The 215572-nt window shown below is 64.7% G+C and carries 192 protein-coding genes, 1 tRNA gene, 1 other RNA gene and 7 pseudogenes (1 of these 201 running past the window's edge); 107 read left to right on the top strand and 94 right to left on the bottom strand.

What is annotated here, in order from left to right; all coding sequences use genetic code 11:
* On the bottom strand, window positions 1–676 hold a 676-nt coding region (locus tag AC3FKH_RS13720), incomplete at its 3' end, for an IS110 family RNA-guided transposase (RefSeq protein ID WP_488676266.1).
* A 588-nt stretch (window positions 677–1264) separates the two neighbouring features.
* Here AC3FKH_RS13720 and AC3FKH_RS13715 point away from each other — a divergent pair.
* From AC3FKH_RS13715 to AC3FKH_RS13705, 3 genes are all read left to right on the top strand, one after another.
* Window positions 1265–1729 (top strand): hemerythrin domain-containing protein, encoded by a 465-nt coding sequence (locus AC3FKH_RS13715; RefSeq protein WP_488676264.1) that lies wholly within the window; start codon window positions 1265–1267, stop codon window positions 1727–1729.
* A gap of 246 nt (window positions 1730–1975) precedes the next feature.
* On the top strand, window positions 1976–2497 hold the full coding sequence (locus tag AC3FKH_RS13710) for a hypothetical protein (protein ID WP_488676262.1): 522 nt from the start codon (window positions 1976–1978) through the stop codon (window positions 2495–2497).
* Between the two features lie 22 nt (window positions 2498–2519).
* Window positions 2520–2669, top strand: a complete 150-nt coding sequence (locus AC3FKH_RS13705; RefSeq protein ID WP_483710572.1) for a hypothetical protein — start codon at window positions 2520–2522, stop codon at window positions 2667–2669.
* A 154-nt stretch (window positions 2670–2823) separates the two neighbouring features.
* Here AC3FKH_RS13705 and AC3FKH_RS13700 read toward each other — a convergent pair whose 3' ends face one another.
* From AC3FKH_RS13700 to AC3FKH_RS13655, 10 genes are all read right to left on the bottom strand, one after another.
* Window positions 2824–3807 carry a chemotaxis protein CheB gene (locus tag AC3FKH_RS13700; protein WP_488676260.1) on the bottom strand — a complete coding sequence of 328 codons (984 nt, stop codon included), beginning with the start codon at window positions 3805–3807 and terminating at the stop codon, window positions 2824–2826.
* 99 nt (window positions 3808–3906) lie between these two features.
* The gene (locus tag AC3FKH_RS13695) at window positions 3907–4137 is read right to left on the bottom strand and encodes a hypothetical protein (RefSeq protein WP_488676258.1); all 231 of its coding nucleotides are present in this window, start codon (window positions 4135–4137) and stop codon (window positions 3907–3909) included.
* Window positions 4134–4685, bottom strand: coding sequence for a CinA family protein (locus AC3FKH_RS13690; RefSeq protein WP_488676257.1), 552 nt, complete (start codon window positions 4683–4685; stop codon window positions 4134–4136). The genes AC3FKH_RS13695 and AC3FKH_RS13690 overlap by 4 nt, the downstream gene beginning before the upstream one ends.
* 81 nt (window positions 4686–4766) lie before the next feature.
* Window positions 4767–4991 (bottom strand): DUF2188 domain-containing protein, encoded by a 225-nt coding sequence (locus AC3FKH_RS13685; RefSeq protein WP_488676255.1) that lies wholly within the window; start codon window positions 4989–4991, stop codon window positions 4767–4769.
* A 167-nt stretch (window positions 4992–5158) separates the two neighbouring features.
* Window positions 5159–6172: an FUSC family protein gene (locus tag AC3FKH_RS13680; RefSeq protein ID WP_488676253.1), complete on the bottom strand. Its 1014-nt coding sequence runs from the start codon at window positions 6170–6172 to the stop codon at window positions 5159–5161.
* A 148-nt stretch (window positions 6173–6320) separates the two neighbouring features.
* A complete protein-coding gene (locus AC3FKH_RS13675; protein WP_483710579.1) occupies window positions 6321–6602 on the bottom strand; it encodes a hypothetical protein in 282 nt (93 codons plus the stop codon).
* 156 nt (window positions 6603–6758) lie between these two features.
* Complete coding sequence (locus AC3FKH_RS13670; RefSeq protein WP_488676251.1) at window positions 6759–7466, bottom strand: DUF2076 domain-containing protein; 708 nt, start codon at window positions 7464–7466, stop codon at window positions 6759–6761.
* A gap of 91 nt (window positions 7467–7557) precedes the next feature.
* Entirely contained in the window at window positions 7558–8361 is an 804-nt protein-coding gene (locus AC3FKH_RS13665; RefSeq protein ID WP_488676249.1) for a sulfite exporter TauE/SafE family protein, read from the bottom strand.
* A gap of 6 nt (window positions 8362–8367) precedes the next feature.
* On the bottom strand, window positions 8368–9666 hold the full coding sequence (locus AC3FKH_RS13660; protein WP_488676247.1) for an NAD(P)/FAD-dependent oxidoreductase: 1299 nt from the start codon (window positions 9664–9666) through the stop codon (window positions 8368–8370).
* A 79-nt stretch (window positions 9667–9745) separates the two neighbouring features.
* Window positions 9746–10639, bottom strand: a complete 894-nt coding sequence (locus tag AC3FKH_RS13655) for an MBL fold metallo-hydrolase (protein ID WP_488676245.1) — start codon at window positions 10637–10639, stop codon at window positions 9746–9748.
* 273 nt (window positions 10640–10912) lie between these two features.
* Between AC3FKH_RS13655 and AC3FKH_RS13650 the strand changes: the two are divergent.
* From AC3FKH_RS13650 to fdxA, 4 genes and pseudogenes are all read left to right on the top strand, one after another.
* Window positions 10913–12026, top strand: a pseudogene (locus AC3FKH_RS13650) (sigma-54 interaction domain-containing protein); the annotation flags it as partial.
* Window positions 12027–12327: 301 nt separating this feature from the next.
* A complete protein-coding gene (locus AC3FKH_RS13645; protein WP_488676243.1) occupies window positions 12328–13365 on the top strand; it encodes a transporter in 1038 nt (345 codons plus the stop codon).
* 123 nt (window positions 13366–13488) lie between these two features.
* The gene (gene ppk2, locus AC3FKH_RS13640; RefSeq protein ID WP_488676241.1) at window positions 13489–14412 is read left to right on the top strand and encodes a polyphosphate kinase 2; all 924 of its coding nucleotides are present in this window, start codon (window positions 13489–13491) and stop codon (window positions 14410–14412) included.
* 112 nt (window positions 14413–14524) lie between these two features.
* Window positions 14525–14854, top strand: a complete 330-nt coding sequence (gene fdxA / locus AC3FKH_RS13635) for a ferredoxin FdxA (protein ID WP_488676239.1) — start codon at window positions 14525–14527, stop codon at window positions 14852–14854.
* A gap of 18 nt (window positions 14855–14872) precedes the next feature.
* Here the strand turns inward: fdxA and AC3FKH_RS13630 are convergent, their stop codons facing one another.
* The gene (locus tag AC3FKH_RS13630; RefSeq protein WP_488676237.1) at window positions 14873–15970 is read right to left on the bottom strand and encodes a substrate-binding domain-containing protein; all 1098 of its coding nucleotides are present in this window, start codon (window positions 15968–15970) and stop codon (window positions 14873–14875) included.
* Between the two features lie 147 nt (window positions 15971–16117).
* On the opposite strand from AC3FKH_RS13630, the gene AC3FKH_RS13625 reads away from it, so the two are divergent.
* Genes AC3FKH_RS13625 through AC3FKH_RS13605 form a run of 5 tightly spaced genes read left to right on the top strand, consistent with a single transcriptional unit; the run spans window position 16118 to window position 22219 of the window.
* Window positions 16118–16645 carry a formate dehydrogenase subunit gamma gene (locus AC3FKH_RS13625; protein ID WP_488676236.1) on the top strand — a complete coding sequence of 176 codons (528 nt, stop codon included), beginning with the start codon at window positions 16118–16120 and terminating at the stop codon, window positions 16643–16645.
* On the top strand, window positions 16642–18207 hold the full coding sequence (locus AC3FKH_RS13620) for a formate dehydrogenase beta subunit (protein ID WP_488676234.1): 1566 nt from the start codon (window positions 16642–16644) through the stop codon (window positions 18205–18207). The genes AC3FKH_RS13625 and AC3FKH_RS13620 overlap by 4 nt, the downstream gene beginning before the upstream one ends.
* Before the next feature lie 44 nt (window positions 18208–18251).
* Window positions 18252–21116 (top strand): formate dehydrogenase subunit alpha, encoded by a 2865-nt coding sequence (gene fdhF, locus AC3FKH_RS13615; RefSeq protein ID WP_488676232.1) that lies wholly within the window; start codon window positions 18252–18254, stop codon window positions 21114–21116.
* A 15-nt stretch (window positions 21117–21131) separates the two neighbouring features.
* A complete protein-coding gene (fdhD, locus tag AC3FKH_RS13610; RefSeq protein WP_488676230.1) occupies window positions 21132–21998 on the top strand; it encodes a formate dehydrogenase accessory sulfurtransferase FdhD in 867 nt (288 codons plus the stop codon).
* Window positions 21995–22219: a formate dehydrogenase subunit delta gene (locus tag AC3FKH_RS13605; protein ID WP_483730126.1), complete on the top strand. Its 225-nt coding sequence runs from the start codon at window positions 21995–21997 to the stop codon at window positions 22217–22219. The genes fdhD and AC3FKH_RS13605 overlap by 4 nt, the downstream gene beginning before the upstream one ends.
* 73 nt (window positions 22220–22292) lie before the next feature.
* On the opposite strand, the gene AC3FKH_RS13600 is transcribed toward AC3FKH_RS13605, so the two are convergent.
* On the bottom strand, window positions 22293–22988 hold the full coding sequence (locus tag AC3FKH_RS13600; RefSeq protein WP_488676228.1) for a transglycosylase domain-containing protein: 696 nt from the start codon (window positions 22986–22988) through the stop codon (window positions 22293–22295).
* A 195-nt stretch (window positions 22989–23183) separates the two neighbouring features.
* Between AC3FKH_RS13600 and AC3FKH_RS13595 the strand changes: the two genes are divergently transcribed.
* Complete coding sequence (locus tag AC3FKH_RS13595) at window positions 23184–23933, top strand: tyrosine-protein phosphatase (protein WP_488676226.1); 750 nt, start codon at window positions 23184–23186, stop codon at window positions 23931–23933.
* A gap of 305 nt (window positions 23934–24238) precedes the next feature.
* Here the strand turns inward: AC3FKH_RS13595 and AC3FKH_RS13590 are convergent.
* Window positions 24239–24343: pseudogene (locus AC3FKH_RS13590) on the bottom strand (phosphate acetyltransferase); the annotation flags it as partial.
* Window positions 24344–24641: 298 nt separating this feature from the next.
* Here AC3FKH_RS13590 and AC3FKH_RS13585 point away from each other — a divergent pair.
* The 5 genes from AC3FKH_RS13585 to AC3FKH_RS13565 all read left to right on the top strand — a co-directional run bounded on the left by AC3FKH_RS13585 (window position 24642) and on the right by AC3FKH_RS13565 (window position 29411).
* Complete coding sequence (locus AC3FKH_RS13585) at window positions 24642–27008, top strand: DUF3141 domain-containing protein (protein WP_488676224.1); 2367 nt, start codon at window positions 24642–24644, stop codon at window positions 27006–27008.
* A 38-nt stretch (window positions 27009–27046) separates the two neighbouring features.
* Window positions 27047–27325: an RNA recognition motif domain-containing protein gene (locus AC3FKH_RS13580; protein ID WP_488676222.1), complete on the top strand. Its 279-nt coding sequence runs from the start codon at window positions 27047–27049 to the stop codon at window positions 27323–27325.
* Between the two features lie 50 nt (window positions 27326–27375).
* A complete protein-coding gene (locus AC3FKH_RS13575; protein WP_488676220.1) occupies window positions 27376–28170 on the top strand; it encodes a TOBE domain-containing protein in 795 nt (264 codons plus the stop codon).
* Window positions 28171–28245: 75 nt separating this feature from the next.
* The gene (locus AC3FKH_RS13570; protein WP_488676218.1) at window positions 28246–28845 is read left to right on the top strand and encodes a LysE/ArgO family amino acid transporter; all 600 of its coding nucleotides are present in this window, start codon (window positions 28246–28248) and stop codon (window positions 28843–28845) included.
* Between the two features lie 26 nt (window positions 28846–28871).
* Complete coding sequence (locus tag AC3FKH_RS13565; protein ID WP_488676216.1) at window positions 28872–29411, top strand: class IV adenylate cyclase; 540 nt, start codon at window positions 28872–28874, stop codon at window positions 29409–29411.
* On the opposite strand, the gene AC3FKH_RS13560 is transcribed toward AC3FKH_RS13565, so the two are convergent.
* From AC3FKH_RS13560 to AC3FKH_RS13540, 5 genes are all read right to left on the bottom strand, one after another.
* Window positions 29381–30103 (bottom strand): ATP-binding cassette domain-containing protein, encoded by a 723-nt coding sequence (locus AC3FKH_RS13560; RefSeq protein ID WP_488676214.1) that lies wholly within the window; start codon window positions 30101–30103, stop codon window positions 29381–29383. The genes AC3FKH_RS13565 and AC3FKH_RS13560 overlap by 31 nt on opposite strands.
* A 7-nt stretch (window positions 30104–30110) precedes the next feature.
* A complete protein-coding gene (modB, locus tag AC3FKH_RS13555; protein ID WP_488676212.1) occupies window positions 30111–30827 on the bottom strand; it encodes a molybdate ABC transporter permease subunit in 717 nt (238 codons plus the stop codon).
* A gap of 18 nt (window positions 30828–30845) precedes the next feature.
* A complete protein-coding gene (gene modA, locus AC3FKH_RS13550) occupies window positions 30846–31646 on the bottom strand; it encodes a molybdate ABC transporter substrate-binding protein (protein ID WP_488676211.1) in 801 nt (266 codons plus the stop codon).
* Window positions 31647–31863: 217 nt separating this feature from the next.
* Entirely contained in the window at window positions 31864–32058 is a 195-nt protein-coding gene (locus AC3FKH_RS13545) for a DUF1059 domain-containing protein (RefSeq protein WP_483730114.1), read from the bottom strand.
* A gap of 63 nt (window positions 32059–32121) precedes the next feature.
* Window positions 32122–33063 (bottom strand): 2-hydroxyacid dehydrogenase, encoded by a 942-nt coding sequence (locus AC3FKH_RS13540; RefSeq protein WP_488676209.1) that lies wholly within the window; start codon window positions 33061–33063, stop codon window positions 32122–32124.
* 132 nt (window positions 33064–33195) lie between these two features.
* Between AC3FKH_RS13540 and AC3FKH_RS13535 the strand changes: the two genes are divergently transcribed.
* Both AC3FKH_RS13535 and AC3FKH_RS13530 read left to right on the top strand, forming a co-directional pair.
* On the top strand, window positions 33196–33747 hold the full coding sequence (locus AC3FKH_RS13535) for a nucleoside 2-deoxyribosyltransferase (RefSeq protein ID WP_488676208.1): 552 nt from the start codon (window positions 33196–33198) through the stop codon (window positions 33745–33747).
* Window positions 33690–33917 (top strand): annotated as a pseudogene (locus tag AC3FKH_RS13530) (PIN domain-containing protein); the annotation flags it as partial. The gene AC3FKH_RS13535 and the pseudogene AC3FKH_RS13530, both read left to right, overlap by 58 nt.
* A 66-nt stretch (window positions 33918–33983) precedes the next feature.
* On the opposite strand, the gene AC3FKH_RS13525 reads toward AC3FKH_RS13530, so the two are convergent.
* From AC3FKH_RS13525 to AC3FKH_RS13500, 6 genes are all read right to left on the bottom strand, one after another.
* Window positions 33984–34607 carry a PqiC family protein gene (locus tag AC3FKH_RS13525; protein ID WP_488676206.1) on the bottom strand — a complete coding sequence of 208 codons (624 nt, stop codon included), beginning with the start codon at window positions 34605–34607 and terminating at the stop codon, window positions 33984–33986.
* Window positions 34604–36235, bottom strand: coding sequence for a PqiB family protein (locus AC3FKH_RS13520; RefSeq protein WP_488676204.1), 1632 nt, complete (start codon window positions 36233–36235; stop codon window positions 34604–34606). Before AC3FKH_RS13520 ends, AC3FKH_RS13525 begins: the two co-directional genes overlap by 4 nt.
* Window positions 36228–36980: a paraquat-inducible protein A gene (locus AC3FKH_RS13515; protein ID WP_488676202.1), complete on the bottom strand. Its 753-nt coding sequence runs from the start codon at window positions 36978–36980 to the stop codon at window positions 36228–36230. The genes AC3FKH_RS13520 and AC3FKH_RS13515 overlap by 8 nt, the downstream gene beginning before the upstream one ends.
* Window positions 36977–37648 carry a paraquat-inducible protein A gene (locus AC3FKH_RS13510; RefSeq protein ID WP_488676200.1) on the bottom strand — a complete coding sequence of 224 codons (672 nt, stop codon included), beginning with the start codon at window positions 37646–37648 and terminating at the stop codon, window positions 36977–36979. Before AC3FKH_RS13510 ends, AC3FKH_RS13515 begins: the two co-directional genes overlap by 4 nt.
* Window positions 37649–37657: 9 nt before the next feature.
* Window positions 37658–38815 carry an AI-2E family transporter gene (locus AC3FKH_RS13505; RefSeq protein ID WP_488676198.1) on the bottom strand — a complete coding sequence of 386 codons (1158 nt, stop codon included), beginning with the start codon at window positions 38813–38815 and terminating at the stop codon, window positions 37658–37660.
* Between the two features lie 226 nt (window positions 38816–39041).
* Window positions 39042–40181, bottom strand: a complete 1140-nt coding sequence (locus AC3FKH_RS13500) for an HPP family protein (protein WP_488676196.1) — start codon at window positions 40179–40181, stop codon at window positions 39042–39044.
* A 136-nt stretch (window positions 40182–40317) separates the two neighbouring features.
* On the opposite strand from AC3FKH_RS13500, the gene AC3FKH_RS13495 reads away from it, so the two are divergent.
* The gene (locus tag AC3FKH_RS13495) at window positions 40318–42081 is read left to right on the top strand and encodes a chloride channel protein (protein WP_488676194.1); all 1764 of its coding nucleotides are present in this window, start codon (window positions 40318–40320) and stop codon (window positions 42079–42081) included.
* Window positions 42082–42091: 10 nt separating this feature from the next.
* Here the strand turns inward: AC3FKH_RS13495 and AC3FKH_RS13490 are convergent, their stop codons facing one another.
* Window positions 42092–42514, bottom strand: coding sequence for an Lrp/AsnC family transcriptional regulator (locus AC3FKH_RS13490; RefSeq protein WP_483730104.1), 423 nt, complete (start codon window positions 42512–42514; stop codon window positions 42092–42094).
* Between the two features lie 157 nt (window positions 42515–42671).
* On the opposite strand from AC3FKH_RS13490, the gene AC3FKH_RS13485 reads away from it, so the two are divergent.
* Window positions 42672–43562 carry a dimethylarginine dimethylaminohydrolase family protein gene (locus AC3FKH_RS13485; RefSeq protein ID WP_488676192.1) on the top strand — a complete coding sequence of 297 codons (891 nt, stop codon included), beginning with the start codon at window positions 42672–42674 and terminating at the stop codon, window positions 43560–43562.
* A gap of 31 nt (window positions 43563–43593) precedes the next feature.
* Window positions 43594–44682 carry an ornithine cyclodeaminase gene (gene ocd, locus AC3FKH_RS13480; protein WP_488676190.1) on the top strand — a complete coding sequence of 363 codons (1089 nt, stop codon included), beginning with the start codon at window positions 43594–43596 and terminating at the stop codon, window positions 44680–44682.
* 34 nt (window positions 44683–44716) lie between these two features.
* Here ocd and AC3FKH_RS13475 read toward each other — a convergent pair whose 3' ends face one another.
* Together AC3FKH_RS13475 and AC3FKH_RS13470 are read right to left on the bottom strand one after the other, a co-directional pair.
* Complete coding sequence (locus AC3FKH_RS13475; protein WP_488676189.1) at window positions 44717–45313, bottom strand: helix-turn-helix domain-containing protein; 597 nt, start codon at window positions 45311–45313, stop codon at window positions 44717–44719.
* A gap of 599 nt (window positions 45314–45912) precedes the next feature.
* Window positions 45913–46122, bottom strand: coding sequence for a hypothetical protein (locus AC3FKH_RS13470; RefSeq protein ID WP_488676187.1), 210 nt, complete (start codon window positions 46120–46122; stop codon window positions 45913–45915).
* Between the two features lie 658 nt (window positions 46123–46780).
* Here AC3FKH_RS13470 and AC3FKH_RS13465 point away from each other — a divergent pair.
* From AC3FKH_RS13465 to AC3FKH_RS13405, 13 genes are all read left to right on the top strand, one after another.
* Entirely contained in the window at window positions 46781–47914 is a 1134-nt protein-coding gene (locus AC3FKH_RS13465; RefSeq protein ID WP_488676186.1) for a polysaccharide biosynthesis/export family protein, read from the top strand.
* On the top strand, window positions 47911–48348 hold the full coding sequence (locus AC3FKH_RS13460) for a low molecular weight protein-tyrosine-phosphatase (RefSeq protein WP_488676184.1): 438 nt from the start codon (window positions 47911–47913) through the stop codon (window positions 48346–48348). Before AC3FKH_RS13465 ends, AC3FKH_RS13460 begins: the two co-directional genes overlap by 4 nt.
* A 20-nt stretch (window positions 48349–48368) precedes the next feature.
* Window positions 48369–50606: a polysaccharide biosynthesis tyrosine autokinase gene (locus AC3FKH_RS13455; RefSeq protein WP_488676182.1), complete on the top strand. Its 2238-nt coding sequence runs from the start codon at window positions 48369–48371 to the stop codon at window positions 50604–50606.
* A gap of 281 nt (window positions 50607–50887) precedes the next feature.
* Window positions 50888–52339 (top strand): mannose-1-phosphate guanylyltransferase/mannose-6-phosphate isomerase, encoded by a 1452-nt coding sequence (locus AC3FKH_RS13450; protein ID WP_488676180.1) that lies wholly within the window; start codon window positions 50888–50890, stop codon window positions 52337–52339.
* Complete coding sequence (locus tag AC3FKH_RS13445; RefSeq protein WP_488676289.1) at window positions 52332–53258, top strand: GDP-L-fucose synthase family protein; 927 nt, start codon at window positions 52332–52334, stop codon at window positions 53256–53258. The genes AC3FKH_RS13450 and AC3FKH_RS13445 overlap by 8 nt, the downstream gene beginning before the upstream one ends.
* A gap of 34 nt (window positions 53259–53292) precedes the next feature.
* Entirely contained in the window at window positions 53293–54417 is a 1125-nt protein-coding gene (gmd, locus tag AC3FKH_RS13440; RefSeq protein ID WP_488676288.1) for a GDP-mannose 4,6-dehydratase, read from the top strand.
* 85 nt (window positions 54418–54502) lie between these two features.
* Entirely contained in the window at window positions 54503–56191 is a 1689-nt protein-coding gene (locus tag AC3FKH_RS13435; protein WP_488676178.1) for a cytidylyltransferase domain-containing protein, read from the top strand.
* A 1-nt stretch (window position 56192) separates the two neighbouring features.
* The gene (locus AC3FKH_RS13430; protein WP_488676176.1) at window positions 56193–57245 is read left to right on the top strand and encodes an N-acetylneuraminate synthase family protein; all 1053 of its coding nucleotides are present in this window, start codon (window positions 56193–56195) and stop codon (window positions 57243–57245) included.
* A gap of 78 nt (window positions 57246–57323) precedes the next feature.
* Entirely contained in the window at window positions 57324–58328 is a 1005-nt protein-coding gene (locus AC3FKH_RS13425) for a hypothetical protein (protein ID WP_488676174.1), read from the top strand.
* Window positions 58329–58441: 113 nt separating this feature from the next.
* Window positions 58442–59542, top strand: a complete 1101-nt coding sequence (locus AC3FKH_RS13420; protein ID WP_488676173.1) for a hypothetical protein — start codon at window positions 58442–58444, stop codon at window positions 59540–59542.
* 9 nt (window positions 59543–59551) lie between these two features.
* The gene (locus AC3FKH_RS13415) at window positions 59552–60481 is read left to right on the top strand and encodes a glycosyltransferase (RefSeq protein ID WP_488676171.1); all 930 of its coding nucleotides are present in this window, start codon (window positions 59552–59554) and stop codon (window positions 60479–60481) included.
* A 100-nt stretch (window positions 60482–60581) separates the two neighbouring features.
* Window positions 60582–61829: an MATE family efflux transporter gene (locus AC3FKH_RS13410; protein ID WP_488676169.1), complete on the top strand. Its 1248-nt coding sequence runs from the start codon at window positions 60582–60584 to the stop codon at window positions 61827–61829.
* A 41-nt stretch (window positions 61830–61870) separates the two neighbouring features.
* Window positions 61871–63103, top strand: coding sequence for a hypothetical protein (locus AC3FKH_RS13405; protein ID WP_488676167.1), 1233 nt, complete (start codon window positions 61871–61873; stop codon window positions 63101–63103).
* A gap of 373 nt (window positions 63104–63476) precedes the next feature.
* On the opposite strand, the gene AC3FKH_RS13400 is transcribed toward AC3FKH_RS13405, so the two are convergent.
* Window positions 63477–64250, bottom strand: coding sequence for a WecB/TagA/CpsF family glycosyltransferase (locus AC3FKH_RS13400; RefSeq protein ID WP_488676165.1), 774 nt, complete (start codon window positions 64248–64250; stop codon window positions 63477–63479).
* Between the two features lie 319 nt (window positions 64251–64569).
* A complete protein-coding gene (locus AC3FKH_RS13395) occupies window positions 64570–65958 on the bottom strand; it encodes an undecaprenyl-phosphate glucose phosphotransferase (RefSeq protein WP_488676286.1) in 1389 nt (462 codons plus the stop codon).
* A 253-nt stretch (window positions 65959–66211) separates the two neighbouring features.
* Here AC3FKH_RS13395 and AC3FKH_RS13390 point away from each other — a divergent pair, with 253 nt between their 5' ends.
* The 4 genes and pseudogenes from AC3FKH_RS13390 to AC3FKH_RS13375 all read left to right on the top strand — a co-directional run bounded on the left by AC3FKH_RS13390 (window position 66212) and on the right by AC3FKH_RS13375 (window position 71164).
* Window positions 66212–66913: a GDP-mannose mannosyl hydrolase gene (locus AC3FKH_RS13390; RefSeq protein WP_488676164.1), complete on the top strand. Its 702-nt coding sequence runs from the start codon at window positions 66212–66214 to the stop codon at window positions 66911–66913.
* Between the two features lie 56 nt (window positions 66914–66969).
* A pseudogene (galU, locus tag AC3FKH_RS13385) lies at window positions 66970–67838 on the top strand (UTP--glucose-1-phosphate uridylyltransferase GalU).
* 318 nt (window positions 67839–68156) lie between these two features.
* Entirely contained in the window at window positions 68157–69860 is a 1704-nt protein-coding gene (locus AC3FKH_RS13380) for a hypothetical protein (protein ID WP_488676162.1), read from the top strand.
* 176 nt (window positions 69861–70036) lie between these two features.
* On the top strand, window positions 70037–71164 hold the full coding sequence (locus tag AC3FKH_RS13375) for a hypothetical protein (protein WP_488676160.1): 1128 nt from the start codon (window positions 70037–70039) through the stop codon (window positions 71162–71164).
* Between the two features lie 58 nt (window positions 71165–71222).
* Here the strand turns inward: AC3FKH_RS13375 and AC3FKH_RS13370 are convergent, their stop codons facing one another.
* The 8 genes and pseudogenes from AC3FKH_RS13370 to AC3FKH_RS13335 form a co-directional block, all read right to left on the bottom strand.
* The gene (locus AC3FKH_RS13370) at window positions 71223–71426 is read right to left on the bottom strand and encodes a DUF1484 family protein (protein ID WP_488676158.1); all 204 of its coding nucleotides are present in this window, start codon (window positions 71424–71426) and stop codon (window positions 71223–71225) included.
* A 322-nt stretch (window positions 71427–71748) separates the two neighbouring features.
* A complete protein-coding gene (locus AC3FKH_RS13365; RefSeq protein WP_488676156.1) occupies window positions 71749–72375 on the bottom strand; it encodes a phosphatase PAP2 family protein in 627 nt (208 codons plus the stop codon).
* Between the two features lie 9 nt (window positions 72376–72384).
* A complete protein-coding gene (locus AC3FKH_RS13360) occupies window positions 72385–73707 on the bottom strand; it encodes a sigma-54-dependent transcriptional regulator (RefSeq protein ID WP_488676154.1) in 1323 nt (440 codons plus the stop codon).
* Window positions 73697–75574, bottom strand: a complete 1878-nt coding sequence (locus tag AC3FKH_RS13355) for a sensor histidine kinase (protein WP_488676152.1) — start codon at window positions 75572–75574, stop codon at window positions 73697–73699. Before AC3FKH_RS13355 ends, AC3FKH_RS13360 begins: the two co-directional genes overlap by 11 nt.
* A 120-nt stretch (window positions 75575–75694) precedes the next feature.
* Window positions 75695–75863 (bottom strand): annotated as a pseudogene (locus tag AC3FKH_RS13350) (HipA N-terminal domain-containing protein); the annotation flags it as partial.
* Between the two features lie 4 nt (window positions 75864–75867).
* Window positions 75868–76350 (bottom strand): helix-turn-helix transcriptional regulator, encoded by a 483-nt coding sequence (locus tag AC3FKH_RS13345; protein WP_488676151.1) that lies wholly within the window; start codon window positions 76348–76350, stop codon window positions 75868–75870.
* 217 nt (window positions 76351–76567) lie between these two features.
* Window positions 76568–76882, bottom strand: a complete 315-nt coding sequence (locus AC3FKH_RS13340; RefSeq protein WP_488676150.1) for a DUF3303 domain-containing protein — start codon at window positions 76880–76882, stop codon at window positions 76568–76570.
* Window positions 76883–77052: 170 nt separating this feature from the next.
* The gene (locus AC3FKH_RS13335) at window positions 77053–77955 is read right to left on the bottom strand and encodes an IclR family transcriptional regulator (protein ID WP_488676148.1); all 903 of its coding nucleotides are present in this window, start codon (window positions 77953–77955) and stop codon (window positions 77053–77055) included.
* Between the two features lie 135 nt (window positions 77956–78090).
* Here AC3FKH_RS13335 and AC3FKH_RS13330 point away from each other — a divergent pair, with 135 nt between their 5' ends.
* The 4 genes from AC3FKH_RS13330 (at window position 78091) to AC3FKH_RS13315 (ending at window position 82344) form a co-directional block, all read left to right on the top strand.
* A complete protein-coding gene (locus tag AC3FKH_RS13330) occupies window positions 78091–78858 on the top strand; it encodes an enoyl-CoA hydratase/isomerase family protein (protein WP_488676146.1) in 768 nt (255 codons plus the stop codon).
* A gap of 11 nt (window positions 78859–78869) precedes the next feature.
* Complete coding sequence (locus tag AC3FKH_RS13325; protein WP_488676144.1) at window positions 78870–80078, top strand: CaiB/BaiF CoA transferase family protein; 1209 nt, start codon at window positions 78870–78872, stop codon at window positions 80076–80078.
* A gap of 31 nt (window positions 80079–80109) precedes the next feature.
* The gene (locus AC3FKH_RS13320; RefSeq protein WP_488676142.1) at window positions 80110–81276 is read left to right on the top strand and encodes an acyl-CoA dehydrogenase family protein; all 1167 of its coding nucleotides are present in this window, start codon (window positions 80110–80112) and stop codon (window positions 81274–81276) included.
* A gap of 75 nt (window positions 81277–81351) precedes the next feature.
* The gene (locus AC3FKH_RS13315) at window positions 81352–82344 is read left to right on the top strand and encodes a Bug family tripartite tricarboxylate transporter substrate binding protein (protein WP_488676140.1); all 993 of its coding nucleotides are present in this window, start codon (window positions 81352–81354) and stop codon (window positions 82342–82344) included.
* A gap of 71 nt (window positions 82345–82415) precedes the next feature.
* On the opposite strand, the gene AC3FKH_RS13310 is transcribed toward AC3FKH_RS13315, so the two are convergent.
* Both AC3FKH_RS13310 and AC3FKH_RS13305 read right to left on the bottom strand, forming a co-directional pair.
* The gene (locus AC3FKH_RS13310) at window positions 82416–83726 is read right to left on the bottom strand and encodes a dicarboxylate/amino acid:cation symporter (RefSeq protein WP_483710625.1); all 1311 of its coding nucleotides are present in this window, start codon (window positions 83724–83726) and stop codon (window positions 82416–82418) included.
* A gap of 460 nt (window positions 83727–84186) precedes the next feature.
* Window positions 84187–87570, bottom strand: coding sequence for a diguanylate cyclase (locus AC3FKH_RS13305; protein ID WP_488676138.1), 3384 nt, complete (start codon window positions 87568–87570; stop codon window positions 84187–84189).
* 285 nt (window positions 87571–87855) lie between these two features.
* Here AC3FKH_RS13305 and AC3FKH_RS13300 point away from each other — a divergent pair, with 285 nt between their 5' ends.
* Complete coding sequence (locus tag AC3FKH_RS13300; RefSeq protein WP_488676137.1) at window positions 87856–88740, top strand: c-type cytochrome; 885 nt, start codon at window positions 87856–87858, stop codon at window positions 88738–88740.
* A gap of 4 nt (window positions 88741–88744) precedes the next feature.
* Here AC3FKH_RS13300 and AC3FKH_RS13295 read toward each other — a convergent pair whose 3' ends face one another.
* Window positions 88745–89851, bottom strand: coding sequence for an acyltransferase family protein (locus AC3FKH_RS13295; RefSeq protein WP_488676135.1), 1107 nt, complete (start codon window positions 89849–89851; stop codon window positions 88745–88747).
* 222 nt (window positions 89852–90073) lie between these two features.
* Here AC3FKH_RS13295 and AC3FKH_RS13290 point away from each other — a divergent pair, with 222 nt between their 5' ends.
* From AC3FKH_RS13290 to AC3FKH_RS13275, 4 genes are all read left to right on the top strand, one after another.
* On the top strand, window positions 90074–90532 hold the full coding sequence (locus AC3FKH_RS13290; protein WP_488676133.1) for a (2Fe-2S)-binding protein: 459 nt from the start codon (window positions 90074–90076) through the stop codon (window positions 90530–90532).
* A gap of 14 nt (window positions 90533–90546) precedes the next feature.
* Complete coding sequence (locus AC3FKH_RS13285) at window positions 90547–92808, top strand: xanthine dehydrogenase family protein molybdopterin-binding subunit (protein WP_488676132.1); 2262 nt, start codon at window positions 90547–90549, stop codon at window positions 92806–92808.
* A 52-nt stretch (window positions 92809–92860) separates the two neighbouring features.
* Window positions 92861–93574, top strand: coding sequence for a DsbA family protein (locus AC3FKH_RS13280; protein WP_488676130.1), 714 nt, complete (start codon window positions 92861–92863; stop codon window positions 93572–93574).
* A gap of 104 nt (window positions 93575–93678) precedes the next feature.
* On the top strand, window positions 93679–93966 hold the full coding sequence (locus tag AC3FKH_RS13275; protein WP_276099674.1) for a helix-turn-helix domain-containing protein: 288 nt from the start codon (window positions 93679–93681) through the stop codon (window positions 93964–93966).
* Between the two features lie 54 nt (window positions 93967–94020).
* Here AC3FKH_RS13275 and AC3FKH_RS13270 read toward each other — a convergent pair whose 3' ends face one another.
* The 5 genes from AC3FKH_RS13270 to AC3FKH_RS13250 form a co-directional block, all read right to left on the bottom strand.
* Window positions 94021–95547 (bottom strand): MltF family protein, encoded by a 1527-nt coding sequence (locus AC3FKH_RS13270; protein ID WP_488676128.1) that lies wholly within the window; start codon window positions 95545–95547, stop codon window positions 94021–94023.
* Window positions 95548–95698: 151 nt separating this feature from the next.
* The gene (locus tag AC3FKH_RS13265) at window positions 95699–96061 is read right to left on the bottom strand and encodes a hypothetical protein (RefSeq protein WP_483730068.1); all 363 of its coding nucleotides are present in this window, start codon (window positions 96059–96061) and stop codon (window positions 95699–95701) included.
* A 337-nt stretch (window positions 96062–96398) separates the two neighbouring features.
* Window positions 96399–97343 (bottom strand): Bug family tripartite tricarboxylate transporter substrate binding protein, encoded by a 945-nt coding sequence (locus AC3FKH_RS13260; RefSeq protein ID WP_488676285.1) that lies wholly within the window; start codon window positions 97341–97343, stop codon window positions 96399–96401.
* Window positions 97344–97463: 120 nt separating this feature from the next.
* A complete protein-coding gene (locus tag AC3FKH_RS13255) occupies window positions 97464–98219 on the bottom strand; it encodes an SDR family oxidoreductase (protein WP_488676127.1) in 756 nt (251 codons plus the stop codon).
* A gap of 48 nt (window positions 98220–98267) precedes the next feature.
* The gene (locus tag AC3FKH_RS13250) at window positions 98268–99341 is read right to left on the bottom strand and encodes a TauD/TfdA family dioxygenase (RefSeq protein ID WP_488676125.1); all 1074 of its coding nucleotides are present in this window, start codon (window positions 99339–99341) and stop codon (window positions 98268–98270) included.
* 187 nt (window positions 99342–99528) lie between these two features.
* Between AC3FKH_RS13250 and AC3FKH_RS13245 the strand changes: the two genes are divergently transcribed.
* Window positions 99529–100455, top strand: a complete 927-nt coding sequence (locus tag AC3FKH_RS13245) for a LysR substrate-binding domain-containing protein (RefSeq protein ID WP_488676123.1) — start codon at window positions 99529–99531, stop codon at window positions 100453–100455.
* A 19-nt stretch (window positions 100456–100474) separates the two neighbouring features.
* Here the strand turns inward: AC3FKH_RS13245 and AC3FKH_RS13240 are convergent, their stop codons facing one another.
* Both AC3FKH_RS13240 and AC3FKH_RS13235 read right to left on the bottom strand, forming a co-directional pair.
* On the bottom strand, window positions 100475–101467 hold the full coding sequence (locus AC3FKH_RS13240; protein WP_488676121.1) for a Bug family tripartite tricarboxylate transporter substrate binding protein: 993 nt from the start codon (window positions 101465–101467) through the stop codon (window positions 100475–100477).
* A gap of 172 nt (window positions 101468–101639) precedes the next feature.
* Window positions 101640–102677 (bottom strand): AraC family transcriptional regulator, encoded by a 1038-nt coding sequence (locus AC3FKH_RS13235; protein WP_488676119.1) that lies wholly within the window; start codon window positions 102675–102677, stop codon window positions 101640–101642.
* A 133-nt stretch (window positions 102678–102810) separates the two neighbouring features.
* Between AC3FKH_RS13235 and AC3FKH_RS13230 the strand changes: the two genes are divergently transcribed.
* The 6 genes from AC3FKH_RS13230 (at window position 102811) to groL (ending at window position 109294) form a co-directional block, all read left to right on the top strand.
* A complete protein-coding gene (locus AC3FKH_RS13230; protein ID WP_488676117.1) occupies window positions 102811–103866 on the top strand; it encodes a beta-keto acid cleavage family enzyme in 1056 nt (351 codons plus the stop codon).
* A 140-nt stretch (window positions 103867–104006) separates the two neighbouring features.
* Window positions 104007–104753, top strand: a complete 747-nt coding sequence (locus AC3FKH_RS13225) for a carboxymuconolactone decarboxylase family protein (RefSeq protein ID WP_488676115.1) — start codon at window positions 104007–104009, stop codon at window positions 104751–104753.
* A gap of 69 nt (window positions 104754–104822) precedes the next feature.
* Entirely contained in the window at window positions 104823–106160 is a 1338-nt protein-coding gene (locus AC3FKH_RS13220) for an MFS transporter (protein WP_488676113.1), read from the top strand.
* Window positions 106161–106215: 55 nt separating this feature from the next.
* Window positions 106216–107034 (top strand): SDR family NAD(P)-dependent oxidoreductase, encoded by an 819-nt coding sequence (locus AC3FKH_RS13215; RefSeq protein WP_488676112.1) that lies wholly within the window; start codon window positions 106216–106218, stop codon window positions 107032–107034.
* Between the two features lie 279 nt (window positions 107035–107313).
* Complete coding sequence (groES, locus tag AC3FKH_RS13210; protein ID WP_008644494.1) at window positions 107314–107604, top strand: co-chaperone GroES; 291 nt, start codon at window positions 107314–107316, stop codon at window positions 107602–107604.
* Window positions 107605–107650: 46 nt separating this feature from the next.
* Window positions 107651–109294 carry a chaperonin GroEL gene (gene groL / locus AC3FKH_RS13205; RefSeq protein ID WP_018312523.1) on the top strand — a complete coding sequence of 548 codons (1644 nt, stop codon included), beginning with the start codon at window positions 107651–107653 and terminating at the stop codon, window positions 109292–109294.
* A 132-nt stretch (window positions 109295–109426) separates the two neighbouring features.
* On the opposite strand, the gene AC3FKH_RS13200 is transcribed toward groL, so the two are convergent.
* Complete coding sequence (locus tag AC3FKH_RS13200) at window positions 109427–111655, bottom strand: TonB-dependent receptor (protein WP_488676109.1); 2229 nt, start codon at window positions 111653–111655, stop codon at window positions 109427–109429.
* 143 nt (window positions 111656–111798) lie between these two features.
* Here AC3FKH_RS13200 and AC3FKH_RS13195 point away from each other — a divergent pair.
* The 4 genes and pseudogenes from AC3FKH_RS13195 to AC3FKH_RS13180 all read left to right on the top strand — a co-directional run.
* Window positions 111799–112122: pseudogene (locus tag AC3FKH_RS13195) on the top strand (TCP-1/cpn60 chaperonin family protein); the annotation flags it as partial.
* A 496-nt stretch (window positions 112123–112618) separates the two neighbouring features.
* On the top strand, window positions 112619–113866 hold the full coding sequence (locus AC3FKH_RS13190; RefSeq protein WP_488676107.1) for a TadE/TadG family type IV pilus assembly protein: 1248 nt from the start codon (window positions 112619–112621) through the stop codon (window positions 113864–113866).
* Between the two features lie 8 nt (window positions 113867–113874).
* Window positions 113875–114354 (top strand): TadE/TadG family type IV pilus assembly protein, encoded by a 480-nt coding sequence (locus tag AC3FKH_RS13185; RefSeq protein WP_488676106.1) that lies wholly within the window; start codon window positions 113875–113877, stop codon window positions 114352–114354.
* Window positions 114347–114793: a TadE/TadG family type IV pilus assembly protein gene (locus AC3FKH_RS13180; protein WP_488676104.1), complete on the top strand. Its 447-nt coding sequence runs from the start codon at window positions 114347–114349 to the stop codon at window positions 114791–114793. Before AC3FKH_RS13185 ends, AC3FKH_RS13180 begins: the two co-directional genes overlap by 8 nt.
* A gap of 202 nt (window positions 114794–114995) precedes the next feature.
* Here AC3FKH_RS13180 and AC3FKH_RS13175 read toward each other — a convergent pair whose 3' ends face one another.
* From AC3FKH_RS13175 to AC3FKH_RS13120, 12 genes are all read right to left on the bottom strand, one after another.
* On the bottom strand, window positions 114996–115781 hold the full coding sequence (locus AC3FKH_RS13175) for a metallophosphoesterase (protein ID WP_488676102.1): 786 nt from the start codon (window positions 115779–115781) through the stop codon (window positions 114996–114998).
* A 225-nt stretch (window positions 115782–116006) separates the two neighbouring features.
* The gene (locus AC3FKH_RS13170) at window positions 116007–116987 is read right to left on the bottom strand and encodes a type II secretion system F family protein (RefSeq protein WP_488676100.1); all 981 of its coding nucleotides are present in this window, start codon (window positions 116985–116987) and stop codon (window positions 116007–116009) included.
* Between the two features lie 89 nt (window positions 116988–117076).
* On the bottom strand, window positions 117077–118054 hold the full coding sequence (locus AC3FKH_RS13165; protein ID WP_488676098.1) for a type II secretion system F family protein: 978 nt from the start codon (window positions 118052–118054) through the stop codon (window positions 117077–117079).
* Between the two features lie 45 nt (window positions 118055–118099).
* The gene (locus AC3FKH_RS13160; RefSeq protein WP_488676096.1) at window positions 118100–119479 is read right to left on the bottom strand and encodes a TadA family conjugal transfer-associated ATPase; all 1380 of its coding nucleotides are present in this window, start codon (window positions 119477–119479) and stop codon (window positions 118100–118102) included.
* Window positions 119480–119529: 50 nt separating this feature from the next.
* A complete protein-coding gene (locus tag AC3FKH_RS13155; protein WP_488676094.1) occupies window positions 119530–120723 on the bottom strand; it encodes a CpaE/TadZ family protein in 1194 nt (397 codons plus the stop codon).
* A 63-nt stretch (window positions 120724–120786) separates the two neighbouring features.
* On the bottom strand, window positions 120787–121128 hold the full coding sequence (locus tag AC3FKH_RS13150; RefSeq protein WP_488676092.1) for a hypothetical protein: 342 nt from the start codon (window positions 121126–121128) through the stop codon (window positions 120787–120789).
* A gap of 32 nt (window positions 121129–121160) precedes the next feature.
* Window positions 121161–123053, bottom strand: a complete 1893-nt coding sequence (locus AC3FKH_RS13145; protein WP_488676090.1) for a type II and III secretion system protein family protein — start codon at window positions 123051–123053, stop codon at window positions 121161–121163.
* A 66-nt stretch (window positions 123054–123119) separates the two neighbouring features.
* Window positions 123120–123962 (bottom strand): Flp pilus assembly protein CpaB, encoded by an 843-nt coding sequence (cpaB, locus tag AC3FKH_RS13140; protein WP_488676088.1) that lies wholly within the window; start codon window positions 123960–123962, stop codon window positions 123120–123122.
* Window positions 123963–124002: 40 nt separating this feature from the next.
* Window positions 124003–125415, bottom strand: coding sequence for a DUF8689 domain-containing protein (locus AC3FKH_RS13135; protein WP_488676086.1), 1413 nt, complete (start codon window positions 125413–125415; stop codon window positions 124003–124005).
* A 68-nt stretch (window positions 125416–125483) separates the two neighbouring features.
* The gene (locus tag AC3FKH_RS13130) at window positions 125484–125990 is read right to left on the bottom strand and encodes an A24 family peptidase (protein ID WP_488676084.1); all 507 of its coding nucleotides are present in this window, start codon (window positions 125988–125990) and stop codon (window positions 125484–125486) included.
* 28 nt (window positions 125991–126018) lie between these two features.
* Entirely contained in the window at window positions 126019–126192 is a 174-nt protein-coding gene (locus AC3FKH_RS13125; protein ID WP_488676082.1) for a Flp family type IVb pilin, read from the bottom strand.
* Window positions 126193–126287: 95 nt separating this feature from the next.
* Entirely contained in the window at window positions 126288–126470 is a 183-nt protein-coding gene (locus tag AC3FKH_RS13120) for a Flp family type IVb pilin (RefSeq protein WP_488676081.1), read from the bottom strand.
* A gap of 960 nt (window positions 126471–127430) precedes the next feature.
* Here AC3FKH_RS13120 and AC3FKH_RS13115 point away from each other — a divergent pair.
* Window positions 127431–128681, top strand: a complete 1251-nt coding sequence (locus tag AC3FKH_RS13115; RefSeq protein ID WP_488676080.1) for a glycosyltransferase family 87 protein — start codon at window positions 127431–127433, stop codon at window positions 128679–128681.
* An 82-nt stretch (window positions 128682–128763) separates the two neighbouring features.
* Window positions 128764–129786: a glycosyltransferase family 2 protein gene (locus tag AC3FKH_RS13110; protein WP_488676078.1), complete on the top strand. Its 1023-nt coding sequence runs from the start codon at window positions 128764–128766 to the stop codon at window positions 129784–129786.
* A 24-nt stretch (window positions 129787–129810) separates the two neighbouring features.
* On the opposite strand, the gene AC3FKH_RS13105 is transcribed toward AC3FKH_RS13110, so the two are convergent.
* From AC3FKH_RS13105 to AC3FKH_RS13095, 3 genes are read right to left on the bottom strand one after another with little or no spacing between them, the layout of a single operon-like run.
* Window positions 129811–130200 (bottom strand): GtrA family protein, encoded by a 390-nt coding sequence (locus tag AC3FKH_RS13105; protein WP_488676076.1) that lies wholly within the window; start codon window positions 130198–130200, stop codon window positions 129811–129813.
* Window positions 130197–130931, bottom strand: a complete 735-nt coding sequence (locus tag AC3FKH_RS13100) for a class I SAM-dependent methyltransferase (protein ID WP_488676075.1) — start codon at window positions 130929–130931, stop codon at window positions 130197–130199. The genes AC3FKH_RS13105 and AC3FKH_RS13100 overlap by 4 nt, the downstream gene beginning before the upstream one ends.
* A gap of 28 nt (window positions 130932–130959) precedes the next feature.
* Window positions 130960–132336, bottom strand: coding sequence for a sigma-54 dependent transcriptional regulator (locus AC3FKH_RS13095; RefSeq protein WP_488676074.1), 1377 nt, complete (start codon window positions 132334–132336; stop codon window positions 130960–130962).
* Window positions 132337–133366: 1030 nt separating this feature from the next.
* On the opposite strand from AC3FKH_RS13095, the gene AC3FKH_RS13090 reads away from it, so the two are divergent.
* Both AC3FKH_RS13090 and AC3FKH_RS13085 read left to right on the top strand, forming a co-directional pair.
* The gene (locus AC3FKH_RS13090) at window positions 133367–133543 is read left to right on the top strand and encodes a hypothetical protein (RefSeq protein ID WP_488676072.1); all 177 of its coding nucleotides are present in this window, start codon (window positions 133367–133369) and stop codon (window positions 133541–133543) included.
* An 80-nt stretch (window positions 133544–133623) separates the two neighbouring features.
* A complete protein-coding gene (locus AC3FKH_RS13085; RefSeq protein WP_488676070.1) occupies window positions 133624–134898 on the top strand; it encodes an MFS transporter in 1275 nt (424 codons plus the stop codon).
* On the opposite strand, the gene AC3FKH_RS13080 is transcribed toward AC3FKH_RS13085, so the two are convergent.
* Entirely contained in the window at window positions 134892–135557 is a 666-nt protein-coding gene (locus AC3FKH_RS13080; protein WP_488676284.1) for a methyltransferase family protein, read from the bottom strand. The genes AC3FKH_RS13085 and AC3FKH_RS13080 overlap by 7 nt on opposite strands.
* A 376-nt stretch (window positions 135558–135933) precedes the next feature.
* Here AC3FKH_RS13080 and AC3FKH_RS13075 point away from each other — a divergent pair, with 376 nt between their 5' ends.
* Window positions 135934–136920 (top strand): phosphatase PAP2 family protein, encoded by a 987-nt coding sequence (locus tag AC3FKH_RS13075; RefSeq protein WP_488676069.1) that lies wholly within the window; start codon window positions 135934–135936, stop codon window positions 136918–136920.
* 12 nt (window positions 136921–136932) lie between these two features.
* Here AC3FKH_RS13075 and AC3FKH_RS13070 read toward each other — a convergent pair whose 3' ends face one another.
* The 4 genes from AC3FKH_RS13070 to hemL form a co-directional block, all read right to left on the bottom strand.
* Window positions 136933–137436: a TPM domain-containing protein gene (locus tag AC3FKH_RS13070; protein WP_488676067.1), complete on the bottom strand. Its 504-nt coding sequence runs from the start codon at window positions 137434–137436 to the stop codon at window positions 136933–136935.
* A 12-nt stretch (window positions 137437–137448) separates the two neighbouring features.
* Window positions 137449–138318, bottom strand: coding sequence for a TPM domain-containing protein (locus tag AC3FKH_RS13065; protein ID WP_488676066.1), 870 nt, complete (start codon window positions 138316–138318; stop codon window positions 137449–137451).
* Window positions 138319–138334: 16 nt separating this feature from the next.
* Window positions 138335–138961, bottom strand: coding sequence for a LemA family protein (locus AC3FKH_RS13060; RefSeq protein WP_483710677.1), 627 nt, complete (start codon window positions 138959–138961; stop codon window positions 138335–138337).
* A gap of 81 nt (window positions 138962–139042) precedes the next feature.
* Window positions 139043–140332 (bottom strand): glutamate-1-semialdehyde 2,1-aminomutase, encoded by a 1290-nt coding sequence (gene hemL, locus AC3FKH_RS13055; protein ID WP_488676064.1) that lies wholly within the window; start codon window positions 140330–140332, stop codon window positions 139043–139045.
* A gap of 235 nt (window positions 140333–140567) precedes the next feature.
* On the opposite strand from hemL, the gene AC3FKH_RS13050 reads away from it, so the two are divergent.
* The 6 genes from AC3FKH_RS13050 (at window position 140568) to AC3FKH_RS13025 (ending at window position 150825) form a co-directional block, all read left to right on the top strand.
* Window positions 140568–140738, top strand: a complete 171-nt coding sequence (locus AC3FKH_RS13050; protein ID WP_008644874.1) for a rubredoxin — start codon at window positions 140568–140570, stop codon at window positions 140736–140738.
* A 340-nt stretch (window positions 140739–141078) separates the two neighbouring features.
* Window positions 141079–141561 (top strand): response regulator, encoded by a 483-nt coding sequence (locus AC3FKH_RS13045; protein ID WP_488676062.1) that lies wholly within the window; start codon window positions 141079–141081, stop codon window positions 141559–141561.
* A gap of 22 nt (window positions 141562–141583) precedes the next feature.
* On the top strand, window positions 141584–141955 hold the full coding sequence (locus AC3FKH_RS13040; RefSeq protein ID WP_483710680.1) for a response regulator: 372 nt from the start codon (window positions 141584–141586) through the stop codon (window positions 141953–141955).
* Between the two features lie 35 nt (window positions 141956–141990).
* Window positions 141991–142539, top strand: coding sequence for a chemotaxis protein CheW (locus AC3FKH_RS13035; RefSeq protein ID WP_488676060.1), 549 nt, complete (start codon window positions 141991–141993; stop codon window positions 142537–142539).
* Between the two features lie 120 nt (window positions 142540–142659).
* On the top strand, window positions 142660–144852 hold the full coding sequence (locus AC3FKH_RS13030) for a methyl-accepting chemotaxis protein (RefSeq protein WP_488676058.1): 2193 nt from the start codon (window positions 142660–142662) through the stop codon (window positions 144850–144852).
* Window positions 144853–144921: 69 nt separating this feature from the next.
* Entirely contained in the window at window positions 144922–150825 is a 5904-nt protein-coding gene (locus AC3FKH_RS13025) for a hybrid sensor histidine kinase/response regulator (protein ID WP_488676056.1), read from the top strand.
* A gap of 127 nt (window positions 150826–150952) precedes the next feature.
* Here AC3FKH_RS13025 and AC3FKH_RS13020 read toward each other — a convergent pair whose 3' ends face one another.
* The 5 genes from AC3FKH_RS13020 to AC3FKH_RS13000 all read right to left on the bottom strand — a co-directional run bounded on the left by AC3FKH_RS13020 (window position 150953) and on the right by AC3FKH_RS13000 (window position 155742).
* A complete protein-coding gene (locus AC3FKH_RS13020) occupies window positions 150953–151468 on the bottom strand; it encodes a hypothetical protein (protein WP_488676054.1) in 516 nt (171 codons plus the stop codon).
* Window positions 151469–151870: 402 nt separating this feature from the next.
* Window positions 151871–153181, bottom strand: a complete 1311-nt coding sequence (locus AC3FKH_RS13015) for an MFS transporter (protein WP_488676053.1) — start codon at window positions 153179–153181, stop codon at window positions 151871–151873.
* Window positions 153182–153265: 84 nt separating this feature from the next.
* Entirely contained in the window at window positions 153266–154024 is a 759-nt protein-coding gene (locus tag AC3FKH_RS13010; RefSeq protein ID WP_483730033.1) for an SDR family oxidoreductase, read from the bottom strand.
* Window positions 154025–154070: 46 nt separating this feature from the next.
* Window positions 154071–154313 carry a hypothetical protein gene (locus AC3FKH_RS13005; protein WP_276099722.1) on the bottom strand — a complete coding sequence of 81 codons (243 nt, stop codon included), beginning with the start codon at window positions 154311–154313 and terminating at the stop codon, window positions 154071–154073.
* Window positions 154306–155742, bottom strand: a complete 1437-nt coding sequence (locus tag AC3FKH_RS13000; RefSeq protein WP_488676050.1) for an aldehyde dehydrogenase family protein — start codon at window positions 155740–155742, stop codon at window positions 154306–154308. The genes AC3FKH_RS13005 and AC3FKH_RS13000 overlap by 8 nt, the downstream gene beginning before the upstream one ends.
* Window positions 155743–155980: 238 nt before the next feature.
* On the opposite strand from AC3FKH_RS13000, the gene ppa reads away from it, so the two are divergent.
* Both ppa and AC3FKH_RS12990 read left to right on the top strand, forming a co-directional pair.
* A complete protein-coding gene (gene ppa / locus AC3FKH_RS12995) occupies window positions 155981–156508 on the top strand; it encodes an inorganic diphosphatase (protein WP_483710688.1) in 528 nt (175 codons plus the stop codon).
* Between the two features lie 170 nt (window positions 156509–156678).
* Entirely contained in the window at window positions 156679–157254 is a 576-nt protein-coding gene (locus AC3FKH_RS12990) for a cytochrome b (RefSeq protein WP_488676049.1), read from the top strand.
* Between the two features lie 4 nt (window positions 157255–157258).
* Here the strand turns inward: AC3FKH_RS12990 and AC3FKH_RS12985 are convergent, their stop codons facing one another.
* Window positions 157259–158506, bottom strand: a complete 1248-nt coding sequence (locus tag AC3FKH_RS12985; RefSeq protein ID WP_488676048.1) for a GNAT family N-acetyltransferase — start codon at window positions 158504–158506, stop codon at window positions 157259–157261.
* 196 nt (window positions 158507–158702) lie between these two features.
* On the opposite strand from AC3FKH_RS12985, the gene AC3FKH_RS12980 reads away from it, so the two are divergent.
* A complete protein-coding gene (locus AC3FKH_RS12980; protein ID WP_488676047.1) occupies window positions 158703–160751 on the top strand; it encodes an NAD(+) synthase in 2049 nt (682 codons plus the stop codon).
* Between the two features lie 12 nt (window positions 160752–160763).
* Here the strand turns inward: AC3FKH_RS12980 and AC3FKH_RS12975 are convergent, their stop codons facing one another.
* The 3 genes from AC3FKH_RS12975 to AC3FKH_RS12965 are packed head-to-tail and all read right to left on the bottom strand — an operon-like array spanning window position 160764 to window position 162385.
* Entirely contained in the window at window positions 160764–161021 is a 258-nt protein-coding gene (locus tag AC3FKH_RS12975; RefSeq protein ID WP_488676045.1) for a hypothetical protein, read from the bottom strand.
* A gap of 21 nt (window positions 161022–161042) precedes the next feature.
* Window positions 161043–161369 carry a DMT family transporter gene (locus tag AC3FKH_RS12970; protein ID WP_488676043.1) on the bottom strand — a complete coding sequence of 109 codons (327 nt, stop codon included), beginning with the start codon at window positions 161367–161369 and terminating at the stop codon, window positions 161043–161045.
* Between the two features lie 26 nt (window positions 161370–161395).
* Complete coding sequence (locus AC3FKH_RS12965) at window positions 161396–162385, bottom strand: SLAC1 anion channel family protein (RefSeq protein WP_488676042.1); 990 nt, start codon at window positions 162383–162385, stop codon at window positions 161396–161398.
* Between the two features lie 247 nt (window positions 162386–162632).
* Between AC3FKH_RS12965 and AC3FKH_RS12960 the strand changes: the two genes are divergently transcribed.
* The 3 genes from AC3FKH_RS12960 to glnK all read left to right on the top strand — a co-directional run bounded on the left by AC3FKH_RS12960 (window position 162633) and on the right by glnK (window position 164694).
* A complete protein-coding gene (locus tag AC3FKH_RS12960) occupies window positions 162633–163112 on the top strand; it encodes a hypothetical protein (RefSeq protein ID WP_488676040.1) in 480 nt (159 codons plus the stop codon).
* 5 nt (window positions 163113–163117) lie between these two features.
* Window positions 163118–164077, top strand: coding sequence for a GlxA family transcriptional regulator (locus AC3FKH_RS12955; protein ID WP_488676038.1), 960 nt, complete (start codon window positions 163118–163120; stop codon window positions 164075–164077).
* A gap of 278 nt (window positions 164078–164355) precedes the next feature.
* On the top strand, window positions 164356–164694 hold the full coding sequence (gene glnK / locus AC3FKH_RS12950) for a P-II family nitrogen regulator (RefSeq protein ID WP_039011353.1): 339 nt from the start codon (window positions 164356–164358) through the stop codon (window positions 164692–164694).
* A gap of 28 nt (window positions 164695–164722) precedes the next feature.
* Here glnK and AC3FKH_RS12945 read toward each other — a convergent pair whose 3' ends face one another.
* The 3 genes from AC3FKH_RS12945 to trxB form a co-directional block, all read right to left on the bottom strand.
* Window positions 164723–165364 carry a trimeric intracellular cation channel family protein gene (locus AC3FKH_RS12945; RefSeq protein ID WP_483710697.1) on the bottom strand — a complete coding sequence of 214 codons (642 nt, stop codon included), beginning with the start codon at window positions 165362–165364 and terminating at the stop codon, window positions 164723–164725.
* A complete protein-coding gene (locus AC3FKH_RS12940; RefSeq protein WP_488676035.1) occupies window positions 165364–166038 on the bottom strand; it encodes a Smr/MutS family protein in 675 nt (224 codons plus the stop codon). The genes AC3FKH_RS12945 and AC3FKH_RS12940 overlap by 1 nt, the downstream gene beginning before the upstream one ends.
* A 74-nt stretch (window positions 166039–166112) precedes the next feature.
* Window positions 166113–167078, bottom strand: coding sequence for a thioredoxin-disulfide reductase (gene trxB / locus AC3FKH_RS12935; protein ID WP_488676033.1), 966 nt, complete (start codon window positions 167076–167078; stop codon window positions 166113–166115).
* 166 nt (window positions 167079–167244) lie between these two features.
* Between trxB and AC3FKH_RS12930 the strand changes: the two genes are divergently transcribed.
* The 3 genes from AC3FKH_RS12930 (at window position 167245) to AC3FKH_RS12920 (ending at window position 170760) form a co-directional block, all read left to right on the top strand.
* Window positions 167245–169569, top strand: a complete 2325-nt coding sequence (locus tag AC3FKH_RS12930) for a DNA translocase FtsK (protein WP_488676032.1) — start codon at window positions 167245–167247, stop codon at window positions 169567–169569.
* Between the two features lie 145 nt (window positions 169570–169714).
* The gene (gene lolA / locus AC3FKH_RS12925) at window positions 169715–170353 is read left to right on the top strand and encodes an outer membrane lipoprotein chaperone LolA (RefSeq protein ID WP_488676030.1); all 639 of its coding nucleotides are present in this window, start codon (window positions 169715–169717) and stop codon (window positions 170351–170353) included.
* A gap of 8 nt (window positions 170354–170361) precedes the next feature.
* Window positions 170362–170760, top strand: coding sequence for a hypothetical protein (locus AC3FKH_RS12920; protein WP_488676028.1), 399 nt, complete (start codon window positions 170362–170364; stop codon window positions 170758–170760).
* Here the strand turns inward: AC3FKH_RS12920 and AC3FKH_RS12915 are convergent, their stop codons facing one another.
* Window positions 170761–170934, bottom strand: coding sequence for a hypothetical protein (locus AC3FKH_RS12915; protein ID WP_488676026.1), 174 nt, complete (start codon window positions 170932–170934; stop codon window positions 170761–170763).
* Window positions 170935–171156: 222 nt separating this feature from the next.
* Here AC3FKH_RS12915 and AC3FKH_RS12910 point away from each other — a divergent pair, with 222 nt between their 5' ends.
* Window positions 171157–171570: a hypothetical protein gene (locus AC3FKH_RS12910; protein WP_488676025.1), complete on the top strand. Its 414-nt coding sequence runs from the start codon at window positions 171157–171159 to the stop codon at window positions 171568–171570.
* 142 nt (window positions 171571–171712) lie between these two features.
* Window positions 171713–172756 (top strand): Fe(3+) ABC transporter substrate-binding protein, encoded by a 1044-nt coding sequence (locus AC3FKH_RS12905; protein WP_488676023.1) that lies wholly within the window; start codon window positions 171713–171715, stop codon window positions 172754–172756.
* 16 nt (window positions 172757–172772) lie between these two features.
* Here AC3FKH_RS12905 and AC3FKH_RS12900 read toward each other — a convergent pair whose 3' ends face one another.
* Window positions 172773–173447, bottom strand: a complete 675-nt coding sequence (locus AC3FKH_RS12900; protein WP_488676021.1) for a hypothetical protein — start codon at window positions 173445–173447, stop codon at window positions 172773–172775.
* A gap of 189 nt (window positions 173448–173636) precedes the next feature.
* Window positions 173637–175280: an ABC transporter permease gene (locus AC3FKH_RS12895; RefSeq protein WP_488676019.1), complete on the bottom strand. Its 1644-nt coding sequence runs from the start codon at window positions 175278–175280 to the stop codon at window positions 173637–173639.
* Between the two features lie 92 nt (window positions 175281–175372).
* On the opposite strand from AC3FKH_RS12895, the gene AC3FKH_RS12890 reads away from it, so the two are divergent.
* From AC3FKH_RS12890 to AC3FKH_RS12865, 6 genes and pseudogenes are all read left to right on the top strand, one after another.
* Entirely contained in the window at window positions 175373–176473 is a 1101-nt protein-coding gene (locus AC3FKH_RS12890) for an ABC transporter ATP-binding protein (protein ID WP_488676018.1), read from the top strand.
* A 105-nt stretch (window positions 176474–176578) separates the two neighbouring features.
* Window positions 176579–177919 carry a replication-associated recombination protein A gene (locus AC3FKH_RS12885; protein WP_488676016.1) on the top strand — a complete coding sequence of 447 codons (1341 nt, stop codon included), beginning with the start codon at window positions 176579–176581 and terminating at the stop codon, window positions 177917–177919.
* Between the two features lie 99 nt (window positions 177920–178018).
* Window positions 178019–179323 (top strand): serine--tRNA ligase, encoded by a 1305-nt coding sequence (serS, locus tag AC3FKH_RS12880; RefSeq protein ID WP_488676014.1) that lies wholly within the window; start codon window positions 178019–178021, stop codon window positions 179321–179323.
* 80 nt (window positions 179324–179403) lie between these two features.
* Window positions 179404–179493, top strand: a tRNA-Ser gene (locus AC3FKH_RS12875).
* A gap of 209 nt (window positions 179494–179702) precedes the next feature.
* Window positions 179703–180575 (top strand): DUF1653 domain-containing protein, encoded by an 873-nt coding sequence (locus tag AC3FKH_RS12870; protein ID WP_488676013.1) that lies wholly within the window; start codon window positions 179703–179705, stop codon window positions 180573–180575.
* Between the two features lie 27 nt (window positions 180576–180602).
* A pseudogene (locus AC3FKH_RS12865) lies at window positions 180603–181439 on the top strand (phosphatase PAP2 family protein); the annotation flags it as partial.
* Between the two features lie 163 nt (window positions 181440–181602).
* Here the strand turns inward: AC3FKH_RS12865 and paeA are convergent.
* A complete protein-coding gene (gene paeA / locus AC3FKH_RS12860; RefSeq protein ID WP_488676011.1) occupies window positions 181603–182940 on the bottom strand; it encodes a polyamine export protein PaeA in 1338 nt (445 codons plus the stop codon).
* A gap of 61 nt (window positions 182941–183001) precedes the next feature.
* A complete protein-coding gene (locus tag AC3FKH_RS12855; protein WP_488676009.1) occupies window positions 183002–183976 on the bottom strand; it encodes a LysR family transcriptional regulator in 975 nt (324 codons plus the stop codon).
* 142 nt (window positions 183977–184118) lie between these two features.
* On the opposite strand from AC3FKH_RS12855, the gene AC3FKH_RS12850 reads away from it, so the two are divergent.
* The 4 genes from AC3FKH_RS12850 to AC3FKH_RS12835 all read left to right on the top strand — a co-directional run bounded on the left by AC3FKH_RS12850 (window position 184119) and on the right by AC3FKH_RS12835 (window position 188179).
* The gene (locus AC3FKH_RS12850; RefSeq protein ID WP_488676282.1) at window positions 184119–185399 is read left to right on the top strand and encodes a D-amino acid dehydrogenase; all 1281 of its coding nucleotides are present in this window, start codon (window positions 184119–184121) and stop codon (window positions 185397–185399) included.
* 88 nt (window positions 185400–185487) lie between these two features.
* Window positions 185488–186414: a glutamate/aspartate ABC transporter substrate-binding protein gene (locus AC3FKH_RS12845; protein ID WP_488676007.1), complete on the top strand. Its 927-nt coding sequence runs from the start codon at window positions 185488–185490 to the stop codon at window positions 186412–186414.
* A gap of 174 nt (window positions 186415–186588) precedes the next feature.
* Entirely contained in the window at window positions 186589–187401 is an 813-nt protein-coding gene (locus AC3FKH_RS12840) for a transporter substrate-binding domain-containing protein (RefSeq protein ID WP_488676006.1), read from the top strand.
* 118 nt (window positions 187402–187519) lie between these two features.
* On the top strand, window positions 187520–188179 hold the full coding sequence (locus AC3FKH_RS12835; protein ID WP_488676004.1) for an amino acid ABC transporter permease: 660 nt from the start codon (window positions 187520–187522) through the stop codon (window positions 188177–188179).
* A 68-nt stretch (window positions 188180–188247) separates the two neighbouring features.
* On the opposite strand, the gene cphA (AC3FKH_RS12830) is transcribed toward AC3FKH_RS12835, so the two are convergent.
* Window positions 188248–190818 (bottom strand): cyanophycin synthetase, encoded by a 2571-nt coding sequence (gene cphA, locus AC3FKH_RS12830; protein WP_488676002.1) that lies wholly within the window; start codon window positions 190816–190818, stop codon window positions 188248–188250.
* A gap of 30 nt (window positions 190819–190848) precedes the next feature.
* Complete coding sequence (gene cphA / locus AC3FKH_RS12825) at window positions 190849–193485, bottom strand: cyanophycin synthetase (protein WP_488676000.1); 2637 nt, start codon at window positions 193483–193485, stop codon at window positions 190849–190851.
* 241 nt (window positions 193486–193726) lie between these two features.
* On the opposite strand from cphA (AC3FKH_RS12825), the gene AC3FKH_RS12820 reads away from it, so the two are divergent.
* Together AC3FKH_RS12820 and AC3FKH_RS12815 are read left to right on the top strand one after the other, a co-directional pair.
* Complete coding sequence (locus tag AC3FKH_RS12820) at window positions 193727–196021, top strand: cyanophycin metabolism-associated ABC transporter (RefSeq protein ID WP_488675999.1); 2295 nt, start codon at window positions 193727–193729, stop codon at window positions 196019–196021.
* The gene (locus tag AC3FKH_RS12815) at window positions 196014–196517 is read left to right on the top strand and encodes a cyanophycin metabolism-associated DUF1854 family protein (RefSeq protein WP_483730000.1); all 504 of its coding nucleotides are present in this window, start codon (window positions 196014–196016) and stop codon (window positions 196515–196517) included. The genes AC3FKH_RS12820 and AC3FKH_RS12815 overlap by 8 nt, the downstream gene beginning before the upstream one ends.
* 33 nt (window positions 196518–196550) lie before the next feature.
* On the opposite strand, the gene AC3FKH_RS12810 is transcribed toward AC3FKH_RS12815, so the two are convergent.
* The 5 genes from AC3FKH_RS12810 to ompA all read right to left on the bottom strand — a co-directional run bounded on the left by AC3FKH_RS12810 (window position 196551) and on the right by ompA (window position 199707).
* The gene (locus AC3FKH_RS12810) at window positions 196551–196952 is read right to left on the bottom strand and encodes a hypothetical protein (RefSeq protein WP_488675997.1); all 402 of its coding nucleotides are present in this window, start codon (window positions 196950–196952) and stop codon (window positions 196551–196553) included.
* A gap of 127 nt (window positions 196953–197079) precedes the next feature.
* Window positions 197080–197439, bottom strand: a transfer-messenger RNA (tmRNA) gene (ssrA, locus tag AC3FKH_RS12805).
* A gap of 78 nt (window positions 197440–197517) precedes the next feature.
* The gene (gene gph, locus AC3FKH_RS12800; protein WP_488676280.1) at window positions 197518–198180 is read right to left on the bottom strand and encodes a phosphoglycolate phosphatase; all 663 of its coding nucleotides are present in this window, start codon (window positions 198178–198180) and stop codon (window positions 197518–197520) included.
* Entirely contained in the window at window positions 198180–198929 is a 750-nt protein-coding gene (gene ubiG, locus AC3FKH_RS12795; protein ID WP_488675995.1) for a bifunctional 2-polyprenyl-6-hydroxyphenol methylase/3-demethylubiquinol 3-O-methyltransferase UbiG, read from the bottom strand. Before ubiG ends, gph begins: the two co-directional genes overlap by 1 nt.
* A gap of 121 nt (window positions 198930–199050) precedes the next feature.
* Complete coding sequence (gene ompA / locus AC3FKH_RS12790) at window positions 199051–199707, bottom strand: outer membrane protein OmpA (protein WP_211947270.1); 657 nt, start codon at window positions 199705–199707, stop codon at window positions 199051–199053.
* Window positions 199708–200144: 437 nt separating this feature from the next.
* Between ompA and gyrA the strand changes: the two genes are divergently transcribed.
* From gyrA to aroA, 7 genes are all read left to right on the top strand, one after another.
* Entirely contained in the window at window positions 200145–202814 is a 2670-nt protein-coding gene (gene gyrA / locus AC3FKH_RS12785; protein ID WP_488675992.1) for a DNA gyrase subunit A, read from the top strand.
* 82 nt (window positions 202815–202896) lie between these two features.
* The gene (locus tag AC3FKH_RS12780; RefSeq protein ID WP_483729994.1) at window positions 202897–203460 is read left to right on the top strand and encodes a DUF2059 domain-containing protein; all 564 of its coding nucleotides are present in this window, start codon (window positions 202897–202899) and stop codon (window positions 203458–203460) included.
* 116 nt (window positions 203461–203576) lie between these two features.
* Window positions 203577–204728: a 3-phosphoserine/phosphohydroxythreonine transaminase gene (serC, locus tag AC3FKH_RS12775; RefSeq protein ID WP_483710726.1), complete on the top strand. Its 1152-nt coding sequence runs from the start codon at window positions 203577–203579 to the stop codon at window positions 204726–204728.
* Between the two features lie 93 nt (window positions 204729–204821).
* Window positions 204822–205970 carry a prephenate dehydratase gene (gene pheA / locus AC3FKH_RS12770; protein ID WP_488675990.1) on the top strand — a complete coding sequence of 383 codons (1149 nt, stop codon included), beginning with the start codon at window positions 204822–204824 and terminating at the stop codon, window positions 205968–205970.
* 18 nt (window positions 205971–205988) lie between these two features.
* A complete protein-coding gene (gene hisC / locus AC3FKH_RS12765) occupies window positions 205989–207119 on the top strand; it encodes a histidinol-phosphate transaminase (RefSeq protein ID WP_488675988.1) in 1131 nt (376 codons plus the stop codon).
* Window positions 207120–207195: 76 nt separating this feature from the next.
* Window positions 207196–208092, top strand: a complete 897-nt coding sequence (locus tag AC3FKH_RS12760; RefSeq protein ID WP_488675986.1) for a prephenate dehydrogenase — start codon at window positions 207196–207198, stop codon at window positions 208090–208092.
* 38 nt (window positions 208093–208130) lie between these two features.
* Window positions 208131–209435, top strand: a complete 1305-nt coding sequence (aroA, locus tag AC3FKH_RS12755) for a 3-phosphoshikimate 1-carboxyvinyltransferase (RefSeq protein ID WP_488675985.1) — start codon at window positions 208131–208133, stop codon at window positions 209433–209435.
* On the opposite strand, the gene AC3FKH_RS12750 is transcribed toward aroA, so the two are convergent.
* On the bottom strand, window positions 209425–209637 hold the full coding sequence (locus AC3FKH_RS12750) for a DUF2061 domain-containing protein (protein WP_483729988.1): 213 nt from the start codon (window positions 209635–209637) through the stop codon (window positions 209425–209427). The genes aroA and AC3FKH_RS12750 overlap by 11 nt on opposite strands.
* A 130-nt stretch (window positions 209638–209767) precedes the next feature.
* Here AC3FKH_RS12750 and cmk point away from each other — a divergent pair, with 130 nt between their 5' ends.
* The 6 genes from cmk to AC3FKH_RS12720 form a co-directional block, all read left to right on the top strand.
* Window positions 209768–210433: a (d)CMP kinase gene (gene cmk, locus AC3FKH_RS12745; RefSeq protein ID WP_488675983.1), complete on the top strand. Its 666-nt coding sequence runs from the start codon at window positions 209768–209770 to the stop codon at window positions 210431–210433.
* Window positions 210434–210592: 159 nt separating this feature from the next.
* Window positions 210593–212287 (top strand): 30S ribosomal protein S1, encoded by a 1695-nt coding sequence (gene rpsA / locus AC3FKH_RS12740; RefSeq protein WP_483710733.1) that lies wholly within the window; start codon window positions 210593–210595, stop codon window positions 212285–212287.
* A 30-nt stretch (window positions 212288–212317) separates the two neighbouring features.
* Window positions 212318–212731 (top strand): integration host factor subunit beta, encoded by a 414-nt coding sequence (locus AC3FKH_RS12735; protein ID WP_488675981.1) that lies wholly within the window; start codon window positions 212318–212320, stop codon window positions 212729–212731.
* A 192-nt stretch (window positions 212732–212923) separates the two neighbouring features.
* A complete protein-coding gene (locus AC3FKH_RS12730; RefSeq protein ID WP_488675979.1) occupies window positions 212924–213244 on the top strand; it encodes a lipopolysaccharide assembly protein LapA domain-containing protein in 321 nt (106 codons plus the stop codon).
* 3 nt (window positions 213245–213247) lie between these two features.
* A complete protein-coding gene (lapB, locus tag AC3FKH_RS12725) occupies window positions 213248–214474 on the top strand; it encodes a lipopolysaccharide assembly protein LapB (protein WP_488675977.1) in 1227 nt (408 codons plus the stop codon).
* 36 nt (window positions 214475–214510) lie between these two features.
* A protein-coding gene (locus tag AC3FKH_RS12720; protein WP_488675976.1) for a UDP-glucose dehydrogenase family protein crosses the window boundary here: on the top strand, window positions 214511–215572 show its 5' portion. Its footprint extends 312 nt past the window's final position; the window shows 1062 of its 1374 coding nt (coding positions 1–1062); the start codon lies at window positions 214511–214513; the stop codon falls past the right edge of the window.

Raw genomic sequence — 215572 nt, 5'->3', positions numbered from 1 at the left:
CTGTCGCCGTGAGCATGCCGATGCCCGGGATGGCGAGAATAGTCTTGCAGGCCTGATTCTTCCATCCCCAGGCTTCGATGCGCTGATCCAGACGTCCAATCTCCTGATCGAGCCGTTCGATACTTTCCAATTGATCACGCACGACCTCAAATAGCATCGGCGGCACGTTTTGCTCGATGTGAGCCATTTGCTGCACCATCTCGTGCAGGCCGGTACGCAGACCGCGCGGGAAGTAGACACCGAATTCGAACAGCGTGCCACGCAACTGATTGACCAGCATGGTGCGCATCTTCACGCGTAGACGGCGCATGGCGTGCAGGCTGAGGATGCACTGCTGCGGCTCGGTCTTGGGGGGCACCACTGGCATGCCTGGCTGCTGCGCGGCAGTCCAGATAGCTTTGGCATCGGCCGCATCGGTCTTGTTGGTCTGCACGAAAGGACGTACATAGCCGGCGTGCAGCAGCATCGGTTCGTGACCCAAGGCCCGCAGCTGGCGCGCCCACCAGTGTGCGCTGCCGCACGCTTCGAGTGCGATACGCCCGGGCTGACGCTTGGCGAGAAACTCCAGCAGTTTGACGCGATTGAATCGCCGGTTGAAACACTTTCCGTCAGGCTCGACCCAATAGAGCTGAAAGACGGTCTTTGCAATGTCCAGGCCGTAGGTTGTAGTATTCATCTCGGGTCCCTCCATCCTCGCGTGGTTGGTCACACTCCCACTCTGGCACATCGATGCCGTTTCGTGATGGAGGGCCCACCTTCCGCCGGTCACGCTTCGTTCGATGTGCCACGGACTTTGCCCGTGTCGTTCGAGGGGGAGCGGGGCGCGTTCATTCCATCTCTTTTGTCCAAGCGACAAAAGAGTAAGCAGAAAAACGCGTTTACTTGCCCTAACGGGCGAATATTGATCGTAGCGTGCGGAGAATTTCGTACGGGTATGAACTTCAGAGAATGCCCGGCTGCCTGCCGCGTGGAGCGCGTCCGCATGCAGGCTCTCCAACAATGATTGAACCAGCCCCGAAACTGTCCGTGGCCCGACACTGCTAGCGCTATCGCATCATCGCCTGCGGCTGCTACGCGGCTCAGTAGTCGGTTGGTCGGGGGCATCAACGGCGCAGATGCTGGCGCTTCCGTTTCTTCCGTTCCCATCCCCCGGTCTTCACCGTGCGCGCAGCGCCCCGCATGGAACGCATTTTGCTGCTGGCGGGCGGGGCGTCCTGCGCTGCGGGCGCGCCAATGGCTCAATCTCCATTGCAGGGACGACATCATGGACAAATCGAAAATACCCACCGGGCAACGTGCCGCCCTCGGCCTGCTGGCCGACGATCATCGTGACGTGAAGAAGCTGTTCAAGCAGTTCCAGGACGCCAAGGAAGATGCCGACAAACAATCCATTGCGGCGGAGACCTGCCGCCAGCTTACGGTCCATGCGCAGATCGAGGAAGAGATCTTCTACCCCGCATTGCGCGGCGTGAACGACAAGATGGACGACATGCTCGATGAGGCAAAGGTCGAGCACGGCGTCGCCAAGGACCTGATCGCGGAGATCGAGTCCGGCGAGCCGGAAATGCTCGAGGCACGATATACGGTGCTGTCCGAGTATGTCGGCCACCATGTCGAGGAAGAGGAGAACGAACTGTTCCCCGCCGTCATCCAGGCCAAGGTCGATCTCGCCGATGTCGCGCAGCAGCTCGAGGCCCGCAAAACGGAGTTGCTGGGCGAGCATGCCTGACGCGGGACCAGGCGCCCGACACAGGCGCTGCCGCACGCAACTCCCGTACCCCTTTTCTTCAACGGCGGCGCAAGAACTACCGCCAGCTTGAAAGTGGCCCGGCTGATTCCGGCCGATGAAGTCGGCCAGGCCAAAATGGGGCCAATACGATATGCGGTCACGTCATGCATGCCCGGCATGGTACGAACGTTGCTCGCAGAAGATCAGAGCCGTGTGGATCACGGTGGATCTCCTGGAGTCCGCACCATGCCTGAAGACAGAACAAGGTTGACCGACTACCGCTATGGTGGCCACAGCGCGGTGAGCGACGATCACGGCCACGCCGCGGCCGGCGACGTCAAGCCTGCCAGTCACGACAACGAGCCCGTGCAGCCCTATGTACCGTCGGGCCTCAACGAGCCGGCGGGCGTCGAGCGCTACGGCATGTATGGTGTCGCGCCGGCCAATGCGCCGGGGCCGACACCGGCCGGGCGCAGCGGATTGCCCGAACCGTTGCCCGGGCAGTTCGACGGAGACGGCGTGCGTACGGCAGTGCCGGCCAGCGAAGCGCGGCTGCGCGAACGGCTGGAAATCGAGCTGGCCGGGATCGTCGATCCCGGCATCGTCCAGGCCGAATTCCACGACGGGGTCTGGACATTGCGCGGCACGGTGCGCGACCTCGCCACAAAGCTGCGCGTCGAAGCGGTGGCCATTGAATGCCTGCCGGATTGCGTGTTATGCAGCGAATTGCGCGTGGCCACAGAGCCCGCGGCCGGACGCGCGTCATGAAACGGCCATGCGGAGCGCTGCCATGAGGCCGCATTTCGAGAAGTCACACCGTCTGTACCGCAAGACAGATCCGCATGGGCGCAGCCGCTTCTATCTTTCACTGCTGGTCTTGCTGTGCGTCGTGGGGTTCGTCTACCTGCTGTTTGTCCTGTCGCCACGGCTCGCATGGTAGAGGCGGCGCGGCTGGCTTCCCTCCATCACGGCAGCGCCAGTCTTCAATGCCCGGTCCGGTCGAGCCGCTCGCGCAGCCTGCGCGCGTCGAACGGTGCGTTGAGATGCCGACGCGTATCGTCATGGCCGCAGCGGCACCGCGGCGCACCTCGCGCTCATGTGGACATCGCGGTGTGCAGGATCTTCAGCAGCCGTTCGCTTTGCTGGATGCGCGACTGCTCGAGCTGGTAGGCGTCATGGTTGCCGTCGGCCTTTGCCTGCGTCGCGCGGATTCGCGCCAGCGCCAGCGCCTCCTTCTGCGTGCGCAGCGCCGTCCACATCGCCTGCTCGGCGGCCTTGTCCTCCGCAGTGGTCAAAGCCAGGCCGCTGAAGGCATGGCCGGTATGACACCGGAAGCGCAGCGGATGCCCGTCGCGCAGCTGCCACATCGCTCCGCCACAGTCGGGACACGTGATCGTCGCGCGCGAAGCAATGCTGTCCAGCGCCTCATAGGCGCCGATTGCGCTTTCGGAGGTAGCGGCCTCGGTTCGCAGTGCTCGCATGTCTTTCTCCCGCATGGGCTTGCGTTCGCCCTCGATGCCGGCGCTCAGCATGGCCAGGATCGCTTCACCGAGCTCCCCGGGGCCCGCCGTGGCGTCGGCGCCGGCTGCCTCCATGGCCGATTGCGGCATGGACGCCGCCTCGGACTGGTGTGGGTTCTGGATCAACGTGCGCCCGCCGAATGCCCGAACAAAGGCCAGCCCGGCGGCACCGTCGTCGAGATCGCCACTGAGAATCACGCCGAGCACGCGCGCGCCAAGCGCCACGGCCGCGGAGCGAAACAGCGGATCGATCGCGGGGCGGCTGAAGTTCTCCTTGGCACCGCGGGAAAGCTGGATCGTATCCTCCGTGATCATCATGTGGTGGTCAGGCGGTGCCACATAGATATGCCCGTGGTGCCAGGGATCGCCATGGCTTGGATACGATGCGGGCAACTTGCCCCAGCGGCTCAGCAGCGATGGCAGTTCCGACTTGTGCTTGCCCACGTGCAGCACGACGAAAATGGCGGCGTCGATTTTCGCGGGCAGGGCCGTCACCACGTTCCGCAGTACGGCGAACGCACCGCGCGAACCCCCGATCGTGACGACATTTTTGTTCATCTCAGCTCCAGTCATACCACCCTCCACGCATTCGCCATGCCATGGTGGCTGTCGGGGAGCCCGTCAACGTGCGGCGGCCCGTGCGCCATCTCGCCCGCTTTACTGGCTGGTCGCGTCTTCGTCGCCTTCGCCACCGTTGGCCTGGTTGGCCGTCTTGCGGGAGTCGACCGGTTTGCCGGGGTCCGGCAAGGGCATCGAGCCCGAGGTCTCGTCATCGACCAGGCCGTTGCCTTCACCGGAGACCTTCACCTCGACGGTGTCCGGGGCTTGCGGGGATTGCGGGGTGTGGTCCGACGGATGCTTTTCAGGTGCTTGTCTGGTGGAAATCATGAGTGGTGCTCGATATCGGTAAGGATGGGCGCCGTTTCGGGCGGCGTGCCGGTAGAAGTTGCCAGCGCGTAGTAGTGCGGAATGCGCTGCAGTGCCCATAAGGCTGCCGCCTCGCGGATCTCGGTGCGGTTGCCGCGAAAGCGCCTGGTCTCGGTGAATGCAAGGGGCAGCGCAGCGCGCGCCGGCAGGCGGATCAGCCACGCAAAGCACTGCGTGCCCGGCGGCGTGCCGTCCGGCGCCCCATCATCGGCCACGCCGGTATTGGCCACGGCGACGTTGGCCCGGCTGATCTTCAATACGCCCTGTGCCATGGCAAGCGACACTTCCTCGCTGGTCAGCCCGTGCCGTTCGATGAGCGTGTCGGTTACGCCGAGGATCTGCGTCTTGGCATCAGGCGAGTAGGCCACGATGGCACATTGCAACGTGCCGCCGCAGCCGGGCACATCGGCGATGTGCGAAGCGATAAGGCCGGCCGTGCATGACTCGGCCGTGGCCAGTCGCAGTCCGCGCCGCTGCAGGAAGCGGGCGGTTTCCTCGATCGGGTCCATGGCTGGCTCCGCAGGGTTGTGCGCAACACTCGCAGCAAGCTCCACGCCAGAATCGCATCCCGACTGCGTGCGCCGGGGACATCAGCCCCGTATATGGAGCGGATCATGGCCGAACGAGCTGCGGCTGCGGATCTGGCCATCCCTGCCATGGATGAACAGCTCGCTGCGACGCTCCCGGGCCATCTCGGTGGCGACCTCGATCGCATCTTCCTGCGTCGCGAACAGCTTCCGGCTGGCCGGGCTGCTGGCTTCCTCGACGGCCCAGCCTTGCTGCGCCGGCACGACATGCACGTCCATGGACTTCATTCCGGTACCTCCGGTTGTCCCGTTCACCTTGATTAATTCACCGGACGAGGCAGCGGGGCAATCGGCGCGCGTCTGACAAGGGCGTAGGCGATTGGCGGACAAGCGCATGGGGCCACGGAGGTCCGATGTGCGTATCGATGCGATCGCGGTCGGGGCACCTGTGCGGGCTATCGCGTTCCGTAGGGAAAGCCGTGCTGCGCGCCCAGCCGGTCCAGGCGCGCGCGCATGCGGGCCAGGTCGGCGGCGAGCTGGCGCGCCATGAACGGGAGCGGGCCTGGCAGCGGGTCGGCCTGGGCGGCGGTTGCTGACGAGGCCGGCGATGGCGCCTGCCCGGTCTCGAGCGCCTCGGCCATCGACAGCAGCGCGGGCTCGATGCCCGGGTCTTCGCCCTCGCGCAGGCCGGTTTCCTGTTCGATCGCGGCCATGAGTTCCAGCGCGCTGATGCAGACGCGCGCGGCGTGCTGGATCTCTTCGAACTCCGCGGCCGGCACGCCGGTCTCCTTGGCTACGGACGGAATCAGTCCGCGCAACGGGATCAGCCGCGTGCCGAGGTCGAGCATGGCCGTGCGCTGTTCCGCGGCATCGGTGAAGCCGCTCTGCATCCTGCGGTGGACCGCCGCGCTCGCACGCAGCAGCGCCGCCAGCCGGATGCGCCAGGCATAGGAGGCATAGGCCGGCAGCGCGAACGAAAACACCAGCGCGATCGCCGTGCCGATGAACACATCGACGGTGCGCCACAGCGCGTCATAGACATTCTGGTTGCCATGTCCGGCCGTGATCACCACTGTGATCGCCGCGAGCAGCGCGATATAACCGCCCTTGCCGATCGCGTGGTACGCGCAGTAGCCGCAGATTACGGCCATCAGCGCATAGGTGAGCAGCGGCAAGCCGACATACGATTGCTGCACGATCAGCGCCAGGCCTGCCAGCGCGCCGATCAGCGTGCCCAGGCCGCGCTCGGCAGCGCGGCGGCGGATATTGCCGTGGTGCTGCAGCCCGCCGATCACCACCAGCACGGTAATGGTGGCCCACTCGCCGTGCGGGATGTCGATGCCGGTGGTCAGCGCGATCGAAACCAGCAGCGCGAGCGCGACGCGAATTGCATGGAACTGCCTGGCCTGGCGGAAACGGCGGTTCGTAGCGAACAGCACATCGGTGGTCTTGCGCAGGAGATCGAGCATGGTCGCGTGGCGGCAGGGGGCGAATGCCCAGTGTACGTCACGCCGCGTGGCCGCAAGCCGCGCGTTGGCGTTGCCCGCGAGAGCTGGCGCGATGGCGCTTCGCTACCGCGGCGAGTGCGGGCTGCCAGGTCCTTAGGTCCTTAGGCCCTTAGGCCGTTATCCACGCCTGGTTGCGCCACGACACGATTTCACTGGGCGGCGCGGCACCGCCGGGCGCAACGCCCTTGCGGTAGGCGAGCGTGAACAGCACCAGCGAGGTCCGGCGCGACGAGTACCGGTCGCGCAGCGGCATGCCGGACCTTGCCGGCCAGCAGTGCGGCGGCAGCCGTCCGGCGCTTGCGTAGGCCAGGCCGCAATATCCCCAGCCGGCCGCAGACAACTGCCACAGCCAGCGGAATCCTTCGGTGGGCGGGCGCAAGCGTGCGCGCATGCAATGTCCTCCCCTGGATGGCGGGCGCGAATGTGCGGTACGGGCAGGTCGCTTCGCGCGGGCGACGCGGCCTGCCTCGCATCCGTCCTGCCAACATAGCATCTGGCCCTAGCCCAGGGGAAGCTTCCTGCCAGTGCGCGTTGCGCCGTGTGCGCTTTACGCCAGCGACGAATCGTCGTCGAAGAAGCCGCCGTCGTCGAGTCCGCCGGACAGCCCGCCATCGTCCAGGAAGCCGTTTGCCGAGGCCGTATTGCCATTGCCCGACAAGGCCGCGTCGTCGTTGCCGTAGTAGTTGTTGACGATGGTCTCCGACGGTGCCTGGCCCGAGCCCGACTGGCCGAGGAAGCCGCTGCCGCTGTTGTGGTGGAACAGGTTCTCGATGCCCTGGAACAGGAACGCGCCGCCAGCCACACCGGCCGCGGTAGTGGCGATGCTGCCCAGCGCGCTGCCGAAGCCGCCGCCGAGGAAGCCCGGGCGCGATGCCTGGACCGGCGCGGCTTGCGGCATCGTTTGTGGCATCGCTTGTGGCATTGCTTGTGGCACAGGCTGTTGCATGACTTGCGGCGCGGGTGCCATCTGCACAGGCGTGTTGCCCCATGCGTTCTGCGCGCTGATAAAGCCACCATTGCCTGCGTTGGCCTGCGCGGCGGCGAGCTGCCCTTGCAGCGATGCAACCTGCGCCTGCGCCGAGGCGAGCGCGTGGTCGAGCAGCATGGCGCGCTGGACCAGCAGGTAGGCCGCGTCAGGCTGCCGCGCCACGGCTTCGGCAATGAGTTGCTGGGCCTGCGGGTCCCTGGCGTTGGCGCGGGCCTGCACAAGCTGGGTCAGAAAGGTTTCGAGTGCCTGCAGTTCCTGGGGGGCCATGAGTTTCTCCTGTCCGGGCGATCCGGTGCTTGGGTACGCGAGCAGTCTATGGGCTGAGACTTAAGCGAAACTTAAACGGGTCGTCCGATCATCAGGCAACGCCCGCGATAACGCGCCACAGCATCAGCACGGCTGCCGCCATGCTTACCAGTGCGAACAGGCGCTGCAGCCGTGCCGGCGCCGCCGCAGCCACGAAACGCCTGCCTGCCAGCATCGCCGCCACCGCGCCAAGCGCGAAGGGCAGGGCCATGCCCCAGTCCACGCGGCCGCGCGGGGTGGCCGCCGCGATGGCCCCCGCCGACACCAGCGCAATCACCGCCAGCGACGTGGCCAGGACGCTGCGCGCGGGCAGGTCGGTATAGCGGCGCAGCGCCGGCACGATGACAAAGCCGCCGCCCACGCCGAGCAGCCCGCTCAGCAAGCCGGACAGCGCCCCGATGGCGGCCAGCGCGCGTGCGCACGGACGCGTCCAGAGCAACCGGCCACGCTGCGGCTGCAGCATGCACGGCGGTGGTTCCGCAGGCGCTGCCACCGTGCCAGCCTTGCGCAAGGTGCGCCAGGCATTCAGCCCGAGCACCAGCGCGAACGCCGCCATCAGCGGCGCATTGGGCAGCCACCCGGCCAGCGCCACGCCGAGCGGCGCCACGGCCATGCCGAGCACGCCGATCAGCGCCGCGGCGCGATAGCGCACGATGCCGTCGCGCAAGCCGAGTCCCGCACCGACCGCAGCCGACATTCCCACGGCAATCAGTCCCATGGGCGCGGCCTGCGCGACGCCGAGATGCAGGCCGAACACCAGCATCGGCACGGCCAGGATGCCGCCGCCGGCGCCCGTGGCGGCCAGGATGGCGCCGATCACGCCGCCGAGCGCGGCGGTCAGGAGAGTGGCTTCCATCGCGGGCTATCCGACCACTGCCGGCCGCACCAGCCACTCGCGGCCCTTGAGCATGCCCTCCCAGTACAGCGACGGCAGCACGTTGGCCTTGAGCATCCACGCCGCGCGCGAAGGGCGCGTGCCATCGATGAACCAGCTCGGGAACGTCGGCTTGACCTTGCCGCCATAGACGAACTCGGCCAGCACGATCTTGCCGCGCTCGACCGTGAGCGGGCACGAGCCATAGCCGTCGTAGTGCGCCAGGCCCTGCGCGTGGCCCAGGCTGGCCAGCACGTTGTGCGCGACGATCGGCGCCTGCTTGCGCGCGGCGGCGGCGGTCTTGGCGTTGCTGGTGTTGGTCACGTCGCCGAGCGCCCAAATGTTGGCAAACGCAGGGTGGCGCAGCGTGGCCGGGTCGACGCTGACCCAGCCGGCGGCATCCGCGAGCGGGCTGGCCTTGATAAAGCCGGGCGCGCTTTGCGGCGGCACGACGTGAATCATGTCGAAGTCTTCTTCGACATTCTGCGTGGTGCCGTCGGCCAGCGTGCGCACGAAGCGCGCGCGCCGGCGCGCACCGTCGATGGCGGTCAGCCGGTGTTGCAGGCGCAGGTCGATGCCGTATGCCTGCACATACGACATCAGCGCCGGCACGTAATCCGCCACGCCGAACAGCGCGGCGCCGGCGTTGAGGAAGCTGACACGCGTGGCGCCCAGCGTGCCCTGGCGGCGCCAGGCGTCGCAGGCCAGGTACATGGCCTTCTGCGGCGCGCCGGCGCACTTGATCGGCATCGGCGGCTGCGTGAACAGCGCCTTGCCGCCGCGCAGCGCGCCGACGAGCTGCCACGTGTAGGGGGCCAGGTCGAAGCGGTAGTTCGACGTCACGCCGTTGCGGCCCAGCGCCTGCACGAGGCCCTCGATGCCGTCCCAGTCGAGTTGCAGGCCGGGGCATACGATCAGCTGCTCATAGCGGACGATGCGGCCGTCGTCGAGCCGCACTTCGTTGCGCTCGGGGTCGAACGCCGCCACCGCGGCGCGGATCCAGCGCGCCTGCGGCGGAATGCAGTCCGCCATTGGGCGCACGGTGGCGGCGGCCTTGAAGACGCCGCCGCCCACCATGGTCCAGCCGGGCTGGTAGTAGTGGTGCTGCGCGGGGTCGATCAGTGCGATATCCAGCCCGGGCTCGCGCGCGAGCAGGCTGGCGGCCACGGCGATGCCGGCGGCACCGGCGCCGATGATGACCACGCGGTGCGTGCTGTCGATGACCTTGGCGGCCGGGGCGTGGCTGGCATGCTCGGCAGAGCGGGGATCTTGGGGGCGAGGATCCATGTTTGGGGGCGTTCCTTGAGGGTAAGTGCTGCCCGCCGCCGGCAGGCGGCGGAAGAGAGGCGGCCGGGCCGCACGGGCTTCAGACCGCGTTGAGCGGGATCTTCAGGTAGCGCAAGCCGTTGTCTTCCGGCTCCGGCAGGTGGCCGGCGCGCATGTTGACCTGCACGGACGGCAGCATCAGTGCGGGCATGCCGAGCGTGGCATCGCGCTGCGTGCGCATGGCGACGAAATCGTCTTCGGTCACGCCGTCGTGGACGTGCAGGTTGGCGCGGCGCTGCTCGGCCACGGTAGTGCGGAAGCACAGTTCGCGGCCGCCGGGCTGGTAGTCATGGCACAGGTAGAGCTCGGTCTGCGGCGGCAGCGACAGGATGCGCCGGATCGAGCGGTACAGCGTGCGTGCGTCGCCGCCCGGAAAGTCGCAGCGGGCGGTGCCGTAGTCGGGCATGAACAGCGTGTCCCCCACAAAGGCGGCTGGCCGGCTGCCGTCGCTGACGAGATAGGTGAGGCAAGCCGGCGTATGGCCCGGCGTGGACAGCACCTTGACCTCCAGCCCGCCGATGCGCAGGCGGTCGCTGTCGGCCAGCAGGCGATTGAACTGGCTGCCGTCGCGCGCAAACGCGGTGCCGGCGTTGAACATCGTGCCGAACACGTCCTGCACGGTGGTGATGTGATTGCCGATGGCGGTCATGCCGCCCAGCTGTGCCTGCAGATACGGCGCGGCGGAGAGATGGTCGGCGTGGACATGGGTTTCGAGAATCCACGCGACCGTGGCGCCGAGCGCCTGTACGCGCGCGATCAATGGGTCGGCGCTGGCGGTGCTGGTGCGGCCGGCGCTGGCGTCATAGTCGAGCACGCTGTCGATGACGGCACACTGGCGCGATGCCTCGTCCAGTACGAGATAGCTGACGGTGCTGGTGCGAGGGTCGAAGAAGCCTTCTACGGCAAGGCGGGGGGCGGAGGGGGTAGCTGCCAATTTTGTCTGCCAGTTGATGTTATGGGCCGTAGAGGATCAATTTCCGTGCCTGCTGCACCGCTTGTGGCGCGGTCAGGGCGGGTTCTCCAGGGAAATCAAAGGGAAAGAGAGGTCGAAGCCGTTTTGGAATGCCGCTTCCAGCGTGTCCCTATGGCATACTCCTCTGCCATCTGGCAGTAACTGGCAGTCCATGGCAGTGGTCTGCCCACAATGATGGCGCCCCCCAAAACTATCCCTTCCGAGACCGGCAACGCGCCGGTCCAGGCCGACGCGATGCGTCCGCTGATCGCCTTCCTCGAACATGAGGCGCAGCCGATGATCGTGCTCGATCCCGACTACAACATCGTCGCGGCCAATGCCGCCTACCAGCGGCAGTTCGCGCGCAACGGGACCCAGACCGTCGACAGGAAGTGCTACCAGGTCTCGCACCAGTACGACGTGCCCTGCGACCGCGCCGGCGAGCACTGCCCGATGCAGAAGGCGCGCGAGACCCTGGGCAGCGACCGCGTCCTGCACGTTCACCACACGCCGCGCGGCCCCGAGCATGTCGATGTCGAGCTGCGGCCCATCGTGGGCGCCGACGGCAGCATCGTCGCCTTTGTCGAACGGCTCGATACCGTCAGGAGCGCGTCCGCGCGCGTCAGCGAGGGCGGGTTGGTCGGACGCTCGCCCGCGTTCAACGCGGTGCTCGAACAATTGCATCGCGTGGCGCCGTCCGCGCTGCCCGTGCTGCTGCAAGGAGAGTCCGGCACCGGCAAGGAGATGTTCGCGCGCGCCCTGCATGACGCCAGCGACCGCGCCTCCGGCCCCTTCGTGGTGGTGGATTGCTCGGGCTTGTCCGAGACGTTGTTCGAGAGCGAGCTGTTCGGCTATGAAAAGGGCGCGTTCACCGGCGCGCAGTCGCGCAAGCCCGGGCTGGTCGAAACCGCGCAGCACGGCACGCTGTTCCTCGACGAGATCGGCGACGTGCCGCTGGCCATGCAGGTCAAGCTGCTGCGCCTGATCGAGTCGCGCACGTTCCGCCGCGTGGGCGGACTGGAAACGCACGCTGCCGACTTCCGCCTGGTGGCGGCCACGCACAAGCCGCTGCAGGAAATGGTGGTGCAGGGCACATTCCGGCAGGACCTGCTGTATCGCATCAACGCGTTTCCCATCCACCTGCCTGCCTTGCGCGAGCGGTGGCAGGACATCCCGCTGCTGGCGCAGGCGCTGCTGCGGCGCGCACTGCCGGTGGACCGTACCCTGCGCATCGACGACGACGCCGCGGCACGGCTGAGCGCGCACGCGTGGCCGGGCAATATCCGCGAGCTGCGCAATGTGCTCGAGCGCGCCATGCTGTTCGCCGATGACGGCGTGATCCGCGCCCGCGATTTGCCGCCTGAACTATTGCAGGGGCGGGCCACGCCGGTACGCGCGGGTTCGCCGGGCGAGATCGCATGGCAAGGCCACGGCCGCACGCGCTGGCCCGACGATGCGGCGCTGCGCACGCTGGCGCTGGAATTCCCGGGCACGCGCAAGGCCCTGGCGGCACACCTCGGGTGCAGCGAACGCACGCTGTACCGGCGGCTGCGGGCGCTGGGACTGGCCTGAACCGCTGGGGAACATGCCGGGGAACTGCTGTGGAAGATCACGCGGCCATGGTAATGTCGGCGGATCTTCCTGCGCGTACTGCGGCAACGAGGGCATGCATGCAACCTGGCATCGTCGAACCCGGCTATGGCTCCGATCCGGTGGGCCTCGTCAACGGCTATCTCTTCACTCCCGGCCAGCCGGCGCGTGAGATCGGCTCGACCGACGCGCTCGAATGGCTCGCGCGTGCGCGTGCGGCGGAGCAGGGCAGCCCCGGCGGCGATGCCTTCCTGTGGCTGCATTTCAACCTGTCGCACAGCGCCTGTGAGCGGTGGATGAAGGCCCGCCTGGAACTGCCTGAGGACTTCTTCGAGTCACTGCGCCAGGGTTCGCACTCCACGCGCATCGAGCGCCAGGATCCGGCGCTGCTGGCGGTGGTCAATGACGTGATCTACAACTTCGGGGTCTCGTCGAACGATATTTCGACCCTGTGGGCGTGTGCCGATCGTTGCCTGCTGGTCACGGCGCGAGCGAAGCCGCTGCGTTCGATTGACAAGCTGCGCGCCGCGGTGCGCCGTGGCGAGGGCTTTCGTTCGTCGCTGGACTTGCTGGTGCACCTGCTGCGCGACCAGGCCGACGTGCTGGTGCAGATCGTGCGAGAGACCGGCATCGGCGTGGACCGTATCGAAGACCAGTTGCTCGCGCAGCGCCTGCACGCCAATCGCTCCGACCTGGGCGCCATGCGGCGCGGGCTGGTGCGCCTGCAGCGCCTGCTGGCACCGGAGCCGGGCGCGATGTTCCGGCTGCTCAACCGCCCGCCGGCATGGATACGCGACGACGACCTGCAGGAGTTGCGCGAGGCGACCGAAGAGTTCTCGCTGGTGCTCAACGACCTGGCGGCGCTGGTAGAGCGCATCAAGCTGCTGCAGGAAGAGATTGCCGCCAAGCTCAACGAGCAGACCAACCGCACGCTGTTCACGCTGACGCTGGTCACCGTGCTGGCGCTGCCGATCAACATCGTGGCGGGCTTTTTCGGCATGAACGTCGGCGGTATTCCGCTGGCGGAGCACCCGCACGGCTTCTGGATACTGGTGGCCCTGGTGGCGACGTTCACGGTACTGGCCGGCCGCTGGGCCTTCCGCAAAGAGGGGCCGTAGCGCGGTCCTTCACAGGATTGCCATACTGACGCAGTAGCATCGCCACCCGGAGGGCCTGTGCCAGGCCCGGGCTGAAACGGGAAGCGGGAAACGGGAAACGGGACCAGGCATGGGGAGCATGTGATGACCGACCACGAAGAAGCGCTGATCCGGCGCATCCACCGCGAGGTGGCGGACCAATACGACGAAGAGCTCGAACTCGAACTGGAGGATCGTGAATTCGTGATGGGCCCCGACGGCCAGGCCATGCTGGCCGAGGATGGACCCGATGAACGGGCGCATCGCCAGCGCTACTTTCACGAACTGTTCCGCCTGCAGGGCGAACTGGTCAAGCTGCAGAGCTGGGTAGTCAACAGCGGCCACAAGATAGTGGTCCTGTTCGAAGGCCGCGACGCGGCGGGCAAGGGCGGCGTGATCAAGCGCATTTCGCAGAGACTGAACCCGCGCGTGTGCCGTGTGGCCGCGCTGCCCGCGCCCAACGATCGCGAGCGCACGCAGTGGTATTTCCAGCGCTATGTGTCGCACCTGCCCGCGGCCGGCGAGATCGTGCTGTTCGACCGCAGCTGGTACAACCGCGCCGGCGTCGAACGCGTCATGGGCTTCTGCACCGACGACCAGTACGAAGAGTTCTTCCGCTCCGTGCCGGAATTCGAGCGCATGCTGGTGCGCTCGGGCATCCAGGTCATCAAGTACTGGTTCTCGATCTCCGACGACGAGCAGCACCTGCGCTTCCTGAGCCGCATCCACGATCCGCTCAAGCAGTGGAAGCTCAGCCCGATGGACCTGGAGTCGCGCCGCCGCTGGGAAGACTACACGCGCGCCAAGGAAATCATGCTGGAGCGCACGCATATCGCGGAAGCGCCCTGGTGGGTGGTGCAGGCGGTGGACAAGAAGCGCGCGCGGCTCAACTGCATCCATCACCTGCTGCAGCAGGTTCCTTATACGGACGTCGACCAGGAACCCGTGGTTTTGCCCAAGCGCGAGCGGCATGCCGACTACGTGCGCATGCCGGTGCCGCAGGACATGATCGTGCCGGAGACCTACTGATCCGGCCGCCGCGGTTCAGGCATTTTGAACGAGTCGGACAGCGCTTGCCGGCCCGCCGGCGGAGGTGGCGCGCTAGCATCAAAGGGTTTGCTGTCCGCTGTTTGCCCCCAAGATGACCTTTGTCGTGACGGATGCCTGCATCCAGTGCCGCCACACCGATTGCGTGGAAGTCTGCCCCATGTCGTGCTTCCACGAAGGGCCCAACTTCCTGGCCATCGATCCTGACCAGTGCATCGACTGCTCGATGTGCGTGCCGCTGTGCCCGGTCGGCGCGATCTATTCCGAGCATGACCTGCCCGAAGACCAGCGCCATTTCGTGGCCCTCAACGCCGAACTGGCGCGCCGCGCGGACTGGCCGCCGCTGCTGAAGGCAAAGGGGCCGCTGCCCGATCATGCGGACTGGGCCGGCCATCCTGACCGGCTGTCGCTGCTGGTCAGGTAAGCGGACCGGATTTCACGTTCAGCGCTTTTCCGCGCGATATTCCGGAAAGGCCTCGGCCAGCGTCAGCACCGTGCCGGTCAGGCTGCCGTCATAGCCCGGCAAGGCATCGACGCGCTGGCGGAAGCTCTCGCTCGTCAGCGCGCCCACGGCGTCAGCCAGCGCGGGGCTGGTCAGCTTCTTCTTTTCGATCGCGAAGAAATAGCGCTCCTTGAGCACCGGCACGAATTCCAGCCCGAAGCGCCGCGCCGCCGTCTCCACGCCAAAGCCCACGTCCGCCATGCCGCTGCCGATATACGCGGCGACCGCCGCGTGCGTGAATTCGCCGTTGTTGTAGCCCTCGATCCGTGCCGGGTCAATGCCGCGCGCCGTCAGGATCAGGTCCAGCAGCAGCCGCGTGCCGGAGCCGACCTGCCGGTTGACGAAGCGCACGTCGCTGCGCATCAGGTCCTCCAGCGTCTGCAGGCCAAGCGGATTGCCCACGCGCGTGAACAGCCCCTGGCTGCGCACGGCCAGATGGATCAGGCAATGCGTGTCGGGTTTGAGCCACGTCGTGAAGTGGCGGACCATGCCCTCCTCGAACTCGCCGACGGGCACATGGAAGCCGGCAATGTCGCAGGCGCCTTCCGCCAGGGCGGCCACGGCTTCCACGCTGCCGCAGTACTTCAAGTCATGCCGCACCTGCTGCTCGTCGAGGAAATCGCGCAGCGCCGCCACCGCGAAACCGTGGCTCGCATGCAGCCGCACGACCGGGTCGGTCCTTTCCATCAGCTTCTTCAGCTCGATCTCCAGCTCCGACGCCAGGCTGTCCAGCGTCGGCGACAGCCGCGCGCCAATGCGCTTGCTGGCCCAGACCAGCTGCTGCGCCAGCGGCGTCAGCGCACTGCCGCGACCACGGGTCTTGGCGATCAGCGGGCCGCCGAACAGGGATTCCGCATCGCGCAGGATGCCCCACGCATAGCGGTAGGACAGCGCCACCGCCTCGGCCGACTGGCTGATGCTGCCCGAGGTTTCGATGTGTCCCAGCAGCGCGACCAGGCGCGAAACGTCCAGCGGTTCGGCGGCCGGGCTGCCGTCGTCCCGGATCTGCAGGTGTGGCGAAATCGAGATGCGGATCATATGAAAAAAATAGCTTATTGAACCGAGCCCAACAACTACTTATAGTCGCTCCAACGGCCATAAAGCCGTGGTTATAGCCCGGTAAATAGGTCAAAAATAGCATATAACGGTCGCCCCGCCGAGGATGCGGCCCCCACAGGAGACGCCATGCCAGATACCGCCACCCCCGCCACGGCGCCGGCCGACGCGGCCCGCTCAGCGGCCATCGCCGCGATCGTGGCGGCGCGCCAGGACATGCCCGGCGCCCTGCTGCCGATCCTGCACGAGATCCAGGACACCCAGGGGTACATCCCCGACACGGCCGTCCCGGTCATCGCCAAGGCGCTGAACCTCTCGCGCGCCGAGGTCCACGGCGTGATCACGTTCTACCACCATTTCCGCCAGCAGCCCGCCGGCCGCCACGTGGTGCAGGTCTGCCGTGCCGAAGCCTGCCAGTCGGTCGGCGCCGATGCGCTGGTCGAACACGCGAAACGCGCGCTGGGCTGCGATTTCCATGAAACCACCGCCGACGGCGCGGTCACGCTGGAGCCGGTCTACTGCCTGGGCCAGTGCGCCTGCGGCCCGGCCGTCATGATGGGCGAGCAGCTGCACGGCTACGTCGATGCCAGGCGCTTCGACGTGCTGGTGCGCCAGCTGCGCGACGTTCAGCCCGCCAACGAGGAGGCCCAGGCATGAGCGCCGCCATCACCACCATTTTCGTCCCGCGCGACTCCACCGCGCTGGCCCTGGGCGCCGACGACGTGGCCCGCGCGATTGCACGCGAAGCTGAGGCGCGCGGCGAGTCCGTGCGCATCGTGCGCAACGGTTCGCGCGGGATGTTCTGGCTCGAGCCGCTGGTCGAGGTGCAGACCGCCGCGGGCCGCGTGGCCTACGGCCCGGTCAGCGCGGGCGATGTGCCGGGACTGTTCGATGCCGGTCTGCTGCAAGGCAGCGCGCATGCGCTGGCACACGGCCTGACCGATGAAATTCCGTTCCTCAAGCGCCAGGAGCGCCTGACCTTCGCGCGCGTCGGCATCACCGATCCGCTGTCGCTCGACGACTACCGTGCGCATGAGGGCTTCGCCGGCCTTGAACGCGCGCTGGCGATGGAGCCGGCCGCGATCGTTCAGGAAGTCACCGACTCCGGCCTGCGCGGCCGTGGCGGCGCGGCGTTCCCGACCGGCATCAAGTGGAAGACCGTGCTGGGCGCGAAGTCCGCCATCAAGTACATCGTCTGCAACGCGGACGAGGGCGACTCCGGCACGTTCTCCGACCGCATGGTGATGGAAGACGATCCGTTCATGCTGATCGAAGGCATGACCATTGCCGGCCTCGCCGTGGGTGCGGAGCAGGGCTATATCTACTGCCGTTCCGAATACCCGCATGCGATTGCCGTGCTGAACGCCGCCATCGCCATTGCAACCGCGGAAGGCTGGCTTGGCGACGATCTGCGCGGCAGCGGCAAGCGCTTCCAGCTCGAAGTGCGCAAGGGCGCCGGCGCCTATGTGTGCGGCGAGGAAACCGCGCTGCTCGAAAGCCTGGAAGGCAAGCGCGGCGTGGTGCGCGCCAAGCCGCCGCTGCCCGCGCTCGAAGGACTGTTCGGCAAGCCGACCGTCATTAACAACGTGATTTCGCTGGCCACCGTGCCCGTCATCATGGCGCGCGGCGCGCAGCACTACCGCGACTTCGGCATGGGCCGGTCGCGCGGCACGCTGCCGTTCCAGCTCGCCGGCAATATCCGCCAGGGCGGTCTCGTGGAAAAAGCGTTCGGCGTGACGCTGCGCGAACTGCTCCATGACTATGGCGGCGGCACGCGCAGCGGCCGCGCCGTGCGCGCGGTGCAGGTCGGCGGCCCGCTGGGCGCGTACCTGCCGGAATCGCGCTTCGACGTGCCGATGGACTACGAGGCCTATGCCGCGTTCGGCGGCGTGGTCGGCCACGGCGGCATCGTGGTGTTCGACGAGACCGTCGATATGGCGAAGCAGGCCCGCTACGCGATGGAATTCTGCGCGGTCGAATCGTGCGGCAAGTGCACGCCGTGCCGGATCGGCTCGACGCGCGGCGTCGAGGTCATGGACCGGATCATCGCAGGCAACGAACCGGTCAAGCACATCAAGCTGGTGCGCGACCTGTGCGACACCATGCTCAACGGCTCGCTCTGCGCCATGGGCGGCATGACGCCGTACCCGGTGCTTTCCGCGCTCAATGAATTCCCCGAGGACTTCGGCCTCGCCCCCAACGCTGCCCAGGCGGCATAGGTCGACGCAAGCCGACTTCACGAACAGAACAACGGGAGACAACCATGGATTGCCGCGATGTGATCGACTTCGGCACCCCCGCCAGCGAATCGACCGAGATGGTCACCCTCGAGGTCGACGGCGTCAGCGTCACCGTGCCGGCCGGCACGTCGGTGATGCGCGCCGCGATGGAGGCACAGGTCAGCGTGCCCAAGCTGTGCGCCACCGACAGCCTGAAGTCCTTTGGCTCGTGCCGGCTGTGCCTGGTGGAGATCGAAGGGCGCCGCGGCTATCCGGCCTCGTGCACCACGCCGGTGGAAGCCGGCATGAAGGTCAAGACGCAGAGCGACAAGCTGTCCGACCTGCGCCGTGGCGTGATGGAGCTGTATATCTCCGACCACCCGCTGGATTGCCTGACCTGCCCGACCAATGGCAACTGCGAGCTGCAGGACATGGCGGGCGAGGTGGGCCTGCGCGAGGTGCGCTACAACGACGGTGGCCCGATCGCCACGCACACCGAGATGAAGAAGGACGAGTCCAATCCTTACTTCACCTACGACCCGTCCAAGTGCATCGTCTGCAACCGCTGCGTGCGCGCCTGCGAGGAAACGCAGGGCACGTTCGCGCTGACGATCTCGGGACGCGGCTTCGATTCCCGCGTCTCGCCGGGCACCAGCCAGTCGTTCATGGAATCGGACTGCGTGTCGTGCGGCGCCTGCGTGCAGGCCTGCCCGACCGCGACGCTGACCGAAACTTCCGTCATCAAGCTGGGCCAGGCGCCGCGCAGCGTCGTCACCACGTGCGCCTACTGCGGCGTGGGCTGCTCGTTCAAGGCCGAGATGAAGGGCAACGAGGTCGTGCGCATGGTGCCGTACAAGGACGGCAAGGCCAACGAAGGCCACGCCTGCGTGAAGGGCCGCTTTGCCTGGGGCTACGCCACGCACCAGGACCGCATCCTCAAGCCGATGATCCGCGCGAAGATCACCGATCCATGGCGCGAAGTGTCGTGGGAAGAGGCCATCGGCTACGCCGCTTCCGAGTTCAAGCGCATCCAGGCCAAGCACGGCAAGGATTCGATCGGCGGCATCGTGTCGTCGCGCTGCACCAACGAGGAAGGCTACCTGGTCCAGAAGCTCGTGCGGGCCGCGTTCGGCAACAACAACGTCGATACCTGCGCCCGGGTCTGCCACTCGCCGACCGGCTATGGCCTGAAGCAGACGCTGGGCGAATCGGCCGGCACGCAGACCTTCAAGTCGGTCGAGAAGTCCGACGTGATCATGGTGATCGGCGCCAACCCGACCGATGGCCACCCGGTGTTCGCATCGCGCATGAAGAAGCGCCTGCGCGCCGGCGCCAAGCTGATCGTGGTCGATCCGCGCAAGATCGACCTGGTCGATTCGCCGCATATCCGTGCCGATTACCACCTGCAGCTGCGTCCGGGTACGAACGTCGCGCTGGTGACGTCGCTCGCGCACGTGATCGTGACCGAAGGCCTGCTGGCCGACGCCTATATCGCCGAGCGTTGCGAGGACCGCGCGTTCCAGCAATGGCGCGATTTCGTCTCGCTGCCCGAGAACTCGCCCGAAGCCATGGAGAGCGTGACCGGCGTCCCGGCCGACATGCTGCGCGGCGCCGCGCGTCTGTATGCAACGGGCGGCAATGCGGCCATCTTCTACGGCCTGGGCGTTACCGAACATGCGCAGGGTTCCACCACGGTGATGGGCATCGCCAACCTCGCCATGGCCACCGGCAACGTCGGCCGCGAAGGCGTGGGCGTGAATCCGCTGCGCGGCCAGAACAACGTGCAGGGCTCGTGCGACATGGGCTCGTTCCCGCATGAACTGCCGGGCTATCGCCACGTGTCGGACTCGACCGTGCGCGGCCTGTTCGAATCGGCGTGGAATGTCCAGATCAGCCCCGAGCCGGGCCTGCGCATCCCGAACATGTTCGAAGCCGCCCTCGGAGGCAGCTTCATGGGCATGTACTGCCAGGGCGAGGACATCGTGCAGTCCGACCCGAACACGCAGCACGTCGCGGCGGCGCTGTCGGCGATGGAATGCATCGTGGTGCAGGACATCTTCCTGAACGAGACCGCCAAGTACGCGCATGTGTTCCTGCCGGGCTCGTCGTTCCTGGAGAAGGACGGCACCTTCACCAACGCGGAGCGCCGCATCTCGCGCGTGCGCAAGGTGATGCCGCCCAAGGCCGGCTATGCCGACTGGGAAGCGACCATCCTGCTGGCCAACGCGCTCGGCTATCCGATGGACTACAAGAATCCGTCGGAAATCATGGACGAGATCGCGCGCCTGACACCGACGTTCTCCGGCGTCAGCTACAAGCGGCTGGACGAGCTGGGCAGCATCCAGTGGCCGTGCAACGAAGACGCGCCGGAAGGCACGCCGACCATGCACATCGACCAGTTCGTGCGCGGCAAGGGCAAGTTCATCATCACCAAGTACGTGCCGACCACGGAGAAGATCACGCGCGCGTTCCCGCTGATCCTGACCACGGGCCGCATCCTGTCGCAGTACAACGTGGGCGCGCAGACGCGGCGAACCGAGAACGTCCACTGGCATGACGAGGACCGGCTCGAGATTCATCCGCACGATGCCGAGGAACGCGGCGTCAAGGACGGCGACTGGGTCGGCGTGCAGAGCCGGGCAGGGGAGACCGTGCTGCGCGCGATCGTCAGCGAGCGCATGCAGCCGGGCGTGGTCTACACGACCTTCCACTTCCCGGAATCCGGTGCCAACGTGATCACCACCGACAACTCCGACTGGGCCACCAACTGCCCCGAGTACAAGGTGACCGCGGTGCAGGTGATGCCGGTGGCGCAGCCGTCCGCGTGGCAGAAGGAGTACCACGCGTTCAACGCGCAGCAATTGCAGCTGCTTGAAGCCGCCAGTGCCGATCCGGCCGCGGTAGGCTGACAGGAGGACCGCATCATGATGCGCTGCCTGAACGCGCCGGAACTCGAACCGGCGCAACAGACTGAGGGTGAGCCGGCCACGCACAGCACCTTTGCCGTGAGCCGCTGGCGCGACGGCGAACATGCGCTGAGCCCGGACGAGCTGGCCGAAGAGGTGCCCGTTGCGCTGGAATACAACGGCATCTCGCATGCGGTGATGCTGGCCACGCCGGCGGACCTGGAAGACTTTGCGCTCGGCTTCAGCCTGAGCGAGGGCATCGTCTCCAGTGCGCGCGACGTGTACGACATCGAGGTCGAAACGCGAGAGCATGGCATTGCGGTGCGGCTGGAGATTGCATCGGAAGCGTTCATGGGTTTGAAGGAGCGGCGCCGCTCGCTCGCGGGCCGCACGGGCTGCGGGCTGTGCGGGACCGAATCGCTGGAGCAGGTGATGCGCATGCCGGCGCCGGTGACGAGCGTGGCGAGCTTCCAAACCGAAGTGATCCAGGCCGCGTTCGTGCAGTTGCAATTAAGGCAGGCGCTGCAGCGCGAGACCGGCGCGACGCATGCGGCCGCGTGGCTGCGCGCCGACGGCCATGTCGCGATGGTGCGGGAGGACGTGGGCCGCCACAACGCGCTGGATAAACTGGCCGGCGCGCTTGCGCGCAGTGGCGAAGAGATCGCCACGGGTGCGGTGCTGGTGACCAGCCGCGCGAGCTATGAAATGGTGCTCAAGGCTGCGTCGCTTGGCGCTGGCGTACTGGCCGCCGTATCCGCGCCGACCGCGCTGGCCGTGCGGCTGGCCGAACAGGCCAACGTCACGCTGGCCGGCTTTGTCCGCGCCAGCGGCCACGTGGTCTACACCCATCCCCAACGCCTGCAACATGAAGCGAGCCTGGCATGAAGATCGATAACCTGATTACGATGGCCAACCAGATTGGCAGCTTTTTTGAAGCGATGCCCGATCGTGAAGAGGCGCTTGCGGATATCGCGGGACACATCAAGCGGTTCTGGGAGCCGCGGATGCGCAGGGCTTTGCTGGGGCATGTCGATGCGGATGCCGGCGCCGGCCTGCTTGAAATTGTGCAGGAGGCGATGGGGCGGCACCGCGCGATGGTGGAATAAGGCCTTCTGGCGGGCGTTGCGGCTTCGCCAGTCCGCGCCCGCCATGCACTACGACATCCCCTGATGCGATGCGCTATTTCAAGCGCATCGGCTCCAGCAGCGCGCCGTCATATTCACCGCGCGAAATCTTCCCCAGTTCCAGCATCCGATGCAGGATATACGCCTGCCGTTGCCGTGCGCGCCGCGGATTGACCACCGGATTGTTGGCAGACGGTGCTTTGGGCAGGCCAGCAAGCATCGCGCATTCCGCCAGCGTCAGCTTTCCGATCGGCTTGCCGAAGTAGGTCTGCGCCGCATCGGCAAATCCATACGCACCCTGCCCGAGGTAGATCTTGTTCATATACAGCTCAAGAATCTCGTCCTTGCTCATCGCATGCTCGATCCGGTACGACAGCAGCACCTCGTAGAGCTTGCGCGTATAGGTCTTCTGGCGTGACAGGAAGAAGTTGCGCGCCACCTGCATGGTGATGGTTGACGCGCCCTGTGACAGTTCATCAGAAAGATTGGCCACGCCGGCGCGGATCGCGCCCACGTAGTCGATGCCGTCATGCAGGTAGAAACGCTCGTCCTCGATGGCGACCACAGCGGCCGTCAGGTCGCGCGGAAATTCGCGCAGCGGAACGTAGTCGGGCGTGCTGCGGAACGCGGTCAGCGCATCGAGCGACGGTAGCTGCCGGTTGGCCATCAGCACGGCAACGGTGGCGAGCAGCGCGCCGCCGACGATGGCGAGCACCAGCAGTTTGACAAAGGCGGACCAGAGACTTTTCATGGCGCGTATTGTGCCAGCCCGGCGCCGAAAGCGGCATGGCCAGCGGTTCGGCGCAATGCGGGAAAGCGGCAGGTGACGCATGCGCCGGAGTGATCTGAAATAATTGAGCGTCGTTCGGCGGCGGCCTGACGAATCGTATCGCCCGGCGCGCGGCGTAAACAGGTCGCGCCACGGAAGACAGAATAAGGACAACAGATGATCAACCAATGGGAAAGCGGACTGCAACTTGAGACCGTCAGCAACGCGCGCGACCTGGGCGGCCTTGCCGGCGCTGGCGGGCGCCGTGTACGGCACGGCCGCTTGTACCGCAGCGGCAACCCGGCGCTTGCCTGCGGTGCCGATATCGAGCGGCTGCAGGGATTGGGACTCGACATGGTGGTGGACTTCCGCTCGCCGGGTGAGAAGTCGGCGGACGAAGCCTCGTTTGGCCAGCGCTTCAACTGGATCGCGATGCCGGTGCTTGAAGGCAGCATGGCGATGGATGTGCTGATGCCGCGCCTGCGTGAAAGCACGCCGGAAGACGTGGATGCATTCATGCTGGGTGTCTATCGTGATTTCCCGGTGCTGTACCGCGATGTCTTCCGCGAATTCATGCGCAACGCGCAGGCCGGCAAGACGCTGCTGTATCACTGCACCGCGGGCAAGGACCGCACGGGGTTTGCTTCGCTGCTGCTGCTTTCGGCGCTTGGCGTTGGGCAGGACGACATACTTGCCAACTACCTTGAATCCAACCAGCGCAATGCCGCGTTCAATACGCAGGCGCTGGAACGCATGACGCAGCTTGGCATCCGGCCGGAAGTCATGATGCCGCTGCTGGAGGTGCGGGCCAGTTACCTGGAAGCTTCTATGCAGGCGATTGAAGGGGCTTATGGGGATATGGGGAGGTATCTGTCAGAGGGGTTGGGGGTGGATGTTGACGGGCTTAAAAGGTATTACCTCGAGTGAACGGATGTCGTGCTTGGCAGGCGCGGCTGTTTCGCAGGCGTAGCCTGCGACTTACTTTCTTGTCCAAGCGACAAGAAAGTAAGCAAAGAAGCGCGTTTACTTGTCCTAGCGGACGAATATTGATCGTAGCGTGCGAAGAATTTCGTACGGGTATGGGCTTCAGAGAATGCCCGGCTGCCTGCCGCGTGGAGCGCGTCCGTCTGCAGGCTCTCCAACAATGATTGAACCAGCCCCGAAACTGTCCGTGGCCCGATACTGCCCGCGATATCGCATCATCGCCTTCGGCTGCGCTGCGCGCGGCTCAGTTAGTTAAGGGGCCCCGCGCTGCGGCGCGCATGCGCCAGCAATACCGCGATGGCGCAGCTGCCGATGCGCGCGCGCACGCTGTCGGCGCGGCTGGTCAGGATGATGGCAGACATAGCAGTTCCGTTTGGCTTGGCTTGGCTCGGTTCGGCGCAGCATGTTGCGCTGCGCAAGGCGCATTGGGCTCAGCATAGGCCACGATTCACGCGTCTCGATGATGTGGAAACTGCGCTTTGCAGCGGCCGCAGATGCCATGCGCTCGCCCACATGGCGCGGTTGCCATTGGCACAGCCCACTGGTACGCTTGTTTTTGCTGCAAAGCACAACGCGTCACTTCCGGATCGTTCCAAGGGGCGGCTTCGGTACACATGACGCACCTGCCCGATGCCAACAGGGGGAAGTGGAATGTCAGCTAGCGAATCCGGCGGCCTGTCCAACGAAAAGCCTGCTCAGCCTGAAACCACCGGCGCACTGGCGCAGTTCGGCGCCTTTGCCCCATTCGCCGCGTGGCCATGGGCCGCGCTCGAATACGGCGTGGATGCCTGGCAGCGCTCGGTCCTGCTCATCGACATCCTGCGCCAGCGCGGCAATGAATCTTGCGAACACGAACGCGAAGGCATGCCACCGGTGCTCGTGTTCGACCACGAGATGCTCGCCGACGCGCGCACGCTGCCCCAGCCGGTCAACTACGCGCTGCTGCGCATCATCCCGCCGGCCAGCATGCCGACCGACCCGACCAAGCGCCCCTTCGTCGTGATCGACCCGCGCGCCGGACACGGCCCCGGCATCGGCGGCTTCAAGGCCGACAGCGAAATCGGCATCGCGCTGCGCACCGGGCACCCGTGCTACTTCATCACGTTCTTCCGCGATCCGTGCCCGGGCCAGACCATCGAGGCCGTCGCGCGCGCCGAGGCAGGCTTCCTGCAGATCATCAACGAACGCCATCCCGATGCACCGGGCAAGCCTTTCATCATCGGCAATTGCCAGGCTGGCTGGGCGCTGATGATCCTCGCGGCCGTGGCGCCGGATGCGGTCGGCCCGCTGCTGGTGGCGGGGGCGCCGCTGGCGTACTGGTCCGGCGTGCGCGGCACCAACCCGATGCGCTACAGCGGCGGCCTGCTGGGCGGGTCGTGGCTGGCCTCGCTGACGGCGGACATGGGCAATGGCCGCTTCGACGGCGCGTGGCTCGTGCAGAACTTCGAGCAGCTCAATCCTTCCAACACGCTCTGGAGCAAGCTCTACAACGTCTACGCCAAGGCCGATACCGAAGGCCCGCGCTTTCTGGAATTCGAGCGCTGGTGGGGCGGCCACTTCCTGATGAACCGGGAAGAGATCGACTGGATCGTGCAGAACCTGTTCGTCGGCAACCGCCTGACCGCCGGGCAGGTGCGCAGCGCCGATGGCAAGACCGTGGTGGACCTGCGCAATATCCGCTCGCCGGTGATCGTGTTCGCGTCCTGGGGGGACAACATCACGCCCCCGCAACAGGCACTGAACTGGATTCCGGACTTGTACGCGACCGACGAAGAGCTGGTCGCCAATGACCAGGTCATCGTCTACTGCCTGCATCCGACCGTGGGCCACCTCGGCATCTTCGTGTCGGCGGGCGTGGCCAACCGCGAGCACAGCGAACTGTTCTGCGCGCTGGACCTGATCGACGTGCTGCCGCCGGGGCTGTACGAGGCGAAGATCGAGGACATCGCGCCCGGCACGCCGCACCGCAACCTGATCGAAGGACGCTACCTGGTGCGCTTCGAACGCCGCAAGATCGCCGACATCCTCGCGCTCGACGATGGCCGCGAGGACGAGCGCGCGTTCGAGGTGGTGCGCCGCATCTCCGAAGTCAACCAGCACCTCTACGACACCTTCGCGTCGCCGCTGGTGCGCGCGGCATCGAACGAGCTCACCGCGGAGGCCGCGCGCGCGCTCCATCCGTCGCGGCTGGAGCGCTCGGTGGCCACCGACGCCAATCCGTGGATGGCGTGGATCGGCGCGCTGGCGCCGATGGTGCGCGAGCACCGCCATCCGGTCGCGCAGGACAATCCGTTCCTGACGATGGAACGTGCGGTGTCGGCCCAGATCACTGCCGCGCTCGACCAGTACCGCGATGTGCGCGATGCCTGGTACGAGCAGGTATTCGAAGCGATGTACCAGTCGCCGATGATGGCGGCGCTGGTGGGCATGACGGCGCAGGCGCCCGTCAATCTCGAGTCGCCTGTGACGGTGCAACTGCGCAAGGAGCTGGCGCAGCTGCGCCTGCGCGATGCCGAGGCGGCCATCGGTCAGGGCGGCATGCGCGAAGCCTTCGTGCGCGTCCTGGCCTATGTGGCGGACGCCCATGCGGCGATCGAGGAACGCCCGTTCAACCTGCTGCGCGAGATAGCGCGCGAGCAGCCCGAAGGACGCGGCGGCCTGACGCTGGCCGAGTTCAAGTCGCTGGTGCGGCAGCAGACCGCTATCGTGCAGCTTGACCGCCAGCGCGCGCTGCAGGCGCTGCCGCGGATGGTGCCGGAACAGGAAGAGCGCCGCAGGCTGATGGTGGCCGCGCATCGCGTGCTGACCGTCAGCGCGCCGCTGGAGGGCGAGCGCCTGATGCACTACCGCGAGGTGGCCGACGTGCTCGGCACCGACCACGCGCATGGCGGGGCACAGCCTGCCGCGTTGCCGGTGGCTCCGGCGGCCAAGACCGGCAGCGAACGCGCGCGGGCGGCGCGTCCGCAGGCAAGCAAACCGGCAGGCGGCAAGCGCAGTGGCGGTGGCCACAGCGCGTAGCACGGCATGTCACCGAGCATCAAGGCGATGGCTGTGCCATGCAGATACTGATTCGCGGCCTGCGCCGCAACGTCACCCAAGCGATGCTGCGCGACCTGCTCGCGCAGCATGTGGCGGTCAACTCCGTGGAGATCATCCGCGAGGGCGATCCCGAGCGTCCGTGGGCCTGGGTCGATCTCGCGGTCGACCGGTTCACGGCGTGGAGCCTGCTGCGGCAGATGGACCGGCACGTCTTTGCCGGCGGGCGCATGCACTGGTACATCCCCGTGCATCAGGAACCCGGTGCGCCGGCTGACGCTGCAAAGCGATTACCATAGCCGCATTCCGACTCTGACGCGCCGCCTTTGCACGGTGGCGCAACCTCGCCATGCTTGAACTCCAGGGAGCCATCTGGTTCCGCTCCGGCTCACACGACTGGGGCGGCAAGGACCGCATCGCGCTGCTGGCTGCCATCGGCGAGCACGGCTCGATCACGGCTGCGGCCCGTGCCGTGGGCATCAGCTACAAGGCCGCCTGGGACGCCATCGACGCCATGAACAACAGCGCCGGCGAACCGCTTGTCGTGCGCGCCGCGGGCGGCAAGGGCGGCGGCGGCACGCGCCTGACTGAACGCGCCGAGCAGCTGATCCGCACTTACCGGGCGCTCGAGGAAGAACACCGGCGCTTCGTCGCCCACCTGGGCCGCCTGGGCGACAGCGCGGCCGAAGACCTTAACGTAATGAGGCGTTTCATGATCCGTACCAGTGCACGCAACAAGTTGTTTGGCAAGGTCGACAGCGTCCGTGGCGGCGCAGTCAACGACGAGGTGGTGCTGGCCTTGCCGGGCGGGCAGACCATCGTGTCGACCATCACGCATGAAAGCGTCGAGACGCTGGAGCTCAAGCCTGGCGTCGAGGCGTTTGCGCTGATCAAGGCATCGTCGGTGATCATCGGCCTGGCGGAGCCGGGTTTGCGCCTGTCCGCGCGCAACCAGCTTCCGGGCGTGGTGTCGCGTGTCGTCCCCGGCGCGGTCAATGCGGAGATCGTGCTGGACCTCGATGGCGGCGGCAGCGTGGCGGCCATCGTCACCAACGAGAGCATGCAGACGCTTGGCCTGGCCGAGGGAGTTCGCGCGCTCGCGATCTTCAAGGCCTCGGCCGTGATCCTGGGCGTGGTTGGATAGGCTGCAGCGCGTACGCTGCGTGCGGCGGGTCGTCCATAATGTCGGGCTTCGACGCAAGCTCCGACATCCCCGTACATGGACGCCACGCTGGCCGGTTTTTCCCTTAGCCTTTCGCTGATCCTTGCGATCGGTTCCCAGAATGCCTTCGTGCTGCGGCAGGGACTGCGCCGCGAGCATGTGTTCTGGGTCTGCCTGGTTTGCGCATTGTCCGATGCGCTGTTGATCCTGGCTGGCGTGTCGGGCTTTGCGGTCATGATTCGCCAGCTTCCGTGGCTTGCCGCGGCCATGCGCTATGGCGGCGCGGCGTTCCTGATCTGGTATGGCGCGCGCAGCTTCCTGGCCGCGCTGCGCTCGTCGGCGGTGCTTGATCCGAGCCATGCCGAGCCCCGGCCGCTGCTGGCGACGCTCGGCGTTTGCCTGGCGTTCACCTGGCTCAACCCGCACGTGTACCTCGACACGGTGATGCTGATCGGCTCGGTCTCCACGCAGTTCCACGGCCGTGAGAAGCAATTTGCTGCCGGCGCGATGACGGCGTCGTTCCTGTTCTTCTTCGCGCTCGGCTATGGCGCCGCGCTGCTGCGGCCGGTCTTCGCGCGGCCGCGCGCGTGGCAGGTGCTGGACGCGGTGATCGGCGTCACCATGTGGGTCATCGCAGCGAAGCTGCTGCTGGGCTGAACACGCACATCAAGACAGGGGTACCCATGGCAAGGAACGTTGAAATCAAGGCGCGTCTGGACAGCATCGACGCCATCGAACCGCGTGTTGCGGCGCTGGCAAGCAGCGGCCCGGAACGGATCGAGCAGGACGACACCTTCTTCCCGTGCCCCAACGGCCGGCTCAAGCTCAGGGCGTTCAGTGCCGATCGCGGCGAGCTGATCTTCTATGCGCGCCCAGACCAGCCCGGCCCCAAGGAAAGCTTCTACATCCTGTCGCCCACGGCATCGCCCGATACGCTGCGTGCCGCGCTGGCTGCCGCACACGGCGAAGCGGGGCGCGTGCGCAAGGTGCGCACGCTGTATCGGGTGGGCCGCACGCGTGTCCACCTGGACCGCGTGGAAGGTCTCGGCGAGTTCCTGGAGCTGGAGGTGGTGCTGGCCGACGACGAGAGCGTAGCCGCCGGCGTGGCGGAAGCGCACGGCTTGCTGGACCAGTTGGGAGTGGGAGCAGGCGCCCTGCTCGAGGGCGCCTATGTCGACCTGCTGCGCGCGGCTCAGACCACGCTGGCGCGCAGCGGGGCGTAGACGGGCGGATGCTGGCGCGCGGTGCCGCTGCCATGGATGCGGCCTTCGCGGATCTCCAGCACGTGTTCGCCGAGCGCTTCCACGTCGGCCGGGTCGTGCGAGATGACCACCATCGGCACGTCGAGGCTGGCCTGCAAGGCGCGCAGTTCCTGGCGCATGCGCTGGCGCAGCGCGGGGTCGAGTGCCGAGAACGGTTCGTCGAGCAGCACGATATCGGGCCTGGCCACCAGCGCGCGCGCCAGTGCCACGCGCTGTTTCTGCCCGCCGGAGATTTCGCCGGGATAGTTGCCGACGATCTCGCGCAGGCCGAAGGCCTCGACCCAGCGATCGGTCTCGGGATGCGTGGCGCCGCGGCGCGGATTGCGCCAGCTTTTCGACAGGCCGAACGCGATGTTCTGCCCCACGGTCAGGTGCGGGAACAGCGCATATTCCTGGAACAGGTAAGCGACGCGGCGCTCTTGCGGGCGCACGTTGATGCCGGCCTCGGCGTCGAACAGCGTGCGGCCATTCAGGACGATGCGGCCGGCATCCGGCATCAGCAGCCCGGCAATGGCGCGCAGCGTCAGGCTCTTGCCGGCGCCGGACGGGCCGAACAGCGCGATGCGGCGGCTGGCCGAATCGAAGGCGATGTCGAGCGCGAAATGCCGGTCGGCCGACACCATGCGCTTGCGGATGCTGACTTGCATGCCCATGGCAGCCTCACTGTGCCGAACGCGTGCGCCGCACGCGTCCGCGTTCGTAGATTTCGGCGGGATTGCGCGCCGCGGCCGGCACCAGCCGTCCCGCCACGACGAGGATCAGGATGCAGGTGACCGAGGTAACGAGCACCAGCAGGTTGGCGGTGTTGTCATCGCCGGCCTGTACCGCTTCGTAGATCGCGACCGAGAGCGTCTGCGTGCGGCCCGGCAGGTTGCCGGCGACCATCAGCGTGGCGCCGAACTCGCCCAGCGCACGCGCGAACGCCAGCAGCACGCCGGCAATGATGCCGCGCGCGGCCAGTGGCAGCGTCACGCGGAAGAAGATGGCCGCTTCCGGCACGCCAAGCACGCGCGCGGCGTTTTCGAGCTGGTGGTCGACGCCTTCAAACGCCGCGCGCGCCGATTTCAGCACCAGCGGAAAGGCGACGATGGTCGATGCCAGCACCGCGCCCTGCCACGTGAACACCAGTTCGATGCCGAGCCTGCCAAGCCATTCGCCAAACACGCCGCGCCGGCCCACCAGCACCAGCAGGTAGTAGCCGAGCACCGTCGGCGGCAGCACCAGCGGCAGCGTCAGTACCGCATCCACCACGTCGCGCGCCGGGGAGCGCCAGCGCGCCAGCGCATAGGCGGCGGCCACGCCGAGCACGGCGTTTAGCGCGGTGGCCCAGCCCGCGACCTTCAGCGACAGCAGCAGCGGCACCCAGACAGCATCCATGGCAGGCGTCGATCCCGATCAGGGTTTCTGGAAGCCGTAGCGCGCCAGGATCGCCTGGCCTTCGGCCGACAGCACGTAGCTCACGAAGGCGGTGGCCTGCGTGTTCTGCTTCGTCAGGCTGGTCACGGCGATGGGGTAGGTCACCGGCGTGCGGCTGGGCACGCGCACGGCTACCTTCACCTTGTCCGGCACGACCGCCGCGTCGGTGGCGAAGACAAAGCCCGCTTCGACCTCGCCGCGTGCCACATAGTCCAGGCTCTGGCGCACGTTCTGCGCGAGCACGCCCTTGGCGGAGACGGCGTCCCACAGGCCCGCGGCTTCCAGCGCGCCCTTGGTGTAGCGGCCGACCGGCACCGAGGCCGGGTTGCCGAAGGCGATGCGCTTCACTTCCGGTTTGTTCAGGTCCTGCAGCGCGTGGATCTGAAGCTTGCTGTCGTTCGGCACGATCAGCACGACCTGGTTGGCGGCGAAGTCGCGGCGCGTGGCGTGGGCCACGACTTTCTCGGCCTCGGCCTTGTTCATCGCTTCCTGGTCGGCGGAGGCAAACACGTCGGCCGGCGCGCCCTTGATGATCTGCTGCATCAGCACGTCGGACGCGCCAAAGTTGAGCACGACCTTGGTGTCAGGGTGCGCCTTCTCGAAAGATTCGGCCAGCGTCTTGAATGCATTGGTCAGGCTCGCCGCCGCCGATACCACCAGATCGGCGCCGAATGCCGGCGGCGCGGCCAGCGCCAGGGCGAACAGCGCGGCGCTGGCGAAATGAACGGCACGGCGGCGGAACGCCGTGCCCGGCGTGCGGACGGAGCGGGAAGTGTGCATCGGAAGATTCCTGGGAGCGCTGGGACGCGCGGATGGCTTCTGTGTACTGTCAGGCGCAATATACGTCTGTATATAGCGGAACGTCAATCTTGCCCCATGGTTGCTCGCATGGGTATTGATCTGGGCACAAGGGGAACATCATGGGCGGCGAATGCCGCACAGAAGGGACGAGGGGCGATGGGGAGAAGGCGCGCCGGGGCCGGCGCGCCAACAGGGTTCAGGCCGGTGGTGCGCCGTCCTTGAACATGGATTTCAGCTGCGTGCGCAACTCAGGAGTGTCCTGATGCTGGTGCACCGCCACGGCATGCTGGACCGCGGCTTCGAGCAGTTCATCTTCGCTGTCGGCGCTGAGTGCGACCGTGCAGCCGATGTCGCTCGGATACTCGCGGCAATCGACATACTTGCGTCCCATATTGCCTCCTGACGCCGGCCTGGTGGCCGGCGTTTTCCAGTATAGGGCGCGGGTTCGCAGGTTTTACAGGACGGGATTGAGCACCTTGCCGGTGGCCAGGAACGCTTCCAGGTTTTCCAGCGTGAGGGCGGTCATGGCGGCGCGCGTTTCCTGCGTGCCGCTGGCCATGTGCGGGGCGAGCACGACGTTGTCCAGCGCCGGCAGCGCCTGCGGGACATTGGGTTCGTCGCGGAACACATCGAGGCCCGCGCCGCCGAGCCTGCCGTCGGCCAGCGCCGCCACCATGGCGTCTTCATCGATCACGCTGCCGCGCGAGACATTGACGAGGATCCCCCTGGGTCCCAGCGCCTCGATGATCTCGCGCGAGACCAGGCCTTCGGTTTGCGGGCCGCCCACGCAGGCGACCACGAGGAAATCGGACCATGCGGCGAGCGCCTTCAGGTCCGGTTCGAAGCGCCACGGTGCGCCTTCGCGCTGGCGGCGGTTGTGGTAGGCGATCTCCATGTCGAAGCCGCCCGCGCGGCGCGCGACGATCTCGCCGATGCGGCCAAGGCCCAGGATGCCGAGCTTCTTGCCGGATACCCGCGTGGTCAGCGGAAAGCCGCCCTGCGGCCAGCGCTGCGCGCGAACGAAGCGGTCGCCATGGGCAATGCCGCGCGCCGCATCGATGAGCAGGCCGAAAGCCAGGTCGGCCACGCAGTCGTTGAGCACGTCAGGCGTGTTGCTGACCTGGATGCCACGGGCGCGGGCGGCGTCGAGCGCGATCGAGTCGTAGCCAACGCCAAAGCTGACGATGGCCTCAAGGCGCGGCAGCGCGTCGATCAGCGCGGCAGTGCAACCGTGCCGGGCAGAGGTCACCACGACACGGACCGCACCGCCATGCTCGCGCGCCCAGGCAAGCGGATCGGCCTGCTGCCAGAGCGCAGCGGCGCTGAAGCGCTCCTGCAGGGTGAGGTTGGTTTGCGGCGCGAGCGGGCCGACCTGGAGGATGTGGAATGCGGACATGGGAGAGGGGCAATCGCGGGAAAACGGAACTGGCAATGGTAGCGCAGGGCTGCCAGCCTTGCCGTCCGCGGGGGAACTTGCTGAGCTATGCTGGCAACCTTGCCATCAACGTTGCGCATACGCGCCCATGCGATGAAGACCCTCTATCTGGCCGGTTTCGATGTGTTCCGTGTGGATGCTGTCGAGTGGGGCCAACAGCTCAAGGCGCTCTGCGCGGAGTACGGGTTTGAAGGTCTGTATCCGCTCGACAAGGCGGCGCCTGTGGGGATGTCCGGGCCGGACACGGCGCGCTGGATCTATGACGCCAATATCGCGCTGATCCGGCACGCCGATATGGTGATGGCCAACCTGGGGGATTTTCGTGGCCCCGGGGAACCGGACTCCGGCACGGCCTTCGAGGTCGGTTTCGCCGTGGCGCTGAACAAGCCGGTGTGGGGCTACTACGGGGAGGATGGATCGCTGCGCGAACGCGTGACGGCCACGGTCGATGAACTCGGACTTGCGCGGGATGAGCGGGGGTATCTGGTCGAGGACTTCGGATTGCCGAAGAATCTGATGCTGGCCTGCCCGGCCAGGCTTGTGCGCGGCGGTCCGGCGCAATGCCTGCAGGCGATGGTGGAGGCTGAGCGTCGACGGGCGCAGCGGCGAGAGATTGGCGCGACCCTGTGGGACGCGGAAGACTGAATCCGGCAGGGGGGAGGTTTCTTGCCCTGCCCGCCTTTGCGGGGCGCATTTTGCCGGTCGATACCGCCGTGGCGCAACGAAGCGCTCGGCTGCATGTTCCTGACCCGAAGCCGCTCAGAGATTGCCTTATTGCCGCGACCGCCCTTGTGCACGGAATGCGATCTGCTTAACCCGTGGACGTGGGAACCATAGATCCGGTGCCAGTGGTATCCGGACCGGCCCCTTTTGTTTGCCTCTCACCGCCTCAACCCCATCACCCCGCGCGCAATATCCCCCGCCGCAGCCCCCAGGATCTCCCGATAAGCCGCCACCACGCCTTCGACCTCTCCGGGCGCAGCCAGGTCCGATTGCGTCCGCCCGCTCACCACCTTCCCATCCGACAACCGCCGCACGGTCCAGTTGATCGTCGCCCCGGCGCGCTGGCCGATATCGGCATCGAGCCGCACCACATCGGTGGTGATGCGGTAGACCGGCTCCACATCCGCCAGCCCTTGCTGGTAGGTATCCACCGCCCCCAAACTCGCCTGCAGCCGTTGCGACAGCGCATCGCGCATCTCCTCGGGCAGCGGCGATGACCACCGCGACAGGTCCAGCAGCTTGAGCCCGGCCTCATTGCCATTGCGACTGTCGCGCACCACGAGCTGCGGCCGGTTCAGGCGTTCGGGCACGCGCACCGGGGCGACTTCGATCCAGAGCGGTTCCGTGTTGGGCACCGCCGGCATCGCCGCGCTTGCCGCGGCGGCCGGCCCTTGCGCAAGCGTGTAGTAGCGCGGTTCCGGCGAGGCGCAGCCCGCCACCAACGTGGCGGCGAGCAGGGCGGCCAGGGTACATGCGCGCGTGGCATCGGTCAGATTGATCATTCTTTCTCCGTCTTGCCGCGCAGCAGCGCTTCAGGATGCCGTTCGAGATAGTCGGTCAGTATGCGCAGCGACGTCGCGGTGCGGGTCAGTTCCTGCACCATGCGGCGCGCATCCTGCTGCAGCGGCGCGTCGGAAGACAGCGTGCCGTTGGCGGTCGACAGCGTCTTGCGCGCGTCCTGCAGCGCGGCCAGCACCTGCGGCGCGACATCGCCGTTGAGTTGCTTCACCAGCGCGTCGGCGCTCGCCAGCGTGGCATTGAGCGCCACCACCGCTTGGCGCAGGTCCTGTCCGATCTGGTCGAACGGCACCTTGTCGATGCGGTTGACGATATCGCCGACCTGCGCCTGCAACTGGTCGAACGTACCCGGCGTGGTGGCGAATTCAGGAATCGGCGCGTTCAGGTCGACGTTGGCCGGCGGCGCCTTCGGGAAGAAATCCAGCGCCACGTAGAGCTGTCCGGTCAGCAGGTTGCCGGTGCGCAACTGCGCGCGCATGCCGCGCTTGAGCAGGCCCGCGATGATCTCGTGGCGGCGGGTCGGATCCTGCACATCGCGTTCGCGGAAGCCCATGCGCGACGGATACAGCTCCACCACCACCGGCATGCGGAACGCCTTCTTGTCGCGCTGGAACTCGATGCCGATGGAGCGCACCTGGCCCACGATGACACCGCGGAAGTCCACCGGTGCACCCGGCGAGAGGCCGCGCACAGACTGGTCAAAGTTGAGCACCGCCAGCGTAGGCGCCAGTTCCTCGGGCTCCTTCATGGCTTCGGTCTGGTCGCTTGCCAGCAGGAACTGCGTGTTCTCCGCGGCCCCATCCGTCGCGCTGGTGCCTTCGGGCGCCTGGAAGGCGACGCCGCCGAGCAGCACGGTCACCAGAGATTGCGTGGACAGCTTCAGGCCCGACGCATCCAGCTTGAGGTCGACCCCGCTGGCGTGCCAGAAGCGCGTATCGGCGTTCACCAGCTTGTCATAGGGCTTGTTGACGAACACGCGCAGGGTGATGTCGCGCCCGTTCGGATCGAGCTGGAAAGCCACCACCTGGCCCACCTGCACGCGCCGGTAATAGACCGGCGAGCCGATATCGAGCGAGCCCAGGTCCGAGGCGCGCAGCACGAACTGCTTGCCCGACGAGTCCGAGGTCACCACGGGCGGCGCTTCGAGTCCCTTGAATTCGCGCGTGGTCTCGGTGGACTTGCCCGCGTCCACGCCGATGTACGCACCGGACAACAGCGTTTCCAGGCCCGATACGCCGCTCGCGGCAAAGCGCGGCCGCACCACCCAGAAGCGCGTGTCGGCCACGGCGAAGTTTTCCGCATCCTTGGTCAGGTCGATCACGGCCAGCACGTGCGAGCGGTCGTGCGCGAGCCGCACGGACTTCACCAGCCCGATATCCACGTCCTTGTAGCGCACGGCCGTCTTGCCCGGCGTCAGGCCTTCGGCCGAGCGGAAGCTCACGGTGATCTCTGGTCCGCGCGAGGACAGCGTGTGGACCAGCAGCGAAATGCCGACCACGGCTGCGATGATCGGGATCAGCCAGACCAGCGAAGGCAGCCAGCGCGCCCGGCGGCGGCGTTCGGGTTGCGGCAGCCCCGGCGGCGCGGGCGGAAGGTTGTCAGTGTCAGGCATCTTGTTGTTCCAGCGAGTCCCACAGCAGGCGGGGGTCGAAGCTCAGTGACGCGAGCATGGTCAGCACCACGACCGAGGCAAAGGCCAGCGCGCCGCCGCCGGGGATGATGGTGGCCAGCGCCCCGGCCCGTACCAGCGAGGCCAGCAACGCCACCACGAATATGTCGAGCATGGACCATCGGCCGATGACTTCGACCAGTCCATACAGCTTGGTCCGCTGCCGCAGGCGCCAGGTCGAGCGCATATGCACCGAGACCAGCAGCAGCGTCAGGATCACCATCTTCAGCAGCGGCACGATGATGCTGGCGATCAGCACGATCCCCGCGAGCAGGTGGGAGCCCGACAGCCACAGGTAGATCACGCCGGACAGGATGGTGTCCTGCTGCGTGCCCAGGATGGACTGGGTCACCATCACCGGCAGCAGGTTGGCGGGAATATAAAGCATGTAGGCCGACAGCAGGAACGCCCAGGTGCGGGCCAGGCTGTCGGGCTTGCGGTGGTGCAACGTGGCGCCGCAGCGCGGGCAGGGCTGGCCTTCGAGCGCGCGCGGGCTGACCAGGTCGCAGGCGTGGCACGACACCAGGCCCAGTCGCGCGGCCGTGGGCACCTGCGGCAGCGGCGTGCGCTCGTCGTCGTCGGTGATCTCCTGCACCACGCTGCTGGCGAACCGGCGCGAGCGTTGCAGATGCTCGCGCGCGCCGGTCAGTCGCGGCAACTTGCGCCGCGGTGGCTGCGTATCGCTCATCGGCCGGCTCCGTCCGCGTCCTCGGCCGCTTGCGGCGATTCCAGGTAATGCCACAGGTCGCGCGGATCGAACGACAGCATGGCCGCCAGCACCACCACCAGCGCGCCGAACGACCACAGCGCGATGCCGGGCAGCACCTGCGCCATGCTCGACAGCTTCACCAGCGTGACCAGCACGCCGATCATGAACACTTCGATCATGCCCCACGGCCGGGTCTGCCGGATGCCGCGCACGATGCGGTCAAAGCCGGCGGGCATGCGGTGGCCCGACATGGGCACCAGCAGGTAGACCATCATCAGCATTTCCGAAAGCGGGAACAGGATGGTGGTGGCGAACACCAGCGCTGCCACCAGCGACATGTGGTCGGCATAGAGCGCCTGCACGGCGCCCAGCAGCGTGGTCTGCGTGCGCACGCCTTTGAGGTCCATCTCGACAATCGGAAAAGCGTTGGAGATCAGGAACAGGATCAGCGCGGTGATGACCAGCGGCAGCAGGTGCCGGTAGGTGCGCGCGCTTTCGCGGTACAGCTGGCCGCCGCAGCGCAGGCACAGCGCGCGTTCGCCCCGCGCCAGCGGAGCGCGCTGGTACACCGCGTCGCAGTACTCGCAGGCGACCAGTCCGTGCAGCGTGCCTGTGTCCGGCGGGGTGCCGGTGTCGCCGTGTGCCATGCGTCGCACTCAGCCGGGACGCTTGCCCGGCGCGACCGCCGGTGCGTCGGGGTTGTCGACCAGGGCTGGCGGCGGGCTGTCCGCCGGCGCTGCCGCAGCGGCTTCTGCGCGCCGCACGGCTTCGATCTGCGAACCGACGGTCCAGTCGCGCAGCAGCGCGTAGGCCACGGCGAGCAAGGTCGGGCCGATGAAGACGCCGAGGAAGCCGAATGCCAGCGCGCCGCCGAGCACGCCCATCATGATCCAGATGAGCGGCATGCCCGTGCCCTTGCTGATCAGCAGCGGCTTGACGACGTTGTCGGCCATGCTGACCACGCCCACGCCCCATACCACCAGGAAGATGGCCCAGCCCGTGTCGCCGGCGTGGTAGAGCCACAGCGCGGCCGGCAGCCAGATCAGCGGCGGCCCGACCGGGATCACCGACAGGAAGAACGTCACGAAGCCAAGGATGGCAGCCGCCGGCACTCCCGCGATCCACAGGCCGATGCCTTGCAGCACCGCCTGGATAAACGCCGTGCCGAGCACGCCGTAGACCACGCCCTTGACCGTGCTGCCGGCCAGTTCGAGCAGGTGGTCGGCACGTTCGCCGGCAATGCGGCGCATGCCGGCGCGCAGCCAGTCGACTGCGTATTCGCCGCCGGTGTAGAAGAAGAAAGCCAGGATGATCGACAGCGCCAGCTGGCCCAGCCCTGCGCCGATCGACAGGCCGGCACCAAGCAGCACATGGCCCACCGGCGCGATTAGCTTGCGCAGGTTGGCGACCATGTCAGAGTCGGCATGGATCACCGACTCCCAGGTCGTGTGCAGGTAGCCGCCCACATAAGGCAGGCTGCTGAGCCAGTCGGGAAGCTGCGGGATGCCCTGGTCCGTGTAGCGGTCCACCAGGCCGGTCAGTTCATCGATATGCGCGGAAAAGCTTGCGCCCGCATAGACAAACGGGCCAAGCACGATCACTGCGGCAAGCACCACGCAGATCAGCGCCGCCAGACTGCGCCGGTTGCCCAGCCAGCGCGACAGCACGGTATAGGGATACCACGAGCTGAAGGCCAGGATGGCGCCCCACAGCAGCGCCGTGGTGAACGGCGCCAGAACCAGCAACGAGCCGCCGATCAGCACCACCAGCGCGAACACCGCGGCGATCTTTTCAATCAGTTGGCCGGAATTCATGACTTCTCCCCAACTCCGCCGGAGTGACGGAAACGGCGTAAATATAGCTTACGTCAGCCCCGACGATGGCGAGTGGGTCATTTCGGGTGCCTGTGCAGACACTTGCTCGGATGTGGCCGGGGGACAACCCACAGTGCCACACCTGTATGACATACGCCAGCACCACGCCTATAACGCAAACGGGCGCCGCAGCGCCCGTTTGCCCGTTCAGACAGAACGCGCGGGATCAGGCCGTGGCGCTCATCACGCCGTCCTTGAGCAGCGCGGCAACCAGGTCCGACTGCGTCACCATGCCGACCACGTGGTGGTGATCGTCGATGACCGGTGCGTGGTGCAGGCCGCCATCGCTAAAGGCCTGCGCCAGCTCGACCATGGGCTGGTCGGCGCGCGCGGTGACCACGGCGCGGGTCATCAGGTCGCGCACCGTGCCGGCCAGGCGGCGGGCACCGGTGTCGCGCTGCGCCGCGAAGAAGTCGCTCTGGGTAATGATGCCCAGGAGCTTGCGATGATCGTCGACCACCGGAAGCGCCTTGATGCGGTGCCGCGACAGCAGGTGCGATGCCTCGGTAGCCGCTTGCTCGGGGCGCACCGTCACCACGTCGCGCGACATGATGTCCGAGATCAGCACGTTGCCGAAGCGGCGGCGGTAGGCGCGCAATTGCGCGGCCACCAGGATCGCTTCCAGGTCGTCTTCTTCAATGTCGAGGAATTCGCCGCGTGCCTGCAGGGCGTCGTGCAGGTCGGCGCGCGTAAAGCCCACGCGCTGTCCGGGCGGCACGTCGCTGGTCAGGTGCTGCACCGGCGGCTCGGGCGGGCGGTGCGGATAGCGCCGGCGCGACAGGTTGTTGAAGGCCAGCGCCATCAGCAACAGCAGCATGGAATTGAACAGCACCGGCACGACCACGAAGCCGAAGCCCAGCGCACTGACCGCGGGGCCGCCAAAGACGGCGGTGATCGCCACCGCGCCGCTGGGCGGGTGCACGCAGCGGAACTGGAACATGACGGCGATGGCGACGGCCACGGCGGTGGCCGCGGCCAGCCCCTGGTCGGGAATCCAGCGCGCGCAGGCCACGCCGACCAGCGCGGCAAACAGATTGCCGCCGATGATCGACCACGGCTGCGCAAGCGGACTCGAAGGCACTGCGAACAGCAGTACCGCAGAAGCGCCCATCGGCGCGACAAACCAGGGGTTGAAGCCACCCAGCGTCTGGTGGCTGATCCACTCGGTCAGGAACAGGCCGAGCAAGGCACCAAAGCAACTCTTGATGCGCTCGATGCGATTGGCCGATACCGGCAGGGGGACAAAAGTGCGGAGCCAGGCACGGGTGTTCTGTGCGAGCGCAGCGACGGCGGGGGCGGAAGGCATTCGGGACGGGGGCGCGTTGGAATGGTCGGCGTAATATATCACGGAGTGATATATTTGGCGGCCTTTGGCAAGATCCCTGTCTGGCGGATATCCGCGTTGATTCTTGCCGCATCGCACAAGAATCCAAGGAGCCCCCATGCATACCGAAAAGAGTGACTATGCCGTCAGCCAGCGCCTGTTGCTGCTGTGCGGCATCGCATTGCTGATCGGCGTGGTCAGTACGCTGGCCGCCGATGTCTTGCTGAAGCTGATCCGCTTCTTCACCAACCTGTTCTTCTACCAGACGCTGTCGCTGGCCGAACGTTCGCCCGCGCACCATACGCTGGGCGCGTGGGTCATCCTCGTGCCCGCGGTAGGCGGACTGATCGTCGGCCTGATGGCGCGCTACGGCAGCGACAAGATCCGCGGCCACGGCATTCCGGAAGCGATCGAGGCCGTGCTGTTCGGCAAGAGCAAGATGTCGCCGCGCGTGGCGGTGCTCAAGCCGCTGTCGTCGGGCATCGTGATCGGCAGCGGCGGCCCGTTCGGCGCGGAAGGGCCGATCATCATGACGGGCGGCTCGCTGGCGTCGCTGCTGGCACAATACCTGCACCTGACCGCCGGCGAGCGCAAGTCGCTGCTGGTGGCGGGCGCCTGTGCCGGCATGACCGCGATCTTCGGCACGCCGGTGGCGGCGTTGCTGCTGGCGATCGAACTGCTGTTGTTCGAACTGCGCCCGCGCAGCCTGCTGCCGGTGGCGCTGGCCTGCGCGGTGGCCGGCTTCATGCGGCCGCTCTTCTTCGAGGCCGGCCCGCTGTTCCCGCTGCAGACCGCCCCGGTGGGCGCGGTGGCGCTGGGTTCGTGCCTGGTGGCCGGGCTGTTGTGCGGGATCGTCGGCGCGGCGCTCACGCTGGCGCTGTACCGGACTGAAGACGCGTTCTCGCGCCTGCCGGTGCACTGGATGTGGTGGCCCGCGATCGGCGGCCTGCTGGTCGGCATCGGCGGCTACTTCGAACCGCGCGCGCTTGGCGTCGGCTACGACGTGATCGGCGACCTGCTCAACAACCACCTGGCGATCAGCGTGGCGGTGGGCTTGCTGGTGGTCAAGGCGCTGATCTGGATCGCGGCGCTCGGTTCGGGGACCTCTGGCGGCGTGCTCGCCCCGTTGCTGATGCTCGGCGCGGGCCTGGGCACGGTGCTGGCGCCGTGGCTGCCGGGCGGCTCGCCGCAGATGTGGGCGCTGGTCTGCATGGCCGGCGTGCTGGGCAGCGTGCTGGGCGCGCCGCTGACCGCCATCGTGTTCGCGTTCGGGCTGACGCACAACACCGAGGCGCTGCTGCCGCTGCTGCTGACCACCGCGGTCGCGTACGGCTTCTCGGTGCTGACCATGAAGCGCTCGATCATGACCGAGAAGATTGCGCGGCGCGGCCTGCATATCTATCGCGAGTACGGCGTTGATCCACTCGAGCGAGCCCATGTGGCCGAGCTGATGACGCGCGAGGTCATCGCTATCGAGGCAGACCTGCCGGTGGCCGACGCGACGACGCGCTATTTCGGCGAGCATGCGGCGCACCGCGCCTATCCGGTGGTGTCGGATGGCCGCGTGCTGGGCATGCTGGATCGCGCCACGGTGCGCGGCGCCTCCGCGGGATCGGCGCCGTCAGACCTGCGCTGCCGCGACCTGCTGGTCGCGCAGGCCCAGGTGCTGGTGCCGTCCCAGACCGCGCGCGCGGCGGCCGGCAGCATGGCCGCGTCGAGCGTGGCGCGGCTGCCCGTGGTGGAAAGCACCGACACCATGCGTCTGATCGGCATTGTTTCGCTGCGCGACCTGCTGCGGCCGAGCGGCCAGGTCTTCCATGAGGAATTCAGCCGCGAACGCCTGCGCGGCGCCGCGACGGCCAAGCTGAGCGCTACGCGTTAAACGGCGAGCGCTAAAGCTTGTAGGTCGACAGCAGGATGCTGGTCTCGGTGGCGCCGATGCCATCGATCAGCCGGATGCGGTCCAGCGTGCGGTCGAACGCTTCCAGCGTATCGGCGCGCAGTTCCGCGATGATGTCCCAGCGGCCATTGGTGGTGTGCAGCGCCTGCACATTCGGCTCGCCGCGCAAGGCCTGCAGCACGCTGCGGGCCTTGTTGCCTTCCACTGCCACCGTCATCCACGCGCGGATGCGGTGCGGCTCGGCGTCTGGCCGCAGCCGCACCGTATAGCCGACGATCAGGCCTTCCTTCTCCAGTTTGTCGATGCGGTTCTGCACGGTCGCGCGCGACACGCGCAGCGCCTGTGCCAGTGCCGTGACAGGCGTGCGCGCGTTGTCGCGCAGCAGGGACAGCAGTTGGTGATCGATGGCATCCATGGGGGCTTGGCGTTTCGCTGACGAGGATTGGCGTTTTGCGCATTCGATGCGGCATTTTGCGCAAGTTGCTGGCTATTAGTTAACACCGGCCGGCACCAGAATGCAATCGAACCACCACTGCCCAGCAGCCCGCCACCGACGACCCCAAGGAGCCGCCGTGATCACCACCCCTACCATCCTGCTTGTCGAACCCACGTTCTACGATGTGTCCTACAGCATCAACCCGTGGATGGATCCGCAAGCCTGGGCGCGCGATCCGCGCGGCATGCACCGCAATGCCAGCCGCGCCTTTGACGCGTTGCACGATGCGCTGCGCCTGTCCGGCTTCACGGTGGAACTGGCGCCGGGCTTCCCGGGCGTGCCGGACATGGTCTTCCCGGCCAACGCCGCGGTGGTGCTCGATGGACGCGCCGTGCTGGCGCGCTTCCGCTACCCGCAGCGGCGCGGCGAAGAGGCGCCGTTCGCCAGCATCTTCGACAGCCTGCGACAACGCGGCCTGATCGATGAAGTCATGCAACTGCCGGCTGGCTGCTACCAGGAGGGCGCGGGCGACTGCATCTGGGATGCGAGCCGCGGCCACTTCTGGGCCGGCTTCGGTCCGCGTTCCTCGCGCGAGGCGGCCGATGCCATGTCGGCCCGCTTCGGCCACGAAGTGGTGGCACTGGAACTGGCCACCCAGCACAGTTACCACCTCGACGTCTGCTTCTGCCCGCTGTCGGGCGGGGACGTGCTGTACTACCCGCCGGCTTTCACTGACGCGTCGCTGCGCGAGTTGCGCGCGCGCGTGCCGGCCAGCCTGCGCATCGAGGCGACCGAGGATGACCTGCGCCACTTCAGCGTGAACGCCGTCAACCTGCACGACCAGGTGGTGATGACCCGCACCACGCCGCACCTGCGCGCCGAACTCGGCGGACGCGGTTACTACCTGCGCGAAGTCGACCTGTCGCCGTTCATGCTGTCCGGCGGCGGCGCCTATTGCATGACCTTGCGGCTGGACCGCAGCAGCGGGGCGGTCAACACCACCCGCACGACCCGCGCGGCAGCGTGAACGGGCACTACGGAGAATCAGGGAGTCCACCATGAAAGACACCGCCATGACCCGCTTCCTGGACGCCACGGACGTCGCCAGAATGGTTGGCGCCATCGGCGTGCCGGCGGCCCTTGCGCAACTGGCCGAGCACGTGCGCCAGGATTTCCTGCGCTGGGAACAGTTCGAGAAATCGGCTCGGCTGGCCAGCCATTCGCCGCTCGGCGTGATCGAGCTGATGCCCGTGAGCGACGGCGTGCAGTATGCGTTCAAGTATGTGAACGGCCATCCGCGCAACGCGCGCTTCGCCATGCCGACCGTGATGGCCTGCGGCATGCTGGCCGAAGTCGAGACCGGCTTCCCGCTGATGCTGGCCGACCTGACCCTGGCCACGGCGCTGCGCACTGCCGCCACCGCGGCGCTGGCCGCGCGTGCGATGGCACGACCCGACAGCACGGTGATGGCCCTGATCGGCAACGGCGCGCAGGCCGAGTTCCAGGCGCTGGCTTTCCACGCCATGCTGAACGTGCGCGAAGTCCGTGCCTATGACATCGACCGCGACGCCACCGCGCGGCTGGCACGCAATCTCGCGGGCGTTCCAAGCCTGACCATCGTTCCCGTGGACAGCGTGCAGGCCGCGCTGGCCGGCGCGGACATCGTCACCACGGTCACCGCCGACAAGACGCGCGCGACGATCCTGACGCCCGACATGGTGCGCCCGGGCATGCACCTGAACGCCATCGGCGGCGACTGCCCGGGCAAGACGGAACTGCACGCGGACATCCTGCGCCGCGCGCGCATCGTGGTGGAGTACGAACCGCAGACGCGGCTCGAAGGCGAGATCCAGCAACTCGCGCCCGATGCGCCGGTCACCGAACTCTGGCAGGTGCTGTCAGGGCGCGCACCGGGGCGCGCAGTCGGACCCGATGCCGCGGACGAAGTGACGATCTTCGATTCGGTCGGGTTTGCGCTGGAAGATTATTCGGCCCTGCGCTGGCTGTATGCCACCGCGCGTGCGCGCCATGCAGGCAGGCACATCGAGCTGGTGGCCATGCCGAAGGACCCGCGCAACCTGTTTGGCTGGATGATGGAAGCGCAGGCGCCGCTCCCGGCGACATCGCGAGAGACGGTGCCGGCCTGACCGGCCTGCGCCGCGGGCAACCATGGCGGAGGCTTCAGCCCCCGCGGCCCATCATCAATTGCGCGCGCAGAAAGCCCTTGACCTCTTCGAGCGAGGGCGTCTTCAGGAACACCATGATGCCCCAGTGCTGCAGCGCATCGGCCACGCCGTCATAGGCCTGACGATTGGTGATGACCGCAAACACCACGTGCAGGCTGGAGAAGAAGTTCTGCAGCTTCTCGATGGTGGCGGACTCGGTGTCGTTCAGTTCCTCGACGTAGTACAGCACCACGCGCGGGTGCGCGCTGACGGAGGTAATGACGGTGTCGAGGACGTCCTCTACCACCGCGGCGCGTAGCGGCAGACCCCACTTGCCGAGCTGGCCGTGGATGCGCTGCGCTTCCTGGTGATTCGGGTGGAACACCACCAGATCGAGTTCATGCTCGGCCGGCGGCGAACTGCCGACCCGTGTAGCCAGCAGGTTGTGGACGGTTTCCTTATGGATGCGGCGATGGCCGCCGTTGGTTTTCCATGCCCCCAGTTCGCCGCGTTCCACCATCTTTTGAACGGTGCCTAGCGAGACATTGAGAAGCTTCGCCGCGGTGCGCGTACTGTAATAGGCCTTTTCAGCCACAGCAGTATTCTTTGGCATGTGCATCACCCGTGATGAATGAGAGAAAAAGGACTGCACTCGTGTGGTGCTCTTACACCAGCTTTTCCAGAACTTCCGGAAGGCTGGCCCTTGCCGCCTCATGGCGGCTCCCCCGACTGGACTGCGTTACCGCAGCTTTGGCTCCAGCTTCAACAACCTGGCATCCGCACCAATGGACTGGCGTGTAGCGCCAGCGCGCGTGATTAAGGTCTAAGAGCCCTTACGTAAATCCCCCAAACGGGGGATGTCACGACAGGCATGATATGCCCTCTTGCGAAAAATGCCACAGTCTGACACGTATTATTACGATCTGGTTCCGGCACTTCTATGACTTAGCGCACATTTGGGGGTTTTGGACGACAAGCGCCCCGCCCCGGATGTTCGTAAAACATCGCGGGGGAGCCCTCGCCCGCGAAGGACGGGGACTCAGGCTGCAGGGGAGCGGGGTTGCGAAGAAGAGGAGAGATCGCCCGGCCAGCCTAGTTCTCCGGCGCCAACACGGCGCAGGCTAAGCGGGAGGTTCAGTACAGGGCCGGGTAAAGCAGAAAAAAGGCACCTCTGGCACGGGTAACCATGGCACCGAAACTTTGCGGGAATTGTCAGGAGTAGCTCTTTACCAGCTTGGACTTGAGCGGCCAGCGCTTGGCGGCCAGGATCCAGATGCACAGCAGTGGCCCCAGGATGGGCACCAGCGAAAGGTAGGCATACGCCGGCGGGAAGTGGGCTTGCCGAAATACCCGCTGGAACGGCACGAACCACGCGAGTTCGAACACCATCAGGGCTAGCAGAAGGGCGGGGGCGCTGTTCATGGGAAAAGAGGCTGCTTCGGGTCGCTGTTCACGGATTATGAGAACGCATTTTGTGCACTGCACTCCCTCCTTGAGTGGGGTAAGCCTAAAGAATCCGGCGTAACGGCCGTCCGCGCGCCTCCTGAGCGGATTGTGCGACGCAGCAATTCCTTGACTGGTAGCCATTTTTGGCACTTTGCGTGTCATTTCTGACATTTATTACGCTATCCCGGCGCCCCGTTCGGGCGCCGTCGCGCCTTTGCAACTCACCCATTCGGGTGTTGCCAGTCCGCAGGTCTCCTGCGAAAACAACGCGCTGCGCGGATGGCAGGGCGTGGTGACAATGTTGTGTTTCCCAGACATGAATTCGACCTGTTGCAATGCGGGAAAACCCATGGTCACCCCAAGGTCGAAATGCTAAAATGGCCAAATTCGAAAAAATTGCGTGAAAAGCTAAACGCAATGCACGTCCAGGGCGGCCGCCACGCGGCGGATAGGCGACAAAGCCTGATCCATGTTGCTGGGTAGGGGATTAGGTGGGTAAGCCGGCGGTACGGCTTTGCACCAAGCGCGCCGGGAAGACATGCAAAGCGTTGTACAGATGCCGCTGCCACAGCGACCGGCAAGCGCATTGCTTCAAACGTCTTCGGCGTAATGTCAACTTTTGAAGACGTATTGAATGCTGTCAAGACTTCTGAGTTTCCGTCGAGGGCTGGTCGCTATCGCAGTGGTTCCCGTGCTGGCATCCTGCGCGCTGGCGCCGGGCATGCGCTTTGATCCTCAGCGCCCGCTGAATCCGGAGGACCCGAATTCGGTACCGAAAGTCACGCTGATTACGCCTGAGGTGGTAAGGGCGCAGAAGGCCGCGGCCCGTCCGACCAATGATGGCGTCGAAGAACTGTTTGGCACGCCGCAGCCGTATGTGATTGGCGCGGGCGACATCTTGTCCATCGTGGTGTGGGACCACCCGGAGCTAGTCTTCCCGACGCAGACCTATTCGATTGGTGCTGCGTATGACATTCCGAACTACAGCGGCGCCGCCAACGTACCGGGCTATGTGGTCAGCCCGGCCGGCACCATCCAGTTCCCCTATGCGGGCGTGGTCAAGGTCGTTGGCAAGACGCCCGATCAGGTGCGCGGTGAACTGAGCGTCGCGCTCAAGAACATCGTCACCATGCCCCAGCTCACGGTCCGGGTGCTTGCCTATCGCAGCAAGCGGATCTACCTGGACGGTGAAGTCAAAGTTCCGGGCCCGCAGAACATCGATGACGTCCCCATGACCCTGGTGGAGGCACTGAATCGTGCCGGCGGTGTGAATGTGACGACGGGCGACAACAGCCGCGTCCGCATCAGCCGCGGTGGCAAGAATTACTACGTCAATATCCCCGCTTTGCTGCAGCAAGGCGTTGACCCCGCCAATGTCCTGCTTCGCTCCGGCGACATCGTTCGCGTGGAACAGCGTGAGGACAGCAAGGTGTTTGTCGCGGGTGAAGTGGTACGGCCCTCTACCGTATTGCCGCGCAACGGGCGGCTGACGCTGAACGAGGCCATTGGTGAAGTGGGCGGGCTGAACCCGATCTCGGCGGATGCAAAGGAAGTCTACGTTATCCGCAAGAGCACCGACGGCGAAGCGGAAGTATTCCATCTGGATGGCAAGTCGCCTGTGTCGTTGGCCTTGGCGGAAGCGTTTGAGTTGAAGCCTAAGGACGTCGTGTATGTCGACGCCGCTGGGGTGGTGCGCTGGAGCCGCGTGATCAACCAGTTGATCCCGAGCGCCAATTTCTTCAATTCGACTGCGAATACGTTGAAATGATTAAGCGCGTGCTTGTTGTTTGTATTGGGAATATTTGTCGCAGTCCGATGGCGGAAGGGTTGCTGCGCGAGGCATTGCCCGAATTGAACGTCTTTTCTGCCGGGCTTGGCGCACTGGTGGGCAAGCCTGCTGATGCGACGGCCATCGAGCTTGCCACCGAGACTGGCGTTGATATCTCGCAGCATCGCGCCCAGCAGCTCACCAGCGTGCTGGCCGGTCAGGCAGACCTGATTCTTGTGATGGATAGCGAACAGAAGGCGGAGATTCAGCGCCGTTATCCAGCTGCGTCCGGTAAGGTCTTCCGCCTCGGTGAAGTCGGCAAGTTCGATATTGACGACCCTTATCGCAAGCCGCGGGCTGCGTTCGAACATTCCTTTCAACTCATCCAACAGGGCGTGAGTGCGTGGGTGCCCCGCATTCGGGCACTCGCTTAACCGCATCGGCAGTTTGACTTATGAGCCAGAATCTCCCTTACGTTCCAGTTGCTGGACAGCAGACGCCGGATGACGAGATTGATCTCGTGCGCTATCTGGATGTGCTGCTGGCAAATCGGTGGTTGATCGCGAGCATTGCAGCTGTAGTGCTGGTGCTTGGTATTGCCTACGCTTTGCTCGCACCTCCGGTCTACGAGGCCGACATCCTTGTTCAGGTGGAAGACAACCCTAACAGTGCCAACAGCCTGTTAGGCGACGTTTCTTCCCTCTTTGACGTCAAGACTCAAGCTACGGCCGAGATCGAGCTACTGCGTTCGCGTATGGTCGTAGGCAAGGCGGTGGACAACCTGCGCCTATTTATTGACGCGCAGCCAAAGTACTTTCCATTTATCGGGTCCTGGATTGCTAGGCGGTCCAAGGGGCTTTCCGAGCCGGGACTGGTCGGCATCGGTGGCTACGCTTGGGCAGCAGAGTCCATCAAGGTCAGCCTGTTCGATGTTCCGGAAGAACTGGAGGACGAGAAATTCATTCTGACTGCATTGGGCGATGGTCGCTTCCGGTTAGAGCAGAGCAGCCTGGATAAACCCATCGAGGGCAAGGTGGGTGAATCCTTGCAGGTCAGCCAGAGCATTGGCGCCATCAGTTTGCTTGTGGCAGAACTGAAGGCAAAGCCAGGCATTGCATTTACGGTGATTCGAGGGTCCCGTCTGAAGACTCTGGAAGAATTGCAAGATAAGCTGAAGATCGCAGAAAAGGGTAAGCAGAGCGGAATTATTGGAGCCTCGCTGGAAGGTAAGAACCCTGCGCTTACCGCCGCCATCCTGAACGAGATTGGCGAGGAATATGTTGCCCAAAACATCAGACGTAAGGCTGCTGAGGCCGAAAAGTCGCTCGTTTTTCTTGGTGACATGCTTCCCCAATTGAAGCGTGAACTTGAACAAGCTGAAGTCAAATACAACGCTATGCGCAATAAGCGCGGCACCTTCGATCTAAGCGAAGAGGGCAAGGCTTTCCTGCAGCAAAGTGTGGCGGCCGAATCCGGGATTCAAGATTTAAAGCAGAAGCGCGCAGAACTGGTCACACGGTTTGCGCCGGGGCATCCGGCCCTTCAGGCAATTGATCAGCAGATAGCGGCATTGACGGCAAAGGCAGGTGGTATTGAGAGCCGAGTCAAGACGCTGCCAAATCTTGAGCAGGACACGCTGCGCTTGATGCGCGATGTTCAGGTTAATAATGATCTCTATGTTGGCTTGCTGAACAATATGCAGCAACTCAAGCTGGTAAAAGCCGGCAAAGTGGGGAATGTGCGGCTCGTTGACAATTCGCCAGTTCCCGAGGTGCCGGTTAAGCCTAAAGCGTTGTTGATAGTTCCATTGGCCGCGATCATTGGGTTGGTACTGGGCGTAGCCGCCGCATTCATTCGCGAAGCCCTTTATGGAGGCATTACGGACGCCCAGGATATCGAGCAGCATACCGGGCTCAACGTGTATGCCACCGTTCCACTATCCCATGCCCAAAACTCACTGGCAAGTGAACTCCGCACCCGCAAGCGGGGACAATATCTGCTTGCAGAACGGTATCCCAACGAGCCATCCATCGAGAGCCTGCGCAGCCTGCGGACCGCACTTCAATTTGCCATGCTGGATGCGGATAACAACCGCGTCTTGTTGACCGGCCCTACGCCAGGGGTCGGCAAATCCTTCATCTCCGCCAACCTGGCAGCGGTAATGGCCTCAGGCGGCAAGCGCGTACTGCTCGTCGATGCCGACATGCGCAAGGGCTATCTCAATCAGTATTTCGGCAAGGACCGTAACCCGGGCTTATCGGATGTGCTCGCCGGAAACACCACTCTGGACGATGTAATCCATCGCGACGTTGCCACTAATCTGGACCTGATCAGCACCGGCACGATTCCTCCGAATCCTTCCGAACTGCTCCTGAATGAACGCATGGTGCAACTGCTGGATCGCTTCAGTGAGCGCTATGACCTTGTGCTGATCGATACACCGCCTGTTCTGGCTGTGGCGGACACAGCGGTTCTTGCAGCCCGCTGCGGCACTGTATTCCTGGTGACCCGATTTGAGACCACCACCATTGGCGAGGTGACCGAGAGTGCAAAACAGTTGAGTCATGCAAAGGCAGACGTGAAGGGCGTGATTTTCAATGGCCTGAACCCCAATGCCTTCCGCTATGGCTATGGCTCCAAATATGGGCGCTATCGCTATGCCTATTACGGCTATGCGGCCAATCCGGAGTAAACGAAGTAATCGCGCCAAGGCCGATTAAATACGGCGCGGATGGGCAGCGGCAGACTGCCTCGCGTCGCGGTGAGCGGAAAAAAGCTACCCCGCCACCATAGCCTCAATAGTGAGGCCACGATAAAAAAGACGCTTACTTGTGCTGGTAAGCGCTGCAGCGCTAATGCAGTGAGCCGGCACGATTTCAAAGACGGGACGCGCCGCCATGTTGGGCGGCGCGAGCGAGGGGCTGCCTGTCGCCTTGGGGCTCCGTATCTTTGGTTGTTTGTAGGAGTGCAAGGATGGACGCCTCGACCGTCATCGTCCCCGTTGTGCTGTGCGGGGGCTCGGGAACTCGCTTATGGCCGCATTCGCGCGAAGGATATCCCAAGCAGTTTCTTCGCCTCTTGGGGGAGCGCTCGCTATTACAAGACACGCTTCTCCGTGCGAGCGCCATCCCCGGCGCCGTCAGCCCGATGCTTGTCTCCAACCACATGCACCGCTTCATGGTAGCGGAGCAGGCGCGCGAGGTTGGCGTACATGATGCCGCGTTGATCCTCGAACCGCATGCCCGCAACACTGCGCCGGCCGCTGCTGCTGCGGCGCTGCACGCCATGGCCGGAGGTAATGATCCCTTGCTGCTGCTGGTGCCGGCAGACCACGCGATACGAGACACGCAGGCCTTTGTGCGAGCCATCTCCGCCGGTATTCGGGCCGCTCAAGACGGCGCTATTGTCACGTTTGGCATTGTTCCGACGGAGCCGGCCACCGGCTACGGCTATATCAAGGCGGGTGCGCCTGAACATGGCACCGCCTTTGGGGTTGAGCGCTTCGTCGAGAAACCGTCGCGGAAAATTGCTGAACAATACCTTTGTGAAGGCGGCTACTTCTGGAACAGCGGCATGTTCCTGTTCCGCGCCTCGTCCTATTTAGCCGAGCTGGAGACCTACGCTCCGGAAATCTCCAAGGCAGTACGAGTAGCCGTTTCGCAAGGCAATCAGGACCTCGATTTTTTCCGGCTACACGCAGAAAGCTTTGCATGCTGCCCGAGCGACTCCATCGACTATGCGGTAATGGAACACACTCAGCGCGCCTGCCTGGTGCCGATGGCCGCACAGTGGAGCGACGTGGGATCGTGGGATTCCGTGTGGCAAGCCAGCGACAAGACCGAAGATGGCAACGTTGCCGTGGGCGACGTGCTTATGCACGAGACGAAAAACAGTCTGATCCACGCGTCGCATCGCCTGGTGGCGGTCGCCGGCCTGGAGGGCGTGATGGTGCTGGAGACCTCTGATGCCGTTCTTGTGCTCGACCGAAACAAGGCGCAGGACGTGAAGGCGCTGGTCGAGCGTGTGCGAAAAGAGGAAAGAACCGAAGCCACCGAGCATCGCAATGTGTACCGGCCATGGGGTGCCTACGACTCCGTGGACAGCGGCGATCGATATCAGGTCAAGCGCATTACCGTCAAGGCGGGCGCCAAGCTATCCCTGCAGTTGCATCACCATCGAGCAGAGCACTGGATCGTAGTCAAGGGAACGGCCCGCGTGACGTGCGGTGCGCAGACCTTTCTGCTTACTGAAAACCAGTCTACGTACATCCCGCTTGGTACAGTCCATCGCCTTGAAAACGCCGGAAAAATCCCGCTCGAACTAATCGAAGTGCAGAGCGGCGCGTACCTTGGTGAAGACGACATTGTGCGATTTGAAGACACGTATGGCCGACAACAAGCAACTGACTTACTCAAATATGAATAAGAGCGCCAAAATATTCGTTACCGGTCACCGCGGCATGGTAGGCAGCGCTATCGTGCGCTGGCTGCAAGCGGCTGGTTACTCGCAAATTCTGACGCGTACACATGCTGAACTGGACCTTCTTGACCAGCAGGCGGTGCATGCCTTTTTGGCGGCCGAGAAGCCAGACTACATCTTCCTAGCTGCCGCTAAGGTGGGAGGTATTCAGGCAAATAATGAGTATCGTGCTGAATTTCTCTATCAAAACCTGCTGATTGAGGCCAATCTGATCCACGGTGCCCATCTAGCGGGCGTGCAGCGACTTATGTTCCTCGGCTCCAGTTGCATCTATCCGCGGAACTGTGCTCAACCGATCAAGGAAGAGCATCTGTTGACTGGGCCGCTTGAACAGACCAACGAGCCCTATGCCATTGCCAAGATCGCCGGCATCAAGTTGTGCGAGAGCTACAACCGGCAGTATGGCCGCCAGTACGTCAGTGTCATGCCGACCAATCTCTATGGACCAAATGATAACTACGACCTTGCAAATAGCCATGTGCTGCCCGCGCTGATCCGCAAGGCACATGAAGCAAGCCTTCGTGGCGATAGTGAATACGTGGTATGGGGAAGTGGGACCCCACGCCGAGAGTTCCTATACGTGGATGATCTAGCGGAAGCATGCGTGTACCTGATGGAGCGGGGCTACGACGGCCCACTGGTTAACATCGGTACTGGTCAGGACGTAACCATCAGCGAACTCGCTCAAACTGTTATGGATGTGGTGGGTTTCCAAGGCCGCATCGTTTACGACGTAAATAAGCCCGATGGCACTCCGCGCAAACTACTAGACGTAAGCCGAATAGCGTCCCTGGGTTGGTCCGCACGCACATCGTTACGCGATGGGATACGGCTGGCTTATGACGCAGCGTCATTCCGTCAATAACCCGCGGCTTAAAATTCCCGGAAATAAAACTCTTATGGCTTCCAATAAGGTTGCACTAATAACCGGTATCACCGGTCAGGATGGGTCCTATCTTGCCGAATTCTTGCTGGAAAAGGGATATATCGTTCATGGTATCAAACGCCGGGCCAGTTCGTTCAATACCTCCAGAGTGGATCACATTTATCAGGATCCCCACGTTAGTCATCGAAATTTCGTGCTGCACTACGGTGACCTGAGCGACAGTACCAACCTGATCCGTATAGTGCAGCAAACACAGCCGGATGAGGTGTATAACCTCGGCGCGCAGAGCCATGTGGCCGTCAGCTTTGAGTCGCCGGAATATACGGCGGATGTGGATGCGCTGGGAACGCTGCGCCTGCTTGAAGCGATTCGGATCCTGGGACTCGAAAAGAAGACGCGCTTCTATCAGGCATCCACATCAGAGCTATACGGCTTGGTGCAGGAGACTCCTCAAAAAGAGACAACCCCCTTTTATCCGCGTAGCCCATACGCTGCGGCGAAGCTTTACGCTTATTGGATCACCGTCAATTACCGGGAATCCTACGGCATGTATGCCTGTAATGGGATCTTGTTCAATCACGAAAGTCCTCGTCGCGGTGAAACGTTCGTGACACGCAAGGTTACTCGTGGTCTAGCAAATATAGCCCAAGGTCTCGATAGTTGTCTTTACATGGGTAACTTGGATGCGCTTCGCGATTGGGGGCATGCGCAGGACTACGTACGCATGCAATGGTTGATGTTGCAGCAGGAGCAACCTGAAGACTTCGTGATTGCAACGGGAAAGCAAGTGAGCGTCCGTGAGTTTATTCGGCAAAGCGCCAAGCATTTGGGCATTACCCTTCGCTTTGAAGGTAGCGGAGTCCAGGAAATCGCGCTGGTGGAGAGCATTGACGGTGACAAAGCACCGGCACTTACAGTGGGCGACGTGATCGTCAAGGTCGATACTCGATATTTTCGGCCCGCCGAGGTTGAAACCCTGCTCGGAGACCCCGCGAAGGCGAAAGCGAAATTAGGTTGGGAGCCGGAGATCACTCTTGATGAAATGATTGCGGAGATGATGAGATATGACTTGGATAACGCAAGACGACATGCGCTATTGAAGCAACATGGCTTCGATGTCACGATGAACGTGGAGTAACGAAATCATGCGTGGAACTATGTTTCCGGGGCACATCGCGTCAAGTTGCAAATAGATTGATCCAATAATCTACCGAGTCGAAATTATGCTTACGTCATCAAAAGATGAATCGCGGAAAAAAATCGAATCAATCGCGATCATCCCCGCGCGCGGGGGGTCCAAAGGTGTTCCACGAAAGAACCTTCGTCCCTTAAATGGAAAGCCTCTAATCTATTACACAATATCCAAATGTTTGGATTCAGGGTGCTTCAGTTCCGTTGTGGTATCAACGGATGATGATGAAATCGCACTGATGGCAGATAGATTTGGGGCCACCGTGATTCATCGACCCAGTGATCTTGCGGGGGACTTGATCACGCTAGATCCAGTTATTCGTCATGCCGTTGAAGCCATCGAAGCAAACACCGGGCACACATTCGATGTGGTCGTTACAGTCCAGCCAACAGCACCTCTTCTAAGTAAGGAAGACCTTCGAAGGACGTTGTCGGCGTTCGAGCAGAATGCATTGATTGATAGCGTTATTTCGGTCGTTGACGATCGTCATCTATGCTGGACCGTTGAAGATCAAGAACCTCGTCCAGTCTATGAACGGCGCGTTAACAGGCAGCAACTTCCTGCAAATTTCCGCGAGACTGGCGCCGTCATAGCTTGTCGCAGGCGAATGCTTGATTCTGGAAGTCGTATTGGCGCTAAAGTAAACTTGCTCGAAGTTCCCCGCGAGCGAAGCATTGATATTGACGGCGATCTTGACTTCTTTATTTGCGAGTCCATTCTTCGGAGAAGGCGCGTCGTATTTAGTGTTGTCGGCCGGCCTGTGCTGGGCCTGGGTCATGCATACCGAGCATTAATGATCGCCGGTGAACTCGTCGGCCACGACATCGTCTTCGTGTGTGAGGAACAGGATCAATTGGCAGCGGAGATTATTCGCGAACGAAATTATACGGTGGTAGTAGCTGGTAATGGCGATTTGCTTAACACCATACTAGCGTTAAGGCCCGACGTCGTAATAAATGATATTCTCGATACGAGCGCACAATTCATCAATGAACTGAAGAGTGCTGGCGCAAAAGTTGTAAATTTTGAGGATATTGGCGACGGCGCGGCTGAGGCGGATTTGGTTGTCAACGCGCTATATCCCCATCAAAAGCATGTCAAAAATCATTTGATCGGCGCGAGATATTTTTGCCTTCGAGACGAATTTATTCATCTCCCGAGCAAGCCATTCTCCCAAAGACCGAAGCGACTCTTGATTACGTTCGGGGGGGTTGACGAGAACAATCTGTCCAGTCGGGCTTTGGCAGCAACTGCTGACAGCATTCGTCGTCATAACCTCGGTGTGGACATTATCGTAGGCCCCGGATTTGAACATGAGGAAAAATTACGTGAATTACTTCGTCGGCTCGCTATAACTGACCTGCGCTATATCGCAAAAACCAGTCGTATCTCTTCTTATATGAGTGGCGCGGATATCGCTATCACTTCCGGCGGCAGAACGGTACTCGAACTGGCATCGGTTGGCGTGCCAACCATAGTCATCTGTCAAAATGAACGAGAGACAACGCATACGTTTGCCTCAAAGGAAAATGGGGTAAGAAATCTTGGGTTGCATGCAGACCTTAGCGATGCGGACTTGGTAGAGGTGTTTGAAGAAGTATGCAGTGACGCAGATGTGAGATTTGACATGATTTCGAAGATGAAGAATGTCGATCTCATTCGAGGAAAGCACCTTGTAATATCGGAAATTCGTGACCTCATTAATCAATCCGGTAAATAATATGAAGATCCAGGAATTTAAAGTTGGGAATTATCTTTCCCCATATATAATTGCCGAAATCGGCGTGAATCACGAGGGTTCAATGGACATGGCAAAGCGTCTAATCGACGACGCAGCCGAGGCCGGAGCTCACGCCGCTAAATTTCAAACATATAAAGCAGAAAAGTTGGCCTCGAGATACAGTCCTGCCTACTGGGACACCAGCAAAGAGCCGACCAGCAGTCAGTATGCATTGTTTAAGAAATATGACTCATTCGGTCGTAGCGAGTACGAAGCGCTAGCGGAACACTGCGGGCGTCGTGGAATTCATTTTCTCTCGACTCCATTTGACATCGAATCCGTCGATGTTCTTAATGACCTGGTTCCGGCTTTCAAAATCGCGTCAGCGGATATAACTAATATTCCGCTCTTGAGGCAGGTTGCTCGCACAGGAAAGCCGGTTATCTTGTCCACCGGCGCGTCGACATTGCCAGAAATCGAGTTGGCCGTAAGAGAATTGGCAAATTGTCGCGCGAAAAGCATTGCATTGTTACACTGCGTCTTAAATTATCCTACGCCAGTATCCGATGCTCAACTTTGGCGTATCGGCTCCCTTAAGCGGGCCTTTCCTGATTTGGAAATTGGCTATTCTGATCACGTTCCGCCCGATGCGGGGATGCCTGCGCTCGACATGGCAGTGATTCAAGGGGCAACAATAATCGAGAAACACCTCACGCACGACAAGAGTTTGCCTGGTAATGATCATTATCATGCAATGGATAAACAGGATCTTTTGGACTTCGGTCTGCGCTTGCAGACCAGCGCTGCACTTTACGGGCGCCCAGGTACTGGCTTGGAGTCACAAGCAGCCGCACGCCAGCATGCGCGGCGCAGTATCGTTGCGTCCCGGAATCTTGTAGCCGGCGAGCGTCTGACGGAGCAGGACGTAACAGTGAAGCGCCCCGCGCATGGGATTAGTCCAGTTTACTGGGATGAAGTAGTTGGCGCAGTACTCTTGGAAGACGTTGAAGAGGATCGAGCTCTTCATTGGAGAAACATCGCTCGCAATCCATAACATCGCGCGCCCCATCTCGGCCGAGGTGGGGCGCCGCCGCAGAAGAGCAGAGCTTATCAATTTGAATAGCAGATGCTTATGAACGTTTTCATAGCCCTCACGCCATATCATCTCATGCTCACCCTAACTTACGTGGACAGAGCTGAAGATGACCTTGTAGTCCTCATTGATCAAACGGGACGTCTGGCGCCATATAAAGATATTTTGCCAAAGCTATTCGTGCGAGCCGCTTATGTCGATGCGACATATCGTGGCATCCTCGACAAGTTTCTGACGCTGAATACACTAAGTTCTCGTTTTTATAGTAATTCACTTGCAAGTATTGGTGCACAACTTCGCAAGGCGCCTATTAATGAGTTGTTTGTCTTCAATGATAATGCTGTGGAAGTTCAATTTCTACTGGGTTTTCACGGCAGATCGGTAACATATATCGAGGACGGTTCTGCTCCTTATAACGAGCATTGGATCCATGCAGGCATCTTTAAGCGTACTGCATATCCGATTTTGATGGGGGGGTACTATGATTGCAATGGCGTGCTTGGTACCAGTAAGTACATTAATCGTGGATTATATTTATTCCCCTCATTAGTGCGGCCGGAAAATCGCGAACTCCCATGTGGGAAATTCGAACTTTCCGCTGACTATGAATCTAGGCTAGATAATCTTGTCTCTCTGTTTCCGGGTGTTAAAAAATTGCAGGAAATACTTGTCGGCCGTCCGACAGTCTTATTGTTGTTGCCATCCAATTTAACTTCTGTCCAGAAAAAGAACTTGACGACTCTCCTCGCGAACGAGCATGCGAAGGGGCATGTGATTTTGATCAAGAGACATCCGTTGCAAACTAGCGAGTTAAAATTCGATACTTCGTGTGAGATTGTCGAGGCGCCCAGCTACGTTCCTGCAGAGCTTCTCCCCGTGGCGGTGAAAGACCTTATGGCTGTCTACGGTTCGGAGTCGACATCATTATTGGCTTGCAAGTACCTATTCAATGAAGTTCCCGTCTACAGGTTAGCCGACGAGTCTCAAGGACGGGTAAGCCGATTTAGTGAAGTGTTGGAAGCCATCGGCGTGAGCCAGGTGTAATTAAGAATATGCCTCTGCTTATATTAGTGGCTTCTCTCGTCGCAGCTTTCTTGGGTATTTCGGCGGTTTGCAGGAAGGGATTTTTTTTCTATAGGCCAGCAACATCATTCTTTATGATTGCCGTTGTTGGATTTATTGCGCTCAATTTGACGGCGACTATCCTGTTCTTTCCAGAGCAGGATAATATTACGCCTCACGCGGTCTATGGTGTTTTCGTCATATGCTCATCAATCTATTGTGGGTATTTGTCGATTATTAGTCGACGCAAAGTGGCTGTTTACAGGACGATTGGTGGAAAACGCGTAGCCTTCCTTTTATTTGTCGGCTCAGTACCGTTTCTTTTCATCGCGGCAAGGTTTCTGATTCTCGGTCTTTCTTCCCACGACAGCATGGGCTCTGTTTCGTGGCGTGCGGCGATTTCGGGAAGTGCTCGCGGATATGAGTATCTACTTTATGATTCCGGCGCTATTCTTCTCATCGTTTTAATTGCGTTGACAGCGCAATTCGGGAAGATTCGGATGTTGGTTGCAATAGTGTTTCTTGCGGCGCTACTAGTTTATGGTGGCAGATTTTTGGCTGCATCTGCACTCATGATCGCATTCACCATCAGACTGGCAAGGCGCGGTACAAGAATCAGAATTCGGCGTGCTGTAGTTTGGGTGGTGCTTGTTTTGTTTGCATTAAATCTCTTTGCGTATCTACGCTACTCGCTTTCGGAGGATATTGAATTTTCTCCAGAGATTATGGCTGCGACAGTGTTTCGACAGCTCGCTGGTAATGTTTATGATTTTTCTATTTCGTACCAATCTGTGGATCCCGCAACGGCCGAGTCCCTGGTGAAAAAGAAAATGATGGTTGCAATGTTCCCATTTGCTTTTAAACGTGAAGAAAACGCAACGACGTTTGGTGCATATCTTGCTGAAATGGCCGACAGACCATTTGAGGTTGGTCATCGAGTAAGTGCGGTGGGAGAGGCTTATTATCTTGGTGGGTGGCTCGGACTGGTTCTTTTAACACTTTTTCTCATCGCAGTCTTTTCTTTCGCCGATCTAGCTTTAAAACGCGGGGGTGAGTCCTTTATACTTGGCTGTTCTTTGGTATTTGGAATATTTTTTTCATTTTTTATTGATATAGCCTTCTTTTTTACAACAATCTACTTGATTGGATATGTAGCTGCAATAAATAGATTGGGGTCGCTTTTTACGAGACGTTGAGGTGCATTGATGGCGCGGGTTTCGGTGGTGTTGCCGGTCTTTAATGGTATTGAGCTATTGCCACTTGCGATTGAAAGTGTGCTCAAGCAAAGCTTTCAAGATTTCGAGTTCATCATTTTAGATGACGGCTCAAGTCAGGACATCGGTTCGATTGTGGCAGCGTACGATGATCCGAGAATTCGGTTTGTTTCAAGAGAGAATAGAGGGCTCGGGGCTACTCTTAATGAGCTTATTGAGCTTGCGCGATGCGACTATATAGCGAGGATGGACGCGGACGATATTTGTGAGCTAAATCGTTTGGAGTCGCAAATTAGTTATCTCGAAAGCAATCCTGAGATTGTTTTGGTTGGTGGGCAAATACGGTTTATTGTAGGTGATCGATATTGTTCGGCCGGGCGAATGGCGATGAGTCACCATGAAATCGTTGACGAATTAATGCGGTCCCGATTTCCCCTCTGTCACCCAGCAGTCGTTTTCCGGAAATCTGCGGCTCGCAGTGTCGGTGGATATCGGGTAAATGGCGCCGGCGAAGATCTCGATTTTTTTCTCAGAATGGCCGAGGTTGGTGTGCTGGCCAATATTGCAGACCTGGTGCTAAGTTATAGGATACAGGCTCAATCCCTTAGTATGAGGCGTGCTAAGGATTTGAATAGAGGCTATGCATTCGCAGTAGAGAACGCTCGCCGCCGAAGCAGTGATCTACCAGAGTATACCTTCGAAGAGTTCGCAAAGAACATTTGGCCGCATCGCGGCAGCGCTAAGAAGGTTAAGGATGCAGTGCATAATGTTTCTGAGCGGCTTTACAGAAAAGGTTTATTGGCTAAAGGGCGACCGAGTCTTTTAGGCTACATATTCTATATGTCGTTGACGGCGCTCATGCGTCCCCGTGCGGCAATGCTTAGAATCCGACAGAGTGGTTTTATGATTTTTCGGAGTTGATTGTGCGCTTTGATTCAATCGAGTTATCCCGGAGAATTCTTGTCCCTTTCATTACTGAATGGCATAGCTAGACATGATTAGGCGACTAGTTAGCATCGGCTTGCGCGCTGCCACGATGCTTAGTAAGTTTCTCTTAATTATGTTTTTGGCAAAAATGCTCACCCCCGGCGAACTAGGTCTATTCGGATTATTTTCGGCGTTGACGACTTATGGTCTATTCTTGGTAGGGTTCGATTTCTATGCATATTCATCAAGGGAACTCATTGGCTTAACCAGAAATTTGTGGGGCTCAAGGATAAAGGCTCAAGGAGTCCTTTACGTAGTAATGTATTTGAGCACTATTCCTATATTTTTGTGTGTTTTTGTATTCGAAACGCTTCCTTGGTCGTTCCTTCCTTGGTTTTTTGCGCTACTGATATTGGAGCACCTGGCGCAGGAGATTTGTCGTTTGTTGGTGATTCTGCCGTCCGCTCTAGTTGCTGGATTGGTGTTGTTCTTACGCGCGGGCGCGTGGCCGCTGATCGTAGTTCCACTGATGTGGGCCGTTCCAACGCTCCGAACATTGGACACCGTATTTTTGGGCTGGATGCTAAGTGCATGTACAGCCGTTGGCATCGGCACATTGGCCATTTGGAAGAGTGGCCTAGGTGGATGGGAACGGCAAGTAGACTGGCGGTGGATTCGTAAGGGAATAATTGTCGCAATTCCACTACTAATTGCGACGCTCTCGCTACGAGCGCTTTTTTCAGTTGATAGATATTTTGTTAGTGCGTTGGCGGGTTCCGATGTTCTTGGCGCATACGTCCTTTTTGTAGGTATTGCTGGAGTAACTCAGTCATTTCTAGATGCATCAGTCGTGGTGTTCTCGTATCCACCGATAATTGAAGCATATAAAGAAAGAAATTTACCGTTGTTTAAAAGAAGGCTGAATATCTTCGCTCGACAGACGTTCATTATCTCGAGTTTGATATCGGTAATGGCATTCGTGTTGACGGAGCCGCTGGTGAGGTACTTAGGTAAGAGCGCCTACCTTGGAAATATGGCTATTTTTTATTGGTTATTGCTTGCGATGTGGATGTACTGTTTGAGTCTAATTCCACATTATGCAATTTACGCACGAAGTGCTGATCGATATATAATAAGTAGCCATCTCACGGGGGGCTTGATTTTTGCGATTTTGGTCGGGTTAATATCAAAATGGACCCTGACGCTTGCAGTGCCGATGGCACTAACTTTCACTTTCTTCTACTTACTCATTTTTAAGGGAATAGCACACCTTAAGCTCGAGACGGACGAGAAGAAGAACGGGGCATTTATAGTGTTAGATCATCAGCCTGCTGAGGGATGAGTAGCGTTTTGCGAAAATATATGCGGAATGGTAATAGGGGGATGCTGGTGGAGTTTCCGTTGATTGTACTTATAACGGTGCTGTTCCTCTTTCCGGCTAGGACTGGCTTCGCGGTAGAAGAAGAACCCATCGAGCATTTGAATTCTGTGGCAGAACTTCTTGGCCGTGTTGGTGAAAAGAGCGGGGAAAAAGTGTTTGTGGAATCGTTCTATTCAGGGATGGCCGGGCCTTCAGGTGTAGATGATTCTGGTGGTGGGCTGTTTGTATGGGATGGCAGGATACCGCGTCGCAAGCATAACGGGATAACGGTGGTATCTCCATATGTTTCATGGAATGGGAAACCGGGTACGTTAGCTGGCTTCTTGGCCGGAGCTAAAGATTCAGGTCTCACGGGTGATGGAAGTTGGCGAAGAGTTGATGAAAAGCTCAACCCCAAAATGGCGGGAGCTCGGGGAGACGGTGTTACAGATGATTTTTGGGCGTTCAGTGCGTGGGCCAAGGCGGTCAGTGATGAGGGTAAGGCCTTTGCGAAGATTGTCCCGGGAAATTATCTTGTAAGTGACAGTATCACATTGGATTTGGAGTATTTGGATCTCTATTTGGCTTCTGGGGCACGCGTGTTTTCGGACAGGCGATCGTCAAAGGGCCAGCTTCTCGGAGTGATAGGGTTCGCCGGGTCCGGTACGGCAGCAACTCCTCAGCGCGAATATGTAAAAATCCACGGGCAAGGCAGAGTTGATGCCTGGGGCCAAGGTAGCAATGAGAATGGTGTCGGCATTTCGCGGTATAAGGTTGCGATTATCGACGGTATCACAGCAACAGGTGGTAATAAGGGGATAACAGCCCAGTATGGGATGGGGCAAGTGCTGATCTCTAATATTCGAGTGCCCGAAGCAGGATTTCGGGGCATCACTGTCGAGGATCAAGGGGCGGAAACGGAGGTAAGGATAGAGAACGCTGTAATCGGAAAAACTGGCGATGCCGGAATACTGGCGGCTGGCTCTCGTGTTGTCTTGCGGAACATTGTTATAGAGGAAGCCCATAGGTCGAGTGGCTCTACATCACTTGGCGCCATTCATGTCAATAGTACTAAAGACTTACGGTTTGCGGATGTGGAGAACATCAAAATCGAGCATACACATAGCGGAAAAGGCGTTGTGATTTCGAGAGCCAGTAAGGCGAATGTGTCGAACATACTGGTACGAGGGCTGGTGAGTCAGGCCGTTGATGTAAGCAGCTCAAAAGTTGTCGACTTTGGGCCGAAGGATCCTTGACTTATGTGAGGGAAATGGATCGGAGCAAATTTTGGCGTTGCCTTGCTGATTGAAGGCCCATTGCCGAAGATCTCAGCATTGTTGCGAACGATGGGGGATTATTCGTACTGCATAGCTGATTACAAGAGTGTTGCGATGCTGATTTTCGGCGCGCGTATTCGTCAGAAGTCCGTTATTTTACGAAAAGCACCTACTGATTTTTGTTGGAAGCGGGGTGCTAAAGAGAGGGATTGCTTGAGGAGACACGGTTAAAGTGGAATCGTTATATGCGGCACTGCCGACGTGCCCAGCGCCAGCCGAGCCGTACAGAACTGAATTCGTGGCCGCTCCCGGTTCTTGGCCGGGAGTATTTTAACTTGTGTGGGTGTGACGTTTATATGCTGGGCGGTGTATTAGCCTGGCGGCGTAGCAGTTGGGCGAGTGCCAGGAAGATGAAGACGGCATTTGTAAAAGCATAGCGCTTCCAAAGCCTGGTGGGCTCGCTACAAAGCCTGTGAAGCCACTCTAATCCCTTCTGCTGCATCCAAATTGGTGCTCGACGCAGAGTCCCAGCGTGGTAGTCGAACGCTGCGCCAACTCCGATCATCACGGCGTTTATGGATCCGCGGTGTTCGGCCATCCAGCGTTCCTGCTTAGGGCATCCGAGACTCACCCAGACGGTTCCGGCACCACTGTTGTTGATTTTCTCAATCACCGCGCGGTCCTCGTCCTTCGTTAGCTTTCGGAAAGGCGGACTGTGGAGGCCTGCAATGCGTAGCCTCGGAAATTCTTCCGTTAACCGTTGCTCAAGGAGCCGCAGGGTTTCGGTGCTTCCGCCATAGAGAAAGATGCTCTCTCCAGTTTGTTCGGCGTGTGCGCAGTAACGGAGCATGAGATCAGGGCCATTGATCCGCTCCTGATTTGATACGCCGAGGCGGCGGAGCATCCACGCGATAGGAGCCCCATCAGGGGTTGCCATGTCTGCATCTCCGATGACTTTGGAGAACTCAAGATCAGACCTCGCTGTGATTACTGAGTGGACGTTACAAATGCAGACATAGCGAGATTCACCTTTTGTTGCCCAAAGGTGTATTGACTTGATCGCTTCCTCCCAAGTCACGGCGTTAATGAAGGAACCTAGTACACGACGTCCAGGCAGCGGTCTCATTGATAAACTCCTGCGGTCGCGTGACGCACGATTCTTTCGGGGACGCGGGCGTAAAATTTCATGAACTCTGTTGGCACTTTTCTCATTTCTTTTTGGCGCTGCGTCTTTCAGTGCGTGCGGAAGGCGCGCATCGTCTTCCAAGCAGTTCAAGGAAGGCGAGAGATAGAAATGACGCGCCGGTGTGTTTGCTATTTCCGCGTATGGAAGTGTTGATCAGCGAGGGTAGGACGGTGGCAACTGGAATCCGATGGCGGCAGCGAGCGTTAGGCTGACCAGCGACTGGGGCAAAGCTGTAGCTTCGTAGTCCAGACGCGACATCTCAGTAGGCATTCCGCCCCGTCCACCCTTTGAATGCCGTCCAAAAGATGATCCTCACATCCATCCAGAACGACCAATTCCGAATGTAGAAGAGATCGTGCTCCACCCGCTTCGCCATCTTATCGAGCGTATCGGTCTCTCCCCGATACCCATTGATCTGCGCCCATCCCGTAATCCCAGGCTTGACGCGATGGCGCAGCATATAAAGATCGAGCTGTTCCTTGTACATATCGTTGTGCGCCATCGCATGTGGCCGCGGCCCCACAACGCTCATCTCACCACGCAGCACATTAATGAACTGCGGAAGCTCATCAAGGCTGGTACGCCGGAGAAACGCCCCGATGGGCGTCACGCGGCTGTCGCCCTTTTTGGCTTGCGTGACGGTTTCATGCTCCGTATGCACCTTCATGCTGCGGAACTTGTAGACGTGGATAACGCGGCCGTCCAGACCAAGGCGCTCCTGCTTGAAGAATGCAGGACCAGGCGAGCCTCTCTTGATCAGCAGGGCAATGATCACCAGGAGCGGGGAAAGCAAGGTCAGCACCACGGCAGCGAATGCGCGATCGAATGCTCCCTTGACCAGGCCGCGCACGCCCAGCGAAGGCGGCCTGTTCAGCTCCACTGCCGGCATGCCCATAAAATCCTGCATCTGGTGATTCAACAACTCAAAGTCCATCAAGCTGGGCATCCACTTGATGTCAATAAAGTCATTGCGCAGCGCAAAGGCGATGTGCTGCATCTGGCGCGTGGCGCTGATCGGCAGCGCGATCCAGATTTCATCAACCTGGTGCTTGCGGGCGAAGCCGGCGATGTGGTCACTGTCTTCAATCCGTGGGATGCCTTCCGGCGTGGCGTCTTCGACGCCAGCGTAAATGCCGGCTACGCGGAAGCCGCTCCAGCGGCTGGCCGTGGCGCGGCGGTACATCTCCTGACCGGTGGTGCCAAAACCCACGATCAGCACATGCTTGGAGTTCCGGCCAATGCCGCGTGCCAGCGCCAGCAGGCTGTAGGTGACAAGCCTCAGGGCCAGCAAGGCGACCGCTGTTCCCACATACCAGTACGCCACCCAAAGACGCGAAAGCGATCCCGTCTGATGCATCAAGAAGCTCATCAGGATGCCGATAAGCCAGACAAGCGACCATGCGGCCAGCACCCGCGCCCCGAGCGAAAGAAAACTGCGCCCGCGCCAGGAGGTGTACAGGTCGAACGCCGGCAGCACGATCAGCGCTACCACGCAGCTGAAGTACAGGATGAACTGATGGATGGGGGCGGCTACCGCGAAATCAGGGGGGAAACGCAGCTCGGTGGCAAGGTAGCCGGCCAGCCAGATGGTGCCCACGTCTGCCAGGCGCACTGCAATGGCCAGCGAATCGTGGTGCTTCACAAACATGTTGCGATAGATTCCCATGCTTACCCCGGGTAGCGTTGTCCCTCCGGCCTACGCGAAGCGAAAGGCCGGATATCCCCGTCGAAACCAAAACCCAAAGGGCAGGACGCGCTAGACCCCAGTCGGCATGTGCCAAAACTGAGCAGCGTGATATTTTTGATACTTATATTAGTGGCGGCACATTAGCATACATATAGCGAGTCCAGCAAACCAAAAAGTGGCTGCCCGGCAAGACTTTTTCAGGAGAGTTGCGGCATTGCAGCATGTCACCCGTTCGGGGGCTGCGAAGCCTGCGCGCATGTGGCAAAAGCTCGACACAGGGCGGATTTACCAGCCCCAGTTCCGTCCAGCGGTCGCCCGGCTCCAGTTGATCGAGAAGGTTTTTGCCATGACGCAGCAAACGAGTTTCGGCCTATCGGCCGATATAGCGGCACCGTCGCCCGCAGCGGATACGGTTCCTGCCTTGCCGACTGACGCTTTTCGCCAGGCCGTGGCGAGCGTGCCCCTTGTCTCCATCGATTTCCTGGTACGCGATACCGGTGGGCGTTACCTGATTGGCCAGCGCCGCAATGCGCCCGCCCAGGGATGGTGGTTTGTCCCGGGCGGCCGGATTCGCAAGAACGAGCGCATTGCGCAAGCGCTGGCGCGCCTGCTGCGCGAGGAGCTGGGTTCGGCGGACGTGGGTGCGCCGCAGTTCGTGGGGACGTACGAACATTTCTATGACACCAATTTTGCGTGCGAGCCGGGCAGTTCCACGCATTACGTGGTGATGGCCTATGTGCTGGAGCTGGACGGGCCAGCCCCTGAATTGCCGGTCGCCCAGCACGGCGCCTATCGCTGGCTGACGCCGGCCGAGTTGCGTGCCGATGCGGACGTCCACGCCTACACGCGGGCCTACTTTTCTTGGGATCGGGGACGGCGCGACGCTCGTTATCCCCGCTCAGAGGGGATTGCATGATGTTGCGATGCAACATCTAATCCCTCAACAGTCGGCAACTATCAGGATTAACAAACGTGGAACCCCGTATCACCAAAGCCGTGTTTCCGGTAGCCGGACTCGGCACCCGCTTCTTGCCCGTCACGAAGGCCAGCCCCAAGGAAATGCTTCCCGTGGTGGACAAGCCGCTGATTCAGTACGCAGTGGAAGAGGCCATTGCCGCCGGCATTACGGAAATGATCTTCGTCACCGGCCGCTCCAAGCGCGCCATCGAAGACCATTTCGACAAGGCTTATGAACTGGAGGCGGAACTCGAGGCCAAGAACAAGCAGTCGTTGCTGAGCTTGGTTCGTTCGATCAAGCCTTCGCATGTGGAATGCTTCTATGTGCGCCAGCCGGAGGCGCTCGGCCTGGGCCATGCCGTGCTCTGCGCGGAGAAGCTGGTCGGCAACGCGCCGTTTGCCGTGATGCTGGCCGATGACTTGCTCGATGGCGCGCAGCCGGTCATGAAGCAGATGGTGGACGTCTACAACCACTACAACTGTTCCGTGCTTGGCGTGGAGGAGATCGCGCCTGAGCAGAGCCGTTCCTATGGCGTGGTCGACGGCCGCGAATGGGACACGAACGTGATCAAGATGTCGGGCATCGTCGAGAAGCCGGCGCCCGAGCATGCGCCTTCAAACCTTGGTGTGGTGGGGCGCTATATCCTGACCCCGCGCATCTTCGAGCATATCCGCAACCTGAAGCCGGGCGCGGGTGGCGAGTTTCATTGACGGACGCCATCCAGGCGCTGCTGGGCCATGAGCAGGTGTTGGCTTACCGCTATCAGGGCGTGCGTTATGACTGTGGCAGCAAGCTTGGCTATCTGAAGGCCACCGTGGAGTTTGCGTGCCGCCACCCGGAAGTCAGGGAAGCGTTCGGAGAATATCTGCGGTCGCGCGGTTGAAACCGAAGATCGGGGAGGGGGCGCAGAACCAGCGCCGGTGGCATTCCATACCGTTATTGCCTGCCCTTCCACGCGTCGCTGTTGTCATAGACGTATTGAAAAGCGCACCAATATTACGCTTTGCGGGTTTTGCGACATCGCGACGCGAAAATGTCGTGTTTGCCAGATTTGGCACTTTATGCGGTAGACTTTCGCCGAAAATTGTCTCTGGCGCGGCCAGCGCCTGGAGACGGCATTAGAAGATCAAAACGTAGCCGCTGGCGCCGGACAACGGTGTCGGCAGTAATGCACTTATTGACGATGGGTTGGAGAAAAACAATGCAAGCAAGTCTCTCGAAGCGTTTTACCCTGGTGGCGGCAGCCTCCGCAGCCATGCTGCTGGCGGCCTGCGGCGGTGGCGGCGGTGACAGCACCCCCAGCACCCCTTCGGCCACCATCAGCGGCAAGGCCATCGACTTCTATCTTTCCGGCGCTACGGTCAGCTTCCTGGACTGCAAGGACTCGGCCGGCAAGGCGCTGACGGTCATCACCGGCGCGAACGGCGACTTCACGTTCCCGGCCAACTGCACCAAGAGCGCGTTGTCAGTCGTTGGCGGTACCGATATCGGTACCGGCCTGCCGTTCAACGGCGTGATGCAGGCACCGGCGGTGGACTACCGTGCCGGCATTACCCCGATGATCAGCCCGCTGACCACGCTGGTGGCACAACTGGGCGCAGACCAGGCAGCCGCGCTGGCCGCCAAGCTCGGCCTGAGCGGCAAGGACCTGCTGAATGCGGATCCGATGACCGATGCCGACGTGCTGAAGGCAGCCGTCGTGGTGCAGCAGCTGGTCGAGCAGATCAGCAAGACGCTGCAAGGCGTGGCAACGGGCGCCGGTGGCAGCCTGAGCGCCGATGCCGCCGCCGCCGCAGCCGCAAAGGCCGTGGCAAGCGTGGTCAGCAACGCCAGCGGTACGGCCGACCTGACGAGCGCCAACACCGTTTCCGATGCCATCAAGGCTTCCGTGAAGAATGCGCAGTCCAGCCTGCCGTCCACCCTGCAGGGCAGCATCGACACCGTTGCCGCCAACGTGGCCGCGCTGGCCGCACCGCTGGTGAGCAAGCAAGTCGGCGACGTGAGCACGGCGCTCGGCAAGATCAAGCTGGGCAGCGATGCATCGTCCACCGTGACGGCGCTCAAGAACAGCGGTGCCCTGAATGCACTGAAGGACAGCAGCCAGTCGACGCTGTCCACCACGCTGGCTTCGTCCACATCCGCCTCCGTGCTGACCGACGGCACCAATACCTCCAAGCTGGCCAATCTGGGTAACGCCGTGGCAACGGGTTCGGCGGACCAGGTGCAAACCGCGGCCAATGCCGTTACGGGCCTGGACAGCAGCAAGGTGAGCACCATCGTCAGCAAGGTCACGCTGACGGACTACCTGCAAGCCAGCAACGTCCTGATCAATAACCTGCCGGCCACGCTGGGCGACACGATGACGACCACGGGTGGCCTGTCGGACATCAAGGTGACGATCAAGGAAATCGGCGCGCCGTTCGGCACGGGCGCTGCGGACGTCCGCCTGGGCATGCACTACAGCTACAAGGGCAGCACGGTCGACGTGATCTTCGAGAAGGTGTCGCTAGTCTTCAGCGGCGGCAACCTGGTGTCGGCGACGTTCCCGGCCAATGCCAGCTACTCCTTCTCGGTGACCGGCGCCGCGCCGGCTTCGGCCACGCTGACCAACGCATCGGCGGACAGCCTGTCCAGCGGCAGCGGCCAGTTCACGCTGCCGTATGCGGCCATCCTGAACAAGGTGAAGAACAGCGGCGCGCTGAACAGTTCGCAGCTCGCCGCGCTGACGCCGAGCGCGCCTGGCACGGTGGACGTTGCCTTTACCGTGGCTGGTGTGGATGGCTCGGCCGTCAAGCTTGGCATCGGCACCGGTACCGCAGCAACGTACGCCGGCAAGGTCGCCGTGCAAACTACCGCCAGCCAGGTCAGCGGCTATGGCCTGAAGTCGACCATCACGATGAACTAAGCAGTCGATTCGCTTCTGGCAGACGCTCCCGCCGTGCGGGGGCGTCACCGGGCGTTCGCGCACGGCCGCTTTGCGGTCCGTGTCGCGGCCGCCCGGTTTTGTTGTTTACGTGGCCGCGCAAATTCGGTCTGCGGCTCATTCGACTTGCGGGACGCTAGCGTCCTCCGGAGTTCACGATGTTCGAGTTTTGTTCGCGCCGAGCCATGTCCACAGCGGCGGCAGTGTTTGGCCTGACAGCCGCCGGCACGGCGCTGGCTGCATCGGAAGATGTTTTCCTGCGTGCGGAGCCGACCACCGGCGAGTTCACCGGCTTTCGCGCAGAGGGCAGTTTTGACGCGGTGAACAAGGCGCTGGATGTCTTCAACCTGCGCAACCAGGGCGGCAGCGGCCCGACGCCCGACAACGCCGGCGACTATCGCGGCGGCCGGGTCATGCTTGGCTACAAGTTCTCACCCTACTTCTCGGGCGCCGCCACGTACCTGCGCCGCAATATTGACTACGGCCAGGACACCAACAGCATCGACACCTGGCAGCTCGCGTTGCACTACGATCCGCTGGCCGAGCCGGGCGCCAAGGACCGCGTGATCTTCCGCTTTTCCCTGTGGGGTGACCGTGCCGGCTCGGTCAGCAAGACATCGCCGACGCAGGTGCGCGGCACCACCTTCAGCCAGATCCGGGTCAACGATCCCAACGATTTCCAGGCGCAGGCCGATATGATCTTCTCGGGCCAGCTCAGCGAGCGCAGTACGCTGACGGGCTTTCTCGGGGGCGGCTTCAGCAATGTATCGGTGGGCGACCTGACCGCGCAGGTGAAGCGAGGCAACTGCAATTTCAATGTCAAGATCGGCTCGGACAACATCGCCAACGGCGCCCTCGCCGCGCCTTGTACGGTCGGCGGGTCAACGCTGACTGATGCGTCATTCTCCGCCAACGCTTCGCAGTTCGGGCTCGACGTCAGCAAGGACCTGAACTACACGGCCGCCTTCCTGACCACTGGCGTGTCCTGGCGCTGGAAGTACGAACGCTTTTCTACCCAGCTCGGCTATAACTTCCAGTACCTGTTCCGCAGCAATATCGACGACCGCTTGTCCAGCTTTGGCGTGTCGCCGATCAAGTCCAACCATACGCTGGGGCTTGAACTTGCCTACAGTGTGTCGAAGAGCGTTGAGTTCTACCTTCGCGGACAGGCGTTCAAGTACAACTTCGTCGGCACCATTCCGTTCCTGTACAACGCCGCCACGGCTGGACGGATGGACCGGTACTACGGCTACGGGTCGATCGGCGTGCGGTTCTCGGGGTTCTGAGGGCAGGGCGCCTCTCTGTCCTCTCCCTGACGGGGAGAGGACAGCTACACGCGCCGCTTTACCAAACGTCGCAAACTTCCTCCTGCTGCATCGAGTTATCGAGCCGGGCCTTCAGCAGCGCCAGCAGGCAGCACGCCGCATGACAGTCCTCGGAGCGGTCGCTGGCGATTTCCAGCAAGGCGAGTACGCCATGCAGGCCGGCGCTGATGGATTCGAGCAGGGTGGGATCGTTGGCTTCAACCTTGGTGTGGGATACGGGCATCGCAGACTCCTGAGTCGGTTCGGATGGTCCGCCGGGGAAGCATGAGAGGGTGGCGGGCCTGACAGCGGGGAGGGATACCGGCGACTAACACGCTTTTCCGGTCGGCTTTGCAGCCGGCCCCGCGCGGCCCGCCGTTGATAAACGGGTGGCGTGCACGTGCGATGCATTCGGCCGCACGATGCAGCCGATGTGTTGAAGTCATTTCAGGTATCCCGACCCGTTCGCCGATGTCTTCGGCGAAGCATGCAGTTTCCCCGGATGCCCAAGCTTCGTCGATGAGACGGATCTGATTCCGCATCACGCGCTAACAGCACGCACGTTGTTACAGTTGCCGATTCAAAAATCCGCGGTGATACGGTTGCTCGCGCCCCGACAGGAAAGTGGCCATGCTCACGACCAGGCGGTGCGCGGCATGACTGGCACCGGTGGGCATCGGCAGCGTATGCAGCGCGGTGAAGATGGCCAATGTGGCGGCCAGCGGGACGATGCTCCGCGGCAACGCCTTGCCGTCCGGAGAACTCAGAAAGGTCAGGCTCACGACCAGTCCTAACACCAGTCCGGCCACCACCTCTGACGGCGAGTGCGCATCCAGGACCAGGCGCGAACAGCCTATCAAGAGCGCCAGGCCGACTCCGCAAGCCGCGCCGAATCTGGCCATCCAGGGGCGCGATGGCGGCGCGCACAAGTAAAGCAGCACGGGAAGGATCGTGGCCGACATCGCGCTATGGCCCGACACGCCGATGAAGTCCAGCGGGGCGATGCCCACACCCCATCCGAAGAACGCAAGTTTGGAAACCAGCGTGATGCCCGCTGCGACCGCCACGCCCGCGAGCCAGCGCAGCGCGCTGCTGGTTTGGCCACGGTGGCATAGCCACAGCGCAGTCAGCAGCGCGGCAGGCAGCAGGTAAGTGCTTTCACCGAATTGCGAGACGAGAGGCCAGAAAGACATCAGGTCGCTCTACAGCCCGTACTTCTTGGTCTTGTCGAACAGCGTGGTCTTGGCGACGCCGAGCGCCTCGCTGGCACGGCTGAGGTTGCCGTCGTGCCGGCGCAGCGCATCGGCGATCAGCGCGCGCTCGAATTGCTCCACGGCCTGGGCCAGTGGCAGCGCCTCCGGAGCGGTGGTGCCGTGGCCCGGATCGCAGCCAAGCCCCAGCACGTGGCGCTCGGCCAGGTTGCGCAGTTCGCGCACGTTGCCGGGCCACGGGTAGGCCACCAGCGCGGCCAGTTCGCCCGGCGTGGCCGGCACGGCGTCGCGCCCGAAGCGCAGCGCGGCCTGCGCCACGAAATGCTCGAACAGCAGCGGCACGTCTTCGCGCCGTTCGCGCAGCGCGGGCAGCTCCAGCGTGATCACGTTGAGGCGGTAGTACAGGTCGGAGCGAAACTGGCCTGCGTCGGCCAGCGCGCGCAGGTCGGCCTTGGTGGCCGCGACCACGCGCGTGTCCACGGCCACCGGCTCGTTGGAGCCCAGGCGCTCGACCACGCGTTCCTGCAGCACGCGCAGCAGCTTGATCTGCAGCGGCATCGGCATGCTCTCGATCTCGTCGAGGAACAGCGTGCCGCCTTCGGCGTGCTCGACCTTGCCGATGCGGCGCCGCGCCGCGCCTGTAAACGAGCCGGCCTCGTGGCCGAAGATCTCGCTTTCGAACAGCTGCTCGGGCAGGCCGCCGCAGTTGATGGCGACAAAGTGGCGCGCATGGCGCCGGCTGGCTTCGTGCAGGCAGCGCGCCACCAGTTCCTTGCCGGTGCCGGTCTCACCGTGGATCAGCACATTGGCGGCGGTGTCGGCCAGGTTGGCGATCAGGCCGCGCAGCCGCTCGATGGCGGGCGAGCGGCCGATCAGCCGGGCCTCGAGCTTGTCGCGGCCGGCCAGGCGCTCGCGCAGCTGCGCCACTTCGAGCGTCAGGCGGCGCTGCTCCAGCGCGCGGCGCGTGGCGTCGACCAGTGCCTCGGGCGAGAACGGCTTTTCCAGGAAGTCATAGGCGCCTTGCTTCATGGCCTGCACGGCGAGCGCCACGTCGCCATGCCCGGTGATCATGATCACGGGCAGCGACGCGTCGCGCGCGCGCAGTTGCGCCAGCAGGGCCATGCCGTCGATGCCCGGCAGGCGGATGTCGCTGACCACGATGCCGGGCCAGCCTGCCGCGGTTTCGCGCAGCGCCGCCTCGGCGCTCGCCACGCCGCGCGTGGCGATGCCTTCGAGCCGGAGTGCCTGCTCGCAGCCCAGGCGCACGTCGGCATCGTCCTCGACGATCAGTACGGTCAGTTCATCAGCCGGCATGGGACGCTTCCTGGCGGACCAGCGGCAGGACCAGCGTGAAGCACGCGCCGCCGTCCGGATGATTGGAGGCGGACAGGCTGCCGCCGTTTTCGTTGAGGATGCCGGCCGACAACGTCAGGCCCAGGCCCAGGCCTTCGCCGGCGGGCTTGGTCGTGAAGAACGGCTCGAACAGGCGCGAGAAGGCTTCTTCCGACAGCCCCGGGCCGTTGTCGCGCACGGTCAGGTGCGCCATGCCGCCGGTGACGTGGGCATGCAGGGAGATCATGGGTTGCTCGCGCCCCGTCACGGCGTCCAGCGCATTGCCGACCAGGTTCACCAGCACCTGCTCGAGCCGGTTCGGGTCGCACGCGACCAGCAGCCCGGGTTCCACCTCGCGGTGCAGGCTCGGATGCACGGCCGCGATGCGGGTGTCGAGCAGGAACAGCGCGTTGTCCACGGCCTGGGCCAGTTCTGCCTGGCGCGTGCCGTTGGATTTGCGCGCGAACGACTTGAGCGCGCCCGTAATGCGGCCCATGCGCTCCACCAGGCCGATGATCGTGCGCAGGTTGGCGCGGGCCGTGTCGTAGTCGCCGCGTTCCAGGAACTTGCCGGTATTGCCGGAAATGGTGCGCAGCGCCGCGAGCGGCTGGTTGAGTTCATGCGCGATGCCGGTCGACATCTGTCCGACCGCGGCCAGCTTGCCGGCCTGCAGCAGGCCGTCCTGGGCCTGGCGCAGCACGGCCTCGGTGCGGATGCGCTCGGCCACCTCGGCCTGCAGGCGCTGGTTGGCCGACGACAGGTCGGCGGTGCGTTCGGCCACCTTGCGTTCCAGCTCGCTGTTGGCGGCTTCGAGCGCGGCGCGCGCGGCCAGCCGCTCGCCGATGATGCGCCGGCGCACGTTCCACGCCGCGCCCAGCAGCAGGATAAAGGCCGTCAGCACGCCGGCCAGCGCGGCGCTGTTCAGTGCCGCCAGCCGTGCCTGCGAAGTATTGGACAGCAGCGTGAGTTGCCAGTCGGTGCCCGGCAGCGCGGCCTCTTGAGCCAGCATCGGCGGGCCCTGGCGCAACCGCACCAGGCGGTCGCTGCCATTGCCGAGCACGCGCACGTCCGACAGCGGCAGCTGCGGCAGCGGCGCGCGGTTGTATTGCAGGCTCCGCGCGAAGCGCGCGCGCGCGTCCGCCGACAGCGGGCGCAGGGCCGCGAGTTTCCAGGACGGGTCGGACGCCAGGATCACCACGCCGTTCTCGTCCGCCAGCAGCATCTGGCTGTCGGCGCCCTGCCAGCGGTTTTCCAGCGGCTCCAGGCCGATCTTGACCACGGCCACGCCGTCGGGGTTGTCGCGGTCGCCCAGCGGTGCGGACAGGTAATAGCCGGACTCGCCGCGCGTGGTGCCGACGCCGTAGAAGCGGCCGAGCTGGCCTTCCATGGCGGCGCGGAAGTATGGGCGGAAGCTCAGGTCCTCGCCCAGGTAGCTGTCGGGCCGCTGCCAGTTGCTCGTCGCCAGCACCTTGCCGCGCGCATCGAGCACGTAGATCACGCGGGTGCCGGCACGCGTGTTGAGGGCGGACAAGTAGTCACTGGCCCGCGCCGACGCGGCGATGTCGTTGGGCTGGCGCAGCAGCGTGCCGATGCGTTCATCCAGCGTCAGCAGGCCGGGCACATAGTCGTAGTGCGCCAGTTCGCTTTCCAGCGCCTGCGCATACAGGCGCAGCTGCACCTGGCCGCGCTCGGCCTGACGGGCCAGGGCGGTGTCGTAGCTGAAGCGGTAGGCCAGCCATCCGGCCAGGCCCACCAGCACGGCCAGCGCCAGCAGCGCCAGCAGCGGCGCGGCGCCACGCAGGGCGGCGGGGCGGGGGGCAGGGTGGTGGAGGTCTGGCGAACCGGTCATGAAGTGCTGGGTAAGGCTGGTCTTGGTGCGGGGGCCCGGGGGCTTCGGCGGGGCCTATTTTTACCACACCGGGAGAGGTGGCCGAGGCGGTGCAGACACCGAGCGAAGTGTTTTGCTTCAGCTGCCTGGCAAGAACGGAAGCGAGAGAGAAAGTGGACGTCCCTGTGGGTCTTCGATCCACTCATCCCAGTAAGAGAACCGTTCGTCGCCACGGGTGACTTCCCAATAACCAACGGGTAACCCCGTTCATCACCAGGTCAAGTCGAGTTGCTTGCGAGCGCCGTACCATGGATTTACCAGTTCTCTCTCTTCTTGATCACTCCAACCTTGGGGGCGATGGGAGCCTTACCCGCCTTCGTTGTCCGGCCGAGGTGCATGAGTGTTTTTTTGCCTTCAGTTGGCGTAGACGAGCGCGGTTTGACTTCGAGCTCTGTTGCGCTTGTATCCAAGGCGAGCGAGGCCGAACGCCGCTCAGGTGTGCCGATTTTCCTGGCGCGAACCTTCTGAGGCGTACCGGTCGGCGCAATCGTAGTCGCGACACTTGCTTTCCCCTGAACGGAACCGACTTGAGTCAAGGTCAGCCCGACGTTCAGTACACGCAGAACTTTGAATAGACGCTCCACACTGATGGAGGCTGGGTTTGCCTCCAGTTGTGCGTAAGTCTGCTGTGTCACCCCCAAATGACCCGCCATGGCAGCCTGAGTCAGGCCTGACGTTTTCCGGAAGCCCTGGAGGATGGGGCGCAATTGGTCAAGTGTCTTGATGGCGTAGTCCATCGCAGGACTCCAAGGTAACGTCGAATTACAGTCTATTGCCTGTAATTACAAAAAACAGAGTATAAGCTGTACTGGGGTGGAAACGTGTTGGCCCTTCCAGTTTCCAAACGGCCACGCAAATCGGCGAACCCAAAAAAGCCCGGCTGCCTGATCGGCAGCCGGGCTCCGGCGCGTGTCCTGCGGACCCTCGCCTCGTGTGCGAGGGGGTTCTTGCGTTTCACTTTTCTTTCAATCCGTCGCGCCACGCAATCGCCTCGAGTTCGACCCTGATTGCATCCTCCACGGCCACCACAGGGTGCGCCCGAAATTCAAATGCGGGGAATGTCGAGCAAGCCTTGTGAACGGTCAATGGATCGTCGCAGTCCACAAGCATATGCCCACCCCACTCACCCACACGCACGACAAATAACTCGATCTTGAGATTGTCCGGGGCTTTCCACTGACTGAACACTTCGAGAATGCGCTTTTGGGCATTCTCATACTCCGCAACGGAACCCTTTGGGCGCTCGAACCAGCTGATCATGTATTTCATTGCCATCCTCCTCAGGGTCATGAAGTCATCAGAACGGCAGCCGTCAGGAAGCGGCAGCCAATGAGCCGCTTACTTCCGTTTGGGTCGCACTTCAGCTTAGTGCATGCACGGCTTCGCGATGCGCGTTGTGGCGGGGCAGGGGCGTTGTTATTCCGGTCGGTGGCAACCAGTCATTGCGAAATTGCATCGTCGACGATGCCGCACGCTGCCCGAATCTTGCCAATCAGGTCGAGCAGCAGCGGCGCGTATCGGGCCACGTCCCGCCTCTTCTCGCTGGGCTTGTGCGGGAAGCTGATATTGAGGCCGTACCACTGATGGTCCGGGCCGCGAAACGCGGCGCCGACTGCGGTCAGGTGCCCCGGCTGGTAGTTGGCTGTGCAGTAGCCCAGCCTCTGTGCCTGGCCGATGCCGCGCGATAGCGCCTTGCTCACGGCCGGCCAGTCCTCACCTGCTTTCCGTTCAATCCGCGCCAGGAATTCGGCGCGTACCGCCGGCGTTTCACAGGCAAGCCAGGCCATGCCGATCGAGGCCTGTTCCATCGGGATCCTTGTGCCGCGCGCCACGCGCCGCGTACGCGACACGCTGTCGCTACTGCAGCGCACGGAGGCCAGGTAGACCATCGCGGTCTGGTCCGGCACGGCAAGGCCGACATTGACCATTTCCGTTTCGGCAATCGCGCGCATCAGCGGCAAGGCGATCTCCGGCACTTCGACGGCATGGTAGAAGGCGTCCGCCAGGCTGACCACCACGGCTGCCAGACGGTAAGCGCGTTCGGTGGTGTCATAGCGCAGGAACCCGCTGTCCACCAGCGAGCGCGTGAGCCGGCTCACCGTCGGCCGGGGCAGGCCGGTGCGCGCGGCAAGTTCCGCATTGGTCAGGCTCGAAGACCCGATGCGAAACGCGCGCAGCAGCGTCAGGCCGCGCTCCAGCGACTGGCTGCCTTCGGTCTGCCGCGTGAAGCAGCCCGTGCTGTGCGTCAGTTCGCGGCTCGACGGCTCGGTCGCGTGGGCAGACGTGCGCGAACTCGTGCGCGAACTCGTGCGCGGCGGTGAGGCGGATCGGGAAGTGGGCATGGCAGGGAAGCGCGGCGCCGCGACATACACCTTCCGCGGCACCCGCAGCAATTTCAGAATCCGAAATTGCAGTGTAGCGCAGCCGTGCAGGTCGGCGAATACTGGTTGCGTTCTTCACCCCTGGAATGCTTCGCCATGACCTCCGCTTCTCCTGTCATCACGCTGAGCCGCGACGCGCACGTCGCGCAGATCGAGATATCCCGGCCCCCTCACAACTTCGTCGACGTCGACGTCATGCGGCAGCTCGCCGAGGTATTGCTTCAGCTCGATGAAGACGACGGCTGCCGCGCCGTGGTGCTGGCCTCCGGCGTCGGCACCTTCTGCGCCGGGGCCGATTTCAGTGGCGCAGGCAGTGTCTCGCGCGATCCATCGGCGTTCTATGCGCAGGCGATGAAGCTTTATCGCAACCGCAAGCCGATCGTCGCGGCGGTGGAGGGGCCGGCAATCGGCGCGGGACTGGGCCTGGCGCTGGTTGCCGATTTCCGTGTGACCTGCCCCGAAGCGCGTTTCAGCGCCAACTTCAACCGGCTCGGTTTTCATCCCGGCTTTGGCATGAGCGTGACGCTGCCGCGGCTGGTGGGCGAGCAACAGGCAGCACGCTTGTTCTACACGGGCCGGCGCATCGACGGCGAGGAAGCCGTACGGATCGGCCTGGCCGACGAACTGGTCCCGAAGGAAGCCGTGCGCGCTCATGCCGTGGCACTGGCGCATGAGATTGCAGCTTCTGCGCCGCTGGCCGTGGAAAGCACGCGCGAAACGCTGCGGCTGGGCCTGGCGGACCGCATTGTCGAGGCCAACCAGCGCGAGTTGTCCGTTCAGCGTGTGCAGTTTGCCACCGCCGATTTTCGAGAAGGGGTTGCCGCCATGACGGAACGCCGCACGCCCGTGTTTCAGCGTAGCTGAGGAGAGAGACGATGCAATCAAGGCAATCCGCTTGCGACGGCCCGCTCGACGGCATCCGCGTGCTGGACCTGACATCGGTCGTACTCGGACCGCTCGCCACGCAATCGCTGGCCGACCTGGGCGCCGACGTCATCAAAATAGAAGGGCCCGAAGGGGACCTGATGCGTGCAAACGGCGTCTCGCGCCATCCCGGCATGAGCTCGATCTATCTGGCGCTGAACCGCAACAAGCGTTCGGTGGTGCTGGACCTGAAGACCGAAGCGGGGGCGGCGGCCCTGCGGCAATTGATCGCCGGCGCTGACGTCTTCATCCACAACATGCGCGTGGCCGCCATCGAGCGCCTGGGCTTCGGCTATGACGCCGTGGCCGCCATGAATCCGCGCATCGTCTACTGTGTGGCGACCGGGTTCGGCCAGGACGGCCCGCACCGCGACAAGCCTGCCTTCGACGACATCATCCAGGCCGCGTGCGGTCTCGTATCGCTGGGCGCCCCCGCCGGCAGCCGGCCGGAGTACGTGCCGAGCCTTATCGCCGACAAGACCACAGGCCTGGCGCTGGCCAACGCGGTACTGGCCGCGCTGCTGCACCGTGAGCGCCATGGCGAGGGGCAGGCCGTTGAAGTGCCGATGCTGGAGACCATGGCGAGCTTCGTGATGGCCGAGCATCTTGCCGGGCTGACCTTCGATCCCGCCACGGGAGGGGCCGGCTATGCACGGCTGCTGGGGGGCGGCAGACGGCCGGCGCGGACCGCCGATGGCTGGATCTGTGCACTGCCTTATACGGATCGACATTGGAAGGCGTTCTTCCGCGCCGTGGACCGCGAAGACCTGGCCGCGAAGTACAACATTGCCAGCCGTGCCGAGCGCAATACCCACATCCGCGCGCTGTACCAGCATTTCGGCGAGATCACGCCGGATCGCACCACGGCGCAGTGGATGGCGCTGTTCGACGCGCTCGATATCCCCGCCACGCCGATCTATACGCCCGACGAACTGCCATCGCATCCACATCTGGAAGCGGTCGGGTTGTTCCAGCCCACCGTGCATCCCACTGAAGGGCCCTTGCGCGAAATGCGTCCGACGGCCCGGTTTTCGGCCACGCCGCTGGCCCTGCGCCGCCACGCGCCGTTGCTGGGCGAGCACACCGCGGAAGTGCTGCGCGAGGCCGGCCTGGCGCCTTGCGATATCGACGCGATCGCCGGTACCCCGGCCCCGGCCTGACGCCACGAGATTTTTATTCAGGAGACCACGCATGCACTTCGAACTCGATGAAGAACACCGGATGCTCAAGGACCTGGTGGCGCGCTTCGTCCGCGAACAGCTGATTCCGCTCGAGCCGGCCGCGCTGGCGCGCGAGGCCGAGGGCGGGCAATTCATGCTGACCCCGCAGGAGCAGGACCGGCTCGACGGGATGTCGCGCGAACTGGGCCTGTGGGGGCTGGACGCCCCCGCCGAGATGGGCGGCGCCGACTTGCCCGTGGTGGCAATGGTCGGCGTCAACGAAGAGCTGGGCAAGACCGTCACGCCATACGACCTGCCGCCCGATTCGCCAAACCTGCGCATGCTGTTGAAGACCGCCGATGCGGCGCAACGCGCGCGCTATCTGGAGCCGTACGCACGGGGCGAGACGATTTCCGCGATTGCCATTTCCGAGCCTGGCGCCGGCGGCGATCCCGCCATGATGACCACGCGCGCCGAGCGCGACGGGGATGACTGGGTGCTCAACGGACGCAAGATCTGGATCAGCCGCGCCGCGCGCGCCGACTGGACCATCGTGATGGCCGTCACCGACAAGACGCGCGGCGCGCGCGGCGGGATCTCCGCCTTTCTCGTTGATCGCGGCACGCCCGGCTTCAAGGTCGAGCGGCGCATCGCGATGATTGGCGGCGCCAGCACCTATGAGTTGGTGCTGGAAGACTGCCGCATTCCCCATTCCCAACTGTTGGGCGTGGAAGGGCAGGGCTTCGCGCCGATGCAGGCGCGGCTGTCCAGCCGCCGCGTGCAGATGGCGGCCTGGTGCATCGGCCGGGCGCAGCGCGCGCTCGACATGCTGTGCGAGTACGCGCCGCAACGCCGTACCTTTGGCGCAGCGCTGGCGGACCGGCAAGCCATCCAGTGGTGGGTCGCCGACGCCGCCACGCGCATCCACGCGTGCCGCCTGATGACCTATGAGGCCGCGGCCCGCATCGACAACGGCGACGAGGCCCGCACCCAGGTCTCGATGATCAAGGTGTTCGCCACGGAAATGGCATGGGACGTCATTGACCACGCGATGCAGGCATTCGGCGCCATGGGCATGACGAAGGAAATGCCACTGCAGCAGATGGCCAACGAAACCCGGCTGATGCGCATCTACGAAGGCCCGTCCGAAGTGCACCGCTGGGTGATCGCCCGCGATCTGCTGGGGCTCAAGCGCTAGCGTGCGCTGGCCCCGGCATTCACTGAAGTACCGATACCGGCGCGAGATGCCGCCGGACGCATGACAGGAGACAACATGACCACCACTTTCAGTGCTTCGCGGCGACGTTTCAGCTTGATGGCAGGCGTGGCGTGCGCGGCCGGCCTGGCCGGCCTGCCGCCCGCTTGGGCGCAGGCCTTTCCCAACCGGCCGATCCGTTTCATCGTGCCGTTTCCGTCCGGCAGTGGCACGGACATGACCGCGCGCGTCTTTGCCAAGAAGATCGGCGACCTGACAGGGCAGGGCGTGGTGGTCGAGAACAAGCCCGGCGGCAACGGCTTCATCGGCGTGCAGACGCTGCTTGGCGCGCCGGCCGATGGCTACACGGTATTCATCGGCAGCAATTCCACGCTCTCCACCAATGCCGCCACGTTCCGCAAGCTGCCCTACGACCCGCTGACCGACTTCAGGCCGATCACGCTGCTGTCCCGCGGGCCCTGCCTGATCGTCGTGCCGGCGAACTCGCCGTACCGGACCCTCGCGGAGCTGGTGGAGGACGCGCGCAAGCGCCCCGGGGCGCTCAATTACGGCACCGGCTCGGTCTCGTACACCTTGTATAGCGAGTGGCTGAACGAGCTGAGCCGCATGAAGACAACCGGCGTGCCCTACAAGGGCGCGGGCGATGCCATCAACGGCGTGCTGGCCGCCAATGTCGATTTCGCGGTGGTGGACGCCAGCGGCGCCATCGAGCTGGTGAAGTCGGGCAAACTGCGCGCACTGGCCTACACGGCCCCCCAGCGCTCGCCGTTGTTGCCCAACGTGCCGAGCGCAAGGGACGCGGGCGTGCCGGACTTCCTGGCCTACAACTGGGTGGCGGCGGCCGTGTCCGCCAGGACGCCCGAGCCGGTCGCACAACGGCTTGGCGAGCTGTTTACCCAGGCTGCGGCGTCCGCCGAGGTCAAGGACTACTACCAGCGCCAGTCCACATCGCTGATTGTTTCCACGCCTGCGGAACTGCACAACTATCAGAAGGAAGAAATCGCCAGGTGGAAGCGGCTGGCTGCGATGGCAAAGATCGAGTCGCAGTAGAGCGCAGAAAAAAGCCCGGCTGCCTGATCGGCAGCCGGGCTCCGGCGCGTGCCCTGTGGGAACAGGGCGGCTTACTTGCCCGCCATCACCTGGCCGGGTGCCAGGGCAGGGGCGCTGTCCGCGACGGGTTCATCCTCGTCGGACGGCACGGGCGCGCCGATGGCGCCTTCGCTTTTGGCGACGACAGCCGTGGCAATGGCATTGCCAAGCACATTGGTCACAGTGCGACCCATGTCCAGTACGTGGTCGATGCCGAGCACCAGCAAAATGCCCGCTTCCGGCAACCCGAACATCGGCAGCACGGCAGCAACCACCACCAGCGAGGCGCGCGGCACGCCGGCGATGCCCTTGCTGGTGACCAGCAGCACCAGCAGCATGGTGATCTGCTGGGTCAGCGACAGCTGGATGCCATACACCTGCGCCACGAACAGCGCGGCGAACGAGGTGTACATGATCGAGCCGTCCAGGTTGAACGAGTAGCCCAGCGGCAGCACGAAGTTGGTGATGCGCTCCTTGACGCCGAAATGGGTCAGCTGGTCGATCACCTTCGGGTAGGCCGATTCGCTGCTGGCCGTGGCGAAGCCGATCATCAGCGGCGTACGCATGCCCTTGAGCAGGCGGAACACGTCGCGGCCCAGGAAGAAGTAGCCACCGCCGATCAGCGCCACCCACAGCAGCGCCAGCGCCAGGTACATGCTGCCCAGCAGCTTGGCGTAGACCGCCAGCACGCCCAGGCCCTGCGCGGTGATGACGGCCGAGATGGCACCGAACACGCCCACCGGCGCGAACGCCATGACGTAGTTGGTCACCTTCAGCATGACATGGCCCAGGCCCTCGATGCCTTGCAGCACCGGCTTGCCCACTCCGTCCTTGACCGTGCCCAGCGCAAAGCCGAAGAACAGCGAGAACACCACGATCTGCAGGATCTCGTTGGTGGCCATGGCTTCGACGAAGCTCTTCGGGAACATGTGCGCGACGAAGTCACGCAGGTTCAGCGAGCCGGTCTTGAGCGTCGAGGCGGCATCGGCGGCCGGCAGCGGCAGGTTCATGCCGTGGCCCGGGGTCAGCAGGTTGGCCATCAGCAGGCCGAGCAGGAGCGAGGTGATGGACGCGCCGATAAACCACGCCATCGCCTTCATGCCGATGCGGCCGACGGCGCGGCCGTCGCCCATGCTGGCGATGCCGGCCACGAGCGTGGCGAACACCAGCGGGCCGATGATCATCTTGATCATCCGCAGGAACACGTCGGTGAGGATGGACAGGTGGTCCGCAATCGATTTGGCGGTGGCGGCGTCCGGCGACAGATTGTGCGCGGCGGTGCCGACCAGCACGCCAAGCAGCATCGCAATGAAGATCAGGGTGGGCAGTCGGTTCAGTTTCATCGTGGGTCAGGCCGTGCGCCCGGTGCCTCGCCCGCGGACGGGGAAGGAGCCGGACGGCTGTATTGCGGGATCGGCGAGGCCGGAACGCTGTGCCGCCGGCAAGGGCGGTGCGTCGCGCCGGCGCAGGCCGGGGACGTCAGCGGGGCAACAGGCGCCGCAATCGCGCCAGGGCGGCGCGGACTGGTTGATGGTCGGGTTCCGTCATATGTCTCCTCCTTGGTGTTGGCATTTGTCGGCGCGTCGCTGGGACGGCCTGGCTGCCTGTTGGCCCTGTCGGTGGCGCCATACATCGCACGAGGCGTGCCAGGGCCGCATGCCCTCGAAGGCACGCCAAGCCACTGAAAACAAAGGAGAAAAAATGTGATGCCGGCGCCGGTGTTCGGCTATCCGGATACTGGTGGCGGCAGTCGTTCGGATTCCCGAATGACTGCGTTGGCTTTCGACGCGCTGAAAGCCCGTGTTATGGGCCTTGGGTCACTTTCCGCGCGATAACGTTCTCGCAGTCAGCCAGATAGGCATCGAGCGGCACCGGCCGCCCGATGGCATAGCCCTGCGCGTAGTCCACGCCGATCGCGCGCAGCACGTTCAGCGTGCGCTCGTCTTCCACCCATTCGGCCACGGTCCGCACGCCGAGCCGGTGGCCGATATCGTTGATCGAGCTGACGATCTCGCGGTCGACCATATTGTCGGCCAGGTTGCGGATAAAGCTGCCGTCGATCTTGAGGTAATCCACCGGGAACTGCTTGAGGTACGAGAACGACGACAGCCCCGACCCGAAATCATCGAGCGCTACCGTGCAGCCCGCGCGCCGCATTTCCGTCACCACACGGTTGGCGGCGGCCATGTTGTTGATCAGCGCGGTTTCCGTGATCTCCATCCGGATCCGGCTGGCAGGCAGGGCCGACTGCTCCAGCTCGGTATGCAGGAACGGCAGCAGGAAAGGCTCGTCCAGCGAATTGGCCGACAGGTTGACCGACACCGACAGGCCCGGCACCGCGCACAGCCGCGCGCCGTATTCACGCAGCACGTTGCGGATGACCCAGCGGTCGACGTGTCCCATCAGGTCATAGCGCTCGGCGGCCGGGATAAAGGCGCCGGGCATGATCATCTCGCCATCCTCGTCGACCATGCGGACCAGGATCTCGATATGGCGTTCGGCGCGGCCGTCGCCGGGCTGTTGCTGCAGCGCGCGGATTTCCTGCGCGAACAGCCGGAAGCGGTTGCCCTCCAGCGCCGAGTGGATGCCCGCGGCCACCTCCAGTTCGCGATGGTGGCGCCGCGCATCGCTTTCGTCGCGGCGATAGACCGACAGGCGGCTGCGCCCGGCCGCCTTGGCGGCGTAGCAGGCCACGTCGGCGCGGCTCATCAGCTCGCCCACCGGCGGCACGTCCTGGTCGATGGCGGCAATGCCGATGCTGGCGCCCACGTCGTACACGCGGCCGTCCCACGGGAAGCGCCGGCTGCGGATGGCGTCGATCACGCCCTGAGCGATGGCCTCGGCCTGGTCGACCGTGCAGTCCTTGAGCAGCAGCCCGAACTCGTCGCCGCCAAGCCGCGCCAGCAGGTCGTCGGCGCGCACATGGTTGCGGATCAGGTAGCCCAGTTCGCGCAGCAGGATGTCGCCGGCGCCGTGGCCGGCCGTGTCATTGACGATCTTGAAGCGGTCCAGGTCGATAAAGCACAGCGCGCCATGATGGCCCAGCGTGCGCGCGGCGTCGCAGGCCTCGCGCAGCCGCTTTTCGAACCAGGTGCGGTTGGGCAGTCCGGTGAGCGCGTCGTGCATGGCCGAATGCGCCAGCTCGCGCTGCATCGCGCGCGCCGTGGTGATGTCCTGGAACACCAGGACCGCGCCGAGCACCTTGCCCGAGGCGGTGAGCACCGGGGCGGCGGAGTCCTGCACGTCGTGGCGCTCGCCGGTCAGGCTCTGCAGCACCGCGCCTTCCTGCAGGTAGGCGGGCGTAAGCGTCTGCAGGCAGGCTTCGACCGGGCTGGGAATGGGCAGCCCGGTGATTTCATCGACGATGCGGAACACGCGCTCCAGCGGCAGGCCGCTGGCGCTGGCCATGGTCCAGCCCGTGAGCTGTTCGGCGATCGGGTTCATGAAGGTCACGCGGACCGCGGCATCGGTGCAGATCACCGCGTCGCCGATCGACTGCAGCGTGATGTGCAGGCGCTCCTTCTCCTCGAACAGCGCCTCGGTCAGGCGGCGCTGCTCGGTGATGTCCCAGTTGGTGCCCACCAGCGCCAGCGCGGTGCCGTCGTCGCGGCGCGTGACATTGGCCATGGCGCGCACGTGGCGCACGTCGCCATCGGGCCGCACCACGCGGTATTCGGTGTCGAACGGCTTTTCGCCGCGGATGGCCTTGCGCATCTCGCCGTTCACGCGCGCCACGTCCTCGGGGTGGAGCATGGCAATCCATTGCGCGATCACCGGCGCGCCGCGCGCGGGCTCGGTGCCGTGCAGCGCGTGCATGCGCGCATCCCAGGTGATGCCGGAACTGGTGAAATCCCATTCCCAGATGCCCACGCCGCCGGCTTCCACCGCGAGCTGGGTGCGGCGCGAGAGCTGTTCGAACTGCGCCTGCGCAAGCTTGCGCGTGTGGATATCTTCGATCTGCGCGATGAAATGCAGCGGGCTGCCGCTTTGCTGGTCGCGCACCAGCGATACCGCCAGCAGGGCCCAGCGATAAACGCCGTCCTGGTGCAGGAAGCGTTTTTCCATGCGGTACGACTCGATCTCTCCGGCCAGCAGCCGTTGCACCTGGCGCAGGTCGGCATCGAGGTCGTCGGGATGCGTGATGTCCTGGAAGCGTTGCTGGTGCAGCGCCGCGGGGCTGTAGCCGAGCAGGTCCGTCAGCGCGCGGTTGACGGTCTGCCAGCGGCCGTCCAGCCCGGTCAGCGCCATGCCGATGGCCGAGTGTTCCATGGCCAGGCGGAAGCGCTGGTCGCTGCTGTGCAGGCTGGCGCGGCCGTGGCGGTTCTGCTCGGCCAGGTAGGCGATGCAGACCGGGAACACCATGATCAGCGCCGCCGACAGGGGCACCGACTGCTGCACCTGCGCCGCCACCGCGGCCAGTTCCATGGCCAGGGTGGCCAGCAGCGTCAGCAGCGCTGTGCCGAACGGGTTGGCGAACATGGCCGCGAGCACCAGCGGCAGCGACATGGCGACGAACGGATCATGGCCCTGCCACAGCGCGAGGGCGCCAATGGTCAGGCACAGCGCGAGCAGGCCAGCCAGCGGCAGCAGCATCTGGCGCGCGAACGTCGCGCGCTCCCGCGCCGCGTTGAAGGTCAGCGCCAGCGGCAGCACCACCACCATGCCCAGCGCGCCCGCCTGCCACCAGGTCCACCAGATGCTGGCCAAGCGCGTGCCGGCCGCCCAGCTCAGCGCTGCAGCGCCGGCCGTGGCGCCCAGCGCCGGGCCCAGCACGCAGGCCACGCCAAGCGTGAGCGCGAAATTGCCGAGCGGGCCCAGGCGCTGCGCGCCGGCATGCGCGGAGACAAAACGCAGCAGCCGTGCGGACCAGGCGACTTCGAACAGGTTCGCGCCGGCCAGCAGCACGGCGGTGTCGGCACCGTCCAGGAACAGGAAGTTGGCGGCCAGGTTGGCGCCGGCCATGCTCGCAAGGAGCCACGGCGCCTCGGCGCGCGGGCGCAGCCGCAGCAGGCCCAGGCAGAAGGCATTGGGCAGCCACAGCGTGGCCACGCTGCCAGGCAGGCGCGCCAGCCAGATGCCCAGCGCGGCAAGGGCGAAATAGCCCATGCAGCAGATCAGCATGGGCAGCCAGCGGCGCAGCGGGGCGCCAATGGAAGGAGCGGCCGTATCGACCGTGTCGGACGTCATGGACGGTTCAGGCAGGCAGGAACTTGGGTTCAACGTCGCCAGGGCGGACCGTGCCCCAGCGTAGCGCCACTTTATCGGTTCGGGTACGCCGGCAGGCCGGAGACAGCAGGCAGGTCCCGTGCCTGTTGCCACTGGTGCTGGCGGCATTTTTTTGGTATGGCGCTGCGGGGCGCGCGCGGCCCCCGGGCCAGTGTGTCTTTCCCCACAGACACGGCGATGCCGCCCCCGGCAATCTGAAACGCCGGCGTCGCATGGGCGGCGCGATCTCCGCACGGAGGAAGCAGCATGGCGCGTTATCTGCGTGTGGCGGCCTGGTCGCTGGCCGGTGCGGTCGTGACCGCTGCCACGGTGGTCTATGGCGCCATGCTGATCGGCGACCAGAAGGCCGGGCGCACGATCGATGTCAAGGTCGCGCCGGTTGCCTATCGCGACGACGCCGCCAGCATTGCGCTGGGCAAGTACCTGTTCGAATCGCGCGGCTGCATGGCATGCCACGGCGCGGCCGCGGGCGGGCGCCAGGTGTTCGATGACCCGGCCGGCCTGCAGGTGCGCGCCCCCGACCTGACGCGCGGCAATGCCGAGATCGCCCACTACCAGCCGATCGACTGGGTCCGCAGCATCCGCCACGGCATCGGGCCATCGGGCCGGCCGCTGCTGGTCATGCCGAGCGAAGACTACAACCGGCTCAGCGACGATGACCTGGCCGCGCTGGTGGCGTACCTGCGCAGCCTGCCCCCAGGCCTGGGCGCGCCCGCCGACATTCGCATGCCGTGGTTCGTGCGTGCCATGTATGGCGCGGGCCTGATCCGTGACGCGGCTTCCAAGATCGATCACAAGCTGCCGCCGTCGCCGGCCATCGCGCCATCGGTGACGGCGCAGTACGGCGGCTACGTGGCCAATGCCTGCCAGGGATGCCACCGCGCGGACCTGCGCGGCGGCAAGATCCCGGGGGCGCCGCCCGACTGGCCGCCCGCGGCGGACCTGCGGCCCGTTCCCGGCGGCGCCATGGCGCGCTACGACCGCGCCGCCCCTTTCATCGCCATGATGCGCAGCGGCAAGCGGCCCGACGGATCGGCCATCAGCAGCGTGATGCCGTTCGATTCCTTCGGCCGCATGAATGACACCGACCTGACCGCGCTCTACCTGTACCTGGCCAGCCTGCGCAACTGAGCCGTCAGCCTGGCCGTCGCGCCAGGCGCCGGCCGGCCGCGATGCCGGGCAGTTCGACCCAGCGGTGCAGCAGCATGGCCAGCAACAGGGCCAGCGCGGCATCGATGGCGAATCGCGTCAGTTGCAGGACATACTGGTCCGGCGCCAGTTCGGGCATCAGCCGCTTGACGCCTTCGATCACGGTCGGGTGGACCAGGTAGAGGGCGTACGACAACTCGCCCAGCCATACCAGCGTGCGCGGCACGCGCAACAGGCCGGTGTGCTCGGCCGCGACCGCGCCCGCCAGCAACGCGGCGGCGGGCAGGCCGCGCCCCGCCAGGCTGAAATCGGGACCGACCAGCGGCAGCGATGCCAGGAACCAGCCGGTGCCGAGGGTCAGCATCGCCCACGCCGCGCCGCGCGTCAGCACGTGGCGCCAGCGCGCATAGGCCCACGCCAGCAGGCAGCCGAGCAGGAACTCCAGCACCAGCGGATTGCTCGCCATCGCCATCCACGGCGAAGCGAACGGATAGCCCTGCGCGGGGTCCACGACCGGCGCGCCAAAGCGCCACCACGGCAGCAGCAGCGTGAACACGGCGAACAGGGCCAGCACCACCCATAGCGCGCGCCGGCCGGCGAGCCACAGCCCGAGCGCAAAGGCGCCGTAGAACGCTATCTCGTAGTTGAGCGACCAGCCCACGTATAACGCGGGATAACCGTAGTACGGCGCGTGGTCCGTGCTGGTCGGCACGAAGGCGAGCGACGCCGCGAACACCGCTGGCGTCACCGGGTTCAGCAGCAACGCGTGGATCGCCGACATGGTCCAGTACGGCGGTGCCAGCCGGCAGCAGCGCCGGATCACGAAGCTCAGCGGCGTTTCGGGCCGCGGCCTTGCCAGCACCGCAACCCACGCGATGATGAAGCCGCTGATGACAAAAAACACATCCACGCCGACATGGCCGCGCTTGATCACGTTGGCGGTAATCCACGCGAGCACGGGCGTCTGCGCCGTGCCCAGTGTCAGGCCGGAGTGGTACAGCACGACATACGCGGCCGCCAGCCCGCGCAGGGCCTGGATGCTGTCGAGTGTCGCGATGGCGCGTTCGCGGGATTCTGGAATAGTCGGTGTCACTGTTGCTGCGGTGGCCGTGGATGAGCGCTGATCTTCAGACTGACCGCGCCGGCTTGCACAAAGTTCGTGCACAAGGTTCGCGCATCACGCCGGCGCTGCACACCCTGCCGGCAAGGTGATTGGAATTGCACTATGCTCATTTGTCCGCGGCGGCCGGTCAATGGCCGTAGCCGCGGCGTGTGAACAGGAATGACGGGCAACGTACCCAAGGAGTGTCCCCGCATGACCACCCTCAATATCAACGGCAAGGTGCAGGAAGTCGACGTGGATCCGTCCACGCCGCTGCTGTGGGCCTTGCGTGACAACCTCGACCTGACCGGGACCAAGTTCGGCTGCGGCATGGCCGCATGCGGCGCCTGCACGGTCCATATCAATGGCACGGCCACGCGCAGCTGCGTGACGCCGATTTCGGCGGCGGCCGGTGCGCGCATCACCACCATCGAGGGCGTGAACGCCGACAAGGTCGGACGCGCGGTGCTCGACGCGTGGATCAAGCATGACGTGGCCCAGTGCGGCTATTGCCAGAACGGGCAGGTGATGAGCGCGGTGGGGCTGCTGCGCACCAAGCCCCGGCCCACCGATGCCGACATCGACCAGGCCATGGCCGGCAACCTGTGCCGCTGCGGCACTTACCAGCGCATCCGGGCCGCGATCAAGGACGCGGCCCGCGCGCTGGCCTGAGCGGAGCGACTGACATGCGTATTCGTGGACTCGAAGCCCTGGCCGGTGCAAAGGCGCAGGGTGGCAAACTCGACAGCATCGGCGATGCCGGCGTGGCGACGCTGGACCGCCGCAGTTTCCTCAAGCTGACCGGCCTCGCCGGCGGCGGCCTGGCGCTGGGCATGGTGCCCGTGGCGCAGGCGCAGGAAGAAGGCGCACCGAAGGCCCCGCCTTCGGCGCCGCAGGCGTTCCTGGTGATCGCGCCGGACAACACGGTGACGATCGCGGTGAACCGGCTGGAATTCGGCCAGGGCGTGCATACCGCGCTGCCCATGGCGCTGGCCGAGGAACTGGACGTGGACTGGCGCAACGTGCGCGCCGCGCTGGCGCCCGCCGGCGATCCGTACAAGGACCCCGGCTTCGGCATGCAGATGACCGGCGGCTCCACCGCCGTCAATCATTCATTCCAGCAGTACCGCGAACTCGGTGCGCGCGCCCGCGCCATGCTGGTCGCCGCGGCGGCGCAGCAATGGCAGGTCGATCCCGCCAGCTGCAAGGTCGATCAGGGCGTGGTGAGCTCGGGCAGCCGGCGTGCCACGTTTGGCGAACTGGCGCCGGCGGCCATGAAGCTGCCGGTGCCGCAGCAGGTGCGCCTGAAGGATCCGTCGCAGTTCCGGCTGGTGGGCAAGCCCACGCCGCGGCTCGATGCGCGCGGCAAGCTGGAAGGCCAGCCCGCGTTCGGCATCGATACCAAGGTGAAGGACATGATGGTGGCCGTGGTGGCGCGGCCGCCGCGCTTTGGCGGCAAGGTCAAGTCGTTCAATGCCGACAAGGCCCGCGCGATCAAGGGCGTGGCCGACGTGATGCTGGTGCCCGTCGATCGCGGCGGCACCGGCGTGGCCGTGGTGGCGGATGGTTACTGGCCCGCCAAGCAGGCGCGCGATGCGCTGCAGATCGAGTGGGAGGACACCGGCTCCAAGGTGTCGTCGCAGGCGCTGTTCGACGAGTACGCGAAGCTCGCCACGCAGCCTGGCACCGTGGCGCGCGCGGGGGAGGGCGATATCGCCGCCGCCGTGAATGGCGCGCCGCGCAAGATCGATGCCGAATACCGGTTCCCGTATCTCGCCCATGCGCCGATGGAGCCGCTGAACTGCACGCTGCAGCCCGAGGTCGTCGGCAGCAAGGTGCGGTCCGTCAAGGTGTGGGTCGGGTCGCAGTTCCAGACCGTCGACCAGGCTGCCGTGGCGCGCGTGTTCGAACTGGGTCCGGACAAGGTCGCGCTCAACACCATGATGGCGGGCGGCGGCTTTGGCCGCCGCGCCGTGCCCACGTCGGACTACCTGGTGGAAGCCGCCAATGTGGTGCGTGCCTGGGTGGCCAACGGCCACACCGAACCGGTCAAGGTGATCTGGAGCCGCGAGGACGATATCCGCGGCGGCTACTACCGCCCGCTCCATGTGCACCGCGCGCGCATCGGCCTGGATGCGCAGGGCAAGGTGGTGGGCTGGCAGCACACCATCGTCGGCCAGTCGATCCTGAAGGGCACGCCGTTCGAGCCGTTCATGGTGAAGAACGGCGTGGACGCGACCATGACCGAAGGCCTGCTGGAGAACGACTACAACCTGCCGTTGCAGCTCGCGGTGCATCACCCGCAGGTCGACGTGCCGGTGCTGTGGTGGCGCTCGGTCGGCAATACGCACACCGCCTACGTCAAGGAAACGCTGGTCGACGAAATGGCCGCGGCGGCGAAGCAGGATCCGGTGGCCTACCGGCTGGCGCGGCTCGACGAGAGCAAGCACGCGCGCCATCGCGCCGCGCTGCGGCTGGCGGTGGAGAAGTCCGGCTACGGCAAGCGCAAGCTGCCCAAGGGGCATGCCTGGGGCGTGGCGGTGCATGAGTCGTTCAACTCGGTGGTGGCCCATGTGGCCGAGGTCTCGCTGGTCAAGGGCCAGCCGCGCGTGCACCGCGTGACCGCCGGCGTGCATGCCAACCGCGTGGTCAACCCGCTGTCGGCCGAGGCGCAGATCCAGGGCGCCTGCCTGTTCGGGCTGGCGATGACGCGGCCCGGGTTTGCCATCGAGATGGAGAACGGCGTGGTGAAGAACAGCAACTTCCCCGACTACCCGCCGCCGCGCATCACCGACGCGCCCGTGGTCGACGTGTTCTTCGTGCCGTCGCAGGATCCGCCCACGGGTCTGGGCGAACCGGGTGTGCCGCCGATTGCCCCGGCGGTCGCCAACGCGCTGTTCGTGCTGACGGGCAAGCGGCAGCGCCAGTTGCCGTTCGTGCTGGCCTGAGCGGCCACGCCGCGCCGGAGGCGCACGCCGCCTCCGGCGCTATCATGGCCGCATGACGACGACCGCCACCCTCCATTACCTCTACGATCCCCTGTGCGGCTGGTGCTATGCCGCCGCGCCGCTGGTGCAGGCCGCCCAGGCCGTGCCCGGCCTGGCGCTGGCGCTGCATGCCGGCGGCATGATGGCCGGGGCGCAACGCCAGCCAGTGACGCCGGCGTTGCGCAACTATGTGATGCCGCATGACCGGCGCATCCACGCGCTCACGGGCCAGCCGTTCGGCGACGCCTATTTCAACGGCCTGCTGTGCGACCCGCAGGCCATGTTCGATTCCGAGCCGCCCATTACCGCTATCCTGGCTGCCGAGGCGCTCTCGGCCGGCGCGCCGCAGAGCCTGGCGCCCGCCATGCTCAAGCGCATCCAGCACGCGCACTATGTGGAAGGGCGGCAGATCGCCCGGCCCGAGGTGCTGGCCACGCTGGCAGCGGAAGTCGGCATGGCGCCGCAGGCATTCGACGCAGCCTATGGCGCGGCGGCGGGCGCACTGGTTGCTCGCCATATCGACGCGAGCCGGCGCATGCTGGGCGCGCTTGGCGGCCGGGGTTTCCCGACCTTTGCGCTCCAGACCGGCGATGCCTTCCGCGTGCTCGACTTCGGTCCCTACCTCGGCAAGCCAGCCGCATGGCAGGCAGCGATCGCGCAGCAGGCCAGCCTCAACGATGGCGGCGGCGCATCACCCGTCTGCGGGCCGGACGGCTGCGTGTTGTAATCCACGCAGCCCGGGCGCGGTCCTATTGCCTTTGCCGCCCGGTCCGCGTAGAACGTGAAAAAAAGCGAGGGCGGCGGCGCCCTCCGGACGATCGAGGTGTGTCGATGGAGACCCAGGAAAGCGCGCTGACCATGGCGCTGATGACCGAACCCGCGCGCGTGAAGATCTGCCGGGCGCTGCTGCAGGCCGGCGAAGAAGGGCTGCCCGCGGCCGACCTCGCGCAACTGGCCGGGCTGCCCATCAAGCGCGCCGGCCACCTGTTCGAGGAAATGCTGCAGGCCAACGTGGTCACGCTGGCCATCCGCGAGCGCCGCGTCTGCTACGTGCTCAAGGCGCGGCTGGCAGTGACGGAAGCGCTGGGCTATATCGACGCCAGCGGGCTGGCCGACTGAACGCGTTGCAGCGGTGCGGCCGGGCACGGCGCCGTCCGCGATCCGCGGCAAGGCCTATCTGCTGACTTCCTTCAGCGCGCGGTCCCGCGTGGCCTGCATGTCCTGCATCAGCCGGTAGGCGGCATAGTACTTGAAGATGTTCCGCACATAGGTCGTGGTTTCGATGCCGATCTTCTCGGCCACGACGATCTCCACATTGTTGAACCACTTGTCCGGGTCCAGGCCGCGCGCCGCAGCCTCCTTGCGCATCTTCGCGATATTGCCGGGGCCGGCGTTGTAGCTGGCGAAGGCAAAGAGCGGACGGTTCGCTTCGGAGAAATGCGCATCGGGGAAATACCGGGTCATCAGCTTGTCCAGGTACTTCGTGCCCGCGTGGATGTTGGACTCGGTCTGCTTGATATCCCCCACGTTGAGTTCCTTGCCGGTGGCGGGCATGACCTGCATGACGCCGATGGCGCCCACATGGCTGCGGGCCTTCTGGTTCAGCTGCGATTCCTGGAACCCCTGCGCGGCCAGCATCAGCGGGTCGAAGCTGTAGTCCTTGCCGTACTTGTCGAAGAAGGCAATGGTCTGCTCGAAGCGCTTGTAATCCGCGTCATTGGTGTTGTTGCGGATCTGCTTGATGCTTTTCATCAGCTGCTTGAGCCGGTATTCCGCGACCCCGTGCTTCTTCAGGTGGTTGGCATAGAAATCATCGATCGCCGCACGCAGCTGCGGGCTGTTCTTGCGGAAGGCCCAGCCGATATAGCCCTCGGCGCGGAGCACGAGGTCAGGGCGCACTTTGATGTTGGGCAGGATCTGCGCCCACATTGCGGCTTTCCAGTCGTCCACCACGATGATCTGCAGCAGCCCGGCATTGACCATCTCCATGGCATCTTCGTCTTCGAGCGCGTCGGGCAGCAGCACCAGTTTCACGGGGGCCTTGCCGGTCTGGCGCAGGCTGTCGTTCAGGGCCGTCAGGCTTTCGTAGTAGCTGCTGGTGCGCCGCACATGCACGGTCTTGCCGGACAGGTCCACCAGGCTCGACAGCGCGGGTGCCTTGGGTCCGGTAACGACCAGTTCGCGCACCGCCTTGCGGTCGCGCGGCGCGATGAAGTCGACCAGCCTGAGCCGGGATTCGGTCTCGGTCAGGTTGCCGGCGGCAATGTCGCCCAGGCCGGCGGCCAGGTCGGGCAGCAGCCGGTCGCGCGTGGTCGGGATGATGATGACCGTCAGTGGGCGCTTGCCGAGCCGGCTGGCGTAGGTCTTGTTCAGGTAGCGCTCGAAGTCCCGCACCAGTCCGGCCGTCAGGCCGGATTCGTGGCCCTTGTCGCTGAAGTACAGCGTGCGGCTATAGGGCACCAGCACGCGGATGGCGTGGCGCTCGACCATGGCATCGAAATCGCCTTTCCAGGGTTTGTTGGCCAGGCTGAGTCCGCGTACGGCGGCGGCGTCGGGTTTTGTGGCGGGCGCCGCAATCGGCGCGGAGGCCGGTGCGGACTTTTGCTGCGCGGCGGCAAGCGGGCCGAAGCAGCACGCTGCACCCACCAGGCCTTGCAGGAAGAGGCCGGCCAGCTTGGAGGGCAAGCGGAGAGCGGGCATGTCGAGCGCAGCCGCTGCGCGAATGCCGGCGGCGCGTGCTACTGGAGTCTAGTGCGGAAACGGCCCGGTGCAAGCCGGCCGTGAGGCGGCCGGCGACGGCAGCGCCGGCAGTGGCTTGCCAATCCACTGCCGGCGCTTCGGATGCGCTTCGCTATTGCTTCGGCGCGGTGAGTTCCTGACGCGCGGCGGCATCCGCGGCCTGGTTCTCGGCCTTGCGTTCCTGCTTGGCGGCGTTGACGTCCTGCTTGTACTCGCCCTTGGCAGTCTTCTTGGTGGCCTTGTATTCATCGGCGGCCTTCTTGCGCGCCTCGCGGCGCTCCACCAGCGGGTCCTTCGGTGGTTCGATCTGCGTCATGCCAGGCGGCACGCCTTGCGCACCGGCGGGCGCCGGCTGGGTTGCGGGAGTCTGGGTGGCGGGAGTCTGGGCAAAGGCGGCGGCACAACTCAGACCGGCCAGGACCGCGACGAGCGCGCCGGCCACATGGGTCGGACGGACGGGCTTTTGTTGATCCATTGGGAACCTCATCAGGGTTGTTGTCGGATGCGACCGGCATGCTGAGCCACGGGCGCGGTTGCGGCACCTGTGTCCAGCAGCGTTCGAGCGCAGGGACCAATTTATCGGTCCGCCGGGAATGGGGATGTCGGGGTTGCGCCGAATGGGTTGGGGGACGATGTCTGACAGGGATGTGCTTCGCAAGTCCCGCTGTCCGGTGGATATAGCAGGCGCGTCACTTTCTGGTGCCAGCATAAGACGAACGGGATCTCCGCAAAGCGCTGTAGCAGCGCCACGGTCATGGCGCTGAGTCGCGATTGCCGAGGCTGGTGACGCTGTTCGAGCGGTTCAAGCGTGCTCAGTCTTCCGCCCTGATATGCGCCGCGGCCACGATTTTCTTCCACGCCAGGACGTCATTGCGAATCGTCCGTTGAAATTCCGCGGGAGAGTTTCGGCCTACCCACGTCACGCCTTGCTCGGAGAGTGAGGATCGGGAGGACGGGTCCGCCATGATCCGGCCGATCTCGCGGTTGAGCCTGTCCACGATCGCGCCGGGCGTGCCGCCAGGGACGAAGAATCCGTACCAGCCGTCCAGGTCGAAGTCGAAGCCCTGTTCCTTCAGTGTTCGTATTTCCGAAAGCAGTGGCGCGCGCCGTGTACCGGTCATCGCGATGGGGATCAGTTTCCGGGCCTGGATCAGGGCAACAGGCGACCTGGCGTCCACGAACGCCAGCCGGACCACGCCACCCTGCAGGTCGGTGAGCAATTGCCCCATGGTCTTGTAGGGCACGTGCCGCATGCGGAGATGCTTTGCAGCCGCGATGGTCTCCATGGCGAGATGCCCGGTCGATCCGACGCCCCAGGTGCCATAGGCGATGTCGGGATGCCTTTCAACGTATTCGACGAAGCCGTTGAAATCGCGGACCGGGACGCCAGCGGCCGCGACCAGTAGCACGCCGCCCGCGCTGACCTGGATCACCGGGGCGAGATCGTTGAGCGTGTCATAGGGCAGCTTTTCCCGAAGTGCCGCGTTGACGGCGACCGCCGAGGCATTGCTGAACAGGATGGTGTACCCGTCCGGCGCCGCCTTCGCAGTCATGTCGTTGCCGATCAGGCCGTTCGCGCCGGGCCGGTTTTCGACGATCACGGGTTGCCCGAGGGACCTGGAAAGCGGCTCGGCAAACAGCCGGGCCATCAGGTCGGTGCCGGAGCCGGCGCCTCCCGGCACGATCATGCGCATCGGCCGGGCGGGCCATGAAGCGTCGCGCGCGTGGGCCGGCGCCTGAAGCAATGTGGTGAGCATCGCCGACAAGGTGCCTTGCAGCCAGTGTCTCCTGTTCATCAATGGAGTCTCCCGGAATTACTGCGGTGTCATGGGGCGCAAGCAGAGAGGAACGGGCCGCAGGCCCGTCCCCCAGTGACGTCAGGCGCGTTTCGGCTGCAGGCCAAGGAAGGCCCGGTTCCAGGTCGGGCCGATCACCAGTTCGTTGACGGTGGCGCGCGCCGGCAGCGCAATCACGAAGTCAACGGCGTCGGCAATGTCCTCTGGCTGCAGCATGCGCGCAAGCTCTTGCTCCGACGGTGGCGTCGGGCGGTTGACGAGGATTGGCGTGGCGGTCTCGCCTGGGTAGATGGCACACGCCCGGATGCCGTTTGCACACTCTTCCATCGCGACGGACATCGTCATTGCAGCCATCGCGTGCTTGCTCGCGCCGTAGGCGGCGCCGGTCAGCGACGAGGCGAAACGTCCGGCCCACGATGAAATATTGACGATGGTGCCTTCGCCCTTGTCGCGCATGCCCGGCAGCACCGCGTGCATGCAGTAGAAGGCGCCGTTGAGGTTGATGTCGATGACCCGGTCCCAGTCAGCCGGGGCAAGCCTGGACATGCTCCGGTTGGCGACATTGATGCCGGCCGCGTTCACGAGAATGTCCACCGCACCGACGCGCTCCTGTATTTGCCTGCCAGCCGCTTGCACCGCATCGCGGTCGGCGACGTCGAGCGGCAGTGCGATCATGCGCTCGCGGCCGCAATCGGCTACGAGCGTATCGAGCGGCGATTGCGTGCGAGCCGAGACGACGATCGTCGCACCCGCCCGCCATAGGGATAGCGCGCAAGCACGGCCGATGCCGCTCGAGCCGCCGGTGATCCAGACTGTCTTTCCGTGCAGGGATTTCATGAACGTGTGACTCCTTCAGGCAAATGCATATTCGATGGCGATGCGGTGTCAATGCGTGGTCACGCCCATGATCTGGTTGACGTCATAGATGGGCGGACGCGGGTGCTTCGCCCATGTCTCGGTAAGCAGGTAGCGCAGGCGAAAGCTCTCCGGCACATCGGCCAGCCCTGGCGTGAACAGCCACAGGCGAAGCAGGTGGCGTTTGCGTTCGAGTTCGGGATGATCCTCGTAGCTGGTGCGCGAGTGCAGGATCACGTAGTTGTTCAGGAACTGCATGTCGCCTGGCATGAGTTCCATGTCGATGCGAAAGCGCGCGTCCTGGGTGTACGCATCGAACCGGTCCAGCGCGGCGATATCCTCGTCCGTCAGGCGCGGCGCGTCCGGAAAGCGTTGCGCCGTATTGATGAAGCTGCGGATGTACCGGTTGAACAGCCTGCCGCCGTGCCGCGAAAAGACCTGTGTCATCGTGAACGGCGCTTCGCCGGGCGCCTCTTCGTGCCGGCGGTCGAAGGCGAAGGCGCGGTACAGGCGGGCAAGCAGCGAAGGATGTTCGGCCAGCAAGGCGTTATGGATCGCCATCGAACTCGCGATGCTGCTCAGTCCGCCCTGCCTGGCCGTGCGCAGGCACAGCAGGCCGACCACGTCGGCGCCGTCGGTATGAAACGGCAGGCGGTGGCGGGACTGGTAGCCGCGTGCGGTCATGTCGTCCTTCGGGTTCTTGCCGAGATCCCACACGTGCCCGAGCACGTCGCCAAAGGCGTTCTGCGCCACGGCGCGCCCCAGGTGCATGCCGATGCCCCAGTAGATAGCGCCGGCGTCCATCTTGCTGTAGCGCTCCACTGGCAGGCCGCGCAGCAGCACCACGCCGAGGCCGCGCTCCAGGCGGTGGCGCACGTCCTCCAGCTTTGCCGCCAGCGAGCCCAGCGCAAACGTGGCCTTGCTGATGGCAGGGACTGTGAGGCCAAGGGCCTTCGTATGGGCGAGGGCGGCTTCGAGCTGCGCGATGTCGTCGTCAGTCAGCCGCATGACCCATTCCCGTTCCCGGGCGGCCAGTTCGGCGGCGTTCCATGCCGCCGGGGTGTCGGCGATTTGCGGGGCGGCGATGTCCTGCATGGCTTGCATCGTTGTCTCCTTGCTGTTGTGGTCCGCGCCACGATGTGGCTGGTGCAGCCATTCTGCGAAGAGACGACGCGCATGAATAATGAAAAATGGTGAGTCTGACCAAACCAGACGGTAATATCGGCAGCAGGACCGTGGCGGCACGCCACGGAAACACAAGCAAACGCTGCAGGGCGAAGGGGTTTTGTTCATGGATGCCATCGGCTTCCTGCGCACAGGGTTGAAGCTGCGCCATCTCCGTCTGGTCATCGCGCTGGAAGAACTCCGGCAGGTCGCGCGCGTCGCCAATGCGCTGAATATCACGCAGCCAGCGGTGTCGAAGGCGCTGGCGGAGGTGGAGGAGGGGCTTGGGTATCCGCTGTTCGTGCGCCAGCCGCGCGGCATCGAGCCCACGCCGCACGGGCTGTGCTTCGTGCGCTATGCGCAGTCGATCCTCGATGAACTCGATCGCGCCGGCGACGAATTGCTGGCGCTGGGGCAGGGGTCGAGCGCGTCGATTGCGGTGGGCGCGATGCCGGGTACGACGCTATCCTTGGCCCCGCACATCGTCGCGCTGGCGAAGGCGCGCATGCCGACGCTGAGCATCGCCGTCTACGAGGCGCCGATGGACGTGCTGACAGGCCAGCTGCGCACCGGCAGGCTGGATATCGTGCTCGGCGCGCTGGCAGACCGCGCGTCCGCGGACGATATCGATCAGCGTCATCTCTACGACGAAGTGATGCGCGTCATCGTCAGCCGCCGCCATCCGCACGCCGCGCGCCGCAACGTGCAATGGAGCGATCTGCTCGCATTCCCGTGGGTGCTGCCACCGCGCACGGCGCGCCTGCGGCAGAGCCTGGAAGCGGCGTTCCGGCGCATGAAGGTGGCAGTTCCGGCGAGCCATGTCGAATCCGTGTCCGCCGGCCTGGTGCTGGGTTTGCTGGAAGAACTGCAGGCGGTGGCGGTGGTGACCGGCCGTCTTGCGCGCACCTATGAGGAGCGCGAGCTGGCGCGCGTCCTGCCGCTCGATATTCCCGGCGTGCTGCTGCCGGTCTCGACGTTCACGCTGGCCAGCAAGGCGCCGTCGCCCGCCATCGACGTGTTCCGGCATTGCGCGGAACTGGCCGTGGCAGGCTGAGGCGCGATCCGGAGGCGGTCTAGTCGGGCTTGATGTCGTTGACCTTCACGACATTGGTCCAGGTCACGTAGTCGTTGCGCACCGTCCGTGCGAATTCATCCGGCGTGGTCAGCGGCGGGTCCGGCATCATGTTCAGCTGCTGGAAACGGGCCGACAGCGCAGGAGAGCGCAGGGCCTTGTTGATCTCCTTGTTCAGCGTCACGACGATGTCGTTCGGCGTGCCTTTCGGCACGAAGAGTCCATACCAGCCTTCGTTGGTCATCGGGTATCCCTGCTCGGCCATGGTCGGCACATCGGGGAAAGCCGGCGCACGGCGCTTGCCGGTGACGCCCAGCGCGCGCAGCTTGCCGCTCTTGACCAGTGGTACGGGCGTCGTGATATCGGCAAAGGCAACCTTGATCACGCCGCCCTGCATGTCGGTCAGGATGGGCGAGACGCCCTTGTAGGGCACGTGCGTCAGCTCGACACCAGCCAGGGTGTGGAGCTGCGCCATCGCCAGATGCCCGCCCGACCCGATGCCCCAGGTGCCGTATACGTACTTGCCGGGGTTCGATTTGATGACGCTGACAAACTCTTTCACGTTCTTCGCGGGGAAATCCGGCGTCACCACCAGCAGAACGCCGCCGGCGCCGATCTGTGCGACCGCGACCAGGTCGTTCACGACGTTGTAGGGCAACCCCGGCCGCATGGCCTGGTTCATCACGGTGGCCGAGGCGCTCGCCAGCAGCACGGTATAGCCGTCTGGCTGGGCGCGCACGACGGAGTCGAGCGCCACCTGGCCGTTCGCGCCAGGCTTGTTGTCCACGACCACGGGCTGCTTCAGCGACTGCGAAATCTGTTCCGCGAATACGCGGGCCAGCACGTCGGGGCCGCTGCCGCCGGGGCTCGGCACGACCATGCGGATGGGCCGCGAGGGCCAGGGATCCCGGGCCAGGGCAGAGCCGGCCGCGAGCGCGGCGGCGGCCAGCGCCACGAGCTTGCATGCGGCGCGGCAGGCTTTTGAAACTGTCATGAAGTCTCCTGTAGGCACATGCCGCTTCCACGGATACGCGGCTATGTTGGGGCGTGTAGGTGGGAAAATTCTGCCCGCCGCGCCTGCCCCGAGACTAATGAAATTTCGTTTCGGAAGCATAAGCGAATGCTCATGCCAGCCGGATCTGCCATATGCCGCCCGATGCCGGGTATCAGCCGCGACGCACCGTCAGTCTGGGGCGCCGTCGCTGCTGTCCGCTTCGCATCGTGCCGGGCGCCGCACCGTGCCATCGCATGAACGCCTTGCTGAATCCCGCCTGCGACTTGAACCCCAGCACGCGGGCGATATCCCCGAGCGGCATGTCCGTGCTGCTCAGCAGCCGCTGCGCCAGCGCGTCGCGTTCTTCATCCAGCAGCATGGCGAAGGAGGTGCCGTAGTCCTGCAGGTGCCGGTGCAGCGTGAAGCGATGGACGGCGAACAGCGAGGCCAGCCGCGGCGCCGTGCATTCGCCCAGCAGCATCAGGTCGCGGATCGCCTGCCGGACTTGCCCGAGGAAATCCGGCTGCACATGGGACTCCAGCTCGCCGAGATAACGGACCACGGAAGACTCCAGTCCCTTGTCCGCCACGCCGCAGTGCGCGTCGAGTGTGTCCGCGGGAAAGAGGAACTCGTCCCGGGGCTGGCCGAAGCGGACATGCGTGCCGAAGTGTGCCGTGTATGGTCCCAGGCGCGGCGGCGGCGGGCGCGACAGGTGCACGGCTGCAGGTGCCCACGACTTGCCCAGCAGCATGCGGAACATGTGCACATTGGCCGCCAGGTAAGCGCTGACCAGGTCGTCGCGCCCGGCATATGCACCGGCGATCTCGACCGAGAACGAGGCAAAGCCATCGGCCGTGGTGAGCGAGGTGTCGACGCCGCGGTACCAGATGCGGCCGTAACGCAGAATGCCGTCCGCCGCATCACGCAGCGTGCGCGACGACAACAGCAGCAGGCGCAACGGCCCGGCGTTTTCCATATTGGCGCGAGCGCCGACGAGGATGCCGAGATGCGGACACGCGGCCGCTTCGGCCGCATCGGCAAGGATCCGGGCGCACACCGACAGCGCCACCGGCGCCATGGGCTCGGCCAGCGCAACCGGCGTCACGCCATGGCGCGCCAGGATCGGCCATGCCGGTGTGCCGAGCGCCTCCAGCGCTTCGACCACGCGCGCAAGCGTACCGATGGGAACCGACTGGGTCTCGTGCTTCATACGTTCAGGGTTTTCACCGAGTGTGACAACCGTGATTGAGAGTGTGACAGCAGGATAAACGAATGGGAGAGGCGACGTCCAGAATACAGTCACCGGCCCCATGGCAGTGGGCCTGCTCATTCCGGAGACAACGATGCATTTTCTCGACGACAGCCTGCTCCCCGAAAACCAGGAAAAGCTGGTGATCCAGGTGGCGCCCTATGGTCCGCAGTTCCTTCCCTCTGACTCGGACGATATTCCGGTCAGCATGGACGACCAGATCCAGAAGGCCGTCGACTGCTACAACGCCGGTGCAACGGTACTGCACGTGCACGTGCGTGAATCGGACGGCAAGGGCTCGAAGCGCATGTCCATGTTCAACGACATGCTGGCTCGCCTGCGGGAGGCCGTGCCCGACATGGTGCTGCAAGTTGGCGGCTCGATCTCGTTCGCGCCGGAAGACGAAGGGAAGGCGGCGCAATGGCTGGACTACGACACCCGCCACATGCTGGCCGACCTGGACCCCAAGCCGGACCAGGTGACGATCGCCATCAACACCAGCCAGATGAACATCTGCGAGATGCTGACGGAAGATGACGTCAAGGGCACGATCCTCGAGCGGCCGGAGTACTTCAAGGCCTACAGCGAGATGGTGTCGGATGCCAAGCCTTCGTTCTTCATCGAGCATCTGGAGCGCCTGACCAAAGCCGGCATCCAGCCGCATTTCATGCTCGGCCACGTGGCGCAACTGGAAACCGTGGAGCGGCTGATCCGCAAGGGCCTGTACCGCGGCCCGCTGATCCTGAACTACGTGGCCATCGGCGGCGGCGCCGCCGGCCTGCACCCGGCCGACATGATCGAGTTCGCGCGCCGCACGCCGGACGGCGCCGTGCTGACCATCGAAAGCGCGATGCGTGCCGTGCTGCCGATGAACGCCATGGCAATCGCCCTCGGCCTGCATGTGCGCGTCGGCATCGAGGACAACCTGTGGGGCAGGAAGGGCGAGCGCATGACCTCGGTGCAGCAGGTCGAGCAGATGGTGCGCCTCGCGCGCGAACTGGGCCGCGACGTCGCCAACGGCAAGGATGCCCGCCGCGTCTACAAGATCGACGAGTGGTACGACAGCGCCGACGAGACCATTCGCCAGCTCGGCATGGCGCCCAACCGCAAACCGGGCCAGCGTGGCTTCACGGTGCCGGGCACGGTGTAAGGCCGGCAGGCCAGTGCGCGAGTTCGTGGAGGAATACGCGTCGCTGGTCACGTATCTCGCCGGCGACCACTATCTTGTCGGCCAGGTGATCAGTCCTAACGGCGGCGCGGTCATCTGAGTCACATAACGTACCTGAAATCATGCAACAGAATCTTTTTGCCCACTACAAGGCGCTGCGCGACACGGGCGTGCTCGGCTGCGAACTGGACCCCCTCACTGCGTGGGACCCCAGGTGGATCGCGAGTTGGGTCGCGCTGGCCCGCGAAGCCGATGCCGAAGGCGTGCTCGATCCGAAGCTGGTCGCGCTGATCCGCCTGAATATCGATGTCACGGCCACGCACCTGTACAAGCCGGGCGTCGCGCGCCATGTGCGCGAAGCGGTCAGGCTCGGCGCCACGCGCGCGGAGATCCTCGAAGTCTTCAAGCTGGCGAGCGTCGTCGGCATTCACGCCTGCGCCGTCGGCGTACCGGCGCTGGCCGAGGAACTGGCGCGCGCGGGCATTCCCGACGAGCCCGTGCAGGCGGGGCCGACCCCGGTGTGCGACGCCGTGCGCGCGAACGGCATGTTCAACCCGCTGTGGGAAACGCTGTACCGCTGGGATCCGCAGTACCTCGAGAAATTCCTCGCAATGGGTTTCGGCCTCTGGAAGGACAACATCCTGCCGCCGCTGTGGATCGAGTTCCTCTGCATTGCCGGCGATGCCGCCATCACGCACCTGTACGGGCACGGCACGCAGCGGCATATCGAGGCCGCGCTCAGGCTCGGCGCCACGCGCGAGCAGATCCTGGCCGTGCTGAAGATCGTCAGCCTGCAAGGCATCGAATCCTGCGAGCTGGCCCTGCCGATGCTCGAAGAAGCCTGCCAGGCATCCGACAGCGCGCGCTGAGCAGCCGCGGCTCGCGGCGCGAGCCAGTGCCTGAATTACCAGCCATAGATGGAGATTGCTGTGGAATCCATGGCCAAATTGTCGTCGTCTGCAACCCTGAACGGGGACGCCGACGCCACGGGCGCGATGTATCGCAAGATCATGTGGCGGCTGCTCCCGTTCCTGTTCCTTGCCTACGTCCTGAACACCATCGACCGCATCAACATCTCGTTTGCCAAGCTGCATATGGCGAGCGATCTCGGTCTCGGCGATGCGGCTTACGGCATGGGTGCCGCAGCGTTCTTTGCCGGCTACATCCTGTTCGAGGTGCCGAGCAACCTGTACATGCAGAAGATCGGTGCGCGGCTGACGATCACCCGCATCATGCTGCTGTGGGGGCTGGCGACCGTGGCCACCAGCCAGGTCGGCTCGCCGCAGGCACTCTACGTCGCGCGGTTCCTGCTGGGCGTCGCGGAGGCCGGGTTCTTTCCCGGGGTCATCCTCTACCTGACCTACTGGTTTCCGGCGAGCCGCCGGGGCAGGATCACGTCGCTCTTCCTGATGTCGGGCACCCTGTCCGGCATGATCAGCGGTCCGCTGGCCGGCGCGATCATGACCCATCTCGACGGTTGGTTGGGGCTGCGGGACTGGCAGGTGCTGTTCGTGGTGGAAGGAATCCCCGCCATGCTGCTTGGCCTGGTCGCGTACCGCTGGCTGCCTGATGGTCCCGGCCAGGTGCGCTGGCTCAGCGCGCAGGAGAAGGCGTGGCTGAAGACGGACCTCGCCGCTTCGCAGGAAGCGCGGCACGGCGGTCTGAAGGCGCTGCTGAAGGATCCGCGCGTCTACGTGATCGGCCTGGCGTTCCTGTCCATCTATGCCTGCACGAACACCATTGCCTACTGGATGCCAACGCTGATCCAGGAATTCGGCGAAACGCAGGTCACTCGCATCGGCTGGATCTCTAGCTTGCCCTATGTCCTGGGTCTTGGCGCGATGTTCTTCCTCGCACGCAGTTCGGATCGGCGCCTGGAGCGGCGCTGGCACGTTGCCGGTGCGATGTTCGTGGCGGCTGCCGGCTTTGTGGCAATGGGATTGACCCGTGGCGCGATGGTCCCATCGGTGCTGTGCATGACCATCGGCGCGGCGGCCTGCCTCGCCGCGCTGCCGGTGTTCTGGACCATTCCTCCGGCTTACCTGGACGCCGTCCAGGCGCCCGCGGGCATCGCCTTCATCAGCAGCCTGGGCGGCGTTGCGGCACTGCTCAGCCCGGTCCTCGTCGGCACGATCAAGACGCGCACTGGCAACCTGTACCTGGCGTTCGACCTGCTGGCCGTGCTGCTGCTGATCGGTGCCGCCGCGCTGCTGCTGGCCGTATCCGCGGGCGCACTGCGCCGTCACGAGACTGCCGGGCCGTGCCACGAGGCCTGATCCCATCGAAACCCGACGGGACTTTCCCGTCATCACGCGGATGTTTGAAATGCGAATGAAAGACAAGGTCGCGCTCGTGACGGGCGTCGGCCCCGGACTCGGCAAGGCGATTGCCGTTACTTTGGCGCGCGAGGGTGCCCGGGTGGTGCTCTGCGACGTCAGCGAAGCCGCCCTGGCGGATGCCGGCGACGCAGTCAGGGCCGTGGGCGGTGACTGCCTGCCGATCCGCTGCGACGTATCGTCCAGCGAGCAGGTGGCCGGCATGTTCGCGGCCGCCGCGGAGCGCTTCGGCACAGTGCACGTGCTCGTCAACAATGCGGCACTGGTGCCGAACCGGCCGGTGGATACGGAACGCCGCAACAAGTTCTACGCATACATGCAGACGCCCGTGCCGCGCGACACGCTGCAGTTCACCAGCGAGATCACCGACGCGGAATGGATGCGCTACTGGGGCGTCAACGTGCATGGCGTGTTCTTCTGCACGCGCGAGGCACTCAGGCTGATGCAGCCGCAGCGCTACGGACGCATCGTCAACATCGCCTCGGTCGCCGGCACTTCGGCGAAGAGTGCGCACAGCCCGCACTACAGCGCCACCAAGGGCGCCGTCATCGCGTTCAGCCGTTCGGTGGCCATGGAAGTCGCGGGGGCCAACATCTTCGTCAATGTGATGGCGCCCGGCGGCGTGGCAACGCCTGACTTCAATGCCTACCTGACGCACATCGGCGAGAACGGCCGCAACCGCCTGTGGCAAGGCTGTCCGTCCGGACGCTTCGGCACGCCCGGGGAATACGCCGCCACGGTGCTGCACCTGGCCAGCGACGAGCATTACCTGGTGGGGCAGGTCGTCAGCCCGAACGGTGGTTCGGTGATCTGACGCGGCGCCAGGGCCGCTGGTGGACTTGCGCATCGTCGACGAGGACTTGCGCGACGTGCACAGGAAGGCAGCAGGCGCCCGGCACCAGCGTCGCGCCGGGACCAAGGGAAAACCCGCATCAACTCCCTGTCTTGAAATGGCCATACCCCGTCCCTATAATTAGCACTCGCTGGGGGTGAGTGCTAACAGCCTCCTGCGGTACCCGAAATTCCGCGGCCGTCGAACCTGATCGCGGCTCGCTTGTGAATCAAAACTCACTTTTGTATCTAGGAGTCCCGTATGAATCTGCGTCCTTTGCACGACCGTGTGATCGTGAAGCGTCTGGACAACGAAACCAAGACCGCGTCCGGTATCGTGATTCCCGACAACGCCGCCGAGAAGCCGGATCAAGGCGAAGTGCTGGCCATCGGCCCGGGCAAGAAGGATGACAAGGGCAACAACATTGCCCTGGACGTCAAGGTGGGTGACCGTGTGCTGTTCGGCAAGTATGCCGGCCAGGGCGTGAAGGTCGATGGCCAGGAACTGCTGGTCATGCGCGAAGAAGACATCATGGCCGTGGTGAACAAGTAATTACTTGTTGACGACTAGCACCGTACCGAATTAGGAGAATCAGAACATGGCAGCAAAAGACGTAGTATTTGGCGACGCCGCCCGTGCCAAGATGGTCGAAGGCGTGAACATCCTCGCCAACGCAGTGAAGGTTACGCTGGGTCCGAAGGGCCGCAACGTGGTGCTGGAGCGCAGCTTCGGCGGCCCGACCGTGACCAAGGACGGCGTGTCCGTGGCCAAGGAAATCGAGCTGAAGGACAAGCTGCAGAACATGGGCGCCCAGATGGTCAAGGAAGTGGCTTCCAAGACCAGCGACAACGCCGGTGACGGTACCACCACCGCTACCGTTCTGGCCCAGTCGATCGTGCGCGAAGGCATGAAGTTCGTCGCCGCCGGCATGAACCCGATGGACCTGAAGCGCGGCATCGACAAGGCTGTCGCCGCCGCCGTGGAAGAGCTGAAGAAGGTCAGCAAGCCGACCACCACCAGCAAGGAAATCGCCCAGGTTGGCGCGATCTCGGCCAACAGCGACACCTCGATCGGTGAGCGCATTGCCGAAGCCATGGACAAGGTCGGCAAGGAAGGCGTGATCACCGTCGAAGACGGCAAGTCGCTGGCCGACGAGCTGGAAGTCGTGGAAGGCATGCAGTTCGACCGCGGCTACCTGTCGCCGTACTTCATCAACAACCCGGAAAAGCAGGTTGTCCAGCTGGACAGCCCGTTCGTGCTGCTGTTCGACAAGAAGGTTTCGAACATCCGCGACCTGCTGCCGGTGCTGGAGCAAGTGGCCAAGGCTGGCCGCCCGCTGCTGATCATCGCTGAAGACGTCGAAGGCGAAGCCCTGGCGACCCTGGTGGTGAACAACATCCGTGGCATCCTGAAGACCGCCGCCGTCAAGGCTCCGGGCTTCGGCGACCGCCGCAAGGCCATGCTGGAAGACATCGCCATCCTGACCGGCGGCACCGTCATCGCCGAAGAAATCGGCCTGACGCTGGAAAAGGCGACCCTGAACGACCTGGGCCAAGCCAAGCGCATCGAGATCGGCAAGGAAAACACCATCATCATCGACGGTGCCGGCGACGCTGGTGCGATCGAAGGCCGCGTGAAGCAGATCCGCGCCCAGATCGAAGAAGCGACCTCGGACTACGACCGTGAGAAGCTGCAAGAGCGCGTGGCCAAGCTGGCCGGCGGTGTTGCCGTGATCAAGGTTGGCGCTGCCACCGAAGTCGAAATGAAGGAAAAGAAGGCCCGCGTCGAAGACGCCCTGCACGCTACCCGCGCAGCAGTGGAAGAAGGCATCGTCCCCGGCGGCGGTGTGGCCCTGCTGCGCGCCCGCGCTGCGATCTCGGCCCTGACCGGTGAAAACCCGGACCAGAACGCCGGTATCAAGATCGTGCTGCGCGCCATGGAAGAGCCGCTGCGCCAGATCGTGCTGAACGCTGGTGAAGAAGCTTCGGTCGTCGTTGCCAAGGTCATCGAAGGCAAGGGCAACTACGGCTACAACGCGGCTTCGGGCGAGTACGGCGACCTGGTGGAAATGGGCGTGCTGGATCCGACCAAGGTCACCCGCACCGCACTGCAGAACGCCGCTTCGGTGGCTTCGCTGATGCTGACCACGGACTGCGCAGTGGCCGAATCGCCGAAGGAAGAATCGGCTCCGGCAATGCCGGGCGGCATGGGCGGCATGGGCGGCATGGAAGGCATGATGTAATTTGTGCCGACTGACTGCCTTAACGGGCAGGCTGTCTGAGAAAACCCCCGCGAGTGAAAGCTTGCGGGGGTTTTCGTTTTTTGCGGATCGCTCTTGCAGTCGTGGCAGAAACGGGTTGCGGACCGCGCACGGTCAGAAGTCGACCGTTGCCGAGAGCAGCACCGTGCGCGGTGCCGCCTGCGAGAATCCGCCCCACGATGTCACGCCCGCCCAGTAGTCCCGATCGAACACATTGAGGATATTGGCGCGGAACGTGGTTGCCTTGCCGCCGATCCTGGTCGCATAGCGCGCACCCACGTCGAAGCGGGTCCACGCCGGCAGGCTTGCGGTGTTGGCCTGGTTCACGTACTGGCTGCTCGTATAGATCACCGCGCCGGTCAGCGTGAGGCCAGCCACCCACGGCAGATCCCACTCGGCGCCGAGGTTGGCCTGCACGTCGGGCACGCCGATGGCCGTCTTGCCGACCGCGGCGGCGGAGGCGGACCTGGTGATCTCGCCATCGATCCATGCAATGCCGCCCAGCAAACGCACGCGCGGCGTCACTTCGCCGAAGACATTGAACTCCAGGCCGCGGTTGCGCTGTTCGCCGTTGATCGAGAACACATTGCCGTCCAGTTGTCCGGCGGGCTTGGCAATCTGGAACGCGGCGAGCGTGGTGGTGAAGCGCCCGAAGTCGAACTTGGTGCCGATCTCGTATTGCCCGGCCTTGTAGGGCGCAAACGTTTCGCCGGCATTGCTTGCGGTGGGGGGCGCGATATCGCCCTTGCTCAGGCCCTGGATGTAGTTGGCGTAGACCGAGAACCCGCGCGAAGGCTGCACCACGAGGCCGACCATCGGCGTGGTCGCACTCTCGTCATAGGACGCCGCCACGGCGCCGGTAGTCTGGTTGAAGTTGCGCGACTTGACGCGCTGCTGGCGCGCGCCCAGCGTCAGCAGGACGCGCTCGTCGAGGAACGACAGCGTATCGGAGAGCGCCAGTCCGCTCAGGTCGTTGTCCGACAGCCGGGGCACCTGGGCTGGCGCCGGCAGATTCTGCGCGGGTCGCGTGACGGGATTGTAGATGTTGGAAGAGACCGGCGTGCCGCTGGTGAAGGCGCGATCGAGGCTGTCGGAGTAGGCGCTGGCCTGGAAGGTGACTGCGTGGCGCACCGGGCCGGTCTCGAAGCGTGCCCGCAGGCCCGCGTCGAAGGTCGAGCGATCGACCTTGAACTTGTAGTACGTGGGGGTGCTGAGCGTATCGCCCTGCGTATTGACGATGGCGGGCGTGGTGCCGAACACGCGGTCGACCCGGCTCCACGCGCCGCCCGCGCTGGCGAACGCGGTCAGGTCGTCGGTGATTTCGTATTCGGTATGGAACAGAACCGACTCTTCGCGGTTCTTGGAGTACTCCCAGGGCTGCGTGACATTGCGCCGCCCGTCAGGTGCCGGCGGCACGGGAACACCGCTGGCGACCATGAAGGGACGCCCCGGGGCGTCGATCCGCTCTTCCTGCGCAATCACGTCGAGCGAGGCACGCAGGCGCTTGCCCCGGTAGTCGAGCGCGACCGCGCCGACCGGCGCCTTGCGCGACTGGTTGTCGGCGGTGGTGTCGCCCTGGTAGTAGCTGCCGTTCACGCGGATGCCGAACTCCTTGTCCTCGCCGAAGCGCCGCGCGACATCGAGATGCCCGCCGAGTTGCGAGTCCGATGCATAGCTCGCGGTGAACGAGGTCAGGTCCTCGTTGGCGCGCTTGGGCACGATATTGATGACACCGCCCACGCCGCTGTTGGGCGACATGCCGTACAGCAGCGCGGCCGGTCCCTTCAGGACCTCGATGCGCTCCGCGTAGTCGGTGAACACGCGATAGGTCGGCGCGACCCCGTACAGCCCGTTGAAGGCGATCTCGCCGGCATTGCCTTCGCCGATCGGAAAGCCGCGGATGTAGAAGGTGTCGATATTGGCCCCGGAAAGCCCGGTCGCGCGCACGGACGGGTCCTTGCTCAGCGCATCCGCCACCGTGGCGGATTGCTGGTTCCGGATCATCTCCGACGTATAGCTCGTGACGTTGAACGGCGCCTTCATGACGCTGGTGTCCCCGAGCATGCCGAGCCGGCCGCCCCGTGCGACTTGTCCGCCGGCATAGGGAGGAGGCGGCTCGTCCTTGTCGCTGCTGGCGCTGACGGTGACCTGGGGCAGGGTGTGCGCCTCGGGCGCGACAGGGCTGTCGGCGGCGGATGCGCTCTGTGCCCACGCGGTATGGAAATGGACCGTGGCCAACAGCCCGATCAGCGCCTGCGACGGCGCGAACGGCCTGGTGGCGATGACTGGACAGACTGGTGCAGTACTGCGAACGCTTTTGAAACGGCGACCCTTAGCCGGCATGTCAGACCTTTCATAGTTGGTGGCTGGATGTCGGGGGCGCTGTTTGCGGCGTCTTCCTTGTGCGCAGCATTGAATTTTTTGAAATCCTATTGAAAATGAGAAGCGTTATCAAGTAGATTATGGGAACACTTTGGTGTCGCGGGCGAACCGTGCTGCGCGCCATGGAAGAGCCCCTGCGCCAGATCGTGCTGAACGCTGGTGAAGAAGCTTCGGTCGTCGTTGCCAAGGTCATCGAAGGCAAGGGCAACTACGGCTACAACGCTGCTTCGGGCGAGTACGGCGACCTGGTGGAAATGGGCGTGCTGGACCCGACCAAGGTCACCCGCACCACACTGCAGAACGCCGCTTCGGTGGCTTCGCTGATGCTGACCACTGACTGCGCCGTTGCTGAGCCGCCGAAGGGTGGAAGGCATGATGTAAATCACGCCGACCGACTGCCGGCCCGGGAGAGGCGGCAAGCTGTCTGAAAAGACCTCCGCAAGCGAAGGCTTGCGGGGGTTTTTGCTTGTGCCGGCGCATGGCTGGCGACCGTGCCTGTCGCCAAAGGTATGAATCAAACCTGCAACACGCGGCGTGGTTCGGGCGGGAGCTGCGGGGGCGCCAATACGCCGCAGCCCTACCGCGAGTGCATCCGCTGGCACTATTGAGGCGGTCGCCCCGGCCTGGTCTGGTTGCGGGACAGCTTCGGGACCGCAATGCCTCCTGCTTTCCGGTTCCCGCGTTTCATTTCTTGATCGCTTACTGGCTGACAGCCTGTCGGCCCGTTCCGCCATTGGATCGATACCAATTGCCATACGCCTCGCCAAGAATGCATGTACGTCGGTAGGGCTTGGGAAGATTTAACGGGTTGTCTGCACGCATGCGCATGCGCATTCGCGCCGCTGACGGATGGCAATGCTCGTTCGGACCCGTTCCCGCAATCCGCCCCATCGTGCTCACATGAATATCCAAGGGCGAAGCCATATGTCCAGGTACGACAACAAGAAGGAAAGAGGGGTCATTCTTCCGATTGTGGGCCTGACCCTTGCCGTGCTGCTGGGCATGGCGGGGCTGGTGATCGACTTGGGCGGGCTTTTTGTGGCCAAGACGGAACTGCAGTCGGCCATGGATAGTTGCGCATTGGCCGCGGCGCAGGAACTCGATGGCCTTCCGGATGCGCTGACACGTGCCACCAGCGCGGGCTTGGTCGCTGGCAATGCGAACAAGGTGCGCTATCAAAAATCTGCGGTGTCGCTTGCATCCGCCGATATCACGTTCAGCGACAGGCTCAGCCCGTTCACGGCAACGACCTCCGCCGCCACTGCGGGCTATGCGAAGTGCGGTCGCACGACCAGCGGCATTGTGGCTTATCTGATCGGTTTGGTTGGCGGTGCATCGAGCAATGCCGTCGCTGCCGTTGCCGTGGCCACGCGTGCCCACGCGCAGAGTGCTTGTGCAGTTCCACTCGGCTTGATCATGAAGAATGGCTCGAGCAGCCCCGACTACGGCTATTCCACTGGGGATTGGGTCCTCATGCGTCATGACAACAGCACGGCCTCGCCAGGCGAGATGGGTTGGTACAACTTAAATGGTAGTAATAAGGCGACTGACACACGCGACGAATTGCTCAACGGCTACTGCGGTTCCAAGGTCAAGGACCAACTGGGTACGCCTGGAAACCAGGCAACGGTCGACGATATCTGGAACAGCCGACTCGGAATCTACAAAAAGATCACGACGGAAATAGCCTCCATGCCGCCCGACTATACGGGTTATGCATATACATCGACAAACTGGCCAGCGCAGGCAAACGCTTATGACGGCCCGAATCCGACTTGCAAATCCACCACCTGCCCCACCGCCGAAAATTACAAGACAAAGCGAAGCGCAAATGCGAACTATGCAGACAAGGGAACGACCCTTGCGCAAGGAGATGCCATAACCAACGAAAACATAGGTCCAGGTGGATATAAGGATGTGGCGTCGTCCGGCTCACAGGGGGATCTAGCGAAATATGGCTCGGACCGTCGCCTTGTCATCGTGCCCGTCATCACGTCGACCGGCCTGGTCAAGGATTTTGCCTGCATGCTGATCCTGCACCCAGTGGCGAAGAATACGAAGATTGCCTATCTCGAGTACCGGGGCAATGCAGGAAACGCGAAGAGTCCCTGCCTTGCCAATGGCCTGGCTGGTGGCACCACGGGGCCGCTGGTTCCGGTTCTTGTTCAGTAGAGGGAACAATGAAAACGAGGCAAAAGGGTGTTGCTCTGATCGAACTCGCCATTACGCTGCCATTGCTGCTGGCGATCACCTTCGCCGTGACGGAATTCGGCCGAGCCATCTACACCTACAACACGCTGGCGAAGGCTACGCGCGACGCGGCACGGTATCTGACCACGCAATCCGCGGGCAATACCAATGCATGGGCGACCGCGCAGAATCTTGTCATATATGGGGTTCCGTCAGCGGGGACCACGACCCTTGTTCCGGGACTGTCGACGAGCATGGTCGCGATCTGCGATGCCTCCGTATGCGCAGCAAACAAGAGTGTAGGGAGCGCTCCGTTGATCAACACGGTGACAGTGACGGTGACGGGATACAAGTTCAGTCCGATACTGGACCTATTGGCGTTTACGCGCTTCTATACCGGAGGCAATACGGGCATTGCATCGTTAACCTTTGGAGACATCTCTGTCACCATGAGGCAATCCTATGAATAAATATCAGAGCGGTGCGACGGCGGTCGAGTTTGGCCTCGTGGCGATCATATTCTTCAGTGTCCTGCTCGGGATCCTGGAGTTCGGGCGCGTCCTCTATACATGGAATGCCGTTGCTGAGGCTACCCGCTGGGGCGCCAGGCAAGCAGTTGTCTGCGATCGGAGTTCTGCGTCGGTGCTAAGCAAAATGCAGACGATTGTGCCCAGTCTTGATTCATCGACTGTCGCCATCGACTGGTACGATGCAAACGGCATTAGTGCAAGCTGTGACGCCGCTACCTGCACCGGCGTCGCAATCAGAGTGAAAGGATTGACGATATCCCCAGTATCTCCGGCTGCCTGGATCGGATTTTCGAGCCTGGCGGTGCCAGGATTCGTAACTTACCTTCCGCGGGAGATCATGGGGCAAGATCCTGACAGTAGCTCCGTCTGCACGTCGTAGGACATCGGCGTGCGAAGATGCTCTTGCTTGAACCCTGTTCCGACATATGCGGATTGCGCTCAGCTCCATTGTTGGTGGATGACGCGATCCTTGATGAAGTTGAGCCATTACCAGAGCGTCTATGGCAGGCGCAACATGATTTGGACGACATCAAATCCCCGCAGGACCGACGGGAGCGTTGATGTTCACGCTCCATGAACACTCAAAGCTCCACCACGTAGCACCAATCAAATCTCGTATTCTCCAACTCTCCCGTACGCCGGCTGACATAGCCACGCGGATTGCAAACCACGCGCGAGTCGTCAAGGTAATAATCAAAGCTGGTATGCGTATGGCCGTGGATCCACAGATCGGCCTGCGCCACCAGATCAGGCCGTCGCGACAGGAAGCCGGCGGATACCAGGTCGTGCGAATAGCGCGGATCCAGGCTGCCGAGGTCGGGGCCGTGGTGGGTTACCACCACGGTCTTGCCATCGAATGGCTGGGCCAGCTGCCCCGCGAGCCACGCGGAGGCGGCGTCGTGCCGCGCCAGCGCGTCTGCCGGCAGGAAGTGCCGCAGGTGCCCGTCGCGGCCGTCGAGCTCGATCAGGCGGTGGTCAAGCATCACGGACGAACACGCCTGCATCGACTGCTCGCGCCGGTCGGTGCCGAACAGGTTGTAGTCGGTCCACCAGGTCGTGCCCAGAATGCGTACCCGTTCGCCATCCGTGCCGAATTCCATTACCGCTCCATTGAGCACATGCACGCGGGGATAGGCGGCAGCAGCGTCTGCCATCAACCGGTCGACGGTATCGAAATTTCCTTCGTAGTACTCATGGTTGCCCGGCACGTAGATCACCGGCTGGTCGAACGTGTTCGCTGCCCAGTCGATGCCGTTGCGGCCATTGGCGATATCACCGGCCAGAATCACGATATCGGCCGCGCAGGCCGGCACCGTCTGCGGCATAGAGTGCTCGATATGCAGGTCGCTTAGGATACGTAGTTTCATGGGGACTCCGGCGAATTCGTTCGGACCGCGCCGTGGCAGGGCGACAGTGCTTGAATTCTTAAGAAGGCCGGCGATCCGGTCAAGTCCCCGGCTTCGGGGCGACGCTGCGCAGCGGCTCGCGCAACAGGCGAAAAAGCCCGGAGCCAGGTCCGGGCAAAGACCGTCTTGCCGGCGTTGCACCGGGAGACAGCCGGGGGAACCGTTTCCGGTTGCCCGGAAGGCCTCTCAGCCTTGTCCGGCCATGGTCGGCAGCAAAACGCGATAGATCTGGATAAATGCCGGCCCCATCACGACCAGCAGCAAGGAAGGGAAGATCGTGAAGATCAGCGGGAACAGCAGCTTCAGCGCAATCTTGGCGGCCATTTCCTCCGCTCGCAGGCGGCGCTTGGTGCGCAGCATTTCCGACAGCACGCGCAGCGAATCTCCCAGGCTGGTGCCGAAGCGATCGGCCTGGATCAGCATGGATGCAAACTTGTCGACGTCTTCCACACCCGTGCGCAGCGAGAGGTTGGACAGTGCCTTCTCCTTGGAGAAGCCCGAGCGCAGTTCGAGCAGCATCAGTTGCAGTTCATCGGCCAGGACCGGGCAGCGCAGGGCCAGTTCGTCTGCCACGCGCATCAGTGCCGCATCCAGGCCGAGGCCGGCTTCCACGCATACGGTCAGCAGATCGATCACATCGGGAAACTCTTCGAAGACCGTGCGCTGGCGTTCGGCGACCTTGCGCGCCAGGACGAAATTCGGCAGATAGTAGCCGACGGCGGCAAGCACCGTCAGCAAGGCCAGCATGGTCTGCTGTTGTTGCAGCGCCGGTTCACCGGTGGCAGCAATCAGGCCGATGGTTGGCAGCGCGACAGCCAGTACCGTCTTGGCGGTAAAGTACAGCGGGGCCGCGCTTGCGCGACGCCAGCCGGCGTTCATGAACCGCACACGCAGCTGCGACCCTTCCCATCCCTCCTTTGGCAGCGACAGGCGCGAGACGGGCTGTGCCCACTGCGCGGCCTTGTCGATCCACGTTTGCTGCCCTCCGGGGTCGCCGGCCAGCTGGCCGGCCTGGGCCGCCTGGCCCGCGAGCTGTTCGGCGCGGCCGCGCATGCGGTTGGGCGCGAAGGCATAGAGTACGCCGAATACCGTGCCGAATGCTGCCACGAAGATCAGCCCAAGCACGACAAGCTGATCGGACTGAAACCCCTGAATGATGCCTAGCATGATGGACTCCCGTCTGGCTGACTGCCCGTGCCTGTGTGTCGAAGCACTATGCGGTTCGAGTTATGCCTGCCCCTACGCTGGTCGGTACGTCAGACCCGGATGCGAATGATCTTGCGCATCCACAGTACGCCGAGCGTCATCGACACCAGCGCACTCCCGACCAGCTGCAGGCCGATCGGGTCTTCCCACAGCACCTTCATGAAGCCCGGGTTGACGATCATGATCATTCCAGCGGTCGCGAAGGGCAACAGGCCGAGCACCCAGGCAGACATGCGTCCTTCCGCGGACAGCACCCGGATCTTGGCGAACAGTTTCAGGCGCTCGCGCACCATGTTGCCAATGGTGTCGAGGATCTCCGCCAGGTTGCCGCCGCTTTCGCGCTGGATCAACACCGCGATGACGAAGTAACGCAGGTCGCCGACCGGTACCCGTATGGCCAGGTTGGTCATAGCTTCATCGAGCGCCACGCCGTAGTTGATTTCTTCGAACGTCGTGTGGAATTCAGGGCCGATCGGCGCCTTCATTTCCTGGCCGACCATGCCAAGCGCGCCGCTGAACGCATGACCGGCGCGCAAGGCACGGGCGATCATGTCGACGGCATCGGGCAACTGGGCTTCCAGTAGCTGGATCCGCTTGGCGCGCTGACGCGACACATGAAGGATCGGCAGGATTGCAGCGAGCGAGGCGGCGACCAGCATTAGCTGCATGGGCACCGGCGCCACCGGGATCAGCGCGACGGTGCATAGGGCCACGGTCGCGCAGTAGCCCAGCAACTGGGCCACCGACCACGAGCTACCGGACTGCTCCAGCCAGCGGTCGAGCGCCCCGACACGCGGCATGCTCATCAGCCATTTCTGCATGCGCGGCGAGTCGGCGAGCAGCCGCTTCTTCAGGATCGACAGCTGTTCGGCACCGACCTGGCCCCCGGCGGACAGCGCCCGCAATCGGGCCTCGATGCGCTTGGCCGCCGCACCATGCGTGCTGTTCCACCAGATGAAGACGCCCTCGACGCAGAGCACCACGGCCACAAACAACAGAATGCCGAAGGCATAGAAGATCATGCTCATGACTGTCTCCGCATGGCGTTATCGCTGTGAGATTCCGTGACTGCCTCAGACTTCATGGCGCTTGGCCGGATCGTAGGTTTCGTCGGGCAGGCCCACGCCGAATACGCGCAGGCGTTCGGCAAACTTGGGGTACACCCCCGTGGCGCGGAAATGGCCGCGCACGGTGCCGTCCTTGTCGACGCCAGTGCGCTGGAACGTGAAGATCTCCTGCATGTTGATGATGTCGCCTTCCATGCCGGTGATCTCCGAGATGCTGATGATCTTGCGCCGGCCATCGGTCAGGCGCGCGGCCTGGACGATCACCGTGATCGCCGACGCGATCTGCTGGCGCATGGCCTTGGCCGGCATGGTCAGGCCCGCCATGCTGACCATGTTCTCCAGGCGAGTCAGGGCATCGCGCGGCGTGTTGGCGTGGATGGTGGTCAGCGAGCCTTCATGGCCCGTGTTCATGGCGTTGAGCATGTCCAGTGCCTCGCCGCCGCGCACTTCGCCCAGGATGATCCGGTCCGGGCGCATCCGCAGTGCGTTGCGCACCAGCGCACGCTGCGTGATCTCGCCCTTGCCCTCGATATTGGGCGGGCGCGTTTCCAGCCGCAGAACATGGGGCTGGCGCAGTTGCAGTTCGGCCGCATCCTCGATGGTGATCACGCGCTCGTCTTCGGGGATGAATCCCGAGAGGATGTTCAGCAGCGTGGTCTTGCCGCTGCCGGTGCCGCCCGATACGAGCACGTTAACTTTCGCCTTGGACAGTGCCTGCAGCATCTGCGCCATCGGCGGCGTCAGGCTGCGCAGTTCCACCAGGTCCGAAACCTGGAGCGGATTGACGGAAAAGCGACGGATCGAAAGCAGGGGGCCATCGATGGCCGAAGGCGGAATGATGGCGTTGACGCGCGAACCGTCTGGCAGGCGCGCATCGACCATCGGGCTGGTCTCGTCGATACGGCGGCCCACGCGCGAGACGATCTTTTCGATGACTTTCATCAGGTGCGCATCGTCATAGAACACCACTGTGGTCAGTTCCAGCTTGCCGCGCCGCTCGACATAAGTCTGACGTCCGGTATTGACCAGGATGTCCGAGACTGTCGGGTCCTTCAGCAGTGGCTCCAGCGGGCCGAAGCCGAACATCTCGTCGTAGATCTCGACCGTCAGCTGGCGCCGTTCGTTGTCGTTGAGCAGAACCCTTTGTTCGTCGATGATCAGGTTCACCAGCGTGGCGATCTCATGCTTGACCTGGTCTTGCGGAAAGCGCGCCAGGCGCTCCAGCTCCACTCGGTCCAACACGGTTTCATGCACTTCGCGCTTGAGTGCGTGGTAGCCCGGTGACGCGGCGCCGCCGGCAGGCGTTGCCATCGTGAACTGGATCGAGGCATGGCCGTTGGTCGTGTTTGCCGGGCTGGTCCCGGCAAGCTGTTCGCGGATTGACATGATGGGTTCCTTCATCTTGAATGGGGTTCAGCGCTGCCAGGCGGCCGTCGTCAGGTGCTCTTGGTGCGCAACATCAGGCGTCGCAGCGGCGATACGGCCGGGCCTTTGCTAAGACGGTTGCTCTCGGACGGTGTGGCCAGTTGTGCAGCCATGGCCTGCAGCGCCCGCGTGATGGTGCTGCGCCGGCTCAGCTTGCCAACCGGTTCGCCGTGGCTGACGGCTTCGTCCACCGCCGACGGGTCGTCGGGCAGGGTGAGCGTCACCTTCATGCCGAGGATTTCTTCCATGGTCGCGCGCGGCACTTCGTTCTTGCGGCCCATGCGATTCAGTACAACCTGGACCTTACCCGCCGGGTAGTGCAGGGCGTGCAGGATGTCGAGCAGGCGGCGGCTTGGTCGCCCGCACGCGACAGAGGGCTCCGTCACCACGTAGATGCGCTCGCTGTGGTCCAGCATGCTGATCGACAAGGGATCGATGCTCTGGCCCATGTCGAACAGGATGAAGTCATAGTTCGGCTGCGCGACGGACAAGATCCACTCGAGCTTGTCCTTCTGGATCTTCGTGGCCGAGACCGGGTCCGTTGCTCCTGCCAGCAGGTCAAAGCCACTGTCTACGTGGACCACGCAGTTATCAAGGAAAGCAGCATCCAGGCGGTCGACCTGGTCGCACACGTCGGGCAGCGTCGACGGCGGGGTCTTGTCGCTGACGATGTGGGTCAGGTCGCCGAAGTGCCGGTTCAGGTCTACCACCAGCACGCGCTTGCCATGTTGCCTGGCAAGCATGTCGCCGAGATTGGTGGTGACGAAGCTGGTGCCCACGCCGCCCTTGCAGGCAATCAGCGAAATGACCTGGGCGGCTTCCTGCGCGCGCGGCACGTGGGTGGCTTCGATCCGCCTCAGGGCCTCGGCCAGCTGTGCCTTGTCCAGCGGCCACGACAGCACATCGCGGATGCCGGCGCGCATCGCCTTGATCAACACGTCGGGGCTGGGCGACTGCGTGACCAGGATGCAGGGCAGGTCGGTGTGTTGCTGGCGCAGGGCCTCGATCGACAGCATCTGCGCCGGCCCCAGGTCCGGCACCTCCACGACCAGCATGTCCGCCATGCGCAGCCGACCAGCATGGAGCGGGAAGCGGGCCAGGCCTTCCTGAAGCGACATGGCTCGGAAGTTCCCGACGGCGGCACAGAGTCGGCTGATCTCAGCCAGCCGTTCGGCGTCCTCGGATGCAATCAGGATCTTCAGCATGATGTCCTCGTGTGTCTCTGTTCTGGTTGCCTGGGTCCGGAGTGAAGATGTGCTGCGGCGGGCTCAGCGGCTACCGCCGCCACCCATGCCGACGCCGCCGTAGCCGCCCGCGCCGAAGTCGATGCCGAAGCCCCCGGTCGTGGCGCCGGTCGTCTGCATGCGGATCAGCGAGCGGTCAAAGTTCCGCATCGCCGCCACCGCCGTCTTGCCGTCGGTGCCAGTGACAGTCGGCAGGCCGGCCGGCGCGTCGGGGTTGATGATCTGCATCTGGTTGACCGTGGCGAGTGCCACGCCCCGCTGGCCATCCCACACCGGGGTGGTTGTCATGCAGGCCGACAGTCCGAGGCAGGACAGGGCGCCCGCCACCAGGGCGGTGCTGCGCGGAAGCTTCGAGATCTTGCTCATGGTTGCTCTCCTGTTTGCTGTGGCGCGGCGGCTCAGTTGCTGCCCGACGCGGTGCCGTTGGCCGTGCCGGCCGTCCGCGCCAGCGCCAGGCGCGCGGCGGTGGCTTCGATGCGCGCGATGCGCGCGGCCGAGTCCTCCGGCGGCGGCAGCGCCGCCACGCTGCGCGCTGGTGCAGCGGGCGCCCTGGGTGCGGCGGCCACCGGCTGCGGGGCCGTTGGGGCCGGTGCGGGCGGCGTCGCCGGGGACGGCGCTGCCGCCGTGGAAGGCTGTTCCAGCGGCCGGCCATTCGGCGTGGCCGAGATCGACGTGGCCGGATTGGCTTCGCTGCGCGGCGCCGACGGCGCGGTGGCGGGCGCTGCTGCCGGAGCCGGAGCGGCCGGTTGCGACGGGGCCGGGGCGGGCGGCGCATTGCGGTGGCCTTCCATATTGCCCATGAAGTACAGCGAGAACGGGTCAGGCGTGGCGAAGCTGTCTGTCGGCAGCGGGTAGTTGTTGGTCGCCATCGGCTTGACCAGGCGCGGCGTGATGATGAACACCAGTTCGGTCAGATCCTGCTGGTACTGCGTGCTGCGGAACAGCGTGCCCAGCACCGGCACTTCGCCGGCACCCGGCAGCGCCTTGAGCGAGCCGCGCGCGCTGTCCTGCAGCAGGCCGCCAATGGCGAAGCTTTCGCCATCACGCATCTGCACCGTGGTGGAGGCGCGGCGGGTGGTGATGAGCGGCAAGACAGTCTGGCCCGCCAGGCTGCTGCCACTGACCGTGGCGCCGGTCGGCGACAGCTCGGATACTTCCGGTGCCACCTTCAGGTGGATGCGGCCGTTGGCGAGCACCGTGGGCGTGAACTTCAGGCCCACGCCGAACTCTTCTTCCTGCAGCGTGACGGTGCCGGCGCCGTTCAGCACGTTGGCCTGCGCCACCGGGATGTAGATCTTCCCGCCGGCGAGGAAGCTGGCTTCCTGGCCGCTGATGGTGACGAGGTTTGGCTCGGCAAGGATCTTCACCAGGCTGTCGTTCTTCTGCGCGTCAATGGCAAACTGGAACGGCTTGTTGTTGGCCTTGCTGCCGAAGATCGCCCCCGAGGCGCCGGTCAGCAGCGACGTCACCAGGCCGCCGGTCCAGGAGCCGAAGCCGCCTTGCAGGTTCACCGAGGAGCCAAGCTGGTTCAGCAGCGTCTTCGAGACCTCCGCCACCTTCACTTCGAGCATCACCTGTTGTGGCGTATCGACGGACAGCATGTTCAGCACACCGCCTTTCTTGGTGGCGTCGCCACCGCCGGCTTGCGCCGCATTGGCATAGGCCTGCGCAATCTCCATGGCTTGCTGGGCCGACTGCGAATTGGTGACGCTGCCCGTCAACACCAGGTTGTCGGCGGCCGTCATGACCTTGATGCCGGGTTCGCCGGGCAGGAGCTGGCCGAGCGATGTCTGCAGCCCGCCGGCATCGGCGTTGACTATCACATTGATGATGCTGCAACTGCCGCTGCGGCCCTGCACGATCATGTTGGTGGTTCCCACCGCGCGCCCCAGCACATAGAGCGTCTGTGCCGAGACCATCGTGGCCTGCACCACGTTCGGGTTGCCGAGCGTTCGGTTCTTTACCGGTTCCTGCAGCGTGATCAGCTGCGACTTGCCGACCGGCACTATCACGCTCGACTCAGCCCGGACCGAACCGGTGCAATTGGGTCCGCGCGCATCCGCGGCAGGCACCGGCGCCCCAGCCCCGGCGGGTGCCGTGCCCGCTGGCGCCATGCTGATGGTCATCTGCATCGGCGCCTGGGGCGCCTTGGCCGCCGCGGGCACGGTGGCCTTGCCCACGTTGCCGGCTTCGATGGCGGCTTGTGCCGCGGCGGCCAGCGGTGTGCAGAGGATGGCAGCCAGCACCAGGATGCGGGTGCCGCTGGCGGCTTCGGATCGTTTCTGGTTCATTTTGAATCTCCCCCCGGAGAAGGCTGTGTTGCAGCTCGAAATTCGTGGATACCGTGCGCTACGAGATCAGAAGCACTCGATGCCGCCCTGGATGCCTGCCAATACGCCGACACAGTTGCCCGAGTGCGGCTGCGCGGCCACCGTACGGGTCTTGACCACGGTGCGCGTCTGCGTCTGCGTGACCACCTTGACCTGGGGCGCTTCCGGCGCCTTGCCCAGCAGCGTGCCCTTGGTCGCGCCGCCGGTATTGATGTCGGCCACGTCCATCTGGTTGCGCAGCACCAGCGACAGGGTTCCCACGCTGCGCGCCACGTCCAGCTTCTCGGCCTGGTCGGGCGTGACTTCCAGCGTCACTGCGTTGACCACCTTCGGCTGGGTGTCGTCGCGGCTGACCTGCTGGGCCACGGCCAGCACCAGGATCTTCTCGAGCACGATCTTCGAGATGCTGTTGTTCTGCGTGGTCTTGGCTTCCTCATTGGTATTGACGATCACGTCGACGTAGTTGCCCGGCAGCGCGAAGCCGGCCACGCCCACCACGTCGTTGACGCGCACCGTGATGGCCCGCTTGCCGTCGTTGATGACAGCGGACAATCCGCCCTTGGTGCCTACGGGTGCGAGCTTCGCGTCGAGAACCGGCTCGCCCCGCTGCAGGCTGGTCCGGACCACGCGGCCTTCGAGCAGCTTCAGGTCCTCGAACGCGCCGGGCGGCACGCTGGCGGTGGGCCAGTTGACCAAGCGCAGCTGGCTGCCGTTCAGCGGCTGCCCGAGGTTCAGGTCGTTGGCGGCCACCACCACTTGTTTGACGGAACTGGACGACTGCTCCATCAGCCATCGCGACGCCGATACCACAGCCGCCACGCCGGCGAGCAGGGCAATCAGTAGCATCAGGATTGCGCGTGTGTTTTTCATGATGACTCTCCCCTGGAAGTTCCGTGTTGATTGGTACGGTTCAGCTTGCCGCGCGCTGGTCGATGGACCAGTGATGACGATGAGTACCGGCCGATGGCATGCCTTCGGCCGAGGTCCGCAATCCGTAATAGGCTTGCCATGCGGCGAGCAGTCCCTCCTGCGTGACCTGCGGAGCATGGCCGTGATAGCGCACGCCCGACGCAACCAGGCGCAGCAGGTCGCGCGGCAGGCAGGCCATCAGCGGCGTATCGCTTTCGTAATGCAGGCTGTCGACCAGGAATTCGAAAGCGGTGTCGGCGCTGGTCAGTCCGAGATCCGCGGCGGTGCGCTGGTACACCTCGCGGTAGTCGTCGATCGCCAGTGGCCCTACATAGAGCTTGCTGCCCAGGCGGCGCAGGAAGGCATCGTCACCGAGCGCCGAGGGCTCGAGGTTGGTCGAGAACACCGGCCAGACGTCGAAGGGCACGGAAAAGCGTACGCCGGTCTGCAGCGTGAACATGTCGACCGAGCGGTCCAGCGGCACGATCCACCGATTGAGCAGGTCATCGACGCCCACCAGCTGCCGGCCCAGGTCATCGATGATGTAGATGCCGTTGTTGGCTTTCATGTGCGGCGGCGCCTGATAAAAGCCGGCGGTGCGGTCGTAGCGCAGGTCCAGCATGGCCAGCGTAAGCTCGCCGCCGGTAAGCACCACCGGGCGGTGGCACAGGACCCAGCGGCGGTCCAGCGAACGGTGTGCCATCGACGCCTCGTTGTCACTGAAGGGCACATGCACCAGCGGGTCGAACACCTGGATGATCTCGCCGGCCACGGTGATTGCATGCGGCACCGGCACGGCGCCCGGCAGCAGCATGCCCAGGCGCTGCGCCAGATAGGTCTTGCCGCTGCCAGGTGGGCCGTAGATCATCAGCGCGCGGCAGGTGTTCAGGGCCATGCCGATCGCATCCAGCAGGTGGACCGGGATCACGAGGTCATGGAAGGCTGCGGTGACATCGGCCTTGGTAACGGAGCCGTGGCTGACCGAGTGGTGCTTGACGGCTTCGATGTAGGCATCGAGGCTGACGGGTGCCGGACCGTTGTAGCTGCAGCGCGCGGTAGCCTCGGCGGCGCGCGTGTAGCCGGCATCGGTGAGGCGGAAGCGCACGTCGAGGTCGCTGGCGCCGCGGTGCGCGATTTCCAGCAGGCGCTCGCGTACCGCGATCGTGGCGATTTCGTTGACGACAACAGCGGGCAGCTTCAGCGTGTCGGTCAGCACCGCGAGGGTAACGGTGCGGTGCAGGTAGGCGGCCTTCATCAGCTGGCCTAGCAATTGCGCCGTCTCAAGCCCGGTATCGGCAACGCTACGCGGCAGCACATGCCAAGGCGGCAGCGTGCCATGGTCGACGCCAGTCCTGCCGACTGCAACGGATTCCAGGTGCCGCTGAGCATGCCCGGTGTCATGTTGCTCGTTCATTGCCGTCCCCCCGAAACTCGATGTCGTTATCGTCCACGCGTACCCATGGCGCAGCTACTGTGCAGGCATCAGGCACTCATGAATAGCGTGATGACCGTGCCGGCGGCGATGGCAACGCCATAGGGCAGGGAGCCGACCGAGGCTGCATGGTGGCCCGTCCTGCCAAGGCCGATCACGTTGTGAAACAGCTGGCCGCCTTGCCCGGAGCGCAAGGCGACAGCCAGGCCCCACAGCCCGCCCAGTACGAATGTCGCCAGCGCAATGCGCAAGGCCATGCCCGAGCCTAGCCAGCCGCCGACGGCAGCCATCAGCTTGACGTCGCCGGCGGCCATGCCCCGCAGCATGTAGAACGGCAGGAGGAGGAGCAGGCCAGTCAGCCAGCCCAGGGCCCATACCCCGATCCCTGCACCGAATCCATGGAGGTGGATGTTGGCCGCGCAGGCAAGCAACCATGCGCCGAACGTCAGCCAGTTGGGAATGCGGCGCCGCTGGATATCCGAGGCCGCCGCCGTCAGCACGATGGCAATCAGGCAGGGGCCAACAAACGGTGCTTGAGTTGTCAGTTCGATGGGCATGATCGGTCGTCCGGTTCTGTTCCGGTGCTCACGGCATCGCTGCAGCGACTCTGTCGAACAGGTCGCGGACCGTCTGTCCAAGTGCTGTGACCGAGGCGATGATCACCAGTGCAATGAGCATGGCAATCAAGGCGTACTCGATCGCCGTCACGCCTTCGTCGGCACGAGCAAAAGCCAGCACGCCTTCAAACTTTCTGAACATGACGGTTCTCCAGTGGAGGACATGTTTTCGTAAGGGTGACTTGCGCGAACGGCATCCCGTCGCCCGGACGCCATTCGCGCTCCCCTTCACCCGGCTTACGTTGCCGGAGTCAGCGCGCTCTGGATCTTGTCGAAGACCGTGCTCAGCTTGGTACCGACAAGCGTGGCACCGGCAATGATCAGGAGCGCGATCAGTGCGGCGATGAGGCCGTACTCGATTGCGGTAACGCCATCTTCTTCAGTGAAGAAACGCTTGGTGTTGTCGATGAGTTTTTGCATGACAATCTCCTTCAGTTGAGGGCACTGCTATTGCGGATGAACTACTGGCAAGACGACGGGCTTCGGGCGGTCCGCAGGTGGCGCAGTCATGAAACGGCCACTGTCCGCCCCGGATCCTCTGCGGCATTTGCCGGGCTGAGCCTGGTGCGCCAGGAGGACGGTTGGATGCCCTTCGTAGCGTGAGGTCCCTCGGCTTGCTCAGGTCGAAGCCCCCCGAAGCTGCAGAGCCCATGCGTGCCCGCGATGCGATGGTTTCGCGGGAACGAATGCGCCGGGCATGTCTTTGATCTGCTTCCATCATTTGCGAGTACCTCGGTTCCCCGTTTCTGATTGGCTTTCTCTCCCCGTCACCGGGCAGCGCGCCTCTCTTACTGCATCCCCGCTGGATGGTGCCGCTCCATGCCGGGTACGCAGTCCAACGCAAAAGCTGGGCCACCCCGTTGGAAGGCTTGATCCATAAGGGATTTCGATGGCTTTGGCGTGGCGGCGCCGGGGTGAGGGCTGCCGCAGCCATGCCAGCGTTTCCGCGGGGAATCGTGCTTATTTCCCTGGCCGCGAAGTGGGTGTAGGCCACTGAGATGGGATCGAGGCCGTCCGCGCCGAAAAAGGATGAGTCCGCCCACTACTTTTGGATGGCATCAGCGTCGCCGCGTCAGGTTCCACGGGCTTAAAGTCGTAGAGCCAGGTGGCCGGCGCATCGACTACCAGCGTTTCATTCTGGAAACGGGCGCTCTTGCTGGCCAGGCGTGCTGGCTGAAAATCGTGCGGGCGTCGACAGGAAAGCCCGCAAACGCTGGCAACGGCTCTGCGTTCACGATTGAAACATTCGCAGAGCGCTGACATGAAGGGGTTCGCCAGATTCTTCTGCGTCGCTTGTTTATTTGCGACTGCCTGACAAGAATAGATCGACGTGATAGGCGGCCGCTTTGCCTTGCGCGCCATTTCGAGGAGAGGGGAGCAATGAGCAACATGGAGCATGGCTCGATGGCAGCGCTGTATCCGTCGACGTCCAGGCATTGGCTGGATCGGGGCCGCGTGCGCTTCTACAGCCTGTCCATGCTGCTGGTCTATCTGGTGTTCATGGTCTTGTGGGCCTGGGAAAGCAAGGGCTTCACATCGGACCGGGTCGTGCGCCCTGGCGGAGACTATTCCGTGTTCTGGAGTGCGTCGTACCTGGCGCTGAAGGACGGCGCGGCGAAGGTGTATGACTATGCGGCGCTTGAGCCGGTGATCAAGGCTTTCGGAGCGGTCAAGGGCGATGGAAATTTCTATCTGCCTTGGCTATATCCACCGACATTCCTGTTGCTGGTCCTGCCTCTGTCGTTGTTGCCATTCGCCTTGAGCTACCTGCTTTTCATTTTCGGCACGGCCGCCATCTATGTCACAGCGCTGCTGAAGATCCTGGATCTGCGCGCTGCACCGCGCCACTTGTTGTGGCTGCCCGTGCTCGCATTTCCCGGTCTGCTGGAGGCAGCAATGATTGGCCAGAACGCCATGCTGACCGCGGGAATTGCGGCATGGTCCCTAATCCAGCTAACGCGTCGGCCGGCGTTGGCCGGGGTCCTCATCGGCTTGTTATGCGTAAAGCCGCAGCTTGCAATCGTATTCCCGGTCGTGCTGATCTCTGCCCGTGCATGGACGGCATTCTTCGCCGCTGCGGCGACAGCGTTGGCAATGGTTGCACTGAGCTCTGCCCTGTTTGGTTGGGAAACCTTCTCCGGGTTTGTCGCAAACAGCAGTTCTGTCATGGCGCATGTGCTGGAGCAAGGGAGCAGTGCGTGGTACGCAAGTCCGACAGTATTTGCCATGCTGCGCACGTTTGGTGCTCCGGTCCCAAGCGCGTACTGCGCGCAGTTTCTCTCGGCCGCCTTTGGCATCCTTACCCTGGTCAAGGTCTGGCGAAGTCAGGTGCCGATGGAGTTGCGTTTCGCTGCGTTGGCTGTGGCCACCCTTCTGGTCAGCCCATACCTGTGGTTTTATGAGTTGACCTGGCTGGGTATCGCCATCGCCGGTTTGACGGTCGACGGCGTGCGCCGTGGCTGGATGAAAGGGGAGCGGGAGCTGCTGTCGGCTGCCTGGCTTCTGCCGTTTTTTCTGGGGATAAATCGATTGGTAGAAATTCCCCAAGTCGGGCCGGTCGTGACGTTGCTGCTCATGGCAGCAATCCTTCGCAGGGCCCGGCAAGTTATTCCGGAACCAGGCGCCAGATAAATACGGAAGGCAAATACCAGGCGCGCAGGAGTGCGTTCATTGGCGGCGTTTCAGTGAGTCACGCCGCATCGGGGAGAGGATCATGACGGGCCCATACGATGTCAGAATGCTTTCACTGGTTGTGCCTTGCTACAACGAGTCGGCAAGCATCGCGAGCTTCTTCGATTGCGTCGTGCCGATCCTGGAATCCATTGACCGCATCCGCTTCGAAATTGTGTTGGTAAATGACGGAAGCACAGACGATACGCTCGTCCAGATGCTTGCGTGCGCGCACCGCGACGAGCGCGTGCGCGTAGTGGACCTGACGCGCAATTTCGGCAAGGAAGCCGCACTGACTGCCGGGCTCGATGAAGCCCTGGGCGATGCCGTGATTCCCATGGACGTGGACCTGCAGGATCCGCCCTCACTGATTCCCGAACTGGTCGCGCGCTGGCGCGAAGGTGCCGAAGTCGTGCTGGCGCAGCGGAGCAGCCGCGCGTGCGATTCCTGGCTAAAGCGCGTGACGGCGGCCAGCTATTACAGCATCCATAACCGCTTGTCCGACCTTCAGCTGCCCGTGAATGTCGGCGATTTCCGCCTGATGGACCGGGTGGTGATCAATGCACTCAAGCAGTTGCCGGAACGGCATCGTTTCATGAAAGGCCTGTTTGCCTGGGTGGGTTATAAGACGGCAATCGTCCGCTACGAGCGTGAGCCGCGCAGCGCTGGCCGCTCGAAGTTCTCCGGCTGGCGCTTGTGGAATCTTGCACTTGAGGGCATCACCAGCTTCAGTACGCTCCCGTTGCGCAGCTGGACCTATATCGGGCTGCTGATCGCCGCGATCGCCTTTGTCTATGGCACCTTCATCGTGGCGCGGACGCTGATATTCGGCGTCGATGTGCCCGGCTATGCCTCGCTGCTTTCGGTCGTGCTGTTCCTGGGTGGCATCCAGCTGATCGGGCTTGGCGTGGTGGGCGAGTATATCGGCCGGATCTACGATGAAGCCAAGGGGCGGCCGATCTACCTGATCCGCCGCCGCTACCAGGAGCTTGGCCAGGATCGGCAACTGGTGTCCGGGCGGCGGGTAATCCGGCTTGAGCGCGGGCACGCCGGGAACGGCCGCTGATGCCGTGGCCGATGCCGGGCCGGCCTATTTCCGATAAGTCCAGCTGCGGTGCGCCACGTAGGTGAACACGGGCACCATCACCACCACACAGGCAAGTCCGGCCCAATAGCTGGCGCCCAGGGACTGTGCGCTCCACGAAATGCCCATCGTCAGGCCCAGGCCGAGCAGCGATACGCCGGCAAAGCGGCCAAGGGTCCTGTGGTGCAGCCGAGACGAAAAGCTCCACAGCGTGTTGAGCAGATAGGAGCAGGCGGTCGCGCACAGGAAGGCCACGCCGTTTGCCGTAACCGGTGACGTCCCTATTGCGCTGATGAGCGTCGCGGCGACGGCGACATGGACGCCGGTCGAGCTTGCACCGGATACCAGGAACCGCGCGACCTGGCGGAACTCGCCCGTGCTGACGGCCGTGCTCACGATGCGCGGACGATTGCCATCAGCGAAATGCCGAAGGGCAGGGGCCGGCTGGAAAGCCAGTGACGTTCCGCGCTGAATAGTGTGTGCAGCGCGTTGTTGACTGATTCGGCCGGCACGCCGGCACCGCTTGCCTTCGTGCTGCCGCGCAACCGGTCGCCGAGGCGGGCGGTGACTGCCAGCGGCGACAGCAAGGTGTTGAAGTAGGTGATCCGCTCCATGCGCAAGCCGCAACAGCTGACCAGTGACTGCAATGATCCCTTGCTGTAACGCCGCTGGTGATGGAGGAACACGTCGTGGCGGCTCCAGAGCCACTGGTATGCCGGCACGGTGACCAGCACGGCTCCGCCTGGCTTCAGCATTCGCGCCGCGCAGTCGAGTGCGCCGTCATCATCGGCAATATGTTCCAGGCAATCCAGCAGGCAAACCAGGTCGAAGCTGCCTTCCGGAAACGGCATGTCGTCCGGGCACCTGCCGCAGCGGATGTCGTAGCGATTGCCGGTCTTTTCACGCGCCAGCTGCAAGGCGATGCCATCCATTTCCACGGCGCTTACCGTGCCGAACTGCGAAAGCATGGCAAGGTTGCCGCCGGTCCCCGAGCCGATTTCCAGGATCGACGCATCGGGCGGCAGGGCCAAGCCCGCCAGGACGGTCGCGAGAATGTCGCGCCGCCCGCGGAACCACCAGTGGCCGGCTTCGGTCTCGGCCATTTCAAGATAGGCGTCAGGGGACATGGAGGGGCTCCTCGGAGGTTGTCAAGGATCAGCCCTGCACACAGACCAGCCCCAGATCGCCCTTCTTCACCTGTAGCTTGTAGTCCCGCATCAACCTGAACAGCGTCACGCGCGAGATCCCGAGTTCCGCGGCCACATCGATCAGGCGTTCATGGTTGCGCTGCAGCGCCTCGACGATCGCGCCTTGCTCGGCGGCCTCGCGGATTGCCGCTAGCGTCTGCGGCCGTTCCTCTGCCGGTGCCGCCAGTTCCAGGTCTTCCGGCTGGATCACCCCGTCCTCACACATGGCCGCCGCGTGGCGGATGCGGTTGATCAGCTCGCGGACGTTGCCAGGCCACTCATGCTGCTGGATTGCGCGCAGTGCCGTCGGCGAGAAGCCCCTGATGTGATTCGGCGACTGCTTGCGCACGCCGGCGAGCATATGTTCGGCAAGCAGCATGAGGTCGCTGCCGCGCTCGCGCAACGGTGGCTGGCGCACGCGCAGCACGCACAGGCGGTGGTACAGGTCGCCGCGGAACCGTTCGGCCGCGATCGCCGCTTCCAGGTCGACGTGGGTGGCCGAGATGATGCGCACATCGACTTCGATGGATTCGGTGCCGCCCAGGCGCTCGATCTTGCCGGTTTCCAGGAAGCGCAGCAGGCTGGTCTGGCTTTCCAGCGGCATGTCGCCGATTTCGTCCAGGAACAACGTGCCGCCCTGCGCCATCTCGATGCGGCCGAGCTTGCGCTTGGCCGCGCCCGTGAACGCGCCGCGCTCGTAGCCGAACAGTTCCGACATGAGCAGCGTCGGCGGGATGGCGGCGCAGTTGACGGCGACAAAGGGCTTTTGCGCGCGATCGCTGGCGCGGTGGATCGCTTGCGCGGCGAGTTCCTTGCCGGTGCCCGATTCGCCCGAGATCAGCACCGGCGTGTCCCAGAGCGACACCTTCTCGATGCCGCGGAACAGTGCCTGCATGGCCTGGCAATTGCCGATCATGCCGTCCGGCCGCGCGCTGCTTGCACCCGCGCGCTGCGCGGCGGGGCGCATCTGCGCGATGCCTTGCGCGTGGCCGAGCGAATGCGCCAGATGCGCCAGCTCGAACGGGGCGGTGTAGTAGTCGACAAAGTAAAGGCCAAGCAGGCGGCGCGCCGCATCGCTCAGCGCGTCGCGGCTTGCGACGATGCCAATCCAGCTCAGCAGCGGATGCGATAGCCAGGGCTCGAAGGACTCCAGCTCGGTGTCGCTGAACCCGCTGTGGAGATCGAGCAGCGCGGCACAGGCCTGTGGATTGTGCGAAAGCGCGTCGAGATCATGCAGGCTCGACGCAAAGCTGATCTTCCAGCCGCGTTGCGACAGAGCCCGGCACAGTGTGGCGTCGTGATGCTGCGACAAGTAGAGCAGCGGACGATTGGCGTAAGCGCTCATACGATTTCCCCGGATCTTTTTTATTGACGAAACCGCTGCCAGCAGTTGCCGGACACCGGATTCGGTGGCCCTCAGGCCCGCTCCGGCCGCGCGTCGATGCCGCGTCGGCCAGGCGTCTTTCCCGAATTCTGTTTTTTTGCCAGGCCCGCTAGGCGGGCCTGGCTACACCCCTTGTGATGCCGGCGCACCGGCATCCCGCTCTGTTCGCGGTCCCCATCGCCGCCATGGTCATCCATGACTGGCTTTGACTGTCCAGGTCGCACGGGCCGCCCCCGCTGGCGCGACCCGTGGTTTCCTGAAAGACCTCTCCTGTACTTCCCGGCTCAGACCGCAACGGTATGCGTCGGTGCGAGCCGTTCCCTTCCGCGCGGCCCCGCGCTTACAGCACCAGCCCGAATCCCGCCCTGGGAAGCGGGGTCGTTCTGAAACTGATCTCCGTCGAACGTTTGCCAGCGTGTTGGCGCTTCGGTTTCAGACTTCCCCAATTCCGGGCTTCATGTTCGCGAGGACATATTCGCGACGAATGTGCCAGAGCCGGTTAAACGCATGAAAACAAAGGAAAAATTGTGGTTTTCCGAAATTCGTCGGGGCGTGGGAAAGTCAAAACGTTCCATTTCTGTTACTGCCCGGGTCGTCGAGCGCGGTTGGGCGCGACACAGTCATGGTGCAAACGACACGCATACTCATCTACTTGTGGATGAAGGGGCATTTCCTGTCGGTCGGTCCCTCCGGACGGGGGGAAGCGCTGTTGGAAGCGCCAGAGGGCCACGACACTGAGTCGGCACGCGAAGAGACCTCCGAATGGTTGCGCGTGTGTAACAAGGAACCGAAGCGATTACACGGAAGCGCACTTCACTGACCGGGTTATCCCTAAGTGCAATCGGCGTTGTGGCTTCTTTTGATCTTGTCGCCGTACGCGTGGCGGCGCGATGACACGCCTTTGCACGAGTCGGCGGATGAAGCCATCGATTGCCATCCACCACATCTCATCTCTATGGATGGGATGGGTAGAAATTGCACGGTAGCTGGCATGACCGCGCCAATCGGTTGCATCCGTGAAACTCTGACCGCCGGAAGAGTGTCGGCGCCCGGGCTCGACACGGTAATGGTGCCTTTTGACGCGAACGCTGATCCGCTGTGGTTCGCTGCATCAAACGAAATTGATTTGTATTGCCAACATTGGGCATCAAAACAATTTCAGGAGTGATACGTCGCGGCTTTGGCAGGCGTAGCGGAGTCCGCCGCCAACGCTCCAGGCGCACCTGTTGCACAATCCAGCCCATGACGATGACCGCTCCTCCAAATCTCTCTTCTGCATCCCCGCACGCAAAGCCTGCTTCCGATCCCCGCTGGCGCGTGCTGGCGGTGTTTTCGCTGGGCTTCCTGGTGTCCTATGTGTTCCGTGGCGTCAACCTTGGGTTTGCGCCGCACCTGACACGCGAACTGGGCCTGAGTGCCGGCGACCTGGGCCTGCTGACGAGTTTCTATTTCCTTGGCTTCGCCTGTGCGCAACTGCCGGCGGGCATCCTGCTGGACCGTTATGGCCCGCGCCGCACCGAGGCCGCGATGTTGCTGGTGGCGGTGGCCGGCTCGCTGGTCTTCGCGCTGGCGCCGGGCATGGCGTGCCTCGCTGCCGGCCGGATGCTGATCGGCGTCGGCGTGTCGGTTTGCCTGGGCGCGGCAATCCAGGCGCTGTCGATGTGGTTTCCCTTGTCGCGCATGCCGCTGCTCAATGGCGTGGTGATGGCCATCGGCGGCCTCGGTGCCGTGCTGGTAGGGACGCCGCTGGCGTGGCTGCTTTCGGTTGCGGACTGGCGCATGGTCAGTGCCGGGCTGGCGGGCGTGACGCTCGCGATGGCGGTGCTGCTGTGGTTCGGCGTGCCGGACAAGCCGCGCGCCGGCAAGGAAAGCCTGCGCGAGCAGTTGCGTGGCACGCGCCAGATCCTGGCCAGCGAGCGTTTCTGGCGCGTGGTGCCGCTGACGTTGCTGAACCAGGGCGTATTCCTGGCGGTACAGACCTTGTGGGTGGGTGCTTTCCTGCGGGACGTCGGGGGCTTCGGGCCGGCCACCAGCGCACGGCTGGTGTCGGTGATCGGCATTGCCATGATGGTGGGCTGCGTCGGCTCGGGGTGGGCCGCGCGGCACCTCGAACGGGCGGGCATCAGCCTGTATGCCTTTGCCGTGGCGGGCATGACGGCGTTTATCGTCGTCCAGGTGCTGCTGCTGGCTCAGGTGCCACTGCCACCGGCGCTGCTGTGGGCGGCCTACGGGGTGTTCGGCTCGAGCGGTATCCTGACCTATGCCGTGCTGGCGCGCAGCTTTCCCGATGCGCTGATCGGCCGCGCCACCACGGCACTCACGTTGACGGTGTTCCTGGCGACCTTTGCCTGCCAGGTGGGCGTGGGCTTCGTGCTGGATCTGTGGCCGGCTGCCGGCGGCGGGCACTATCCCGCGCAGGCGCATCGGGTGGCGTGGAGCGGATTGGTGGTCCTGCAGGGGCTTGCGGCGGTGTGGTACGCCATGGGGGCGCGCCGCCCCAATGTTCCGCAGAATGTTCAGTAGATCCCAGGCAGGACGCGAAACCGTACCTTTTCGCGATACTCGCAGTATTTGGGATCGTCGGACAGCAGCGTTTCCTCCCGATTGATCCGCATGACCTGCAGCGTGTACAGCCCGGCATAGACCAGCAGGTTCTGCAGCCCGAAGTTGGTGAGCAGGAAGCCGATGTCGGCGATGAAGTAACTCAGGTAGATCGGATGGCGCATGAAGCGGTAGGCGCCGTTCGATACGATTCCCCGATTCGCTGGCAGTATGCCGAACGAGAAACGCAGCGAAAGCTTGGCATAGATTTGCCAGGCAATCCCCCCGACCTGCAGGCCGGCGCCGATTATCTCCGGGGCAAGATGCGCGCCGGGCGCCAGTTCGATCGCAAGGAAATAGAATGTGCCGCCCAGCGAGCAGAGCACCGAGACCGGATTCCAGTCACGCTTTTTCGGAACCCGGGCAAACAGCGTCAGGCCGAGGGTCAGGCAATTCGCCAGCACGAGCAATAACAGAGTGATTCGCGATGGGTTGGCGAGCCATTGCCGGATTGCTCCGTATGCGAAGCCAGCAAGCAGTATTGCCATCGCGGTTCGCAGCGCCAGCTCCAACGTCAGTTCGCGCAGGTCCGCTTTCGGCGCGCCGCTCGCTGGTACCTTCTGCGCTACGCTTTCTGACATGGTTTCCCCCGTTCCAGCGGACGTCTGGCGCGCCGCTATGTATCGCTGCAATGTCGTCGTGGACTCAGCTTAGTCGGCGCAGGCCGGGCGCCATATCGGGTAAAGGTATGTTTCGCGTTTGAACAGCTGTCGCTGTGTGCCGGGCACGGCCGGCTGACAATGGATTCAGGAAATGGCAAGTGTCTGACCATCTGTTGGCTGGCGTACGAAATGCGGGTCGATCCGACTTGCATTAATTGATCAGGCCGTTATTGTCATCAGCAAAGAATGTCTGGAGGTTGCATGCTATCCAGACCAGATAAACCCTGCTGTCAAAGGCACTCTGTTAAGGCAAGGCCAATACTGCAGAGGCAAAGCATTGCAATCGGGGAGCGGGATGACATCACATGTCCGGGTCTGGGACAGGAGCGATACGATCCGCTGGCTGGCAGCGCTGGTCGTCGCCGGGATTGACGCGCTGTGGATCATTGGGAGCGGCCGGTCCATCGATGCCGGGAGCTTGTCAGGGCGGATAGCGTTGCTTCTGGTGTTCGGATGCATTGCCGGGGGCATGGTCGTGCTTACATCTGACACAGTCCGCCACCGCATGCCTGTTCTCCATGGACTTGCGGGTCGCATGCAGTTCCGCAGACTTGCTCTGGCCGCGTTCGCGCTGTTGTGGGTCTTCGCCTTCGTCTGCGCCACCAGTGTTCTTTCCTACCTGGTCGTGGCCCTGTCGCCGCCACTGATCGACCACCAGCTGACGGCATTGGATACCGCGCTGGGGTTCGACTGGCCAGCGGTCCATGGCTGGGTCCGCGCAAGGCCGGCATTGAGTGCAACCCTGGACTGGTTCTACAAGATGGGCCGAATGCAGCTGCTCCTGATTCCGATCGTGCTTTCCCTGCAGGATCGTGATTGGCATCTGCGCGAGTACCTGACCATGTTCGCGGCGTCGCTCGGTCTGCTGTTTCTGGTATCGGGCCCCTTTCCCGCCCAGGGTGCATTCAACTACTTTGCTGCGGCAGGCTATCCAATCTCAGCGGAGGAGTTGCGCGATTACTCGCACTTCGCGGCGCTGCGAAGCGGAGAAATGAGAGTATTCAACCTCGAAACGATGCAGGGCCTTGTTTCCATGCCATCGTTTCACACGGCCATGGGGCTGATGTTCATTCAGGCAATGCGGTGGTCACGCGCGGGTCTGCTGGTCGTCGTCCCGTTCAATGCGGTCATGATCATGGCCACGCCTACCCAGGGCGGACACTATTTCTCGGACGTGATCGCGGGGGCGATACTGTGGGCCGTTTCGGCCGCTCTCGTACGATATTTTTCCCGCCGCGGGACGACTGAAGTCCGGGGGCCGGTGGCGCCGCAGCCTGCGTAGGCAGGGGGCCATCTACAGCACAATGGGGTGGTCGTCCAGCTCATTCGGGTTCCGTCCATCTCCTGCCGGGAAATGCGTGGCCAGCAGATCATGGATCTGGTCCACCGCCTTCAGCACTGGCCTGACCGAAAGATCGCGGGCCAGTCCCACCGCAAGCTCATCGCAAACCGCGCGCCAGATTGTCGCGCCCACGCGCCCGTCGATGCCCCGATCCGCCAGCAATTCCACCGCATGATCCGCCAGGTTGATGTAGAGCAGCACGCCGGTGTGCTCTTCCGTATTCCACACCTCCAGCGCTCCGAACAGGGCACGCGCCCGAGCCCGCGCCGTGGTGCCGCCCCAGGCATGGCCCAGCGGCAGGCTGGACTCGATGACAACGCGGATCTCTCCGCGGTGGCGCGCTTCGCCGGCGTGGACGGCGTCTTGCAGTTGCTGCTGCGCCGGTGCCGGGAAATGACGGCGGGCGGTGCCGGTGGTGGTGCCGAGGTGGCGCAGCGCGCGTCGCAGCGATGCCATGGTCCGCTCTCCTTACCAGTTGCCGGAGGCACCGCCGCCGTCGAAACCGCCGCCGCCTCCGCCGCCGAAGCCGCCCCCGCCGCCCGAGCCGCCACCGAAATCACCGCCGCCGCCGAAGCCGCCGCGACGCCCCCAGTCGCTGCCCATGCCGTAGCCGCCCAGTCCGCCGAGGCCCCCCGCGATCACGTCGCGGCCGCGCGGGGAGGTGACGATCTGCGGACCGCGCCGCCGCGTCGCGGCCGTCAGGAAGAAGAACACGATGATGGCCAGCGGAAACAGCACCGGCAGCCAGTCCGACCAGAATGACGATTCCTGCTTGCGCGGCTGCGGGCCGACCAGGCCTTCCTTGTCGATGGTGGCCTGGATCGCGGAAATGCCGGCCGACAGCCCGCCATAGAAGTCGTTCTGGCGGAAGTGTGGGGCCATGATGTCCTGCAGGATGCGCTTGGACATGGCGTCCGTGAGCGAGCCCTGCACGCCGCGTCCGACTTCAAGCCGCATCTTGCGCAAGCCCGGCGGGTTGTCCTTGGCAATCAGGACGATCACGCCGTCGTCGATGCCCTTGCGCCCGGCGCGCCAGGCGTCGGCCACGCGGATGCTGTAGGCGTCGATGGTCTCGGGCTCGGTCGTCGGCAGCATCAGCACGAAGATCTGGCTGCCGCGCTGCTGCTCGTACTCGGCCAGCACGTTTTCCAGCGCAGTGCGCTGGGTGGCGGACAGGGTATTGGTCAGGTCGGTGACGCGCTGCGTCAGCGGCGGTACCGGCACGAAACCGTCATTGGCCGCCAGGGCCGGCATGGCCAGCGCGGCGGCCAGCCAAAGCAGGGCGGCCAGCCAGCGGCGCCCGGAACGGAAGGCGGGCAAGTCCATCAGCGTGCCCATGATGATTGCCTTGCGGTCAGAACTTCACAGCGGGCGGTGTGGAGATGGCCTTCTCGTTTTCCACCGCGAACGAAGGCTTGACCTCGTACTTGAACACCATGGCCGTGAGATTGGTGGGGAAACTGCGCGCGAGCACGTTGTAGTCGCGCACGGCGACAATGTAGCGCTGGCGCGCCACGGTGATGCGGTTCTCTGTGCCTTCAAGCTGCGATTGCAGGTCGCGGAACGAGGCATCGGCCTTCAGCTGCGGATAGTTCTCGGACACCGCCAGCAGGCGCGACAGGGCACCGGACAGCTCGCCCTGGGCCTGCTGGAAGCGCTTGAACGCCTCAGGATCGTTCAGGGTCTCGGGCGATACCTGGATGCTGGTGGCGGCGGCGCGTGCCTTGGTCACAGCCTCGAGCGTTTCGCGCTCGTGCGTGGCGTAGCCCTTGACCGTGTTGACCAGGTTGGGGATCAGGTCGGCGCGCCGCTGGTACTGGTTGACGACCTCGCCCCAGGCCGCCTTGACCGCCTCGTCCTTGGTCTGGAAGTCGTTATAGCCGCAGGCCGACAGCAGGCTGGCCAGGCAGGCCAGCAACAGCCAGCGGAACCAGCCGGCAGCCCGGTTCGAGGAGGAAGGCAGGGGCAGTGAGGCGCGCATCGAGGGCTCCCGGTTTGAGACGAATCTCAAGTGTAGCGCACGGCGCGTTACCGCCGGCGGCGACCCCGGGAGCGCTCTGCCTCAGGCCGCGAAGGCCTTGCGCGCGGCGTCCAGCGTGGCCTGGAGGATGGCATCGTCGTGGCAGGCCGAGACAAAGCCAGCCTCGAAGGCCGACGGCGCCAGGTACACGCCGTTGTCGAGCATGGCGTGGAAGAAGCGGTTGAAGCGCGCGGTATCGCTTTTTGTGACTTCGGCAAAGCTGCCCGGCACGCCTTCGCGGAAGTAGAGTCCGAACATGCCGCCGATCGCATCGGCGGCAAACGGCACGCCGGCGGCGCGGGCGGCTTCGCTCAGGCCATCGGCAAGCTTGCGGGTTTGTGCGGCAAGCTGGTCATAGAAGCCGGGCGCCTGGATCAGCCGCAGCGTGGTCAGGCCGGCGGCCACCGCCAGCGGGTTGCCGGACAGCGTGCCGGCCTGGTACACGCCGCCCAGCGGTGCCAGCCTGGCCATGATGTCGCGCCGGCCGCCAAAGGCCGCCGCGGGCATGCCGCCGCCGATGACCTTGCCCAGGCAGGTCAGGTCCGGGGTCATGCCGTAGTGCGCCTGGGCGCCGCCCAGCGCCACGCGGAAGCCGGTCATGACCTCGTCGAAGATCAGCACGGCGCCGTCGCGCGTGCACAGTTCGCGCATGGCCTTCAGGAAGGCGTCGCTGGCGCGCACCAGGTTCATGTTGCCGGCGACCGGCTCGACGATCACGGCGGCGATCTCGCCCGCGTGCTTGGCGAACGCCTGCTCCAGCTGCTCGACGTTGTTGTACTCGAGCACCATGGTGTGGCGCGTCACGTCGGCGGGCACGCCTGCCGAGGAGGGCGCGTTCTGCGTGGTGTCGGCAAAGGTCAGCAGGCCCGAGCCGGCCTTGACCAGCAGGCTGTCGGCATGGCCGTGGTAGCAGCCTTCGAACTTGATGATCAGGTCGCGGCCGGTGAAGCCGCGCGCGAGGCGCAGCGCGCTCATGGTTGCCTCGGTGCCGGACGAAACCAGCCGCACCTGTTCGATGGACGGCACCAGCTTGCAGATTTCCTCCGCCATCTCGATCTCGCCTTCGGTGGGCGCGCCAAAGGAGAAGCTGTGCGCGGCGGTCTCCTGCACGGCGCGCACCACGTCCGGGTGGGCGTGGCCCACGATCATCGGGCCCCAGGAGCCAATGTAGTCAATGTAGCGCTGGCCCTCGGCATCCCACATATAGGCCCCTTCGGCACGCGTGATGAAGCGCGGCGTGCCGCCCACCGAGCGGAAGGCGCGCACGGGCGAATTGACGCCGCCGGGAATGGTTTGCTGGGCACGGTCGAAGAGCTGCTGGTTACGGGACATGGTCTGCCTGGGTCTAAAACTCGGGAAACGCGTTCAAGCGGACGCGAACTGGCGTCAAAGGATGGGCAAAGCGGTGCAATGCGCGGGGAATAGCGCGGCTTTTATCCCGTATTTGTACGCTAACGTGCGCGAACACGGCGGATTTGGCACGATTCTGGCTAACGCGGCTGGCGCCGTCGGCGCCGATTCGGTACCATCTGCGCTGAATTTTAATGGAGAGCGGCCAGAGCCTGTTATGGAATACAAGACTTGGATGTGCCTGATCTGCGGCTGGATCTACGATGAGGCTGCCGGCGCGCCGGAAGACGGTATTGCCCCGGGCACCAAATGGGAAGACGTGCCCATCAACTGGACCTGCCCGGAGTGCGGGGCCCGCAAGGAAGATTTCGAGATGGTGGCCATCTGAGGCCACGGCTCGCTGGCGTCGGGGGCGCGGCATCGCCGCGTCGCGCCGACGCGACAATTCGCCGGACTGTGCCGGTCGCTCCGGATTGACGGCCCTCCGGCGTCTTGTCACACTCTGTCGCAAAATGATCCTTCGTCCATCCCGCCATTCGGGGGTGGCACAGGACGGAAAGGCAGGTGCGGGTTCCACGTGCCGCCACAGGCCGGTCTTCTGACCGGCCTTTTGCAGGGAAGATTATTCGGGGTTCCGTCGGGGCGGCTGGCCAGGCCAGGCTGTCCCGCGCGGGTGTTCTCAAGAGATTGCCGGTGCTCCCCAGGGAGACGCTGGTCGCGGGAACAACATGCGGGTCGCACAACCACTAGAAAACCATTGGGTCAATGCCGGCGCCAGCGCGCAGCCGGAACCGGAGCCGGCGTCCGCGCCGGCATCGTCGCGCAGAGTGCTGGTGATCGATGATTCCAGCACCATCCGCCGTACGGCGGAGATCTTCCTTTCGCAGGCGGGCTATCAGGTCGTGCTTGCCGAGGACGGTTTCGAAGCGCTTGCCAAGGTCGGCGACATGCGTCCCGATCTCATCTTCTGCGACATCCTGATGCCGCGTCTCGACGGCTACCAGACCTGCTCGCTGATCAAGAAAAGTCCGCGTTTCCACGCCATTCCCGTGGTCATGCTGTCCTCGCGCGACGGCGTGTTCGACCGCTCGCGCGGGCGCCTGGTCGGCGCGCGCGATCACCTTGCCAAGCCCTTTACGCGTGACACGCTGTTGCAAGCCGTCCAGGCATGCATGCCTGCCCAGGCGGCCGGCAACGCGCTGCCGGCATGACCCGGATTCAAGGAACTGACTCATGACAACCATCAACAAGATCCTCATCGTCGATGACTCGCCCACCGAAGCCCTGTTCATGTCCGACCTGCTCGGCAAGCAGGGCTTCAAGGTCTCGGTCGCCGGCAACAGCGAACAGGCTTTCACGCGCCTGGAGGCCGAGGCCTTCGACCTGATCCTCATGGACGTGGTGATGCCCGGCCAGAACGGCTACCAGGCCACGCGCGCCATCAAGCGCGACGACCGCTTCAAGGATATCCCCGTGATCATGTGCACCAGCAAGGGCCTGGACACCGATCGCATCTGGGGCATGCGACAGGGGGCTTCCGACTACATCGTCAAGCCGGTCGACAGCAAGGAATTGCTCACCAAGATCGCGGCGCTGTCCCACTGACGGCACCCGTCTTCGCCAGTAAGCTGGAGACGCACATGAACGCGCCACGCCAAGACCTGCGCACCCGCCAGACCCGCCTGCAGGATTACCAGGCCATGCTGGCCAGGCGCCTGCGCGAAGCCCGCAACGTGCCCGCGGCGGACAGCTACCTGGCGCTGCAGGTGGGCCAGCGCGGCTGGCTGCTGCCGCTCGCGCAGACCGGCGAGGTGCTCGACCTGCGCCAGCCGAGCCGCGTGCCGCTGACGCAGCCGTGGTATGCCGGCCTGGTCAATGCGCGCGGCAACCTGCTGGGCGTGGTGGATTTCGGCCTGTTCTGCGGCGAGGGACCGACCCCGCTGCAGCCGGGCAGCAAGATCGTGGTGCTGTCGCGCCAGGTCGAGCGGGCCTGCGGCATCCTGGCCACGCGCGTAGTCGGCCTGCGCCACGCGGCGGACCTGCGTGCGCCGGCGCAGGACGCGGCGGCCGACGCCGCATGGGAAGGCCGGCGTCTGGATGATGGCGACGGCCGTGCCTGGCAGGTGCTGGACGTGCGCGCGCTGCTCGATGCGCCGGCGTTCCTCCAGGCAGGCCGGGTCGCTGCATAGCCCCGTGCGGAATTCCGGCGCCGTGGGTCGCGGTGTCGGGGGCAGCAGAATTAAGAATAAATAACGCGGCGGCGCGGGTCGAGGCCGCCCCAGACAACGATTCAACGGACAGAGGGTGCTATGGGGTTCAAGAAAATCAGCCTGGGAAGCCGGAAGCCGGCCGCCGACGCGGCTGCGGGCCTGGTGGAGGACCGCGCCGGCGTGGCATCGGCGGGCATGCGTGCCGGCGGGCTGGGCCGTTCCCCCGTCGATGCCGTGTCGTCATGGCTGGAACGCATGCCGTTCTCGTCGCAGCAGCGTGGTCTCACCATCGGCGTGGTGGTGTCGCTGGTGGCGCTGCTCGGCTCGGTGTACATGGACAACCGCATCGCCAACAACGCCGCCGCGCAGATCGAGATCTCCGGCGACATGCTGATGCACTCGCAGCGCCTGGGCAAGGCCGCGCCGGTGGCGCTGCTGGGCAACGTGCAGGCCTTCACGCAGCTGCGCCAGTCCAAGGAAGCGCTGGCCGAAGACTTGCAGGCCCTGCTCGCCGGCAGCGTCGAGAAGCAGGTGCGCGCCACCACGGGTGCGGCGCAGGCCCTGCTGGAAACCGCGATCAGTTCGTGGAAGCGCAGCGAGAAGAGTGCCGCCGACGTGCTCGCGCAGCAGCCGGTGCTGACCACGATCGGCCAGACCCTGCAGGTCTTCAACGCCTCGAACCCCGAACTGCTCGAGGCCGCGGAACAGGTTGCCGCGCTCAAGCTGCAGTCCGGCTCCAACGCGCGCGAGGTCGCCGCCTCGGCGCAGCTGGTGATGCTGACGCAGCGCCTGGGCAAGAACCTGAACGAATTCCTGTCGGGCGAAGGCGTGAACCCCGAGACGGCGTTCCTGCTCGGCAAGGACACCAACACCTTCCGCGAGACGCTCGACGGCCTGCTCAACGGCAGCGAGGCGCTGCGGCTCAACGCTGCGACCGATGCCGAGACGCGCGGCTACCTGCAGCAGCTTTCGCAACGCTTCGACGCGGTGCAGAAGACCACCCAGACGATCCTGCAGAACCTGCCCGGCCTGATTGCCGCCAAGCGCGCGCAGCAGCAGATCTTCAACGACAACGAAGCCCTGCGCGGTGAACTGTCCGCGCTGCAGAAGTCCTACGCCGAGGCGGCGCGCTTCCGTCCCGTGACGCTGGGCGCCACCGTGGTTTCGGCGCTGATGACGCTGTTGTGCCTGGCCGGCCTGGCTGCGCTGTACCTGCGCGATTCGCGCCTGCGCGCCGTGGACGCCGAGGCGCGCGAGCGTGAAGCCGAAACGCGCCGCCTTGAGGAAAAGCGCAACAACGACACCACGCAGAAGGCCATTCTGCAGCTGATGAACGAACTGCAGGACATCGCCGACGGCGACCTCACGCGCCAGGCCACCGTGACCGAGGACATCACCGGCGCCATCGCCGACTCGGTGAACTACACGGTGGAAGAACTGCGCGAACTGGTGGGCCGTGTGCAGCAGACGGCCGGGGAAGTGACGCTGGCCTCGGGCCAGGTGCAAGCGACCTCCAACCAGCTTGCCACGACGACGGAAGAGCAGTCGCGCCAGATCCGCCAGACCGGGGAATCGGTGGTGGACATGGCCGACCGCATCACGCAGGTGTCGCGCGGCGCGGCCGAGTCGGCCAATGTGGCGCGCGCCTCGCTGACCGCCGCGGAGCAGGGGCAGCACGCCGTGCAGAACGCCATCGCGGGCATGAACGACATCCGCGAGCAGATCCAGGAAACGTCCAAGCGCATCAAGCGCCTGGGCGAGTCGTCGCAGGAGATCGGTGAAATCGTCGAGCTGATCTCGGACATTACCGAGCAGACCAACGTGCTGGCACTCAACGCCGCCATCCAGGCGGCGTCCGCCGGCGAAGCCGGCCGCGGCTTCACGGTGGTGGCCGAAGAAGTGCAGCGCCTGGCCGAACGCTCCGGCGAGGCCACCAAGCAGATCGGCGCGCTGATCCGCACCATCCAGACCGATACTCAGGACGCGGTGCACGCCATGGAGCGCAGCACGCAGGGCGTGGTGGAAGGGGCGCGCCTGTCGGACAATGCCGGCGCCGCACTGCAGGAAATTGGCCGCGTGTCGCGCCAGCTGGCCGAGCTGATCGAGCAGATTTCCCGCTCCACCTCGCACGAGGCGGACCTGGCCGGCGGCGTCGCCCGTCACATCGAACGCATTCTGCAGGCGACCGAGCACACCACCGCCGGTACCCGCCAGACCGCGAATTCGGTGCGCGAGCTGACGCAGCTGACCGAAGAGCTCCGCAATTCCGTATCGCGGTTCAAGATTGCCTGACCTTGATGACGCCCGCTGTCGCGTCTGGACTGCCCCGCCTCGCGCGCAAAGGCCGCAATGGAAGCCGTGATGTCCTTGAATTCTCCTTTACCGCGTGACCCCGCCGAGCCGCTGCCGCAGATGTTGCCAGCGGACCTGACCCACGCGCCGCTGGCGGATGCGCCGGAGCCGGCCATGCCGGCCTCGCGTGACCTGTCCGTGCTGGCGTGGGTGGCACCGAGCCTGCGCGCCGCGCTGGACGATGCCGCGACCGAGCTGTCCCACTACGTCGATGAAGTCCAGCAGGCGCCCGAGGCGCTGGGCGCGCGCGATACCACGTCGCTGCGCCTGGCCGGGCAACAACTGCACCAGGCCGCGGGCGCCGTGCATATCGTGGGCCTGCGCGGGGTCGACCCGTACTGCCAGGCGTTGCGGCGCCTGATCGAGGGCCTTGACGGCGGCGGCGTGGCCGCCAATGCCGGCACGCTCGCCGTGTTCCGGACCGGCGTGCAGGCGCTTGCCGAATACGTCGACGACCTGATGGCGGGCGATGAGCAGGACCCGCTGCGGCTGTTCCGTCCGTATGCCGAGATCCTGTCGCTGCTCGGCGACGAGCGCGTGCATCCGGCCGACCTGTGGCTCGATGAGCTGCAGATCCTGCCCGGCATCCTGCTGCCCACGCGCAACGCAACGACCGTCACGCGCGCGCGCCAGCGCTATGAAGCCGCGCTGCTCAAGGCGCTGCGGCTGCCGCTGCAGTGCGCCGAGTCCGAGCGGCTGCGCGATGCGTACCTGCCGTTGCAGGAAGCGCTGGACGACGTCCGCGCCGGCGAGCAGGAGGCGCGCCGCGCCACCGACCACCCGGACCGTGGCATCTGGCATGTGCTGGCGCTGGTGTTCCGCGCCATGGCCCACGGCTTGCTGCCGTCCGACCTGCTGTCGAAGCGTTTTGCCGGCCGTGCCCACCTGTTGCTGCGGCAATACCAGCAGGGGCAGGTACGCGTGCCGCAGGCCTTGCTCAACGATGCCATCTTCTTGCTCGTCTGGACCTTGTCCGAGCTGGGGGAACCCCCTCTGCACGGCGTGGACGAGATCGCCCTGACGACGGTGCGCGCCGATATCGCGCGCACCGTGCAGGCGTTCCGCCTCGACCGCGCGCACGCCAAGCCCGGCGCCGACCACCGTCTGCGCTACTACGGCTGGCTCGATCCGATCGATACCCGCAACCTGCAGCAGGCCGCTGCGGGGTTGGAGCGTGCCGCCGAAGGCGATCCCGCGGGCTGGGAGATCGCGCTCGCGGCGCTGGCCGAGGCCGCGCAGCCGCTCGCGCAGCCGGCCCTGCAGCTGTGCCTGTCGCAGGCCGCGCTCCGGCCCGGCGCGGCGCCCGACCGCCACGAGGCGCTCGGCGCCACCGGCATCGCCGTGTTCCTGTCGCGGGCGCTGGCGTTGCCCTGGCGCGTGCACGGCATGAGCCCGAACCCCACGGCAGCGGTCTTCGCCGCGCGCTGCGAGGAACTCGCGCAATGCCTGGCCGACCCGGCCGCCGTGGCGCCGGCGTGGCTGGCGCGCATGGCCGACGAAGCCCGCGCCCAGGCGGCGCGCGTGCAGGCCGTGGCGCAGTTGCGCGCGCAGCTGGACGGCGGCGAATCGTGGCTCGATACCTATGACCGCAACGCGTCCCGGCCCGATGCCGGGACCAGCCTGGCGGAGGCCGTGCAGGCCTTCGAGGCGTTGCGCGCCACGCTGGATGCGTTGCAGGACACCGATGGCCTGCCGCACGGGCTGAACGACGACGCGCAACAGGCCGGTGAGGCCGTGCAGGAGGCGGTGCGGCAAGCCGGCAGGCTCGGCGCCGGCGTCGACGAGACCTTGCGCGGCGAGACCCTGTCCGCCATCGCCGAGACGCTGGGCACCGTGCATGCGTTTATCGATGCGCTGGAGCTGGGCCGCAGCCGTCACGAAGCCAAGGACGAGGAACTCGACGAAGCGCTGGCGCTGGGCCAGACGGGCGCGGTCGGCAACGATCCGCTGTCGGTGGCTCGTGCCGCGGCCAGCGAAGCCATCCGCACCGGCGCCACCGCCGACATGCCACCGGTCCAGCGACTGCGCACCGCGCTGCAGGCGCTGGCCGACCAGGCTGCCATCGACGACAATGCCACGCTGCGCCGCCAGGCCTCCGAAGCGAGCACGCAGCTCAATGCGTGGCTGGCCGGCAGCGACACATCGGGCGAACGGCTGGTGGCGGCACTGGCCGAGCCGATGCCGGTCGCCCCGCAGGGGGCCGGACCGTCGTTGGCGCCCGACGATGGCACCGCGCTCGACGCCGAACTGTTCGGGATCTTCCTGCACGAGGCCGACGAAGTCCTCGGCGGCATTGCAGGCGACCTGGGTTCGGGCCTGGACGCGCTCGGCGATGCCGATACGCTGAGCCGCATCCGGCGCGCTTTCCATACGCTCAAGGGCTCGAGCCGCATGGTCGGCCTGCATCGCTACGGCGAAGCGGCCTGGGCCGTGGAGCAGGTGATGAACCTGTGGATCGCCGAGGCACGCGAGCCCGTGCCGGCCCTGCTCAACCTGCTGCGCCGCGCGCACGCGGAGTTGTCCGCGTGGGTGGCGCTGCTGCATCGCGATGCCGGCGCGGCCCATGACATCGCGCCGCTCGTCGCCGCGGCCGAGGCGGTGCGCGATCCGCAGCCGGAAGCGCCCGCAGTTTCCGGCACGGCGGAGCCGGAACAGGTCTTCATCGACGACGCGCCGGTACCGGACACCGTGGTCGCGGAGGCATCCGAAGCAGCGCCCGAGGCCGGGAGCGAGACGCCCGCCGCCGCTCCCGACGACGACAACGTCATCCCGTTCCGCCTGTCTGGCGCGCTGTCCGACGAGGACGACAACTTCAAGGTCATCGGCCCGATCCGCATCGGCCTGCCGCTCTACAACGTCTACCTGCAGGAGGCCGACGATCTCCTGCGCCAGTTCGCCACCGACATTTCCGAGTGGCGCCATGAGAACCACCCGTGCCCAAGCGAGCTGGCGCTGCGCGTCGCGCACACGCTGCAGGGCAGCGCCTCGACGGTGGGGCTGGAACCCGTGCGCGAGATTGCCGAGGCGCTCGAGCAATTGCTGCTGCAGCTCGGCGCGCACCCGGTCGCCATTCACCCCGGTGACTTCCGTCTGCTGGAGCAGGCGGTCGAACGGTTGCGCGGCATGCTCCATCAGTTCGCCGCGGGGATCTGGCCCGAGGCGGATGCCAGCCTGCACCGCAGCCTGACCGAGTTTGGCGAGCGCGCACTGCTGCGCCCACGGGTCCAGGTGCCGGCACCGCAGGCGCCTGCCGAGCCGGATGGCTCCGTGGCCAGCCTGTTCGGTCAATTGCCCGCGCACGCGCCGGAGCCGGAAGCGAACGCAGAACCCCCGGCAGCGGAAAAGCCGGCCCAGCCGGCATCCCCGGCATCCCCGGCATCGCAGGCACCAGCGGCGGTGACGCATGACGCGCTGGTGATTCCGTTGCCGACGCCCGCCCGTCCGCTGCCGGTGGCGGTCGTGCAGGCCGATGCCACCGAACTGGACGCGACCCTCGTCGAGATCTTCCTGGAGGAAGCGCACGGCAGCCTGCCTGAACTCGGCCGGCTGGTGCGCACGTGGGAAGCGGCGCCCGAAGACGCCAGGCAAGGTGGCCTGGTGCTGCGCGCGCTGCATACGCTCAAGGGCAGTGCGCGCATGGCCGGCGCCATGGCGCTGGGGCAGGCCGCGCACGAGATGGAAACGCTGCTCGACGCCAGCCTGCGCGCGCAGCGCGTCGGTCCGCAGCTGTTCAGTCGCCTGTATGCGTGGTACGACCGGATCCTGATGCATGTCGAGGCCCTGCAGGCCGGCCGCCTGCTCGTGCCGGACGATCCTGACGTCATCAACGGGCTGGCCGCGCCGGAACCGCCCGCTACGCCGGTGATGGCCAGCGTCGCCGCCCCCAAGACGGATAGTGCGGAAAGCGCGGAAAGCGCGGGCGCGGCGTTGCCGGTGCCGCTCGGCACGGCCACGGCTGGCGAGCCGGCGCAGGTGCCGGACGCGTCCGAGCGCCAGCGGGCATTGGTGCGCGTGCAGGCCCGCGCGCTCGATACGCTGATCAACGAGTCCGGCGAAGTCGGCGCCACGCGGGCGCGGCTGGAAAGCGAACTCGATTCCATGCGCGCCTACCTGGGCGAACTGAACGACAACGTGGCGCGCCTGCGCGGCCAGTTGCGCGAGATCGAGATCCAGGCGGAGTCGCAGATGGCCTCGCGCATTGCCGACGCCCAGCACAAGCAGGACTTCGATCCGCTCGAATTCGACCGCTTCACGCGCTTCCAGGAACTGACGCGGATGATGGCCGAATCGGTCAACGACGTGGCCACCGTGGAGCAGAACCTGCACCGCGGCTTCGACCGCACCGCCGGCGACCTGGCCGCGCAGGCGCGGCTCACGCGCGGCCTGCAGCGCGGGCTGATGCAGGCGCGCATGGTGCAGTTCGACGCGCTGGCCGAGCGCCTATATCGCGTCGCACGCCAGTCCGCCGCGGAGACCGGCAAGGAAGTCAGGCTGCTGATCCAGGGCGGTACGGTGGAGGTCGACCGGTCCGTGCTGGACCGCATGGCCGGCCCGATCGAGCACCTGATCCGCAATGCCGTGGCGCATGGCATCGAAACAGCGGAAGTCCGGCGCGCCGCGGGCAAGTCGGCGGCCGGCTCGCTGACGCTGGAAGTGCAGCAGGAAGGCAACGAGGTCGTGCTGCATTTCGTCGACGATGGCGCGGGCCTGGACCTCGCGCGGATTCGCGCACGCGCCGTGGAGCGCGAGCTGCTGGCGCCTGACGATGAAGCCAGCGACGCGCGGCTGACGGAGATGATCTTTACGCCCGGGTTCTCGACGGCCGATTCGGTCTCGGAGCTTGCCGGGCGCGGCGTGGGCATGGACGTCGTGCGTGCGGAAACCGTGGCACTGGGCGGACGCATCACGCTGTCGACCGCGGCCGGCCGCGGCACCACGTTCACGGTGCACCTGCCGCTGACCACGGCGATCACGCAAGTGCTGGTGGTGGGGCTGGGCGGGCGCATGTATGCGCTGCCGAGCGGCATGATCGACCAGGTCCAGCAGCTGCGCACGCAGGCCCTGCTCGATGCCTATAACCAGCGCCAGATCACCGTGGCCGGCAACGCCGTGCCGTTCCATTACTTTGGCGCCTTGCTCGAGGAAAGCGCGGCGACGCCGTCAGGCCGCAAGTATTCGCCGGTGGTGGTCGTGCGCAGCGGCACCGAGCGCGTGGCGGTCCATGTGGATGAAGTGGTGGGCAACCGCGAAGTGGTGGTCAAGCATATCGGTCCGCACCTGGCGCGCCTGGAAGGCATTGCCGGCGCCACCACCATGGGCGACGGCGAAATCGTGCTGATCTACAACCCGGTGGTGCTGGCCCAGCGCTTCGAGCGCGTGCGCGGCGAAGCAGCGCCGGCGGCCATCCAGTTGTCCGCTGCGCAGTCGCTGGGCGCGGTGGCCGAACTGGGGGGCGATGGCGCCGCGACACCGGTTCCTGGGCTGGTGATGCAGCCTACCGTGATGGTGGTGGACGATTCGCTGACCGTACGCAAGGCGGCGCATCGCCTGCTGTCGCGCGCCGGCTACGAGGTACTGCTGGCCCGCGATGGCGTCGATGCGCTCAAGCAGCTCCAGGACGTGATGCCGGATGCCATGCTGGTGGACATCGAGATGCCGCACATGGACGGCTTCGACCTGACCCGCAACGTGCGCGCCGACAGCCGCACCACCCACATGCCGCTGGTGATGATCACCTCGCGCACGGCCGAGAAGCACCGGCGCTATGCGCAGGAAATCGGCGTGGACGTGTATCTCGGCAAGCCCTACAACGAGGACGAGTTGCTGGGCACGCTGCAGCGGCTGATCGGCGCACGTGCCGCCAATATGGCAGGTTCGGTCGCGCAGATGCTTGGGGATCAGCCGGAAGCCTGAAGCGGCTTGCGGGGCGCCGGCATGACAGAGTGGGCCGCCCCGAGGCGGCCCGCTTGCTTTGCGGACTTCGCTAAGCGAGTTCGATCAAGCGAGCCGCGCGCATCGATGCGCGCGGCTACGCAGTCAGTCACCAGCGCATCTGCGCATTGTGCGTGCCCGTGCTGACGACTTGCGTCTTGGTCCGGCCCTCATACGTCGCCCGCACGTTGTAGCTGCCCGCCGGTGCGCGCAGCAGGCACTTCGGGCCGTCCGCCACGAAGTTCGCGACTTCACGACCGTTGCGCGTCAAGGTCACGGTGACGTCCGACAGGTATTCGCCGCGGGGGCCCTGCGTGAAGAGCAGCCCCATGTTGTAGTTGCCGGATTTCGCGTCCAGCGCGCGCTGTTCATCCGTGGCCACACCACCGCAGATGTAGGTCACGGAGCCGGCCTTGCGCGGCACCATCGCATCGCGCGGCGGTGGCGGCGCAGGCGTAGCCAATGGCGGGGAGGGGGCAGGCGGGGAGGGCGCTGCCAGCGGCGGCGACGGTGCTGCCGGAGCCGTGTTGATCGGCGCGGGAGTCTGCGCAGGTGCCGCTGCCGGCGGTGTTGCCGTCGTGGGCGGCATCGGCGGCGTGCCCGGCGCCGGCGGAGCGGGCGTCATGGGCGCGGCCGCGGCGTCCGCCGGGGCCGTGTAAGTCTGGGCTTGTCCCGCGGCAGGCACGAACGCAAACACTGCCGCTGCGCATGCACCGGTGAGAAGGGCAAGCCGCTGTGTCCTGGCGCGCCATTCCCGCGTGTCTTGCAGGTGGATGGGGCCGGACGTTTGTCGAGATAGTTGCCGCATATCTTGGCCTCCTTGAAGAAAGAAGGAAGGACAGTGCCGCCATCGCCCCTTGCGGGGCAGGCAGGTGTCCATTCCATGCTAAGGAGCGATGCGCGGACACACTGCCGGTCAGGCTCCTACATGCGTGTCGGAGGAGGGCTTTTTGCGGGATCTGGGCGGCGCGCAGGCCACCCGGGAGGCGCACGCCGCGGATATCCGGGGCGTGCGAAGGCGTGAAGGCTAGGACTTGCGGCCGACCAGCCTTGCCGGGACCGACAACGTCAGTGCAGCACCCACCACCAGGCAGGCTGCGAGCAGGTACATGCCGGAGTCCGTGCTGTGGGTCATGTCCTTGAGCCAGCCGACCGCATACGGGCTCAGGAACCCCGCCAGGTTGCCGAGCGAATTGATCAGCGCAATGCCGGCGGCCGCGCCGGTGCCGGCCAGGAACGCCGTGGGCAGGCTCCAGAACAGCGGCAGCGTGGTCAGGATGCCGATGGTGGCCAGCGTGAGCGCCACCATTGCCAGCGCGGTGCTGTCGTGCCATTGCACCGAGAGCACCAGGCCCAGCGCGCCCAGCACGGCCGGGATCGCAATGTGCCAGCGGCGCTCGCCCGAGCGGTCCGCGCTGAACGCGACCACCACCATGCCGACCACGGCGCAGCCATAGGGAATGGCGGTCAGCAGGCCGATGTCCAACGCGCCCTTGACGCCGGTCTGCTTGATGATGGTCGGCAGCCAGAAGCTCACGCCATACAGGCCCATCACGAAGCAGAAGTAGATCGCACTCATCAGCCACACGCGCGGGCTCGACAGCACGGTGCCGATGGGCGGGTCTTCCTTGTGCGCGTCTTCGCTCGCGATATTGCGCTGGAGCAGCGCCTTCTCGTCGGCGCTGAGCCAACTGGCGTGCGCGATGCGGTCATCGAGGTAGGCCAGCACCACCAGGCCGACCAGGATCGACGGGATGCCTTCGAGCAGGAACATCCATTGCCAGCCGGCCCAGCCGTTGTGGCCGTCGAAGGCCTGCATCGCCCAGCCCGACAGCGGGCCGCCGATCACGCCCGACAGCGCGATGGCGGTCATGAAGAACGTGGTGGTGCGCCCGCGCCGGTTGGCCGGGTACCAGTAGGTCAGGTACAGGATGATGCCGGGGAAGAAGCCGGCTTCCGCGATGCCCAGCAGGAAGCGCAGCACGTAGAACATGGTCGGCGTGGTGACGAACATCATCGCCGCGGAAATCACGCCCCACGTGATCATGATGCGCGCGATCCAGATGCGCGCGCCGACCTTGTGCAGGATCACGTTGCTCGGCACTTCGAACAGGAAGTAGCCGATGAAGAAGATGCCGGCGCCGAGACCGTAGATGGTCTCGCTGAACTTCAGGTCGCTGAGCATCTGCAGCTTGGCAAAGCCCACGTTGACGCGGTCCAGGTAGGCCACCACATAGCACAGCAGCAGGAAAGGCACCAGCCGCCAGCTCACCTTGCGGTACGTAGCGTCTTCAAATGCGGCGTCGCCGACGCCGGGATTCACTGCAGTCGTTGTCATGCTGTCTCCTCGGGATGATTGCGCTTCTACGACGCTTCTACGATCGGTGATGCAGCTACAGCCATGGCACGGACGACGCTATACCTATACGCAGCGTCCGCCGTCCACTTCGATGCAGGTGCCGGTGATGAACGCGGCCTCGTCGCTGGCCAGGTACAGGCAGGCATTGGCGACATCCGGCGGGGTCGACATGCGTCCCATCGGGATGGTGGCAAGGAACTTCGCGCGGTTCTCCGGCGTATCAGGCATGCCCATGAATTCTTCGAGCAGGCCGGTGGCGCCGATCACGGGATTGACGCAGTTGACACGGATGTTGTCTTTGCCGAGCTCGGCCGCCATGGCCTTGCTCGCGGTGATGACGGCGCCCTTGCTGCCGTTGTACCAGACCAGTCCCGGGCGCGGCCGGATGCCGGCGGTCGACGCGATATTGACGAACACGCCGCCACCACGCTGGCGGAAATGTGGAATGAAAGCGCGCGCCGACCAGAAGATGCTCTTGACGTTGACCGCGTAGACGCGATCGAACTCGTCCTCGGTCACTTCCATGATCGGCTTGTTGCGGTGCGTGGTGCCGGCGTTGTTGACGACGATGTGCACGTCGCCGAAGGCGGCGAGGGTGGCGTCGCGCATCGCCTCGGTGTCGGCTTCGCGCGCGACGTCGGCGCGTACCGCGCGGGCCTGGCCGCCGGCCTCGCGAATCGCTGCGGCGACACGCTCGGCGGCGTCTTCGCGCAGGTCGGCCACCATGACGCGGGCGCCTTCGCGGGCGAATGTGTGCGCGATGCCCTCGCCAAAGCCGGACCCGCCGCCGGTTACTACGGCCACCTTGTCTGCCAGTCTCATCGCTCGTCTCCTTGGGTTTGTTATGTCGTGCGACGCTTCAGGGCGCTTAATGCGCGAACGGTCCGCGCCCACGCAATGCATTCGCTACCATCATCACCGCCAGCAGGAACGGCAGCGCCACATACAGGCACCAGTGCACGCGGTCGCCTACGGTATCGCCCCACTTGCGCTTGAAGACCTGCAGGCGCGGCATGCCGGATGGGTTGGTGGCGCGCTTGTTCTTCACATGCCAGGCCATCCAGAAAAAGAAGATGGCAAAGGCGATCGACAGGAAATTGATGTTACCCATGTTGAATGGCAATGGTTTTCAGGGTGGTAAAGGCGTAGAGGGCTTCGAAGCCCTTTTCGCGGCCGTAGCCGGACTGGCCGGTGCCGCCGAAGGGCAGCTCCACGCCGCCGCCGGCACCGTAGTTGTTGATAAAGACCTGGCCCGCGCGCAGCTTGCGCGCAAGGCGTAGTTGCCGCCCGCCGTCTCGCGTCCACAATCCCGCCACCAGGCCGTACGGCGTGCCGTTGGCCAGCGCCAGGGCTTCGGCTTCGGTGTCGAACGGCATCGCGGCCAGCAGCGGACCGAAGACCTCCTCCTGCGCCAGCCGGTGCGCGGGCGGGACATCGCGGAACAGCATCGGCACCTGGTAGTAGCCGGACTCCGGCGCTTCCCCGACGATCTGGCCCTGCGCCATCACGGCGATGCCGGCGTGCTGCGCATCGGAGACGAAGTCCCACACGCGCTGCTGCTGCTTGCGGCTGATCAGCGGACCGCATTCCAGGTCCAGCTCCGAAGGGCCGACACGCAGCGATTCGAACACCGATGCGAGCCGGTCCAGCAGCGCATTGTAAAGCGGACGCTCCACCAGCACGCGGCTGCCCGCCGAGCAGGTCTGGCCGGCGTTCTGGATGATGCCGTTGACGATCACCGGCACCAGCGCATCCACATCGGCATCGGCAAAGACGATCTGCGGCGACTTTCCGCCCAGTTCCAGCGTGACCGGCACATGGTTCTCGGCGGCAAGCTGGGCCACCTGCTTGCCGGTCTGCGGCGAGCCGGTGAACGAGATGTGGTTGATGCCCGGGTGGCGCGCCAGCGCGGCGCCAGCCTCATGGCCGTAGCCGGTGACGATATTGAGCGCGCCCTCTGGCAAGCCGGCCTCGGCGGCAATCTCGGCCACGCGCAGCAATGTCAGGCAGGCGTCCTCGGCCGGCTTGACCACGCAGGCGTTGCCGGTGGCCAACGCCGCGCCGACGCTGCGCCCGAAAATCTGCAGCGGATAGTTCCACGGAATGATGTGGCCCGTCACGCCGTGCGGCTCGCGCAGCGTGAGCACCGTGTAGCCGGGGTTGTACGGAATGGTCTGGCCGTGCAGCTTGTCGACCGCGCCGGCATAGAACTCGAAGTAGCGGGCCACGGCACGCGCATCGGCGCGGGCCTGTCGTACCGGCTTGCCGGTGTCGCGGGCTTCGAGCGCGGTCAGTTCTTCTTCGTGGGCGATCAGCGACAGCGCCACGCGGTTGAGCAGGCGCACGCGCTCGGCCGGCGCCATGGCGCCCCAGGCGCCATCGGCCGCTTGCCGCGCGGCGTGCACCGCGACGTTGATGTCAGTGGCGTTGCCGCGGGCGATCTCGGCAAAGGGTTCGCCGCTGGACGGGTCGAACACCTTGATGCGCAGGCCGTTGTCGGGCGCGATCAGGCGGTTGGCAACGAAATGCTGGGCATGCATGCGGGGTCTCCGGGAGGCTTGCGCGGGGTTTCCGGTGTGAATATGGAACGAATCGGGACCAATCGGTGCGAATCGGTGCGAATCGGCGTGGCTCGGAATTCAGCGCTGGCTGAAGAATTCGCCATTATCGCGCAGCCCGGGCGGCGCGCAAGGCACGGTCTTTGTCAGCCTCGGGTCAGGGGCGAGCCGCTATAATGCCCGCCATCCATAAACACACCGCAGGCATCTGGAGAATCGCATGAGCTTCAATCTCGTCTCCCCGGGCAAGGACATCCCCAACGATTTCAACGTCATCATCGAGATTTCCGCCCAGAGCGATCCGGTGAAGTATGAGGCCGACAAGGAAACCGGCCTGCTGTTCGTGGACCGCTTTATCGGCACCGGCATGCGCTATCCGGCCAACTACGGCTTCATTCCGCAGACGCTGTCGGGCGACGGCGACCCGGTCGATGTGCTGGTGCTGAGCCCGTTCCCGATCCTGGCAGGCGCCGTCGTGCGCTGCCGTGCACTTGGCATGCTCAAGATGACCGACGAGTCGGGCGTGGACGCCAAGCTGGTCGCCGTGCCCCTGGACAAGCTCTCGCCGGCCACCGCCTTCATGAAGGGCCTGTCGGACGTGCCGCAGAACCTGCTCGACCAGATCAAGCACTTCTTCGAGAACTACAAGGCACTGGAAGCCGGCAAGTGGGTCAAGGTGGAAGGCTGGGCCGGCATCGAGGAAGCGCACAAGGAAATTACCGACGGCGTCGCGAACTTCAAGAAGTAATTTGCGGCCAGTCAGGCAATTTATGCGTCGTTCTCGCGCGAGCCTGAACGTATGCTGAACGAACCCCGCTGCGGCGGGGTTTTTTATTGCGAGAAACCTGACCGTCGGCAAGCCGCGCAAGCGGATGCGGGAGTACGCTGTCGGTATCCCTAAAATCACAGGAGTCCCCTATGAACCGCCTGCAGAGCGTGCCCGGTGCCATTGATTTTTCCGGAACCGCGCGCCGCTACGATGGACTGGCCATTTTCTTCCACTGGACGGTGTTCCTGCTGGTCGCCGTGGCCTATGCGGCAATCGAGCTGAAAGGCTTTGCCGGCAAGGGCACGCCGGCCCGCTCGCTTGCCATGGCCGCGCATGAGTGGGCTGGCGTGCTGGTCCTTGTGCTCGCCGTGCCGCGCCTGCTGTGGCGTCTTGTGCATGGTGCGCCGACAGCGGAACCGGGGCCGCGCTGGATGCACTGGGCAGGGGAGGCGATGCACTGGGTGCTGTACCTGTATATCGTGGCCCAGCCGATCCTTGGCCTGCTCGCCCTCAATGCCGGCGGCCACGTGCTGGCGCTGCCCGCGCTCGGCATCGAGATTCCGGCGCTCGTGGGACCTGACCAGGCGCTGAAGAACCAGGTCAAGGAGATTCACGAAACGCAGGGAACGGCGTTCTATCTCGTGATCGGCTTGCACGCCATGGCGGCGCTGTTCCACCACTACATGCTGGGGGACAACACCCTGCGCCGCATGTGGCGGCGCTGAGCCGTCAGTCCCGCTGGGCGAACGGCGTGCGCTCGTTCAGTTCGTCCAGGTAGGCATCGATGCCTTCGCGTTCGCGTACCAGGAAGCGCTCCACGGCGTCGGCAAAGGCCGGATGCGCGAGCCAGTGCGCCGAGCGCGTGGGCACGGGCAGGAAGCCGCGGGCCATCTTGTGCTCGCCCTGCGCGCCGCCTTCAAAGGTACCGATGCCGTGACGGATGCAGAACTCCAGCGGCTGGTAGTAAGCGGTCTCGAAGTGCAGGCAAGGGTGATACTCCAGCGCGCCCCAGTAGCGTCCGTACAGCGTGCTGATCCCCGGCGTATCGTCATAGACGAGCAGTGAGCTGGCGATCGGCTGCCCCGCGCGCTCGGCGATCACCAGCAGCAGGTGCTGGGGCATGGCCGCACCGATGCGCCGGAAGAAATCCAGGTTCAGGTACGGCGTCGAGTGGTGCTCGCGGTAGGTCTGGCGATAGCAGCGGTTGAAGAAGCGCCAGGCCTCGTCGTCGATCTGTGCGCCGCGGAGGTGGCGGAAAGTGATGCCGGCTTCGGCCACATGGCGGCGCTCGGCGCGGATGTTCTTGCGCTTCTTTTGCGACAGCGTGGCGAGGAAATCGTCGAAGCTCGCGTATCCCGTATTGGTCCAGTGAAACTGCACCCCATGCCGCATCATCATGCCGGCCTGTTCCATCAGGTCGGCCTCGGCATCGTTGGGAAACAGGACGTGCAGCGATGACATCCCGCTGTCCGCCGCCAGTGCCAGCACAAGCTGCAGCAGAATCCGTCGCGCGTCCGTGTTCTCGGCCAGCAGCCGCGCGCCGCGCACGGGCGAAAACGGGATCGCCGACAACCACTTCGGGTAGTACTCCAGGCCATTGCGCGCATAGGCATCGGCCCAGGCCCAGTCGAACACGTACTCGCCATACGAATGCGCCTTCGCGTACAGCGGCATGGCGCCCGCGAGCCTTTCGGGCTGGCCGTTGGCAGCGGGTGCCCACAGGGTGAGATAGCGCGGATTCCAGCCGGTGTCGGCGCAGGCGCTGCCGCTGGCATGCAGCGCGTGCAGGAAGGCGTGGCGCAGGAAAGGGGTGGCGTCAGGATCGGTGGCGACCAGGGCATCCCAGCTATCCGCAGCGATTTCGGCGAGATCCGAGACGATCTCGGTCCGGTAGTCCCGCATGCTGCCAGGCTCAGGCGGTTCCGCGGCTTGCCGCGTGTCGAGCGCGTCGCCCTGGTTGCAAGATTCCGACTGCATTGCGCCTGATTCCCTATCTCCAACGATCGGGCCGAGTCTACCGGAAACCGCCCGATACCGCCGCACGCCGCTCCTGCCGCAGCGTCGGCGTGCGCAGCGTCGTAAAATGGCGCATGGCCGTCACAGTGCGGCCCCCAGATTCCCCGATGCCGCCGGCCGCACGCCGGCGCGCTGCAGACGCCGGCAAAGGCCCGATATGAAGAATCCGTTTTTCAACCTGTATTCCCACGGCTTTGCGCGCGTGGCGGTGGGCGTGCCGGTCTGCCGCGTGGCCGACCCGGCCTTCAATGCGGCCGAAACCATCGCGCTGGCCACGCAAGCGGCCAAGCAGGGCGCCGTGCTGGTCGCGTTCCCGGAACTGGGCCTCTCGGCCTATACCTGCGACGACCTGTTTCACCAGCGTGCGCTGCTGGATGCCTGCGAAGCGGCGCTCGGCACAATCGTCGACGCCTCGCGCAAGTTGTCGGCGGCGCTGATCGTGGGCATGCCGCTGCGCGTCGAACACCAGTTGTTCAACTGCGCCGTGGTGGTGGCGCGGGGCCGCGTGCTGGGCGTGGTGCCGAAGTCCTACCTGCCGAACTACTGGGAATTCTACGAGGCACGCCAGTTCAGCGAAGCCGACAATGCGGCCACCGATTCCGTCCGCCTGCTCGGCCAGGACGTGCCATTCGGCGCCGGATTGCTGTTCGAGATCGAAGACATTCCGTTCTTCCGCTTTCATGCCGAGATCTGCGAAGACGTGTGGGTGCCGGTCCCGCCGTCGTCGTTCGCCGCGCTGGCGGGTGCCACGGTGCTGGTCAACCTGTCGGCGTCGAATATCGTGATCGGCAAGGCGGGCTACCGGCACCAGCTCGTGTCGCAGCAATCGGCACGTTGCCTGGCGGCTTACCTCTATACCTCCGCCGGCAAGGGCGAGTCTTCCACCGACCTGGCGTGGGACGGCCAGGCGCTGATCTGCGAGAACGGCGAACTGCTGGCGGAATCCGAGCGATTTGCCGATACCTCGCACCTGCTGTTCGCCGACGTGGACGTCGAACGGCTGTCGCGCGAACGCATGCACCAGGTGACTTTCGGCCACTCGGTGCGCCGGCACAAGGCCGAGGTGGACAAGTTCCGCGTGGTCCATTTTGCGCTGGAAGTGTCGCTGGACAAGGCGCTGCCGCTGGACCGCAAGGTCGCGCGCTTCCCCTACGTGCCGGCCGACCCGCGCCAGCGCGACGAGCGCTGCCATGAGGTCTACAACATCCAGGTGCAGGCGCTGGTGCAGCGACTGTCGGCGAGCAAGATTTCAAAGGTGGTGATCGGCGTGTCCGGCGGGCTGGATTCCACGCACGCGCTGCTGGTGTGCGCCAAGGCGATGGACCGCCTGGGGCTGCCGCGCTCGAACATCCTGGCGTACACCATGCCGGGATTTGCCACCAGCGACCGCACGCTGGGCCAGGCGCGCCAACTGATGGAGCTGGTCGGCTGCACGGCGCGCGAGATCGATATCCGCCCGAGCTGCCTGGCGATGCTGAAGGACCTGGACCATCCCTATGCGCGTGGCGAGAAGGTTTATGACGTGACCTTCGAGAACGTGCAGGCCGGCGAGCGCACCAACCACCTGTTCCGGCTGGCCAACCACAACGGCGCGATCGTGATCGGCACCGGCGATCTCAGCGAGCTGGCGCTGGGCTGGTGCACCTACGGCGTGGGCGACCATATGTCGCACTACAACGTGAACGCCAGCGTGCCCAAGACGCTGATCTCGCACCTGGTGCGCTGGGTGGCGGAAACCGGGCAGGTCGGCACGGGCGGGTCTGACGTGCTGATCAATGTGCTGGACACGGATATCAGTCCCGAACTGGTGCCCGGCGATTCCAAACACGGCCCGGAGCAGAAGACCGAAAGCACCATCGGTCCGTATGAGTTGCAGGACTTCAATCTCTACTACACGCTGCGCTTCGGCTTTGCGCCGTCGAAGATCGCCTTCCTGTCGCTGCATGCGTGGGGCGACAGCGAACGCGGCACCTGGCCCAATGGCCCGCACGTGGCGCGCAACCAGTATGGTCTGCCCGACATCAAGCGCAACCTGGCGATCTTCCTGGATCGCTTCTTCCGCACGAGCCAGTTCAAGCGCTCGTGCATCCCGAACGCGCCCAAGGTGGGCTCGGGCGGTTCGCTGTCGCCGCGCGGCGACTGGCGTGCGCCGAGCGATTCGGAATCGGTGGTGTGGCTGAAGGACCTGGAGAAGGTGCCCGACTGAGGCGCTAGCAGGCTAGGTGGCCGGCGGTGTTTCGAAGCGGCCGGCCAGCAGGTCCCGGTGGAAAGCCAAGAGCCAGTCGGCGGTTTCGTCGAGCGGGTAGGCCTGCTGCCCGCCACTGGCGAGGCAGTCGACCACGGCATACCCGTAGATGCCGGCCGGGTCGGCGTGCTGCCGTTCGCGGCCATTCAGTCGGAAATCCGCATTGGTCCCCGCATGGCTGTGCACCAGGGCCTGGAACAGCACGTGTTCAGCGGTTTCGATCAGTGGCATAGGGAGTAGTTGTCGGCGGTGTCACGATACTTCGGCCGAGACCAGCTTCAGCCCGATCACGCCGCAGAGGATGAGCGCGACGCAGCCGATGCGAGCTGGCGATACCGGCTCGCCCAGCCATGCCATCCCCAGCACGGCCGTGCCCGCTGCGCCGATGCCGGTCCAGACCGCGTAGGCCGTCCCCACCGGCAAGGCCCGCAAGGCGAGCGTTAGCAGCATGATGCTGCTGAGTCCGGTGAGCACGGCAAACAGGCTTGGCCACGGCCGGCTGAAGCCGGCGGACCATTTCATGCCAAAAGCGAAGGCAATTTCCAGTACGCCGGCGCAGGCTAGCAGGATCCAGGACATCTTGGGCTCGGTTGTGAGACTGATAGTCAGGCCACCAGCAGGCGGTGCGTGAACAGGCGGTGCAGCGTGCGGACAAACAGCACGGCGATGGCAAGGGTCAGCAGCGCGAGGATCACCGCGGCCACGATATGCAGCATGCCGGTATCCGCATGATGCGCGTACTTCAGCGCGGCGTTGGACAGCGCGGCCATCGGGAAGCTGATGGCCCACCACGACGCGGCAAACGGCACCGAGCGGCGGAACACCTTGGCCGCGAGCACCACGAACAGGAACAGGCCGAAGTAGAACAGCAGGGCGGCGAACATGTCGACATGCTGCGTGACGTTGACGTAGGCCAGGAAGCCGACCTCGAACGGCGCGATCAGGATGATCAGCGAAGGCACCATGCCGGCGGGGAGGGGGTCATGGTGGACCAGGCGCGAGAAGATCATCGCGAAGAACACCAGCGCCATCACGGCACCGACCGACACCGCGAACAAGTTCACCTCCGGCGCCCAGGCCATCGGCATGGTGCCGCCGGCCACGGCGATATCGAGCGTCGCCACGCCGGGAATGAGCCAGGCCGGCCCGACATGCGTGGGGTCGCCCTTGCCGCGGAACAGGCGGCTCGCGATCACATAGGTCAGCGCGATGGTAAGCACCGAACCGATGGTCCACACGACCTGGCCAAGCGTCTCGCTGTAGACGCCGACCACCGACGACAGCAACAGGATGGCAATGGTGATGGTGCCGAAGAAGTTGCCGGCGACCGGATGGTTGAACTCGGCCTTGACGGCGGCCGGGTACAGGCGCCACTTGGCCAGATAGCCGATCGCCAGCGCCACGAACGTGATCACGGCCACCACGCCGATGGCATCGGCAATGGCGGGGCTCGTGCCAAATACCTTGCTCGCGCCGCGCCATGCCAGGGACAGGCCTGACAGGCCCATGACGGCGCCGAACAGGTTGACCGGGAGATGCTGGACCGAACTGCGCTGGAGGGGCGCCGCGGCGGCGGGATTGGCTGCAATAGTCATGGTGCTTCGTCTGCCTCTTTGGGTTGCCGAGCGCGTCGCATCGGCGGTGGAACGACCCTGGGCAGATTTCCGGAATGGAGAGGTGCCCCTGGTGCAATGCATTATGGAAAAAGCATGAGCTGACTTAAAGCGGCTAGTTACGGCAATTCCTGCCAATCCGTTAATGCTCTCGGCCAACGGCGTTTTCGCTGCCGGCGGGCCCCTCTAGACTGCGCTCCGTCTCCGTTGGAAGTACTGAGGAAGCGATATGAAATTCAGGAAGTCGAGAGGTGCCAGGTTCACCTGGGCGGTGTTGTGCTGTCTGGGACTTGCCGCTTGTATCCAGGCACCGATCCAGCGCTACGAAGGCAGCCACGCGCTGCGCGAAGGCCGGGGCGGCGCGCGGGAAAGCATGGATGGCATTGATATCTGGACGCGCGGTGAACCGTCCGGTCCATACGAAGTGCTGGCTTACACGACAGTGGAGAGTCCCGACGGCTGGATCGGGGGGCGTATCCTGCTTTCGCGGGTGGCGGAACGCGTGCGAGCGGCCGGCGGCGATGCCGCCGTCCTGGGCGCAGAGCGCGGCCGCGTGGACAGCACGCCGCTGGACCGGGGCCGGACGTTGCTGGAGGGGCGGCGCGTAGTGGAGATCACGATCGTGCGTTATCGGTCCCGTGCCGAAGGGACGGAACGGGCGGGATGGCCGAAATTGACTAAGCTTTCAAAACAGGAATTCGCCGCCTGACCGTCATGAAGATCGCTGTCCTTGCGTTTCCCGGCGTCCAGATGCTGGACCTGGCCGGCCCCATCGATGTCTTCCACGAAGCGGCGCGCCAGGCGGGCGAGCCCGGGGCCTATGCATTCGAGATCGTGTCGCCGGTGCCCGGCGTGCTGCGTGCGTCGAACGGCATGACCATCACGCCCGACACTACGCTGGAAACCAGCAGCCCGGATATCGACACCCTGCTGATCGCCGGCAGCCCGCAGGTCAGCCTGTTCGAGAACGACAGCGCAATCGGAGCCTGGCTGAACCGCTATGCCCATACGGTGCGGCGGCTCGGCTCCGTATGCTCCGGGGCCATGCTGCTGGCCCATGCCGGCCTGCTGGACGGGCGCAGCGCGACCACGCACTGGAATTCCACGGAACGCCTGTCCCGGCAGTTTCCTCAGGTCCGGGTGCAGCCGGACCAGATCTATGTGAAGGACGGCAACCTGTACACCTCCGCGGGCGTCACGGCCGGGCTGGACCTGGCGCTGGCCATGGTCGAGGAGGATTTCGGGCGCACCGTGGCGCTGAAGGTCGCGCGAGAGTTCGTGATGTTCCTGAAGCGGCCCGGTGGCCAGTCTCAGTTCAGTGCGCACCTTGCCGCGCAGAGCGCGGAAAAGAGCGCGATCCGGGATGTGCAGAACTGGGTGGTCGAGAACCTCGCGCAGCGGCTGTCGGTCGAGAGCCTGGCCGAGCGAGCCGGCATGAGCACGCGCAACTTCGCGCGGATCTTCAAGCAGGAGTGCCAGGTCACGCCGGCGGATTTCGTCGAGAGCGCGCGCATCGACGCGGCCAGACGCCTGCTCGAGGAAACGCGCAATCCGCTCAAGCGCGTCGCGGCTCTGACAGGCTTCAACGACCCGAACAGCCTGCGCCGCGCGTTTATCCGGCGGCTGGGCGTGTCACCAGCCGACTACCGCAGGCGCTTTCGCGCGACGGCATAGCCGACGCTATCCACACACCGTCCACAGGGGATCCACAGGGGATCCACAACTTGTGCCACCGGTTCATCACAAGGTTGCCCACAAGGTTATCCACAGCCATGTGGCGCGCGAGGCTGCCGAGTCATGCGCGTGCCGGCGCACCTTGCGCATGCATTGAACGGCGCACGCCGTCGATAGGCCGCGTCAATGGCTGGTAAAATGCCAAGCGAACCACGCCCTGTGCGCGCCCGTTGCGCGCCGGCGGCGCGTTACCCAACGACTATAACCAGGGGCCAGTCATGAAGCAGATTACCGCCATCATCAAACCGTTCAAACTCGACGAAGTGCGCGAATCGCTCGCGGATGTTGGCGTGACGGGGCTGACGGTGACCGAAGTGAAAGGGTTTGGCCGCCAGAAGGGGCATACCGAGCTGTATCGCGGCGCCGAGTATGTGGTCGACTTCCTGCCGAAGATCAAGATCGAGGTCGTGGTCGCCGAAAACCAGCTCGACACCGTGCTGGACGCGATCGTAAAGGCCGCGCATACCGGCAAGATCGGCGATGGCAAGATCTTCGTGACGGAGATCGAGCGCGTGATCCGTATCCGTACCGGCGAGCAGGACGAGGCGGCGGTCTGATGCATGCGCCGGGCGACGCCGCCTGGCGTCAGCTCGGCAGCTTCCAGCCGTAGCGCACCGACACCAGCCGCATCGCGATGATGCTCAGTGCGCCGGTAAGCAGCGCGGCTTCCTGCTGCACCTGCAGCCAGGTCAGCCCCATATAGGCCCAGCAGCCCACGAACGAGCATGTCGCGTAGGGCGAGCGGTCGCGCAGGATCATCGGGACTTCATTGCAGAGCACGTCCCGCACCACCCCGCCGAACACGGCCGAGATGATGCCCATCATGACCGCCACGGTCGGCGTCATCTGCGCCACCAGCGCCAGCGAGGCGCCCGTCACCGAGAACAGGCCCAGGCCGATCGCATCCGCCACGATCATGGCGCGCTCCGACGCCACGCGGCTGACCACGCGCAACACCAGCGACGCGCCGACCGACATCGCGAAGATCAGCAGCACGTAGCCTTCGTGCTCGACCCAGTAGAACGGGCGGCGATCCAGCAGGACGTCGCGCACCGTGCCGCCGCCGAAAGCGGTGGCGAACGCGACGACGAAGGTGCCGACGACGTCCAGCCGCTGCTTGCGCGCGTCGACCACGCCCGATACGGCAAAGGAAAGCATGCCGATCACCTCCATCACATGGAGGATCAGGGGCAGGCGCCCCATCAGCAATTCGAGCGGAAGGTGCATCAGGCGCGCGGCTGGCGCAACAGGACCATCAGCGCACCGGCCCCGCCAAGGGACTCGCGGGCCTGCACGAAGGCGATTACTTCCTCCTTCTGCACCAGCCAGCTGCGGACCTTGCCTTTCAGGACCGGCAGCTTGTCGGGCGAGCCGATGCCCTTGCCGTGGATCACGCGTACGCAGCGCACGCCGTTGCGTACCGAGCGGCGCAGGAATTCCGACAGCGCTTCGCGCGCTTCGTCGCTGCGCAGGCCGTGCAGGTCGACCTTGTCCTGCGGCACCCACTCGCCACGGCGCAGCTTGCGCACGACATCCATACCGATGCCGGGGCGGCGGAAAGACAGGGACTCGTCCGTCTCCAGCAGCATGTCGACATCGTATTCATCGGACAGGGACGCTTCCAGCACGGCCTTGTCGTTGCGCTGGGTTTGCACCGGAATCGGGGCGGGGCGGGGACCCGGGAGAGTGGCGTGATTGCGCTCGCGCAACTGGCTGACCTGGCCGACGCTGCTGCGAAAGACATCGGCTTCCGCGCGCGCGCGTTCCGCGGCCTGTTCGGCGGCGAGCCGTTCGGCTGCGCGGCGTTCGGTATCGGCCTTGAGGGTTTTGCGCAGCCCGGCCAGGTCATTCAGGCCAAAGCGCTTGGTCGGACGGTCGGGTTTGCTGGCGCCGTGCGTCATGGAATTCTCCGGGGGCTCGGCGCCAATTATATCGGCAGGGGGAGGGCCCGGCCGGTCGGCCGGGCCGCAGGGGCTTACTTGAGGGCTTCGATAAAGCGCTGGGCGTCCAGCGCGGCCATGCAGCCCGTGCCCGCGCTGGTGATGGCCTGGCGGTAGACGTGGTCCTGCACGTCGCCGGCCGCGAACACGCCCGGCACGCTGGTGGCGGTGGCATCGCCGGTCAGGCCCGATTTGGTGACCAGATAGCCGTTCTCCATTGCCAGCTGGCCGACGAAGAGGTCGGTATTGGGCTTGTGGCCGATGGCGATGAACACGCCGGCAAGCTTGATATCTTCGGCCTCGCCGGATTTTGCGCCGCGGATGCGCATGCCAGTCACGCCGGATTCGTCGCCCAGCACTTCGTCCAGCACGCTGTCGTAGCGGATCTCGACGCGGCCTTCCTTCACGCGCTGCAGCAGGCGGTCGACCAGGATCGGCTCGGCGCGGAAGCTGTCGCGGCGGTGGACCACGGTAACCTTGCTGGCGATGTGGGACAGATACAACGCTTCTTCCACGGCCGTGTTGCCGCCGCCGACCACGGCCACTTCCTGGTTCTTGTAGAAGAAGCCGTCACAGGTGGCGCAGGCGGACACGCCACGGCCCATGAACGATTCCTCGGACGGCAGGCCCAGGTACTGCGCCGAGGCGCCGGTGGCGATGATCAGCGCGTCGCAGGTGTACTCGCCGGCGTCGCCGATCAGGCGGAACGGACGGGCGGGATTGCCGCTTTCATCCGTCAGCTTCGCCGTGTGGATGTGATCGAAGATGATGTCGGTCTTGAATTCTTCCGCGTGGGCCAGCAGGCGCTGCATCAGTTCGGGGCCTTGCACGCCCTTGGCGTCGCCGGGCCAGTTCTCGACATCCGTGGTGGTCATCAGCTGGCCGCCTTGCGCCAGACCGGTGATCAGCACCGGCTCCAGGTTGGCGCGGGCTGCGTAGACAGCGGCGGTGTAGCCGGCGGGACCGGATCCGAGAATCAGCACTTTTGCGTGTTTTGCCATGATGCGTTCCTGTGGCGGTGCGCCATGCTGCGCACCGGCATTGCTCGAAACCGACATTATAAGAGGAGCCGCATTTGCCCACTGTTGCAAATTCCAATGGCGGCGATAGGGCCGCGCCACGTTAAAATGGCCGCCACCATCACCTGCAAGCGAACCAGACCAAGGCATGGCCAGAGCAACCACCACCACCCGGACGGACCCGTCGGCGCTGCCTTCGCGCATCGGCAAACTGCTTGGCGAAGTGCGCTGGTTCCTGCTGCTGGCCGTCACGCTGGGCTTCCTTTGCGTGCTGGCCAGCTACAGCAAGACGGACCCCGGCTGGTCGCACGCCAACCAGGTGGCAGATATCCACAACCTCGGCGGCCGCGTGGGCGCCTGGGTATCGGACGTGCTGTTTTTCATCTTCGGCTTCTCGGCCTACTGGCTGGCTGTGCTGCTGGTGCGCCGCTGCTGGCGCGGCTGGCGCACGCTGACCGCGGAACTGCCCGAGCGCGAGGAGCACCGCCAGGGCGTGACGGTGAGCTGGATCGGCTTCGGGTTGACGCTGTTTTCCAGCATGGGCCTGGAAGCCATCCGCATGTATCCGCTGCGGGCCGCGCTGCCGCGCGCGCCGGGCGGCGTGCTGGGCGACCTGCTCGGCGGCTGGCTGCAGACCGCGCTGGGCTTTACCGGCGCCACGCTGCTGTTGCTGCTGATGCTGGCCATCGGCCTGTCGCTGTTCTTCCATTTCTCCTGGCTGACGGTGGCCGAACAGATCGGCGGCTTTGTCGAGTCCCTGTTCCTGGGCTTCAAGGCCCGGCGTGAAAGCAAGCAGGACCGCATCATCGGCGAAGCCGCCAAGGTGGAACGCACCGAGACCGTGGAGGTGCAGCGCGTGCGCATCGAGGAAGCGCCCCCGGTGCAGATCGTGCGCCCGCAGGCGGTGCCCAAGCACGAGCGCGTGGAGCGCGAGAAGCAGCAGCCGCTGTTCGCCGATATCCAGGATTCGGACCTGCCGCCGCTGGCGCTGCTCGACCCGATCCCGCCGCACCAGGAAACCGTCAGTGCCGAAACGCTGGAATTCACCTCGCGCCTGATCGAGAAGAAGCTCAAGGACTTCGGCGTCGAGGTCAAGGTGGTGGCCGCCTATCCGGGCCCGGTGATCACGCGCTACGAAATCGAGCCCGCCACCGGCGTAAAGGGCAGCCAGGTGGTGAACCTGGCGCGCGACCTGGCGCGTTCGCTGTCGCTGGTGTCGATCCGCGTGGTCGAGACCATTCCGGGCAAGAACTACATGGGGCTGGAGCTGCCAAATCCGAAGCGCCAGACCGTGCGCCTGTCGGAAATCCTCGGTTCGCAGGTCTACAACGAAAGCGCGTCCAGCCTGACCATGGCGCTGGGCAAGGATATCGCTGGCAAGCCGATGGTGGCCGACCTGGCCAAGATGCCGCACTGCATGGTGGCCGGCACCACGGGCTCGGGCAAGTCGGTCGGGATCAACGCCATGATCCTGTCGCTGCTCTACAAGGCCAAGCCGGAAAGCGTTCGCCTGATCCTGATCGACCCGAAGATGCTCGAAATGAGCGTCTACGAAGGCATTCCACACCTGCTGTGCCCGGTCGTGACCGATATGCGTCAGGCCGGCAACGCGCTGAACTGGGCCGTCGGCGAGATGGAACGGCGCTACAAGCTGATGAGCAAGCTCGGCGTGCGCAACCTGGCCGGCTACAACAAGAAGATCGACGAGGCGGCCGCCAAGGAGGAGAAGATCCCGAACCCGTTCAGCCTGACGCCGGACGCGCCCGAGCCGCTCGATAAACTCCCGACCATCGTCATCGTCATCGACGAACTGGCCGACCTGATGATGGTCGTGGGCAAGAAGGTCGAGGAACTAATCGCACGAATCGCGCAGAAGGCGCGTGCCGCGGGCCTGCACCTGGTGCTGGCCACGCAGCGTCCGTCGGTCGACGTGATTACCGGGCTGATCAAGGCCAACGTGCCGACGCGCATCGCTTTCCAGGTCAGCAGCAAGATCGACTCGCGCACCATCCTCGACCAGCAGGGCGCGGAAGCGCTGCTCGGCATGGGTGACATGCTCTACCTGGCCCCGGGCACCGGCATGCCGGTGCGCGTCCACGGTGCCTTTGTCTCTGACGACGAAGTGCACCGCGTGGTGGAAAAGCTCAAGGAAGGCGGCGAAGCCAACTACATCGAAGGCATCCTGGAAGGCGGCCTGGCCGAAGGCGACAGCGGTACGGACGGCTTTGGCGGCGGCGCGGGCATCGGTGGCGGCGGTGGCGAAGCCGATCCGCTCTACGACCAGGCCGTGGAAGTCGTGCTGAAGAACCGCCGCGCGTCGATCTCGCTAGTTCAGCGCCACCTGCGCATCGGCTACAACCGCGCGGCGCGCCTGCTGGAGGATATGGAGAAAGCCGGGCTGGTTTCGGCCATGTCGGGCAACGGCAACCGGGACATCCTTGCAACGCCGGGCGCCGCAAGGGAAGATGACTGAGCGCCGCATCGGTAACATGCAGTTACCCGGCAAGTGGCGCCGGGCGGAATCCGGCGCCGCTCCAGCGCTCTAACCAGACAGGTTGCACCGCCGCGGCAGATGCGCAGGCGGTGCGGCGCCTCTTCCATCAGCAAGGATCTGATACATGCGAAATCGCATTCTCGTGTCGGCTTGTGCAGCGCTGGCCGTATTTGCCCTGCACGTGCCCACGGCCCTGGCCGCCGCCACCGACCAGCTCCACAGCTTCGTTTCCGGCGTCAAAAGCGCGAAGGGCGAATTCACGCAGCGCCAGGTCAAGGGACAGGGCGACACGCTCAAAGTTACCGGTACATCCAGCGGCAGCTTTGTGTTCTCGCGCCCGGGCAAATTCACCTGGCATTACGCCAAGCCCTACGAGCAATTGCTGCAGGCTGACGGTCAGACGCTCTACATCTACGACAAGGACCTGAACCAGGTCACCGAGCGCAAGCTTGACGGCGCGCTGGGCTCCAGCCCGGCGGCCATCCTGTTCGGCAGCAACGACTTCGAGAAGAACTTCACCGTGAAGAACGGCCCCACGCGCGACGGCGTGGAGTGGCTGGAGATGACGCCCAAGTCGAAGGACACGCAGTTCGAACGTATCGGCATCGGCTTCAAGGGCGGCAACCTTGAGGCGATGGAATTGCGCGACGCCTTCGGCAACACGACGCTGCTCACGTTCTCTGCGATGCAGAAGAATCCGCCATTGCCGGCGGATGCGTTCCGGTTCACGGTGCCCAAGGGCGCCGACGTGATGAAGCAATGAGGCGCGCCATGTCTGCACTGAAACCGGTGTTTTTCGCCCTGGCCGCCCTGTCCGTTGCGGCGGCTTTGTCTGCCTGCGCGACGACGGGAGGCGGCAAGTTCGATGTCGATTCCTTCCTGCGCGCGTCCGACACGGCGCTGCCCGAAGTGCTCGGCAACCAGACCTTCCTGTCCGCGACGCGCGTGCCCGCGAACGAGTGCGCGACCATGCTGCAATCGGCCAGCACCGGCGTGCTGGAAGACCTGCCGCCCAGCAGCAGTGCACGCGGCCCGGCCTGGGTGCTGCATCCCGCCGGTTCGCCCGGCAAGGTCTGGCTTGTCACCAGTGAAGCCGGCGGCGAGCGGACCTGTCACGGCCCGCTGCCCGCCGATGCAATGAAGGCCCTGGTCGACCGGGCCAAGGGCTGATCAGCCAGCCGTGCTGCCCATGTGCGCGTAGCGCTGGCGCGGCACCGGCAGCGCCTTGAGTTGCTCGCGCCGGATGCGGATCGCTTCGGCGTCACCGCGCTTGATGGCGGTGCGAAGCTTGAGCACGGCTTTGCGATATTGCTTCTTCTTTCGAACCCTGGTGGTGATGGCCATGGCAGGCAGTCTCCGTCTGGTGAGAAAAGCAGGGGGACGGCCGGGCCAGCCGGCACGACCGTAGTCCCATGGTACTGCCGGCGATTCATGCGGGCGGTCGCCGCCCAAAAGATTCAGATCGGCTTGCCAGGAAACTGAATGCCGGTCGACCCTGTCCCACCATAGAGGTCGCGGAAACAGAGGGTCGCGACAGACTGAAGTTATCGGACCAAGGAAAAGAATATGCTCTCCGTCCTTCGTCGGCGTGCACTGCACACGCTAGCCTTCGCGGCGGCGCTTGGCGCACTGGGCGCCGGTTGCGCGGCGGCGCCATCAGCATCTCCCTCGGGGACCGCCAGCCCTGTCACGACCGCCGGTGCTACCAGCCCGACCCAGGGACCGTCCCAAGGCCCCACGCGCAGCCCGACAGGCCCGCAGGGCGCGCTGGGTTCGCCGGAAGGCTGCCAGGCCGACAAGCTTGGCGACGACAGCCTGGTCGGCAAGACCGAGGCCGACGCCATCGCGATGCTGCAAGGCTGCGCATGGCGACTGGGCGAACGCGATGGCCAGCAGTATCCCGGCACCATGGACTACAACCCGCAGCGCCGCACGCTGGGCATCACGTCCGGCAAGGTGGCGTGGGTCCGTCGCGGCTAGTTGCCCATCGGTTTTCCTGCGCAGCGTCAAACATGACACAAATGTAATTTGACCGCCTAAACGGGAATGATTATTTTTTCGGCTCTATCCGAACAAGCAAGGCGAGCCGGGGCTGGCTCGCCGCCATCACTGGGGAAGAGCCATGCGTGTCACCGCCACTGTTTGTCGTTTGCTGCCCTGGTCCGCAGCGCTTGTCGTCCTGATGCAGCCGCTTGCCGCGACCGCGCAGGAAAAGGTGCTCAACCTCTACACGGCGCGCCACTATCAGACCGACGAGGCGCTTTACGCCAATTTCACCAGGCAGACCGGCATCAAGATCAACCGCATCGAAGGGCAGGAAGATCCGTTGCTGGAGCGCATTCGAAGCGAGGGCGCCAACAGCCCGGCGGACGTGTTCATCACCGTGGATATCGGCCGCCTTTGGCGCGCGCAGCAGGCGGGCGTGTTCGCGCCGGTGAAGTCAACGGTGCTGGCGTCTCGCATTCCTGCCAACTACCGCGATCCTTCGGGCGAGTGGTTCGGTTTTTCCGCGCGGGCGCGCGTCATTGCTTACAACAAGACGGCCGTGAAGCCCGGCGATATCGGCCGCTATGAGGACCTGGCCGACCCGAAGTGGAAGGGCAAGGTCTGCACGCGCTCCGGCGGGCATGTCTATAACCTGTCGCTGGTCTCGAGCCTGATCGCGCACGATGGCGAGGCCAGGACCGAGCAATGGGCCCGTGGCGTCGTGGGCAACCTGGCGCGCGCGCCCAAGGGCGGCGACACCGACCAGCTCAAGGCCGTGGCCGCCGGCGAATGCGATGTGGCCATCGCCAATACCTACTACATCGCCCGCATCTTGAAATCGACCAAGCCCGAGGACAAGGCCGTGGCCGACAAGCTCGGCGTGGTCTGGCCCAACCAGGGCAGCCAGGGCGCGCATATGAACATCTCCGGCGGCGGCATGCTCAGGCACGCGCCCAACAAGGAGGCGGCCGTCAGATTCCTGGAGTACCTGGCCAGCGACGACGCGCAGCGCTATTTTGCCGACGGCAACAATGAGTGGCCGGTGGTGCCGGGCGTGAAGGCCGCCAATCCGGCGCTCGAGGCCATGGGCCCATTCAAGGCGGATGCCATCAACGTGGGTGAACTCGGCAAGTACCAGCCGCAGGCCCAGAAGCTGCTGGACCGCGCGGGCTTCAAGTAATCGCTCGGATCGGCTCTCAGAGCAGGAAGCGCTTGTTGCCGGTCACCTCGGCCGGCTCGACCTTGCGGAAGGTGAGCTTCACGCTGCTGTCGAGGCGCCGGCCGGCCTGTTTGCGCCGCAAGGCGCGTTGGATCAGGCCCTTGTGCCCCACGGTTCCCTCGGCGTAAGGCTGGCCGTTGCCGATCTCCAGCGCCCCGGCGGCCAGTGCGGCATTGCGCTCGGCGGCGCTCTTTTCCAGCAGCTTGTCGAGTGCCAGCCGCGCGCGCACTTGCGCCGCCAGTCCCGCATCGGATGGATTGGCGCGAGCGCGGTCGGCATCCCGCGGCAACTGCACCTTGCCGGCCAGCCGTCGCAGCGCCGCGCGTAGCTCGGCGCCATCCATCTTGTTGTCCAGGACAATCCCGACTGCGTCATGACGGAGCAGCGGTTCGGCATCGGCCATCCTGCGCAGCAGCACGGCCGGCAGGCCGGGTGCGCTCAACTGGTGCGAGCGGCGGATGGCGTTGATCGTGATGCGCCGGATCTGCGGGTTGGCATGATCGGCCAGGTCGGCGAGCACGCGCTGCGCGGCGTCTGGCGAGTCGATCATTTCGGCCAGCTGGCCGGCCAGGGAAACTTCCTCCACGCTGCTGAGCCTGCCCTTGCCAACCAGCCGGTTCATCTTGAAGACCAGAAAGTGATACTTCAGCATAATTCCCCAAGGCGATCTGCGGCCGCATGGTGGGTGGCGACGTCTGGCCGGCCCTGCCCGCAGCCTTGTCTGTTGTCTCCGGACGATGGAAGTTTCCTGTGGCGGCGAGAGGGCGCGCTCGCCATGAAGGGAATCCGGATCCGGGCCAAGCCCGGATATCGGCAGCCTGCGGGCCAGACTTGAGGGAAATCAGGAATCCGCGCCCCGGCGTATCGTTCGCGACAGCAGCACCACCGGCAACAGCCCCACGGCGACGATGACCAGCGACGCCGTGGCGGCCTCGGCCAGGCGTTCGTCGGAGGCCAGGTTGTAGGCCTGGACCGCGAGTGTGTCGAAATTGAACGGGCGCATGACGAACGTCGCCGGCAGCTCCTTCATCACGTCGACAAACACGATCAGGCTGGCGGTCAGCAGGCTGCCGCGCAGCATCGGCAAATGCACGCGGCGCAAGGTGGCGGCCGGGCCGTGGCCAAGGCTGCGGGCCGCGGCGTCCATGCTGGGCGTGATCTTGCCCAGCCCCGCATTGACGGTCTGCAGCGCCACGCCCAGGAAACGCACGAGCAGCGCATAGACCAGCGCGGCGATGCCGCCGGTCAGCAGCAGGCCGGCCGCAATGCCGAACTGCTGCTGCAGCCAGCCGGACAAGGCATTGTCGAGCCAGGCCACCGGCACCAGCACGCCAACGGCGATCACGGATCCCGGCAGTGCATAGCCCATGCCGCAGAGTCGCGTCAGTCCGCGCACCAGCCAGCCGCGCCGGGCGTTGGCGGCGCGACTCGCATAGCCGATCGCCAGCGCGATGCCGGCGGCGACCAGCGCCGTGGTGCCGGCCAGCAGCACGCTATTGCGGATCAGGCCGAAAAAGCGCGGGCCGAGCTGCGCATCGCCATCGGTCAGCGCCATGCGGCACAGCATCAGCGCCGGCATCAGGAAACCCAGCAGCACCGGCACCGCGCACGCCAGCAACGCCAGCCAGCCACGCACACCGGTGAGCGGGTCAGCCGGCGCGCGCCGCTGGTTGCCGTAGACCTGTGCGCGGCCACGGCTGGCGCGCTCGGCCAGCAGGATCGCGATGACAAAGGCCAGCATGCAGGCCGACAACTGCGCGGCCGCGGTCTTGTCGCCGAGTGAGAACCACGCGCGGTAGATCCCGGTCGAGAACGTCGGGATGGCAAAGTAGGCGACCGTGCCGAAATCCGCGAGCGTTTCCATCATTGCCAGCGCGGTGCCGGCGACGATGCCGGGCCGCGCCAGCGGGAGCATCACGCGCCACAGGCGGCTCCACGTACCATGGCCGAGCAGCCGGGCGGCTTCGAGCGTGTTTTGCGTCTGCTGGAGGAAAGCCGCGCGCGCGGTCAGGTAGACATAGGGATAAAGCACCAGCGAGAACAGCGCGATGGCGCCGCCCAGCGAGCGGATCTCGGGGAGCCAGTACTCGCGCGCCTTCCAGCCTGTGAGCGCACGCAACCAGCCTTGCACCGGGCCGGCGAACTGCAGCGCGTCGGTGTAGGCGTAGGCGATCACGTAGGCCGGCATGGCCAGCGGCAGCACCAGCGCCCACTCCATCAGACCGCGTCCGGGAAAACGGTAGGTCGTCACCAGCCAGGCCGATGTCACGCCAAGCCCCAGCACGCCGCAGGCCACGCCGAGCAGCAGCCACAGCGTGTTGGCGACATACTCGGCCAGCACCGTGTCGACGAGATGGCGCCAGGTCTCGCTCGCCGGAGCCAGCACGCTGGCGGCCACGAACACGATGGGCACGGCCACGAGCAACGCCATGGCGAGCGCGGCAAGGGTCAGCGGATGCAGGCGGCGATGGCGGAGCAGGAGCATGCGGACGGCGCGCTGGGCGACTGGAACAGCCGGCCATTCTAGCAACGTGGGCGTCGTGCGGGCCACATCGCGCCAGTCCCTATAATTCGCGGATGCGAGCCGATTCCTTCACCCCATCGGGCGCCAGCGCGCCTGTCATTGCTCCGGTCCTTGACGTCGACAACATCCGCCATGCCTTCGGCCGGCAGGTCGTGGTCGATGGCCTGTCATTCCGGCTGGCCCGCGGCAGCATTGCCTGCCTGCTGGGCCCGAGCGGCTGCGGCAAGACCACCGTGCTGCGCGCCATTGCCGGGTTCGAACCGTTGCGGGACGGGCGCATCGTGCTGGACGGCACGCTGGTGTCCTCCGCGGGCTACGCCGTCCCGCCCGAACAGCGGCGCATTGGCATGGTGTTCCAGGACTACGCACTGTTCCCGCACCTGAACGTGGCCGACAACGTTGCCTTCGGGCTGAAAGGCGTGGGGCGTGCAGAACGCGCGGCCCGCGTGGCGGAAGTGCTTGAACTGGTCGGCTTGTCCGGCACAGGTGCAAAGTATCCGCATGAGCTGTCGGGCGGCCAGCAGCAGCGCGTGGCGCTGGCACGCGCACTGGCACCGCGTCCGGAACTGCTGCTGCTGGACGAGCCGTTCTCGAACCTCGACGTCGACCTGCGCGAGCGGCTGAGCCTGGAGGTACGCGACATCCTGAAAGCGCAGGGAACCACCGCGATCCTGGTCACGCACGACCAGTACGAGGCCTTTGCCATGGCCGACGAGATCGGCGTGATGCACGGCGGCGCGATCGAGCAATGGGCGAGCGCGCATGCGCTCTATCACCGCCCGGCCACGCGTTTCGTGGCGGACTTTGTGGGGCAGGGCGTGCTGATGCCGGGCCGCATGCAGGCCAATGGCGAGATTGGGCTGGAACTGGGCACGCTGCGCCCCGCGGTGCCGCTGGGCTTGCCTGCTGGCGCGCCGGTCGACGTGCTGGTCCGTCCCGACGACATCGTGCACGACGATGCCAGCCCGCTGCGCGCCGACGTCGTGCACAAGGCGTTTCGCGGTGCCGAGATCCTCTATACGCTGCGACTGGCCGGCGGTGGCAAGGTGCTCGCACTGGTGCCGTCGCACCACGACCACGTAATCGGCCAGCCGATCGGCATCCGCGTGGAGATCGAGGACGTGGTGGCGTTTCCGGCCGCCGCGCAGGCCTGACGGGCCAATGGTCTACACTGTCACGTTCTCCGGCGCCGCTGGCGCCCACCACGCCGATGCCTTGCAGCGGGTGCGTGGTCTTGCGAATTACGAGGCCTGAATACCGTGGCGGACACGCTGTTTTCCGATTCTTCCGACCGTTCCCGGCAACCGCTCGCCGAGCGCCTGCGTCCACGCAATATCGACGAGGTGATCGGCCAGCAGCACTTGCTCGGCGCGGGCAAGCCGCTGCGCGTGGCGTTCGAGTCCGGCGAGCCGCATTCGATGATCCTGTGGGGGCCGCCCGGCGTGGGCAAGACCACCCTGGCGCGGCTGATGGCCGATGCCTTCGACGCGGAATTCATTGCGCTGTCGGCCGTGTTGTCGGGCGTGAAGGACATTCGCGAAGCCGTGGAGCGCGCCGAGCAGTTCCGCGCGCACGGCCGCAGCACGCTGGTGTTCGTCGACGAGGTCCACCGCTTCAACAAGAGCCAGCAGGACGCCTTCCTGCCGCACGTGGAAAGCGGATTGTTCACGTTTATCGGCGCGACCACCGAGAACCCGTCGTTCGAGGTCAACGGCGCGTTGCTGTCGCGCGCCGCCGTGTATGTGCTCAAGAGCCTGGACGATGCCGAGCAGACGCAGCTCGCACAGCGCGCCAGCGAGGAACTGGGGGGCATCACCTGGCAGGAGGAGGCGCTCAAGCTCATCGTGGCCTCCGCCGACGGCGATGGCCGCAAGCTGCTGAACAATATCGAGATCGTGGTGCGCGCCGCGCGCAACGCCGGCAAGAGCGAGATCGACACCGCCCTGCTCGGCAGCGCGCTGTCCGAGAACCTGCGCCGCTTCGACAAGGGGGGCGATGCGTTCTATGACCAGATCAGCGCGCTGCACAAATCGGTGCGCGGCTCCGATCCCGATGCCGCGCTGTACTGGTTCTGCCGGATGATCGACGGCGGCGCCGATCCGCGCTACCTGGCGCGGCGTATCGTGCGCATGGCGTGGGAGGACATCGGCCTGGCTGATCCACGCGCCGCCCGCATCACCCTGGACGCCGCCGAAACCTATGAGCGCCTCGGATCGCCCGAAGGCGAACTCGCGCTCGGCCAGGCGCTGATCTACCTGGCCGTTGCGCCCAAGTCCAACGCCGGCTACAACGCGTACAACGCGGCACGCGCGTTCGTGTCCAAGGACAAGTCGCGCGCGGTGCCCGTGCACCTGCGCAACGCGCCCACGCGGCTGATGAAGGAGCTTGGCTACGGCCACGCCTACCGCTACGCGCACGATGAGCCCGAGGCGTATGCCGCCGGCGAGCACTATTTCCCCGACGACCTGAAGGCCCAGGGCTGGTACCAGCCGGTGCCGCGCGGCCTGGAGGGCAAGATCGCCGAGAAGTTGCGCCATCTGCGCGAACTGGACGATGCCTGGCACCGCGAGCACCGCGGCAAGGGAAAAACCGGCGAATAAGGCGGCAAGCCCGCACAGTTCCGAGGCGTCAGGGCGCGCGGGTGAAGTAAAATGGCGGGTCCGCCGGCATGTCGCCGGCCCCGCACTTCACACCGCAACATGCTCGACATCCAGCTGTTCCGCAAAGACATCGACGCCGTGGCGCAACGCCTTGCCACGCGCGGCTTCCAACTCGACGTAGCAGCCTTCCAGGCGCTTGAAAGCGAGCGCAAGCAACTGCAGACCCAGACCGAGGAACTGCAGTCCCGCCGCAACAGCCTGTCCAAGCAGATCGGCATGCTCAAGGGCAAAGGCGAAGACGCCTCGGCCGTGATGGCGGAAGTCGGCGGCATCGGCGATACGCTCAAGGCCTCCGCCGCGCGCCTGGAGGAAATCCAGGCCCAGCTGTCGGAACTGATGCTGTCGATCCCGAACCTGCCGCACGAAAGCGTGCCGGTCGGCAAGGACGAGACCCAGAACGTCGAAGTGCGCCGCGTCGGCGAGCCGCGCCAGTTTGACTTCGCGGTGCGCGACCACGTCGACGTGGGCGACAAGCTCGGCCTCGACTTCGATACCGCGGCCAAGGTGACCGGTTCGCGCTTCTCCATGCTGCGCGGCGGCATGGCCCGCATGCATCGCGCGCTGGTGCAGCTGATGCTGGACACGCATACGCAGGAGCATGGCTACACCGAGATGTACGTGCCGTACATCGTCAACGCCGCGTCGATGCGCGGGACCGGCCAACTGCCGAAGTTCGAGGAAGACCTGTTCAAGGTGCCGCGCAAGGTCGGTGGCGAGGATGGCGAACGCACCGAGAACTTCTACCTGATCCCGACCGCCGAGGTGCCGTTGACCAACATCGTGCGCGATGCCATCGTCGCGGGCGACAAGCTGCCGCTGCGCTTCGTCGCGCATACGCCGTGCTTCCGCTCGGAAGCGGGCTCGTATGGCAAGGACACGCGCGGCATGATCCGCCAGCATCAGTTCGACAAGGTCGAGCTCGTGCAGGTGGTGCCGGCCGAGCAGTCGTTCGACGCGCTGGAGCAGCTGACCGGCCACGCCGAGGCGATCCTGAAGAAGCTCGGCCTGCCGTTCCGCACCATCGTGCTGTGCACGGGCGACATGGGCTTCGGTGCCACCAAGACCTATGACCTCGAAGTCTGGATCCCGGCGCAGAACACGTACCGCGAAATCAGCTCGTGCTCGAACATGGGCGACTTCCAGGCGCGCCGCATGCAGGCCCGCTACCGCGTGGGACAGGGCAAGCCGGAGCTGGTCCATACGCTGAACGGCTCGGGCCTGGCCGTTGGCCGCACGCTGGTCGCCATCCTCGAGAACTACCAGAACGCCGACGGTTCCGTCACCGTCCCGGCCGCGCTGCAGCCTTACATGGGCGGCACCACGCGACTGGAACCGGAACTGTAAAAAATTGCACGCCAGCCTATTGCGCTGGCTGGCTCAATCTGTCTATAATCTTGGTTTCGCTGCACGGCGACCAAGTTACCGGAGAGGTGGCAGAGTGGTCGAATGTACCTGACTCGAAATCAGGCGTACCGGCGACGGTACCGTGGGTTCGAATCCCACCCTCTCCGCCAAACAAGAAGCTGCCGATTGTTCGACCACCGGCAGACAAGAAGACTGTAGTAAAACTCAGACCGACTCTTGCGCAAGCAGGCGTCGGTTTTGTTTTTTGTGCGCCAGTTTTTATCGCAGCCCTATGCCGGGCATCGATATGAGCCGATAGTGCTACCCATGCGTACGCGTTCACCGGTTCCGAGCGGGCCGTATTTTTCGAGGGCAGCCGATGACATCCACCCCCGCCGATCCTCCGCGTTTCCAGGGCGATCCCGATGAACTGCCGCGCGATGCCGACCTGGTGCCCGGCATGCCGTACCGGCACTACAAGGGCGGTGCCTATGCCGTGATCGGCGTGGGCCGCTTCGAGGCCGACCTGTCCCCCGTGGTGGTCTATGAAGCGATGCGCGATCGTTCGCTGCTGTGGGTGCGTACCGCCGACGTCTTCAGCGAGCCTGTGGCCACGCCGCAAGGCACGGTGCCGCGCTTTGCGCCGGAGTGGCCCGCTGCATTGGCCTGCCTCGATTTCCTGCCGCGCAGAACCGTGCTCGATGTGCTGGCCTTGTATGACGCGCCCTATCGTCGTTATCACGACCGCCGCCATGTGCTGGAAATGTTTGAACAGGCCCGGATCCGCGGCGTGATGCTGAATCCCGCCCAGGCGCTGGCGGCGCTGTTCCATGATGCCGTCTATGTCCCCGGCTGCGAACACAACGAGGCTGCGTCCGCCGCGCTGATCCCGACCATGGCACCCGGCGTCGATGCGGCTACGGTCGCGCTTGCGGCGCAGATCGTGCTGGATACGCGCACGCATGAGGCCACCGTCGCGGAGTCGGCGGCGGTGCTCGATCTCGATCTGTACCGACTCGCCGTGTCCGCGGAAGATTTCGACGGATACAGCCTTGCCGTCTTTGAAGAGAACCGCGCCTTGCTGGCGGCGCGCACGGGGCTGTCGGGCGAGGCGCTGATGCAGGCCTTCCGCGAGCGCCGTTCTGCTTTCCTGTCCACGCTGGCACAGCGTCCGCGATTGTTCGTGACCGACGCCTTCGCCGATTGCGAGGCACCGGCGCGCGCCAACATTGCGCGCGTTGCGGGCGGCTGAGTACGGACACAAGACACGAGAGCAGCCATGGATGCGCAGGCATTCCAACGTGATGGGCACTGGCTGATACCTGCCAATGTGCTAGGCGTGCTGGCGCTGTTCGCGCTGGCGGTCTTGCTGCTGTTCTGGCTGGTCCCGCTGTTGCTCATCCTCCTGCGGCCGCTGGTGAGCCGGCTGGATGCCTGGCGCGCCGCCGGCGCGTCGGCATTGGCCAGGCGCACTGCAGGCGACGGCGTCCCATCGCGGTTTCGTGCCGTGACGCTGCGGATGCTGGAGCGCGACGCCGCCGAGTTGCTGCTCGTCGCGGCCGCGGGCGCGCTTCTGTTGGCATGCGGCGGCGCGCTGCTCTGGCTGGTCGACGGGATTGCCGAGGAGCGGGGGCTGTTCGTGCTGGACCACACGGTATTCGCGCAGCTGCGCGCGTCGCGGCAAGGCTGGCTCGACGTCGCCATGATCGCCGTCACCGAGCTTGGCGGCGCACGGGTCTCGGTGGCGGTAGGCGTCGCTGTGTTTGCGTGGCTGGCGTGGCGGCGAGCATGGGCCACCGCGGCGTACTGGGCGGTTGCCTTGCTTGGCGCGCGCGCCTGCGTGGTGGCGCTCAAGTTCGGCCTGCAGCGCCATCGTCCGGCCAGCATCTACAGCGGGCTGGAGTCCTACTCGTTCCCCAGCGGCCATGCCACCAGCAGCATGGTGACCTATGGCTTCCTGGCGTTCCTGATCTGCCTGCGCCAGCCGTGGCGCGTGCGCGTCCCGGTGCTGGCACTGACCACCGTGGCCGTGACGGTGATCGGCCTGTCGCGGTTGTACCTGGGCATGCACTGGCTGTCGGATGTCGCGGCCGGGTTTGTGCTCGGGCTTGCGTGGATTGCACTGCTCGGCACCGCCTACATCACGCTGCATGTGCCGGCGCGCTTGCCGGCATGGCAGCTTGGCACTGTCGCGGCTGTCACGGTCATGGCGGCCGCCGCATATCTGGTGGCGTTCCGCCTGCCTGACAGGATCGCGCAGTATCGCCAGGCGGGTGCGCTCAGTGTCCCGGCTCCGGCTGCGGCTGCGGCGTCGCCTGGGCTGTCGTCGTCCCGGCCGGCAGACGCGACACCAGCAACTGATCGATCTTGTGATGGTCGATGTCCAGCACTTCAAAGCGAAAGCCCGCCACAGTGATCGATTCGGATTTCTTAGGGATGCGCTTGAGCGCGTAGATCACCAGTCCCGCCACGGTATCGACGTAGTCCTCGCCGGGCAGCGAATCGAGTTCGAGCGCCTTTTTCAGGTCGACCAGCGGCGTCAGGCCGTCCACCAGCCACGAGCTGTCGTCGCGCTGCACGATCTGCTCGTCTTCGCTTGAATAGAGTATGTCCCCCATCAGCGCGCCGACGATGTCGTCGAGCGTGACGATGCCGACCACCAGGCCGTACTCGTTCATCACCACGGCAAAGCTCTGGTGCATCTCGCGGAAGCGGGTCAGGGCTTCGGACAAGGTCAGCGTGTCGGGGATCACCAGCACGTTCTTGTCATGGTGACTGCCGATATTGCCCATCACGCTCGCGGTTTCGTCGGCCAGCAGCAATTGGAGGATGTCCTTGGAGTCGATGTAGCCCTGCACATCGTCGAGATCGTGCCCGCATACCGGATACTGCGCGTGCGGCTGGCTGACAAGCTTGCGCCGCACGCTGTCGGCGGTCTCGTCCAGGCTCAGGTAGACCACGTCGTCGCGCGGCGTCATGATCGCCGTGACGCTCTTGGAGTCGAGCTCGAACACGTTCTCGATCAGGCGAATCTCGTGCTTGAGCAGCACGCCGGCCTCGGCGCCGGCATCGACCATGGCGGCGATGTCCTCGGTGGTGATCTGCTCGACGGTCTTGGTCGGCAGGCCGAACAGCCGCAGCGTGGCATCGGCCGCGGCGTTGAATACGAACACCAGCGGCTTGAGCACGCGCAGCAGCATCAGCATGGGATCGATCACCGCAAGCGCGCACGCCTCGGGAAAGCTCATGGCGATGCGCTTGGGAATCAGGTCGGCAAACTGGATGAACAGCAGCGTCACGATCAGGAACGAGCCGATATTCGCGATGCGCTGCGCAATGCCGACCTCCATGTAGGGCGACAGTCCCGCGAGCACCAGGTCCGACACATGCTTTTCACCGAGGATACCGGCCAGGATCGCAACGCTGTTCACGCCGATCTGGACGATGGTGAAGAAGTTTCCGGGCTCTTCCTTGAGCAGCAGCACCTTGGTGGCGCGGCGATCGCCGCGTTCGGACAAGGTCTGGAGCTTGGTGCGGCGGGCGGCGGTCAGCGCAATCTCGGAAATCGAGAAGAAGGCGCTGATCAGGATGAGGAGGAGCAGGATCAGTACGAACATGGCTGGATACGGGCACCGTTCGGGCGCCTTGATGATGGTGCAGGCCGCGCGCGGCTGTCAATCAATCGCGCGCCCGCGATGCGCCAGCCGTGGTGGCGTCGAAGCTGGCGGCGGGCGCTTCGAGCCGCTCGGGCAGGGTGGCGGCCAGGGCCGAGGCGGCCTGCGCGAACTGATCGCGCATGTCGGCGACCAGGCTCGATGCCGCGCGGTGGCTCGCGCGCAGCATCTGTATTTCAAACGGCAGCGCGGGCTGCACCGCATGAAGCGACACCTTGCCGGGGTTGGCGCTCAGCGCGGTGTACTGGTCAAGCAGCGCCATGCCAAGGCCGGCTTCCACCAGCGCCAGTGCCAGGGAATACGTCTGGACCTCGAGCGTGGAGCGCGGCTCCAGCGCATGCCGCGCCAGCGTTTGCCGCACCAGCAGCCCGAGCGAGCTGTTGTCGTCGTAGCCGACAAAGGGCCGCTCCATCAGCTTGCGCATCGGCACCACATGGCGCCGGCCGCCGGCCGGCAGTGGCTGGTCGCGTGGTACCGCAAGCAGCATATGCCCGACGGCCACCGGCTCGCAGGTGATGGCTTCATGGCGCGGCGGCGAGAAGGCGAAGCCCAGGTCGATCTGGTTGGCAAGCAGCGCGCCGACGATCTCGTCGGTATGGTGGGTCAGCACCTGTACCTGGGTATCGGGGTAGCGCGCGCAAAAACCGCGCACCGCCGGCACCAGCAGCGGGCCCGCCAGGCTCGGCGTGGCCGCCACGCGCAGGCGGCCGACGCCCTTGTGGCGCAGGCTTTCCGACACGCGCCGTACGCGCTCGATCTCGCCATATAGCCTTTCGACATCGCCGTACAGCGCGGTGGCTTCCGGCGTCGCCTGCAGGCGGCCGCGCACGCGCTCGAACAGCCGGAAGCCGAGCGATGCCTCGGCGTGCTGCAGCACGCGCGTGACCACGGGCTGCGAGACGTGGAGCAGGCGCGCGGCCTCGCTGACCGTGCCGGTCAGCATGATGGCGCGGAAGACTTCGATCTGTCGCAATCGCATGATGAAGGTGCTGGTGCGGTGGTGCGGGGGGAACGTTAGCGGTCCATAGCCTGAAGACATATTCTGGCACGTATTGGCATTGGGCAAGCCGCGTGCGCTCGTCTACGCTGCTGCCATTGGATAGAAGGCGACAAAGATGGCAATGCGGGTAGTGATCGTGGGCGCCGGCGTGGTCGGCATGAGCAGCGCCTGGCGCCTGGCACAGGACGGCCACGAGGTGACGGTGCTCGAACGGCATGATGGCCCCGGCGAGGAAACCAGCTTCGCCAATGGCGGCCAGCTCAGCTACAGCTACGTGGCGCCGCTGGCCGGCCCGGGCGTGATGGGCAAGGTGCCGGGCTGGCTGCTGCGGCGCGACTCGCCCATGCGCTTCCGGCCCGTGGCGGACCCCGCGCAGTGGCGCTGGCTGGCCGCGTTCATGCGCGCGTGCAACGCTGCCACCAGCGAGGCGACCACGCGCAAGCTGCTGCGCCTGGCGTTCTACTCGCGCGACCTGATGCAGGCGTTCGTGGCCAGCGAAGGCAGCAAGGCGGGGGCGGGCACGGATTTCGATTTCGCGCGGCGCGGCAAACTGATTGTGCACCGCGATGGCGACGCGTTCGAGTCGGCGCGCCGCCTGCTTGACTACCAGGCCAGCCTGGGTTGCGAACAGCAGGCGCTGGACCGCGAGGCCTGCGTGGCGCTGGAACCCGCGCTACTCGGCATCCGCGACGAGATCGCGGGCGCGATCTATACGCCGAGCGAGGAAGTCGGCGACTGCCACCGTTTCTGCCTGTCGCTGGCACGCTTGCTGCAGCAACAGCCCGGCGTGTCGATGCGCTTTGGCACCATCGTGCAGGAGCTGGTACAGGAAGGGGATCGCATCAGCGGTGTGCGGACGGCGTCCGGCGTGGTGCCGGCCGATGCCGTGGTGGTTGCAGGCGGCATCGGCAGCGTGCCGCTGCTGCGTCCGCTCGGCGTGCGGCCGCCGTTATGGCCGCTCAAGGGCTACAGCATCACCGTGCCGCTGGCGGAAGGCGCGCGCGCGCCGCATATCAGCATCACGGATTTCGCCAACAAGATCGTCTATGCGCGCATCGGCAACACACTGCGCGTGGCGGGCATGGCCGACCTGGTGCGCGGCGGCGCGCGCATCGATCCGGAGCGCGTCGGCGCGCTGGTGACGCAGACGCGCGCGCTGTTTGACGGTATCGTGCCCGATATCCCGCTGGCGCAGCTGCAGCCGTGGGCCGGGCTGCGACCTGCCACGCCGGACGGCCTGCCGATGGTCGGACCGTCACGGCTGCGTGGACTGTGGCTCAATCTCGGGCATGGCGCGCTGGGCTTTACGCTCGCCATGGGCAGTGCGGGACTGCTGGCCGACCAGCTCGCCGGCCGCAAGCCCGCAGTCAATGCAGAGGAGTTTTCCGCCGCGCGCGCCTAGCCGCGCGGCAGCGGTTTTCAGTATTGCAGTACGTGGTTTCGATGGAATGCCTCGATCAACAAGCACCCTCAACAGAAGGAGCGCCAACATGAAGCAACTGCACACTAGCCGCACGCGGGTCCCCCTGCGCCTGCTGGCAGCCACCGCCCTCAGCCTGGTCAGCACATTCGCCGCCACGGTGGCCAGCGCCGCCGATGGCGACACGCTGCGCAAGATCAAGGAGAGCGGGGTGATCTCGCTGGGCTACCGCGAGTCGTCGATTCCGTTCTCGTACACGGACGGCAAGGAGGTGATGGGCTACTCGCACGAGATCCTGCTGCAGATCGTCGACAAGGTGAAGAGCGATCTCAAGCTGTCGAACCTGCAGGTCAGGCTCACGCCGATCACCTCGCAGAACCGGATTCCGCTGGTGCAGAACGGCACCATCGACATCGAGTGCGGCAGCACCACCAACAACCTCGAGCGGCAGAAGCAGGTAGCGTTCTCGAACAGCCTGTTCGTGTACGGCATCAAGATGCTGACCAAAAAGGATTCGGGCGTGAAGGAATTCACCGACCTGAAGGATCGCAACGTGGTCACCACCGCCGGCACCACGGGCGAGCGCCTGCTGGTCAAGATGAACGGCGAGAAGGCCATGAACATGAACCTGATCAGCACCAAGGATCATGGCCAGTCGTTCCTGATCCTGGAAAGCGGCCGTGCCGCGGCCTTCGTCATGGACGAGCCGCTGCTGTACGGCGAGCGCACCAAGGCCAAGAGCGCGGGCGACTGGGTGGTGGTGGGCGCGCCGCTGCAGACCGAGAACTACGCGTGCATGTTCCGCAAGGACGACCCGTCGTTCAAGAAGCTGGCCGATGGCGTGGTGGCCGATCTGATGACCAGCGGCCGCGCCGAGAAGCTGTACAACAAGTGGTTCATGTCGCCGATCCCGCCGCGCGGCATCAACATGAACTATCCGCTGTCCGCGGACATGAAGGCGCTGTTCGCCGCGCCGAACGACAAGGCATTCCAGTAAGGCGTTCCAGCAACGCGCGGCAGGGCAGGCAGTTATATAGCCATGATGAATCGTTATTTCGCTATCGATAGCGTTTGCGGTAGTGTTGAGGCCGATATAGGCTCATAGCAGCACAACCGGCCTGCAGGCCTTTACAAGAGGCTGCCGGCCATTCCGCATCCCACTGGAGAACATATGCGATCGATTCGTCATGGCTGGCTCAAAACCCTGCTGGCTGCCTCGCTGATCGCTGGCGCCGCCGGCCTTGGCGCCACCGCGGCCAGTGCCGCAGACCTGCTCGATACCGTCAAGCAGGCCGGCGTGCTGAAGATCGGCCTCGAAGGCACCTATCCGCCGTTCGGCTTCCGCAACGCCAGGAATGAACTCGACGGTTTCGATGTCGACGTGGCGCGCGCCGTGGCCGCCAAGCTTGGCGTGAAGCCCGAATTCGTCACCACCGAATGGAGCGGCATCATTGCCGGCCTGCAGGCCGGCAAGTTCGACGTGATCGTCAACCAGGTCTCGGTGACGCCACAGCGCAAGCAGGTGCTGGACTTCTCCACGCCTTATGTCTATTCGGCCGCCCAGCTCATCCAGCGCAAGGATGACAAGCGCGAGTTCAAGTCGCTCGAAGATCTCAAGGGCCACAAGCTCGGCGTGAGCCTGGGCAGCAACTACAACGACCTGGCCAAGTCGGTGCCGGGCATCGACGTCAAGACCTATCCCGGCGCGCCCGAATACCTGCGCGACCTGGCCGCGCAGCGCGTGGATGCCGCGCTCAATGACCGGCTGATGGTCAACTACCTGATCAAGACCGCCAACCTGCCGCTGCGTCCTGGTGCGGTCGTGTCGGGCGCCAATGCCGAGGTTGCCATTCCGTTCCGCAAGGACAACCCGAAGTTTGCCCAGGCCATCGACCATGCGCTGGACGACCTGCGCAAGGACGGCACCCTGACCAAGCTGTCGGTGAAGTGGTTCGGCTCGGACGTGACCAAGCCCGGCAAGTAAGCAGTCCCTACCCAGTCCCTGCCATTGACCAGTACCCCGCCCGGCAGCAGGCCGCGCGGGGTTTGCGCGCATCCCGGCGGGCCGTTACGATTGGCGCGTCTCTTCCTGCCTCCCGCAAATGTCCGCTCTCCAGCTCGTCTCCGATTCCATGCCCGTGCTGCTGCAGGGCACGCTGCTGACCATCAAGTTCGCACTGTGGTCGATGGCCTTCGGGCTGGTGCTGGGCACGGTGGTGGCGCTGATGGGCATCAGCCACAGCGCCATCCTGAAGGGCATCGCGCGCGGGTACGTCAGCATCATGCGCGGAACGCCCTTGCTGGTGCAGATCTTTGTCGTCTACTACGGCTTGCCGGGCATCGGCATCGCACTGGAGCCGACACCGGCCGGTGTGCTGACGCTGAGCCTCAATGTGGGCGCCTACCTGTCCGAGAGCATGCGCGGCGCGATCCTTGGCATCGCGCGCGGCCAGTGGCTGGCGGCGTATAGCCTGGGCCTGACGCCCGGGCAGACGCTGCGCTATGTGGTCGGGCCGCAGGCTTTGCGCCTGGCGGTGCCGAGCCTTTCCAACAGCCTGATCAGCCTGATCAAGGACACCTCGCTGGTGTCGGTGATCACGGTGACGGAGTTGCTGCGTACGGCGCAGGAAGTCATTGCGGCGACTTACCAGCCGTTGCCGCTTTATCTTGCGGTGGCGGTGATCTACTGGGTGCTGAGCACCGGGCTTTCGGGACTGCAGCATGTGCTGGAGCGCCGCCTTTCATTGCCGGGGCGGCACTAGAAAGCGCCCGGCCAAATAAAAAGGGCCAGCCCGTCGGGGCTGGCCCTTTGTCCATCCAGGCTGCTGGTTTAACCCTGCGCGACGCGGCTGGCGATGTGCGCCAGCGCTTCGTCCACCTGGTCCACCAGGATCAGGCAAAGATCACCAGCCTGCACCCGCGACAGCGACGTGTCGATGGCCACAAACTCGCCACGGATCTCGTCAATGGTGCTGGCGCGCGTGGCGCCCTGCAGGCCCTCGCGCAGCAGGGCGAGCACTTCGCCGTCCTCGCGGCCGCGCTGGCACTGGTCCTGGTAGAGGATCACCTCGTCGAATACGCCGCCCAGGATCTGGGTCTGCTTGCGGATGTCTTCGTCGCGGCGGTCGCCGGCGCCGCTGATCACCACCATGCGGCGCTTGGCCGGCATGGTCTGCACGGCATTACACAGCGCCTGGATGGCGTCGGGGTTGTGGCCATAGTCGGCAATCAGCGTGGCGCCCCGGTAGTCGAACACGTTAAAGCGGCCCGGGGCCGTCTGCGCGTCGTTGACGAAGGTCGCCAGGCCGCGGCGGATGATGGTCCAGTCAATGCCGAGCGCCCAGGCCGCGGCGATCGACGACATGGCGTTCTCCACCTGGAAGCCGATCGTGCCGTTGCGCGTGAGCGGGATCTCGGCCAGTGCAAAGCGCACTTCGTTGTCGCCTTCGGAGGCCACGATGTGGTCGCCGTCGACGAACACCACGCGCTTGCCCTGCGCACGGTGCGTGGCCATGGCCGGCTGGCCCGGGTCATGCGCGAAGAACGTCACCGAGCCGGGGCAGGCATCGGCCATGCGCACCACCATCGGATCCGCGGCGTTGAGCACGGCCATGCCGTGCGGCGCCACGTTCTGCACGATCACGCTTTTGAGCACGGCCAGGTCTTCCACCGTGCTGATGTAGGACAGGCCGAGGTGGTCGCCTTCGCCGACGTTGGTCACCACGGCCACGTCGCAGCGGTCGAACGCCAGGCCTTCGCGCAGCAGGCCGCCACGCGCGGTCTCGAACACGGCGGCGTCGACATCCGGATGCAGCAGCACGTTGCGTGCGCTGCGCGGGCCGCTGCAGTCGCCGGTGTCGATGCGCTCGCCACGGATATAGACGCCGTCGGTGCCGGTCATGCCCATGCGCAGGCCGCTGGTGGCCATCAGATGGGTGATCAGGCGGACCGTGGTGGTCTTGCCGTTGGTGCCCGATACCGCCACAACCGGAATGCGGCCATCATCGCCGTCGGCGAACATGGTCGACACGATGGCTTCGCCAACCGCACGGCCCTTGCCATACGAAGGCTGCAAGTGCATGCGCAGGCCCGGCGCGGCGTTGACTTCGACCACGCCGCCGGCCTGTTCCTCGAACGGCTTGAGCATGGTCTCGCACACGGCATCCACGCCGGCGATGTCGAGGCCAACCATCTGCGCGGCGGCCACGGCGCGCGCGGCGATGTCCGGGTGGACGTCGTCGGTCACGTCGGTGGCGCTGCCGCCGGTCGACAAGTTGGCATTGTTGCGCAGCACCACGCGCGTGCCCTTGGGCGGCACGGATTCCGCCGTCAGGCCCTGCTTGGCCAGCGTCGCCAGGGCGATATCGTCAAAGCGGATCTTGGTCAGCGAAGTCGCATGGCCTTCGCCGCGGCGCGGGTCGCGGTTCACTTCCTCGACCAGCTGGCGCACGGTATGCGAGCCATCGCCGATCACCTGCGGCGGGTCGCGGCGCGCCGCGGCGACGAGATGCTTGCCCACCACCAGCAGGCGGAAATCATGGCCCGGAATGTAGCGCTCGACGATCACGTCGGAGCTGATGTCCGAAGCGACCTCATAGGCCGTCATCACTTCTTCGCGCGTGCGGATACGCACGGCCACGCCCTTGCCCTGGTTGCCGTCGCGCGGCTTCACCACCACGGGGGCGTCGATTTCCTGCGCGGCTTCCCACGCTTGCTCGGCGCTGCGCACCGAGCGGCCCAGCGGCACCGGCACGCCGGCGGCATGGAGCAGGCTCTTGGTCAGCTCCTTGTCCTGCGCGATCGATTCGGCCACGGCGCTGGTCGCGCTGGTTTCGGCGGCCTGGATACGGCGCTGCTTGCTGCCCCAGCCAAACTGCACCATCGAACCCTGCGTCAGGCGGCGATACGGGATCCCGCGCGCCACGGCGGCGTAGACGATGGAGCCCGTGCTGGGCCCCAGGCGCACGTCTTCGTCGAGTTCGCGCAGGCGGTGCAGCGCGTCGTCCAGGTCGAACGGCGCGTCGTCGCGCGCGGCCAGGCACAATGCCTGGGCCAGGTCGAACGCCAGGCGGCCGACTTCTTCCTCGCTGTACTGCACGATCACCTGGTAGGTGCCGGGCTCCACGGTCTGCGCCGTGCGGCTGAACGTCACGGGGCAGCCGGCCGCGGCCTGCAGGCGCAGCGTGGCGCCTTCCAGCACGTGCGCGAGCGACAGCTCGCCGGCATCTTCGTCCGGATGCAGCGGCCCGATGTCGGGAAAGCGCGCGCGCAGGCGGTCTTCAAAGCCGGGCATGGCCATGACCATATCCGACAAGTCCGAACAGGCCACGATCGCCTCGATGGCGGTGTGGCGGCACCACAGGTTCGGGCCGCGCAGGGCCCGGATGCGAGAGACTTCCATAGATTCTGGGTTCCGTTCTTCTTCGGGCCGTCAGGCGCGGCGCTGGGGCTGGCCCATCCACTGGTGCACGCGGTCGACAGTGGCGCCGGGGGCGCCTTCGTCGCACTGCAGCACCAGCAGGTCACCGGCCACCAGCTGGCTGAGCGCGGTCTCGATGGCGTCGCGGCGCTTGCCTTCGTCGATGATCTTGGTGACGCGGCGTCCTTCGTACAGCCCCTGCTTGAGCAGCGCGCGGGCTTCGGTGTCAGGCAGCGCGCGCTTGACGCTCTCGTCTTCGCACAGGAACACGCGGTCAAAGCTGGCGCCCAGGACCTTGCCCTGGCGGACCATGTCTTCGTCGCGGCGCTGCACGCCGGCACCGTAGACGATCATGCGGCGTTCGGCCGGGAAACGGTCCAGCGCCACGGCCAGGGCCTCCAGCGCAGGCGTGTTGTGCGCATCATCCACCACGACGATGGCGCCGTTGCGCTCGAACAGCGTGAAGCGGCCCGGCACGTCGACCTGGCCCACGTCGAAGGTCACGATGCCCGCGCGGATCAGGTCGTTGGAGATGCCCAGCGCCCAGCCGGTGGCGACTGCCGCCAGCACGTTTTCCACCTGGAACGAGACGCGGCCGGCGTAGGTCACCGGAATGGCGGCGACATCGGTCAGCGGCGTTTCGCTTTGGCCGGTGGCCAGCACGACCTTGCCGTCGCGCACGAACACGGCACGCTTGCCGTTGGCACGATGCGCGACGATGGCCGGCAGTTCGGCGGACAGGCCGAAGAAGATCACGTCGCCGTCCGACAGCTCGGCCATTTCCACCACGCGTTCGTCGCGCGCGTTGAGCACGGCGGCGCCGTTCTTGAGCACCACGTCAACCTGGGTGCGCAGTACGTTGAACATGCGGTCTTCATCTTCGACGTAGTAGTCGCCCATGTGGTCGGGCGCATCGAAGTTGGTGACCACGCCGACCTGGCAGCGGTCATAGACCAGGCCCTCGGAAAGGATGGCGCCGCTGTCGTTCTCGAACACGGCGGCTTCCACCGCGCGGTTCATCAGGATGCGGTGGCCGGCGTCCCAGTTGGCGCGGTCGCCGCCCTGCACCAGGCGGCGGTCCAGGAACAGGCCGTCGCTGCAGGCGAGGCCGGTGTGCTTGCCCGACAGCTGCAGCAGGCGCGCGACCAGCTTCGCGACCACGGTCTTGCCGTTGGTGCCGGTAATGCCGACCACCGGGATGCGGCCGGGGTTGGTGTCGTCGTCCTCGGGGAAGAGGTGGTCGACGATGGCGCGGCCCACCGGGCGCGGCGTGCCTTCCGCCGGCTTGAGGTGCATGAGCAGGCCCGGGCCGGCGTTGACTTCCACGATGGCACCGCGTTGCTCGGCCAGCGGGCGCGAGATGTCCTCGGCCACCAGGTCCACGCCCGCGATATCCAGGCCGACCACGCGCGCGGCCAGCGCTGCATGCGCGGCCACGCTCGGGTGCACGCGGTCGGTGACGTCGAAGGCCACGTTGCCGGTGCGCTGGATCAGCACGGTCCTGCCTTCGGGCGGGACCGAGGTGCCATCCATGCCCTGGCGCTTGAGTTCCAGGCGCGCCGCCGAGTCCAGCCGGACGCGGTTCAGCGGATGGTCTTCGGTGCTGCCGCGGCGCGGGTCCGAGTTGATCTGCAGTTCGATCAGTTCTTCGATGGTCGACTTGCCGTCGCCCACCACGCTGGCGGTCTCGCCCATCGCGGCGGCGACCATGCGCCCGCCCACGACCAGCAGGCGGTGTTCGTTGCCAGGGATGAAGCGCTCGACGATCACGCCGTTGCCTTCCTCGATGGCCACCGCGTAGGCGGTCGCGACTTCTTCGCGCGTCACCAGGTTGGTAAAGACGCCGCGGCCATGGTTGCCGTCGTACGGCTTGACCACCACCGGCACGCCGATGTCCTCGGCGGCTTCCCAGGCGTCTTCGGGCGACTCGACCATGCGGCCTTCGGGCACCGGCACGCCGCACGATTCCAGCAGGCTCTTGGTGAGGTCCTTGTCGCGCGAAATGCTCTCGGCGATGGCGCTGGTGCGGTCGGTCTCGGCCGTCCAGATGCGGCGCTGGCGCGCGCCGTAGCCGAGCTGTACCAGGTTGCCGTCGGACAGGCGGATGGACGGGATGTCGCGGTCATCGGCGGCATCGGCGATGCACGCCGTGCTCGGGCCGAGGCAGTGCTCATCGACCAGGCGGCGCAGGTTATCAACGGCGGCGGGGACGTCGAACGGGCGATCCTCGATCGCGGCCATCACCAGGTCGCGTGCCGCGAACAGCGCGGCGCGCGTGACCTGCTCATGCCAGGCGCGCACGATCACCTTGTAGACGCCCCGGACCGGGGTCTCGCGCGCTTTGCCGAACCCGCCGGGCATGCCAGCCAGGTTCTGCAACTCAAGCGTCACGTGTTCCAGGATGTGGCCCGGCCATGTGCCTTCCTTGAGGCGCTGCAGGAAGCCGCCGCGCTCGCCAATGCTGCAGCGATGCTCGACCAGCGTCGGCAACCACGTCGACAGCCGTTCGTAGAACCCCGGAATCGTGTTGGAGGGAAAATCCTCCAGCTCCCCGATATCGACCCACGCCTCCAGCACAGGCCGATATGTCCACATATTCGGGCCGCGCAGCGACATGACATCGAAAATCTCAATGTCCTTCTTTTTCATTGAATTAGCTTGAGGCAATGGGCGGAAGCGCCCGAGAAATGGAAGCCTAACCTTTCAGTAACGTTACAGCATACGTCAGGTTGACTTCTTTGGCTGACATCCGATTGTGCAATGCATCAGGAGCCCCGCTGGTTTGCGTTATGTATACTTGCGGGCAAAATCGCGGGCCGCCAGTGTGCGGCCATTCTAAATTGTTTCAAGTTATGTCCGTTTCCGCTGGACGCTGCAAGGCGCGCCGACAATGACCCAATCCTCCCTGCCTGTCTCACAAAGCAACGCCCCGGACGAGCCCTGGCGGGCCGAAGCCGGCGCCGCGCTTCGCCCCGACGAGACCGTCCTGGCCGGGCTGGAACTCGACCTCGACGCGAGGCTGCATTTTACCCAAGGGTGGCTGGTTGTGACGGACCGGCGTCTTCTGGCTCGCGCTCCCGGTGAAAAAAGTGTGCGGGAATGGGCCATCGAGCCCGGTCTGCACCTCTCGCATACCGACCACGCGGGCGTTGGCACGCTCGAACTGGGGAATGACACGGCTCGCCTCGCCTGCTGGCGCTACACGCTTGGTTACAATCCCGCCGCGCTGCGACTGGTTGACCAGTTCGAGGCGCGCCGCGACGCGGCTGTTGCCGAGGTACCACAGGATGCCGGCGAAGTGCTGTGCCCCACCTGCAAGGCCCCGCTGCCGCCCGGCGAGGAGCAATGCCCGCAATGCAGCCGTGAACTGGAAACCCCGCCATCGACCTGGGCGCTACTGCGCCTGTGGCGCTTTGCGCGCCCGTACCGCTGGGAGCTGCTGACGGGTTTCCTCCTGACGTTGCTGTCCACGGCGGCCACGCTGGTGCCGCCGTACCTGACCATGCCGCTGATGGACAAGGTGCTGATCCCGTTCCAGAACGGCGTGCCGATCAACTATGACCTGGTGCGCCTGTACCTGGCCGGCCTGCTGGGCGCGGCACTGGTGGCCTGGAGCCTGGGCTGGGCGCGCACCTACCTGCTGGCGCGCGTGTCCGAGCGCATCGGCGCGGACCTGCGCACCACCACCTACGAGCACCTGCTGAAGCTGTCGCTGGAATACTTCGGCGGCAAGCGCACGGGCGACCTGATGGCGCGCATCGGCTCGGAAAGCGATCGCATCTGCGTCTTCCTGTCGCTGCACCTGCTCGACTTCGCGACCGACGTGCTGATGATCGTGATGACGGCGGCCATCCTTATCTCGATCAATCCGTGGCTCGCGCTGGTGACGCTGGTGCCGCTGCCGTTCATCGCGTGGATGATCCACCTGGTGCGCGACAGGCTGCGCCATGGCTTCGAGAAGATCGACCGGATCTGGTCGGAGATCACCAACGTGCTGGCCGACACCATCCCGGGCATTCGCGTGGTCAAGGCCTTCGCGCAGGAGAAGCGTGAAGTGGCCCGCTTCCGCGAGGCCAACAAGCACAACCTGGCCATCAACGACCGCGTGAATGCGGTGTGGTCGCTGTTCACGCCGACCGTGACGCTGCTCACGGAAATCGGGCTGCTGGTGGTGTGGGTGTTCGGTATCTGGCAGGTGTCGCACAGCGCCATCACGGTGGGTGTGCTGGTGGCTTTCCTGACCTATATCAGCCGCTTCTATACGCGGCTCGATTCGATGAGCCGCATCGTCTCGGTCACGCAGAAGGCGGCGGCCGGCGCCAAGCGCATCTTCGACATTCTCGACCACGTGTCGAGCGTGCCGGAGCCCCTGCGTCCGGCAAAGCTGGAGAAGGTGGAGGGCGCCATCGAAATGCGCGACCTCGGCTTCCGCTACGGCAACCGCGCGGTGATCCGCGGCCTGGACCTGTCGATAGCGCCAGGAGAGATGATCGGACTGGTCGGGCACAGCGGCTCGGGCAAGAGCACGCTGGTCAACCTGATCTGCCGCTTCTATGACGTGTCCGAAGGTGCGATCCGCGTCGACGGCATCGACATCCGTTCGCTGCCGGTTTCGGAGTACCGCCGCCATATCGGCCTGGTCCTGCAGGAGCCGTTCCTGTTTTTCGGCACGATCGCGGAGAACATCGCCTACGGCAAGCCTCACGCCACGCGCGAGGAGATCGTTGCGGCCGCACGCGCCGCGCATGCGCATGAATTCATCCTGCGGCTACCACACGGCTACGACTCGCTGGTCGGCGAACGCGGCCAGGCGCTGTCGGGTGGCGAGCGGCAGCGCATTTCGATTGCGCGCGCGCTGCTGATCAACCCGCGCATCCTGATCATGGACGAGGCGACTTCGTCGGTCGATACGCAGACCGAGAAGGAAATCCAGAAGGCACTGGATAACCTGGTGCAGGGGCGGACCACGATCGCCATCGCGCATCGTCTGTCCACGCTGCGCAAGGCCGACCGCCTGGTGGTGATGGACCGCGGCCAGATCGTCGAAGTGGGCGGTCACGATGAGTTGCTCGCACGCGAAGGTGCCTACTACAAGCTCTACCAGGCGCAAGCCCGCAACGTCGATACCGAGGACCAGCCGGCCGATGAGGAATCCCTGCTGGGCACGGAGACCGCCAATGCTTAATGACGCCAATCTCGACGCCGACGAAATTCCCGATACCGAATTCACGCTGAGCCGCAACGCGCTTGGCAAGCTGGTGCTGACGCTTGGCGACGGCACGGCGCACGAGGGCGTGGTGCCGGTGCGCGCCTTCCCGATCGGCGCGCCCGATGATGGCATCGGCATGATGAGCACGGATGGCCGCGAGCTGGCCTGGGTGCCGCGGCTCGACGGGCTTTCGGGACCGCAGCGTGCGCTGGTGGAAGAAGAACTGGCCGCGCGCGAATTCATGCCGGAGATCCAGCACATCGTCAGCGTCTCTACGTTCGCTACGCCGAGCGAGTGGACCGTGCAGACCGACCGGGGGCAGACCACCCTGGTGTTGCGCGGCGAGGAAGACATCCGCCGCCTGGCCGGCAGCACGCTGCTGATTTCAGACAGCCACGGCATCCACTACCTGATCCGCGACCTGATGGCGCTGGATCGCCACAGCCGCAAGATACTCGACCGCTTCCTCTGAGCTTTGCGCTGATGGCGGGGCGGGGCTGCTGCGTCAGTGCAGCAGTTCCTCGCCGTCTTCGTCGTCGTACAGGTCGTCGTGCATCAGCGGGGTATCCGCGACCATGTCGAATACCGTCGAGTGGTAGTGAAGGCTGAACCAGTCGCGGAACATGGCCAGCGACAACTTTTCTGGCCACAGCGACTCGTCGAACCACTCGGCGAGCATGAATTCGAAGAAACTGCGCCAGCGTTTTTCCACCCAATGCCGGGCACTGTCGGTGGTGTCCGCGAGTTCCTCCGGCAGCAGGAAAACGCTCTGGTCTTCCCGCACGTGTTCGAGCGTCAGGTTGGGCACGGGCTCCGGGTCGACGGCCCGGATCCAGTCCAGGAACGGCTGCTCCGGAACGATCGCGACCAGCGCGCGGTTGATGGTGAAGCGGGGATAGTCGGACATGGCAACGCTACAGGGCAGACTGCAGGACGGTATTGTAGACGCCAATGCGGCGTGGGCGGACAGCTTGTCTTGTGGCCATCCGGCCAAGAAAAAACCCAGCCTGGCAAAGGCTGGGTTTCGGAAATACTGGTGGAGCCGGCGGGAATCGAACCCGCGTCCGCAAGCCCTCCACAGAGAGTTCTACATACTTAGTTCTGTCATTTGATTTAACCGTACCATCGCGGACGAACACGCTCTGTTACGGCGAGTCACTTGGTTTTCGTCCCTGCAGTCGTGACACCGACGGGGCTTATCTGACGTAAATGACCTCGCTGGTTCTTGCGAACCCTAGCCCGTCAGCGAGCCAGTGCGAGGACGGCGGCCCTTAGGCTGCCAGTGCGTAACGTTCGTCGTTAGCAGTTATTACATTCCCATTGATTAACGAGGTGACGGGTCCTCGGTATGCCCTCCACTGCTTCGCAACCCACGTCGAAACCAGGTCGGCCCCAGTGATAAGAAAACGGATTGTACCCGGTTTGGACGGATGTTGCCGCGCCGGGTTCCGCTTTTGCTTGCGAACGCCCGCTCAGGCCGGCATGAGCAGCGGAATCAACTCCGCAGGATGCCGCACCAGGTAGTCGGCGCCCCAGCTTTCCGGCGGTTCGCCTTCCCCGCAGTATCCATACGCGGCGGTGATGGTGACCATGCCGGCTGCCTTGCCGGCCTGGATATCGCGCAAGTCGTCGCCCACATAGACGCATCGCTGCGGTGCGACGCCGCTCACTTCGGCGGCGTGCAACAGTGGCGCGGGATGAGGTTTTGCGTATGGCGTCGTGTCGCCGCTGACCACGGCAGAGGCCCTCGGCGCGAGCCCGATGGCGGCCACGAGTGGAACTGTGAATCTCGCGATCTTGTTGGTGACGATGCCCCAGCGGATGCCGGCGGCCTCGAGTGCGGCCAACACCTGGGGCATGCCGTCGAACAGGCGGGTATGAACGGCAATGTCGGCTTCGTAATAATCGAGGAACAGGTCGCGCAGGGCAGGGAAGTCAGGGTCTTCGGGCCGCTTGCCGAACGCTGCGCCGAGCAGTCCGCGAGCGCCATGCGAGGCGACCGGCCGCAACTTCTCGTACGCGACAGGGGGGCGTCCCTGCTCCACTACCAGGCGATTGGCGGCAGCGGCCAGGTCGGGGGCGGTATCGGCCAGCGTGCCGTCCAGATCGAAAAATACGGCGTCAATCCTGGTCATCATTCGCCCACCCGGCGGAAGGCCATCATGTAATTCACGTCCGTATCCCGGCCCAGCGAATAGATCTGCGAGAGCGGGTTGTAAGTCATGCCGCGTACCTCGAGCAGCTCCAGTCCGGCATGGCGCGCAAAGCGAGCGAGTTCAGACGGTGTAATGAACTTTTCATAATCATGCGTGCCGCGCGGCAGCATCTGAAGAATGTACTCGGCTCCCACGATAGCCATCAGGTAGGCCTTCAGATTTCGATTGATCGTGGACACGAAGACATAACCGCCGGGACGCACCAGCGTTGTACAGGCCTGGATGATGGAGGCGGGGTCCGGCACATGTTCCAGCATCTCCATGCAAGTCACGACATCTACGCTGCCAGGTTCGCGGGCGGCGAGCGCTTCAGCGGCGATCTCCTCGTAGGTGATGGCGACGCCGGACTCCAGGCTATGCAGGTCTGCGACGCGCAGGGCTTTGCTTGACAGGTCAATGCCGCGGACCTGAGCGCCGAGCCGCGCCATGCTTTCAGACAGGATGCCCCCACCGCAGCCAATATCGACCACCTTCTTGCCGGCCAGTCCGGCGATCCCGTCGATCCAGCTCAGGCGCAACGGGTTCAGGTCGTGCAGCGGCTTGAATTCGCTATTAGGATCCCACCAGCGATGGGCCAGTTCGCTGAATTTGTCGATTTCCTTGGGATCGGCGTTCCGGCCGGCGGTATTGCCAGCCGAGGGCGGCAGGGTGTGCGTAGGCGACGTCATGGTGTGCGATGCTGGCCCGGCGCCATGTGCGCGAGCCGGCAGATAGGAGGAAGTCTGGCCAACTGTACCAAAAAAAAAGCCCAGCTTGCGCTGGGCTTTTTCTGCATCGGAAAAGGTCCGATTAACGTGCGCTGCGGGTGCCGACCACTTCGACTTCCACGCGACGGTTCGGCTGCTGGCAGGCGATCTGGGCCTTGCGAGTGCCCTTGCACGACTTTGCATCAACCTTCAGCTGACGCTTGCCCTTGCCTTCGGTGTACACGCGGTTGGCTTCAACGCCCTTGCTCACCAGGTAAGCCTTCACCGATTCAGCACGACGGATCGACAGGCGATCGTTGTACTTGTCCGAACCGAACGAGTCGGTGTGGCCAACGGCGATGATGACTTCCAGGGTAATGCCTTGCAGCTTCGAGACCAGGTCGTCCAGCTTGGCCTTGCCTTCCGGCTTCAGGACAGCCTTGTCGAAGTCGAACAGGGTGTCAGCAGCGAAAGTGACCTTCTCGCTGGAAACAACCGGAGGAGCAACCGGTGCCGGTGCCGGTGCCGGTGCTGCGGCCGGGGCCAGGGCGCCGTCGCACAGGGCATTGGCGGTAGCCGGGGTCCAGGAGCTGTCGCGCCAGCAGAGCTCGTTCGTGCCATTCTTCCACACGTACTCGCTCGTACCGTTGCCCCAGTTGTCATTCACGGCCTTCTTTTCATAGGGGACGGACTGGGCTTGAGCGGATGCAGCCATTACTGCGGTAGCTGCAACGAGCGCGAGCTTGGCAAATTTTTTCATATTTCTCCTCTCAGGATGAGATCACCGCAGGGTTACTGCGAGCAAATGGACGAAAACAAGTCATACATTCTTCGGAGTATAACATTCTCGATGTGGTGTATGCTCCACTTCGAACAACGTCTGGCTCTTCGCTGGGGAATTGTGCCACAAGGCTCGTTTCCTAAGAAGTAAATATATTCGATTCAATCAACGGGTTTTGGCCCCTGTGGTGTTTGTGCAACATGGCTCTTGAACTACCCGGAAAGCCTTGTGGCATCAGGCTTTGCGGGTTTCAACCCAAGCGCGCCGGAGGGCTGGGCAGGGGCGGCGGAGGGGGTCGGAGGCGGGTTCGCGCGCATGTTAGAATGGCACGTTGGCCAGCCGCCGGATGCCTCGCGCATAGGGGCGGAAAACACCGGCCTCCTTTCGCTTAAACCCGCCGCATAAACCACGCCGCAATGGATCCATTCGCAAAAGAAACCCTTCCGGTCTCCCTCGAAGAGGAAATGCGCCGCTCGTATCTGGATTACGCAATGAGCGTGATCGTGGGCCGGGCGCTTCCCGATGTACGAGATGGCTTGAAGCCGGTTCACAGGCGCGTGCTCTATGCGATGCATGAGCTCAACAACGACTGGAACCGGGCGTACAAGAAATCGGCCCGTATCGTCGGCGATGTGATTGGTAAGTACCACCCACACGGCGACACTGCTGTATACGACACAATCGTTCGCATGGCGCAGAATTTCTCGCTGCGCTACATGCTGGTCGATGGCCAGGGGAATTTCGGCTCGGTGGACGGGGATAACGCGGCCGCCATGCGTTATACCGAAATCCGCCTCTCGAAAATCGCCCACGAGATGCTTCACGATATCGACAAGGAAACAGTCGATTTCGATCCGAACTATGATGGTTCGGAAAAAGAGCCGGCTATTCTCCCGGCGCGAATTCCGAATCTGCTTATCAATGGTTCGTCGGGTATTGCGGTCGGCATGGCCACCAATATCCCGCCACATAACCTGAATGAAATTGTCGACGGCTGTCTTCACCTGCTGCGAAATCCGCAGGCGACGATCGACGAGCTGATTGAATTGATTCCCGCGCCCGATTTCCCGACCGCCGGCATTATCTACGGCATCCAGGGCGTGCGCGAGGGTTATCGCACCGGACGTGGCCGTGTCGTCATGCGTGCCCGTACCCACTTCGAAGACATTGACCGCGGCCAGCGCCAGGCCATCATCGTCGACGAGCTGCCGTACCAGGTGAACAAGCGCACGCTGCTCGAGCGTATCGCCGAGCTGGTCACCGACAAGAAGGTCGAGGGCATCTCGGACATCCGCGACGAGTCGGACAAGTCCGGCATGCGCGTGGTGATCGAACTCAAGCGCAATGAAGTGCCTGAGGTCGTCCTCAACAACCTATATAAGAACACCCAGCTCCAGGACACCTTCGGCATGAACATGGTGGCCCTGGTCGACCGCCAGCCGCGCCTGCTCAACCTGAAGCAGATGCTGGAGTACTTCCTGCAGCATCGCAGGGAGGTGGTGACCCGCCGCACGGTGTTCGAGCTGCGCAAGGCGCGCGAGCGCGGCCATGTGCTGGAAGGCCTGGCCGTCGCGCTGGCCAATATCGACGAGTTCATCGCCATCATCAAGGCGGCGCCGACGCCGCCGATCGCGAAGCAGGAACTGATGACGAAGTCCTGGGATTCGGGCTTGGTTCGCGAGATGCTCTCACGTGCCGAATCCAACACCCCGGGCGGTCGGGCCTCCTATCGCCCGGATGGCCTGCCAGCCGTGTTCGGCATGCAGTCCGATGGCCTGTACCGGCTTTCGGACTCGCAGGCGCAGGAAATTCTGCAAATGCGCCTGCAACGCCTCACCGGCCTGGAGCAGGACAAGATCGTCCAGGAATATCGCGAAGTGATGGCGATCATCGCCGATCTGCTCGATATCCTGGCTCGTCCGGAGCGCATCACCACCATTATCTCCGACGAACTGACCGCTATCCGCGCGGAATTCGGTGACGATCGCCGTTCGCAAATCGAGTTGAACGCGACCGAGCTGGATACCGAGGATCTGATCACCCCGCAAGACATGGTGGTCACGCTGTCCCACAGCGGCTATATGAAGAGCCAGCCGATTTCCGAGTACCGCGCCCAGAAGCGCGGTGGTCGCGGCAAGCTGGCGACGGCCACCAAGGAAGACGACTGGATCGACACGTTGTTCGTGGCCAATACCCACGACTACATCCTGTGCTTCTCAAACCGCGGCCGCCTGTACTGGCTGAAGGTCTATGAAGTGCCGCAGGGCTCACGCAATTCGCGCGGCCGGCCGATCGTCAATATGTTCCCGCTGTCGGATGGCGAGAAGATCAACGTCATTCTGCCGGTGCGCCAGTTCGACGCCGAGCATTTCATCTTCATGGCGACTGCCCGCGGCACGGTCAAGAAGACAGCGCTGACGGAGTTCTCCAACCCGCGCAAGGCCGGCATCATTGCCGTCGACCTCGATGATGGCGACTACCTTATCGGTGCCGCAGTCACGGATGGCCAGCACGACGTGATGCTGTTCTCGGATGCCGGCAAGGCCGTGCGCTTCGACGAGAACGACGTGCGTCCGATGGGTCGCCAGGCCCGTGGCGTGCGAGGCATGAATCTCGACGAAAGCCAGACGGTCATCGCCATGCTCGTGGCTCCGGCGGAGACGGCCGAGGGCGTCGATACGGCGGAGCAAACCGAGGCCAACGCGCCGGGAAGCGTGCTCACCGCCACGGAGAACGGCTACGGCAAGCGTACGCCGATCACTGAGTACACTCGACACGGGCGCGGCACCAAGGGCATGATTGCGATCCAGACGAGCGAGCGCAATGGCCGTGTGGTGGCTGCTGCACTGGTTTCGCCGGAAGACGAGATCATGCTGATCACCACCGGTGGGGTGCTGATTCGCACACGCGTGGCGGAAATCCGCGAGATGGGTCGTGCCACGCAAGGCGTTACGCTGATCAACGTCGACGAAGGCACCAAATTGTCGGGTCTTCAGCGCATTGTGGAAAGCGATGCCGATACCGGCGCCGGCTCGGAAGAGGCGGAAGAAGCCGATGGTCCCACGGACGCCGACGCCAATTCGTAAGTTGTTGCAACAATAGGACACCGGCCGGAACTCGCCTGATGGCGGGCCGGACTAAAACGGACATATTTTCCAGGGAGTCACAATGCTCAAAACCTACCGACGTATCGCTGTTCTGGCTGCTTTTGTTCCTACGTTCATGGTGGCGCAACACGCCCACGCCCAGGACGCGGACAAGACCGCAGCCATCAAGGAACTGCTTTCCGTCATGCAGGCTGACCAGGCTGTGAAGGGCCAGGCCGACAACTGGCAGCAGGGCGCCAAGCAGGAAGCTCCGCTGGTGCTGGAGCAGGTGCTGGTCGAGAACAAGACGCTGAGCGACAAGCAGAAGCAGGCCGCTGTCGAGAAGCTGAAGAAGAATGGCGCCGTGCAACGCATGGTCGATGGTGCCGGCACCGCATTCAATACCGACGGCTTCCGCAAGGATGCCATCCAGGCCCACTATGACGCCTTCGGCAAGTACTACAGCACCCAGGAAATCAAGGACCTGACCACGTTCCTGAAGTCGCCGACCGGCCAGAAGTTCATGACGAACCAGGGCAAGGCGACCCAGGAGATCTGGGGTTCGATGATGCAGAAGTACGGTCCGCAAGTCGGCAAGTCGATGCGCGACGCCGCCGAAAAGGAAATCTCGGCTGCCGCGAAGTAATCGCTGGCTGCGCAGGGCGCTGGTCCGGCGCCCGCCCCGCATCGCCCTACGGGATGCGGGTTTGAGGGATAATGGCTGCTTGGGTTACACCGGCAGCCATTTTTCTTTTCCAGTCCATGAACGATCCACAGACTCCCGCTCTCGCTGGCTTGCAGCGCGCATTGGCCGAACGTGTCTTCAACTTCTCGCCGGGCCCGGCAGCCCTGCCTGCCGAAGTGCTGCAACAGGCCGCCGAGGAAATGCTGTCATGGCATGGGACGGGCGTGTCGGTCATGGAAATGAGCCATCGCAGCAAGGAGTTCGAGGGCATTCTGGCCGAGACCCTGGCGGATCTGCGCGAACTTCTGCACATTCCCAAGAACTTCCGCATCCTGTTCCTGCAAGGCGGCGCCATTGGCGAGAACGCGATCGTGCCGCTGAACCTGATGCGCCTGCGCAATGCGGAGCAACCCAAGGCGGATTTCGTGCTGACCGGCGCGTGGTCGGTTAAGACGGAGCAAGAGACCCGGCGCTATGGCGAAGTCAATATCGCCGCATCGAGCGCGGACCGCAAGTTCACCAATATTCCCGCAGTAGCCGACTGGAAGCTGTCGGACGACGCGGCCTACGTGCACCTCTGCACCAATGAAACCATCGGTGGCGTGGAGTTCCACGAAATCCCGGATATCGGGCAGGACAAGGGCCGCGTCGTGGTCGCGGACGCCTCGAGCCATATCCTCTCGCGTCCGGTGGACTGGTCGCGCGTGCAGGTCATGTATGGCGGCGCGCAGAAGAACATTGGTCCCGCGGGCGTGACCATCGTGATCGTGCGCGAGGACCTGCTGGGCCACGCTCACCCGCTGTGCCCGTCCGCGTTCAACTGGCGCGTGGTGGCGGAGCATGACTCCATGTACAACACGCCGCCGACTTATGCGATCTACATTGCGGGCCTGGTGTTCAAGTGGCTGAAGCGCCAGGGCGGCGTGCCGGCGATCGAGCAGCGCAATATCGCCAAGGCCAAGGCGCTGTACGACTTCCTCGACCAGAGCGATTTTTATCGCAACGACATCGATCCTCACTGCCGTTCGCGCATGAACGTGCCGTTCCTCCTCGCTGACGAGACCCGCAACGAGGCGTTCCTGCAGCAGGCCCGCGCCAACGGCCTGCTGCAGCTCAAGGGCCACAAGTCCGTGGGCGGCATGCGCGCCAGCATCTACAACGCCATGCCGATCGAAGGCGTCTATGCCCTGATCGATTTCATGCGCGAATTCGAACGCGCCGCTGCCTGAAGGCGCCGCATCGGCCGGCCGCATGCCATCGGCGCGCGGCGTTGTCTTATTCTCAGGCCCTCCCGCGCGGAGCGGCCCAACGGGTTTCTGCAAATGACAAGCGAAGACAAAAACACCGCGCGCGAGGAGAAGCCGCAGAGCGGTGCTTCCCCGAGCGAGGCGGAACGCGCGCTCGGCGCTGAACTGGCCCCCCTGCGCGAGCAGATCGACACCGTGGACCGCGAACTGCTGGCCATGCTGAACCGTCGCGCGCAACTTGCGCTGGACGTCGGCGAAGTGAAGAAGAAGTACGGCGCGCCGGTGTTTCGCCCTGAACGCGAACTGCAGGTCGTGCGCAAGGTGCAGGCCGCCAATCCCGGGCCGCTGCTGGGCGAGAGCGTCGCGTCGATCTGGCGCGAGGTGATGTCGGCTTGCCGCGGGCTGGAAAAGCCGCTGGAAATTGCCTTCCTGGGCCCGGCCGGTACGTTCTCCGAGCAGGCCCTCTATGCCCACTTCGGCCATGAAGTGTCCGGCGTGCCATGCCCGAGCATCGACGAGGTATTCCGTGCGGTGGAGGCGGGGACCGTCGAGTACGGCGTGGTGCCGGTCGAGAACTCCACCGAAGGCGCGGTGTCGCGCACGTTGGACCTGTTCCTGCAGACTTCGCTGAAGATCAGCGGCGAGATCGCGCTGAAGGTGCACCACAACCTGATGGCGTCCTCGCCCGACATGAAGGGCGTCAAGGTCGTGCGCGCGCATGCGCAGGCGCTGGCGCAGTGCCAGCACTGGCTGACCGCGAACTATCCGCATCTGGAGCGCCAGGCCGTCTCGAGCAATGCCGAGGCCGCGCGCATGGCGAGCGAAGATCCGACGGTCGCGGCCATTGCCGGTGAAACGGCGGCCAACCGCTATCACCTCCATGTCATCCGCCCCCATATCCAGGACGATCCGCATAACCGCACGCGCTTTGCCGTGATCGGCCGCTACGAGACCGAGCCGTCGGGCAGCGACCAGACCTCGATGATCCTGTCGGTGCCCAACAAGGCCGGCGCGGTCTACCAGCTGCTTGCGCCGCTGGCGGAGAACGGCGTGTCGATGTGCCGGTTCGAGTCGCGTCCGGCGCGCAGTGGCGCCTGGGAGTACTACTTCTACGTCGATGTCGAAGGTCACCAGCATGAACCGGCGGTCGCACGCGCGATCGAGACGCTGCGGCGCAATGCGGCTTACCTGAAGGTGCTGGGGTCGTACCCGTCCAGCAAGTAAGCGCGGCAAGGAGACAAGATGGCAGAGCAAGGCAATCAAGGCGGCAAATTGCCGTTTGGCCCGGATTACGTCAGGGCAATCTCGCCCTACGTGGCGGGCAAGCCGATTTCCGAGGTGGCGCGCGAGTTCGGGCTGAACGAGGCCAGCATCGTCAAGCTGGCCTCGAACGAGAATCCGCTGGGCATGCCGGAATCCGCAAGGCACGCTGTGGCCGCGGCGGTGGCCGAGCTTGGGCGCTATCCCGACTCGAACGGCTTCGAGCTTAAGGCAGCGCTTTCCGCGAAGCTCGGCGTGCCGCAGGACTGGATCACGCTGGGCAATGGCAGCAACGACATCCTGGAGCTGGCCGCGCACGCGCTGGTCACGCCGGGACAGTCGGTGGTGTATGCCGAGTACTCGTTCGCGGTCTATGCGCTGGCGACCCAGGAAATCGGCGCGCGCGCGATCGTGGTGAAGGCGCGTGACTACGGCCATGATCTCGATGCCATGGCAGCGGCAATCACTGCCGATACCCGCCTGGTGTTCGTCGCCAACCCGAACAATCCGACTGGAACGTTCGCGCCTGCAGCGGCACTGGAAGCATTCCTGGCCAAGGTGCCCGCCCATGTGGCCGTGGTGCTGGACGAGGCGTACAACGAATACCTCGACGATGACCAGCAATATGACTCGGTGGCGTGGGTGCGCCGCTATCCGAACCTGCTGGTATCACGCACGTTCTCGAAGGCATATGGACTGGCTGGCCTGCGCATCGGCTATGCGGTCGCGCAGCCCGAGCTGACGGATCTGCTGAACCGCATCCGCCAGCCGTTCAACGTCAACAGCGTGGCCCAGGCTGCGGCCGTTGCGGCGCTGGGCGACACGGCGTTCCTGCAGCGCAGCGCCGAGCTGAACCGTGCCGGCAAGGCGCAACTTGTCGACGCGTTTTCGCGCCTCGGGCTTGAGTCGGTCGCTTCGTCCGGCAACTTCGTGCTGGTGCGCGTGGGCGATGACGACGACGCCGGCGCGCGTGTCAACCTGGCGTTGCTCAGGCAGGGCGTGATTGTCCGTCCTGTAGGCAACTACGGCTTGCCGCGCTGGCTGCGTGTCACGATCGGCTTGCCTGATGAGAATGCCGCATTTATCGCGGCGCTGGAGCGCGCGCTGAAGTAAGCCGCGCGACGACGATGCCTTCCTGTTTTCGCTATTTTCGAATTCGCTGTATTGCCCGCCCCCGAGGGCTGAGATTGTGAGCGCTCTGCATTTTTCCCGTGTTGTGATTGTTGGTGTCGGCCTGATTGGCGGTTCGCTCGCGCTTGCGCTCAAGCGCGCCGGTGTGGTCGGCAAGGTAGTAGGCGTGGGCCGCTCGCCCGCCTCGCTGCAGAAGGCGCTGGACCTCGGTGTCATCGACGAAGCCGCTTCGCTGGAAGACGCCGCACGCGACGCCAGCGTGATCGTGCTGTGCGCGCCGGTGGCGCAGAATTTTGCGCTGCTGCACGCGCTGGAGCCGCACCTGAAGCCGGGCACCATCGTGACCGATGCGGGCAGCACCAAGTCCGATGTGATCATGGCGGCCAAGACGGCGCTTGGTGACAAGGCGGCGCAGTTCGTCCCGGCGCATCCGATTGCGGGTCGCGAGCTGAATGGTGTGGAAGCCGCGCTCGCCGACCTCTATGTCGGCAAGAAGACCGTGGTATGCCCGCTGCAGGAAAACGCGCGCGCCGATGTCGCCGCGGTGCGCGCGATGTGGGAAAGCGCTGGTGCGGAATGCCACATCATGTCGGCGGTGCAGCACGACGCTGTCTTTGCTGCCGTCAGCCATTTGCCACACGTGCTGTCGTACGCGCTGGTCGCGCAGGTCGGCAATGCCGAGGACGCGGCGCTCAAGCTCGCGTTCGCCGGTGGCGGCTTCCGCGACTTCACGCGCATTGCCGCGTCGTCGCCGGAAATGTGGCGCGATATCTGCGTGGCCAATCGCGAGGCACTGCTGCGCGAGCTGAATACCTACCAGTCGGTGCTGACGCATCTCAGGACGCAGATCGAGAAGGGCGACGGCGCGGCGCTGGAGCGCATTTTTGCGCGCGCGAGCAAGACTCGCCTGCAATGGGGCGCGGACCGCGAGGCCGCGGCCAACATTGAACCCTGAATCGGCGCAGCCGTGATGCGCGCCCTAGTGTGAAGACCATGGAACACCTGACGATTGGCCCTCTTACCCGTGCCGCGGGCACCGTCCGTCTGCCGGGCTCGAAGAGCATTTCAAACCGCGTGCTGCTGCTGGCAGCGCTGGCCGGCGGCGAGACGCGCGTGCGCGACCTGCTCGACTCGGACGACACTCGCGTCATGCTGCAGGCGCTGAAGACGCTCGGCGTCGCGTGGCGCCAGGAAGGCAACGACTATATCGTCACCGGCTCGGGCGGCAATTTTCCCGTCAAGGCGGCGGAGCTGTTCATGGGCAATGCCGGCACCGCGATTCGTCCGCTGACCGCTGCGCTCGCGCTGCAGGGCGGCGATTACAAGCTATCTGGTGTGCCGCGCATGCACGAGCGGCCCATCGGCGATCTCGTCGACGGCCTGCGCCAGGTTGGCGCGGACATCGGCTACCTCGGCAATGACGGCTTTCCGCCCTTGCATATCCGCGCCGCGCAGATCCGAATCGACGCGCCGATCCGCGTGCGCGGCGACGTGTCGAGCCAGTTCCTGACGGCCTTGCTGATGACCTTGCCCATGGCACAGGCGGCCAGTGGCAGGATCGAGATCGAAGTGATCGGCGAGCTGATCTCCAAGCCGTATATCGAGATCACGCTGAACCTGCTCTCGCGTTTTGGCATCGAGGTCGAGCGCCAAGGCTGGGAGCGCTTTATCGTTCCCGCCGGTGCGGTCTACCGGTCGCCGGGAGAGATTTTTGTCGAGGGCGATGCGTCCTCCGCGTCCTATTTTCTTGCGGCGGGCGCAATTGGCGGCGGTCCGGTGCGGGTGGAAGGCGTGGGCATGGCGAGCATCCAGGGCGATGTGCGTTTTGCCGAGGCGCTGAACCGGATGGGCGCCAACGTCATGGCAGGCGATAACTGGATCGAGGTGCGCGGCACCGAGCGCGACGACGGGCGCTTGAATGGCATCGAGCTGGACTGCAACCATATTCCCGACGCCGCCATGACCTTGGCAGTGGCCGCGCTGTTCGCCGAAGGCACGACAACGCTCACCAATATCGCCAGCTGGCGGGTCAAGGAAACCGATCGCATCACGGCCATGGCGACCGAGTTGCGCAAGCTCGGAGCCCAGGTCGAGGAGGGTGCGGATTACCTCAAGGTGGTACCGCCCGCACAGTGGCAGACCCCGGCCGATGGCATTGGCACCTATGATGACCATCGCATGGCCATGTGTTTCTCGCTGGCCGCATTCGGCCCGCTGCCGGTCCGGATCAACGAGCCCGGCTGCGTAGCCAAGACGTTTCCGGACTATTTCGCGGTATTCGGCGGCATCACGCGCTAAGCGCCGTGGTGCCCGTTTGCGCCGGTTCGTGCCGGCGCTCCCGTCGTTCCCAGTAGCGGTCGAAGAAGTAGTGCGCCACAGTATTGATGGCCGGCTCGATAAAGGTGACCGCGCCACTGACGGCCAGGCTGCCCGTCAGCGTGTAGGTCACGCTGAAGGCGATGCCGAGGTGCATGATGCCGAACGTCAGGGTCTTGGCCATGGTAGATTGCCTCGCGCATGAAGAGGGAATAACCGGAACGAGCGGGACGCTGCGTCCTGGGTAGGATGAATCAAATGATAACGATTCTCAATTGATTTCAAATCGAAGTTTTCTGTCGGCATCATCAGCAATGACTATCGTTCACGTCATCACCATTGACGGTCCAACCGCCTCCGGCAAAGGCACTGTGGCGCACAAGGTGGCCGATGCGGTCGGCTACCACCTGCTCGACAGCGGCGCGTTGTACCGCCTGGTGGCGCTTGCCAGCGACCGCGAGGGCGTGGACATCGGTGATATCGATGCCCTTGCAAGAACCGCCTCCCGCCTCGATGTGAAGTTCGGTCCCGACCGCGTCTGGCTGTCCGGCGAGGAAGTAAGCCTGGCGATCCGTGCCGAGGCGATCGGCAACCGGGCCTCGGCCCTGGCTGTGCACCAGCCGGTACGCGACGCGCTGACCAAGCTGCAGCGCGATTTCCGCAAGCTGCCGGGGCTGGTCGCCGACGGGCGCGATATGGGCACGGTGATCTTCCCCGATGCCCAGCTCAAGGTATTCCTGACGGCAAGTGTTGAGGCGCGCGCTCGCAGGCGCTATAAACAATTGATTGATAAGGGAATTTCTGCTAATATCGAAGACCTTTTGCGTGACCTGGAGTCGCGCGACGCGCGGGATCGAAACCGTGCCGCCGCGCCGCTGCGTCCCGCCGAGGATGCGAACCTGCTCGATACCTCCGACATGACGGTGGATCAGGCAGTGGCGCAGGTGCTGGAGTGGTTCGCCGCTGTGCGCAAACACTGACTTTCGTCAGGCGTACCCAAGCGATGGACGCTACCCGCACCATGGTGCCGGCCCCCTTTGTGGGAGTGGCCGGCAGTGTTCAACTTGACCCCGCTGCACATGGCAGACTGAGCACGATCGTCGTGCCGGCCGGTGTACCGCGGATTGCTACTTACGTTTATGTCCGACCTGCAAACTAACGAATCCTTTGCCGCACTGTTCGAGGAATCGATCGCCCGCTCAAATATGAAGGCTGGCGAAGTGATTTCCGCTGAAGTCGTGCGCATCGACCACAACTTCGTGGTCGTCAACGCCGGCCTCAAGTCCGAGGCATTTGTGCCGGTGGAGGAGTTCCTGAACGACCAGGGCGAACTCGAAGTGCAGGCCGGCGACTACGTCTCCGTGGCCATCGACGCACTCGAGAACGGCTATGGCGACACCATCCTGTCCCGCGACAAGGCCAAGCGCCTGGCATCGTGGCTGAACCTCGAGAAGGCGCTGGAAGACGGCGAAATCATCTCGGGTACCGTGACCGGCAAGGTCAAGGGCGGCCTGACGGTCATGGTCAACGGCATCCGCGCGTTCCTGCCGGGCTCGCTGGTTGACGTGCGTCCGATCAAGGACACCACCCCGTACGAAGGCAAGACCCTGGAATTCAAGGTCATCAAGCTGGACCGCAAGCGCAACAACGTTGTGCTGTCGCGCCGTGCCGTGGTTGAAGCCACGCTGGGCGAAGAGCGCCAGAAGCTGATGGAAACCCTGAAGGAAGGCGCCATCGTCAACGGTATCGTCAAGAACATCACCGACTACGGTGCGTTCGTGGACCTGGGCGGTATCGACGGCCTGCTGCACATCACCGACCTGGCCTGGCGCCGTGTCCGCCACCCGAGCGAAGTGCTGTCGGTGGGTCAGGAAATCACTGCCAAGATCCTCAAGTTCGACCAAGAGAAGAACCGCGTTTCGCTGGGCGTGAAGCAGCTGGGCGAAGATCCGTGGGTGGGCATCTCGCGCCGCTACCCGCAAGGCACCCGCCTGTTCGGCAAGGTGACCAACCTGACCGACTACGGTGCGTTCGTCGAGATCGAAGCCGGCATCGAAGGCCTGGTGCACGTCTCCGAAATGGACTGGACCAACAAGAACGTGGCGCCGTCGAAGGTTGTCCAGCTGGGCGACGAAGTCGAAGTCATGGTCCTGGATATCGACGAAGACAAGCGTCGTATCAGCCTGGGCATGAAGCAGTGCAAGGCCAATCCGTGGGACGATTTCGCGCGCAACCAGAAGAAGGGCGACAAGCTGTCGGGCCAGATCAAGTCGATCACCGACTTCGGCGTGTTCATCGGCCTGCCTGGCGGCATCGACGGCCTGGTGCACCTGTCCGACCTGTCCTGGCAAGAAACCGGCGAAGAAGCCGTGCGCAAGTACAAGAAGGGCGACGAAGTGGAAGCCGTGGTTCTGGGCATCGACGTCGACAAGGAACGCATCTCGCTGGGCATCAAGCAGCTGTCGGGCGATCCGTTCAACAACTTCATCTCGGCCAACGACAAGGGCTCGCTCGTGACCGGCACCATCAAGGCTGTCGATCCGAAGGGCGCCGTGGTTCAGCTGGCTGACGACGTGGAAGGCTACCTGCGTGCATCGGAAATCTCCGCTGACCGCGTGGAAGACGCCCGCAACGTGCTGAAGGAAGGCGAGCAGATCACTGCCCTGGTTGTGAACGTCGACCGCAAGTCGCGCAACATCAACCTGTCGATCAAGGCCAAGGACAACGTCGAGCAGCAGGAAGCCATGCAGAAGTTCCAGGCCGACACCAGCACCGCTGGTACGACCAACCTGGGCGCACTGCTGAAGGCCAAGCTCGGCCAGGACAACCAGTAATCGCAGGCCCTGACGCCCGCGCGAACGCCAATGACCAAGTCGGAGCTCGTCGAAAAACTGGCTGCCCGTTTCCCGCAGTTGCTGCTGCGGGATGCGGACATCTCGGTAAAAACGATACTCGACGCGATGTCGGATGCGCTGGCCGATGGCCATCGCATCGAGATCCGCGGATTCGGCAGTTTTGGTCTGAACCGGCGTCCGCCGCGCGTTGGGCGCAATCCCAAGTCCGGCGAGCGAGTGCTGGTGCCCGAAAAACGGGTGCCGCACTTCAAGGCGGGCAAGGAGTTGCGCGAACGGGTGGACCGCAGCCTGACGCCGCCTTCGGGTGGCGCAAGCAACGGACACCTGGCCGGTTCGCCGTCCGGCAAGGGGCCCCAGGGCACCACGCCGGCCGGTTCGACGGTGCTGCATGACGGCAGCGGGCTGAATCTGGCTCGTTCCTGACCGCCTCCGAAGGCCGGCACTGTGTTGTCGTGAAAGAAAAAAGCGCTCCACCCGGGGCGCTTTTTTTGTTCAACGCATCGCGGTCGGCGTGCCGTTTCCGATTGCTGGAAGTGATTCCGCTACAATGCCGGGGTCTGCCGCACGCAGGGATGCGCCTGTGCGCTCCCGCAACGCCTCGCCTGCCACTACCGCATGAAACTCGTCGCCTGGATTATCCGCATCGTCCTGTTTGCGCTGCTGTTCGTGCTGGCGCTACGCAATACCGCGGACGCTTCGCTGCAGCTTTTCTTTGACGCCGTCTGGCGCGCCCCGCTGATCCTGATCCTGTTCGTGGCCTTTGTCCTGGGCGCCGTTGCGGCCCTGGCCGCGATTGCACCAGGCCTGATGCGCCAGCGCATGGAAGTGGCGCGCCTGCGCCGGGCGCTCGGCGATGCCGGCCGCGAGCCGACGCCGGCCGGCGCGGAACGTGACGGCAAGAGCGCTCCTTACAACGTAGTTGGCCCGAAAGTCTGATCCATGATGTTTGAAACCTGGTGGCTGCTGGCGCTCCCACTTGTCTTTGGCCTTGGATGGATGGCGGCACGCCTCGATGTGCGCCAACTCATCAGCGAGCAGGGTGCCTTGCCGCGCTCGTATTTCAAGGGCCTGAATTTCCTGCTCAACGAACAGCCGGACCAGGCCATCGATGCCTTCATCGAGGTGGCCAGGCTCGATCCCGAGACCACCGAACTCCACTTCGCGCTGGGGGCGCTGTTCCGGCGTCGCGGCGAAACCGAGCGTGCCATTCGGGTACACCAGAACCTGGCCACGCGTCCGGACCTGCCCGAACCCGAGCGCGAGCATGCGCTGTATGAGCTGGGGCAGGATTTCCTGCGCGCCGGGCTGCTCGACCGGGCCGAAGAATCCTTGCGCCGGCTGATGTCCGGCCCGTATGCGGCCTCGGCCAAGCGCGTGCTGCTCGAGCTCTACGAAGTGGAGAAGGAGTGGCAGAAGGCCATCGACGCCGCGCGCGAGCTGCAGTCGCTCGAGAAGACCGACTATCGTTTGCAGATCGCCCAGTTCTGCTGCGAAATCGCGCAGGATGCGCTGCAACGCAAGCGGCCTGAAGACGCGATCAAGTGGCTGCACCAGGCCATCCAGGAAAATCCCGCCAATGTGCGCGCGCCGATCCTGCTGGGCGACGTGGCCGCCGCGGCCGGCGACGCCCGCGCGGCGTTGGGCCACTGGCTCGGCATCGAGCGGCAGGATGCCTCGTTCCTCCCGCTGGTTGCCGAGCGCGTGGTGAAAGCCTATGCCGGGCTCGGAGAACAAGGCGCCGCGCTCGACTGGCTGCGCGGTCTGCTCAAGGGCAGCCTTGCGCCGGAGTTGCTCGATGTTGCATTCAAGACCGAGTTGGAACAAAACGGGCCTGAAGCGGCGACGCGCCTCATGCGTGAGCAACTGCGCCGCCAGCCGACACTGCTGGCGCTGACCAAGTATTTCGAAGCGCAGGCTGCCGACATGGCGCCAGCCATCGCTGTTGCCGAGGCCGGCGATGCGTTGGCGGGTGCCGATGACTCCACTGGCGAGGACAGGGCCAGGGAGACGGTGGCGATCCGTGATCTTCTGCAACTGCGTACGCGCAACCTTGCCCGCTACACCTGCCGCGAATGCGGCTTTCGCGCGCGGCTGTTCTATTGGCAGTGTCCCGGCTGCAACCGTTGGGAGACGTATGCGCCCCGCCGATCGGAAGCACTCGGCTGACCCGGCCGCCGTGCGAAACCATTTCATGTACATGCTATGAAAGTCACCATTATTGGCAGTGGCTATGTTGGCCTTGTCACCGGCGCGTGCCTGGCCGAACTCGGCAACGATGTGTTCTGCCTCGACGTCGATGAAAAGAAGATCGCCATGCTCAACGCCGGCGGCGTGCCGATCTACGAGCCGGGCCTGCAGGAAATCATCCAGCGCAACCGCGCGGCGGGACGGCTGACGTTCTCGACCGACGTGGCCGCCAGCGTCGATCACGCGGATGTGCAGTTCATCGCCGTAGGCACGCCGCCTGATGAAGACGGCTCAGCCGATCTCAAGTATGTGCTCGCCGCGGCACGCAATATCGGCCGCCATATGACCGGGTTCAAGGTCGTGGTGGACAAGTCCACCGTGCCGGTGGGCACGGGCGACCGCGTTGCGGCAGTCATTCGGGAGGAACTCGCCGCGCGCGGCCTGGAGGATCTCCAGTATTCCGTGGTGTCGAACCCAGAGTTCCTCAAGGAAGGCGCCGCGGTGGAAGACTTCATGCGGCCGGACCGCATCGTGCTGGGCTGTGGCGCCGACGCCGCCGGCCGCCATGCCCAGGCCACCATGCGCCAGCTCTATGCGCCGTTCAACCGCAACCACGAACGCACCTTCTATATGGACGTGCGCTCGGCCGAGTTCACCAAGTACGCGGCCAATTCGATGCTGGCCACGCGGATCTCGTTCATGAATGAACTGGCCAACCTGGCCGACGAAGTCGGGGCCGATATCGAACTGGTGCGCATGGGCATCGGCTCGGACCCGCGCATCGGCTACAGTTTCCTGTATGCGGGTGCCGGCTATGGCGGCTCCTGTTTCCCAAAGGACGTGCAGGCACTGATGCGCACGGCGGCGGACCACGGCAAGCCGATGCGCGTGCTGGAGGCCGTCGAGGCCGTCAACGGCGCGCAGAAGCAGGTGCTGGGCGACAAAGTGGTGCGCCACTTTGGCGAGGACCTCGGCGGGCGCACCTTCGCGCTCTGGGGGCTGGCCTTCAAGCCCAATACCGACGACATGCGCGAAGCGCCATCGCGCGTGCTCGCACGGGAACTGGTGTCGCGCGGC

This window comes from Cupriavidus sp. 21MJTG02-4, assembly GCF_057798975.1.
This window is presented reverse-complemented; position numbering and strand designations above follow the sequence as displayed.

Bases quoted from the DNA above. Each gene is read 5' to 3' on its own strand.
- AC3FKH_RS13715 (WP_488676264.1), top strand. From the start codon at position 1,265: ATGGACAAATCGAAAATACCCACCGGGCAACGTGCCGCCCTCGGCCTG.
- AC3FKH_RS13710 (WP_488676262.1), top strand. From the start codon at position 1,976: ATGCCTGAAGACAGAACAAGGTTGACCGACTACCGCTATGGTGGCCAC.
- AC3FKH_RS13705 (WP_483710572.1), top strand. From the start codon at position 2,520: ATGAGGCCGCATTTCGAGAAGTCACACCGTCTGTACCGCAAGACAGAT.
- AC3FKH_RS13700 (WP_488676260.1), bottom strand. From the start codon at position 3,807: ATGAACAAAAATGTCGTCACGATCGGGGGTTCGCGCGGTGCGTTCGCC.
- AC3FKH_RS13695 (WP_488676258.1), bottom strand. From the start codon at position 4,137: ATGATTTCCACCAGACAAGCACCTGAAAAGCATCCGTCGGACCACACC.
- AC3FKH_RS13690 (WP_488676257.1), bottom strand. From the start codon at position 4,685: ATGGACCCGATCGAGGAAACCGCCCGCTTCCTGCAGCGGCGCGGACTG.
- AC3FKH_RS13685 (WP_488676255.1), bottom strand. From the start codon at position 4,991: ATGAAGTCCATGGACGTGCATGTCGTGCCGGCGCAGCAAGGCTGGGCC.
- AC3FKH_RS13680 (WP_488676253.1), bottom strand. From the start codon at position 6,172: ATGCTCGATCTCCTGCGCAAGACCACCGATGTGCTGTTCGCTACGAAC.
- AC3FKH_RS13675 (WP_483710579.1), bottom strand. From the start codon at position 6,602: ATGCGCGCACGCTTGCGCCCGCCCACCGAAGGATTCCGCTGGCTGTGG.
- AC3FKH_RS13670 (WP_488676251.1), bottom strand. From the start codon at position 7,466: ATGGCCCCCCAGGAACTGCAGGCACTCGAAACCTTTCTGACCCAGCTT.
- AC3FKH_RS13665 (WP_488676249.1), bottom strand. From the start codon at position 8,361: ATGGAAGCCACTCTCCTGACCGCCGCGCTCGGCGGCGTGATCGGCGCC.
- AC3FKH_RS13660 (WP_488676247.1), bottom strand. From the start codon at position 9,666: ATGGATCCTCGCCCCCAAGATCCCCGCTCTGCCGAGCATGCCAGCCAC.
- AC3FKH_RS13645 (WP_488676243.1), top strand. From the start codon at position 12,328: ATGCAACCTGGCATCGTCGAACCCGGCTATGGCTCCGATCCGGTGGGC.
- ppk2 (WP_488676241.1), top strand. From the start codon at position 13,489: ATGACCGACCACGAAGAAGCGCTGATCCGGCGCATCCACCGCGAGGTG.
- fdxA (WP_488676239.1), top strand. From the start codon at position 14,525: ATGACCTTTGTCGTGACGGATGCCTGCATCCAGTGCCGCCACACCGAT.
- AC3FKH_RS13630 (WP_488676237.1), bottom strand. From the start codon at position 15,970: ATGATCCGCATCTCGATTTCGCCACACCTGCAGATCCGGGACGACGGC.
- AC3FKH_RS13625 (WP_488676236.1), top strand. From the start codon at position 16,118: ATGCCAGATACCGCCACCCCCGCCACGGCGCCGGCCGACGCGGCCCGC.
- AC3FKH_RS13620 (WP_488676234.1), top strand. From the start codon at position 16,642: ATGAGCGCCGCCATCACCACCATTTTCGTCCCGCGCGACTCCACCGCG.
- fdhF (WP_488676232.1), top strand. From the start codon at position 18,252: ATGGATTGCCGCGATGTGATCGACTTCGGCACCCCCGCCAGCGAATCG.
- fdhD (WP_488676230.1), top strand. From the start codon at position 21,132: ATGATGCGCTGCCTGAACGCGCCGGAACTCGAACCGGCGCAACAGACT.
- AC3FKH_RS13605 (WP_483730126.1), top strand. From the start codon at position 21,995: ATGAAGATCGATAACCTGATTACGATGGCCAACCAGATTGGCAGCTTT.
- AC3FKH_RS13600 (WP_488676228.1), bottom strand. From the start codon at position 22,988: ATGAAAAGTCTCTGGTCCGCCTTTGTCAAACTGCTGGTGCTCGCCATC.
- AC3FKH_RS13595 (WP_488676226.1), top strand. From the start codon at position 23,184: ATGATCAACCAATGGGAAAGCGGACTGCAACTTGAGACCGTCAGCAAC.
- AC3FKH_RS13585 (WP_488676224.1), top strand. From the start codon at position 24,642: ATGTCAGCTAGCGAATCCGGCGGCCTGTCCAACGAAAAGCCTGCTCAG.
- AC3FKH_RS13580 (WP_488676222.1), top strand. From the start codon at position 27,047: ATGCAGATACTGATTCGCGGCCTGCGCCGCAACGTCACCCAAGCGATG.
- AC3FKH_RS13575 (WP_488676220.1), top strand. From the start codon at position 27,376: ATGCTTGAACTCCAGGGAGCCATCTGGTTCCGCTCCGGCTCACACGAC.
- AC3FKH_RS13570 (WP_488676218.1), top strand. From the start codon at position 28,246: ATGGACGCCACGCTGGCCGGTTTTTCCCTTAGCCTTTCGCTGATCCTT.
- AC3FKH_RS13565 (WP_488676216.1), top strand. From the start codon at position 28,872: ATGGCAAGGAACGTTGAAATCAAGGCGCGTCTGGACAGCATCGACGCC.
- AC3FKH_RS13560 (WP_488676214.1), bottom strand. From the start codon at position 30,103: ATGGGCATGCAAGTCAGCATCCGCAAGCGCATGGTGTCGGCCGACCGG.
- modB (WP_488676212.1), bottom strand. From the start codon at position 30,827: ATGGATGCTGTCTGGGTGCCGCTGCTGCTGTCGCTGAAGGTCGCGGGC.
- modA (WP_488676211.1), bottom strand. From the start codon at position 31,646: ATGCACACTTCCCGCTCCGTCCGCACGCCGGGCACGGCGTTCCGCCGC.
- AC3FKH_RS13545 (WP_483730114.1), bottom strand. From the start codon at position 32,058: ATGGGACGCAAGTATGTCGATTGCCGCGAGTATCCGAGCGACATCGGC.
- AC3FKH_RS13540 (WP_488676209.1), bottom strand. From the start codon at position 33,063: ATGTCCGCATTCCACATCCTCCAGGTCGGCCCGCTCGCGCCGCAAACC.
- AC3FKH_RS13535 (WP_488676208.1), top strand. From the start codon at position 33,196: ATGAAGACCCTCTATCTGGCCGGTTTCGATGTGTTCCGTGTGGATGCT.
- AC3FKH_RS13525 (WP_488676206.1), bottom strand. From the start codon at position 34,607: ATGATCAATCTGACCGATGCCACGCGCGCATGTACCCTGGCCGCCCTG.
- AC3FKH_RS13520 (WP_488676204.1), bottom strand. From the start codon at position 36,235: ATGCCTGACACTGACAACCTTCCGCCCGCGCCGCCGGGGCTGCCGCAA.
- AC3FKH_RS13515 (WP_488676202.1), bottom strand. From the start codon at position 36,980: ATGAGCGATACGCAGCCACCGCGGCGCAAGTTGCCGCGACTGACCGGC.
- AC3FKH_RS13510 (WP_488676200.1), bottom strand. From the start codon at position 37,648: ATGGCACACGGCGACACCGGCACCCCGCCGGACACAGGCACGCTGCAC.
- AC3FKH_RS13505 (WP_488676198.1), bottom strand. From the start codon at position 38,815: ATGAATTCCGGCCAACTGATTGAAAAGATCGCCGCGGTGTTCGCGCTG.
- AC3FKH_RS13500 (WP_488676196.1), bottom strand. From the start codon at position 40,181: ATGCCTTCCGCCCCCGCCGTCGCTGCGCTCGCACAGAACACCCGTGCC.
- AC3FKH_RS13495 (WP_488676194.1), top strand. From the start codon at position 40,318: ATGCATACCGAAAAGAGTGACTATGCCGTCAGCCAGCGCCTGTTGCTG.
- AC3FKH_RS13490 (WP_483730104.1), bottom strand. From the start codon at position 42,514: ATGGATGCCATCGATCACCAACTGCTGTCCCTGCTGCGCGACAACGCG.
- ocd (WP_488676190.1), top strand. From the start codon at position 43,594: ATGAAAGACACCGCCATGACCCGCTTCCTGGACGCCACGGACGTCGCC.
- AC3FKH_RS13475 (WP_488676189.1), bottom strand. From the start codon at position 45,313: ATGCCAAAGAATACTGCTGTGGCTGAAAAGGCCTATTACAGTACGCGC.
- AC3FKH_RS13470 (WP_488676187.1), bottom strand. From the start codon at position 46,122: ATGAACAGCGCCCCCGCCCTTCTGCTAGCCCTGATGGTGTTCGAACTC.
- AC3FKH_RS13465 (WP_488676186.1), top strand. From the start codon at position 46,781: ATGCTGTCAAGACTTCTGAGTTTCCGTCGAGGGCTGGTCGCTATCGCA.
- AC3FKH_RS13460 (WP_488676184.1), top strand. From the start codon at position 47,911: ATGATTAAGCGCGTGCTTGTTGTTTGTATTGGGAATATTTGTCGCAGT.
- AC3FKH_RS13455 (WP_488676182.1), top strand. From the start codon at position 48,369: ATGAGCCAGAATCTCCCTTACGTTCCAGTTGCTGGACAGCAGACGCCG.
- AC3FKH_RS13450 (WP_488676180.1), top strand. From the start codon at position 50,888: ATGGACGCCTCGACCGTCATCGTCCCCGTTGTGCTGTGCGGGGGCTCG.
- AC3FKH_RS13445 (WP_488676289.1), top strand. From the start codon at position 52,332: ATGAATAAGAGCGCCAAAATATTCGTTACCGGTCACCGCGGCATGGTA.
- gmd (WP_488676288.1), top strand. From the start codon at position 53,293: ATGGCTTCCAATAAGGTTGCACTAATAACCGGTATCACCGGTCAGGAT.
- AC3FKH_RS13435 (WP_488676178.1), top strand. From the start codon at position 54,503: ATGCTTACGTCATCAAAAGATGAATCGCGGAAAAAAATCGAATCAATC.
- AC3FKH_RS13430 (WP_488676176.1), top strand. From the start codon at position 56,193: ATGAAGATCCAGGAATTTAAAGTTGGGAATTATCTTTCCCCATATATA.
- AC3FKH_RS13425 (WP_488676174.1), top strand. From the start codon at position 57,324: ATGAACGTTTTCATAGCCCTCACGCCATATCATCTCATGCTCACCCTA.
- AC3FKH_RS13420 (WP_488676173.1), top strand. From the start codon at position 58,442: ATGATTGCCGTTGTTGGATTTATTGCGCTCAATTTGACGGCGACTATC.
- AC3FKH_RS13415 (WP_488676171.1), top strand. From the start codon at position 59,552: ATGGCGCGGGTTTCGGTGGTGTTGCCGGTCTTTAATGGTATTGAGCTA.
- AC3FKH_RS13405 (WP_488676167.1), top strand. From the start codon at position 61,871: ATGCTGGTGGAGTTTCCGTTGATTGTACTTATAACGGTGCTGTTCCTC.
- AC3FKH_RS13400 (WP_488676165.1), bottom strand. From the start codon at position 64,250: ATGAGACCGCTGCCTGGACGTCGTGTACTAGGTTCCTTCATTAACGCC.
- AC3FKH_RS13395 (WP_488676286.1), bottom strand. From the start codon at position 65,958: ATGTTTGTGAAGCACCACGATTCGCTGGCCATTGCAGTGCGCCTGGCA.
- AC3FKH_RS13380 (WP_488676162.1), top strand. From the start codon at position 68,157: ATGCAAGCAAGTCTCTCGAAGCGTTTTACCCTGGTGGCGGCAGCCTCC.
- AC3FKH_RS13375 (WP_488676160.1), top strand. From the start codon at position 70,037: ATGTTCGAGTTTTGTTCGCGCCGAGCCATGTCCACAGCGGCGGCAGTG.
- AC3FKH_RS13370 (WP_488676158.1), bottom strand. From the start codon at position 71,426: ATGCCCGTATCCCACACCAAGGTTGAAGCCAACGATCCCACCCTGCTC.
- AC3FKH_RS13365 (WP_488676156.1), bottom strand. From the start codon at position 72,375: ATGTCTTTCTGGCCTCTCGTCTCGCAATTCGGTGAAAGCACTTACCTG.
- AC3FKH_RS13360 (WP_488676154.1), bottom strand. From the start codon at position 73,707: ATGCCGGCTGATGAACTGACCGTACTGATCGTCGAGGACGATGCCGAC.
- AC3FKH_RS13355 (WP_488676152.1), bottom strand. From the start codon at position 75,574: ATGACCGGTTCGCCAGACCTCCACCACCCTGCCCCCCGCCCCGCCGCC.
- AC3FKH_RS13345 (WP_488676151.1), bottom strand. From the start codon at position 76,350: ATGGACTACGCCATCAAGACACTTGACCAATTGCGCCCCATCCTCCAG.
- AC3FKH_RS13340 (WP_488676150.1), bottom strand. From the start codon at position 76,882: ATGAAATACATGATCAGCTGGTTCGAGCGCCCAAAGGGTTCCGTTGCG.
- AC3FKH_RS13335 (WP_488676148.1), bottom strand. From the start codon at position 77,955: ATGCCCACTTCCCGATCCGCCTCACCGCCGCGCACGAGTTCGCGCACG.
- AC3FKH_RS13330 (WP_488676146.1), top strand. From the start codon at position 78,091: ATGACCTCCGCTTCTCCTGTCATCACGCTGAGCCGCGACGCGCACGTC.
- AC3FKH_RS13325 (WP_488676144.1), top strand. From the start codon at position 78,870: ATGCAATCAAGGCAATCCGCTTGCGACGGCCCGCTCGACGGCATCCGC.
- AC3FKH_RS13320 (WP_488676142.1), top strand. From the start codon at position 80,110: ATGCACTTCGAACTCGATGAAGAACACCGGATGCTCAAGGACCTGGTG.
- AC3FKH_RS13315 (WP_488676140.1), top strand. From the start codon at position 81,352: ATGACCACCACTTTCAGTGCTTCGCGGCGACGTTTCAGCTTGATGGCA.
- AC3FKH_RS13310 (WP_483710625.1), bottom strand. From the start codon at position 83,726: ATGAAACTGAACCGACTGCCCACCCTGATCTTCATTGCGATGCTGCTT.
- AC3FKH_RS13305 (WP_488676138.1), bottom strand. From the start codon at position 87,570: ATGACGTCCGACACGGTCGATACGGCCGCTCCTTCCATTGGCGCCCCG.
- AC3FKH_RS13300 (WP_488676137.1), top strand. From the start codon at position 87,856: ATGGCGCGTTATCTGCGTGTGGCGGCCTGGTCGCTGGCCGGTGCGGTC.
- AC3FKH_RS13290 (WP_488676133.1), top strand. From the start codon at position 90,074: ATGACCACCCTCAATATCAACGGCAAGGTGCAGGAAGTCGACGTGGAT.
- AC3FKH_RS13285 (WP_488676132.1), top strand. From the start codon at position 90,547: ATGCGTATTCGTGGACTCGAAGCCCTGGCCGGTGCAAAGGCGCAGGGT.
- AC3FKH_RS13280 (WP_488676130.1), top strand. From the start codon at position 92,861: ATGACGACGACCGCCACCCTCCATTACCTCTACGATCCCCTGTGCGGC.
- AC3FKH_RS13275 (WP_276099674.1), top strand. From the start codon at position 93,679: ATGGAGACCCAGGAAAGCGCGCTGACCATGGCGCTGATGACCGAACCC.
- AC3FKH_RS13270 (WP_488676128.1), bottom strand. From the start codon at position 95,547: ATGCCCGCTCTCCGCTTGCCCTCCAAGCTGGCCGGCCTCTTCCTGCAA.
- AC3FKH_RS13265 (WP_483730068.1), bottom strand. From the start codon at position 96,061: ATGGATCAACAAAAGCCCGTCCGTCCGACCCATGTGGCCGGCGCGCTC.
- AC3FKH_RS13260 (WP_488676285.1), bottom strand. From the start codon at position 97,343: ATGCTCACCACATTGCTTCAGGCGCCGGCCCACGCGCGCGACGCTTCA.
- AC3FKH_RS13255 (WP_488676127.1), bottom strand. From the start codon at position 98,219: ATGAAATCCCTGCACGGAAAGACAGTCTGGATCACCGGCGGCTCGAGC.
- AC3FKH_RS13250 (WP_488676125.1), bottom strand. From the start codon at position 99,341: ATGCAAGCCATGCAGGACATCGCCGCCCCGCAAATCGCCGACACCCCG.
- AC3FKH_RS13245 (WP_488676123.1), top strand. From the start codon at position 99,529: ATGGATGCCATCGGCTTCCTGCGCACAGGGTTGAAGCTGCGCCATCTC.
- AC3FKH_RS13240 (WP_488676121.1), bottom strand. From the start codon at position 101,467: ATGACAGTTTCAAAAGCCTGCCGCGCCGCATGCAAGCTCGTGGCGCTG.
- AC3FKH_RS13235 (WP_488676119.1), bottom strand. From the start codon at position 102,677: ATGAAGCACGAGACCCAGTCGGTTCCCATCGGTACGCTTGCGCGCGTG.
- AC3FKH_RS13230 (WP_488676117.1), top strand. From the start codon at position 102,811: ATGCATTTTCTCGACGACAGCCTGCTCCCCGAAAACCAGGAAAAGCTG.
- AC3FKH_RS13225 (WP_488676115.1), top strand. From the start codon at position 104,007: ATGCAACAGAATCTTTTTGCCCACTACAAGGCGCTGCGCGACACGGGC.
- AC3FKH_RS13220 (WP_488676113.1), top strand. From the start codon at position 104,823: ATGGCCAAATTGTCGTCGTCTGCAACCCTGAACGGGGACGCCGACGCC.
- AC3FKH_RS13215 (WP_488676112.1), top strand. From the start codon at position 106,216: ATGAAAGACAAGGTCGCGCTCGTGACGGGCGTCGGCCCCGGACTCGGC.
- groES (WP_008644494.1), top strand. From the start codon at position 107,314: ATGAATCTGCGTCCTTTGCACGACCGTGTGATCGTGAAGCGTCTGGAC.
- groL (WP_018312523.1), top strand. From the start codon at position 107,651: ATGGCAGCAAAAGACGTAGTATTTGGCGACGCCGCCCGTGCCAAGATG.
- AC3FKH_RS13200 (WP_488676109.1), bottom strand. From the start codon at position 111,655: ATGCCGGCTAAGGGTCGCCGTTTCAAAAGCGTTCGCAGTACTGCACCA.
- AC3FKH_RS13190 (WP_488676107.1), top strand. From the start codon at position 112,619: ATGTCCAGGTACGACAACAAGAAGGAAAGAGGGGTCATTCTTCCGATT.
- AC3FKH_RS13185 (WP_488676106.1), top strand. From the start codon at position 113,875: ATGAAAACGAGGCAAAAGGGTGTTGCTCTGATCGAACTCGCCATTACG.
- AC3FKH_RS13180 (WP_488676104.1), top strand. From the start codon at position 114,347: ATGAATAAATATCAGAGCGGTGCGACGGCGGTCGAGTTTGGCCTCGTG.
- AC3FKH_RS13175 (WP_488676102.1), bottom strand. From the start codon at position 115,781: ATGAAACTACGTATCCTAAGCGACCTGCATATCGAGCACTCTATGCCG.
- AC3FKH_RS13170 (WP_488676100.1), bottom strand. From the start codon at position 116,987: ATGCTAGGCATCATTCAGGGGTTTCAGTCCGATCAGCTTGTCGTGCTT.
- AC3FKH_RS13165 (WP_488676098.1), bottom strand. From the start codon at position 118,054: ATGAGCATGATCTTCTATGCCTTCGGCATTCTGTTGTTTGTGGCCGTG.
- AC3FKH_RS13160 (WP_488676096.1), bottom strand. From the start codon at position 119,479: ATGTCAATCCGCGAACAGCTTGCCGGGACCAGCCCGGCAAACACGACC.
- AC3FKH_RS13155 (WP_488676094.1), bottom strand. From the start codon at position 120,723: ATGCTGAAGATCCTGATTGCATCCGAGGACGCCGAACGGCTGGCTGAG.
- AC3FKH_RS13150 (WP_488676092.1), bottom strand. From the start codon at position 121,128: ATGAGCAAGATCTCGAAGCTTCCGCGCAGCACCGCCCTGGTGGCGGGC.
- AC3FKH_RS13145 (WP_488676090.1), bottom strand. From the start codon at position 123,053: ATGAACCAGAAACGATCCGAAGCCGCCAGCGGCACCCGCATCCTGGTG.
- cpaB (WP_488676088.1), bottom strand. From the start codon at position 123,962: ATGAAAAACACACGCGCAATCCTGATGCTACTGATTGCCCTGCTCGCC.
- AC3FKH_RS13135 (WP_488676086.1), bottom strand. From the start codon at position 125,415: ATGAACGAGCAACATGACACCGGGCATGCTCAGCGGCACCTGGAATCC.
- AC3FKH_RS13130 (WP_488676084.1), bottom strand. From the start codon at position 125,990: ATGCCCATCGAACTGACAACTCAAGCACCGTTTGTTGGCCCCTGCCTG.
- AC3FKH_RS13125 (WP_488676082.1), bottom strand. From the start codon at position 126,192: ATGTTCAGAAAGTTTGAAGGCGTGCTGGCTTTTGCTCGTGCCGACGAA.
- AC3FKH_RS13120 (WP_488676081.1), bottom strand. From the start codon at position 126,470: ATGCAAAAACTCATCGACAACACCAAGCGTTTCTTCACTGAAGAAGAT.
- AC3FKH_RS13115 (WP_488676080.1), top strand. From the start codon at position 127,431: ATGAGCAACATGGAGCATGGCTCGATGGCAGCGCTGTATCCGTCGACG.
- AC3FKH_RS13110 (WP_488676078.1), top strand. From the start codon at position 128,764: ATGACGGGCCCATACGATGTCAGAATGCTTTCACTGGTTGTGCCTTGC.
- AC3FKH_RS13100 (WP_488676075.1), bottom strand. From the start codon at position 130,931: ATGTCCCCTGACGCCTATCTTGAAATGGCCGAGACCGAAGCCGGCCAC.
- AC3FKH_RS13095 (WP_488676074.1), bottom strand. From the start codon at position 132,336: ATGAGCGCTTACGCCAATCGTCCGCTGCTCTACTTGTCGCAGCATCAC.
- AC3FKH_RS13090 (WP_488676072.1), top strand. From the start codon at position 133,367: ATGACCGCGCCAATCGGTTGCATCCGTGAAACTCTGACCGCCGGAAGA.
- AC3FKH_RS13085 (WP_488676070.1), top strand. From the start codon at position 133,624: ATGACCGCTCCTCCAAATCTCTCTTCTGCATCCCCGCACGCAAAGCCT.
- AC3FKH_RS13080 (WP_488676284.1), bottom strand. From the start codon at position 135,557: ATGTCAGAAAGCGTAGCGCAGAAGGTACCAGCGAGCGGCGCGCCGAAA.
- AC3FKH_RS13075 (WP_488676069.1), top strand. From the start codon at position 135,934: ATGACATCACATGTCCGGGTCTGGGACAGGAGCGATACGATCCGCTGG.
- AC3FKH_RS13070 (WP_488676067.1), bottom strand. From the start codon at position 137,436: ATGGCATCGCTGCGACGCGCGCTGCGCCACCTCGGCACCACCACCGGC.
- AC3FKH_RS13065 (WP_488676066.1), bottom strand. From the start codon at position 138,318: ATGGGCACGCTGATGGACTTGCCCGCCTTCCGTTCCGGGCGCCGCTGG.
- AC3FKH_RS13060 (WP_483710677.1), bottom strand. From the start codon at position 138,961: ATGCGCGCCTCACTGCCCCTGCCTTCCTCCTCGAACCGGGCTGCCGGC.
- hemL (WP_488676064.1), bottom strand. From the start codon at position 140,332: ATGTCCCGTAACCAGCAGCTCTTCGACCGTGCCCAGCAAACCATTCCC.
- AC3FKH_RS13050 (WP_008644874.1), top strand. From the start codon at position 140,568: ATGGAATACAAGACTTGGATGTGCCTGATCTGCGGCTGGATCTACGAT.
- AC3FKH_RS13045 (WP_488676062.1), top strand. From the start codon at position 141,079: ATGCGGGTCGCACAACCACTAGAAAACCATTGGGTCAATGCCGGCGCC.
- AC3FKH_RS13040 (WP_483710680.1), top strand. From the start codon at position 141,584: ATGACAACCATCAACAAGATCCTCATCGTCGATGACTCGCCCACCGAA.
- AC3FKH_RS13035 (WP_488676060.1), top strand. From the start codon at position 141,991: ATGAACGCGCCACGCCAAGACCTGCGCACCCGCCAGACCCGCCTGCAG.
- AC3FKH_RS13030 (WP_488676058.1), top strand. From the start codon at position 142,660: ATGGGGTTCAAGAAAATCAGCCTGGGAAGCCGGAAGCCGGCCGCCGAC.
- AC3FKH_RS13025 (WP_488676056.1), top strand. From the start codon at position 144,922: ATGTCCTTGAATTCTCCTTTACCGCGTGACCCCGCCGAGCCGCTGCCG.
- AC3FKH_RS13020 (WP_488676054.1), bottom strand. From the start codon at position 151,468: ATGACGCCCGCTCCGCCGGCGCCGGGCACGCCGCCGATGCCGCCCACG.
- AC3FKH_RS13015 (WP_488676053.1), bottom strand. From the start codon at position 153,181: ATGACAACGACTGCAGTGAATCCCGGCGTCGGCGACGCCGCATTTGAA.
- AC3FKH_RS13010 (WP_483730033.1), bottom strand. From the start codon at position 154,024: ATGAGACTGGCAGACAAGGTGGCCGTAGTAACCGGCGGCGGGTCCGGC.
- AC3FKH_RS13005 (WP_276099722.1), bottom strand. From the start codon at position 154,313: ATGGGTAACATCAATTTCCTGTCGATCGCCTTTGCCATCTTCTTTTTC.
- AC3FKH_RS13000 (WP_488676050.1), bottom strand. From the start codon at position 155,742: ATGCATGCCCAGCATTTCGTTGCCAACCGCCTGATCGCGCCCGACAAC.
- ppa (WP_483710688.1), top strand. From the start codon at position 155,981: ATGAGCTTCAATCTCGTCTCCCCGGGCAAGGACATCCCCAACGATTTC.
- AC3FKH_RS12990 (WP_488676049.1), top strand. From the start codon at position 156,679: ATGAACCGCCTGCAGAGCGTGCCCGGTGCCATTGATTTTTCCGGAACC.
- AC3FKH_RS12985 (WP_488676048.1), bottom strand. From the start codon at position 158,506: ATGCAGTCGGAATCTTGCAACCAGGGCGACGCGCTCGACACGCGGCAA.
- AC3FKH_RS12980 (WP_488676047.1), top strand. From the start codon at position 158,703: ATGAAGAATCCGTTTTTCAACCTGTATTCCCACGGCTTTGCGCGCGTG.
- AC3FKH_RS12975 (WP_488676045.1), bottom strand. From the start codon at position 161,021: ATGCCACTGATCGAAACCGCTGAACACGTGCTGTTCCAGGCCCTGGTG.
- AC3FKH_RS12970 (WP_488676043.1), bottom strand. From the start codon at position 161,369: ATGTCCTGGATCCTGCTAGCCTGCGCCGGCGTACTGGAAATTGCCTTC.
- AC3FKH_RS12965 (WP_488676042.1), bottom strand. From the start codon at position 162,385: ATGACTATTGCAGCCAATCCCGCCGCCGCGGCGCCCCTCCAGCGCAGT.
- AC3FKH_RS12960 (WP_488676040.1), top strand. From the start codon at position 162,633: ATGAAATTCAGGAAGTCGAGAGGTGCCAGGTTCACCTGGGCGGTGTTG.
- AC3FKH_RS12955 (WP_488676038.1), top strand. From the start codon at position 163,118: ATGAAGATCGCTGTCCTTGCGTTTCCCGGCGTCCAGATGCTGGACCTG.
- glnK (WP_039011353.1), top strand. From the start codon at position 164,356: ATGAAGCAGATTACCGCCATCATCAAACCGTTCAAACTCGACGAAGTG.
- AC3FKH_RS12945 (WP_483710697.1), bottom strand. From the start codon at position 165,364: ATGCACCTTCCGCTCGAATTGCTGATGGGGCGCCTGCCCCTGATCCTC.
- AC3FKH_RS12940 (WP_488676035.1), bottom strand. From the start codon at position 166,038: ATGACGCACGGCGCCAGCAAACCCGACCGTCCGACCAAGCGCTTTGGC.
- trxB (WP_488676033.1), bottom strand. From the start codon at position 167,078: ATGGCAAAACACGCAAAAGTGCTGATTCTCGGATCCGGTCCCGCCGGC.
- AC3FKH_RS12930 (WP_488676032.1), top strand. From the start codon at position 167,245: ATGGCCAGAGCAACCACCACCACCCGGACGGACCCGTCGGCGCTGCCT.
- lolA (WP_488676030.1), top strand. From the start codon at position 169,715: ATGCGAAATCGCATTCTCGTGTCGGCTTGTGCAGCGCTGGCCGTATTT.
- AC3FKH_RS12920 (WP_488676028.1), top strand. From the start codon at position 170,362: ATGTCTGCACTGAAACCGGTGTTTTTCGCCCTGGCCGCCCTGTCCGTT.
- AC3FKH_RS12915 (WP_488676026.1), bottom strand. From the start codon at position 170,934: ATGGCCATCACCACCAGGGTTCGAAAGAAGAAGCAATATCGCAAAGCC.
- AC3FKH_RS12910 (WP_488676025.1), top strand. From the start codon at position 171,157: ATGCTCTCCGTCCTTCGTCGGCGTGCACTGCACACGCTAGCCTTCGCG.
- AC3FKH_RS12905 (WP_488676023.1), top strand. From the start codon at position 171,713: ATGCGTGTCACCGCCACTGTTTGTCGTTTGCTGCCCTGGTCCGCAGCG.
- AC3FKH_RS12900 (WP_488676021.1), bottom strand. From the start codon at position 173,447: ATGCTGAAGTATCACTTTCTGGTCTTCAAGATGAACCGGCTGGTTGGC.
- AC3FKH_RS12895 (WP_488676019.1), bottom strand. From the start codon at position 175,280: ATGCTCCTGCTCCGCCATCGCCGCCTGCATCCGCTGACCCTTGCCGCG.
- AC3FKH_RS12890 (WP_488676018.1), top strand. From the start codon at position 175,373: ATGCGAGCCGATTCCTTCACCCCATCGGGCGCCAGCGCGCCTGTCATT.
- serS (WP_488676014.1), top strand. From the start codon at position 178,019: ATGCTCGACATCCAGCTGTTCCGCAAAGACATCGACGCCGTGGCGCAA.
- AC3FKH_RS12870 (WP_488676013.1), top strand. From the start codon at position 179,703: ATGACATCCACCCCCGCCGATCCTCCGCGTTTCCAGGGCGATCCCGAT.
- paeA (WP_488676011.1), bottom strand. From the start codon at position 182,940: ATGTTCGTACTGATCCTGCTCCTCCTCATCCTGATCAGCGCCTTCTTC.
- AC3FKH_RS12855 (WP_488676009.1), bottom strand. From the start codon at position 183,976: ATGCGATTGCGACAGATCGAAGTCTTCCGCGCCATCATGCTGACCGGC.
- AC3FKH_RS12850 (WP_488676282.1), top strand. From the start codon at position 184,119: ATGCGGGTAGTGATCGTGGGCGCCGGCGTGGTCGGCATGAGCAGCGCC.
- AC3FKH_RS12845 (WP_488676007.1), top strand. From the start codon at position 185,488: ATGAAGCAACTGCACACTAGCCGCACGCGGGTCCCCCTGCGCCTGCTG.
- AC3FKH_RS12840 (WP_488676006.1), top strand. From the start codon at position 186,589: ATGCGATCGATTCGTCATGGCTGGCTCAAAACCCTGCTGGCTGCCTCG.
- AC3FKH_RS12835 (WP_488676004.1), top strand. From the start codon at position 187,520: ATGTCCGCTCTCCAGCTCGTCTCCGATTCCATGCCCGTGCTGCTGCAG.
- cphA (WP_488676002.1), bottom strand. From the start codon at position 190,818: ATGGAAGTCTCTCGCATCCGGGCCCTGCGCGGCCCGAACCTGTGGTGC.
- cphA (WP_488676000.1), bottom strand. From the start codon at position 193,485: ATGAAAAAGAAGGACATTGAGATTTTCGATGTCATGTCGCTGCGCGGC.
- AC3FKH_RS12820 (WP_488675999.1), top strand. From the start codon at position 193,727: ATGACCCAATCCTCCCTGCCTGTCTCACAAAGCAACGCCCCGGACGAG.
- AC3FKH_RS12815 (WP_483730000.1), top strand. From the start codon at position 196,014: ATGCTTAATGACGCCAATCTCGACGCCGACGAAATTCCCGATACCGAA.
- AC3FKH_RS12810 (WP_488675997.1), bottom strand. From the start codon at position 196,952: ATGTCCGACTATCCCCGCTTCACCATCAACCGCGCGCTGGTCGCGATC.
- gph (WP_488676280.1), bottom strand. From the start codon at position 198,180: ATGACCAGGATTGACGCCGTATTTTTCGATCTGGACGGCACGCTGGCC.
- ubiG (WP_488675995.1), bottom strand. From the start codon at position 198,929: ATGACGTCGCCTACGCACACCCTGCCGCCCTCGGCTGGCAATACCGCC.
- ompA (WP_211947270.1), bottom strand. From the start codon at position 199,707: ATGAAAAAATTTGCCAAGCTCGCGCTCGTTGCAGCTACCGCAGTAATG.
- gyrA (WP_488675992.1), top strand. From the start codon at position 200,145: ATGGATCCATTCGCAAAAGAAACCCTTCCGGTCTCCCTCGAAGAGGAA.
- AC3FKH_RS12780 (WP_483729994.1), top strand. From the start codon at position 202,897: ATGCTCAAAACCTACCGACGTATCGCTGTTCTGGCTGCTTTTGTTCCT.
- serC (WP_483710726.1), top strand. From the start codon at position 203,577: ATGAACGATCCACAGACTCCCGCTCTCGCTGGCTTGCAGCGCGCATTG.
- pheA (WP_488675990.1), top strand. From the start codon at position 204,822: ATGACAAGCGAAGACAAAAACACCGCGCGCGAGGAGAAGCCGCAGAGC.
- hisC (WP_488675988.1), top strand. From the start codon at position 205,989: ATGGCAGAGCAAGGCAATCAAGGCGGCAAATTGCCGTTTGGCCCGGAT.
- aroA (WP_488675985.1), top strand. From the start codon at position 208,131: ATGGAACACCTGACGATTGGCCCTCTTACCCGTGCCGCGGGCACCGTC.
- AC3FKH_RS12750 (WP_483729988.1), bottom strand. From the start codon at position 209,637: ATGGCCAAGACCCTGACGTTCGGCATCATGCACCTCGGCATCGCCTTC.
- cmk (WP_488675983.1), top strand. From the start codon at position 209,768: ATGACTATCGTTCACGTCATCACCATTGACGGTCCAACCGCCTCCGGC.
- rpsA (WP_483710733.1), top strand. From the start codon at position 210,593: ATGTCCGACCTGCAAACTAACGAATCCTTTGCCGCACTGTTCGAGGAA.
- AC3FKH_RS12735 (WP_488675981.1), top strand. From the start codon at position 212,318: ATGACCAAGTCGGAGCTCGTCGAAAAACTGGCTGCCCGTTTCCCGCAG.
- AC3FKH_RS12730 (WP_488675979.1), top strand. From the start codon at position 212,924: ATGAAACTCGTCGCCTGGATTATCCGCATCGTCCTGTTTGCGCTGCTG.
- lapB (WP_488675977.1), top strand. From the start codon at position 213,248: ATGATGTTTGAAACCTGGTGGCTGCTGGCGCTCCCACTTGTCTTTGGC.